At 73.4% G+C, this 228,680-nt stretch carries 200 protein-coding genes, 7 tRNA genes, 2 pseudogenes and 1 riboswitch (2 of these 210 cut by a window edge); of the genes and pseudogenes, 142 read left to right on the top strand and 67 right to left on the bottom strand.

All coding sequences use genetic code 11. The annotated features are described in order from the left end of the window. On the bottom strand, positions 1-691 hold the 5' portion of the coding sequence (locus AC3CHW_RS04410; protein WP_488469613.1) for a serine/threonine-protein kinase. 896 nt of this gene lie to the left of the window's left edge; 691 of the gene's 1,587 nt are visible here — the first part of the coding sequence; its start codon is at positions 689-691; the stop codon falls past the left edge of the window. A 758-nt stretch (positions 692-1,449) separates the two neighbouring features. Here AC3CHW_RS04410 and AC3CHW_RS04405 point away from each other — a divergent pair. The 3 genes from AC3CHW_RS04405 (at position 1,450) to AC3CHW_RS04395 (ending at position 3,666) form a co-directional block, all read left to right on the top strand. Beyond that, complete coding sequence (locus AC3CHW_RS04405; RefSeq protein WP_176164957.1) at positions 1,450-1,656, top strand: hypothetical protein; 207 nt, start codon at positions 1,450-1,452, stop codon at positions 1,654-1,656. A 389-nt stretch (positions 1,657-2,045) separates the two neighbouring features. Continuing rightward, the gene (locus AC3CHW_RS04400) at positions 2,046-3,182 is read left to right on the top strand and encodes a phosphotransferase (protein ID WP_488469612.1); all 1,137 of its coding nucleotides are present in this window, start codon (positions 2,046-2,048) and stop codon (positions 3,180-3,182) included. A 169-nt stretch (positions 3,183-3,351) separates the two neighbouring features. Further along, positions 3,352-3,666: a TFIIB-type zinc ribbon-containing protein gene (locus AC3CHW_RS04395; RefSeq protein ID WP_398606759.1), complete on the top strand. Its 315-nt coding sequence runs from the start codon at positions 3,352-3,354 to the stop codon at positions 3,664-3,666. Between the two features lie 146 nt (positions 3,667-3,812). Here the strand turns inward: AC3CHW_RS04395 and AC3CHW_RS04390 are convergent. From AC3CHW_RS04390 to AC3CHW_RS04370, 5 genes are all read right to left on the bottom strand, one after another. Then, positions 3,813-3,884, bottom strand: a tRNA-Val gene (locus AC3CHW_RS04390). A gap of 18 nt (positions 3,885-3,902) precedes the next feature. Beyond that, a tRNA-Val gene (locus tag AC3CHW_RS04385) sits at positions 3,903-3,974 on the bottom strand. A gap of 71 nt (positions 3,975-4,045) precedes the next feature. Next, positions 4,046-4,117 (bottom strand) — tRNA-Val (locus AC3CHW_RS04380). A 1-nt stretch (position 4,118) separates the two neighbouring features. Next, a tRNA-Cys gene (locus AC3CHW_RS04375) sits at positions 4,119-4,189 on the bottom strand. Between the two features lie 28 nt (positions 4,190-4,217). Then, a tRNA-Gly gene (locus AC3CHW_RS04370) sits at positions 4,218-4,290 on the bottom strand. Between the two features lie 148 nt (positions 4,291-4,438). Here AC3CHW_RS04370 and AC3CHW_RS04365 point away from each other — a divergent pair. From AC3CHW_RS04365 to AC3CHW_RS04355, 3 genes are all read left to right on the top strand, one after another. After that, a complete protein-coding gene (locus AC3CHW_RS04365) occupies positions 4,439-5,530 on the top strand; it encodes a chorismate-binding protein (protein WP_488469611.1) in 1,092 nt (363 codons plus the stop codon). Further along, positions 5,527-6,363, top strand: a complete 837-nt coding sequence (locus tag AC3CHW_RS04360; protein ID WP_398606761.1) for an aminotransferase class IV — start codon at positions 5,527-5,529, stop codon at positions 6,361-6,363. Before AC3CHW_RS04365 ends, AC3CHW_RS04360 begins: the two co-directional genes overlap by 4 nt. A 171-nt stretch (positions 6,364-6,534) precedes the next feature. Further along, a complete protein-coding gene (locus AC3CHW_RS04355; protein WP_459246271.1) occupies positions 6,535-7,371 on the top strand; it encodes a GNAT family N-acetyltransferase in 837 nt (278 codons plus the stop codon). A gap of 66 nt (positions 7,372-7,437) precedes the next feature. On the opposite strand, the gene AC3CHW_RS04350 is transcribed toward AC3CHW_RS04355, so the two are convergent. Continuing rightward, on the bottom strand, positions 7,438-7,986 hold the full coding sequence (locus AC3CHW_RS04350; RefSeq protein ID WP_488469610.1) for a DsbA family protein: 549 nt from the start codon (positions 7,984-7,986) through the stop codon (positions 7,438-7,440). Between the two features lie 167 nt (positions 7,987-8,153). On the opposite strand from AC3CHW_RS04350, the gene AC3CHW_RS04345 reads away from it, so the two are divergent. After that, positions 8,154-8,609, top strand: coding sequence for a hypothetical protein (locus AC3CHW_RS04345; protein ID WP_176164964.1), 456 nt, complete (start codon positions 8,154-8,156; stop codon positions 8,607-8,609). Between the two features lie 110 nt (positions 8,610-8,719). Further along, a complete protein-coding gene (locus AC3CHW_RS04340) occupies positions 8,720-8,881 on the top strand; it encodes a hypothetical protein (RefSeq protein WP_359326523.1) in 162 nt (53 codons plus the stop codon). An 86-nt stretch (positions 8,882-8,967) separates the two neighbouring features. Here AC3CHW_RS04340 and AC3CHW_RS04335 read toward each other — a convergent pair whose 3' ends face one another. Together AC3CHW_RS04335 and AC3CHW_RS04330 are read right to left on the bottom strand one after the other, a co-directional pair. Beyond that, positions 8,968-9,525: a CGNR zinc finger domain-containing protein gene (locus AC3CHW_RS04335; RefSeq protein WP_187061189.1), complete on the bottom strand. Its 558-nt coding sequence runs from the start codon at positions 9,523-9,525 to the stop codon at positions 8,968-8,970. A 240-nt stretch (positions 9,526-9,765) separates the two neighbouring features. After that, complete coding sequence (locus AC3CHW_RS04330; protein ID WP_003959770.1) at positions 9,766-10,179, bottom strand: SsgA family sporulation/cell division regulator; 414 nt, start codon at positions 10,177-10,179, stop codon at positions 9,766-9,768. Between the two features lie 190 nt (positions 10,180-10,369). Between AC3CHW_RS04330 and AC3CHW_RS04325 the strand changes: the two genes are divergently transcribed. The 7 genes from AC3CHW_RS04325 (at position 10,370) to AC3CHW_RS04295 (ending at position 15,330) form a co-directional block, all read left to right on the top strand. Beyond that, a complete protein-coding gene (locus tag AC3CHW_RS04325) occupies positions 10,370-10,831 on the top strand; it encodes a TIGR02611 family protein (RefSeq protein WP_488469609.1) in 462 nt (153 codons plus the stop codon). A gap of 53 nt (positions 10,832-10,884) precedes the next feature. Further along, positions 10,885-10,956, top strand: a tRNA-Val gene (locus AC3CHW_RS04320). Positions 10,957-11,375: 419 nt separating this feature from the next. Continuing rightward, positions 11,376-11,837 (top strand): SRPBCC family protein, encoded by a 462-nt coding sequence (locus AC3CHW_RS04315; protein WP_459246273.1) that lies wholly within the window; start codon positions 11,376-11,378, stop codon positions 11,835-11,837. An 86-nt stretch (positions 11,838-11,923) separates the two neighbouring features. Then, a tRNA-Val gene (locus tag AC3CHW_RS04310) sits at positions 11,924-11,995 on the top strand. Between the two features lie 196 nt (positions 11,996-12,191). Then, entirely contained in the window at positions 12,192-12,371 is a 180-nt protein-coding gene (locus AC3CHW_RS04305) for a hypothetical protein (RefSeq protein ID WP_176164968.1), read from the top strand. A 283-nt stretch (positions 12,372-12,654) separates the two neighbouring features. Beyond that, positions 12,655-14,637, top strand: coding sequence for a threonine--tRNA ligase (gene thrS / locus AC3CHW_RS04300; RefSeq protein ID WP_488469608.1), 1,983 nt, complete (start codon positions 12,655-12,657; stop codon positions 14,635-14,637). 132 nt (positions 14,638-14,769) lie between these two features. Then, positions 14,770-15,330: an HIT family protein gene (locus AC3CHW_RS04295; protein WP_277319119.1), complete on the top strand. Its 561-nt coding sequence runs from the start codon at positions 14,770-14,772 to the stop codon at positions 15,328-15,330. A gap of 164 nt (positions 15,331-15,494) precedes the next feature. Here the strand turns inward: AC3CHW_RS04295 and AC3CHW_RS04290 are convergent, their stop codons facing one another. Then, positions 15,495-17,150: a hypothetical protein gene (locus AC3CHW_RS04290; protein WP_488469607.1), complete on the bottom strand. Its 1,656-nt coding sequence runs from the start codon at positions 17,148-17,150 to the stop codon at positions 15,495-15,497. Positions 17,151-17,336: 186 nt separating this feature from the next. Continuing rightward, entirely contained in the window at positions 17,337-19,535 is a 2,199-nt protein-coding gene (locus AC3CHW_RS04285) for an elongation factor G-like protein EF-G2 (RefSeq protein WP_488469606.1), read from the bottom strand. Between the two features lie 375 nt (positions 19,536-19,910). Here AC3CHW_RS04285 and pgsA point away from each other — a divergent pair, with 375 nt between their 5' ends. The 4 genes from pgsA (at position 19,911) to AC3CHW_RS04265 (ending at position 23,355) form a co-directional block, all read left to right on the top strand. After that, positions 19,911-20,615 carry a phosphatidylinositol phosphate synthase gene (pgsA, locus tag AC3CHW_RS04280; protein ID WP_398606771.1) on the top strand — a complete coding sequence of 235 codons (705 nt, stop codon included), beginning with the start codon at positions 19,911-19,913 and terminating at the stop codon, positions 20,613-20,615. Next, positions 20,612-21,553, top strand: coding sequence for a phosphatidylinositol mannoside acyltransferase (locus AC3CHW_RS04275; protein WP_488469605.1), 942 nt, complete (start codon positions 20,612-20,614; stop codon positions 21,551-21,553). The genes pgsA and AC3CHW_RS04275 overlap by 4 nt, the downstream gene beginning before the upstream one ends. Next, positions 21,550-22,734 (top strand): glycosyltransferase family 4 protein, encoded by a 1,185-nt coding sequence (locus tag AC3CHW_RS04270; RefSeq protein ID WP_398606773.1) that lies wholly within the window; start codon positions 21,550-21,552, stop codon positions 22,732-22,734. The genes AC3CHW_RS04275 and AC3CHW_RS04270 overlap by 4 nt, the downstream gene beginning before the upstream one ends. An 81-nt stretch (positions 22,735-22,815) precedes the next feature. After that, positions 22,816-23,355, top strand: coding sequence for a hypothetical protein (locus tag AC3CHW_RS04265; RefSeq protein ID WP_176164976.1), 540 nt, complete (start codon positions 22,816-22,818; stop codon positions 23,353-23,355). Between the two features lie 10 nt (positions 23,356-23,365). Here the strand turns inward: AC3CHW_RS04265 and AC3CHW_RS04260 are convergent, their stop codons facing one another. Further along, positions 23,366-24,301, bottom strand: coding sequence for a MerR family transcriptional regulator (locus AC3CHW_RS04260; protein ID WP_488469604.1), 936 nt, complete (start codon positions 24,299-24,301; stop codon positions 23,366-23,368). Between the two features lie 306 nt (positions 24,302-24,607). Here AC3CHW_RS04260 and pdxS point away from each other — a divergent pair, with 306 nt between their 5' ends. The 11 genes from pdxS to AC3CHW_RS04205 all read left to right on the top strand — a co-directional run bounded on the left by pdxS (position 24,608) and on the right by AC3CHW_RS04205 (position 36,920). Then, complete coding sequence (gene pdxS, locus AC3CHW_RS04255) at positions 24,608-25,534, top strand: pyridoxal 5'-phosphate synthase lyase subunit PdxS (RefSeq protein ID WP_176164978.1); 927 nt, start codon at positions 24,608-24,610, stop codon at positions 25,532-25,534. Positions 25,535-25,700: 166 nt separating this feature from the next. Continuing rightward, positions 25,701-26,291, top strand: coding sequence for a pyridoxal 5'-phosphate synthase glutaminase subunit PdxT (gene pdxT, locus AC3CHW_RS04250; protein ID WP_176164979.1), 591 nt, complete (start codon positions 25,701-25,703; stop codon positions 26,289-26,291). Positions 26,292-26,458: 167 nt separating this feature from the next. Next, positions 26,459-27,211 (top strand): YebC/PmpR family DNA-binding transcriptional regulator, encoded by a 753-nt coding sequence (locus AC3CHW_RS04245; RefSeq protein WP_187059726.1) that lies wholly within the window; start codon positions 26,459-26,461, stop codon positions 27,209-27,211. A 212-nt stretch (positions 27,212-27,423) separates the two neighbouring features. Then, positions 27,424-28,062: a crossover junction endodeoxyribonuclease RuvC gene (gene ruvC / locus AC3CHW_RS04240; protein ID WP_488469603.1), complete on the top strand. Its 639-nt coding sequence runs from the start codon at positions 27,424-27,426 to the stop codon at positions 28,060-28,062. Then, entirely contained in the window at positions 28,059-28,682 is a 624-nt protein-coding gene (gene ruvA, locus AC3CHW_RS04235; protein WP_398606776.1) for a Holliday junction branch migration protein RuvA, read from the top strand. The genes ruvC and ruvA overlap by 4 nt, the downstream gene beginning before the upstream one ends. Before the next feature lie 43 nt (positions 28,683-28,725). Continuing rightward, a complete protein-coding gene (ruvB, locus tag AC3CHW_RS04230; RefSeq protein ID WP_232544377.1) occupies positions 28,726-29,835 on the top strand; it encodes a Holliday junction branch migration DNA helicase RuvB in 1,110 nt (369 codons plus the stop codon). A gap of 163 nt (positions 29,836-29,998) precedes the next feature. Next, positions 29,999-30,496, top strand: a complete 498-nt coding sequence (yajC, locus tag AC3CHW_RS04225) for a preprotein translocase subunit YajC (RefSeq protein ID WP_381157678.1) — start codon at positions 29,999-30,001, stop codon at positions 30,494-30,496. Positions 30,497-30,644: 148 nt separating this feature from the next. Continuing rightward, on the top strand, positions 30,645-32,444 hold the full coding sequence (secD, locus tag AC3CHW_RS04220; protein WP_398606778.1) for a protein translocase subunit SecD: 1,800 nt from the start codon (positions 30,645-30,647) through the stop codon (positions 32,442-32,444). A gap of 1 nt (position 32,445) precedes the next feature. Further along, a complete protein-coding gene (gene secF / locus AC3CHW_RS04215; protein WP_488469602.1) occupies positions 32,446-33,657 on the top strand; it encodes a protein translocase subunit SecF in 1,212 nt (403 codons plus the stop codon). Continuing rightward, the gene (locus tag AC3CHW_RS04210; RefSeq protein WP_488469601.1) at positions 33,654-34,259 is read left to right on the top strand and encodes an adenine phosphoribosyltransferase; all 606 of its coding nucleotides are present in this window, start codon (positions 33,654-33,656) and stop codon (positions 34,257-34,259) included. Before secF ends, AC3CHW_RS04210 begins: the two co-directional genes overlap by 4 nt. 156 nt (positions 34,260-34,415) lie before the next feature. Beyond that, positions 34,416-36,920 (top strand): RelA/SpoT family protein, encoded by a 2,505-nt coding sequence (locus tag AC3CHW_RS04205; RefSeq protein WP_398606781.1) that lies wholly within the window; start codon positions 34,416-34,418, stop codon positions 36,918-36,920. 68 nt (positions 36,921-36,988) lie between these two features. On the opposite strand, the gene AC3CHW_RS04200 is transcribed toward AC3CHW_RS04205, so the two are convergent. Then, positions 36,989-37,450 (bottom strand): ester cyclase, encoded by a 462-nt coding sequence (locus tag AC3CHW_RS04200; RefSeq protein WP_488469600.1) that lies wholly within the window; start codon positions 37,448-37,450, stop codon positions 36,989-36,991. A gap of 82 nt (positions 37,451-37,532) precedes the next feature. Between AC3CHW_RS04200 and AC3CHW_RS04195 the strand changes: the two genes are divergently transcribed. Beyond that, positions 37,533-38,000, top strand: a complete 468-nt coding sequence (locus AC3CHW_RS04195; RefSeq protein WP_488469599.1) for a MarR family winged helix-turn-helix transcriptional regulator — start codon at positions 37,533-37,535, stop codon at positions 37,998-38,000. Between the two features lie 455 nt (positions 38,001-38,455). Here AC3CHW_RS04195 and AC3CHW_RS04190 read toward each other — a convergent pair whose 3' ends face one another. Next, positions 38,456-39,685 carry a DUF349 domain-containing protein gene (locus AC3CHW_RS04190; RefSeq protein ID WP_488469598.1) on the bottom strand — a complete coding sequence of 410 codons (1,230 nt, stop codon included), beginning with the start codon at positions 39,683-39,685 and terminating at the stop codon, positions 38,456-38,458. Positions 39,686-39,983: 298 nt separating this feature from the next. After that, a complete protein-coding gene (locus AC3CHW_RS04185) occupies positions 39,984-40,811 on the bottom strand; it encodes a peptidylprolyl isomerase (protein WP_488469597.1) in 828 nt (275 codons plus the stop codon). Between the two features lie 300 nt (positions 40,812-41,111). Here AC3CHW_RS04185 and AC3CHW_RS04180 point away from each other — a divergent pair, with 300 nt between their 5' ends. From AC3CHW_RS04180 to AC3CHW_RS04165, 4 genes are all read left to right on the top strand, one after another. After that, complete coding sequence (locus tag AC3CHW_RS04180; RefSeq protein ID WP_488469596.1) at positions 41,112-41,822, top strand: MBL fold metallo-hydrolase; 711 nt, start codon at positions 41,112-41,114, stop codon at positions 41,820-41,822. An 11-nt stretch (positions 41,823-41,833) separates the two neighbouring features. After that, complete coding sequence (hisS, locus tag AC3CHW_RS04175; RefSeq protein WP_176166556.1) at positions 41,834-43,096, top strand: histidine--tRNA ligase; 1,263 nt, start codon at positions 41,834-41,836, stop codon at positions 43,094-43,096. A gap of 60 nt (positions 43,097-43,156) precedes the next feature. Beyond that, positions 43,157-43,810 carry a vitamin K epoxide reductase family protein gene (locus AC3CHW_RS04170; protein WP_187064066.1) on the top strand — a complete coding sequence of 218 codons (654 nt, stop codon included), beginning with the start codon at positions 43,157-43,159 and terminating at the stop codon, positions 43,808-43,810. Positions 43,811-43,920: 110 nt separating this feature from the next. After that, positions 43,921-45,321 carry a replication-associated recombination protein A gene (locus AC3CHW_RS04165; protein ID WP_176164996.1) on the top strand — a complete coding sequence of 467 codons (1,401 nt, stop codon included), beginning with the start codon at positions 43,921-43,923 and terminating at the stop codon, positions 45,319-45,321. Between the two features lie 283 nt (positions 45,322-45,604). Here AC3CHW_RS04165 and AC3CHW_RS04160 read toward each other — a convergent pair whose 3' ends face one another. Then, entirely contained in the window at positions 45,605-46,567 is a 963-nt protein-coding gene (locus tag AC3CHW_RS04160; protein WP_488469595.1) for a DUF2470 domain-containing protein, read from the bottom strand. A 55-nt stretch (positions 46,568-46,622) separates the two neighbouring features. Here AC3CHW_RS04160 and rpsD point away from each other — a divergent pair, with 55 nt between their 5' ends. Then, positions 46,623-47,234: a 30S ribosomal protein S4 gene (gene rpsD / locus AC3CHW_RS04155; RefSeq protein WP_176164998.1), complete on the top strand. Its 612-nt coding sequence runs from the start codon at positions 46,623-46,625 to the stop codon at positions 47,232-47,234. A gap of 60 nt (positions 47,235-47,294) precedes the next feature. Here rpsD and AC3CHW_RS04150 read toward each other — a convergent pair whose 3' ends face one another. Next, positions 47,295-49,574: an ATP-binding protein gene (locus tag AC3CHW_RS04150; RefSeq protein ID WP_488469594.1), complete on the bottom strand. Its 2,280-nt coding sequence runs from the start codon at positions 49,572-49,574 to the stop codon at positions 47,295-47,297. Between the two features lie 249 nt (positions 49,575-49,823). Between AC3CHW_RS04150 and AC3CHW_RS04145 the strand changes: the two genes are divergently transcribed. The 14 genes from AC3CHW_RS04145 (at position 49,824) to nusB (ending at position 64,424) form a co-directional block, all read left to right on the top strand. Continuing rightward, the gene (locus AC3CHW_RS04145) at positions 49,824-50,282 is read left to right on the top strand and encodes a DUF948 domain-containing protein (RefSeq protein ID WP_398606788.1); all 459 of its coding nucleotides are present in this window, start codon (positions 49,824-49,826) and stop codon (positions 50,280-50,282) included. 5 nt (positions 50,283-50,287) lie between these two features. Beyond that, the gene (locus AC3CHW_RS04140; RefSeq protein ID WP_232109672.1) at positions 50,288-50,686 is read left to right on the top strand and encodes a hypothetical protein; all 399 of its coding nucleotides are present in this window, start codon (positions 50,288-50,290) and stop codon (positions 50,684-50,686) included. Beyond that, positions 50,686-53,355, top strand: a complete 2,670-nt coding sequence (gene alaS / locus AC3CHW_RS04135) for an alanine--tRNA ligase (RefSeq protein WP_398606790.1) — start codon at positions 50,686-50,688, stop codon at positions 53,353-53,355. Before AC3CHW_RS04140 ends, alaS begins: the two co-directional genes overlap by 1 nt. Before the next feature lie 330 nt (positions 53,356-53,685). Continuing rightward, the gene (ruvX, locus tag AC3CHW_RS04130; protein WP_488469593.1) at positions 53,686-54,150 is read left to right on the top strand and encodes a Holliday junction resolvase RuvX; all 465 of its coding nucleotides are present in this window, start codon (positions 53,686-53,688) and stop codon (positions 54,148-54,150) included. Positions 54,151-54,276: 126 nt separating this feature from the next. Further along, positions 54,277-56,361, top strand: a complete 2,085-nt coding sequence (gene mltG, locus AC3CHW_RS04125; RefSeq protein WP_488469592.1) for an endolytic transglycosylase MltG — start codon at positions 54,277-54,279, stop codon at positions 56,359-56,361. A 22-nt stretch (positions 56,362-56,383) separates the two neighbouring features. Continuing rightward, positions 56,384-57,226 (top strand): shikimate dehydrogenase, encoded by an 843-nt coding sequence (locus AC3CHW_RS04120; protein ID WP_398606792.1) that lies wholly within the window; start codon positions 56,384-56,386, stop codon positions 57,224-57,226. Between the two features lie 226 nt (positions 57,227-57,452). Further along, entirely contained in the window at positions 57,453-58,637 is a 1,185-nt protein-coding gene (gene aroC / locus AC3CHW_RS04115; RefSeq protein WP_176165005.1) for a chorismate synthase, read from the top strand. Continuing rightward, on the top strand, positions 58,634-59,188 hold the full coding sequence (locus AC3CHW_RS04110; protein ID WP_176165006.1) for a shikimate kinase: 555 nt from the start codon (positions 58,634-58,636) through the stop codon (positions 59,186-59,188). The genes aroC and AC3CHW_RS04110 overlap by 4 nt, the downstream gene beginning before the upstream one ends. A 48-nt stretch (positions 59,189-59,236) precedes the next feature. After that, on the top strand, positions 59,237-60,361 hold the full coding sequence (gene aroB / locus AC3CHW_RS04105) for a 3-dehydroquinate synthase (RefSeq protein ID WP_488469591.1): 1,125 nt from the start codon (positions 59,237-59,239) through the stop codon (positions 60,359-60,361). Then, the gene (gene aroQ, locus AC3CHW_RS04100) at positions 60,358-60,804 is read left to right on the top strand and encodes a type II 3-dehydroquinate dehydratase (protein ID WP_187086189.1); all 447 of its coding nucleotides are present in this window, start codon (positions 60,358-60,360) and stop codon (positions 60,802-60,804) included. The genes aroB and aroQ overlap by 4 nt, the downstream gene beginning before the upstream one ends. 346 nt (positions 60,805-61,150) lie before the next feature. Continuing rightward, complete coding sequence (locus AC3CHW_RS04095) at positions 61,151-62,047, top strand: AAA family ATPase (protein ID WP_398606795.1); 897 nt, start codon at positions 61,151-61,153, stop codon at positions 62,045-62,047. 222 nt (positions 62,048-62,269) lie between these two features. Beyond that, entirely contained in the window at positions 62,270-63,376 is a 1,107-nt protein-coding gene (locus tag AC3CHW_RS04090; RefSeq protein ID WP_488469590.1) for a M24 family metallopeptidase, read from the top strand. Between the two features lie 47 nt (positions 63,377-63,423). Continuing rightward, complete coding sequence (gene efp, locus AC3CHW_RS04085) at positions 63,424-63,990, top strand: elongation factor P (RefSeq protein ID WP_176165011.1); 567 nt, start codon at positions 63,424-63,426, stop codon at positions 63,988-63,990. 2 nt (positions 63,991-63,992) lie between these two features. Beyond that, positions 63,993-64,424: a transcription antitermination factor NusB gene (gene nusB / locus AC3CHW_RS04080; RefSeq protein ID WP_176165012.1), complete on the top strand. Its 432-nt coding sequence runs from the start codon at positions 63,993-63,995 to the stop codon at positions 64,422-64,424. 324 nt (positions 64,425-64,748) lie between these two features. Here the strand turns inward: nusB and bldD are convergent, their stop codons facing one another. Then, the gene (bldD, locus tag AC3CHW_RS04075) at positions 64,749-65,249 is read right to left on the bottom strand and encodes a transcriptional regulator BldD (RefSeq protein WP_176165013.1); all 501 of its coding nucleotides are present in this window, start codon (positions 65,247-65,249) and stop codon (positions 64,749-64,751) included. A 198-nt stretch (positions 65,250-65,447) separates the two neighbouring features. On the opposite strand from bldD, the gene pyrR reads away from it, so the two are divergent. The 14 genes from pyrR to AC3CHW_RS04005 all read left to right on the top strand — a co-directional run bounded on the left by pyrR (position 65,448) and on the right by AC3CHW_RS04005 (position 83,011). Beyond that, complete coding sequence (gene pyrR / locus AC3CHW_RS04070; RefSeq protein ID WP_398606797.1) at positions 65,448-66,101, top strand: bifunctional pyr operon transcriptional regulator/uracil phosphoribosyltransferase PyrR; 654 nt, start codon at positions 65,448-65,450, stop codon at positions 66,099-66,101. 89 nt (positions 66,102-66,190) lie between these two features. Further along, on the top strand, positions 66,191-67,231 hold the full coding sequence (locus AC3CHW_RS04065; RefSeq protein ID WP_176165015.1) for an aspartate carbamoyltransferase catalytic subunit: 1,041 nt from the start codon (positions 66,191-66,193) through the stop codon (positions 67,229-67,231). Continuing rightward, on the top strand, positions 67,228-68,523 hold the full coding sequence (locus AC3CHW_RS04060) for a dihydroorotase (protein ID WP_187087712.1): 1,296 nt from the start codon (positions 67,228-67,230) through the stop codon (positions 68,521-68,523). Before AC3CHW_RS04065 ends, AC3CHW_RS04060 begins: the two co-directional genes overlap by 4 nt. Next, complete coding sequence (locus tag AC3CHW_RS04055; protein WP_488469589.1) at positions 68,520-69,203, top strand: PH-like domain-containing protein; 684 nt, start codon at positions 68,520-68,522, stop codon at positions 69,201-69,203. The genes AC3CHW_RS04060 and AC3CHW_RS04055 overlap by 4 nt, the downstream gene beginning before the upstream one ends. Further along, a complete protein-coding gene (carA, locus tag AC3CHW_RS04050; protein ID WP_488470961.1) occupies positions 69,203-70,342 on the top strand; it encodes a glutamine-hydrolyzing carbamoyl-phosphate synthase small subunit in 1,140 nt (379 codons plus the stop codon). Before AC3CHW_RS04055 ends, carA begins: the two co-directional genes overlap by 1 nt. Continuing rightward, positions 70,335-73,649: a carbamoyl-phosphate synthase large subunit gene (gene carB, locus AC3CHW_RS04045; protein ID WP_488469588.1), complete on the top strand. Its 3,315-nt coding sequence runs from the start codon at positions 70,335-70,337 to the stop codon at positions 73,647-73,649. The genes carA and carB overlap by 8 nt, the downstream gene beginning before the upstream one ends. 153 nt (positions 73,650-73,802) lie before the next feature. After that, the gene (locus tag AC3CHW_RS04040) at positions 73,803-74,918 is read left to right on the top strand and encodes a quinone-dependent dihydroorotate dehydrogenase (protein WP_488469587.1); all 1,116 of its coding nucleotides are present in this window, start codon (positions 73,803-73,805) and stop codon (positions 74,916-74,918) included. Beyond that, positions 74,915-75,832 (top strand): orotidine-5'-phosphate decarboxylase, encoded by a 918-nt coding sequence (pyrF, locus tag AC3CHW_RS04035; protein WP_488469586.1) that lies wholly within the window; start codon positions 74,915-74,917, stop codon positions 75,830-75,832. Before AC3CHW_RS04040 ends, pyrF begins: the two co-directional genes overlap by 4 nt. 217 nt (positions 75,833-76,049) lie before the next feature. Next, a complete protein-coding gene (gene mihF, locus AC3CHW_RS04030) occupies positions 76,050-76,373 on the top strand; it encodes an integration host factor, actinobacterial type (RefSeq protein ID WP_176165020.1) in 324 nt (107 codons plus the stop codon). 38 nt (positions 76,374-76,411) lie between these two features. Next, on the top strand, positions 76,412-77,032 hold the full coding sequence (gene gmk / locus AC3CHW_RS04025; protein WP_198427456.1) for a guanylate kinase: 621 nt from the start codon (positions 76,412-76,414) through the stop codon (positions 77,030-77,032). Positions 77,033-77,236: 204 nt separating this feature from the next. Beyond that, positions 77,237-77,509: a DNA-directed RNA polymerase subunit omega gene (rpoZ, locus tag AC3CHW_RS04020; protein ID WP_005319902.1), complete on the top strand. Its 273-nt coding sequence runs from the start codon at positions 77,237-77,239 to the stop codon at positions 77,507-77,509. Positions 77,510-77,633: 124 nt separating this feature from the next. After that, positions 77,634-78,947 carry a bifunctional phosphopantothenoylcysteine decarboxylase/phosphopantothenate--cysteine ligase CoaBC gene (gene coaBC, locus AC3CHW_RS04015; protein WP_488469585.1) on the top strand — a complete coding sequence of 438 codons (1,314 nt, stop codon included), beginning with the start codon at positions 77,634-77,636 and terminating at the stop codon, positions 78,945-78,947. A 347-nt stretch (positions 78,948-79,294) separates the two neighbouring features. Next, positions 79,295-80,518, top strand: a complete 1,224-nt coding sequence (gene metK, locus AC3CHW_RS04010; RefSeq protein ID WP_187060773.1) for a methionine adenosyltransferase — start codon at positions 79,295-79,297, stop codon at positions 80,516-80,518. Positions 80,519-80,776: 258 nt separating this feature from the next. Next, positions 80,777-83,011: a primosomal protein N' gene (locus AC3CHW_RS04005; protein ID WP_488470960.1), complete on the top strand. Its 2,235-nt coding sequence runs from the start codon at positions 80,777-80,779 to the stop codon at positions 83,009-83,011. A gap of 239 nt (positions 83,012-83,250) precedes the next feature. Here the strand turns inward: AC3CHW_RS04005 and AC3CHW_RS04000 are convergent, their stop codons facing one another. Then, complete coding sequence (locus AC3CHW_RS04000; protein ID WP_176165023.1) at positions 83,251-83,784, bottom strand: hypothetical protein; 534 nt, start codon at positions 83,782-83,784, stop codon at positions 83,251-83,253. A 252-nt stretch (positions 83,785-84,036) separates the two neighbouring features. Between AC3CHW_RS04000 and fmt the strand changes: the two genes are divergently transcribed. The 3 genes from fmt (at position 84,037) to AC3CHW_RS03985 (ending at position 87,756) form a co-directional block, all read left to right on the top strand. Continuing rightward, positions 84,037-84,969: a methionyl-tRNA formyltransferase gene (gene fmt / locus AC3CHW_RS03995; RefSeq protein ID WP_488469584.1), complete on the top strand. Its 933-nt coding sequence runs from the start codon at positions 84,037-84,039 to the stop codon at positions 84,967-84,969. A gap of 194 nt (positions 84,970-85,163) precedes the next feature. Further along, on the top strand, positions 85,164-86,213 hold the full coding sequence (locus tag AC3CHW_RS03990) for an LLM class flavin-dependent oxidoreductase (protein WP_488469583.1): 1,050 nt from the start codon (positions 85,164-85,166) through the stop codon (positions 86,211-86,213). Positions 86,214-86,340: 127 nt separating this feature from the next. Next, complete coding sequence (locus AC3CHW_RS03985) at positions 86,341-87,756, top strand: RsmB/NOP family class I SAM-dependent RNA methyltransferase (RefSeq protein WP_488469582.1); 1,416 nt, start codon at positions 86,341-86,343, stop codon at positions 87,754-87,756. A gap of 18 nt (positions 87,757-87,774) precedes the next feature. Here the strand turns inward: AC3CHW_RS03985 and AC3CHW_RS03980 are convergent, their stop codons facing one another. Then, a complete protein-coding gene (locus AC3CHW_RS03980) occupies positions 87,775-89,043 on the bottom strand; it encodes an MFS transporter (RefSeq protein WP_488469581.1) in 1,269 nt (422 codons plus the stop codon). A gap of 102 nt (positions 89,044-89,145) precedes the next feature. Between AC3CHW_RS03980 and AC3CHW_RS03975 the strand changes: the two genes are divergently transcribed. The 3 genes from AC3CHW_RS03975 (at position 89,146) to AC3CHW_RS03965 (ending at position 91,774) form a co-directional block, all read left to right on the top strand. After that, positions 89,146-89,598 carry a winged helix-turn-helix transcriptional regulator gene (locus AC3CHW_RS03975; protein WP_398607108.1) on the top strand — a complete coding sequence of 151 codons (453 nt, stop codon included), beginning with the start codon at positions 89,146-89,148 and terminating at the stop codon, positions 89,596-89,598. A 303-nt stretch (positions 89,599-89,901) separates the two neighbouring features. Then, the gene (gene rpe, locus AC3CHW_RS03970; protein WP_217200645.1) at positions 89,902-90,597 is read left to right on the top strand and encodes a ribulose-phosphate 3-epimerase; all 696 of its coding nucleotides are present in this window, start codon (positions 89,902-89,904) and stop codon (positions 90,595-90,597) included. A gap of 127 nt (positions 90,598-90,724) precedes the next feature. After that, positions 90,725-91,774: a sugar-binding transcriptional regulator gene (locus AC3CHW_RS03965; protein ID WP_176166561.1), complete on the top strand. Its 1,050-nt coding sequence runs from the start codon at positions 90,725-90,727 to the stop codon at positions 91,772-91,774. An 83-nt stretch (positions 91,775-91,857) separates the two neighbouring features. On the opposite strand, the gene AC3CHW_RS03960 is transcribed toward AC3CHW_RS03965, so the two are convergent. Continuing rightward, positions 91,858-92,556, bottom strand: a complete 699-nt coding sequence (locus tag AC3CHW_RS03960; RefSeq protein WP_398606809.1) for an MSMEG_1061 family FMN-dependent PPOX-type flavoprotein — start codon at positions 92,554-92,556, stop codon at positions 91,858-91,860. Positions 92,557-92,607: 51 nt separating this feature from the next. Next, the gene (locus AC3CHW_RS03955) at positions 92,608-93,582 is read right to left on the bottom strand and encodes a PDR/VanB family oxidoreductase (protein ID WP_488469580.1); all 975 of its coding nucleotides are present in this window, start codon (positions 93,580-93,582) and stop codon (positions 92,608-92,610) included. A gap of 74 nt (positions 93,583-93,656) precedes the next feature. Between AC3CHW_RS03955 and AC3CHW_RS03950 the strand changes: the two genes are divergently transcribed. Together AC3CHW_RS03950 and AC3CHW_RS03945 are read left to right on the top strand one after the other, a co-directional pair. Continuing rightward, the gene (locus AC3CHW_RS03950; protein WP_488470959.1) at positions 93,657-94,304 is read left to right on the top strand and encodes a TetR/AcrR family transcriptional regulator C-terminal domain-containing protein; all 648 of its coding nucleotides are present in this window, start codon (positions 93,657-93,659) and stop codon (positions 94,302-94,304) included. A gap of 264 nt (positions 94,305-94,568) precedes the next feature. Beyond that, a complete protein-coding gene (locus AC3CHW_RS03945; protein ID WP_488469579.1) occupies positions 94,569-94,910 on the top strand; it encodes a hypothetical protein in 342 nt (113 codons plus the stop codon). Between the two features lie 22 nt (positions 94,911-94,932). Here AC3CHW_RS03945 and AC3CHW_RS03940 read toward each other — a convergent pair whose 3' ends face one another. Together AC3CHW_RS03940 and AC3CHW_RS03935 are read right to left on the bottom strand one after the other, a co-directional pair. Further along, positions 94,933-96,081, bottom strand: a complete 1,149-nt coding sequence (locus AC3CHW_RS03940) for a baeRF2 domain-containing protein (RefSeq protein WP_488469578.1) — start codon at positions 96,079-96,081, stop codon at positions 94,933-94,935. Positions 96,082-96,274: 193 nt separating this feature from the next. Then, positions 96,275-97,231, bottom strand: a complete 957-nt coding sequence (locus tag AC3CHW_RS03935) for an LLM class F420-dependent oxidoreductase (protein ID WP_398606813.1) — start codon at positions 97,229-97,231, stop codon at positions 96,275-96,277. Positions 97,232-97,642: 411 nt separating this feature from the next. Between AC3CHW_RS03935 and AC3CHW_RS03930 the strand changes: the two genes are divergently transcribed. The 3 genes from AC3CHW_RS03930 (at position 97,643) to AC3CHW_RS03920 (ending at position 100,464) form a co-directional block, all read left to right on the top strand. Beyond that, positions 97,643-97,966: a plasmid stabilization protein gene (locus AC3CHW_RS03930; RefSeq protein WP_398606814.1), complete on the top strand. Its 324-nt coding sequence runs from the start codon at positions 97,643-97,645 to the stop codon at positions 97,964-97,966. Positions 97,967-98,052: 86 nt separating this feature from the next. Then, positions 98,053-98,724: an HhH-GDP family DNA glycosylase gene (locus AC3CHW_RS03925; RefSeq protein WP_398606815.1), complete on the top strand. Its 672-nt coding sequence runs from the start codon at positions 98,053-98,055 to the stop codon at positions 98,722-98,724. A gap of 303 nt (positions 98,725-99,027) precedes the next feature. After that, the gene (locus AC3CHW_RS03920) at positions 99,028-100,464 is read left to right on the top strand and encodes a GuaB1 family IMP dehydrogenase-related protein (RefSeq protein WP_488469577.1); all 1,437 of its coding nucleotides are present in this window, start codon (positions 99,028-99,030) and stop codon (positions 100,462-100,464) included. A 189-nt stretch (positions 100,465-100,653) separates the two neighbouring features. Here AC3CHW_RS03920 and AC3CHW_RS03915 read toward each other — a convergent pair whose 3' ends face one another. Further along, a complete protein-coding gene (locus AC3CHW_RS03915) occupies positions 100,654-100,950 on the bottom strand; it encodes a DUF1330 domain-containing protein (RefSeq protein ID WP_398606817.1) in 297 nt (98 codons plus the stop codon). Between the two features lie 201 nt (positions 100,951-101,151). On the opposite strand from AC3CHW_RS03915, the gene AC3CHW_RS03910 reads away from it, so the two are divergent. From AC3CHW_RS03910 to AC3CHW_RS03895, 4 genes are all read left to right on the top strand, one after another. Continuing rightward, complete coding sequence (locus AC3CHW_RS03910) at positions 101,152-101,874, top strand: TetR/AcrR family transcriptional regulator (protein WP_488469576.1); 723 nt, start codon at positions 101,152-101,154, stop codon at positions 101,872-101,874. A gap of 145 nt (positions 101,875-102,019) precedes the next feature. Further along, positions 102,020-102,721, top strand: a complete 702-nt coding sequence (locus tag AC3CHW_RS03905; RefSeq protein ID WP_488469575.1) for a class I SAM-dependent methyltransferase — start codon at positions 102,020-102,022, stop codon at positions 102,719-102,721. A 361-nt stretch (positions 102,722-103,082) separates the two neighbouring features. Continuing rightward, positions 103,083-103,649, top strand: a complete 567-nt coding sequence (locus AC3CHW_RS03900) for a hypothetical protein (protein WP_488469574.1) — start codon at positions 103,083-103,085, stop codon at positions 103,647-103,649. A gap of 352 nt (positions 103,650-104,001) precedes the next feature. After that, on the top strand, positions 104,002-104,472 hold the full coding sequence (locus tag AC3CHW_RS03895) for an Lrp/AsnC family transcriptional regulator (protein WP_198427457.1): 471 nt from the start codon (positions 104,002-104,004) through the stop codon (positions 104,470-104,472). A 459-nt stretch (positions 104,473-104,931) separates the two neighbouring features. On the opposite strand, the gene AC3CHW_RS03890 is transcribed toward AC3CHW_RS03895, so the two are convergent. Continuing rightward, positions 104,932-105,246 (bottom strand): hypothetical protein, encoded by a 315-nt coding sequence (locus AC3CHW_RS03890; RefSeq protein ID WP_488469573.1) that lies wholly within the window; start codon positions 105,244-105,246, stop codon positions 104,932-104,934. Positions 105,247-105,638: 392 nt separating this feature from the next. On the opposite strand from AC3CHW_RS03890, the gene AC3CHW_RS03885 reads away from it, so the two are divergent. Both AC3CHW_RS03885 and AC3CHW_RS03880 read left to right on the top strand, forming a co-directional pair. Continuing rightward, on the top strand, positions 105,639-106,445 hold the full coding sequence (locus tag AC3CHW_RS03885; protein WP_398606821.1) for a carbon-nitrogen hydrolase family protein: 807 nt from the start codon (positions 105,639-105,641) through the stop codon (positions 106,443-106,445). Between the two features lie 214 nt (positions 106,446-106,659). Beyond that, positions 106,660-108,375, top strand: a complete 1,716-nt coding sequence (locus AC3CHW_RS03880; RefSeq protein WP_488469572.1) for a flavin monoamine oxidase family protein — start codon at positions 106,660-106,662, stop codon at positions 108,373-108,375. Positions 108,376-108,423: 48 nt separating this feature from the next. Here AC3CHW_RS03880 and AC3CHW_RS03875 read toward each other — a convergent pair whose 3' ends face one another. Next, a complete protein-coding gene (locus AC3CHW_RS03875; protein ID WP_459246312.1) occupies positions 108,424-109,149 on the bottom strand; it encodes a DUF5995 family protein in 726 nt (241 codons plus the stop codon). A gap of 650 nt (positions 109,150-109,799) precedes the next feature. Between AC3CHW_RS03875 and AC3CHW_RS03870 the strand changes: the two genes are divergently transcribed. Further along, entirely contained in the window at positions 109,800-111,179 is a 1,380-nt protein-coding gene (locus AC3CHW_RS03870; protein ID WP_488469571.1) for a uracil-xanthine permease family protein, read from the top strand. Positions 111,180-111,387: 208 nt separating this feature from the next. Here AC3CHW_RS03870 and AC3CHW_RS03865 read toward each other — a convergent pair whose 3' ends face one another. Beyond that, positions 111,388-112,665: an MFS transporter gene (locus tag AC3CHW_RS03865; RefSeq protein WP_488469570.1), complete on the bottom strand. Its 1,278-nt coding sequence runs from the start codon at positions 112,663-112,665 to the stop codon at positions 111,388-111,390. Positions 112,666-112,802: 137 nt separating this feature from the next. On the opposite strand from AC3CHW_RS03865, the gene AC3CHW_RS03860 reads away from it, so the two are divergent. Further along, positions 112,803-114,107, top strand: a complete 1,305-nt coding sequence (locus tag AC3CHW_RS03860) for an ROK family transcriptional regulator (protein WP_488469569.1) — start codon at positions 112,803-112,805, stop codon at positions 114,105-114,107. A 2-nt stretch (positions 114,108-114,109) separates the two neighbouring features. On the opposite strand, the gene AC3CHW_RS03855 is transcribed toward AC3CHW_RS03860, so the two are convergent. Beyond that, positions 114,110-115,075, bottom strand: coding sequence for a GlxA family transcriptional regulator (locus AC3CHW_RS03855; protein WP_488470958.1), 966 nt, complete (start codon positions 115,073-115,075; stop codon positions 114,110-114,112). 188 nt (positions 115,076-115,263) lie between these two features. On the opposite strand from AC3CHW_RS03855, the gene AC3CHW_RS03850 reads away from it, so the two are divergent. Further along, a complete protein-coding gene (locus AC3CHW_RS03850) occupies positions 115,264-115,851 on the top strand; it encodes a cysteine hydrolase family protein (RefSeq protein WP_398606827.1) in 588 nt (195 codons plus the stop codon). 276 nt (positions 115,852-116,127) lie between these two features. On the opposite strand, the gene AC3CHW_RS03845 is transcribed toward AC3CHW_RS03850, so the two are convergent. Continuing rightward, complete coding sequence (locus tag AC3CHW_RS03845; RefSeq protein WP_488469568.1) at positions 116,128-118,452, bottom strand: chitinase C-terminal domain-containing protein; 2,325 nt, start codon at positions 118,450-118,452, stop codon at positions 116,128-116,130. A gap of 375 nt (positions 118,453-118,827) precedes the next feature. After that, positions 118,828-118,958, top strand: a riboswitch (FMN riboswitch). 185 nt (positions 118,959-119,143) lie between these two features. Between AC3CHW_RS03845 and ribD the strand changes: the two genes are divergently transcribed. From ribD to AC3CHW_RS03795, 10 genes are all read left to right on the top strand, one after another. Then, the gene (gene ribD, locus AC3CHW_RS03840) at positions 119,144-120,244 is read left to right on the top strand and encodes a bifunctional diaminohydroxyphosphoribosylaminopyrimidine deaminase/5-amino-6-(5-phosphoribosylamino)uracil reductase RibD (protein WP_488470957.1); all 1,101 of its coding nucleotides are present in this window, start codon (positions 119,144-119,146) and stop codon (positions 120,242-120,244) included. Between the two features lies 1 nt (position 120,245). Further along, entirely contained in the window at positions 120,246-120,971 is a 726-nt protein-coding gene (locus tag AC3CHW_RS03835; protein ID WP_488469567.1) for a riboflavin synthase, read from the top strand. After that, positions 120,968-121,627, top strand: a complete 660-nt coding sequence (locus AC3CHW_RS03830; RefSeq protein WP_232544382.1) for a nicotinamide mononucleotide transporter family protein — start codon at positions 120,968-120,970, stop codon at positions 121,625-121,627. The genes AC3CHW_RS03835 and AC3CHW_RS03830 overlap by 4 nt, the downstream gene beginning before the upstream one ends. Next, positions 121,624-122,931 (top strand): bifunctional 3,4-dihydroxy-2-butanone-4-phosphate synthase/GTP cyclohydrolase II, encoded by a 1,308-nt coding sequence (locus AC3CHW_RS03825; RefSeq protein ID WP_488469566.1) that lies wholly within the window; start codon positions 121,624-121,626, stop codon positions 122,929-122,931. The genes AC3CHW_RS03830 and AC3CHW_RS03825 overlap by 4 nt, the downstream gene beginning before the upstream one ends. Before the next feature lie 121 nt (positions 122,932-123,052). Beyond that, positions 123,053-123,538, top strand: a complete 486-nt coding sequence (ribH, locus tag AC3CHW_RS03820) for a 6,7-dimethyl-8-ribityllumazine synthase (RefSeq protein WP_488469565.1) — start codon at positions 123,053-123,055, stop codon at positions 123,536-123,538. A gap of 35 nt (positions 123,539-123,573) precedes the next feature. Then, positions 123,574-123,846: a phosphoribosyl-ATP diphosphatase gene (locus AC3CHW_RS03815; RefSeq protein WP_069466267.1), complete on the top strand. Its 273-nt coding sequence runs from the start codon at positions 123,574-123,576 to the stop codon at positions 123,844-123,846. 165 nt (positions 123,847-124,011) lie between these two features. Next, on the top strand, positions 124,012-124,860 hold the full coding sequence (gene hisG / locus AC3CHW_RS03810; RefSeq protein ID WP_398606831.1) for an ATP phosphoribosyltransferase: 849 nt from the start codon (positions 124,012-124,014) through the stop codon (positions 124,858-124,860). 147 nt (positions 124,861-125,007) lie between these two features. After that, positions 125,008-125,463, top strand: coding sequence for a PH domain-containing protein (locus AC3CHW_RS03805; protein WP_176165054.1), 456 nt, complete (start codon positions 125,008-125,010; stop codon positions 125,461-125,463). Positions 125,464-125,658: 195 nt separating this feature from the next. Next, positions 125,659-127,191 (top strand): hemolysin family protein, encoded by a 1,533-nt coding sequence (locus AC3CHW_RS03800; protein ID WP_488469564.1) that lies wholly within the window; start codon positions 125,659-125,661, stop codon positions 127,189-127,191. Then, a complete protein-coding gene (locus tag AC3CHW_RS03795; protein ID WP_398606834.1) occupies positions 127,188-128,243 on the top strand; it encodes a hemolysin family protein in 1,056 nt (351 codons plus the stop codon). The genes AC3CHW_RS03800 and AC3CHW_RS03795 overlap by 4 nt, the downstream gene beginning before the upstream one ends. A gap of 53 nt (positions 128,244-128,296) precedes the next feature. On the opposite strand, the gene AC3CHW_RS03790 is transcribed toward AC3CHW_RS03795, so the two are convergent. Together AC3CHW_RS03790 and AC3CHW_RS03785 are read right to left on the bottom strand one after the other, a co-directional pair. After that, positions 128,297-130,192: an AAA family ATPase gene (locus AC3CHW_RS03790; RefSeq protein WP_387593663.1), complete on the bottom strand. Its 1,896-nt coding sequence runs from the start codon at positions 130,190-130,192 to the stop codon at positions 128,297-128,299. Positions 130,193-130,694: 502 nt separating this feature from the next. Beyond that, positions 130,695-131,300, bottom strand: a complete 606-nt coding sequence (locus tag AC3CHW_RS03785) for a uridine kinase family protein (protein WP_459246321.1) — start codon at positions 131,298-131,300, stop codon at positions 130,695-130,697. 179 nt (positions 131,301-131,479) lie between these two features. Between AC3CHW_RS03785 and AC3CHW_RS03780 the strand changes: the two genes are divergently transcribed. Both AC3CHW_RS03780 and AC3CHW_RS03775 read left to right on the top strand, forming a co-directional pair. Further along, positions 131,480-132,892 carry a C39 family peptidase gene (locus tag AC3CHW_RS03780; protein WP_488469563.1) on the top strand — a complete coding sequence of 471 codons (1,413 nt, stop codon included), beginning with the start codon at positions 131,480-131,482 and terminating at the stop codon, positions 132,890-132,892. Positions 132,893-133,041: 149 nt separating this feature from the next. Further along, positions 133,042-133,956, top strand: coding sequence for a Gfo/Idh/MocA family protein (locus tag AC3CHW_RS03775; protein ID WP_488469562.1), 915 nt, complete (start codon positions 133,042-133,044; stop codon positions 133,954-133,956). A 238-nt stretch (positions 133,957-134,194) separates the two neighbouring features. On the opposite strand, the gene AC3CHW_RS03770 is transcribed toward AC3CHW_RS03775, so the two are convergent. From AC3CHW_RS03770 to AC3CHW_RS03750, 5 genes are all read right to left on the bottom strand, one after another. Next, positions 134,195-134,731 (bottom strand): hypothetical protein, encoded by a 537-nt coding sequence (locus AC3CHW_RS03770; RefSeq protein WP_488469561.1) that lies wholly within the window; start codon positions 134,729-134,731, stop codon positions 134,195-134,197. A gap of 267 nt (positions 134,732-134,998) precedes the next feature. After that, entirely contained in the window at positions 134,999-135,529 is a 531-nt protein-coding gene (locus AC3CHW_RS03765) for a hypothetical protein (protein ID WP_488469560.1), read from the bottom strand. Beyond that, positions 135,526-136,407 carry a hypothetical protein gene (locus tag AC3CHW_RS03760; RefSeq protein WP_488469559.1) on the bottom strand — a complete coding sequence of 294 codons (882 nt, stop codon included), beginning with the start codon at positions 136,405-136,407 and terminating at the stop codon, positions 135,526-135,528. Before AC3CHW_RS03760 ends, AC3CHW_RS03765 begins: the two co-directional genes overlap by 4 nt. A gap of 367 nt (positions 136,408-136,774) precedes the next feature. Then, entirely contained in the window at positions 136,775-138,313 is a 1,539-nt protein-coding gene (locus AC3CHW_RS03755; protein WP_176165064.1) for an amino acid permease, read from the bottom strand. A 173-nt stretch (positions 138,314-138,486) separates the two neighbouring features. Continuing rightward, positions 138,487-139,482, bottom strand: a complete 996-nt coding sequence (locus AC3CHW_RS03750; RefSeq protein ID WP_398606842.1) for a hypothetical protein — start codon at positions 139,480-139,482, stop codon at positions 138,487-138,489. Between the two features lie 859 nt (positions 139,483-140,341). On the opposite strand from AC3CHW_RS03750, the gene AC3CHW_RS03745 reads away from it, so the two are divergent. The 4 genes and pseudogenes from AC3CHW_RS03745 (at position 140,342) to AC3CHW_RS03730 (ending at position 147,795) form a co-directional block, all read left to right on the top strand. Then, positions 140,342-141,778, top strand: coding sequence for an FGGY family carbohydrate kinase (locus AC3CHW_RS03745; RefSeq protein ID WP_488469558.1), 1,437 nt, complete (start codon positions 140,342-140,344; stop codon positions 141,776-141,778). Between the two features lie 218 nt (positions 141,779-141,996). After that, positions 141,997-143,415: pseudogene (locus tag AC3CHW_RS03740) on the top strand (NAD(P)/FAD-dependent oxidoreductase); the annotation flags it as partial. Between the two features lie 141 nt (positions 143,416-143,556). Beyond that, on the top strand, positions 143,557-144,612 hold the full coding sequence (locus AC3CHW_RS03735; protein WP_488470956.1) for an FAD-dependent oxidoreductase: 1,056 nt from the start codon (positions 143,557-143,559) through the stop codon (positions 144,610-144,612). Between the two features lie 645 nt (positions 144,613-145,257). After that, entirely contained in the window at positions 145,258-147,795 is a 2,538-nt protein-coding gene (locus tag AC3CHW_RS03730) for a putative bifunctional diguanylate cyclase/phosphodiesterase (protein WP_488469557.1), read from the top strand. Between the two features lie 245 nt (positions 147,796-148,040). Here AC3CHW_RS03730 and AC3CHW_RS03725 read toward each other — a convergent pair whose 3' ends face one another. Next, positions 148,041-148,430 (bottom strand): DUF779 domain-containing protein, encoded by a 390-nt coding sequence (locus AC3CHW_RS03725; RefSeq protein WP_459246329.1) that lies wholly within the window; start codon positions 148,428-148,430, stop codon positions 148,041-148,043. 405 nt (positions 148,431-148,835) lie between these two features. Here AC3CHW_RS03725 and AC3CHW_RS03720 point away from each other — a divergent pair, with 405 nt between their 5' ends. Then, a complete protein-coding gene (locus AC3CHW_RS03720) occupies positions 148,836-149,804 on the top strand; it encodes a hypothetical protein (RefSeq protein ID WP_459246330.1) in 969 nt (322 codons plus the stop codon). Between the two features lie 101 nt (positions 149,805-149,905). Here the strand turns inward: AC3CHW_RS03720 and AC3CHW_RS03715 are convergent, their stop codons facing one another. Genes AC3CHW_RS03715 through AC3CHW_RS03695 form a run of 5 tightly spaced genes read right to left on the bottom strand, consistent with a single transcriptional unit; the run spans position 149,906 to position 153,809 of the window. Beyond that, the gene (locus AC3CHW_RS03715; protein ID WP_459246331.1) at positions 149,906-150,421 is read right to left on the bottom strand and encodes a flavin reductase family protein; all 516 of its coding nucleotides are present in this window, start codon (positions 150,419-150,421) and stop codon (positions 149,906-149,908) included. 5 nt (positions 150,422-150,426) lie between these two features. Then, the gene (locus AC3CHW_RS03710) at positions 150,427-150,786 is read right to left on the bottom strand and encodes a cupin domain-containing protein (protein ID WP_398606846.1); all 360 of its coding nucleotides are present in this window, start codon (positions 150,784-150,786) and stop codon (positions 150,427-150,429) included. Between the two features lie 18 nt (positions 150,787-150,804). Continuing rightward, a complete protein-coding gene (locus tag AC3CHW_RS03705; RefSeq protein WP_488469556.1) occupies positions 150,805-152,274 on the bottom strand; it encodes a 4-hydroxyphenylacetate 3-hydroxylase family protein in 1,470 nt (489 codons plus the stop codon). After that, a complete protein-coding gene (locus AC3CHW_RS03700; RefSeq protein ID WP_488469555.1) occupies positions 152,271-152,954 on the bottom strand; it encodes a DUF2848 family protein in 684 nt (227 codons plus the stop codon). Before AC3CHW_RS03700 ends, AC3CHW_RS03705 begins: the two co-directional genes overlap by 4 nt. 6 nt (positions 152,955-152,960) lie before the next feature. Next, complete coding sequence (locus AC3CHW_RS03695) at positions 152,961-153,809, bottom strand: carbon-nitrogen family hydrolase (protein ID WP_488469554.1); 849 nt, start codon at positions 153,807-153,809, stop codon at positions 152,961-152,963. A gap of 514 nt (positions 153,810-154,323) precedes the next feature. Between AC3CHW_RS03695 and AC3CHW_RS03690 the strand changes: the two genes are divergently transcribed. Continuing rightward, the gene (locus AC3CHW_RS03690) at positions 154,324-155,013 is read left to right on the top strand and encodes a GntR family transcriptional regulator (protein WP_398606850.1); all 690 of its coding nucleotides are present in this window, start codon (positions 154,324-154,326) and stop codon (positions 155,011-155,013) included. A 436-nt stretch (positions 155,014-155,449) separates the two neighbouring features. On the opposite strand, the gene AC3CHW_RS03685 is transcribed toward AC3CHW_RS03690, so the two are convergent. Continuing rightward, positions 155,450-156,088 (bottom strand): TetR/AcrR family transcriptional regulator, encoded by a 639-nt coding sequence (locus AC3CHW_RS03685; protein ID WP_398606851.1) that lies wholly within the window; start codon positions 156,086-156,088, stop codon positions 155,450-155,452. Between the two features lie 486 nt (positions 156,089-156,574). Between AC3CHW_RS03685 and AC3CHW_RS03680 the strand changes: the two genes are divergently transcribed. Continuing rightward, positions 156,575-157,846 carry an MFS transporter gene (locus tag AC3CHW_RS03680; protein ID WP_488469553.1) on the top strand — a complete coding sequence of 424 codons (1,272 nt, stop codon included), beginning with the start codon at positions 156,575-156,577 and terminating at the stop codon, positions 157,844-157,846. Positions 157,847-157,909: 63 nt separating this feature from the next. Further along, entirely contained in the window at positions 157,910-158,836 is a 927-nt protein-coding gene (locus AC3CHW_RS03675) for an alpha/beta hydrolase fold domain-containing protein (protein ID WP_398606853.1), read from the top strand. 127 nt (positions 158,837-158,963) lie between these two features. On the opposite strand, the gene AC3CHW_RS03670 is transcribed toward AC3CHW_RS03675, so the two are convergent. The 3 genes from AC3CHW_RS03670 to AC3CHW_RS03660 form a co-directional block, all read right to left on the bottom strand. Further along, the gene (locus tag AC3CHW_RS03670; protein ID WP_488469552.1) at positions 158,964-159,425 is read right to left on the bottom strand and encodes an NUDIX hydrolase; all 462 of its coding nucleotides are present in this window, start codon (positions 159,423-159,425) and stop codon (positions 158,964-158,966) included. Between the two features lie 131 nt (positions 159,426-159,556). Continuing rightward, positions 159,557-161,518: a molecular chaperone HtpG gene (gene htpG / locus AC3CHW_RS03665; protein WP_488469551.1), complete on the bottom strand. Its 1,962-nt coding sequence runs from the start codon at positions 161,516-161,518 to the stop codon at positions 159,557-159,559. Between the two features lie 133 nt (positions 161,519-161,651). Further along, on the bottom strand, positions 161,652-162,683 hold the full coding sequence (locus tag AC3CHW_RS03660; protein WP_488469550.1) for an MBL fold metallo-hydrolase: 1,032 nt from the start codon (positions 162,681-162,683) through the stop codon (positions 161,652-161,654). Between the two features lie 24 nt (positions 162,684-162,707). On the opposite strand from AC3CHW_RS03660, the gene AC3CHW_RS03655 reads away from it, so the two are divergent. From AC3CHW_RS03655 to AC3CHW_RS03605, 11 genes and pseudogenes are all read left to right on the top strand, one after another. After that, positions 162,708-163,619 carry a LysR family transcriptional regulator gene (locus AC3CHW_RS03655; protein WP_488469549.1) on the top strand — a complete coding sequence of 304 codons (912 nt, stop codon included), beginning with the start codon at positions 162,708-162,710 and terminating at the stop codon, positions 163,617-163,619. A gap of 1,398 nt (positions 163,620-165,017) precedes the next feature. Beyond that, positions 165,018-165,731, top strand: coding sequence for a LuxR family transcriptional regulator (locus tag AC3CHW_RS03650; protein WP_398606857.1), 714 nt, complete (start codon positions 165,018-165,020; stop codon positions 165,729-165,731). Between the two features lie 302 nt (positions 165,732-166,033). Continuing rightward, entirely contained in the window at positions 166,034-168,199 is a 2,166-nt protein-coding gene (locus AC3CHW_RS03645; protein WP_488469548.1) for a serine/threonine-protein kinase, read from the top strand. Between the two features lie 13 nt (positions 168,200-168,212). Then, a complete protein-coding gene (locus AC3CHW_RS03640) occupies positions 168,213-169,571 on the top strand; it encodes a protein kinase domain-containing protein (RefSeq protein WP_488469547.1) in 1,359 nt (452 codons plus the stop codon). After that, positions 169,568-170,371 (top strand): FHA domain-containing protein, encoded by an 804-nt coding sequence (locus AC3CHW_RS03635; RefSeq protein WP_488469546.1) that lies wholly within the window; start codon positions 169,568-169,570, stop codon positions 170,369-170,371. Before AC3CHW_RS03640 ends, AC3CHW_RS03635 begins: the two co-directional genes overlap by 4 nt. Positions 170,372-170,709: 338 nt before the next feature. Beyond that, on the top strand, positions 170,710-172,155 hold the full coding sequence (locus tag AC3CHW_RS03630; RefSeq protein WP_176165076.1) for a glyceraldehyde-3-phosphate dehydrogenase: 1,446 nt from the start codon (positions 170,710-170,712) through the stop codon (positions 172,153-172,155). Between the two features lie 728 nt (positions 172,156-172,883). Next, the gene (locus AC3CHW_RS03625) at positions 172,884-174,119 is read left to right on the top strand and encodes a helix-turn-helix transcriptional regulator (protein WP_488469545.1); all 1,236 of its coding nucleotides are present in this window, start codon (positions 172,884-172,886) and stop codon (positions 174,117-174,119) included. 280 nt (positions 174,120-174,399) lie between these two features. After that, complete coding sequence (locus tag AC3CHW_RS03620; RefSeq protein ID WP_488469544.1) at positions 174,400-174,837, top strand: hypothetical protein; 438 nt, start codon at positions 174,400-174,402, stop codon at positions 174,835-174,837. Beyond that, on the top strand, positions 174,834-175,157 hold the full coding sequence (locus AC3CHW_RS03615) for a hypothetical protein (protein ID WP_488469543.1): 324 nt from the start codon (positions 174,834-174,836) through the stop codon (positions 175,155-175,157). Before AC3CHW_RS03620 ends, AC3CHW_RS03615 begins: the two co-directional genes overlap by 4 nt. Before the next feature lie 454 nt (positions 175,158-175,611). Further along, positions 175,612-175,809, top strand: coding sequence for a hypothetical protein (locus AC3CHW_RS03610; RefSeq protein ID WP_488469542.1), 198 nt, complete (start codon positions 175,612-175,614; stop codon positions 175,807-175,809). Between the two features lie 96 nt (positions 175,810-175,905). After that, positions 175,906-176,165, top strand: a pseudogene (locus tag AC3CHW_RS03605) (transposase); the annotation flags it as partial. Positions 176,166-176,320: 155 nt separating this feature from the next. Here the strand turns inward: AC3CHW_RS03605 and AC3CHW_RS03600 are convergent. Next, complete coding sequence (locus AC3CHW_RS03600; protein ID WP_488469541.1) at positions 176,321-176,827, bottom strand: hypothetical protein; 507 nt, start codon at positions 176,825-176,827, stop codon at positions 176,321-176,323. A 145-nt stretch (positions 176,828-176,972) separates the two neighbouring features. Here AC3CHW_RS03600 and AC3CHW_RS03595 point away from each other — a divergent pair, with 145 nt between their 5' ends. Next, positions 176,973-177,866, top strand: coding sequence for an alpha/beta hydrolase (locus AC3CHW_RS03595; protein WP_488469540.1), 894 nt, complete (start codon positions 176,973-176,975; stop codon positions 177,864-177,866). Positions 177,867-177,997: 131 nt separating this feature from the next. After that, positions 177,998-178,648 carry a TetR/AcrR family transcriptional regulator gene (locus AC3CHW_RS03590; RefSeq protein ID WP_187062537.1) on the top strand — a complete coding sequence of 217 codons (651 nt, stop codon included), beginning with the start codon at positions 177,998-178,000 and terminating at the stop codon, positions 178,646-178,648. 101 nt (positions 178,649-178,749) lie between these two features. Here the strand turns inward: AC3CHW_RS03590 and fabI are convergent, their stop codons facing one another. Together fabI and AC3CHW_RS03580 are read right to left on the bottom strand one after the other, a co-directional pair. Continuing rightward, positions 178,750-179,529, bottom strand: a complete 780-nt coding sequence (gene fabI, locus AC3CHW_RS03585) for an enoyl-ACP reductase FabI (RefSeq protein ID WP_488469539.1) — start codon at positions 179,527-179,529, stop codon at positions 178,750-178,752. Beyond that, positions 179,526-180,389, bottom strand: coding sequence for an alpha/beta hydrolase (locus AC3CHW_RS03580; protein WP_488469538.1), 864 nt, complete (start codon positions 180,387-180,389; stop codon positions 179,526-179,528). Before AC3CHW_RS03580 ends, fabI begins: the two co-directional genes overlap by 4 nt. A gap of 169 nt (positions 180,390-180,558) precedes the next feature. Between AC3CHW_RS03580 and AC3CHW_RS03575 the strand changes: the two genes are divergently transcribed. Both AC3CHW_RS03575 and AC3CHW_RS03570 read left to right on the top strand, forming a co-directional pair. Continuing rightward, positions 180,559-180,723 carry a hypothetical protein gene (locus tag AC3CHW_RS03575; RefSeq protein ID WP_459246350.1) on the top strand — a complete coding sequence of 55 codons (165 nt, stop codon included), beginning with the start codon at positions 180,559-180,561 and terminating at the stop codon, positions 180,721-180,723. 277 nt (positions 180,724-181,000) lie between these two features. Beyond that, a complete protein-coding gene (locus tag AC3CHW_RS03570; RefSeq protein WP_398606868.1) occupies positions 181,001-181,387 on the top strand; it encodes an immunity 51 family protein in 387 nt (128 codons plus the stop codon). Between the two features lie 44 nt (positions 181,388-181,431). Here the strand turns inward: AC3CHW_RS03570 and AC3CHW_RS03565 are convergent, their stop codons facing one another. The 8 genes from AC3CHW_RS03565 to AC3CHW_RS03530 form a co-directional block, all read right to left on the bottom strand. Then, positions 181,432-182,403 (bottom strand): acyl-ACP desaturase, encoded by a 972-nt coding sequence (locus AC3CHW_RS03565; protein ID WP_488469537.1) that lies wholly within the window; start codon positions 182,401-182,403, stop codon positions 181,432-181,434. A gap of 43 nt (positions 182,404-182,446) precedes the next feature. Beyond that, positions 182,447-183,913, bottom strand: a complete 1,467-nt coding sequence (locus AC3CHW_RS03560; protein WP_488469536.1) for a DHA2 family efflux MFS transporter permease subunit — start codon at positions 183,911-183,913, stop codon at positions 182,447-182,449. Between the two features lie 122 nt (positions 183,914-184,035). After that, positions 184,036-184,902 (bottom strand): alpha/beta hydrolase, encoded by an 867-nt coding sequence (locus AC3CHW_RS03555; protein WP_488469535.1) that lies wholly within the window; start codon positions 184,900-184,902, stop codon positions 184,036-184,038. Between the two features lie 176 nt (positions 184,903-185,078). Then, entirely contained in the window at positions 185,079-185,996 is a 918-nt protein-coding gene (locus AC3CHW_RS03550) for a phytanoyl-CoA dioxygenase family protein (protein ID WP_488469534.1), read from the bottom strand. Between the two features lie 79 nt (positions 185,997-186,075). Next, positions 186,076-187,140: a 4-hydroxyphenylpyruvate dioxygenase gene (gene hppD, locus AC3CHW_RS03545; RefSeq protein WP_488469533.1), complete on the bottom strand. Its 1,065-nt coding sequence runs from the start codon at positions 187,138-187,140 to the stop codon at positions 186,076-186,078. Then, positions 187,137-188,435, bottom strand: a complete 1,299-nt coding sequence (locus AC3CHW_RS03540; protein WP_488469532.1) for a beta-ketoacyl-[acyl-carrier-protein] synthase family protein — start codon at positions 188,433-188,435, stop codon at positions 187,137-187,139. The genes hppD and AC3CHW_RS03540 overlap by 4 nt, the downstream gene beginning before the upstream one ends. Next, positions 188,432-190,081, bottom strand: a complete 1,650-nt coding sequence (locus AC3CHW_RS03535) for a class I adenylate-forming enzyme family protein (protein ID WP_488469531.1) — start codon at positions 190,079-190,081, stop codon at positions 188,432-188,434. Before AC3CHW_RS03535 ends, AC3CHW_RS03540 begins: the two co-directional genes overlap by 4 nt. Before the next feature lie 127 nt (positions 190,082-190,208). Then, positions 190,209-190,472 carry an acyl carrier protein gene (locus tag AC3CHW_RS03530; protein ID WP_398606876.1) on the bottom strand — a complete coding sequence of 88 codons (264 nt, stop codon included), beginning with the start codon at positions 190,470-190,472 and terminating at the stop codon, positions 190,209-190,211. Between the two features lie 18 nt (positions 190,473-190,490). Here AC3CHW_RS03530 and AC3CHW_RS03525 point away from each other — a divergent pair, with 18 nt between their 5' ends. Beyond that, on the top strand, positions 190,491-191,141 hold the full coding sequence (locus AC3CHW_RS03525) for a 4'-phosphopantetheinyl transferase family protein (protein ID WP_398606877.1): 651 nt from the start codon (positions 190,491-190,493) through the stop codon (positions 191,139-191,141). On the opposite strand, the gene AC3CHW_RS03520 is transcribed toward AC3CHW_RS03525, so the two are convergent. Continuing rightward, the gene (locus tag AC3CHW_RS03520) at positions 191,132-192,568 is read right to left on the bottom strand and encodes a class I adenylate-forming enzyme family protein (RefSeq protein WP_488469530.1); all 1,437 of its coding nucleotides are present in this window, start codon (positions 192,566-192,568) and stop codon (positions 191,132-191,134) included. The genes AC3CHW_RS03525 and AC3CHW_RS03520 overlap by 10 nt on opposite strands. A 264-nt stretch (positions 192,569-192,832) precedes the next feature. After that, positions 192,833-193,909 carry an alpha-hydroxy acid oxidase gene (locus AC3CHW_RS03515; protein ID WP_488469529.1) on the bottom strand — a complete coding sequence of 359 codons (1,077 nt, stop codon included), beginning with the start codon at positions 193,907-193,909 and terminating at the stop codon, positions 192,833-192,835. Positions 193,910-194,085: 176 nt separating this feature from the next. On the opposite strand from AC3CHW_RS03515, the gene AC3CHW_RS03510 reads away from it, so the two are divergent. From AC3CHW_RS03510 to AC3CHW_RS03480, 7 genes are all read left to right on the top strand, one after another. Then, complete coding sequence (locus AC3CHW_RS03510; protein ID WP_488469528.1) at positions 194,086-194,730, top strand: TetR/AcrR family transcriptional regulator; 645 nt, start codon at positions 194,086-194,088, stop codon at positions 194,728-194,730. Positions 194,731-194,837: 107 nt separating this feature from the next. Further along, positions 194,838-195,788 (top strand): alpha/beta hydrolase, encoded by a 951-nt coding sequence (locus AC3CHW_RS03505; protein WP_488469527.1) that lies wholly within the window; start codon positions 194,838-194,840, stop codon positions 195,786-195,788. A gap of 3 nt (positions 195,789-195,791) precedes the next feature. Then, positions 195,792-197,132, top strand: coding sequence for an aminotransferase-like domain-containing protein (locus AC3CHW_RS03500; RefSeq protein ID WP_488469526.1), 1,341 nt, complete (start codon positions 195,792-195,794; stop codon positions 197,130-197,132). Between the two features lie 110 nt (positions 197,133-197,242). Beyond that, complete coding sequence (locus tag AC3CHW_RS03495; protein WP_488469525.1) at positions 197,243-197,845, top strand: TIGR03086 family metal-binding protein; 603 nt, start codon at positions 197,243-197,245, stop codon at positions 197,843-197,845. A 3,568-nt stretch (positions 197,846-201,413) separates the two neighbouring features. After that, positions 201,414-203,198, top strand: a complete 1,785-nt coding sequence (locus AC3CHW_RS03490) for an NAD(P)/FAD-dependent oxidoreductase (RefSeq protein ID WP_381157850.1) — start codon at positions 201,414-201,416, stop codon at positions 203,196-203,198. Continuing rightward, the gene (locus AC3CHW_RS03485) at positions 203,195-204,604 is read left to right on the top strand and encodes a cation:proton antiporter domain-containing protein (RefSeq protein ID WP_381157852.1); all 1,410 of its coding nucleotides are present in this window, start codon (positions 203,195-203,197) and stop codon (positions 204,602-204,604) included. Before AC3CHW_RS03490 ends, AC3CHW_RS03485 begins: the two co-directional genes overlap by 4 nt. Positions 204,605-204,824: 220 nt before the next feature. Beyond that, the gene (locus AC3CHW_RS03480; RefSeq protein WP_488469524.1) at positions 204,825-206,348 is read left to right on the top strand and encodes an FAD-binding oxidoreductase; all 1,524 of its coding nucleotides are present in this window, start codon (positions 204,825-204,827) and stop codon (positions 206,346-206,348) included. A gap of 162 nt (positions 206,349-206,510) precedes the next feature. Here AC3CHW_RS03480 and AC3CHW_RS03475 read toward each other — a convergent pair whose 3' ends face one another. Further along, positions 206,511-207,713 carry a PQQ-dependent sugar dehydrogenase gene (locus AC3CHW_RS03475; protein ID WP_398606885.1) on the bottom strand — a complete coding sequence of 401 codons (1,203 nt, stop codon included), beginning with the start codon at positions 207,711-207,713 and terminating at the stop codon, positions 206,511-206,513. A 911-nt stretch (positions 207,714-208,624) separates the two neighbouring features. On the opposite strand from AC3CHW_RS03475, the gene pqqA reads away from it, so the two are divergent. From pqqA to AC3CHW_RS03440, 7 genes are all read left to right on the top strand, one after another. Further along, positions 208,625-208,771, top strand: a complete 147-nt coding sequence (gene pqqA, locus AC3CHW_RS03470; protein ID WP_359323572.1) for a pyrroloquinoline quinone precursor peptide PqqA — start codon at positions 208,625-208,627, stop codon at positions 208,769-208,771. 5 nt (positions 208,772-208,776) lie between these two features. Further along, positions 208,777-209,844: a pyrroloquinoline quinone biosynthesis protein PqqB gene (gene pqqB / locus AC3CHW_RS03465; RefSeq protein WP_488469523.1), complete on the top strand. Its 1,068-nt coding sequence runs from the start codon at positions 208,777-208,779 to the stop codon at positions 209,842-209,844. Then, complete coding sequence (pqqC, locus tag AC3CHW_RS03460) at positions 209,841-210,656, top strand: pyrroloquinoline-quinone synthase PqqC (RefSeq protein WP_488469522.1); 816 nt, start codon at positions 209,841-209,843, stop codon at positions 210,654-210,656. The genes pqqB and pqqC overlap by 4 nt, the downstream gene beginning before the upstream one ends. After that, on the top strand, positions 210,653-210,991 hold the full coding sequence (pqqD, locus tag AC3CHW_RS03455; protein ID WP_488469521.1) for a pyrroloquinoline quinone biosynthesis peptide chaperone PqqD: 339 nt from the start codon (positions 210,653-210,655) through the stop codon (positions 210,989-210,991). The genes pqqC and pqqD overlap by 4 nt, the downstream gene beginning before the upstream one ends. After that, positions 210,988-212,154: a pyrroloquinoline quinone biosynthesis protein PqqE gene (pqqE, locus tag AC3CHW_RS03450; RefSeq protein WP_488469520.1), complete on the top strand. Its 1,167-nt coding sequence runs from the start codon at positions 210,988-210,990 to the stop codon at positions 212,152-212,154. Before pqqD ends, pqqE begins: the two co-directional genes overlap by 4 nt. A gap of 136 nt (positions 212,155-212,290) precedes the next feature. Beyond that, the gene (locus AC3CHW_RS03445) at positions 212,291-213,082 is read left to right on the top strand and encodes an SDR family oxidoreductase (RefSeq protein WP_488469519.1); all 792 of its coding nucleotides are present in this window, start codon (positions 212,291-212,293) and stop codon (positions 213,080-213,082) included. Between the two features lie 205 nt (positions 213,083-213,287). Further along, positions 213,288-213,926: an HNH endonuclease family protein gene (locus AC3CHW_RS03440; RefSeq protein WP_488470955.1), complete on the top strand. Its 639-nt coding sequence runs from the start codon at positions 213,288-213,290 to the stop codon at positions 213,924-213,926. Positions 213,927-214,200: 274 nt separating this feature from the next. On the opposite strand, the gene aztA is transcribed toward AC3CHW_RS03440, so the two are convergent. After that, positions 214,201-214,944, bottom strand: a complete 744-nt coding sequence (gene aztA / locus AC3CHW_RS03435; protein WP_398606891.1) for a zinc ABC transporter ATP-binding protein AztA — start codon at positions 214,942-214,944, stop codon at positions 214,201-214,203. Positions 214,945-214,958: 14 nt separating this feature from the next. Between aztA and aztB the strand changes: the two genes are divergently transcribed. The 6 genes from aztB to rpsN all read left to right on the top strand — a co-directional run bounded on the left by aztB (position 214,959) and on the right by rpsN (position 220,180). Next, entirely contained in the window at positions 214,959-215,855 is an 897-nt protein-coding gene (gene aztB / locus AC3CHW_RS03430; RefSeq protein ID WP_488469518.1) for a zinc ABC transporter permease AztB, read from the top strand. A 10-nt stretch (positions 215,856-215,865) separates the two neighbouring features. Beyond that, the gene (locus AC3CHW_RS03425) at positions 215,866-217,104 is read left to right on the top strand and encodes a hypothetical protein (protein WP_488469517.1); all 1,239 of its coding nucleotides are present in this window, start codon (positions 215,866-215,868) and stop codon (positions 217,102-217,104) included. After that, positions 217,101-218,063: a zinc ABC transporter substrate-binding protein AztC gene (gene aztC / locus AC3CHW_RS03420; protein ID WP_488469516.1), complete on the top strand. Its 963-nt coding sequence runs from the start codon at positions 217,101-217,103 to the stop codon at positions 218,061-218,063. The genes AC3CHW_RS03425 and aztC overlap by 4 nt, the downstream gene beginning before the upstream one ends. A gap of 90 nt (positions 218,064-218,153) precedes the next feature. Next, a complete protein-coding gene (gene aztD, locus AC3CHW_RS03415; protein ID WP_488469515.1) occupies positions 218,154-219,356 on the top strand; it encodes a zinc metallochaperone AztD in 1,203 nt (400 codons plus the stop codon). 282 nt (positions 219,357-219,638) lie between these two features. Continuing rightward, the gene (gene rpmB / locus AC3CHW_RS03410; RefSeq protein WP_488469514.1) at positions 219,639-219,875 is read left to right on the top strand and encodes a 50S ribosomal protein L28; all 237 of its coding nucleotides are present in this window, start codon (positions 219,639-219,641) and stop codon (positions 219,873-219,875) included. Further along, positions 219,875-220,180 carry a 30S ribosomal protein S14 gene (gene rpsN, locus AC3CHW_RS03405; protein WP_488469513.1) on the top strand — a complete coding sequence of 102 codons (306 nt, stop codon included), beginning with the start codon at positions 219,875-219,877 and terminating at the stop codon, positions 220,178-220,180. Before rpmB ends, rpsN begins: the two co-directional genes overlap by 1 nt. Positions 220,181-220,505: 325 nt before the next feature. On the opposite strand, the gene AC3CHW_RS03400 is transcribed toward rpsN, so the two are convergent. From AC3CHW_RS03400 to AC3CHW_RS03390, 3 genes are all read right to left on the bottom strand, one after another. Next, positions 220,506-222,245, bottom strand: coding sequence for a PP2C family protein-serine/threonine phosphatase (locus tag AC3CHW_RS03400; protein ID WP_488469512.1), 1,740 nt, complete (start codon positions 222,243-222,245; stop codon positions 220,506-220,508). Between the two features lie 457 nt (positions 222,246-222,702). Then, positions 222,703-223,359: a TetR/AcrR family transcriptional regulator gene (locus AC3CHW_RS03395; RefSeq protein WP_459246379.1), complete on the bottom strand. Its 657-nt coding sequence runs from the start codon at positions 223,357-223,359 to the stop codon at positions 222,703-222,705. Between the two features lie 282 nt (positions 223,360-223,641). Then, positions 223,642-224,970 (bottom strand): aspartate aminotransferase family protein, encoded by a 1,329-nt coding sequence (locus tag AC3CHW_RS03390; RefSeq protein ID WP_488469511.1) that lies wholly within the window; start codon positions 224,968-224,970, stop codon positions 223,642-223,644. 87 nt (positions 224,971-225,057) lie between these two features. Between AC3CHW_RS03390 and AC3CHW_RS03385 the strand changes: the two genes are divergently transcribed. Together AC3CHW_RS03385 and AC3CHW_RS03380 are read left to right on the top strand one after the other, a co-directional pair. Continuing rightward, positions 225,058-225,969 (top strand): LysR family transcriptional regulator, encoded by a 912-nt coding sequence (locus tag AC3CHW_RS03385; protein ID WP_459246381.1) that lies wholly within the window; start codon positions 225,058-225,060, stop codon positions 225,967-225,969. A 283-nt stretch (positions 225,970-226,252) separates the two neighbouring features. Then, positions 226,253-226,936 (top strand): SRPBCC family protein, encoded by a 684-nt coding sequence (locus AC3CHW_RS03380; protein WP_488469510.1) that lies wholly within the window; start codon positions 226,253-226,255, stop codon positions 226,934-226,936. Between the two features lie 409 nt (positions 226,937-227,345). On the opposite strand, the gene AC3CHW_RS03375 is transcribed toward AC3CHW_RS03380, so the two are convergent. Further along, positions 227,346-228,524, bottom strand: coding sequence for a spore photoproduct lyase family protein (locus AC3CHW_RS03375; RefSeq protein ID WP_488469509.1), 1,179 nt, complete (start codon positions 228,522-228,524; stop codon positions 227,346-227,348). A 98-nt stretch (positions 228,525-228,622) separates the two neighbouring features. Then, positions 228,623-228,680: the final stretch of an MSMEG_6728 family protein gene (locus tag AC3CHW_RS03370; RefSeq protein WP_488469508.1), read on the bottom strand. 425 nt of this gene lie beyond the right edge of the window; only the last 58 of its 483 coding nucleotides appear in the window; its start codon lies off the right edge, out of view; its stop codon occupies positions 228,623-228,625.

The raw sequence follows: 228,680 nt of genomic DNA, 5'->3' as shown, positions 1-228,680 counted from the left end.
GCTCCTCGTGCACGACCCGGTAGAGCATGACCTCCGAACTCCCCTGCCCGAAGGGGGAGTCGGCGGTCGACGAGTAGGCGAGGGTGGCACCGAGGGCGAACACGTCCGTCGCCGGCGTCACGGCCGCGCCCCGCACCTGCTCCGGGGCGAGGAAGCCGGGGGAGCCGACGGCCGTGCCCACGTGGGTGAGCGTGCTGGCCCCGGTGGCCCAGGCGATGCCGAAGTCGATGATGCGCGGGCCCTTGGGCGAGAGCAGGATGTTCGACGGCTTGAGGTCCCGGTGCACCACGCCCGCGTCGTGCACCGCGAGCAGCCCCTCGGCGAGCGCGGCCCCGATCGAGGCGACCTGCGAGGCGGGCAACGGCCCGTCGTCGCCGACCTTGTCGTGCAGCGAGGGCCCGGGCACGTACTGGGTCGCGAACCAGGGGCGGTCCGCCTCCAGATCGGCGGCCACCAGCCGCGCCGTACAGCCGCCCCGGATGCGCCGGGCGGCCGAGACCTCCCGGGCGAAGCGCGACCGGAACTCCTGGTCCTCGGCCAGGTCCGGCCGGATCACCTTCAGCGCGACCCGCTGGCCACGCCGGTCGGAGCCCAGGTAGACCACGCCCATCCCGCCCGCGCCGAGCCGACGGTGGAGCCGGAACGAGCCGACGACACGCGGGTCCTCGCGCCGGAGCCGCATCATCGCCATGTCCGTCCCCTACCTCCGGTGGGGAGGCCCCACACTGCTGCCCGTCTGACGAGCCACAGCTTACGGATTGACGGGGCGGTGTGCGCAGAGGCCGCGCATGCGTCGGGGGACGGATTGTCGGGGCGCGTCACTCCACCGGCACGCCGGGCCGACGCCGCGGCGCGCACGGGCCCCCGCCGCGCGCCCCCGGCCAAGGGGCCGCCGCCGAACGGGGATTGGGGCCGTGAGCGGAGGTCGTGCACGGAGCGTGGTCGCCGCGGGGGAGGCCGCGCGTGGCAGCGCGGCGCCGGCCCGCCGCCGGCACCCCGAGGGCGACCACGCGGCGTGCCTGGCGGCCCGTGACGTGAGGGATGTCACCCGGGGGCGCGACGCCACAGCGCCCTACGGGGCGGCACGGCCCAACCGGGCGGACGTGCCAGTTCCGTTTGGCGCCGTGGCGGTGCGCGGCGCACCTGGCCTGGCCCTCCGTCACGTGAGTGAGCCGGCGTGCTCGCCTCGGGACCCGTGCGCCGCCGGGACTCTCGTCCTGCGAGATGAGGGTCCCTCTCAGGGAAGACCCGGGGGCTCAGGCCCAGGTCTCCAACCAGGGGAGTACCGGCTACACCCCCGGGTCATCCTCCGGGAGGCCCGGTAATCGGTACGAGGGCATGACGCCCACCCCCCGGTCGCGGACCTAATGTTGAGGTCAAGCGGCGGGCGCAGCACTCGTCCCCCGAGGTCAGACGCTCGCCGCCCCAAGCAGACACGAGGAGGGGACGATGGCGGTCACCGCAGGACGCACGGACTTCCAAGCACAGCAGCGGCGCTTGCCCACCGCGCTTGGCACCCGTCGACCGGGGACGCGCCACCCGCTGGTGGCGGCGGCCATGGTGCTGCCGATCGCCGCACTCCTCGCGGTCGTGTTCGGCGGCTGGGAAGCCGTCGTCACACAGACGTCGTCCGTGGTCGGAATACTGGAGCGCTAGTCGCTCCGGGCCCGGGAGAGCGGCCCGGGCCGGGGACTTCCGGTCATTAACCCCGTGGGGACGGGGGTGCGGCGGACGGCACGCAGCTCGGACGGCCGACGGCCATGGCGAGGTATCACTCGCCGCGGCCACGGCCTCCGGGCAGAGAAGGGCCCTGGTGCCTCGATGGGGATCGAGGTACCAGGGCCCTCGTGCGTGCCAGCCCAGGCGCTCCCACCCTCGTGCGCCCGCCCCGACCGGCGCCGAGCTCCCGCGCCGTCGCCACCGCGCCCGCGCCCCCCGACGTCGGCGGCGACGCGCCCGCACTCCCCGCGTCGTCGGCGCCGGCGCGTACGATCCCCCCACCGCTTCGGGGCCGCGCCGCGCCCCCGCACCAGCACGGGGGTCTCGTGAACACCGAATCCGCCGCCCCGGGCGCTGCCGTTCGCCCGCCGGACGTGGCGAGCGGGGGCCGCGCCGCCGCCCTCGTGCGCCACCTGCCCACACCGGGCCACGGCCCGGGAGTCGAGCCACAGGTGCTCGCCGACCGGCCCGACGGGACGGTCATACGGTTCGGGCCGGTCGTCTACAAGGTGCACGCCGCCGACAGCGCCCCGGCCGAACTGGCCGCCCGGCTGCGCGTCGCGGCCCACCCGCGCCTGCGCGACTGCCTCCTCGCGCCCCTCCCCATCGCGCTACCCCCGCCCCTCCCGTCCCCCCGCCCGGCGCCCGGGCCGTCCCCGTCCCACCACGGCGCGCCGGCCGCTCCGGGCCCCGTCGCGGCCACGCCCCTGCTCGCGCCGGTGAGCGACGGGCGCCTGGCGAGCCTGTGGCCCTACGGCGTGCCCGTGTCCCCCGACGACCGGGAGGCCGCGCCCTGGGAGGCGTTGGGCGCCCTGCTCGCGCGGCTGCACCGGGTGCCGGTGGACGCGCTGCCGGGGACCGTACCCCCGATGCGGGGACCGGCGAAGGTGGCCGCCGCGCTGGAACGGCTGCGCGCCGCGCCCGCCCCCGTCGCCACATCGCCCGCCGCCCGCGCCGTCCTCGGGGCCGCCGCGGCGCTGCCCGCCTGGGCGCGCGGCGCGGCCCCGGCGCCCGAGGCCGACCACCTGTGCCACGGGGACCTGCACCTGGGCCAACTGGTGGGCTCCCCGCCGGCCAGCCCCCGCAGCGACGCGGCGGCGGCCGACGGGTGGCTGCTCATCGACGTCGACGACCTCGGGCGCGGCGATCCGGCCTGGGACCTGGCCCGCCCCGCCGCCTGGTTCGCCACCGGGCTGCTCGATCCCGACGAGTGGACGCGCCTGTTGGCCGCCTACCGGTCGGCGGGCGGTACGGCGGCGGGGGAGGGCGACGACCCCTGGCCCCGGCTCGACGTGCCCGCCCGGGCGTTGACCGTGCAGAGCGCGGCGTTGGGCCTGGCCAAGGCCGCCGCCACGGACCGCGCGCTGGAGGCGGCCGAGCAGGCCATGGTCGACGCCTGCGCGCGCATGACCGGCGGCCCCACCGCGCCCGACACGGGCCTGCCGTCCTCCCCGCACGTCTGAGGGGCCACCCGCCCGAGGGGCCGCAACCGCGCGCGCCCGCGCGAGGGTTCCGTACCCGATGCCCCGAACCAGGGGCGGGCGGCGGGGGCGCACGCCGTAGGGTGAACTCATCGCCGCCGGGCGCCTGTTCCGGTGGCGCTGATGCCGATGGCTAGGAGTTGAGCGGACCATGCAGTGTCCCAAGTGTCATGCGCCGATGCACACGTACAACCGCAACGGCGTGCAGATCGAGCAGTGCAGTGGCTGCCGGGGGATCTTTCTGGACTACGGGGAGCTTGAGTCGCTGACGCAGCTTGAGTCGCAGTGGGTGCAGCAGGCCCCGCCGCCCCCGCCCGCCCCGGCCCCGGGCCACGCCCCGCAGGCGTACCCCGCGGCCCCCGCCTGGGGCGCCCCCCACCAGGGACAGCACCACGGCCACCAGGGACAGCACCACGGCCACCACGGCCAACGGCGCGGCTTCGGGCACATGCTCTTCTCGTCCTGACCGCCCGCGCCCGGCGCGACGCACAGCGGGGCCCGTGGCCCGGCCCGACACCGGGCCACGGGCCCCGCGTCCGCGTGCTCGGCGCTCGCGCACGTCAAACGGCCGGTGGCCGGAGCGACGAGGCTCCGGCCACCGGCCGTGAAGTGTGGACGATACTGGGATTGAACCAGTGACCTCTTCCGTGTCAGGGAAGCGCTCTCCCGCTGAGCTAATCGTCCGGGATGTGCATTGCTGCGTGCGCGATACTGGGATTGAACCAGTGACCTCTTCCGTGTCAGGGAAGCGCTCTCCCGCTGAGCTAATCGCGCGGGATCGCCAGCCCCGAAGGGCTGGCGAGTGATCCTCAGGGATCCAGGTCGTGCGGGACCCGAAGGTCCAGTGGACGATACTGGGATTGAACCAGTGACCTCTTCCGTGTCAGGGAAGCGCTCTCCCGCTGAGCTAATCGTCCGAGGTGGAGACGGGATTTGAACCCGTGTAGACGGCTTTGCAGGCCGTTGCCTCGCCTCTCGGCCACTCCACCAGGAGCGAAGGACGAATCCTTCACTTCGAGCGGACGACGAGATTCGAACTCGCGACCCTCACCTTGGCAAGGTGATGCTCTACCAACTGAGCCACGTCCGCAGTTGTCGTTGTCCAGAACGCTTCCGTGTCCCGGCGACGTGTTGAACTCTAGCGGATTCCTGGGCCAGCTCAAATTCCGTTTCCGCAGCGTGCTGCGGTGGTCACCACCTCACAGCGGTCCCCGCGCCCCCGCCATAGACTCGCCACCGTGTACGACCTGCCGCCCCTGGCCCGCTTCGGCGGACGCCTCGCCACCGACCTGCGCGACGTCACCAGCGATCCCGCCGCCCTGGAATCGACGGGCTTCTGGGCCGTGGTCGCCGACTTCGAGGGCCGGCTGACCTGCGCCCGCTTCGGTGACGTGCGCCCCGCGCCGGTGCCGTGGCCGGTCCCGGGCGCCTGGCGTGGCCCCACCGTGGACGCCTGGACCTCCTCCCTGGACCGGGCCGCGTACACGGCCGGCGTGCGCCGCGTCCGGCAGCACATCGCGGCGGGCGAGGTGTACCAGGCCAACCTCTGCCGCGTGCTGTCCGCGCCGCTGCCGCCCCTGCCCGGGGGCGCCCCCGCCGACGTCGACGCGCTGACCGCGGTGCTGGCCCGGGGCAACCCCGCCCCGTACGCCGGCACGGTCCGGCTCCCCGCGCACGGCGTCGAGGTGGCCACGGCGTCGCCGGAGCTGTTCGTGCGCCGGACCGGCCGCGTGGTCGAGTCCGGCCCGATCAAGGGGACCGGGCGGGTAGCGGCCGAGCTGCTGGAGAAGGACTACGCCGAGAACGTGATGATCGTGGACCTGGTCCGCAACGACCTGGGTCGGGTCTGCGCCACCGGTTCGGTGACGGTGCCCGCGCTGTGCGCCGTGGAGCCGCACCCGGGCCTGGTCCACCTGGTCTCCACGGTGCGCGGCGAACTGGCCGACGGCGCGGGCTGGCCCGAGCTGCTGACCGCGACCTTCCCGCCGGGTTCGGTGACCGGCGCCCCCAAGTCCAGCGCGCTGGCGATCATCGACGCGCTGGAGACGACCCCGCGCGGCCCGTACTGCGGCGGCATCGGCTGGGTGGACGCCGACCGGCGCACCGGCGAGGTGGCCGTCGGCATCCGCACCTTCTGGATCGACCGCGCCCCCAGCGACCCGTCGCCAGCGACCGCCGCCGGCGGCCCGGTGCTGCGCTTCGGCACCGGGGCCGGCATCACCTGGGGCTCCGACCCGGAGCGCGAGTGGCACGAGACCGAGCTCAAGGCGTCGCGCCTGCTCGCGGTAGCGTCGGGGGCACAACAGGCGGCAGAGGGGACGATACGGTGACGATCTGGCTCGATGGGGCACTGCGGGACGAGAGTGAGGCCCGCGTCTCGGTCTTCGACCACGGCATAACGGTCGGCGACGGCATATTCGAAACGCTCAAGGCCGTCGACGGCGTCCCCTTCGCGCTCACCCGCCACCTGGACCGGCTCGCCACCTCGGCCCGCGGCCTGGGACTGGCCGAGCCCGACGCCGACGAGGTGCGCCGGGCCGTCGCCGCCGTGCTGGCCGACAACCCCATGCCGCTGGGGCGACTGCGGATCACCTACACCGGCGGGCTCGCGCCGCTCGGCTCCGACCGAGGCCAGTCGGCCCCCACGCTCGTCGTGGCGCTCAGCCCGACCGACCCGAGCCCCGACACCACCGCCGCGATCACCGTCCCCTGGACCCGCAACGAGCGCAGCGCCCTCGCCGGCCTGAAGTCCACCTCGTACGCGGAGAACGTCGTCGCCCTGAGCGCGGCGCGCCAGCAGGGCGCGTCCGAGGCGCTGTTCGCCAACACCGTGGGGCAGCTCTGCGAGGGCACCGGCTCCAACGTCTTCCTCGTCATCGACGGCGAACTGCACACCCCGCCGCTGACCTCCGGCTGCCTGCCGGGCATCACCCGCGCGCTGGTCGTGGAGTGGGTGGGCGCCAAGGAGACGGACCTGCCGCTGTCGGCGCTCGACGACGCCGAGGAGATCTTCCTGACCTCGACCCTGCGCGACGTGCAGGCCGTGCACCGACTCGGCCCCGAGGGCGCGGGCCGCACCCTGACGCCGGCGCCCGGCGAGGTGACCCGCGCGGCCATGCGGACCTTCGCCCAACGCGCGGCGGCCGACTCCGACCCCCGCTAGCGCACGCCAGGCCGGCACCGACGCCACCGGGAGGGTTCGGCGCGGCTGCCCCGCGCGGTGCGTACGCGTCTGGTCGTACGCGTCCGGGGCGTGCGCACCGGGTTCAGGTCCCGCGCACCGGTCCGGGAAAACGTGGTGACGGGCGCCCGGTCCGGCGGGTACAACAACCACGTGACCACCACCTTGAGACCGACCGCCCCGCAGCACGAGTCCGCCGACGGGGTCCGCTCCCGCGCGTACGAGGTGTGCGTCAACGGCCGGCCCGTCGGCACCGCCGAAGTGAGCACCGACGCCCGGTTCGGCGGAAGGTTCGGGAAGATACGGCACCTGAGCATCGCCGAAGGCGATCGACGGCGGGGGCGCGGCACCGTGGCCGCGCTCGCCGCGGAGGAGGTGCTGCGCGGCTGGGGCTGCACCCAGGTGTCGGCCTCCGTGCCTGCCGACGCCCACGGTGCCCTCGCCCTGACCACCGCCCTCGGCTACACCGCGCGCGGCCACAACATGGTCAAGGACCTGACCGAGTCGCCCGAGCTGCCGCCCGCGACCCGCGTCCGACCGCTCACCGACGCGGAGTACCCGGAGTGGTTCACCCGGGAGCGGGCCAGCTACATCCGTGACTGGATGGACCGCGGCGTGCCCGAGGAGCAGGCCACGACGAAGGCCGACGCCGACTACGCCACCCTGCTCCCCGACGGACCCGCGACCCGCTCCGTCCTGCTCCGGGTGCTCACCCACGAGGACGTCGCCCGTGGGACCATCTGGATCGCGCTCGGCGACCGCTCCGAGAACGGCGAGGGCGCGTACGTCTACGCCGTCGAGGTCGCGCCCGAGCACCGCGGCCAGGGGCACGGCCGCAGCCTGCTGCTGGTCGCCGAGCGCGAGAGCCTGGCCGCCGGCGTCACCCGGCTCGGCCTGCACGTCTTCGCGAACAACACGCCAGCGGTCCGCCTGTACGAGTCGCTGGGCTACCGGTACGTCGTGACGCACATGGTCAAGTCGCTGCTCTAGGCCCGGCCCCGCCGCACCCGCCGGGAGAAGCGAGCGGGTGCGTGCCGGGCCCGCTCCGGCCCCCGGCTACCGCGGCCCGCTCTCGCCGAGCAGCCGGTCCGCGATCTCGGTGATCCGCTCCCGCAGCCCCTCCTGGCTCTTCCCGCCGTCCAGCCGCTCGCCGCCGATCTCGTACGTCGGGGTGCCGGTGACCCCGATCGCCTGCCCCTCGGCCTGGTCCGCGTCCACGGCCAGCAGGTGCCGGCCGTCGATCAGCGCGGTGTCCAACTCCTCGGCGTCAAGGCCCAGTTCCCGCGCCACCTCCACGAGCACCGGCACCCCGCGCGCGTCCAGCTCGGCCACCCGCTCCAGCACCGCCTCCACGTACGGCCAGCCCTGGCCCTGCGCCGCGGCCTCCTCCGCCGCCTGGGCCGCCGCGTACGCGTGCGGGTGCTTGGCCAGCGGGAAGTGCCGCAGCCGAACGTCCAGGGCGTCGCCGTAGCGAGCCCGCAGCTCCCGCAGGTCAGCGAGGGCCGAGCGGCAGTCGGGGCACTGGAGCTCGCACCACACGTCGAGGACGACGGGGGAGCTGGCGGAGTCGGAGCGGGAGGAAGTGGTGGAGTCGTTCGGGCTCATGGGAGCAGTCTTCCAGCCTCCGCGGGAGTAGCCACACTGGGACCTGCGGAGGACACGCTCCCCCGAGATGTCCCGGATATCGCATCGCGCCCCGACCCGATCGTGGCTGAATGCTCGCCCGACGGTGCACGATGGAAGGGACAGCACCCCACGAGCAGGAGGACCGCATGCTGACCTCGACGCTGTGCGCCGCACTGTCGGCGGCGGGCCTGGGCATCGCCGCCATGACGGCGTACCGCAAGCGGTTCCTGGCGGCGACCCGGATCGCCGCGTACGCGCTCGTGCCGCTGGGGCTGGCCATGACCGGGATAGCCGACTGGATCAGCGACCTGGTGTTCAAGCCCTCCGTGTGGCTGGGCTTCGGCGTGCTCGCCGTCTCCGCGCTGCTGTTCGTGATCTGCCGCGCCGTCGAGCGCCGCTCCGAGGAGGGCGGCACCCGCAAGGAGCGCAGGGCAGCGGCGGCGGCCCAGCGCGCGGCGCTGGCCCCGGAGGCGTCCGCGCCCTCGCTCGGTGGTGCCCAGGCCCCCGCGCAGCAGCCCCGGCGCAAGGCCAAGGCGAAGACGAGTGGTGGCGGCGACGAGTTCGCCGATATCGAGGCGATCCTGAAGAAGCACGGAATCTAGCGAACTATCCCCCGTGCGGGGGGCGTTCGTCGTTGCCGATGACCCGGCTCCTGGATCATCGGGCAGCGATGTCGCACTCACCCGGGGAACGCACCCCCGCCCCAGGACCCGTGTCAGGCCCCGCGCCGGGCACCACACAGGCACCCGCCCCGGAGCACCAGGAGGCGCGCGGTTGCCTGTACGCACTGTCCCAGCCACCGCTGATGCTCTTCCTCAGCGTGATCGCCACCCTGCTCCTGCTCGCCGCGGTCCACGACCTCTACCGCTGGTGAGCCGCCGCCGCGGCCCGCCCCCGTCGACCCGCCCCCGCCGACCCGCCCCGGCCCGGCGACGTGCCGCGCGGGCGGCCCGGGCCGCCTCAGACCCCGGCCTCCCGGCGCCGGGCGCGGTAGGCGGCCACGTGCAGACGGTTTCCGCAAGTCCGGCTGTCGCAGTAGCGGCGCGAACGGTTCCGCGACAGGTCGACGAAGGCCCGCTGGCAGTCCGGGGCCTCACACCGCCGCAGCCGCTCGCGCTCACCCGCCACCAGCAGGAACGCCAACGCCATGCCACCGTCGGCGGCGAGGTGGTCGGCGATCGAGGCGCCCGGCGCGAAGTAGTGCACGTGCCAGTCGTAGCCGTCGTGGTCGGTGAGCTGTGGCGTGGTCCCCGCGGCGGCCACCATGGCGTTGAGCAGGGCCGCGGCGGTCGGTGTGTCGGTGGCCGCGAAGACCTCGACGAACCGCGCCCGCGTCGCGTGCACGGCCACCAGGTCGCGCTTGCCGAGTGCGCCCACGTCGCTGATCGCGTGCCGGGTGACGAAGTCGCCGAGCGCCGCCACGTCCGGCAATCCGTCGGGCGCGGCGCCCTCGGGCATCGTGTTCACCAGATCGACGACCGCGTCGAGCGCGCACCGGGTGTCGTGGTTGATCAGCACCATCTGCTCCCTGGCCGGCTGGGTCGGCGGCTGCCCTTCGACTCCCGTGACTCTAGCGGCTGGGAGCGACGACGGTGCCGTCGCCGCGGTCAGAACCGGGCGACGGCACCGCCGTCTCTCGTATGCGGTTGTCGAGTGCCCGCCGTGTCGCGAACCGTCTCCCCGAGTCGGACGGCCCCACGCGGGCGGGAGCCGGCGCGTCGCGATGCGTGACCGCGAGACGTCAGCCCGTGCGCGACGTCAGCTCTCGGCCAGGATGTGCGACAGCTCCGTATCCAGGTCGAAGTGCCGGTGCTCGGTGCCTGGCGGCACGGCGGCGTCTGTTCGCTTCAGGAAGGATTCCAGGGCCCGCGCCGGGGCCTCGAGCAGTGCCTCACCCTCCGGAGAGCTCAGGGCGATGCAGACGACGCCCTGACCGTGGCTGCGGGACGGCCAGACACGGACGTCGCCGGTGCCCGTGGGCCGGTGCAGGCCCTCGGCGAGCAGGTCGCGGGCGAACACCCACTCGACCGTCTCTTCGGCTCCGGTGTGGAAGGTGGCGTGCACGGCATAGGGATCGGCCGTGTCATACCGCAGGCCCGCGGGTACAGGCAGTGAGGACTCGCTCGACACAACGAGGCGCAGGTGCAGCTCGCAGCTGACCGTGGTGTTCATAAGCGCCAGGGCCTTTCGCTCAGTGTGCGCTCGGGGATTCGCACGTCGGCGAAATCGACATGCCACCTACGGTGCCGTTGTAAACCCCTCTGCCCGTTTTGCGGGTCTTCGGGTCGCTCGGCTGGCCGACCCCCCGTTCGCTTAAATCCGCCATTCCAGTGAAGCTGTGCGATCCGGTAGGTTGGCTAGTATGAACGCGGAGAGTGACGGGCGGCAGATGGGCACCGTAACGCCCACGCCACCCGATACGGGGGATACCGAAGAGCGCGAAAAGGCCGAGCCGGTGCTCGGCTCACGGGCGCCGCACTTCATCAAGAAGTCGCGCGCCCTGCATCTGAGCTGGCAGGTCGGCGTCTTCGTGGTGGGCCTCGCGGTGGTCATCGTGGGCATCATCATGCTGCCGCTCCCCGGACCCGGCTGGCTGGTCATCTTCGGTGGCATAGGAATCTGGGCCACCGAGTTCGTCTGGGCCCAGCTCGTCCTGCGCTGGACCAAGCGCAAGGTCAGCGAAGCCACCCAACGCGCCCTCGATCCCAAGGTGCGCCGCCGCAACATCATCCTGACCGTCATCGGCCTGGTGATCGTGGCCGCGGCCCTATCGGTGTACGTCTGGAAGTTCGGCATCGTCATGCCGTGGAAGATCGACGAGTGACCCACCCGTGGTCATAGGCACGGCCTGACATGCGGTAATGTTGGCCGGGCTGAGGGCGATTAGCTCAGTGGGAGAGCGCTTCGTTCACACCGAAGAGGTCACTGGTTCGAACCCAGTATCGCCCACGAAGGCGATAGGCGACTCGTGTCCGCGGAAAGCGCGGACCGGGTCGCCTTCGTCGTTTCTGCTCGGCTTCGCCTCGCCGGGCGGGGGCTCCGCCACCCGCACCCCCGGGGCCCGGCGGGGTGGGGCCGCGGCGTGGGGTGGGGGTGCTCGGCTTCGCCGGAGCGGGGTGGGGCTGGCTCGGCTTCGCCGTCGCGGGGTGGCTCGGCTGCGTCGTAGCAGGGTGAGCCTGGTTTCGGCTGCGAGTGGCGGGGCGGCTCGGCTTCGCCATTGCCGGAGGGCTCGGCTTCGCCGTAGTGGGGTGGGCGTGGGCTCGGCTGTGAGGTGGCGGGGTGGCTCGGCTTCGCCGTAGCGGGGTGGGCTGGGCTTCGTGCGGGACTTGCGGGCCTTGAGGGGGGGCGTGCGGGGCAGGCTGGTGGGCATGGTTGGTTGGCATCACTATCGGTTTCGCAGCTCGTGGACGTTCGCCGCGCCGCCCGACGCGGTGTACGCGGTGCTGGAGCGGGCCGAGGAGTATCCGGCCTGGTGGCCGCAGGTTCGCGCGGCCGAGGCGGAGGGCGAGTTCAGTGGGTCGCTGCGGGTTCGTTCGTTCCTGCCGTACGACCTCCTCCTCGCCGCGCGGGCCACGCGGCGCGATCCCGTGGCCCGGGTGCTGGAGATCGCGATGACCGGGGACCTGGAGGGCTGGGCGCGGTGGACCGTGCGGGCCGGCGCGCGGGGGGAGGGGTGTCGGGCGCTCTTCGAGCAGGAGGTCGAGTTGTGCAAGCCCTTCCTGCGGCGCCTGGGGTTGCCGTGCCGGCCGTTCCTCGTGCTCAACCACGCGCTGATGATGCGCGGCGGCCAGCGCGGGCTGCGGGCCTTGCTGGGTGTCGGGCCCGGGTAGCGAACGCGGTTTGAACAACGGTCGCCGCGACCTGTATTGTTCAACTCGTTCGCGGGAAAGCCCCCAGGGATAACCGCCGAATAGCCGGGCGATTAGCTCAGTGGGAGAGCGCTTCGTTCACACCGAAGAGGTCACTGGTTCGAACCCAGTATCGCCCACCCGGAATCGACAAGGCGCCGTACTCCATGAGGAGTGCGGCGCTTTGCGTTGCCCCTCGCGCATTCCTCGATGGTGTAGCTGGATACACCCCGACATGGGGGAGTGCTCCATGGTGGGCCCCACCGCCGCCTCCCTACCGTGAACCGCGACAAAGCCGGTGGGACGGGCCGGGTGGCGGCGAGGAAGGTGGCGAAGATGAGCGGTGCGACCAAGGGCGTGCTGTGGCTGATGCTCGGGCTGTGCCTGGGGGCCAACGTGATTCTGACCGTGGTGCTCGACGGCGGCGGGACGGAGACCGTGTTGAGCGTGCTGACCGGCGTCTGCGCCCTCGCGGCCGGTGTGGGGCTGGCCGCCGCGCGTCGGGCCGAGCGCTGAGCCGCCCCCTCGCGCGTGCTGGCCGGCCGCGCCTCCTCGGGTGATCTCGGTGGTGTGGCGTCCAACCCGCCTCGCGCGTCGCGGAGTTGGGGGAGCGTGTGGCGCGAGGGGGTGGTGGGTCGGGGCGGGGAGAGGGGCGGTGCGCGGCGTGATCGTCCCGGGGGCGGGGCGCGGCCGAGGGGCGGGGGTGCGGCGAACCGTTTCGCGGGAGGGGTGCCCCGCTCGGTACGATTCGAGTCGCGCAGTGTTCGCTGTCGCGCGACCCATACGTCAGGAGAGACCGGTGTCAGACGTCCGTGTGATCATCCAACGCGATTCCGAGCGGGAAGAACGCGTGGTCACGACGGGCACGACGGCCGCCGCGCTCTTCGATGGCGAGCGCTCCGTGGTCGCCGCCCGGGTGGCCGGCGAGCTGAAGGACCTGGCGTACGAGGTGGCCGACGGCGATGCCGTCGAGCCCGTCGACATCACCTCCGAGGACGGCCTGAACATCCTGCGGCACTCCACCGCGCACGTGATGGCGCAGGCCGTGCAGGAGCTGTTCCCGGAGGCCAAGCTCGGCATCGGCCCGCCCATCCGGGACGGCTTCTACTACGACTTCGACGTCGAGACGCCCTTCCACCCCGACGACCTCAAGCGCATCGAGAAGAAGATGCAGGAGATCCAGAAGCGGGGGCAGCGGTTCTCGCGCCGGGCGGTCAGCGACGAGGCCGCGCGCGAGGAGCTGGCGGGCGAGCCGTACAAGCTGGAGCTGATCGGGCTCAAGGGTTCCGCGGCCGACGCCGCCGAGGGCGCGTCCGCCGAGGTCGGCGCCGGCGAGCTGACGATCTACGACAACCTCGACGCCAAGACCGGCGAGCTGTGCTGGAAGGACCTGTGCCGCGGCCCGCACCTGCCGTCGACGCGGGCCATCCCCGCCTTCAAGCTGATGCGCTCGGCCGCCGCGTACTGGCGGGGCAGCGAGAAGAACCCCCAGCTCCAGCGCATCTACGGCACCGCGTGGCCGACCAGGGACGAGCTCAAGGCGCACCTGGAGTTCCTCGCCGAGGCCGAGAAGCGCGACCACCGCAAGCTGGGTTCCGAACTGGACCTGTTCTCCATCCCCGAGGAGCTGGGCTCCGGCCTCGCGGTCTTCCACCCCAAGGGTGGCGTGGTGCGCAAGGTCATGGAGGACTACTCGCGCCGGCGGCACGAGGAGGCGGACTACGAGTTCGTCAACACCCCGCACATCTCGAAGGAGAAGCTCTTCGAGACCTCGGGGCACCTGCCGAACTACGCCGACGGCATGTTCCCGCCGCTGGAGTTCGACGGGCAGAACTACCGGCTCAAGGCCATGAACTGCCCCATGCACAACCTGATCTTCAAGGCCCGTGGCCGCTCCTACCGGGAGCTGCCGCTGCGCATGTTCGAGTTCGGCACGGTCTACCGGTACGAGAAGTCGGGCGTCGTGCACGGCCTCACCCGGGCCCGTGGCTTCACGCAGGACGACTCGCACATCTACTGCACCAAGGAGCAGATGCCGCAGGAGCTGGACGACCTGCTCACCTTCGTGCTGAACCTGCTGCGCGACTACGGCCTGAACGAGTTCGAGCTGGAGCTGTCCACCCGCGACCCCGAGTCCGACAAGTTCATCGGCGAGGACGCGGAGTGGGAGGAGGCCACCGAGGCGCTGCGGCTGGCGGCCGAGAAGCAGGGCCTGCCGCTGGTGCCCGACCCGGGCGGGGCGGCGTACTACGGGCCGAAGATCTCCGTGCAGGCCAAGGACGCCATCGGGCGCTCCTGGCAGATGAGCACCATCCAGGTGGACTTCCAGCAGCCCAAGCGGTTCAACCTGGAGTACACGGCCGCCGACGGCTCGCGGCAGCAGCCCGTCATGATCCACCGGGCGCTGTTCGGCTCCATCGAGCGGTTCTTCGCGGTGCTCCTCGAGCACTACGCGGGCGCCTTCCCGGCGTGGCTGGCCCCGGTGCAGGCGGTCGGCATCCCCATCGGCGACGGGCACGTGCCCTACCTGGCGGAGTTCGCGGCCGAGGCCAAGGCCAGGGGGCTGCGGATCGAGGTCGACTCCTCGTCGGACCGGATGCAGAAGAAGATCCGCAACGCGCAGAAGGCGAAGATCCCCTTCATGGTCATCGCGGGCGACGAGGACGTGGCCGCCGACGCGGTCAGCTTCCGCTACCGCGACGGCTCGCAGAAGAACGGCATCCCGCGGGCGGAGGCCATCGCGGAGATCGTGGACGCCGTGGAGCGCCGCGTCCAGGTGTGACCGACCGGGCCCCCGCCGTCCCGCCCCCCCGGGCGGGCGGCGGGGGCCCTGGCGTCGCCGCCGCTGGTCGGGCCGGCCGAGCGGGCGGCGGGGCCGCCCGGGGCGCCCCGCGCCACCGCCCCACCGGGGAATATGCTGGCGCGCATGACGAGTGAGCCGGAGCAGCAGATCGGAGTCGGCACCCAGGACGCCTTCCAGCGCCTGTGGACGCCGCATCGGATGGCGTACATCCAGGGCGAGAACAAGCCGACCGGTCCGGGCGCTGATGACGGCTGTCCGTTCTGCACGATCCCCGACAAGAGTGACGAGGACGGGTTGATCATCGCCCGGGGCCAGCACGTGTACGCGGTGCTCAACCTGTACCCGTACACCTCCGGGCACCTCATGTCGGTCCCGTTCCGGCACGTCGCCGACTACACGGAGCTGCGCGCCGACGAGACGGCCGAGCTCGCCGAGTTCACCAAGGCCGCCATGACCGCGCTGCGCACCGCCTCCGGCGCGCACGGCTTCAACATCGGCATGAACCAGGGCAGCGTCGCGGGGGCCGGCATCGCCGCGCACCTGCACCAGCACGTGGTGCCGCGCTGGGGCGGCGACACGAACTTCATGCCCATCGTGGCCACCACCCGCGTCCTGCCCCAACTGCTCGCCGACACCCGGCAGTTGCTTGCCGACGTCTGGCCGCTGTCCTGACCTGGCCGGGCCCGTCCCACGGCGCGGGCCGACGGCCCGCGCCCCCGTCCGCCCCGCCACCCGGTCCCCGGGCGGCAACGCACCTGCGGCCCGCTCCCGGATGACCGGGAGCGGGCCGCAGGTGCGCGTTCGCGTGGGCCGGGTGGGAGCCGGGCCGGGGGCCGTCAGGCGTCGTACAGGTCGGCCTTGCGGGGCGTCGCGTCCTGCACCGCGCCGCTGAGGGCGAGCGAGCGGTTGCCGAAGCGCTCGGTGTCCACGCCGTTGTCGCGCAGCACCCGCAGCGCCGCGTCGTGCACCACGCGCAGCACCGGGGTCGCGGCGCGCAGCGCGTCGTCCGCCATGAAGCGGTGCCGCCAGGGCTTGTCGGCCCAGGCGTGCCGCAGGCCGAAGGGCTCGGGCAGGGTGAGCTTGCCGCCGAGGTAGTCGAGGAGCGGCGGGTACCAGGTGAAGGGGGCCCGGGCCGCGAGCCGCACCACCTCGCTGGCCTCGACCAGCGGCTGCGGGATGCTCCGGGTCTCCCAGAACTTGATGGTCTTGTTGACCGTCTTGGTCTTCGGCGACGGCTTGGTCGTGAAGAGCGGGTGTACCGGGCCCAGGGCGTGCCCCGTCACCTCGATGCGCAGCGTCTTGTGCAGCACGGTCACGGTGATGAGCATGGTGATCACGAGCTGGCCGTCCCAGAGCACGAACTGCACGCCCAGGTAGTGCCGGTCGCCGCTGTCGAACTGCTGGTCGTTGCAGATGCGCTGCAACTCGACGCCCTTGACCTGGAAGCCCTCCTCCTCCGTGCTTCCGCTGCGGGCCACCGACTTGGCGCCCTCGCCGACGGCGGAGACCACCCAGTGCCGCACGGAGGGGGTGGGGAAGCCGCCGGTGTGCAGCGGGCCGCGCTCCAGCAGCTTGAGCTGGTCGTGGATGGCCTTTATGACGTCCCAGCTACGGAACGGGTTGATCTCCTTGTCCGCCTCGCTGGGCACCAGGTCCTCGGCGAGCTGCCAGGTGCCCCAGCGGGTGCCCATGCCCAGTATTCCCTTGGGCCCGGCGTAGAAGACGATGTTGCTGCGCTGCTCCGCGGTGAGCTTCTCCAGGTTCTTGCGCAACTGCTCGGCCGCCGTCTCGCCGGGGTTGCGGGGCACGGCCTCGGGCACCTTGGCGCCCAGGCCGCCGCCGGTCAGCAGCGCGGTCCAGCGATCCCGCAGGTCCTTGGCGGTGCGCTCGCTGATCTGCTTTGCGATGAACCAGCCCACCACCGGCGCGACGAGCATCACCCGGGCGTAGATCCACCAGAAGTTGTCCGTCGGCGCCTCGATCATCCCGTACACGACGAGCCCGACGGCGACCAGGGCCAGCAGGATGCCGAGGGCGCCGGCGCGCTTGTTCTTCGAGCCCGCCATCGTGCGCCGGATCTGGAACGCGGCGAGCCAGAGCAGCACGCCGGGCAGGAACAGCAGCCCGAAGACGACCATGACCACGGTCAGCCGCGCGTCCCGGGTCTTGCGGATGCGGTTGGCCGCCAGGCAGTGCTCGACCACGGTCTGTGGCTCTATGCCGAAGGACTGGATGATCTGGTTGCGGGCGCCGCCGAGCATGCGGACCTGGACGGCGCGCGAGAACGCCTCACCGAGGTTGGGTTCGAAGAGGGAGAACCGCGGCGGCTTGACCTCGGAGACCGTCCACTCGGAGTTGGCGTCGAGCAGCTTGCTGACCTCGCTGTCGCGGTAGGCGGCCGAGGCGAGCGCCTGTGTCGCGGCCGTCTGCCCGGCCGCCCCGGAGAGCGGCACCTGCGCCCCGGGACTGAAGTCGAATCCATCCGCCGTCACTACCGCCCCCAATGCCACAGACCTGCGTTGCCGCGGCTTGTTCCCGACTGGCGTTCTCGACACGTGTCCCGCGCCGCAGCGGCTCGCCGCTGAGCCGCCCTCCAGCGTATCCGCGGCGGGTACCGCCTGTCCTCACCGCCTCGAAAGCCGTCCGTGGCAGGGCCGTTGGGGGCGGCGGCGCGCGTACTATGCCTGGCTTTCCGCCGGTTCGCGCATGCGCTCGGCGAGCTGCGGGGGCATCGGCTCGTGGCGCACGTACGAGCGATCGAAGCGGCCCGTGCCGTGCGAGAGCGAGCGGAGGTCCACGGCGTAGCGGCTGATTTCCCACTCCGGCACCTCGGCCCGCACCAGCGTGAGCCCGGAGCCGGTCTGCTCGGTGCCCACCACCCGGCCCCGGCGCCCGGACAGATCGCTCATCACCGCCCCGACGTACTCGTCAGCGATGCTCACACGCAGCTCACACACCGGCTCCAACAGGTCGATGCGGCAGTCGGCCGCGGCCTCGCGCAGCGCGAGCGCGCCGGCGGTCTGGAACGCGGCGTCGGAGGAGTCCACCGAGTGCGCCTTCCCGTCCACCAGCGTGACGCGGACGTCCACCAGCGGGTAGCCGGCCGCGACGCCGCGCGCCGCCTGCGCGCGCACGCCCTTCTCCACGGAGGGCACGAACTGCCGTGGCACGGCCCCGCCGACGACCTTGTCCACGAACTCGATGCCCGAGCCGGCCGGCAGCGGCTCCACCTCGATCTCGCAGATGGCGTACTGGCCGTGGCCGCCGGACTGCTTGACGTGCCGGCCCCGGCCGCTGGCCGCGGCGCCGAACGTCTCGCGCAGCGACACCCTGTGCGGCACGGCGTCCACGCGCACCCCGTACCGGGCGCGCAGCCGCTCCAGCGCGACGTCCACGTGCGCCTCGCCCAGGCACCACAACACCACCTGGTGGGTGTCCGGGTTGTGTTCCAGGCGCATCGTCGGGTCCTCGGCGACCAGCCGGGCCAGGCCCTGCGAGAGCTTGTCCTCGTCGGCCTTGCTGTGTGCCTCGATGGCGATCGGCAGCAGCGGCTCCGGCATCACCCACGGCTCCATCAGGAGCGGGTCGTCCTTGGCGGAGAGGGTGTCGCCGGTCTCGGCCCGGCTCAGCTTGCCCACGCACGCCAGGTCGCCCGCGATCGCCTGCGGCACGGTGTGCTGCTGCTTGCCGAAGGGCGCGGAGAGGGCACCGACGCGCTCGTCCACGTCGTGGTCCTCGTGACCCCGGTCCTCAAGGCCGTGCCCGGAGACGTGCACCGTCTCGTCGGGGCGCAGCGTGCCGGAGAAGATCCGCACCAACGAGACGCGACCGACGTACGGGTCGGACGAGGTCTTCACGACCTCGGCGGCCAGCGGACCCGCGGGATCGCAGGTGAGGGCCGGTCGCGGCGCGCCCTGGGGCGTGGTCACGGGCGGGGCCGCGCGCTCCAGCGGCGTGGGGAAGCCGCCGGTGATCAGCTCCAGGAGTTCGGTGGTGCCGAGTCCCTGCCGGGAGCCGCCCGCGGCCGGGGCGGCGGCCAGCACCGGGTGGAAGGAGCCGCGCGCCACCGCCCGCTCCAGGTCCTCGACGAGCGTCTTGACGTCGATCTCCTCGCCGCCGAGGTAGCGGTCCATGAGGGTCTCGTCCTCGCTTTCGGCGATGATGCCCTCGATGAGCCGGTCGCGGGCCGTGGCCACCAGTGGGGCCTCTTCCGCGTCCGGCGGGCGCGGGGTGCGCTCGCCCGAGCCGTAGTCGTAGACCTGTTCCGAGAGCAGGCCGATCAGCCCGATGACCGGTCGGTGCCCGTCGGGGCCGGCGTCGCCGTGCAGCGGCAGGTACAGCGGCAGCACCGCGTCGGGGTCGTCGCCGCCGAAGGCGTCGCGGCAGGTCTCGGTCATCTCGGCGAAGTCGGCGCGCGCTGCCTCCAAATGGGTGATGACGATGGCCCGGGGCATGCCGACGGCGGCGCACTCCTCCCACACCATGCGCGTCGCACCGTCCACGCCGTCCGCGGCGGACACCACGAAAAGGGCCGCGTCCGCGGCTCGCAGACCGGCCCTCAGCTCCCCGACGAAGTCGGCGTAGCCTGGTGTGTCCAGGAGATTGATCTTGATTCCGCCCCATTCGACCGGGACCAGCGAGAGCTGTACGGACCGGTGCTGCCGGTGCTCGATCGCGTCGTAGTCGGACAGGCAGCCCCCGTCCTCGACCCGGCCGGCCCGGTTCACCGCTCCGGTGGCCAGCGCCAGCGCCTCCACCAGTGTCGTCTTGCCCGCCCCGCTGTGGCCGACCAGCACCACGTTCCGGATCGCGCTGGGATGGTCGGCCGTCGTCGCCCTGCCGGCGGCCCCTGGATGCGTGCTCGTCTTCTCGCCCATGTGTCTCGACCTCCCGGTTGACACCCGCGTCCTTCGAGCTTTCCACCGCGGTCATGGCGCGTCCATACGTCGCACATGGCCCCGTAACCCCGCACGCCGGGCCCGCCCCGCGCCCGCCACCACCACCTCCGCTGCCCGACCCGGACCGAGCGGCGGACCCGGCTGGCGAGGGCGGACGAAGGGCGGGGGAGGGCGGTTGGCCGCCGGCCACCGGTGCGGGTCGGCGCCCCGTCGCGGGGCCCGCCCGCCGCCCGCCGTGGCGCCCCAGGTCGCCGGGCGATGGCGCGCGTGCGCGGCGCGCCATGCCGCGTGGCTACGATGGGCCAGCCGGTGGCCTGCTGACCACGCGGCCCATTTCGACCCTTCGGGAAGGCCATGCTGAACAAGTACGCGCGTGCGTTCTTCACGCGTGTTCTCACGCCGTTCGCCGCCCTGCTCATCCGGCTCGGGGTCAGCCCCGACGCCGTGACCCTCATCGGAACCGGTGGGGTCATGGCCGGCGCGCTGGTCTTCTACCCCCAGGGCGAGTTCTTCTGGGGCACGGTGGTCATCACCCTGTTCGTCTTCTCCGACCTGGTCGACGGCAACATGGCGCGCCAGCTCGGCCGCTCAAGCCGCTGGGGCGCCTTCCTCGACTCGACGCTCGACCGGGTCGCCGACGGCGCGATCTTCGGCGGGCTCGCCCTCTGGTACGCCGGTGGCGGCGACAGCATCACGCTGTGCGCGGTGACCATCTTCTGCCTGGCCAGCGGCCAGGTCGTGTCGTACACCAAGGCCCGCGGCGAGTCCATCGGGCTGCCGGTGAACGTCAACGGCCTCGTCGAGCGTGCCGAGCGCCTGGTCGTCTCGCTGGTGGCGTGCGGCTTGTCGGGGCTGCACGCGTTCGGCGTCCCGCACATCGACATCCTGCTGCCCATCGCGCTGTGGGCGGTCGGTGTGGGCAGCCTGGTCACCCTGATCCAGCGCGTGATCACCGTGCGGCGCGAGGCGCTTGAGGCGGACGCCGAGGACGGCGACGACGCCTCGGCGACCACCACCGCGGCCGGCGCCTCGGCTCGCGGGGGGAGCGAGCGGGCGTGAGGGAACGCCTGACCGACGGGCTCTACGGGCTGGGCTGGAGCACCCTGAAGGCGCTGCCCGACCCGGTCGTCACTCGCCTCGGCCAGCACGCCGCCGACGCCGTGTGGCGCCGCCGCGGCGCCGGGGTGCGCCAGTTGGAGGCGAACCTGGCGCGGGTGGTGTCCGACCCGACCGCGCGCCGCCTGGCCGCGCTGTCCCGGCTCGGCATGCGCTCGTACACGCGCTACTGGCTGGAGTCCTTCCGGCTGCCGACCTGGGGCGAGGACCGTATCCGCGACAGCTTCGCGCCGGCCGGCGTGCACCACCTGGAGGAGGGCCTGGCCAGCGGGCGCGGGGTGGTCGTCGCCCTGCCGCACATGGCCAACTACGACCTGGCCGGGGCGTGGGTCGCCACCAGGCTCGGGGCGCCGTTCACCACCGTCATGGAGCGGCTCAAGCCCGAATCTCTCTACGACCGGTTCGTCGCCTACCGCGAGAGCCTGGGCATGGAGGTGCTGCCGCACACCGGCGGCAGCGCGTTCGGCGCGCTCGCGCGGCGGCTGCGCGCCGGCGGCCTGGTGTGCCTGGTCGCCGACCGCGACCTGTCGGCGTCCGGCGTCGAGGTGACGTTCTTCGGCGAGACCACGAAGATGCCCGGCGGACCCGCCTCGCTGGCCGTGCGCACCGGGGCGCTGCTGCTGCCGGTGACGCTGTGGTACGACCGGTCGCCGGTCATGCACGGCCGGTTGCACCCGGCCATCGAGGACCCGGGCACCGGCACCCGCGCCGAGCGGACCGCCGTGATGACCCAGCGCCTCGCCGACGTCTTCGCCGAGGGCATCGCGGACCACCCCTACGACTGGCACATGCTCCAACCGCTGTGGCTCAGCGATCTCGACCCCCGCCCGGACAACACCCGCGCGGACAACCCCGGCAGCCCCGGAACGGAGCCGAGTTGAGAATCGGGATCGTCTGCCCGTACTCGTGGGACGTCCCCGGCGGCGTGCAATTTCACATCCGTGACCTGGCGGAACACCTCATCCGCAGCGGGCACCAGGTGTCGGTGCTCGCCCCCGCCGACGAGGACACGCCCCTGCCGTCCTACGCCGTCTCCGCGGGCCGGGCCGTACCCGTTCCGTACAACGGCTCGGTCGCCCGGCTGAACTTCGGGTTCCTGTCCGCCGCCCGGGTGCGCCGCTGGCTGCACGAGGGCGACTTCGACGTGATCCACATCCACGAGCCCACCTCGCCCTCGCTCGGCCTGCTGGCGTGCTGGGCGGCGCAGGGCCCGATCGTGGCCACCTTCCACACCTCCAACCCGCGCTCGCGGGCGATGATCGCCGCGTACCCGATCCTGCAGGCCGCGCTGGAGAAGATCAGCGCGCGCATCGCGGTCAGCGAGTACGCCAGGCGCACCCTCGTCGAGCACCTGGGCGGCGACGCCGTGGTCATCCCCAACGGCGTGGACGTCGACTTCTTCGCGCGGGCCGAGCCCAAACGGGAGTGGTGCGGCGCGTCGAACGGCGGCGCCGAAGGGGAGACCATCGGGTTCATCGGCCGCATCGACGAGCCGCGCAAGGGGCTGCCGGTGCTGATGCGGGCGCTCCCCGAGATCCTCGCCGAGCGTCCGGGGACCCGCCTGCTGGTCGCCGGCCGCGGCGACGAGGAGGAGGCCGTCGCCGACCTGCCCGAGGCCATGCGGGACCGGGTGGAGTTCCTCGGCATGGTCAGTGACGAGGACAAGGCCCGGCTGCTGCGCAGCGTGGACCTGTACGTGGCGCCCAACACCGGCGGCGAGAGCTTCGGGATCATCCTGGTCGAGGCGATGTCGGCGGGCGCGCCGGTGCTGGCCAGCGACCTGGACGCGTTCGCCCAGGTGCTCGACCAGGGCGAGGCGGGCGAACTGTTCCGCAACGAGGACGCGAGCGCGCTGGCCGAGGCCGCGGTGCGGCTGCTGGCCGACCCGGCGCGGCGGGCCGCGCTGCGCGCCCGCGGCGCCCGGCACGTACGCCGCTTCGACTGGGTCACGGTCGGCGCGGACATCCTGGCCGTCTACGAGACGGTCACCGCGGGCGCGGCATCGGTGGCCACCGACGAGCGTTCGACGCCGCGCTTCCGGTTCGGGCTCAGCCGCGAGTAGCCGCGCGCCCGGCGGACGCGGGGCCGGGGCGGGCCGCGCGGGGGCTCGGACGGTGCTCGGAAGCCGGTACCGTGACCCCGCGTGACCACTTTGATCTGGATCGCGGTCGTTCTCCTCGCCATCGCCGGGTATCTGCTCTGGACCGCCGGCCGCCTGGACCGGCTGCACACCCGGCTGGACGCGACCCGCGCGGCGCTGGACGCGCAGTTGCTACGGCGCGCCTCGGTGGCCCAGGAGTTGGCCACCTCAAGCCTGCTCGACCCGGCCGCCTCGATCGTGCTCTACCAGGCGGCGCAGGCCGCGCGGCAGGCCGAGGAGGAGCACCGGGAGGTGGCCGAGAGCGAGCTGAGCCAGGCGCTGCGCGCGGTCTTCGCCGAGTCCGCCCAGGTGGAGGCGGTGCAACAGGCGCCGGGCGGCGACGCGGCGATGGGGGAGTTGGTGGAGGCGGTCCGCCGGGTGCCGATGGCCAGGCGGTTCCACAACGACGCGGTGCGCGCGGCGCGGGCCCTGCGCCGGCACCGCAAGGTGCGCTGGTTCCGGCTCGCGGGCCACGCGCCGTTCCCGCTGGCCTTCGAGATGGACGACGAACTCCCGGCCGCGCTGGCCGACCGGGTGGCCTGAGGCGCGCCGGCTAACCCCGGCCGCCCGGCGCCCGTCCGTCGACCGCCGCCGGACGTGGCTCGGCCCGGCTGCCGGCGGGAGCGCCGGCGCCCCTCGGGGCCGGGGCGAACGGGCAGGCGACGTCCGCCACCCGCTCGTCGGGGGACGAGGCCGTCGCCCAGTTCGGGTGGTACACCTCGCGCGAGGGGCCGCCGCGAGCGTGCCCCCGCGCGTGGAGCCAGGCGCCGACCGCGTCGTGGGCGGCGGCCATCGCCGCGTACCCGGTGTCCCGCCGGGCCAGGGCGGTGTACGCCTCGCGGTGGGCGGGCTCGACGCGCACCGCGATCCGCGGGCCCGGTTCGACCGGGCTCTGGGTCGGGACGCACACCTCGACCAGCCCGTCGGAGTCCTCGCCGACCAGGCCGTGGTACGCGGCGAACACCGGCCCCGACAGACAGGCGCCGGCCTGCCGGAGGTGGTCGAAGAGGACCTCGGTGGCCTCGGCGAGGAAGCCGGGCAACTCCACGGCGCCCACGTGCCGCCGGACGCAGACGACCTTCTGCTCGGGCACGTCGCGCCCGGCGATGGCGTACGGGGCCGGGCCGTCGCCGGTCAGCACGTGGCGCGCGTAGGCGACGGCCGCCCGGCGGGCGGCGTGCTCGGCCCGCCGCTCACGCCAGTAGGCGTCGAGCAGCCGCGTCGAGCGCGCGTCGTCGGCGTCCAGCACCTCGGCGACGCGGGCCAGCGGCATGCCCGCCGCGCGCAGCAGCGCGATGCGGCGGGCCCGCTCCACCTGGTCGGGCCCGTAGCGGCGGAACCCGGTGCGCGGGTCGACGTGCGCGGGTGAGAGCAACCCCCGGTCCCCGTACAGCCGCAGCGCCTTGGGGCTCAGCCGCGTGCGGCCCGCCAGCTCCCCGATGGTGATCAGTTCCCCGGTGGTCTGTTCCTCGTTCACTTCCTCGTTCACGCGGCCACTGTGCCCCCTGCCCCAGGGGCAGAGGCAACGCCCCAGGGTGGGGGGATTTCGGGCCGGGCCCGGGGCCGCCTCCGCCGGGCGGCTGGCCTCCGGTCGGCGCGGCCCGCCGGGCGTGTTCCGACCACTCAACGAGCCACCCACCCCGGATTGGCCCTTGCCGCCAGGGGCCACCAGCGGGTTTTGTCAGAGGTGTAGCACTATCGGCCCGAACCTGGACCGGAAGGCCATTCCGACCCTCGTTTCGAACGGGCCTACGATAGGACCATTCGCGCTATTCGTATCGAGTGAGGTCACACCGTGTCGAGCACGTCCCCCAGCACGCCTGAAACCGCTTCCCAGCACCCCGAGACCGGCACCGCCCGCGTCAAGCGCGGCATGGCCGAGCAGCTCAAGGGCGGCGTGATCATGGACGTCGTCACGCCGGAGGAGGCGAAGATCGCCGAGGACGCGGGCGCCGTCGCGGTGATGGCCCTGGAGCGCGTCCCGGCCGACATCCGCAAGGACGGCGGCGTGGCCCGGATGTCCGACCCGGACATGATCGACGGGATCATCAGCGCCGTCTCCATCCCCGTGATGGCCAAGTCCCGCATCGGCCACTTCGTCGAGGCCCAGGTGCTCCAGTCGCTCGGCGTGGACTACATCGACGAGTCCGAGGTCCTCACCCCCGCCGACGAGGTCAACCACAGCGACAAGTGGGCCTTCACCACCCCGTTCGTCTGCGGCGCCACCAACCTGGGCGAGGCCCTGCGCCGCATAGCCGAGGGCGCGGCCATGATCCGCTCCAAGGGCGAGGCCGGCACCGGCAACGTCGTCGAGGCCGTGCGCCACCTGCGCCAGATCAAGGGCGAGATCGGCCGACTGCGCTCGCTCGACCACAACGAGCTGTTCGCCGCCGCCAAGGAGCTGCGCGCCCCGTACGAGCTGGTCAAGGAGGTCGCTGAGCTGGGCAAGCTGCCGGTCGTGCTGTTCTCCGCCGGCGGCGTGGCCACCCCCGCCGACGCCGCGCTCATGCGCCAGCTCGGCGCCGAGGGCGTCTTCGTCGGCTCGGGCATCTTCAAGTCCGGCGACCCGGCCAAGCGCGCCGCCGCCATCGTGAAGGCCACCACCTTCTACGACGACCCCAAGGTCATCGCGGACGCCTCCCGCGACCTGGGCGAGGCCATGGTCGGCATCAACTGCGACACCCTCCCCGAGTCGGAGCGCTACGCCAACCGCGGTTGGTGAGCCGGCCCCGGCCGATGTGAGCGGCGGGTGGCCCCGCCCCAGCGCGGGGCCGCCCCCGGCGCCCCGCCAGCAGGCGGGCCGCCACCCCGCCGCCCCCGCCCACCGCGGTCCCGGCCCCGCGCCCCGACCGCTGTCCCACCCGCTTACTCCTGCGAGGTCCCACCCCGTGTCCCGCACCCCCACCGTCGGCGTCCTCGCCCTCCAGGGCGACGTCCGCGAACACCTCATCGCGCTGGCCGCGGCCGACGCCGTGGCCCGCCCCGTACGCCGCCCCGAAGAGCTCGACGAGGTGGACGCCCTGGTGATCCCCGGCGGCGAGTCCACCACGATGTCCAAGCTCGTCGGCGTCTTCGGCCTGCTGGAACCGCTGCGCGAGCGGGTACGGGCGGGGCTGCCGATGTACGGCACGTGCGCGGGCATGATCATGCTGGCCGACAAGGTCCTCGACGGCCGGGACGACCAGGAGACCCTCGGCGGCGTCGACATGACCGTGCGCCGCAACGCCTTCGGCCGGCAGAACGACTCCTTCGAGGCGGCCGTCGAGGTCAAGGGCGTCGAGGGCGGCCCCGTGGACGGCGTGTTCATCCGCGCGCCCTGGGTCGAGTCCGTCGGCGCCTCGGTCGACGTGCTGGCCGTGCACGACGGCCACACCGTCGCCGTCCGCCAGGGCAACGTGCTCGCCACGTCCTTCCACCCGGAGCTGACCGGCGACCACCGCATACACGCCCTGTTCGTGGACATGGTGCGCGAGCGCTGAGCCCCGCCACCCGGCCCGGCTCCGCGCGCCCCGCGCCGGAAGAGCGGCCCGAGCCCGCTCGAACCCCCGCGAAGACCCGCCCGGAGTCCGGGCACGGCCGGGCCCGGTGATCCCGGTAGGATCGCAGGCGTTGGTAAGGATTTTGGTTACGCGAAGGAGACAGGCGGATGTCCGGCCACTCTAAATGGGCTACGACGAAGCACAAGAAGGCCGTGATCGATGCCAAGCGCGGCAAGCTCTTCGCGAAGCTGATCAAGAACATCGAGGTCGCCGCGCGGACCGGCGGAGCCGACCCGGACGGCAACCCGACCCTCTTCGACGCCATCCAGAAGGCCAAGAAGAGCTCCGTGCCGAACAAGAACATCGACAGCGCGGTCAAGCGCGGTGCGGGTCTTGAGGCGGGCGGCGCCGACTACGAGACGATCATGTACGAGGGCTACGGCCCGAACGGCGTCGCGGTGCTCATCGAGTGCCTGACGGACAACCGCAACCGCGCGGCCTCGGACGTGCGCGTGGCCATGACCCGCAACGGTGGCTCGATGGCCGACCCGGGCTCGGTCTCGTACCTGTTCCACCGCAAGGGCGTAGTGATCGTCCCCAAGGGCGAGTTGGCCGAGGACGACGTGCTCGGCGCCGTGCTCGACGCGGGCGCCGAGGAGGTCAACGACCTCGGCGAGACGTTCGAGGTGATCAGCGAGGCCACCGACCTGGTAGCCGTGCGCACCGCGCTCCAGCAGGAGGGCATCGACTACGACTCGGCCGATGCCAACTTCGTGCCCACCATGCAGGTCCAGTTGGACGAGGAGGGCGCGCGCAAGATCTTCAAGCTCATCGACGCGCTGGAGGACAGCGACGACGTGCAGAACGTCTTCGCCAACTTCGACGTGTCGGACGAGGTCATGGAGAAGGTCGACGCCTAGCCTGCGCATCGGGCCGTACGGCTGAGCCAGCGCGGCCGAACCCGCGCCGCGGCCCAGCCGCACTGTCCGGGGCGCGAGGCGCAGCCGCCACCGGGCCGACGGGACGCCCCCGTCGGCCCGTCGCGTTGTCACAGCCAGCGGCTACTGTGCCTGTTCGGGGGGACACCCCCACAGATGTGCGACGCATACGTCAGTGAGGGGGAGGGCGCGCGATGCGGGTGCTCGGCGTGGACCCAGGGCTGACCCGGTGCGGCATCGGCGTCGTCGACGGCGTCGCGGGCCGCCCGCTGCGGATGGTGGACGTCGGCGTCATCCGCACCGCGGCCGACGCCGACATCGGGGAGCGACTGGTGCTCATCGAGCGTGGCATCGAGCAGTGGTTGGAGACGCACCGGCCGGAACTGGTCGCGGTGGAGCGGGTGTTCAGCCAGCACAACGTGCAGACCGTGATGGGCACGGCCCAGGCGAGCGCCGTGGCCATGCTGTGCGCCGCCCGCCGCGGACTGCCGGTCGCGCTGCACACCCCCAGCGAGGTCAAGGCCGCCGTGACCGGCTCGGGCCGCGCCGACAAGGCGCAGGTCGGCGCCATGGTCACCCGCCTGCTGCGGCTGGACGCGCCCCCGAAGCCGGCCGACGCGGCCGACGCCCTCGCGCTGGCCATCTGCCACATCTGGCGGGCCCCCGCGACCAACCGCCTCCAGCAGGCCGTGGCCGCGCACCGACAGGCCCAGGCGCCGGCCGAGCGGCCGGCCACGCCCCCGCAGTCCGGCCCGCCGGCCGCCCGCCGCGCCGCCGCCCGCCGCGCGGCCCCCGCTCCCGCCTCCGCTCGCACCCGGAAGGGCCCCGCATGATCGCGTTCGTCCAAGGACAGGTGGCCGCCCTCGCCCCCGACCTCGCCGTCATCGAGGTCGGCGGCGTCGGCATGGCCGTGCAGTGCACCCCGGCCACGCTGGCCGCGCTGCGCGTGGGCAAGCCCGCCCGGCTGGCCACCTCGCTCGTGGTCCGCGAGGACTCGCTGACCCTCTACGGCTTCGCCGACGACGACGAGCGCCAGGTCTTCGAACTCCTCCAGACCGCCAGCGGAGTTGGGCCGCGGCTCGCGCAGGCCATGCTGGCCGTGCACGCCCCCGACGCGTTGCGCCGGGCGGTCGCCGGCGGCGACGAGAAGGCGCTGACCGCCGTCCCGGGCATCGGCAAGAAGGGCGCCCAACGGCTGCTGCTCGAACTCAAGGACCGACTCGGCGACCCCACCGGCGGCGCCGGCGGCGTGGGCGTGGGCAGCGCGGTCACCGCCAGTTGGCGCGACCAGTTGCACGGCGCGCTGATCGGCCTCGGCTACGCCACCCGCGAGGCCGACGAGGCCGTGGCCGCCGTCGCGCCGCAGGCCGAGCAGGCCGTGGCCAGCGGCGCCGAGCCCCAGGTGGCCACGTTGTTGCGGGCCGCCCTGCAGACCCTGGGCCGAGGTCGCTGAGGGCCACCGGCCCGGCACCGCGCGCACACCGAGAAAGGACGTCATGAACGGGGACGACACCCACGGCGAGCATGCGACGGAGCTGACCGGGCCGACCGGCCCCGTCGGCCCGGGCGCCGATCGACTGTTGGGCGCCGAGGCGGACGGCGAGGAGCAGGCCATCGAGGCCGCGCTGCGACCGAAGGACCTGGGCGAGTTCGTCGGCCAGGAGCGCGTCCGCGAACAGCTCGACCTGGTGCTGCGCGCCGCCCGCCAGCGCGGCGCCACGGCCGACCACGTCCTGCTCTCCGGCGCGCCCGGCCTGGGCAAGACCACTCTTTCGATGATCATCGCGGCCGAGATGGGCGCCCCCATCCGGATCACCTCGGGCCCCGCCATCCAGCACGCCGGAGACCTCGCCGCGATCCTCTCCTCCCTCACCGAGGGCGAGGTGCTCTTCCTCGACGAGATCCACCGCATGTCGCGCCCCGCGGAGGAGATGCTCTACATGGCGATGGAGGACTTCCGCGTCGACGTGATCGTCGGCAAGGGTCCTGGCGCCACCGCCATCCCGCTGGAACTCCCGCCGTTCACCCTGGTCGGGGCCACCACCAGGGCCGGTCTGCTGCCGCCGCCGCTGCGCGACCGCTTCGGCTTCACCGGGCACATGGAGTTCTACGGCGCCCCCGAGCTGGAGCGCGTCATCCACCGCTCCGCGCGGCTGCTCGACGTCGAGATCGACGCCGAGGGCGCCATCGAGATCGCCGGCCGGTCCCGGGGCACGCCGCGCATCGCCAACCGCCTGCTGCGCCGGGTGCGCGACTACGCGCAGGTCAAGGCCGACGGCGTGATCACCCAGGAGATCGCGTCCCGGGCCCTCGCGGTCTACGACGTGGACGGGCGCGGCCTGGACCGGCTCGACCGCGCCGTACTGACGGCACTGCTCAAGCTCTTCGGCGGCGGCCCGGTGGGCCTGTCCACCCTGGCGGTCGCGGTGGGGGAGGAGCGCGAGACGGTCGAGGAGGTGGCCGAGCCCTTCCTCGTCCGGGAGGGACTGCTCGCCCGCACGCCGCGCGGCCGGGTCGGCACCCCGGCGGCCTGGGCCCACCTGGGCCTCACCCCGCCGCAGGGGACGGGGAGCGGCGGCGTGCAGTCGGGACTGTTCGACGGGTGACGGCGCGGACAGTGGTCCGGTCAGGAACCCCGGTGCCATGCTGGGCGTTGTTCCTTAGGCGCGGGCTCGCTTAGACTCCGCCGATGCCGTCCGTTCAGTGCGGCGCACCCACCCCCGTATACCAGGCCGTGCATTCGCGGTCGTGCGAAGGAAATTCCGTCCCGTGAATATCGTGACTCTCCTGCCGTTCATCGTGCTCATCGGGGCCATGTTCCTGATGACCCGATCGGCCAAGAACAAGCAGCGCCAGGCGGCGCAGATGCGTGACCAGCTCCAGCCGGGCACCGGCATCCGGACCATCGGCGGCATGTACGCCACGGTCAAGGAGGTTCACGACGACACGCTCCTGCTTGAGGTCGCGCCGGGCGTGCACGCCATTTACGCGAAGAACTCGGTGGGTGCCGTTCTCGACGACGCCGAGTACAACCGCATCGTGCACGGCATCGAGTCCGAGCACGACGACGCCCCCGTGGTTCCCGACGACGCTTCCTCCCTGACCGAGGCCGAGGGCGACGACGACCGGCGAGTTGACATGACCAAGGGTGACGCCGCGGACGAGACCGGTGCCGCGGGTGCCGCCGACGCCGACGCGTCCCGACCCGAGGACGCTGACGCCAAGCCGGAGGACCGCAAGGGGTCCGGCAACGACGACGCGAAGTAGTCGCGCTTCGGACGCCGCGTGACACCACCGCTCGGTGCGCAGCGGCTACGAGACGGTCTAGGCTCCGGCGGGGGCACGTCCCCACATCACTTCGTGGCCGCCCGGCGCACACCCGTAGCCGGGCGGTTGGACAGGGAGAAACGAAAAGGTGGCAGCACCGAAGAAGGGCCGTAGGTCCCCCGGGGCCCAAGGCAGGCCCGGTCGTGCCCTCGTCGGGATCTTGGTCGCCATGGTGGCGCTGGTCGGAGGGATGTTCCTCTCCGGCAACACCACCCCGCGGCTGGGCATCGACCTCGCGGGCGGCACCAGCTTCACGCTGGAGGCCAAGAACGAGCCCGGCAAGCCCAACGCGATCACCAGCGCCAACATGGACACCGCCGTGAACATCATGGAGCGGCGCGTCAACGGGCTTGGTGTGTCCGAGGCCGAGGTCCAGACCCAGGGCAGTAAGCACATCATCGTCAACATCCCCAAGGGCACGGACGCCGACCAGGCCCGGGAGCAGGTCGGCACCACGGCCAAGCTCGGCTTCCGCCCGGTGCTGTCCATCGGTGACCCCAAGCCCACCAAGGACCCAGGCGGCGTCCCCAAGCCGAACGAGACCCCGGACAAGGGCGACGACGGCAAGAAGCCACCGCAGGGGGACAAGGGCGACAAGGACGGCGACAAGGGCGACGGGGACTCCGACAAGAGCGACGCCACGAAGCCGACCTCCACCCCCACCACCCAGGGCCGGGCCGTCCCCAGCGCGCTGCGCAAGGCGCCCACCCCCACGCCGACGCCCACCGGCGACGCCCCGCAGAAGCCGACGAAGGAACAGGCCGACCAGGCCAAGCAGGCCGAGGAGCTGCAGAAGCAGTTCGCGGCGCTGGACTGCACCAACCCCAAGGCCCGCTCCGCCGCCAGCTCGAAGGCCGCGAGCCGGCCGACGGACCAGCCGATCGTCGCGTGTGACCGCAAGGGCCAGGCCAAGTTCATCCTGGGCCCCGTCGAGCTCGAGGGCGACCGCGTCGAGGACGCCTCCGCGGTCTTCAGCGCCCAGGGCGGCTCCGGCTGGATCGTCCAGCTCGACTTCGACGGCAAGGGCGGCAAGCAGTTCGGCCAGATCACCGGCGAGCTGGCCAAGCAGCAGTCCCCGCAGAACCAGTTCGGCATCGTCCTGGACGGCGAGGTCGCCTCGAACGCCGAGGTCACCTTCGCGATCAAGGGCGGCAAGGCGGAGATCTCCGGTGGCTTCAAGCAGGGTGAGGCCGAGGACCTGGCCAACATCCTGTCCTACGGTTCGCTGCCGCTGACCTTCGACATCGTCGACGAGACCACCGTCTCCTCCGCCCTCGGCGAGGAGCAGTTGCGGGCCGGCCTGATCGCGGGCGCCATCGGCCTCGCGCTGGTCATCCTGTACATGGTCATCTACTACCGGGGTCTGGCCCTGGTGGCCATCGCCAGCCTCGCGGTCTCCGCCACGCTCACCTACTCGCTCATGGTGTTGCTCGGCGAGGCGATCCAGTTCGCCCTGAACCTCCCGGCCGTCTGTGGCGCGATCGTGGCCATCGGTATCACCGCGGACTCGTTCATCGTGTACTTCGAGCGCGTACGGGACGAGATCCGCGAGGGCCGTACGCTGCGGCCCGCCGTGCAGCGCGGCTGGCCCCGCGCCCGGCGCACCATCCTCGTCTCCGACTTCGTGTCGTTCCTGGCCGCCGCGGTGCTCTTCATCGTCACGGTGGGCAAGGTGCAGGGCTTCGCGTTCACGCTGGGCCTGACGACGCTGCTGGACGTCGTGGTGGTCTTCTTCTTCACCAAGCCGCTGATGACGATCCTCGCCACCCGCAAGTTCTTCGCGACCGGGCACCCCTGGTCGGGCCTCGACCCGAAGCGGCTCGGCGCCAAACCGCCGCTGCGCTCCCGCCGCCGCCCCGCCGCCCCCGCCGACACGAAGGAGGCGTGAGATGTCTCGACTCGGCAGTCTCGGCGCCAGGCTCTACCGCGGTGAGGTCGGCTACGACTTCGTCGCCAAGCGGATGATCTGGTACGGCCTCTCCATCCTGATCACCATCACGGCCATCGTGGGCCTGTCGGTGCGCGGCCTGCACATGGGCATCGAGTTCTCCGGCGGCGCGGTCTTCACCACGCCCAAGACCAGCATCTCGGCCGACGAGGCCCGGGACAAGGCGGAGGAGTCCGCCGAGGGCCACACGGCCATCGCCCAGAAGCTCGGCAACGGCGGCCTGCGCATCCAGATCAGCGATCTGGACACCGAGGCCGCGCAGCCGGTCCAGAAGGCGCTCGCCAAGGAACTCGGCGTCGAGAGCTCGAAGATCAACACCCAGCTCGTGGGACCCAGTTGGGGTGAGGAGATCGCCAAGAAAGCCTGGCAGGGCCTGGCGATCTTCATGCTCCTGGTGGTGATCTACCTCGCCATCGCCTTCGAGTGGCGGATGGCGTTGGCCGCCCTCATCGCGCTGGTGCACGACCTCACGATCACGGTCGGCGTGTACGCGCTGGTCGGCTTCGAGGTCACCCCGGGTACGGTGATCGGTCTGTTGACCATTCTCGGTTACTCGCTGTACGACACCGTCGTCGTCTTCGACGGTCTACGCGAGGGCGCGAAGGGCCTCACCAAGCAGACCCGCTACACCTACAGCGAGATCGCCAACCGCAGCCTCAACGGCACCCTGGTGCGTTCCATCAACACCACCGTGGTGGCGCTGCTGCCGGTCGCGGCGCTGCTGTTCATCGGCGGCGGCTTCCTGGGCGCCGGCATGCTCAACGACATCTCGCTGGCGCTCTTCGTCGGCCTCGCGGCCGGCGCGTACTCCTCGATCTTCATCGCCACTCCGCTGGTCGCCGACCTGAAGGAGCGGGACCCGCAGATGAAGGCCCTGGCCACCCGGGTGCGCGCCAAGCGCGCCGCGGCGGCTGCCAGGGCCGAGTCGTCCGGCAAGGCCGCGCCGGCCGACGACGCGGACGACGAGGACCCCGAGGACCCCGAGGACGTGGACCCGCAGGACGCGGCGGACGAGGAGGCCGAGCGCGAGGAGGCCGCCGCTGCCGGGGTGGTGGGCCAGCGCGGCACCCAGCCCGCCCGCCCGCAGTCGTCCACCCGTAACCAGCCGGGCCGCAACCGCGGGCGGGGCCGTCCGTCGGGCAAGCGCCGATGAGCGGGGCCGAGGTCACCGACCTGAGCGCCGGCGGGCCGCGACCGGCGGCCGTCGGGCTCGACCCCGACGAGCTGCGGACGCTGCTGCTCAGCCGCATCCACGACGTCCCGGACTACCCGCGGCCCGGGGTGGTGTTCAAGGACATCACCCCGCTGCTGGCCGACCCGGCCGCCTTCGGCGCGCTGACCGACGCCCTCGCGGCCCTGTGCCGCACCTACCGGGCGGACAAGGTCGTCGGCCTGGAGGCCCGTGGCTTCATCCTGGCCGCGCCGGTCGCGGTCCACGCCGGCGTGGGCTTCGTGCCGGTGCGCAAGGCGGGCAAGCTGCCGGGGGCGACCCTGCGGCAGGCGTACGACCTGGAGTACGGGACGGCCGAGATCGAGCTGCACGCCGACGCCCTGCGCCCCGGTGATCGAGTTCTAATCATCGACGACGTTCTGGCCACCGGCGGCACCGCCGAGGCGTCCCTGCACCTCATCCGGCGGGCCGGGGCCGAGGTCGCGGGTGTCGCGGTCCTGCTGGAACTCGGATTCCTCGGCGGCAGGCAGCGGCTTCAGGCCAGCCTGGACGGTGCCCCGCTGGAGGCGCTGACCACCGTCTGACCTGCGTGAACCGCCACGAGGCGGGTACCTGGCAAGCCCCGGGTACCCGCCTTCGGCATGCCGGAGTGGGCGCCGTGGCGGGACAATGGGTGTGGCGGGATCGATACCATGGCCGTCCGACTCCCGTTTCGGACCGGTCCCGCTTGAGGAGTGCTCTTGCCAGACGAGGCCAAGCCGCTGACCGCCGCACACCCCGCCGAGCCGAACGCCGCGGGTGGCGGGGCGGCTGAAAACGCGCCCAAGAAGGGCGGCGGCGCGTCCAGCCCCGGGCCGAAGCCGGGGCCCAAGCCTCCGGCGGCGCTGCCCACCGGGGGGCCCAACACGAACGTGCCGGCCCGCCCCCAGCCGCCCGGGCCCACGCCCCGGCAGGGCTCGTCGAACCGGGTGCGCGCCCGCCTGGCCCGGCTCGGCGTGCAGCGCTCCAGCCCGTACAACCCGGTCCTCGAGCCCCTGCTGCGGATCGTGCGGAGCAACGATCCCAAGGCCGACACCTCCACGCTGCGCCAGATCGAGCGCGCGTACCAGGTCGCCGAGCGGTGGCACCGGGGGCAGAAGCGCAAGAGCGGCGACCCGTACATCACGCATCCGCTGGCCGTCACCACCATCCTCGCCGAGCTGGGCATGGACCCGGCGACGCTGATGGCCGGCCTGCTGCACGACACGGTCGAGGACACCGAGTACGGCCTGGACACCCTGCGCCGCGACTTCGGTGACCAGGTCGCGCTCCTGGTGGACGGCGTCACCAAGCTCGACAAGGTCAAGTTCGGCGAGGCGGCGCAGGCCGAGACCGTGCGCAAGATGGTCGTGGCCATGGCCAAGGACCCGCGGGTGCTGGTCATCAAGCTGGCCGACCGTCTGCACAACATGCGCACCATGCGCTACCTCAAGCGGGAGAAGCAGGAGAAGAAGGCCCGCGAGACGCTGGAGATCTACGCCCCGCTGGCGCACCGGCTGGGCATGAACACCATCAAGTGGGAGCTGGAGGACCTCGCCTTCGCGATCCTCTACCCCAAGATGTACGACGAGATCGTGCGCCTGGTGGCCGAGCGCGCCCCCAAGCGGGACGAGTACCTGGCCGTCGTCACCGACCAGGTCCAGGGTGACCTGCGGGCGGCCCGGATCAAGGCGACCGTCACCGGGCGGCCCAAGCACTACTACTCGGTGTACCAGAAGATGATCGTCCGCGGCCGGGACTTCGCGGAGATCTACGACCTGGTGGGCATCCGGGTCCTGGTGGACACCGTCCGCGACTGCTACGCGGCGCTCGGCACCATCCACGCGCGGTGGAACCCGGTGCCCGGGCGGTTCAAGGACTACATCGCGATGCCCAAGTTCAACATGTACCAGTCGCTGCACACGACGGTCATCGGGCCCAGCGGCAAGCCGGTCGAGCTGCAGATCCGCACGTTCGACATGCACCGCCGCGCCGAGTACGGCATCGCCGCGCACTGGAAGTACAAGCAGGAGGCCGTCGCCGGCGCCTCGAAGGTGCGCACCGACGTGCCCAGGAGCAAGGGCGACCGGCAGGACACCGTCAACGACATGGCGTGGCTGCGGCAACTCCTGGACTGGCAGAAGGAGACCGAGGACCCGGGCGAGTTCCTGGAGTCGCTGCGCTTCGACCTCTCCCGCAACGAGGTCTTCGTCTTCACGCCGAAGGGCGACGTCATAGCGCTGCCGGCGGGCGCGACGCCGGTGGACTTCGCGTACGCCGTGCACACCGAGGTCGGCCACCGCACCATAGGCGCCCGCGTCAACGGCCGCCTGGTGCCCCTTGAGTCGACGCTGGACAACGGTGACCTGGTGGAGGTCTTCACCTCCAAGGCCCCGGGCGCCGGCCCCTCGCGCGACTGGCTGGGCTTCGTCAAGTCGCCCCGGGCCCGTAACAAGATCCGTGGCTGGTTCTCCAAGGAGCGCCGGGACGAGGCCATCGAGCAGGGCAAGGACGCCATCGCCCGCGCGATGCGCAAGCAGAACCTGCCGATCCAGCGCATCCTGACCGGCGACTCGCTGGTCACCCTCGCGCACGAGATGCGCTACTCGGACATCTCCTCGCTGTACGCCGCCATCGGCGAGGGCCACGTCACCGCGCAGAACATCGTGCAGAAGCTGGTGCAGGCGCTCGGCGGCGAGGACGCGGCGTCCGAGGACATAGCGGAGTCCACGCCGCTGCGCTCCCGCACCAAGCGCCGCTCCAGTGCCGACCCGGGCGTGGTCGTCAAGGGCGTCGAGGACGTGTGGGTCAAGCTCGCCCGCTGCTGTACGCCGGTGCCGGGCGACCCCATCATCGGCTTCGTGACCCGCGGCAGTGGCGTGTCCGTGCACCGGGCCGACTGCGTCAACGTGGACTCGCTGTCCCAGCAGCCGGAGCGCATGCTCGACGTGGAGTGGGCGCCCACCCAGTCGTCGGTCTTCCTGGTGGCCATCCAGGTCGAGGCGCTCGACCGGTCGCGGCTGTTGTCGGACGTGACCCGGGTCCTGTCCGACCAGCACGTCAACATCCTCTCCGCCGCCGTGCAGACCTCCCGCGACCGGGTGGCCACCTCGCGCTTCACCTTCGAGATGGGTGACCCCAAGCACCTGGGCCACGTGCTCAAGGCCGTCCGGGGCGTCGAGGGCGTCTACGACGTCTACCGGGTGACGTCGGCCCGCAGGCCCTGACCTCCCGTACGACCGGCACGCCGTGTGCCGCGAGCGCGAGGAGCGCGAGGGCGGGTCTCCCGCATGGGTCAGGGGCGGGCCGGGCCGTTCGGGCCGGAGACGGCGCCGAGCTGGGTCAGGCCGTCCAGGATGTCGGTGCAGGTCCAGTACTCGCACAGCCTGCCGTCGGCCGCGCGGAGCAGGTCGTGGCCGCTGAAGGCGATCTTCGTGCCGACGGGGGCGGTGGCGTGCGGGATGCCGCCGGTGTACGTGGCGCGCAGCGTCCAGCGGGCGGCGATCAGGTCGCCCTCGACGATCGGTCCGAGGTCGACGCTGAGGTCCACGTCGCCGAAGGCGGCCATGGTCTGCTCGATCTCGGGCAGCAGCCGCTCCGGCCCGGTGGTCGCCTCGGAGTCGCTGCCGTCGGGTCGTGCCTGGTGGACGACGAAGCCGGAGTCGAGGATGTCGGCGGCGTGGCTGAAGTCGCCGCGCCACAACTGGCTCCAGCGGTCGTAGAGGGCGCGGAGTTGCTCGGGGGAGTGCGTGGACACGGGTTCTCCTGGGAGGCGTGGTAGAAAGTTCTGCATCACACATCATCTGCGTGACGCAGATATAAGCCCCACGGAGGTCTGTGTGTCAACCGGAACCCGCGCGGAGGCGCTCGCGGCGGTCACCGCCGCCGCCCGGCGGCACCACGCCGCCTACACCCTGTTCAACCAGGCCATGGCCGAGCGGCTCGGCCTACACCCCACGGATCTGCAGTGCGTGAGCCTGCTCGGCCTGGAGCCCCGGCCGCGCACCATCGGCGAGATCGCGAAGCTGACCGGGCTGACCTCCGGCTCGGCCACCCGCCTGGTGGACCGGCTGGAGCGGGCCGGCCTCGTCGCGCGCCAACCCGACCCGGACGACCGGCGCAAGATGCTGGTCACGCTCACCGCCCACCGCGCCCCGGAGGTCGAGGCCGCCTGGGCGGAGCCCGGCAGGGCCTTCGACCGGGCCCTGGACGACTTCACCGACCCGGAACTCGCGGTGGTCGAGCGGTACCTGCGTCGTATCACCGAGGTCGGTAGCGAACAGACCGAACGCATCCAACGAGGCTGATCCCGGGGCCTGTTGGGAACCTCGGGCGAGCGCGGCGCCGCCCACCGGCGCGATGCGCCACGCGCGCGGGCGTACGCGTGGCGCGACGCCGGCGGCGTGCGGCCCGGCGCTGGCCCATCGCCGTGACCGCCGTGCCCGTAGGGCCGCGTCAGCGCGTGGCAGCGGGCGCGTCAGGGCCGTGACAGGGGGGTGTCAGGCCCGGTGGCGAGCACATCGGCTACCCGACGACGGGCCCTGCGGACCCGGGGCGCCCGCCGGCCCACCGCACGCCGAGCCGTCCGCGCGGACGCGCGTGCTCGGGTACGGGCCCAACCCCGCCGGCCCGCCCGGGCCGTGGCCCGCGCGACGTCGGCGCGCTACCAGCGCCCGCACGCAACGAGGGTCCCGGCACGCCATCGCGTACCGGGACCCTCGTCGTGCCCGCCCTCTGGTGCCCGCGGGGGCGGGCGGCAGCGTCAGCCGCCGAACTCCTGGAGACCCTTCAGGGCCTGCTCAAGGAGTGCCTGGCGACCGTCAAGCTCCTTGGCGAGCTTGTCCGCCTTGGCGTTGTTGCCCGCCGCCCTGGCCTTGTCCACCTGGTCCTGGAGCTTGTCCACGGCCGCCTGGAGCTGGCCGGTCAGTCCAGCGGCGCGGGCCCGGGCCTCCGGGTTGGTGCGCCGCCACTCCGACTCCTCGCTCTCCTGGATGGCCCGCTCGACGGCGTGCATCCGGCCCTCGATCTTCGGCCGGGCGTCGCGCGGCACGTGGCCGATGGCCTCCCAGCGCTCGTTGATCGACCGGAACGCGGCCCGCGCCGCCTTCAGGTCCGTGACCGGCAGCAGCTTCTCCGCCTCGATGACGAGCTCTTCCTTGCGCGTCAGGTTCTCCCGCTGCTCGGCGTCGCGCTCCGCGAACACCTCGCCACGGGCCTGGAAGAAGACGTCCTGCGCGCCCCGGAAACGGTTCCACAGGTCGTCCTCGGCCTCGCGCTGCGCGCGCCCGGCGGCCTTCCAGTCCGTCATCAGCTCGCGGTACCGGGCCGCGGTGGGGCCCCAGTCCGTGGACTTCGACAGCGCCTCCGCCTCCGCGACCAGCTTCTCCTTGGCCTTGCGGGCCTCCTCGCGCTGGGCGTCCAGCGAGGCGAAGTGGGCCTTGCGGCGCTTGGAGAACGCCGAGCGGGCGTGCGAGAAGCGGTGCCACAACTCGTCGTCCGTCTTACGGTCCAGACGCGGCAGCCCCTTCCAGGTGTCCACCAGGGCCCGCAACCGCTCGCCCGCCGCCCGCCACTGCTCGCTGGCGGCCAACTCCTCGGCCTCGGTGACCAGCGCCTCCTTGGCCTTACGCGCCTCGTCGGACTGCTTGGCCTTGGCGGCCTTGCGCTCCTCGCGGCGCGCCTCGACCGTCTGCACCAGCTTGTCGAGCCGCTGCCGCAACGCGTCCAGGTCGCCGACGGCGTGGTGCTCGTCCACCTGCTGGCGCAGGTGCTCGATGGCGGCGGTCGCGTCCTTCGCCGATAGGTCGGTGGTCTTCACCCGACGTTCGAGGAGGCCGATTTCGACAACCAGGCCCTCGTACTTGCGCTCGAAGTAGGACAGGGCTTCCTCGGGGGAGCCCGCCTGCCAGGAACCGACGACCCGCTCGCCATCGGCCGTACGCACGTACACGGTCCCCGTCTCGTCGACGCGGCCCCATGGGTCGCTGCTCACAGCGCCTCCTCCACATGATGCCGGCGCGGGCGCGCGGCCCGCGGGCATCGTCCACGGTTTACTCCCGGCCTGGCAGCGCCGGGCCGGTCCGACGAGCTGCTGGGGTACCGATTCGGCAGGGCGGCAGCCGTCGGAGCAGGCACCCTACACAACGCAAACATAGGCGACCGGTGGCCCGGCTGTCCGTATCCAGCGCGACCGAAATTTCGCAGTACGCGCGTCAGTGCGCTCCCGCGCGGGAGCGCGCGGGCATGCGGACGGAGCGCCGCGCGGGCGGCGCCGGCGCCCGGCACCGACGTCAAGAACGCTTGACGGTCGCCTTGTTGATCACCACGGTGGCGATCGGCGCGGTGTTCCCCGTCTGTGGGTCGGGGGCCGTCGCGCCGGCCTTGGTGATCTTCTTCAGCACGTCCTGGCCGCCCTTGAGCGTGCCGAACGGCGTGTAGTACGGAGGCAGCTCGCTGTCCTGGTACACGATGAAGAACTGGCTGCCGCCGCTGTCCTCGTTCTTGCTCTCACCCTTGGGCGGCTGCGGGTTGTAGCGGTTGGCCATGGCGATCGTGCCCGCCGGGTAGACGTTCCCCTTGAGCTTCGGGTCCTTCAGGTTCTCGTCCGGGATCGTGTAGCCGGGCGTGCCGGTGCCGTCGCCCTTGGGGTCGCCGCACTGCAACACGTAGATGCCCTGGTCGGTCAGGCGGTGGCACCTGGTGTGGTCGAAGTACCCCTTGCCGGCCAGGAAGTTGAAGGAGTTCACCGTGTGCGGGGCGTTCTTCGCGTCCAGCCCGATGGTGATGTCGCCGCAGGTGGTCGCCAGCTCCATCGTGTAGTCGGCCGACTTGTCGATGGTGAGCTTGGGCTCCTTCTTCCAGGTCTGCCCCGACGGGGTGCCCGGGGCCGGCTTGGCGCACGGGTCGGCGACGGTGTCCTTCTTGTCCTTGCCGTTGTCGTCCGAGTCGAAGAGGCCCACCGCCGCCACCACGAGCCCGGCGACCAGCGCCAGGACGATGCCGCCCGCGATCGCGGCGTTGCGCTTCTGTGTCTTCGACCGGGCGGCGGCCTTGCGCTGCTGCTGACGCTCCAGCTTCTCGCGGGCGAGCTGCCGTCGCCGCTGCTCCTGACTGACCACCGGGTCTACTCCTCCAACTGTCACGCCGCGCCATTGCCGCGCGGCGACTGCCGTGTGTGCGTCCCCCGGCGCGGCTTCCCGGCGCTGGCCGGTGCCGTGCTCGCGGGTCCGTGACGGTCCTCCGTCCGCCCCGCCCGCCGGTGGCGCGGGCCGCCCGCTGGCGGCCGTCCGCCGGCGCATGGCCGTACCGTATAGCGGTTCGCTGTGGCCCGTGCGCCGCAGGTAGGCTCTTCGCACGCCGACTTTCCGCCCCGGCGTCACGGCCACCGCGCCGACCGCCGGACCACCTGAAGGACGATCGTGCTCATTGCTGGGTTCCCTGCCGGGGCCTGGGGGACCAACTGCTACCTGGTCGCCCCCGCCGCCGGCGAGGAGTGCGTGATCATCGACCCGGGCCACCAGGCCGCCGAGGGCGTCGCGGAGACCATCGCCAAGCATCGGCTCAAGCCCGTGGCCGTCATCCTCACCCACGGCCACATCGACCACGTGGCCTCGGTGGTCCCGGTGTGCGGGGCGCACGACGTACCGGCCTGGATCCACCCGGCCGACCGCTACATGATGAGCGACCCGGAGAAGGCGCTCGGCCGCTCCATCGGGATGCCGCTGATGGGGGAGCTGACCGTCGGCGAGCCCGACGACGTCAAGGAGCTCTCCGACGGCGCGGCCCTGAACCTGGCCGGTCTCGAGCTGTCCGTCGCGCACGCGCCCGGCCATACCAAGGGGTCGGTGACCTTCCGGCTGCCCGAGAGCGCCGACGTCCCGTCGGTGTTCTTCTCGGGCGACCTGCTCTTCGCCGGCTCCATCGGACGCACCGACCTGCCCGGCGGTGACCACGCCGAGATCCTCCAGTCGCTGGCCCGCGTGTGCCTGCCACTCGACGACTCGACCGTGGTGCTGTCCGGTCACGGTCCCCAGACCAGCATCGGCCAGGAGCGCGCCACCAATCCGTACCTGCGGCAGGTGGCCGCCGGCCTCGGAGGCGGCCCGGCCGCCCCGCGACGAGGAATGTGACGACCTACCCCGTGAACGCCTTCACCGCCCCCAAGGGCACGTACGACCTGACCCCGCCGGACTCCGCGACCTTCCTCGCGGTCCGCGAGGCGCTCGCCGCCCCGCTGCGCCGCTCCGGGTACGGCTACATCGAGACCCCCGGCTTCGAGCACGTCGAACTCTTCTCGCGCGGCGTCGGTGAGTCCACCGACATCGTGACCAAGGAGATGTACACCCTCACCACCAAGGGCGGCACCGAACTCGCGCTGCGCCCCGAGGGGACCGCCTCCGTGCTGCGCGCCGCCCTGGAGCGCAACCTGCACAAGGCCGGCAACTTGCCGGTCAAGCTCTGGTACTCGGGCTCGTACTACCGCTACGAGCGCCCCCAGGCGGGCCGCTACCGGCACTTCTCGCAGGTCGGCGCCGAGGCGATCGGCGCCGAGGACCCGGCCCTGGACGCCGAGTTGATCATCCTGGCCGTGGACGCCTACCGCTCGCTGGGGCTGCGCGACTTCCGCGTCCTGCTGAACTCGCTGGGCGACAAGGAGTGCCGGCCGGCCTACCGCGAGGCGCTGCAGGGCTTCCTGCGCGGGCTCGACCTCGACGAGGACACCCGGCGGCGGATCGAGATCAACCCGCTGCGGGTGCTCGACGACAAGCGGGAGGCCGTGCGCAAGCAACTCGTCGGCGCCCCCGCGCTGCGCGACCACCTGTGCGAGGCGTGCAAGGTCTACCACGAGCGCGTACGCCAGTTGTTGACGGCCGCGGGCGTCGTCTTCGAGGACGACGAGAAGCTGGTGCGCGGGCTCGACTACTACACGCGTACCACGTTCGAGTTCATTCACGACGGGCTCGGTTCGCAGTCCGCGGTGGGCGGCGGTGGGCGTTACGACGGCCTGTCCGAGATGATCGGCGGCCCGGCCCTGCCGTCGGTCGGCTGGGCGCTCGGCGTGGACCGCACGGTGCTCGCGCTGCGCGCCGAGGGCGTGGAACTGGAGCTGCCGGCGGCCACCGAGGTGTACGCGGTGCCACTCGGCGATGCGGCCAGGGACGTGCTCTTCGACCTGGTCACAGCCCTGCGCCGGGCCGGCGTCGCCGCCGACTTCGCCTTCGGCGGCAAGGGTCTGAAGAACGCCATGAAGTCCGCGAACCGCTCCGGCGCCAGGTTCGCCCTGGTCGCGGGGGAACGCGACCTTGCCGAGGGCGTCGTCCAGTTGAAGGATCTGGAGAGCGGGGACCAGACGCCTGTCGCCCTGGACGCCGTCGTGGAGGAACTGCGCGCACGGCGCGGTTGATTCACAGGTGCCTGGTGCACAATGACCGGGCTATGACCGACTGACGAGACGAATGGCGCTATGACGACTTCGGCACTTCACCGTTCTGACACGGACGGGGACGCGGAGAAGACCACCCCCGGCGGCGCCGTCGGCGGCGGCCGGGTCTTCGCCTGGTTGCTCATCCTCTCCGGCGCCGCGGGCCTGCTGGCCGCCTGGATCATCACCCTCGACAAGAACCACATCCTGGAGGCGAAGGCCGAGGGGAAGACCTACACCCCCGGCTGCAGCATCAACCCGATCGTCTCCTGCGGCAGCATCATGGAGAGCGACCAGGCCGAGGCGTTCGGCTTCCCGAACCCCATGCTCGGCCTGATCGCCTACGGCATCGTCATCGCCGTGGGCGTGGGCGTCCTCGTCGGCGCGCGCTTCCCGCGCTGGTACTGGCTGACCCTGAACGCCGGCTGCCTGTTCGGCGTCGGCTTCTGCACCTGGCTCCAGTACCAGTCGCTGTACGAGATCGGCGCGCTGTGCCTGTGGTGCTGCCTGGCCTGGGCCGCCACCATCCTGATGTTCTCCTACGTGACGTGGTTCAACGTCAAGCACCGCTTCCTGCCGGCGCCCGAGGGGCTGCGCCGCGGGTTCCTGGAGTTCCACTGGGTGCTGCCGGTGCTGTGGATGGGCGTCATCGCGATGCTGATCCTCACCAAGTGGAAGAGCCAGCTCTGGGCCTGACCGAAGACGCCGGGCCGGCCGGGCCCACCCGGGGTGCGAACCCCGGGTGGGCCCGGTTTTCCGCTGATCGCCCCCGGCCCGTTGTCAGTGCGGTGACATAGGCTTCCCACGTGGAGCCAGACCTGTTCACCGCCGCCGCCGAGGAGCGCCAGGAGAAGGACCCGGCCGCCAGCCCGCTGGCCGTCCGGATGCGTCCGCGCACGCTCGATGAAGTCGTGGGGCAGCAGCACGTGCTGCGTCCCGGTTCGCCGCTGCGCCGGCTGGTGGGGGAGGGGAGCGGCGGCCCGGCCGGGTCCTCGTCGGTCATCCTGTGGGGCCCGCCGGGCACCGGGAAGACGACGCTGGCCTACGTCGTCAGCCAGGCCACCAAGAAGCGCTTCGTGGAGCTGTCGGCGATCACCGCAGGCGTCAAGGAGGTGCGGGCCGTCATCGACGGCGCGCGCCGCAGCTCGGGCGGGTACGGCCGGGAGACCGTGCTCTTCCTGGACGAGATCCACCGCTTCAGCAAGGCCCAGCAGGACTCGCTGCTGCCCGCCGTGGAGAACCGCTGGGTCACCCTCATCGCGGCCACCACGGAGAACCCGTACTTCTCGGTCATCTCCCCGCTGCTCTCGCGCTCGCTGCTGCTCACGCTGGAGCCGCTGACCGACGACGACCTGCGGTCCCTGCTGCGCCGCGCGCTGGCCGCCGAGCGCGGTCTCGGCGGCGTGGTGGAGCTGCCCGAGGACGCGGAGGCACACCTGCTGCGGATCGCCGGCGGCGACGCCCGGCGGGCGCTGACGGCCCTTGAGGCGGGCGCGGGCTCGGCGATAGCCAAGGGCGAGCCGCAGATCACGCTGGCCACGCTGGAGGAGGCGGTCGACCGGGCGGCGGTGAAGTACGACCGGAGCGGCGACCAGCACTACGACGTGGCGAGCGCGCTCATCAAGTCCATCCGCGGCTCGGACGTGGACGCGGCGCTGCACTACCTGGCCCGCATGATCGAGGCGGGCGAGGACCCTCGGTTCATCGCCAGGCGGCTGATGATCTCGGCGAGCGAGGACATCGGCATGGCCGACCCGACGGCGCTCCAGACGGCGGTGGCCGCGGCCCAGGCGGTGGCCCTGATCGGCTATCCCGAGGCCCGGATAGCGCTCGGGCAGGCCACGGTGGCGCTCGCGCTCGCGCCCAAGTCCAACGCCGCGTACCTGGCCATCGACGCGGCCCTGGCCGACGTGCGCGCCGGCCTCGCCGGACCCGTCCCGCCGCACCTGCGCGACGGCCACTACAAGGGCGCCCAGAAGCTCGGCCACGCGCAGGGCTACCTCTACCCGCACGACCTGCCGGGCGGCATCGCCGCGCAGCAGTACGCGCCGGACGCGGTGCACGGCAAGCGGTACTACGAGCCGACGCGGTACGGGGCGGAGGCGCGCTACGCCGACGTCGTGGAGCGGGTCAGGGCCCGGCTGCGCGGCGACCCGCCGCCCCCGCCCGCACGCGGCGAGCAACCGGAGACCAAGGCCGCCGAGTAACCAGACCCGCGCGGGCGCCACGCCGCCCCGGCGGGCGCGATCGGCGCCCGGGGCCGCGCGGTGCGGTGCGGCTTGGCCGGCCAGCCGGCGCGGCCGGTTCGCCGCACCGTCGTCGTGTCCCCAACTCCCGCCAGGTGTGCGGGAGTTGGGGAGCGGCGCACCGGTCGGGTGTGCCCGGGACGCCGAGACGGTCGGAGGGGTACGGGGTGAGCGGGCGAGGGAGCGGCGGGCTCAGCGGGCGCGGAGGGGCGCGCGGGTGTGGATGGTCGGATGTGCTGGTCGGCTACTCGGCAGCGGCCTCGAAGAGGGTGTGCATGGCGCGCCGTAGCTCCGTCACGTCGCGCACCGGCTCCGGGAAGTCGAAGCGGGCGTCGAAGGAGCGGCTGGTGGAGTCGGTGAAGCGGACCCGCAGGCCGAAGCGGCTGAGGGAGACGGGCACCGCCCGCACGGCGCGTCCGGCCGACACGCGCGCCTCCCCCTGCTGCGGTGCGCCAGGTTCCCGCGCGGCCCCGCAGTGGGCGCGCTCCCCGATGAGCGCGCAGAGCATCTGGACCTGCTCGCTGTGCGCGGAGTGCAGGTGCTGGAGGAGGTCGGCCTCGTGGGCCACCAGCGGGTCGGGGGCCGCGGCGGCGAAGGCGTCCGGCTCGACGCCCTCGGCGCCCCACAGGTCGTCCACGCACGCCTCGCCGACCTCGAGTCGCAGCAGTACCCAGGCGGGACGCCCGCCAGGTCGGCTCGCGGTGGGCGGCTGTGGCGCGTCGTCCATGCCGAGGATCTCGCCCACCGGATGGCGCTCGGCGAGCAGCATGGCGCAGGCGGCCCGCTCCTCGTTGCGTACCGGGGTGAGCCAGCCGGCGACCCAGGCGCGCCCGCGCACGCGATACGGCACCGAAACGGGTGCGACGTCCGTGATCTCCATCACGCACGCGAGGTCGTCATCCTGGGCGTACGCTGCGGCTCTGGCCGCCGGAGAGCCGCCGGGGACCAGCAGTAGCACGTCTCCGTCGGGCATCACGGTGCGGGCCGTGGGGATGCCCGCGGCGAAGTCCTCGGGCTCCTCGATTCCAGGAATCGCGAGAGAAGCCGTAGCCTTGGACTCCACGAGGGTTCGTACGCGCTCGGCGGCAGTGGGCTGCCGGGCGTCTTCCGCGGGGCGCGGCTGACCCACCTCAGTGCCTTCAGGCCCGGAGTCGTCTGACTCCGTGCCCTGGGCGGTGCTTGATGTGGGGCTCCCAGGTCGAAACATGCGTTCTCCTCGGCTAAGGTAAGCCTAACCTAACTTACACGGAGGTTCGTTCCACGTGAACCAGTCGCGCCCCAAGGTCAAGAAGTCGCGTGCGCTCGGCATCGCACTGACTCCCAAGGCCGTCAAGTACTTCGAGGCTCGCCCCTACCCGCCGGGTGAGCACGGCCGTGGCCGCAAGCAGAACAGCGACTACAAGGTCCGACTCCTTGAGAAGCAGCGTCTGCGCGCTCAGTACGACATCAGCGAGCGCCAGATGGCCCGTGCCTACGACCGCGCTCGGAAGGTCGACGGCAAGACGGGCGAGGCCCTGATCATCGAGCTTGAGCGCCGCCTGGACGCGCTCGTCCTTCGGTCGGGCATCGCCCGGACCATCTACCAGTCGCGCCAGATGGTCGTGCACGGTCACATCGAGGTCAACGGCCGCAAGGTCGACAAGCCGTCCTTCCGCGTCCGCCCGGGCGACGTCGTGATGGTCCGCGAGCGCAGCCGCGAGAAGCACCCCTTCCAGGTCGCTCGCGAGGGTGGCTACGACACCGACGGCGAGACGCCGCGCTACCTCGAGGTCAACCTCAAGGCGCTCGCGTTCCGCCTCGACCGGGACCCGAACCGCAAGGAGATCCCGGTGATCTGCGACGAGCAGCTCGTCGTCGAGTACTACGCTCGCTAAGCACAGCTCAGCAGGTAGGCCCCGCCCGCGAGGGCGGGGCCTTTCGCGTGTCGGCCGGACCTAGCCCGCGGACTCCTCGTCCGCCTCGGCCGGCGGGGGGCCGGCCGGCTGCCTGCGGCGCAGCGCGGCTGCAGCGCCCGCGGCCCACTCCTCGGCCGCCCGGCCCTCGCTGGCCCGGTCCTCCTCGGGCCAGGGCCGCCCGGCCACCCCGCCCGCCTGCCCGACCAGGCTGGCCGGGCGCCCGCGGCCCCGCTCCAGGACCTGGGCCACCGCCGTGTCCAGGCCCCCGCGTCGTCCGTCGCGCCGCGCCGCCTCGTATCCCGCGTCGCCGAGCAGGCCCCTGGCCCGCGCGGCGCAGCGCTCGTGCCGCTGGCGCAGCAGCGGGGAGCGCAGCGGCTCGCCGGCCAGGTCGCGCCAGCCGGTGAGGGCGGCGCCCTGCAACTCGGCCGCCCACTCCGGTGCGTCGAGCACCACCAGCGGCGCCAGCCGCTCAAGCGCCAGCGTCATGCCCAGCAGATCGCCGAACTCCCGCTTGATCTCCAGGCAGGCCACCAGGAGTTCGCGGGCCTGCTCGTCCTCGCCCCGCTCGGCCCGCGCGCAGGCCAGCGCGTACAGGGCGTACGAGCGCACCCACCGCTCCCCGCTGTCGGTCGCCACCTGGCGGGCGTCCTCGGCCAGCGCCAGGGCCGCCTCCGCGTCGCCGAGCAGCGCCAGCGCCAGCGCGAGCTGCACTTGGGCGAGGAGTACCAGGGCGTTCAACTCGCCCCGGGTGCGATAGCGCTCAAGGCACTCGCGTAACAGGGCCACCGCGCGCGGCAGGTCGTCGTTGACGAGCGCGGTCGCGCCCAGCATCTGGGTGGCCAGTGCCGCCGCGCTCTCGTCGCCGCACCGGTCGGCCAGCTCGCGGCACTCGTGCAGCGCGGTCAGCGCGGCCACCGCGTCCCCGCGCGCCGCCGCCGTCAGGCCCACCGCCCACAGCGCCTTCGCGCGCGGCTCCGGCTGGTCGCCCCCGAGTTCCAGCGCGCGCTCCAGCCAGTGCTGGCCCTCGGCGAGCCGCCCGCAGCCGACCCAGTAGAACCAGAGGGTGCCCGTCAGGTACTGGCCGATGTGCGCGTCCTCGGGGCTCTCCAGGCTGTACTCGAGCGCGAGCCGCAGGTTCGGCAGCTCCGCCTCCACGCGCTGGGCCACCTCGATCTGGCGCAGGCTGAACCAGTCCAGCTCACACCAGGTGGCGAGCCCCAGGTACCAGTCGCGGTGCCGCTTGCGCAGCCGCTCCGTCTCGCCCAGCTCGGCCAGCCACCGGGCGCCGTAGGCGCGCACCGGGCGCAGCAGCCGGTAGCGGGCCTGCCCGGCGCCCTCGGGCGGGTCGTCCCGGACCACGACGGACTGCGCGACCAGGCCCGACAGGGCCGGCAGCACCTCGTCAGCCGGCAGGTCCGGGCCGGAGCACACGTACTCGACGGCGTCCAGGTCGAAGCCGCCGTCGAAGACCGACAGCCGCGACCACAGCAGCCGCTCGCCGGCCGTGCACAGCTCGTGGCTCCAGCCGATCGCGGTGGACAGCGAGCGGTGCCGGTCGGGGACGCTGTGGCCGTCGCTGGTCAGCAGCCTGAGCGGGTCATCGAGCCGGAGCAGGAGCTGTTCCAGGGACAGGGTGCGCAACTGCGCCGCCGCCAGCTCGATGGCCAGCGGCATGCCGTCCAGGCGCCGACACACCTCGCTCACCGCCTCGCGGCCGGCCGCCGCGGTGAAGGCGGGCAGCAGCGCCGAGGCCCGGTCGGCGAAGAGTTCGACGGCGTCGGGCCACACCGGCAGCGGGCGCAGCGGCAGCAGCCGCTCGCCGGTAATCCCGAGCGGGCGCCGGCTGGCGACGAGCACCCGCAGCCCCGGCACCCGCCGCAACAGCTCGGCCACCAGCGCGGCACACGGCTCGCTCAGGTGCTCGCAGCCGTCGAGCACCAACAGCGTCTCGCCCTGCGCGAGGCGCCGCACCAACACCTCGCGCGGACTCCGCCCGCTGGGCGCGGTCAGCCCGAGCGCGCCCAGCACCGCCTCGTCGGGGTCGGTGTCGGCGGGGAGTTCGGCCAGGCTGACCAGCCACATGCCGTCGCAGAAGCGATTCCGCATCCGCCTGGCCGCCCGCAGCGCCAGCCGGGACTTGCCGGTTCCGGCGACGCCCGTGACCGTCACCAGGCGGGTTCGGGAGAGGAGTCGCTTGATCTGAGCCAGTTCCGCGGACCGTCCGACGAACCGGCTGACTTCGGCGGGGAGGGCGCCCGCTCTGCTGGGTTGGGCGGAGGGGCTGGGCTTCGCTGATCCGGGGCGCGGAACATGTCGCATAAAACACGGAGCGTACTCAACGGTATGCGGGCCGTACAATCCCCGTCCGTGCCACCCGGCCGGGGCGCGCGCCCCCGTCGGAAGCGGCCTGTGGCGAGCGACAATGCGGTACGGCCGACGAGCCGCGGCGCGATAGGCTCGGTGTCTGCCGCCCGCGCCCGCGATGTCTGACCGCCCGCAAGTGGCGGCGGGACGTGCTGAACGAGTACAGCCCACGACGAGTCAACGATCAGCAGGGAGCGGTGCGACGTGTCCGGTGGAGAAGTGGCCGGGATCCTCGTGGCCGTCTTCTGGGCGATCCTGGTGTCGTTCCTCGCCCTCGCGCTGGTGAGGCTCGCGCAGACGCTCAAGGCGACCACCAAGCTGGTGGCGGACGTGACCGACCAGGCCGTGCCGCTGCTGAGCGAGGCGTCGGCCACGGTGCGCAACGCCAACACGCAGCTCGCGCGCGTCGACTCGATCGCGGCCGACGTCCAGGAGGTCACCTCCAACGCGTCCGCGCTCTCCTCCACCGTCTCGTCGGCCTTCGGCGGACCGCTGGTGAAGGTGGCCGCGTTCGGGTACGGGGTACGCCGGGCCATCGGCCGCAAGGGCGAGGCCCCGGAGCGTACGACCGTCGTCGTCGGCAAGACCGTGCCGTCCGCACGGCGCGGTGGCCGCCGCAGCCGGAGCACCAGCCGGAGCAATGACCGGAGCAAGAAGGACTGATCGCGATGTTCCGCCGCGCATTCTGGTTCACCACCGGCGCCGCAGCCGGCGTGTGGGCCACCACGAAGGTCAACCGCAAGTTGCGCCAGTTGACCCCCGAGAGTCTGGCCGCGCAGGCCGCGGACAAGGCGGTGGAGACCGGACACCGACTGAAGCAGTTCGCCCTGGACGTACGGGTCGGAATGTCGGACCGGGAAGCGGCGTTGAACGATGCGCTGGGACTCAACGGGGGGCCCGACGCCCGGGAACTGCCCGTGCGGCACGCGCAGGTGCTGGAGTCGAAGACCTACCGTCCCGCGGGCCTGACCGCCCAAGGTGATCCGGACACCCGCCGGGGCGATGACTGGAACGACCGGGAAAACGACCGGAAGACCGACCGGAACGATCGGAAAGAGGACTACTGATGGAGTCGGCCGAAATCCGCCGCCGCTGGCTACGCTTCTTCGAGGAGCGGGGGCACACCGTCGTGCCGTCGGCGTCGCTGATCGCGGACGACCCGACGCTGTTGCTGGTCCCCGCGGGCATGGTGCCCTTCAAGCCGTACTTCCTCGGCGAGGTCAAGCCCCCCTTCGACCGGGCCACCAGCGTGCAGAAGTGCGTGCGCACGCCCGACATCGAAGAGGTCGGCAAGACCACGCGGCACGGCACGTTCTTCCAGATGTGCGGCAACTTCTCCTTCGGCGACTACTTCAAGGAAGGCGCCATCAAGCTCGCCTGGGAGCTGCTGACCAGCTCGCAGGCGGACGGGGGCTACGGCCTGGACCCGGAGAAGCTGTGGATCACGGTCTACGAGCAGGACGACGAGGCCGAGCGCATCTGGCGTGAGGTCATCGGCGTGCCGGCCGAGCGCATTCAGCGCCTGGGCATGGGCCCCAACTACTGGTCCATGGGCGTGCCCGGACCGTGCGGCCCCTGCTCCGAGATCAACTACGACCGTGGCCCCGAGTTCGGCCCCGAGGGCGGCCCGGCCGTCAACGACGAGCGGTACGTGGAGATCTGGAACCTGGTCTTCATGCAGTACGAGCGCGGACCGGGCTCCGGCAAGGAGGACTTCCCGATCCTCGGCGAGCTGCCCAGCAAGAACATCGACACCGGCCTCGGCCTCGAACGCCTCGCGATGATCCTGCAGGGCGTGCGCAACATGTACGAGACGGACACCCTCCGGGTCGTCATGGACCAGGCCACCGAGCTGACCGGGGTCGCCTACGGCGCGAGCACGGACACCGACGTCGCCCTGCGCGTGGTCGGCGACCACATCCGCACCTCGGTGATGCTCATCGGCGACGGCGTCACCCCGGGCAACGAGGGCCGCGGGTACGTGCTGCGCCGCATCATGCGTCGCGCCATCCGCAACATGCGCCTGCTGGGCGCCACCGGACCGGTGGTCGGGCAGCTCGTGGACGTCGTGCTCACGACGATGGGCCAGCAGTACCCGGAGCTGCTCGAGGACCGCAAGCGCATCGAGACGGTCGCCCTGGCCGAGGAGAGCGCGTTCCTCAAGACGCTGAAGTCCGGCACCAACATCCTGGACACGGCCGTCAGCGAGACCAAGGCCGCCGGTTCCACCACGCTCGCCGGTGACAAGGCGTTCCTGCTGCACGACACGTGGGGCTTCCCCATCGACCTGACCCTGGAGATGGCCGCCGAGCAGGGGCTGACCGTCGACCAGGAGGGCTTCCGCCGCCTGATGAAGGAGCAGCGGGAGCGGGCCAAGGCGGACGCCAAGTCCAAGAAGCAGGGCCACGCCGACCTCTCCGCCTACCGCGCGGTCGCCGACACCTCCGGCACCACGGTCTTCACCGGGTACGCGGAGACGGCGGGCGAGTCCTCCGTCGTCGGGCTGCTCGTCGACGGCGTCTCGTCGCCCGCCGCGCACGAGGGTGACGAGGTCGAGGTCGTCCTCGACCGCACGCCGTTCTACGCCGAGGGCGGCGGCCAGCTCGCCGACACGGGCCGGATCAGGCTGGACACCGGCGCCGTGGTCGAGGTGCGCGACGTGCAGCAGCCGGTGCCCGGCGTGAGCGTGCACAAGGGCGTGGTGCAGGTCGGCGAGGTCGTCGTCGGCGCCGGGGCGTACGCCCAGATCGACGTCACCCGCCGGCGGGCCATCGCCCGCGCGCACAGCGCCACCCACCTCACCCACCAGGCGCTGCGCGACGCGCTCGGCCCGACGGCCGCCCAGGCCGGCTCGGAGAACTCGCCCGGCCGCTTCCGGTTCGACTTCGGCTCGCCCGCCGCGGTCCCCGGCACGGTGCTCACGGACGTCGAGCAGAAGATCAACGACGTGCTCTCCCGCGAACTCGACGTCACCGCCGAGGTGATGAGCATGGACGAGGCGAAGAAGCAGGGCGCCATCGCCGAGTTCGGCGAGAAGTACGGCGACCGGGTGCGCGTGGTGACCATCGGCGACTTCTCCAAGGAGCTGTGTGGTGGCACGCACGTGCACAACACGGCCCAGCTCGGCCTGGTGAAGCTGCTCGGCGAGTCCTCGATCGGCTCGGGGGTGCGCCGCGTGGAGGCCCTGGTGGGCGTCGACGCGTACAACTTCCTCGCTCGCGAGCACACGGTGGTCTCGCAGCTCACGGACCTGGTCAAGGGGCGTCCCGAGGAGCTGCCGGAGAAGATCTCCGGAATGTTGGCCAAGCTCAAGGAGGCCGAGAAGGAGATCGAGCGGTTCCGCGCGGAGAAGGTGCTGCAGGCCGCGGCCGGGCTCGCCGAGGGCGCCCAGGACGTGCGGGGCGTCGCGCTGGTGACCGGCCGGGTGCCCGACGGCACGGGCGCCGACGACCTGCGCAAGCTGGTGCTCGATGTGCGCGGGCGTATCCAGGGCGGTCGCCCGGCGGTCGTCGCGCTGTTCGCCGTCGCCGGCGAGCGCCCGCTCACGGTGATCGCCACCAACGAGGCGGCCCGCGAGCGCGGCCTCAAGGCCGGCGAGCTGGTGCGCACCGCCGCCAAGACGCTCGGCGGAGGCGGCGGCGGCAAGCCGGACGTCGCCCAGGGCGGCGGCCAGAACCCGGCCGCCATCGACGACGCGATCGCCGCCGTGCAGCGCCTCGTCGCCGAGCAGGCGTGAGGAGCGGCCCAGCGGGCGTGAGCACCAGCCGACCAGGCGTGCGGACCGGCCGAGCGGGCGGGCCGCGCGGCTGAGTGGGCGCCAGTGGTTGGCCGTGTCGCGCGTGACGCGCGGGCGGGCCGCCGCGTGGTGGGAGGAGTGGTCGGCCGGCCGGGTGGACGTCACCCGGCCGGCCGATGACCGCCCGGACCGGTGCGATGTGCACTCGACTGGGCGCGGGAACGGACGGGGTGACGGGAGTACGTCGCCCCGGTGGTGGAACAACGGCTCCGGCGTGAGCGGTAGGTCGAGCGGGAGCGGGGACGAGGCGGCGTGAGCGAGGAACGGCCCATGCGACGCGGGCGACGGATCGCCGTCGATGTCGGAGACGCCCGGATCGGGGTGGCCTCGTGCGACCCCGACGGGATCCTCGCGACACCGGTGGAGACGGTGCCGGGCCGGGACGTCCCGGCCGCGCGGCGCAGGCTGGTGGCGATCGTCGAGGAGTACGAGCCGATCGAGGTCATCGTCGGCCTGCCACGGTCCCTGCGCGGTACGGAGGGCCCGGCCGCGACCAAGGTGCGCGGCTTCGCCGACGAGCTGGCCCGGGCCGTGGCGCCGGTGCCGGTGCGACTGGTCGACGAGCGCATGAGCACGGTCACCGCGACCCAGGGGCTGCGCGCCGCGGGGGTCAGGAGCAAGAAGGGGCGGTCGGTCGTCGACCAGGCCGCCGCCGTCATCATCCTCCAGAACGCGCTGGAGATGGAGCGTTCCTCGGGCCGCCCGCCGGGAGAGGCCGTCGAAGTGGTCATCTGATCGCGATACGGTAACGTTCCGCGCGGCATGGCAGCCGTTCGAATCCCGGGCGTCGTGATAGCCCGGCGGAGCGAACCCCGCGCCCCACGCGCGTACCGGCTGCCGCAGCGCGGCACTAGGGGATTGATGACTGAGTATGGCCGGAGCTCCGGCTCCCAACCGTGGGACCCCGAGGACCCCTTGTACGGGGACCCGGGGTGGCACGGGCAGCAGGCCGCGGGTGGTCAGAACCCCTACGGTGACCAGGCCCAGCAGTATGCGCAGCAGCAGGAACCTTTCGCGCAGCAGCAGTACGGCTGGGACGGCGCACAGGGCTCGGGCGACCCGTACGGCGGCGGCCCGGGCGACCCGTACGCGCACGGCCAGCAACAGGGCCAGCAGCCCACCCAGCAGCAGGGCCAGTCCGTCGACCCCTACGGGACGGGCCAGCACGCCCAGTCCGGCGACGCCTACTCGACGGGCCAGCACGCCCAGCCCGGTGACCCGTACGCGACGGGGCAGCACGCACAGCCCGGTGACCCGTACGCGACGGGGCAGCACGCACAGCCGGGCGATCCGTACGGGACGGGCCAGCACGCCCAGCTCGGCGACCCGTACGCGACGGGCCAGCACGCGCAGCCCGGCGAGCCCTACGCGCCGGACCAGCACGGCCAGCCGGTCGACGGCTACCCCTCCGGTCAGCACGGCCACCCGTACGGCGGCGGGCAGGCCGACTACCACGGGACGCCGGACGGCTATCCGGCGCCCGAGCCGCAGGCGCCCCCGCACGGCCAGCACCCCCAGCAGCAGCCGGCGTACCAGGGGCAGGCGGGGCAGGAGCCCCGGCAGCGGACGCGCGGACGGTCTCCGGCGGGCCCTCCGGCGGAGGAGCCGGTAGACGACTGGCGGGCGGAGAACGAGCCCGATCCGGGTGAGCCCGACCACCCCTTCTTCGCGGAAGAGAAGAACTCGTTCTTCGACGACGCCGACGGCACCGGTCGAGGCGGGCGCGACGGACGCGGGCCGGGGCGCGACGACGGGCGGGGCGCCGAGCACGACGGCGGGTTCGACGACGCGTATGACGACGATGTCAGCGACCCGCGCGAGGAGCGTCGGCAGTCCCGGGAGCGGCGGAACAAGAAGACCAAGCGCCGTAGTGGCATGGCGTGTCTGGTGGTCACGGTGGTGCTCGGCGGCGTCGTGGGTGGCGTGGGGTACTTCGGCTACCAGTTCTGGCAGAGCCACTTCGGCGCCGCGCCGGACTTCGCGGGCGAGGGCACCGACGAGCAGGTGCAGATCGAGATCCCCGAGGGCACCGGCGTCGCCGCCATGGGCGAGATTCTCAAACGCGAAGGCGTCGTCAAGAGCAGCCGGGCGTTCGTGGACGCCGCCAACGAGAGCCCCAAGGGCGATCGCATCCAGGCGGGGACGTACACGCTCAACAAGCGGATGTCGGGGGACGCGGCCGTCACGATGATGACCGACCCCGCGGCGCTCAACTCCCTGATCATCAGCGAGGGCATGCGCAACCGCGCCGTCTACGCCGCGATCGACAAGAAGATCGGCGCCGCCGAGGGCACCACCCTGGAGGTGGCCCAGAAGGAGTACCGCAACCTCGGGCTCCCCGCCTGGGCGAACAAGGACCCCGACATCAAGGACCCGCTGGAGGGGTTCCTCTACCCCTCCCGCTACAGCGTCGGCAAGGACGCCGAGCCCGCCGCCGTACTGCGCAAGATGGTCGAGCAGGCCAACAAGGAGTACGAGAAGCTCGGCATCGACGAGGCCAAGGCCCGGAGCCTGGGCCTGTCGTCGCCGCTCGACATCGTCACCGTGGCCAGCCTCGTCAACGCCGAGGGCATGACGCACGACGACTTCCGCAAGATGGCCGACGTCGTCTACAACCGCCTCAAGCCCGACAACGTGCAGACCAACGGGCTGCTGGAGTTCGACTCGACGTACAACTACATCAAGAACCAGAGCAAGATCGACTTGACGATCGAGGAACTGCGCAAGTACGACAACCCCTACAACACGTACCACGACGAGGGGCTGCCGCCCGGACCCATCGGGAACCCGGGGGAGGACGCGCTGAAGGCCACCCTGAAGCCCGAGCGGGGCGGGTGGTACTACTTCGTCTCCGTCGACCTCAAGACGACGAAGTTCACCAAGACCTACGCCGAGCACAAGAAGCTGGTCGACGAGTTCAACAAGACGCGCGGCGGCGGTAACTGACACAGGGGGCGGGGACAGACAGATGCCGGACGACCGCAGGGCGGCGGTCCTAGGATCGCCCATCGCGCACTCGCTCTCGCCGGTGTTGCACCGAGCCGCGTACGCCAAGCTGGGCCTGACCGGCTGGCGCTACGACCGGTACGAGGTGGACGAGGCCGGGCTGCCGGCCTTCCTCCAGGGGCTGGACCGCACCTGGGCCGGGCTCTCGCTGACGATGCCGCTCAAGCGGGCGATCATCCCGCTGCTCGACGAGATCAGCGAGACCGCGGCCTCGGTCGAGGCGGTGAACACCGTGCTGTTCACCGAGGAGGGTCGGCGGGTCGGCGAGAACACCGACATCCCCGGCATGATCGCGGCCATGCGCGAGCGCGGCGTGGAACGGGTGGAGCACGCCGCGGTGTTGGGCGCCGGGGCCACCGCGTCCTCGGCGCTGGCCGCCCTCGCCCGCATCCAGGTCGGCGAGGTCACCGCGTACGTGCGCGGGGCGGCCCGGGCCACCGAGATGCGGCAGTGGGGCGAGCGGCTCGGGGTGCGCGTGCGCACCGCGGACTGGGCGGACGCGGCCGAGGCGATGAGCGCCCCGCTGGTGTTCGCGACCACGCCGGCTGGCAGCACCGACGCGCTGGCCGCAGCCGTGCCCGAGCGGCCCGGCGCGCTCTTCGACGTGCTCTACGACCCCTGGCCGACCGCGTTGGCCGCCGCCTGGTCGGCGCGCGGCGGCGCCGTCGTCGGCGGGCTCGACCTGCTCGTGCACCAGGCGGTGTTGCAGGTGGAGCGGATGACCGGCGGCGCGGCACCGCTGGCCGCCATGCGGGAGGCGGGCGAGGCCGCGCTCGCGGCGCGGCAGCGGCCCACGGCGCCGTAGCGGCTCCGGCCCGCGCGGCGGCGTTCCGCGCGCCCGGCCGGTGGCCACCGGGAGCGCGCCCGGTCGGGCGCGGGTGCGCCGTGCGGACGCTGCCCGAACCTCGCGCCGCCCCGGCGACGGGCGCGGGCCGTCGTCCGTAGCGTGGACGGGCGAACGGGCTCCGTCGCAGCTCATGGGAGGATCGGAGCTGAGAAGTCGCACGGGCGCGAGGTTTTAAGGAGCACCGTTGAGCAGGTTGCGTTGGCTGACCGCGGGGGAGTCGCACGGCCCCGCACTGGTGGCGACCCTGGAGGGGCTGCCCGCCGGGGTACCGATCACCACCGACATGGTGGCGGACGCCCTCGCGCGGCGGCGGCTCGGCTATGGCCGCGGTGCCCGGATGAAGTTCGAGCGCGACGAGGTCACGTTCATCGGCGGCGTGCGGCACGGCCTGACCATGGGCGGCCCCGTGGCCATCATGGTGGGCAACACCGAGTGGCCCAAGTGGGAACAGGTGATGGCCGCCGACCCGGTCGACCCACAGGTGCTGGCGGGGCTGGCGAGGAACGAGCCGCTGACCCGCCCCCGGCCCGGCCACGCCGACCTGGCCGGCATGCAGAAGTACGGCTTCGACGAGGCCCGGCCGATCCTGGAGCGCGCCTCCGCGCGCGAGACCGCGGCCCGCGTCGCCCTCGGCGCCGTCGCCCGCTCCTACCTCAAGGAGACGGCCGGCATCGAGATCGTCTCGCACGTGGTGGAGCTGGCCGCGGCGAAGGCCCCGTACGGCGTCTACCCGACCCCCGGCGACGTCGAGCGCCTCGACGCCGACCCGGTGCGCTGCCTGGACCCCGAGGCCAGCGAGGCGATGGTGGCCGAGATCGACCAGGCGCACAAGGACGGCGACACCCTCGGCGGCGTGGTCGAGGTGCTGGCGTACGGCGTGCCGGTCGGGCTCGGCTCGCACGTGCACTGGGACCGGCGGCTCGACGCGCGGCTCGCGGCGGCGCTCATGGGCATCCAGGCCATCAAGGGCGTCGAGCTCGGCGACGGGTTCGATCTGGCCCGGGTCCCCGGCTCGCAGGCGCACGACGAGATCCTGCCGACCGAGGACGGGATCAAGCGGGCGACCGGCCGCTCCGGTGGCACCGAGGGCGGACTGACCACCGGCGAGCTGCTGCGCGTGCGGGCCGCGATGAAGCCCATCGCGACCGTGCCCCGGGCGCTGGCCACCGTCGACGTGACCACCGGCGAGCCGACCAAGGCCCACCATCAGCGCTCGGACGTGTGCGCCGTGCCGGCCGCCGGGATCGTCGCCGAGGCGATGGTGGCGCTGGTGCTCGCCGACGCGGTGGCGGAGAAGTTCGGCGGCGACAGCGTCCCCGAGACCCGCCGCAACGTCCGTGGCTTCCTCGACCACCTGCAGATCCGGTGACCGGCGCGGAGCAGCACGCCGCGCCCGGCGCCGGCGAGCGCCGCGGGCCCGTCGTGATCCTGGTGGGCCCGCCCGGCGCGGGCAAGACGACCGTGGGCGCGCTGCTCGCCGAGCGCCTCGGCACCACCTACCGCGACACCGACGCCGACATCGAGCGGACCGCCGGCCAGCCCATTCCGGAGATCTTCTTCGAGCACGGCGAGCCGCACTTCCGCGCCCTTGAGCGGGCCGCGGTGCGCGCCGCGGTGGCCGAGCACCCGGGCGTGCTCTCACTCGGCGGCGGCGCGGTGATGGACGAGGACACCCGGGCGCTGCTGACCGGCCTGCCCGTGGTCTTCCTCGACGTGCAGCTCGCCGCGGCCGTGCGCCGGGTGGGCCTGGACGCGCCGCGCCCGCTGCTGGCCGTCAATCCGCGACAGCGCTGGCGGGAGCTGATGGAGGCGCGCCGCCCGTTGTACACGCAGGTGGCCCGCGCCGTCGTGAGCACCGACGACCGCACTCCCGAGGACGTGGCCGGCGAGGTGGCGGGGGCGCTGGAGCTTGAGAAGTGATCGTGTGACCCGCATCCCGCAGACGCCGCATCCCGCAGTGAGGAACGCATGACTGACCCGTCCAAGACCGCAGCGCCCGCCGACCCCGCGCAGCCGACCCGCGTCCAGGTCGCGGGCAGCGCGGGAACCGCGTCGTACGAGGTGCTCATCGGCCGCCAACTCCTCGGCGAGCTGCCCGCCCTCATCGGTTCCGGGGTCAAGCGCGTGGCGGTGCTGCACCCCGAGGCGCTGTCCGCCACCGGCGAGGCGCTGCGCGCCGACCTCGCGGAGCAGGGCTTCGAGGCCATCGCCATCCAGTTGCCGAACGCGGAGGAGTCCAAGACCGCCGAGGTCGCCGCGTACTGCTGGAAGGCGCTGGGCCAGACCGGGTTCACGCGCTCGGACGTGATCGTCGGCGTCGGCGGTGGCGCCACCACGGACCTGGCGGGCTTCGTGGCGGCCACCTGGCTGCGCGGGGTGCGCTGGATCGCGGTGCCGACCACGGTGCTCGGCATGGTGGACGCGGCGGTCGGCGGCAAGACCGGCATCAACACCGCCGAGGGCAAGAACCTGGTCGGCGCCTTCCACCCGCCGTCCGGGGTGCTGTGTGACCTGGCGGCGCTCGACTCGCTGCCGGCGAACGACTACGTCAGCGGCCTCGCCGAGGTGATCAAGGCCGGGTTCATCGCGGACCCGGTGATCCTGGAGCTGATCGAGGCCGACCCGGCCGGCGCCCGCAGCCCACAGGGCCCGCACACCGCGGAACTCCTGGAGCGCTCGATCAGGGTCAAGGCCGACGTCGTCTCGTCGGACCTCAAGGAGTCGGGCCTGCGCGAGATCCTCAACTACGGGCACACGCTGGCGCACGCCATCGAGAAGAACGAGCGCTACAACTGGCGGCACGGCGCGGCCGTCTCGGTCGGCATGGTCTTCGCGGCCGAACTCGGCCGGCTGGCCGGGCGCCTTGACGACGCCACGGCCGACCGGCACCGCGCCATCCTGGACTCCGTCGGGCTGCCGCTCAGCTACCGGGGCGACCAGTGGCCCCGCCTCCTGGAGACGATGCGGGTGGACAAGAAGTCCCGGGGCGACCTGCTGCGCTTCATCGTCCTGGACGGGCTCGGCAAGCCCACCGTCCTGGAGGGCCCGGACCCGGCGGTGCTGCTCGCCGCCTACGGGGAGGTGGCCAAGTGACGGACCAGCGCCGGGTGTTGGTGCTCAACGGGCCCAACCTGGGCCGCCTCGGCAGCCGCGAGCCCGACGTGTACGGGGCGACGTCCTACGCCGGTCTGGTCGAGCAGTGCACGGCGCTCGGCGAGGAGCTGGGGTTCGACGTCGAGGTGCGCGAGACCAACGACGAGGGCGAGCTGATCCGTTGGCTGCACGAGGCCGCGGACGGCGCCCTTCCGGTGGTGATCAACCCGGGCGCGTTCACGCACTACTCGTACGGAATGCGGGACGCGGCGGCGCAGCGCACGGCGCCGCTGATCGAGGTGCACATCTCCAACCCGCACGCGCGCGAGGAGTTCCGTCACAACTCTGTCATCGCCGCCGTCGCCAGCGGCACGATCGCCGGGTTCGGAATCGGGTCATATCGGCTCGCCCTGCGGGCCCTGGCGGACCAGCTCTCCGCCTGACGCGACCCGCGCGACGCCCCGGGCCCGGCACGCGCCACCGCCACGGGCCTCGTCGCGTGGCGGACACCTCAACTCCCGTACCCGTCCGGCGAGTTGAGGCTCGGTGCCAGGCCCGGGCGCCGCGCGGTCGGGCCGGGGGCGCGGCGCGCCCGGCCGGTCGGGCCCGGCGCGGGCCGGGGCCGGCGGTCGGCGCCGGCGGGGGAGCGCGCACCGGCCAACGACGGGCCGGGTGAGGCGCTGTTCACCCGGAAGTGGGAGAGTACCGTTCGGTAGCGCACTCGGCCGGCGCACGCGCGCGGCCGGGTCGACACACGTCAGCCGCCCGTACGAGACGGAGAGCCACCGGATGCAGCACGCAGTGGGAGTTCCGCTGCCCCCGTCCCACGGCCAGGGGCAGGGTGCGGCGGGCGCCGCCCAGCACTCGGGCCACCCCGCGCCACCCGGGTCGCCGCCCGTGGCCGGCGGCCCCCATCCGACGCCGGGCCCCGCCCCCACGCCCGGCTGGCCCGGGAGCCCCCCGCCCCCCGCGCCGGCGCCCCCGCCGCACCCGGCGCCGCCGATGTCAGCCCCCTCCGGGCCGCCGCCGCCCGCGACCGACGGCACCACCGGGCCGGTGACACTGCCCCCGGGCGCCCCCGTACCGCTGCCCGACGCGTCGCGGGACCAGCCCGTGATCGACGCGTCCCGCACCGCGGTGGCCGTGCTGCTCATCGGGCCGGCCGGCGCGGGCAAGACCACCGTGGCCCGGCTGTGGGCGGACAGCCGGCGGGTGCCCACCGCGCACATCAGCCTCGACGACGTGCGCGAGTGGGTCAGGTCCGGCTTCGCCAACCCGCAGTCAGGGTGGAACGAGAACTCCGAGGCGCAGTACCGGCTCGCCCGCCGCACCTGCGGCTTCGCGGCCCGCAACTTCCTGGCCAACGGCATCTCCTGCATCCTGGACGACGCCGTCTTCCCCGACCGCCCGGTCGTGGGCCTCGGCGGCTGGAAGCGACACGTCGGCCCCGGGCTGCTGCCCGTGGTGCTCCTGCCGGGCCTCGAGGTCGTCCTGGAGCGCAACGCGGCGCGCTCGGGCAACCGCAGGCTCAGCGACGAGGAGGTCGCCCGCATCCACGGCCGGATGGCCGGCTGGTACGGGTCGGGGCTGCCGATCATCGACAACTCGCAGTACGACGTGGCGCAGACCGCCCAGATGCTCGACGAGGCCGTCGCGCGCAGCATCGCGAGCCCGCCCACCTGGTAGCCGCCAGGGCCCGGCCGCCGGAACCTTTCCGCTGGTCGGGCCCGGGGCCGGCCGTGGTGAACTCCCCCCTCCGGAGGCGCCCCGGGCCGCCGCTCCCGGGGCCCTGTTGCGTCGCCTGGCCCCGGGCGCGGTTCCGCGTCCGGACCCGCGCCGGGCGCCAGTCGTCCCCACTCGGACGCGCCCGACCGGCCGAGTGGGCGCGGCACCCCTACGCTCGGAAACATGTCCGAGGTCTTCGCGACGCGACGTACCCGACTGCGCGAGCGTTGCGCGGCCGTGGGGAACGCGGCAGCGCTCGTGTCCCGACCCGCCAACGTCCGCTATCTGTGCGGCGAGACGCGGCCCGGGGCCGTACTGCTGCTCGGGCCGACCGAAGACGTGTTGCTGCGTCCCGCCGCCCGGGCGGCCGAGCCCGCGCCAGCCCGGCCCGAGGGCGACCTTCCGGTGCGGGAGCTGACCGAGCCGCACGGCGACCCGGCCGTCGCCGCGGCCGACCTCGCCGCCGCCGCGGGCGCCGCGCGGCTGGCCGTCGAGGAACACCACCTCACCGTGGACCGGCACCGCGCCCTGCGCTCGGCCGCGCCCCGGCTCGACCTCGCCGACCTCGGCTGCGCCGTCGAGCAGCAGCGGATCGTCAAGGACGACGACGAGATCGCCGCCCTGCGCATCGCCGCCGAGATCGCCGACCAGGCGCTGGGCGAACTCCTCGAATCGATCCTGGTGGGCCGTACCGAGCGGCACCTCGCGCTGGAGCTGGAGCGCCGCCTGGTGGACCACGGCGCGGACGGCCCGACGTTCGCCACCTCAGTCGGCACCGGCCCACACTCGGGCCGCCTCGGGCACCTGCCCACCGACCGCCGCGTCGAGGAGGGCGACTTCCTCACCGTCTGCCTGGGCGCCGGCTACCGCGGCTACCGCTGCGAGGTGGGCCGGACCTTCGTCATCGGGACCTCGCCGGCCGACTGGCAGATCGAACTGTACGATGTGGTCTTCGCCGCCCAGCGGGCCGGTCGGGAGGCGCTGGCGCCGGGCACTGCCTACCGCGAGGTGGATCGTGCGAGCCGGCAGGTGCTGGCCGCCGCGGGGTGCGATGGGACGCTGGGGGCCCGGGTCGGGCACGGGGTGGGCCTGGAAAACGACGAGGACCCTCGGCTGGCGCCGGAAGCCATGGGTAAACTGGACGCTCGTGTGCCGGTCACCGTCGAACCGGGGGTCCACCTCCCGGGGCGGGGCGGCGTCCGGATCGATGACACACTCGTCGTTCGCCCCGAGGCAGACGGCGGCCCCGAGCTACTCACCATCACGACCAAGGAGCTGCTCGCGCTCTAGCGCGCACCCCTGGTTCCACCAGCTTCAGTCCAGGAGATTCCGCAACCGTGGCATCCACGAACGACCTCAAGAACGGCCTGGTGCTCAAGCTCGACGGGGGCCAGCTCTGGTCCGTCGTCGAGTTCCAGCACGTCAAGCCCGGTAAGGGCCCCGCCTTCGTCCGCACCAAGCTGAAGCATGTGCTGTCCGGCAAGGTCGTCGACAAGACCTTCAACGCCGGCGTGAAGGTCGAGACGGCGAATGTCGACAAGCGCGGCATGCAGTTCTCGTACAAGGACGGCAACGACTTCGTGTTCATGGACACGGAGACGTTCGACCAGATCAACGTGACGCCCGAGACCGTCGGCGACGCGGCCAACTACCTGCTCGAGGGCAACGAGGTCGTCGTCGCCATGTACGAGGGCGCCGTCCTCTACATCGAGCTGCCGGCCTCCGTCGAGCTGGTCATCGAGTACACCGAGCCCGGCGTCCAGGGCGACCGCTCCACCGGTGGCTCCAAGCCCGCCCGCCTGGAGACCGGTTACGAGATCCAGGTCCCGCTCTTCATCACCACCGGTGAGAAGATCAAGGTCGACACCCGCTCCGGTGAGTACCTCGGTCGGGTGAACAGCTAACCGTGGCTGCCCGCAACAAGGCCCGCAAGCGTGCCTTCCAGATCCTCTTCGAGGCCGATCAGCGCGGCACCGCCGTGCCGACCGTGCTCGCGGACTGGATCAGGCACTCGCGGTCCGACGACCGGCAGCCGCCGGTCAACGAGTACACGATGCAGCTCACCGAGGGGTACGCCGACCACGCGGACCGCATCGACGAGTTGATCGCCACCTACGCGGTCGGTTGGTCCCTGGACCGGATGCCGGTCGTCGACCGGAACATCCTGCGGCTCGGCGCCTACGAGCTGATCTGGGAGGACGAGACGCCGGACGCGGTGGTGATCGACGAGGCGGTGCAGCTCGCCAAGGAGTTCTCCACGGACGACTCCCCGGCGTTCGTCAACGGCCTGCTGGGGCGGCTCAAGGAGCTCAAGCCCAGCCTGCGCCGCGAAGGCTGACCAGTACGCCTCATGCCGCTGCCCCTGGCACGACCCGAGAGGGTCGCCAGGGGCAGCGGCATGTGCGGGGCCCTGACGCGGTCGGACCGCGTACGCCCGAACGAGTGACGGCCGGCGGCCGGCCACGCCCGACCAACAGTCGTGGGTCAACGCTGCGTGTCGGTCCACGCCACAGACCCCCGCACCGCGAGGGCGGGCACTCCGCGACAGCGGGTGTCCGCCCCGGCGGGCGGGGGTGCGTACGGCGATGAGGCTGCGCGCCGGGGCCCGAGGGCGCGCCCGAGGTGTCGCGGGCGCTACCGGCCGCCGGTCACCGGCGGTCGGTCACAGGTCCTCGTGCTGCACGGCGCGACGGGCGTCCGCGTCCAGCACGCCCCAGCCGATGAGCTGCTCGGTCAGCACGGAGGGCGACTGGTCGTAGATCACCGCGAGGGTGCGCAGGTCGTCCTGGCGGATCGAGAGGACCTTGCCGTTGTAATCGCCGCGCTGGCTCTGGATCGTGGCCGCGTACCGCTGCAGGGGACCGGCCTTCTCGGCCGGGACGTGCGCCAGCCGCTCCAGGTCGAGCACCAGCTTCGGCGGCGGCTCGGCGGCACCGCCCGGCGTCGTGCCCGGCAGGAGTTCCTGCACGGGAACGCCGTAGAAGTCGGCCAGCTCGGCCAGGCGCTGCACCGTCACGGCGCGGTCGCCGCGCTCGTACGAACCGACCACCACGGCCTTCCAGCGGCCCTGGGACTTCTCCTCGACACCGTGGAGGGAGAGCCCCTGCTGGGTGCGGATGGCGCGGAGCTTGGCTCCGAGCTGTTTAGCGTATTCGCTGGACATAAAGCTCCCCGGACGAAGACTGGTAACTCACTGTGAGGTTACGCAGCGTAATCTGGCTTCGTCAAGCCGAAAGTTGCGTACGCGTGCTCGGGTGGGGGTCCCGACTGCGCACCTTTTCGGTCCTGGTACCGTCAATAACGTAAATCCGACGTCCTTTAAGGTCCGTCCCGTGAGGCGGAGAAGGAGGTCCGTTCCGTTATGGACGCACCCAGCCAGCCCCCTGGCCCCGCATCGAACACAAGCTCTGGCCATAGCTCTGGTCCGGAGATCGATGCCCGGCCCGTGCTCGAGGCCCCGGACATCGCCCGGGTCGTGACCCGCATCGCCCACGAGATCGTGGAACGCGCCAAGGGCGCCCACGACGTCGTCCTCCTGGGCATCCCGACGCGCGGCGTCTTCCTCGCCCAGCGGCTCGCCGCCAAGCTCGAGGAGATCACCTCCCGCGCCATCCCGGTCGGCTCGCTCGACATCACCATGTACCGCGACGACCTGCGGCTCGGCCCCGCCCGTACGCTCGCCCGCACCGAGATCCCCACGGCGGGCATCGAGGGCCGGCTGGTCATCCTCGTCGACGACGTGCTCTTCTCGGGCCGCACCATCCGCGCCGCCCTGGACGCCCTCAACGACATCGGGCGCCCGCGCGCCGTACAGCTCGCCGTGTTGGTCGACCGAGGCCACCGCGAGCTGCCCATCCGCGCCGACTACGTCGGCAAGAACCTCCCGACCTCCCTCCGCGAGACGGTGAAGGTGCAGTTCACCGAGTTGGACGGCCGGGACAGCGTGCTCCTTGGCGTGCGCCCCTCAAGCCCCCGCGGCGGCGCCGAAGGGGAGCGCGCGGACGCCGGGCAGTAGCCCCCCGTACGGCATCGGCCCCCGGGCCGTGCCGCCGCGTGCCCGCATGCCCGCACGCCCCACCACTCCTTAGCTCACGGAGCCCACAGATGAAGCGTCACCTCATCTCGGCCGCCGACCTCACGCGCGATGACGCCGTCCTGATCCTCGACACCGCCGAGGAGATGGCCCGCGTCGCGGACCGGCCGATCAAGAAGCTGCCCACACTGCGTGGGCGCACCGTCGTCAACCTGTTCTTCGAAGACTCGACGCGCACCCGCATCTCCTTCGAGGCCGCCGCCAAGCGGCTGTCCGCGGACGTCATCAACTTCTCCGCCAAGGGCTCCTCGGTCTCCAAGGGCGAGTCCCTCAAGGACACCGCGCTGACCCTGGAGGCGATGGGCGCCGACGCCGTCGTCATCCGGCACCACTCCTCCGGCGCCCCGCACCGGCTGGCCACCTCCGGCTGGATCAAGGGCTCGGTCGTCAACGCCGGCGACGGCACCCACGAGCACCCCACGCAGGCGCTGCTCGACGCGTTCACCATGCGTCGCCACCTGGCCGGCGCCGCGGACGGCGGGCCCACCCACCACCGCGGCCCGGGCGACGGCACCGGCCGTGACCTGGCGGGCCGCAAGGTCACCATCGTCGGCGACGTCCTGCACGGCCGCGTCGCCCGCTCCAACGTGCACCTGCTCACCACGCTCGGCGCCGAGGTCACCCTGGTCGCCCCGCCGACGCTGGTGCCCATCGGCGTCGAGAGCTGGCCCTGCGAGGTCAGCTACGACCTGGACGCGGTGCTGCCCACCTCGGACGCCGTGATGATGCTGCGCGTCCAGCGCGAGCGGATGAACGCCGCGTTCTTCCCCACCGAGCGTGAGTACGCCCGCCGCTACGGCCTGACCGGCGACCGCATGGCCCGAATGCCGGAACACGCCATCGTCATGCACCCGGGGCCGATGAACCGGGGTATGGAGATCACGGCCGAGGTCGCCGACTCGCCCCGCTGCACCGCCGTGGAGCAGGTGACCAACGGCGTGAGCATCCGGATGGCCGCCCTGTACCTGCTGCTCGGCGGCAACGAGCCCGCCCTCGCCCCGAGCGCCCCCGCCGACAAGCCCGCCCGCACCGAGGAGACCAGCACGCCATGAGCGAGACCACCAAGACCCTGCTGCGCGGCGCGCGACTGATCGGCGGCGACAGCGCCGACGTCCTCATCGAGGGCGAGACCATCGCCGCCGTGGGCCAGGGCCTGTCGGCCGAGGGCGCCACGGTCATCGAGGCCGAGGGCCAGATCCTGCTGCCCGGCCTGGTCGACCTGCACACGCACCTGCGCGAGCCGGGCCGCGAGGACTCCGAGACCGTGCTGACCGGCACCCAGGCCGCGGCCGTCGGCGGCTACACCGCCGTGCACGCGATGGCCAACACCTTCCCCGTCGCCGACACCGCCGGCGTCGTCGAGCAGGTGTGGCGGCTCGGCCGCGAGTCCGGCTACTGCGACGTGCAGCCGGTAGGCGCCGTCACCGTCGGCCTCGAAGGCGCGCAGCTCGCCGAGCTCGGCGCCATGCACGAGTCGGCCGCCGGCGTCGTGGTCTTCTCCGACGACGGCAAGTGCGTGGACGACGCGGTGATCATGCGCCGGGCCCTGGAGTACGTGAAGGCGTTCGACGGCGTCATCGCCCAGCACGCGCAGGAGCCCCGGCTCACCGAGGGCGCCCAGATGAACGAGGGCGTCGTCTCCGCCCAGCTCGGCCTCGGCGGCTGGCCCGCCGTCGCCGAGGAGTCGATCATCGCCCGCGACGTCCTGCTCGCCGCGCACGTGGACTCCCGGGTGCACATCTGCCACCTGTCCACGGCCGGCTCGGTGGAGATCGTGCGCTGGGCCAAGTCCAAGGGCTGGAACGTCACCGCCGAGGTCACCCCGCACCACCTGCTGCTCACCGACGAGCTCGTACGCTCCTACAACCCCGTCTACAAGGTGAACCCGCCGCTGCGCACCGAGGCCGACGTGCTCGCGCTGCGCGAGGCGCTCGCCGACGGCACCATCGACTGCGTCGCCACCGACCACGCGCCCCACCCGCACGAGGACAAGGACTGCGAGTGGGCGGCCGCCGCCATGGGCATGGTGGGCCTGGAGACGGCGCTCTCGGTCGTCCAGCACACCATGGTGGACACCGGCCTCCTGGACTGGGCCGGCGTCGCCGACCGGATGTCCTTCCGGCCCGCCGCCATCGGCCGCCTCGCCGGCCACGGCCGGCCCATCGCCGCCGGCGAGCCCGCCAACCTGACCCTGCTCGACGCGGCATACCGTGGTGTGGTGAACCCCGCGGGCTTCGCCTCCCGCAGCCGTAACACGCCCTACGAGGGGCGCGAGCTGCCGGGCCGAGTGACACACACCTTCCTGCGGGGCCGGGCAACGGTCGTGGACGGGAAGCTGACGTGACACCTGTGACATTTCTGGCGGCGGACGACACCCAGAACGCGGGCGACTGGGCCGCGCGCACCGGCTGGGTCGTGGGCCTGCTGCTGGTCATCGTGCTGCTGTACTGGCTCATGCGGGAGGGCTGGAAGTGGCGCGGGCTGCTCCAGTCGGACCTGCCGGAGCTGGCGCGGGTGCCCGCCGACCCGGGCGAGCCCCGGCTCACCATGGCCGGGCGCTACCACGGCTCGACCAAGGCCGGGCAGTGGCTGGAGCGCATCGTCGCGCACGGCCTCGGCGTCCGTAGCCGCGCCGACGTCACGCTGACCGACGACGGACTGACCGTGCGGCGCCCCGGCGCCCGGGACTTCCACGTGCCCACCAGCGCGCTGCGCGGCGCCCGGCTCGACAAGGGCATCGCCGGCAAGGTCCTCACCGAGGGCGGGCTGCTGGTGATCACCTGGCAGCTCGGCGACAGCGCGATCGACTCCGGCTTCCGCTCCGACCACGCCGCCGAACACGCGGCCTGGGTCACCGCGATCAACGACCTCACCGGCGGCCCCAGCGACTCGACCGCCACGCAGCGTGACGAGGACGGCCGCGTGGCCGCCGGCGCCGCGACACCGCGGGGGGCGACCCCCGCGACCCCCGAGGCTGCGACACCGCGGGGAGCGACCCCCGCAACCCCCGAGAAAGGCACATGATGACGCTCTCCACCCAGGGGGCCAGGGTCCCCGCCGTGCTCGTTCTGGAGGACGGCCGCACCTTCCGTGGCCGCGCCTACGGCGCAGTGGGGGAGACCTTCGGCGAGGCGGTGTTCTCCACCGGCATGACCGGATACCAGGAGACCCTGACCGACCCCTCGTACCACCGACAGGTGGTCGTCATGACCGCACCGCACGTCGGCAACACCGGCGTCAACGACGAGGACCCGGAGTCCGGCCGCATCTGGGTCTCCGGCTACGTCGTCCGCGACCCCGCCCGCAAGCCCTCCAACTGGCGCGCCCGGCGCACCCTGGACGAGGAGCTGGCGGCGCAGGGCGTCGTCGGTATCAGCGGGGTCGACACCCGCGCCCTCACCCGCCACCTGCGCGAGCGCGGCGCCATGCGCGTCGGCATCTTCTCCGGCACCGCCCTGGAGGAGGAGCCCGCGCTCGTCGAGCGGGTGCGCACGGCCCCCGGCATGAAGGGCGCCGACCTGTGGAGCGAGGTGACCACCAAGCAGACGTACGTCGTCCCCGCGGTCGGCACCAAGCGGTTCACCGTCGCCGCCATCGACCTGGGCATCAAGACGATGACCCCGCGCCGGATGGCCGAGCGCGGCATAGAGGTCCACGTCTTCCCGGCCACCGCCAGCCTGGAGGAGATCTACGCCGTCGAGCCCGACGGCGTGTTCTTCTCCAACGGCCCCGGCGACCCGGCCACCGCCGACCACCCGATGGAGCTGGCGCGCGGCGTCCTGGACCGGCGCACCCCGCTGTTCGGCATCTGCTTCGGCAACCAGGTGCTCGGCCGGGCGCTCGGCTTCGGCACGTACAAGCTCAAGTACGGCCACCGCGGGATCAACCAGCCGGTGCAGGACCGCACCACCGGCAAGGTCGAGATCACCGCGCAGAACCACGGCTTCGCCGTGGACGCGCCCCTGGACGAGGTCGTGGACACGCCCTACGGCCGGGCCCGGGTCGCCCACGTGGGCCTGAACGACAACGTCGTGGAGGGCCTGGAGTGCCTCGACGTGCCCGCGTTCAGCGTCCAGTACCACCCCGAGGCCGCCGCCGGCCCGCACGACGCGGCCTACCTGTTCGACCGCTTTGTTTCCCTGATGGAGGGCCCCCGTGCCTAAGCGCACCGATATCCAGTCCGTCCTGGTCATCGGCTCGGGACCGATCGTCATCGGGCAGGCGGCCGAGTTCGACTACTCGGGCACCCAGGCGTGCCGCGTGCTCAAGGCCGAGGGCCTGCGCGTCATCCTGGTCAACTCCAACCCGGCCACGATCATGACCGACCCGGAGATCGCCGACGCCACGTACGTCGAGCCGATCACCCCCGAGTTCGTCGAGAAGATCATCGCCAAGGAGCGCCCCGACGCCCTGCTGCCCACGCTCGGCGGCCAGACCGCGCTGAACACCGCCATCGCGCTGCACGACTCGGGCGTGCTGACCGAGTACGGCGTCGAGCTGATCGGCGCCAACGTCGAGGCCATCAACAAGGGCGAGGACCGCGACCAGTTCAAGGACGTCGTCGCGGCCGTCAACGCCAAGATCGGTCACGGCGAGTCCGCCCGCTCGGTCATCTGCCACTCGATGGACGACGTCCTGGACGGCGTCGAGAAGCTCGGCGGCTACCCGGTCGTGGTCCGCCCCTCCTTCACCATGGGCGGCGCCGGCTCCGGCTTCGCGCACGACGAGGAGGAACTGCGCCGCATCGCCGGCCAGGGCCTGACCCTCTCGCCGACCACCGAGGTACTCCTGGAGGAGTCCATCCTCGGCTGGAAGGAGTACGAGCTGGAGCTGATGCGCGACAAGAACGACAACGTCGTGGTCGTGTGCTCCATCGAGAACTTCGACCCGATGGGCGTGCACACCGGCGACTCGATCACCGTCGCGCCGGCCATGACGCTCACCGACCGCGAGTACCAGACCCTGCGTGACATCGGCATCGCCGTCATCCGCGAGGTCGGCGTGGACACCGGCGGCTGCAACATCCAGTTCGCCGTCAACCCCGAGGACGGCCGGGTCATCGTCATCGAGATGAACCCCCGGGTCTCCCGCTCCTCCGCGCTCGCCTCCAAGGCCACCGGCTTCCCGATCGCCAAGATCGCCGCCCGGCTCGCCGTCGGCTACACGCTGGACGAGATCCCCAACGACATCACCGAGCAGACCCCCGCCTCGTTCGAGCCCACGCTCGACTACGTCGTGGTCAAGGTCCCGCGGTTCGCGTTCGAGAAGTTCCCGGCCGCCGACGCCACGCTGACCACCACCATGAAGTCGGTCGGCGAGGCCATGGCCATCGGCCGCAACTTCACCGAGGCGCTCAACAAGGCGCTGCGCTCGCTGGAGAAGAAGGGTTCGCAGTTCGACTTCGTCTCCGAGCCCGGCGACAAGGCCGCGCTCCTCGAGCGGGCGGCCGTCCCCACCGACGGCCGGATCAACACGGTGATGGCGGCCATCCGCGCCGGCGCCACCCAGGAGGAGGTCTTCGACGCGACCAGGATCGACCCCTGGTTCGTCGACCAACTCTTCCTGATCAAGGAGATCGCCGACGAGATCGCCGCCGCCGACCAGCTCTCGCCCGAGATCCTGCGCGAGGCCAAGCGGCACGGCTTCTCCGACGTACAGATCGCCGCCATCCGCGACCTCGGCCCCGAGGTGGTCCGCGAGGTGCGGCACGCGCTCGGCATCCGCCCCGTCTACAAGACGGTGGACACCTGCGCCGCCGAGTTCGCCGCGCGCACCCCGTACTTCTACTCCTCCTACGACGAGGAGTCCGAGGTCGCGCCGCGCGAGAAGCCCGCGGTGATCATCCTGGGCTCCGGGCCCAACCGCATCGGCCAGGGCATCGAGTTCGACTACTCCTGCGTGCACGCCTCCTTCGCGCTCAGCGACGCCGGCTACGAGACCGTCATGGTCAACTGCAACCCGGAGACCGTCTCCACCGACTACGACACCTCCGACCGGCTCTACTTCGAGCCGCTCACCCTGGAGGACGTCCTGGAGATCGTGCACGCCGAGCGGCAGGCGGGCCCGCTCGCGGGCGTCATCGTGCAGCTCGGCGGGCAGACCCCGCTCGGCCTCGCCCAGGCCCTCAAGGACAACGGGGTGCCCATCGTCGGCACCTCGCCCGAGGCCATCGACCTCGCCGAGGAGCGCGGTGCCTTCGGGCGCGTCCTCACCGAGGCCGGGCTGCCCGCCCCCAAGCACGGCACCGCCTTCTCCTTCGAGCAGGCCAAGGGCATCGCCGCCGAGATCGGCTACCCGGTCATGGTCCGCCCCTCGTACGTGCTCGGCGGGCGCGGCATGGAGATCGTCTACGACGAGTCCTCGCTGGCCGAGTACCTGACCCGGCACGCCGGCCTGATCTCCGAGCACCCGGTCCTCATCGACCGCTTCCTCGACGACGCCATCGAGATCGATGTCGACGCTCTCTACGACGGCCACGAGCTCTACCTCGGCGGCGTCATGGAGCACATCGAGGAGGCCGGTATCCACTCCGGTGACTCCGCCTGCGCGCTGCCCCCGATCACCCTCGGCGGCTTCGACATCAAGCGGCTGCGGTCCTCCACCGAGGCCATCGCCAAGGGCGTCGGGGTGCGCGGCCTGATCAACATCCAGTTCGCCATGGCCGGGGACATCCTCTACGTCCTTGAGGCCAACCCGCGCGCCTCGCGCACCGTCCCCTTCACCTCCAAGGCCACCGCCGTGCCGCTGGCCAAGGCCGCCGCCCGCATCTCGCTCGGCGCCACCATCGCCGAACTGCGCGCCGAGGGCCTGCTGCCGGCCACCGGCGACGGCGGCACCCTGCCGCTGGACTCGCCGATCTCCGTCAAGGAGGCCGTGCTGCCCTGGACCCGCTTCCGGGACGCCTCGGGCCGCGGCGTGGACACCATCCTCGGCCCGGAGATGCGCTCCACCGGCGAGGTCATGGGCATCGACTCGGTCTTCGGCACGGCGTACGCGAAGTCCCAGGCCGCGGCGTACGGGGCGCTGCCCAGGGGCGGCCGGGCCTTCGTCTCGGTCGCCAACCGTGACAAGCGCTCGATGATCTTCCCGGCGCGCGAGCTGGTGGCGCACGGCTTCGAACTCCTTGCCACCTCCGGCACCGCCGAGGTGCTGCGCCGCAACGGCATCGACGCCACCGTGGTGCGCAAGCAGAGCGAGGGCGAGGGCCCGAACGGCGAGAAGACGATCGTCCAGCTCATCCACGAGGGGCAGATCGACCTCATCGTCAACACCCCGTACGGCACCGGAGGCCGGCTGGACGGCTACGAGATCCGCACCGCGGCCGTCGCCCGCGCCGTGCCCTGCCTCACCACGGTCCAGGCCCTCGCCGCCGCCGTCCAGGGCATCGAGGCGCTGGCCAGGGGCGAGGTCGGGGTGCGCTCCCTGCAGGAGCACGCCGGGCAGCTCATCGCGGCCCGCGACGCGAAGTAGCGGACGGGGCGCGCCCGGGGGCCGGCCACCCACCGGCCCCCGGGCGCCCGCCCCGCCCCCCGTCCCCGCCCGGACCGAGCGGGCCCGCCGCCCCGCCCGGCCCGCCCTCAGCCCTGCCCTACCCGTACCGGCCTAGCGAAAGCCCGCGCCCGCATGAACCCTTACCCGCTCCTGTTCCGACTCCTCTTCCAGCGGATGGACCCCGAACGGGCCCACCACCTGGCCTTCGGCTGGATCAGGCTCGTCGCCCGCGTCCCCGTCCTGCGCACCCTCGTCGCCGCCGCGCTCGCCCCCCGGTACAAGGAGCTGCGCACCGAGGCCCTGGGCCTGCGGATGCACGGCCCGTTCGGGCTGGCCGCCGGGTTCGACAAGAACGCCATGGCCATCGACGGGATGACCATGCTCGGCTTCGACCACGTCGAGATCGGCACGGTCACCGGCCACGCCCAGCCGGGCAACCCGCGCAAGCGCCTCTTCCGCCTGGTGGGCGACCGTGCGCTGATCAACCGGATGGGCTTCAACAACGAGGGCTCCGCCGCCGTCGCCGCCCGGCTCGCCGCTCGCCGCCCCGCCTTCAGGGCCACCGTCGGCGTCAACATCGGCAAGACCAAGGTGGTCCCCGAATCGGAGGCCATCGCCGACTACGTCACCTCCACGGAGCGGCTCGCCGGCCACGCCGACTACCTGGTCGTCAACGTCTCCTCGCCCAACACCCCCGGGCTGCGCGACCTCCAGGCCGTGGAACACCTGCGCCCGCTGCTGACCGCCGTGCGCGAGGCCGCCGACCGCACGGTCACCACCCGCCGCGTCCCGCTGCTGGTCAAGATCGCCCCCGACCTGGCGGACGAGGACATCGACGCCGTCGCCGACCTCGCCGTCGAACTCGGCCTGGACGGCATCATCGCCACCAACACCACCATCGCCCGCGACGGCCTCGGCCTGACCAGCGACCCCGCGCTGGTGGCGGAGACCGGCGGCCTCTCCGGTGCCCCGGTCAAGGAGCGCTCGCTCGCGGTCCTGCGCCGGCTGTACGGGCGCGTCGGCGACCGGGTCACCCTGGTCGGCGTGGGCGGCATCGAGAACGCCGACGACGCCTGGGAGCGCATCCTGGCCGGCGCCACCCTGGTCCAGGGCTACAGCGCCTTCATCTACCAGGGCCCGCTGTGGTGCCGCACCCTGCACAAGGGGCTGGCCGCCCGCCTGGCCGCCAGCCCGTACGCCACCCTGGCCGACGCGGTGGGGGCCGAGACCAAGGAGCAGGCGGCATGAGCGACACCCCGACCCCGCAGGCCACGCACGCCACCGGCGATCCGCAGGCCCCCGCCGCCTTCGGCGCCCGGCTGCGGCAGGCCATGGACACCCGCGGGCCGCTGTGCGTGGGCATCGACCCGCACGCCTCGCTGCTCGCCGACTGGGGCCTGGGCGACGACGTGGCGGGCCTGGAGCGGTTCTCGCGCACCGTGGTGGAGGCCCTGGCCGACCGGGTGGCCGTGCTCAAGCCGCAGTCCGCGTTCTTCGAGCGGTTCGGCTCGCGCGGAGTGGCCGTCCTCGAGCGCACCGTCGCCGAGGCGCGCGCCGCCGGGGCCCTGGTGCTGATGGACGCCAAGCGCGGCGACATCGGCTCCACCATGGCCGCGTACGCCGCCGCCTACCTCGACCCCGCCTCGCCGCTGTTCTCGGACGCGCTCACGGTCAGCCCCTACCTGGGCTTCGGCTCCCTCGACCCGGCCGTGGAGCTGGCCCGCGCGAGCGGCTGCGGCCTGTTCGCGCTGGCGCTGACCTCCAACCCGGAGGGCGCCGAGGTGCAGCACGCGCTGCGCGCCGACGGCCGCAGCGTCGCCGCCACCGTGCTGGGCCACCTCGCCGAGCGCAACGCCGCCGAGCGCGCCGCCTGGCAGGGCCAGGGCCGGCCGCTGGGCTCCTTCGGCGCGGTGGTGGGCGCCACGCTGGGCGACGCGCTCGCCGCCGCCGGCGGCTCGCTCGCCATCGACGGGCCGCTCCTCGCGCCGGGCATCGGTGCCCAGGGCGCGACCCCCGCCGACCTCCCGGCGGTCTTCGGCGACGCGGTGGGGAACGTGGTGCCCAGCGTGAGTCGTGGGGTGCTGCGCCACGGTCCGGATGCCGCCGCGTTGCGCGCCGCGGCGGCCAAAATCGCCGACGACGTGCGGGTAGCCGTGAAATAAGTACCTCAGAACCCGGTGGTTTTGCCCCGAAAAGTCCTGGTCGAGCGAGTCTGACCAGGACTTTTCGTCTGTTCTCGCTGACTGGAGCGGCCGTGGCCGCTAGTCTCCGACGGGAGCACAACGCGCAGGTGTGTTGCGCGTTGCTCACCCTGGTGAGGGGCGACTAGGTTCCTCACCGGTCCGTATCCGACAGTTCGATATCCGAGGTGACGTAGGCGTGGCTCTTCCGCCCCTTACCCCTGAACAGCGCGCAGCCGCGCTCGAAAAGGCCGCCGCGGCTCGCCGGGAGCGCGCCGCGGTCAAGAATCGACTCAAGAACTCCGGTGCCTCGCTGCACGACGTCATCCAGCAGGGTCAACAGGACGACGTCATCGGCAAGATGAAGGTCTCCGCGCTCCTTGAGTCCCTCCCTGGCGTGGGCAAGGTTCGTGCCAAGCAGATCATGGAGCGGCTCGGCATCTCCGAGAGCCGCCGGGTGCGCGGTCTCGGCTCCAACCAGATCGCCGCCCTGGAGCGTGAGTTCGGCGGCAAGGCCGCCTGACGTTTTCCGGCGCTCCCGGGAACCTGGATAATCGCCGCATGGCAGCACATCCCCAGGGGGCGACCAGCCCTCTCGCTTCGCAGGCGGTATCCCCCGTACCTCCGGACGCACGTCCGCGGCTGACCGTGCTCTCCGGCCCCTCCGGGGTCGGCAAGAGCACGGTCGTCGCGCACCTGCGCCAGGCCCACCCCGAGGTATGGCTCTCGGTCTCCGCCACCACCCGCAAGCCGCGTCCCGGCGAGCGGCACGGCGTCCAGTACTTCTTCGTCGAGAACGAGGAGTTCGACAAGCTCATCGCCAACGGCGAGCTGCTGGAGTGGGCCGAGTTCGCGGGCAACCGCTACGGCACCCCGCGCCGGGCGGTCCTCGACCGCCTTGAGGCGGGGGAGCCGGTGCTGCTGGAGATCGACCTCCAGGGCGCCCGGCTGGTCCGCGAGTCGATGCCGGAGGCGCAGTTGGTCTTCCTGGCCCCGCCGAGCTGGGACGAGTTGGTGCGCCGCCTGACCGGGCGGGGCACCGAGCCGCCGGAGGTGATCGAGCGCAGGCTGGCGGCGGCGAAGGTCGAGCTGGCCGCCGAGTCCGAGTTCGACACCACCCTGGTCAACACCTCCGTCGAGGACGTCAGCGCTGAGCTGCTAGCCTTGATGCGAGTGGTCTGATCTTCTCTGATTTCTTCGACCCTCGTTAACGCTCGGTACGGCAAGCGTCACACCGCCGTTATCGTCGTTGACGACCAGTGCGGCGCGGTACGTGACCAGCGCCGTGCGCAACAGATGCCATCAGACACACGCCCGGTGACACCGTCACCGACGCGGTCGCCGAAGGCGTCTGCGACATCGCTGAACCCGATCGGAAGGCAGAGAGTGTCCTCTTCCATCACCGCGCCCGAGGGCATCATCAACCCGCCGATTGATGAGCTGCTTGAGGCCACCGACTCGAAGTACAGCCTGGTGATCTACGCCGCCAAGCGTGCTCGTCAGATCAACGCGTACTACTCGCAGCTCGGCGAGGGCCTCCTGGAGTACGTCGGCCCGCTCGTGGACACCCACGTCCACGAGAAGCCGCTGTCGATCGCGCTCCGCGAGATCAACGCGGGCCTGCTGACCTCCGAGGCCATCGAGGGCCCGGCGCAGTAGCCACGCGAGCGGTACTTTTTTCGACCACGGGCCCGGCAGCGGGCCTCCGGCGCAGGCCGGGGGAGCGGCTGCCGGGCCCGTGGTGTGTCATGGGCCCATGCGAGAGCGCGGGGAGAAGCGAGCGATGGAAGAGTCCACCAACCAGCCGGCGGCCGAAGCGACGGCGGGCGCGGGGCGGGAACCACACACCGGGGCGGGCGAGCCGGCCGCGGCCCGCAAGCCCTCCGTGGTGCTGGGCGTGAGCGGCGGCATCGCCGCCTACAAGGCGTGTGAGCTGCTACGCCGCCTGACCGAGTCGGGCCACGACGTACGGGTGGTGCCCACCGCGTCCGCCCTGCACTTCGTCGGCGAGGCGACCTGGTCGGCGCTGTCCGGCCACCCGGTCTCCACGGAGGTCTGGACGGATGTGCACGAGGTGGCGCACGTACGCATCGGGCAGACGGCCGACCTGGTCGTGGTCGCCCCGGCCACCGCCGACACGCTGGCCAAGGCCGCCCACGGGCTCGCCGGCGACCTGCTGACCAACACCCTGCTCACGGCCCGCTGCCCGGTCGTCTTCGCGCCGGCCATGCACACCGAGATGTGGGAGCACCCGGCGACGCGGGAGAACGTGGCGACGCTGCGGCGGCGCGGCGCGGTGGTCATCGAGCCCGCCGTCGGCCGGCTGACCGGCGTGGACACCGGCAAGGGCCGGCTGCCGGACCCGGGCGAGATCTTCGAGGTCTGTCGCCGCGTGCTGGCCGCCGGCCCGGCCGCCGGCGCCCGGCGCGACCTCGCGGGCCGACACGTGGTGGTGAGCGCCGGAGGCACCCGGGAGCCCCTGGACCCGGTGCGCTTCCTGGGCAACCGCTCCTCGGGCAAGCAGGGGTACGCGCTGGCCCGCGCGGCCGTGGCCCGTGGCGCGCGGGTGACTCTCGTCTCCGCGAACAGCGCGCTGCCCGACCCGGCCGGCGCGGACGTGGTGCGCGTGGGTACGGCGGTGCAGTTGCGCGAGGCCATGCTGAAGGCGGCGCCCGACGCGGACGTGGTGGTCATGGCCGCGGCCGTGGCCGACTTCCGGCCCGCGACGTACGCGACCGGCAAGATCAAGAAGCGGGACGGGCAGGAGCCCGAGCCCATCGCGCTGGTGCGGAATCCGGACATCCTCGCCGAGCTCTCGGCCGAGCGCGCCCGCCCCGACCAACTCGTCGTCGGCTTCGCGGCCGAGACCGACGACGTGGTGTCCAACGGCCGGGCCAAGCTCGCCCGCAAGGGCTGTGACCTGCTGGTCGTCAACGAGGTGGGCGAGCACAAGACGTTCGGCGCGGAGGAGAACGAGGCCGTCGTGCTCGGCGCCGACGGCAGCGAGACCCCCGTCCCGTACGGGCCCAAGGAGGCGCTCGCCGAGACCGTCTGGGACCTGGTCGCCCGCGCGCTGCCCCCGGCGACCGACGCCTGACCCCCCGCCTCGCCACCCCGCGCGCCCCAGGCCGGGGCGCGCGGGGCGGCGGGCGCGGCCCGGGCCCCGGCCTCTTCCCCGTACCGCCGGAGCCGGTGGGAGCACGCGAAATCCCCGGTCAACCGGGTGTCGCCGAAGTCGGCGTGAAAAAGCCCCCCAGTGTGTTGCCGAACACCTCATTCACCCCACACAAGTGTGTGTGACAAGTCACCCTGCGCCCGTGTTGCGAGACACGCGGCCCAATCGGCGAGAACGACCGATAAACTGACCTCGGATTCGCGTGGGCGCAGCTCCCGTGCGTCTCCGCCCATGCTCAGCCAGCAGCCGCTGCAACCCCAGGGAGCGATGTGTCCCGCCGCCTGTTCACCTCGGAGTCTGTGACCGAGGGCCACCCTGACAAGATCGCTGACCAGATCAGCGACACCATCCTCGACGCCCTCCTCAAGGAGGACCCGCACTCGCGGGTCGCCGTTGAGACCCTGATCACCACCGGACTGGTGCACGTCGCAGGCGAGGTGACGACGAAGGCGTACGCGCCGATCGCCTCCCTCGTGCGCAACAAGATCCTTGAGATCGGTTACGACTCCTCGAAGAAGGGCTTCGACGGAGCCTCCTGTGGTGTCTCCGTCTCCATCGGCGCGCAGTCGCCCGACATCGCCCAGGGTGTCGACACCGCGTACGAGGCCCGGGTCGAAGGCTCGTCCGACGGGGACAAGGACGACGACCTCGACAAGCAGGGCGCGGGCGACCAGGGGCTGATGTTCGGCTACGCCTGCGACGAGACCCCCGACCTGATGCCGCTGCCGATCCACCTGGCGCACCGGCTCTCGCGCCGCCTGTCCGACGTGCGCAAGAACGGGACGATCCCGTACCTGCGCCCCGACGGCAAGACCCAGGTCACCATCGAGTACGACGGCGAGAAGGCCGTCCGCCTGGACACCGTGGTCGTCTCCTCGCAGCACGCGTCCGACATCGACCTGGACTCGCTGCTCGCCCCCGACATCCGCGAGTTCGTCGTGGAACCGGAGCTCAAGGCCCTGGTGGACGACGGCATCAAGCTGGAGACCGAGGGCTACCGGCTGCTGGTCAACCCGACCGGCCGCTTCGAGATCGGCGGCCCGATGGGCGACGCCGGCCTCACCGGCCGCAAGATCATCATCGACACCTACGGCGGCATGGCCCGACACGGCGGCGGCGCCTTCTCCGGCAAGGACCCGTCCAAGGTGGACCGCTCGGCCGCGTACGCCATGCGCTGGGTCGCCAAGAACGTGGTCGCCGCGGGCCTGGCCTCGCGCTGCGAGGTCCAGGTCGCGTACGCGATCGGCAAGGCCGAGCCGGTCGGTCTCTTCGTGGAGACCTTCGGCACCGCCACCGTCGATGCCGAGCGCATCGAGCAGGCCATCACCCAGGTCTTCGACCTGCGCCCGGCCGCGATCATCCGCGACCTCGACCTGCTCCGCCCGATCTACGCCCAGACCGCCGCGTACGGCCACTTCGGCCGCCCGCTGCCGGACTTCACCTGGGAGCGCACGGACCGGGTGGACGCGCTGCGGCAGGCCGCCGGCCTCTGAGCGGCACGTAGCGACGCCTGACGGCGCGCTCGCGCGCCGACCCGTCCAGCACGCCCGCGGCCCCGGACCCGATGAGGGTTCGGGGCCGCGGGCGTTGTGCCGGGGCCGTGGCCGGGTGGCGGGTGTCGCGGCGCGGCCCGGTGCGAGCGGCTGGCCGGGCCGGCGTGGTATGCGCGGCCCGGCCCCCTGTCAGTGCCGTCTGCTAAGACTGATGCTGTGAGCAGCGAGAACGGGCAGTCGGGTGACGAGCCGGCGCGTGTGGGGCGCGGCGGTGGGAGGGCTGGTGACGCGGCGGCCGGGCGGGGCGCTCGGGCGGGGGAGGAGACGACCGGCGGCGGGCGTGACGCGGGGGATGGGGCCGGGGAGCAGCTCGCGCTGATTCGCGAGACGGTGCGCAAGACCAAGGCGCCCAAGGCCAAGCCGCGCACCTGGCGCGGCGCGCCGCTGGCCAGGGAGCGGCCCGTGGCGCGGGTGCTCGTCGACAAGGGCCCGGTGCACCTGGACAAGCTCTGGGACTACGCGGTCCCGGCCGAGCTGGACGCCGCCGCGCAGCCCGGGGTGCGGGTGCGGGTGCGGTTCGGCGCAGGCACCGGACAGGTCCGCGGCGGGCGGCGCGAGGGCGGCGGGCTCCTCGACGGGTACATCCTGGACCGCGTCGCCGAGTCGGACTACCAGGGCCCACTCGCCGCCATCGCCCAAGTGCTCTCGCCGGAGCTGGCCCTGCGGCCCGAGCTGCTCACCGTGTGCCGCATGGTCGCCGACCGGTACGCGGGGTCGCTGGCCGACGTGCTCCAGCTCGCCGTGCCGCAGCGGCACGCGCGGGTCGAGGCCCAGCCGTCCCCCGCTCCGCTGCCGCCGCCCGCGCCGCCCGAGCCCGGGAGCTGGGCGCGCTATCCGCACGGGCCGAGCTTCCTGCGCGCGCTGGCCAGGGGGGACGCCCCGCGCGCGGTGTGGACCGCGCTGCCCGGGCCCGACTGGCCGATGGAGCTGGCCCGGGCCATGGCCGCCACGCTCGCCGCCGGCCGTGGCGCGCTCGCCGTGCTGCCCGACGGTCGCAGCGCGGCCCGCGTGGACGCCGCCCTCAGCGAACTGCTCGGCCCGGGGCAGCACGTGCTGCTCACCGCCGACAGCGGCCCCGAGGAGCGCTACCGCCGCTGGTTGGCGATCAACCGTGGCGCGCTGCGCGCCGTGGTCGGCACGCGGGCCGCGATGTTCGCCCCCGTGCACCGGTTGGGCCTCGTCGCGATCTGGGAGGACGGCGACAGCAACCACAGCGAGCGGCACGCCCCGCAGCCGCACGCCCGCGAGGTGCTGCTGCTGCGCAGCGCGCACGAGCGCACGGCGTTCCTGCTGGGCAGCGTCAGCCGTACGGTCGAGGCGGCCCAGCTCGTGGAGACCCGCTGGGCGCTGCCGCTCGCCGCGGAGCGCGAAGTGGCGCGCGGCGTGGCCCCGTTGATCCGCACGGTCGGCGACGAGCAGTTGGGGCGGGACGCCGGGGCCCGCGCCGCCCGGCTGCCCAGCCTCGCCTGGCAGACCGCGCGCGAGGGGCTGCGGCACGGGCCGGTCCTCGTGCAGGTCCCGAGGTGGGGGTACGTGCCCCGGCTCGCCTGCGCGAGCTGTCGTACGCCGGCGCGGTGCGGGCGCTGCCAGGGGCCGGTGCAGGCGCCGGCCGCCGGCGCCGCGCTGTGCTGCGGCTGGTGTGGGACCGAGGTCCCCGACTGGCACTGCGCGGAGTGTGGCGGACGGCGTACGCGGGCGCAGGTCGTCGGGGCCCAGCGCACGGCCGAGGAGTTGGGGCGGGCCTTTCCCGAGGTGCCGGTGCTGGCCTCGGGGCGCGATCACATACGCGAGTCCGTACCCGACCGCCCCGCCCTCGTGGTCGCCACGCCGGGCGCCGAGCCCCTCGCTCCGGGCCCCGGGTACGCGGCGGCCCTGCTGCTCGACGGCTGGGCGCTGCTCTCCCGCCCGGACCTGCGCGCCAGCGAGGAGGCGCTGCGGCGCTGGTTGACGGCGGCGGCCCTGGTGCGCGGGCAGGACGCGGGCGGGGTGGTCACCATCGTGGCCGAGCCGACGCTGCGCCCCGTGCAGGCCCTGGTGCGCTGGGACCCCGCCGGGCACGCGGCGCGGGAGCTGGGCGAGCGGGCGGAGTTGGGTTTTCCGCCGGTGTCCCGGATGGCGGCGGTCTCCGGGCCGCCCGCGGCGGTCGCCGGCCTGTTGCGCCTGGTCGAGCTGCCGGACACGGCGGAGGTCCTCGGCCCGGTGCCGGCCGCGGACCCGCGCCCGGGGCCGGCGCGCGCGGCAGGCGCCGAGCCGTCCGCGCCGCGGCTCGGCGCGCCGGAGGAGCCGGGGGGCTGGGAGCGGGCCCTGATCCGGGTGCGGCCCGGCCAGGGGGCGGCTCTGGCGAGCGCCCTGAAGGCGGCCCAGGCCCAGCGGTTGACGCGCAGGCAGGGCGACCCGGTGTGGGTGCGCGTGGACCCGCCCGACATCGGCTGAGGCCGGGCGGGCCCGCCGGGGCCACGGCGTCGAGCCGGGCGGCGGGGCGGGCGTCCGCCCCGACTGGACCGGGTGGGCGCGGTGCCCGGCGGCGCGGGTTACGCGCCCGGTCGCGCGGCCCGTCGGCAGGCCGGCCGTGACGCGCCGGCCGGGGGTGGTGCGGCGCTGGCCCCACACCACGCTGGCCCGGCGGGGGTGAGCCGCCGGGCCAGGTGGAGAGGGGGAGTCCGCGCCGGGTGTCAGCCGTTGCGCGGTCCGGGGAGTGCGCCCGAGCGGGCGTCCTCGCGGAGCGCGGGGGCCGAGCTGCCGGCCGGCGCGGGGAGCGAGGGCATCGAGCGGGCGGCGGGGACGATCGGCGTGGCGTCCGCCGGCCGCTCGGCCGTGCGCAGCGCCTCGCCGCCGCCCTCGGCGCCGCCGGTCGCCGTGGACCGACGGCTGCCGTAGCGGCGGTGCACCGCCTGCTTGGTGACGCCGAGCGCCGAGCCGACCGCGTCCCACGAGAAGCCCAGCGAACGGTCGAAGTCCACCGCGGCCGTCACCAGCGTCTCGATGCTGTCCCGCAGCTCCTGCGCCAGCCGTACCGTGGGGGCTGGCGCCCGCCCGTAGACGACGAAGCCCGCGGACGGACTGGTGCGTCGCGGGCGGTAGACGTTGCCGAGCTGGGCGGTGAGGGTACGCAGTGCGTCCACCTGCCGCCGGACCCGCTCGATGTCCCGGACCAGCAGATGCAGGCTGGCCCGAGCCTGGGCGTCGTGGGTTGCGTGGTCGGCCATGAACAAGCCTCTCGAACCGGCGTTGAAGTCGCTTGGGAAAAGGATCGGGCCGCTGGAGCGGCCCGATTCGGTCAATCTGACTTGACCAACGCCACAGCCGCCCTCGTGGTCACGGTCCGGGGCGCGCGACGCCGATCGCGTACGCCCCCTGATCGGGTGGGTTCGAGCGGGCCCCGGCGGCGGGACTCCGGCTGAGGCGGCGGCCTAGACTGGGGCGCCGTTCCGCAGCGTGTGAGAGGTAGTCCGCCAGACATGAGGCTCGTCTTCGCCGGTACCCCCGAGGTCGCCGTACCCGCCCTGGACGCTTTGCTCGCGTCAGACCGGCACGAGGTCGTGGCCGTGGTCACCCGGCCCGACGCGCCGGCCGGGCGCGGCCGGCGCCTGGTCGCGAGCCCGGTGGCGCAGCGCGCCGAGGAGGCCGGCATCGAGGTGCTGAAGCCGGTCAAGCCGCGCGACGAGGACTTCCTCGCCCGGCTGCGCGAGATCGCGCCCGACTGCTGCCCGGTGGTGGCCTACGGGGCGCTGCTGCCCAAGGTCGCGCTGGACATCCCGGCCCGCGGCTGGGTCAACCTGCACTTCTCGTTGCTGCCCGCCTGGCGCGGGGCGGCGCCCGTGCAGCACGCCGTACTCGCCGGTGACGAGATGACCGGCGCCTCCACCTTCCTCATCGAACAGGGCCTGGACTCGGGGCCGGTGTACGGCGTCCTCACCGAGCAGGTGCGCCCCACCGACACCAGCGGCGACCTGCTGACCCGGCTCGCCTTCGCCGGGGCTGGGCTGCTGGCGGCGACGATGGACGGCATCGAGGACGGCACCCTGCGACCGGTGCCGCAGCCGGCCGAGGGCGTATCGCTCGCGCCGAAGATCGAGGTGGAGGACGCCCGGATCGACTGGGCGGCGCCCGCGCTGCGCGTGGACCGGGTGGTGCGCGGCTGCGCCCCGGCCCCCGGCGCCTGGACGGTCTTCCGCGGCGAGCGGCTGAAGGTGAAGTCCGTACGGCTGGTCACCGACCGCGCCGACCTCGCGCCGGGCGAGATCGCCGCGACGAAGAACGCCGTGTTCGCCGGCACGGGCAGCCACGCCGTCGAGTTGCTGTGGGTGCAGCCGCAGGGCAAGAAGCCGATGGCCGGGGCCGACTGGGCGCGCGGGGTGCGCATCGCGGCGGAGGAGCGGTTCGAGGCGTAGCCAGGCGGTGCCCGCCGCGTCAGGATCAGACGCGCCGGGCTCACGCGCGGCGGGCTTCTGCTCGGCCCGGTCGCGCCCTGGACAGCGTGCCACCGGCTGTCCAGACTGCTGGCGGTGCGGCGGGCCCAACTCCCGTGGGAGTAGCGGCGGTTCACGCCCGCGCTGGTCGTCCCCGACGAGATGAGGTGGCGCTCATGCGGTTCAGCTACGCCCTGCTTCCCGACTATCCGCTCCAGGACTCCCTCGCCTCCATCCGGCTCGCCGACGAACTCGGCTTCCACGCGTGCTACGCGGCGGACGAGACCTGGCACAAGGACCTGTGGTCGCTGTTCGCGGTGGCCGCGGGGCAGACCCGGAACATCCGACTCGGCCCGAGCGCCTCCCCGGTCACGCTGCGCGAGCCGACGTTGATCGCCCAGGCGCTGGCCACGCTGGACGAGCTCTCCCACGGGCGCGCCGAGGCGGTGCTGGCCAGCGGCAACTTCGGGCTGTTGGCGCAGTACGGCATCGAGGGGACGAGGGGCCGCCCGTTGTCGCGGGTGAAGGAGGCGCTCGGCGTGGTGCGCACCCTCCTGGACGAGGGCACCATCACGCGCCGGGGCGAGTTCTTCCGTTACGAGGGGTTGTTCACCTTCGCCCGTCCCGTGCAGGAGCACCTGCCGCTCAAGCTGGGGGCGATGCGCGGGCCGAAGTCCTTCGAGGCGGCTGGGGAGTTGGCGGACGGCTGTCACCACGCCATGAGCTGCACGCGCGAGGCGCTGACGTACGCGGTGGAGCACGTGCGCGCGGGCGCGGAGCGCGCGGGGCGGGACTGGCGGAGCCTGGACCTGGGCGCGTGGGTCGTCTTCGCCACCGGCCCGGAGTCCGCGCCGGCCAGGGAGGCCGCGCGCAGCATGGTCGGCCTGTACGCGTCGGCCATGTCCGACGAGCAACTGCGACGCAACGGGGTGGACCCGGGCGAGCTGCGGCCCGTCCTCGACGCGGTGCGCGCCGGCGATCTGGCCCGCGGCATCGAGCTGACCAGCCCGGAGGTGGTCGAGCGGCTGTCGATCGCCGGGACGCCCGAGGAGTGCGCGGAGGCGATCCGCACCCAGCTCGTGCCCGCCGGCATCAACCACGTGATCTGCGCGATCACCGACGAGACGCTGGTCAGGGCGTTCACTGGGCGGGAGTTGGCCGGGGTGGCCAGCGTGGACGAGCAGTTGCGCCTGATCCACGACGTGGTGCGGCCGGCGGTCGGGTGACGCCGGCGGCGCCCGGCCCCGACCCGCCCGGGGCGGCCCGGGGCCGTGGCGGGGGCGCGCAGCGCGCGGGGCCCGCCGCGGCACGTACGCTGGGAGCGTTCGTCTTCCCAGCTCCGGAGCACCTTTCGTGAACGATCGCCGCCGTCCAGCCAAGCCCTACCGCCGACCGAAGAAGGACCCCGTGCGGGTGCTCGCCTTCGAGGCGCTGCGGGCCGTCGACGAGCGTGACGCCTACGCCAACCTCGTACTGCCCCCGCTGTTGCGCAAGGCCAGGGAGGACGGCGGGTTCGACGCGCGGGACGCCGCGCTCGCGACCGAGCTGGTGTACGGCACGCTGCGCTGGCAGGGCACGTACGACGAGATCGTCGCCGAGTGCGTGGACCGGCCGCTGCGCGAGGTGGACCCGCCCGTGCTCGACGTGCTCAGCCTGGGGGCGCACCAGCTCCTCGGCACCCGGATTCCGACGCACGCCGCGGTCAGCGCGACCGTGGAGCTGGCGCGGGTGGTGCTGGGGGACGGGCGGGCCAAGTTCGTCAACGCCGTGCTGCGGAAGATCGCCGCGGACGACCTCGACGGCTGGCTGCGCCGCGTCGCCCCGCCGTACGACGAGGACCCCGAGGCGCACCTGGGCGTCATGCACGCCCACCCGCGCTGGGTGGTCTCCGCGCTGTGGGACGCGCTGGGCGGCGGCCGGGCCGGGATCGAGGACCTGCTCGCGGCCGACAACGAGCGCCCCGAGGTCACGCTGGTCGCCCGCCCGGGGCGCTCGGGCGCGGACGAGTTGCTGGCGGCGGCGGGCGAGGACCGGGCCCTGCCGGGCCGCTGGTCGCCGTACGCGGTGCGGCTGGTGGACGGCGGCGAGCCGGGGGCGCTGGACGCGGTCCGCGAGGGGCGCGCCGGCGTGCAGGACGAGGGCAGCCAACTGGTGGCCATGGCGCTGGCCAACGCGCCGGTCGAGGGCGCCGACGCGCGGTGGCTCGACGGTTGCGCGGGCCCCGGCGGCAAGGCCGCGTTGCTGGCGGCGCTCGCCGCGCAACGCGGCGCGACGCTGCTGGCGGCGGAGAAGCAGCCGCACCGGGCCCGCCTCGTGGCCCGCGCGCTGGCCGGCAACCCGGGCCCGTACCAGGTGGTCACCGCCGACGGCACCCGCCCGGTGTGGCGACCCGGCTCCTTCGACCGGGTCCTGGTGGATGTGCCGTGCACCGGCCTCGGCGCGCTGCGCCGGCGCCCGGAGGCGCGTTGGCGGCGCCGGCCGGCGGACCTGGAGGGGTTCGCCCCGCTCCAGCGCGGGCTGCTGCGCGAGGCGCTGGCCGCGGCGCGGGTCGGCGGCGTGGTGGCGTACGTGACGTGTTCGCCGCACCTGGCCGAGACCCGGGCCGTCGTGGATGACGTGCTGAAGTCGGCCGGCGGCGCCGAGTGGATCGACGCCCGCCCCCTGCTGCCCGACGTCCCCGGCCTCGGCGACGGCCCCGACGTGCAGCTCTGGCCGCATGTGCACGGCACGGACGCGATGTACCTGGCGTTGCTGCGCCGTACGGGGTGAGGCGCCGGCCTCGCGCCGTCAGGCGTCGCCTTCCTCGGTGGCGGGGCTCCGCGCGTCCTCTCGCGTGAGTGCCCACAGCGCGAGCGCGAGGCAGCTGACCGTGGCGCCGAAGGCGCAGACGGCGCCCCAGCCGGCCGCCGCGTACAGGGTGGTCGCGGCGATGGCGCCGGTGGCGCTGCCGATCGAGTAGAAGACCATGTACCCGCCGATCAGCCGGCTGCCCGCAGTCGGGTGGCGGGCGTGGATCAGGGTCTGGTTGGTGACGTGGACGGCCTGCACGGCGAGGTCGAGCAGGACGACGCCCACGGCCAGCGCCCACAGCGAGTCGCGGGTGTGGGCCAGCGGTAGCCAGGAGACGGTGAGCAGCGCGAGGGCGGCGCCGGTGGTCCACCGCGCGAGCCCGCGGTCGTTCAGCCGGCCCGCCACCGTCGCGGCCAGCGCGCCCACCACCCCGACCAGTCCCCAGGCCCCGATCGCGGTGTGCGACAGGGAGTGTGGCGCCTCGCTGAGCGGCAGCGCGACGCCGCTCCACAGCGTGCTGAACGCGGTGAAGACCAGCAGGCCGAGCGCGGCCCGCAGGCGCAGCAGGCGCTCCCGCGCGAAGAGGGTGACCGTGGAGCGCAGGAGTGGCCCGTAGCGCAGGGCCGCCGGCGGGGCGCCGGTGTGGCGCGGCAGCACGCGGTGCAGGACCAGCGCGAGCAGCGCGGTGAGCACCGCCGACGCGAGGTAGACGGAGCGCCAGCCGGCGAGGTCGGCCATGGCGCCGGAGGCGGTTCGGGCGAGCAGGATGCCGCTGACCACGCCGCTGGTCACCAGGCCGACGACGCGTCCGCGCTGGGCGGGCGGGGCCAGCGAGGCCGCGAAGGCCACCAGCGTCTGGGTGACGACGGCGAGCAGCCCCATGGCGACCATGCCCGCGAGCAGGACCGCCGCCGTCGGGGCCACGGCGATCGCCCCCAACGCCGCGACCAGGAGCAGCAGTTGGGCCACGACGAGCCGCCTGCGGTCGGCCACGTCGCCCAGCGGTACGAGGAAGAAGAGGCCAAGGCCGTACCCGACGTGCGTGAGCGTGACGACGCTGCCGACCAGCGCCGGGCTCATGGCGAGGTCCTGGCCGACGGTCACCAGGAGCGGTTGGGCGAAGTACACGTTGGCCACCGCGGTCCCGCAGGCGACGGCGAAGAGCAGCAGGACCCCACGGGACAGGACGTAGCCGGGCGCCTCCTCGGCCCGGGGCGTGTCCCGGGCCGAAACCGGGGGCGGTGCGGGCGCGCGGTCGGTGGCCATTCGGTACCCCTCCACATGTGGTTTCAACTTGCTACCAGTCGGCACGCTAGCCTTGCCGGTAGCATGTTGCAACCAGAGTGGAAGCGCGGAGTGGAGGACGGCATGGTGACGAGGACCCGGTTCGACGACAGCGACTGCCCCGTCGCGCGGTCGGTGGACGCCATCGGCGACTGGTGGTCCCTGCTGATCGTGCGCGACGCCTTCGACGGAAGCCGCCGCTTCGGGGAGTTCCAGCGCGGTCTGGGCGTGGCGAAGAACATCCTCACCGCGCGGCTGCGCGCACTGGTCGCCGGCGGCGTCCTCGCGTCCGTCCCGGCGTCGGACGGCAGCGCCTACCGCGAGTACGTGCTGACCCCGAAGGGCGAGGCACTCTTCCCCGTCATCGTGGCGCTGCGGCAGTGGGGCGAGGCGCACTTCTTCGCCCCCGGCGAGGAGCACTCGCAACTGGTCGACCGCCGCGACGGGCACCGCCTGCGCGCGCTGGAGGTCCAGTCGGCGGACGGGCGCCCGCTGCGCCCCGACGACACCACCGTCCACAAGGTCACCACCCGGTAGGGCACCCGGCCGGCGGCCCGGGCCGGCCCGCGAGTTGACCCCGCGCGGCCGACAACGAGCCGCGCGCGACCCCCGGTTCGCGGCGCCCGAAGGGCGAGGCACGCTGGTTGCCCGCGCCGCGTCCCACTGGCCCGACCGCCCGGCCCCCCGACCGTCCGGCCCCCGACCCCCTGACCATCCGGCCGCGCCCCGCGCCAGCGGGCGGGCGCACGCGCGTGACCTGACCGCCCGGAGGGGCCGGGCGGTGGCGTCGCGGTGATCCCGGCGCTGCCCGTGGGGGCCCGGCGTGGCAGGCTTGGCGGCATGGCCGTTCAGATCAGTCCCAGCATCCTTTCCTCCGACTTCTCCCGACTGGCGGAGGAGGCCGCAGCCGTGTCGGGCCCCGACGGCGCCGACTGGTTGCACGTTGATGTCATGGACAACCACTTCGTGCCGAACCTGACGCTCGGTGTGCCGGTCGTCGAGTCGCTCGGCAAGGCGTCGGGCGTTCCGCTCGACTGCCACCTGATGATCGAGGACCCGGACCGCTGGGCCCCGCAGTACGTGGAGGCCGGCGCGTCCTCGGTGACCTTCCACGTCGAGGCGGCGCGCGCGCCGGTGCGGCTGGCGCGTGAGATCCGGGCCAAGGGGGCGCGCGCCTCCATGGCGCTCAAGCCGGCGACGCCCATCGAGCCGTACGAGGATCTGCTGCCCGAACTCGACATGTTGCTGGTCATGACGGTCGAACCCGGCTTCGGCGGGCAGGCGTTCCTCGACATCATGCTGCCGAAGATCCGCCGCACCCGGGAGTTGATCGGGCGACACGGCCTCCAGATGTGGCTGCAAGTGGACGGAGGGGTTTCGTCTTCGACCATTGAACGCTGTGCTGAGGCCGGAGCCGACGTGTTCGTCGCCGGTTCCGCCGTCTACGGCGCCGACGACCCGGCCGACGCCGTACGCCGACTGCGGGCCCAGGCGCAGGAGGCGACCGCCACCGCCGCATGGGCGTGCGGACACTGAGCCACGGCTTGGTGAACGCCAAGGTAAAGGGCGAACCAAGGACCGCCGTTTCTGACAGGATGACGGTTGAGTCCAGAACGTGAACAGTGAGGAGAACGCGGTGTCGACGGGCCGTTCAGCCACGCGGATGGGACCCGCCGAGCTGGTGCAGGCGGCGGCTATGGCGCGCCGCTTCTACCTGGAGGGCAAGTCCAAGATCCAAATCGCCGAGGAGTTCGGCGTCAGCCGCTTCAAGGTGGCCCGGGTGCTGGAGACCGCGCTCGACCGCGATCTGGTGCGCATCGAGATCCGGGTGCCCGCCGAGCTCGACGCCGAGCGCTCGGACGCCCTCCGCGCCCGCTACGGGCTGCGCCACGCGGTGGTGGTCGAGTCCGCGCCGGCCCTGACGGACGGCCTGGACGACGCGGCGGGCCCCGCGACGACCGCCCCCACCGACCCGGAGAACCTCGGCGAGGTGGCCGCCGACCTGCTGGGCGAGCTGGTCGACGAGGGCGACGTACTCGGCCTGGCCTGGGGCCGGTCCACCATCAACATGGCCGCCGCCCTGCACCGCCTCCCGCCCTGCACCGTCGTCCAGCTCACCGGCGTGTACGACGCGGGCACGGCCGAGCGCGGCTCGGTCGAGGCGGTGCGCCGGGCGGCGGCCGTCTCCGGCGGCGAGGCCCACCCCATCTACGCGCCGATGCTGCTGCCCGACTCGGCGACCGCCGCCGCGCTGCGCCGCCAGCCCGGCATCGCCCGCGCCTTCGAGTACTTCGACAAGGTCACCGTGGCGGCCGTGTCCATCGGCTCCTGGGCGCCGGGCATCTCCACCGTCTACGACATGCTCAGCGACGAGGAGCGGGCGCAGTACGCCTCGCTCGGCGCCGCCGCGGAGATGTCGGCCCACCTCTTCGACGCCGAGGGCCGCCGCATCGGCCGCGACCTCGGGGAACGCTGCATCACGGTGGAGGCCGACCGGCTGCGCCGCATCCCGGAGGTGGTGGCCATCGCGGGCGGGCTGCGCAAGGCGGAGGCGATCGGCGCGGTGCTCCGCTCCGGCCTGGTGACCAGCCTCGTCACGGACACGGCCGTCGCGGACTACCTCCTCCTTGAAACCGGCCCGGGCCCGCGCCCGGCCCTCGACCGGGCCGACCCGGACGGTGTGAGCCAGCCCGGGCCCGGCGGCGCGAGCTAGCCCGTACGTCGCGGCGACGCCTGACGCCCCGGACCGAACGGGTCCGGGGCGTCAGGTGTGTGGGCCCGGGGAGCGGCGGGCCTTCAGTAGAGGTCGTTCTCGTAGTGGTGTTCCAGCGTGGCGTCCAGGGAGCCGACCTGGTCGCCGAGGGTGCGGGCCATCTTGCCGGCGTTCTCCGCGACGGTCAGGGCGGAGAAGCTGCTGCCGAGGGTCAGGGCGTCGGCGAGGCCGCGGGCGTCGCCGTCCCACAGCCGGGCCCGGATCACGGCCTTCCCGCACTGCCCGAACACCTCGCGGACCCGCACGATGGTCGCGAGCACCGCGGGCTTGCCCTCGGCGCCGAGCCGGTCGAGCAGTTCGGGGTCGTCGGTGATGAACGCGTCCCCGTTCACCCGTAGCACCTCGCGCACCCCCGGCACGAAGAACGCGAGCCCCACGGCCGGGTTGCGGGACACGTTCTCGAAGGTGTCGGCGAGCCGGTTGCCGGGGCGCTCGGGCAGGGCGAGCGTCCACGGGTCGAGCACCCGCACCGCACCCGGCGGGTCGCCCTTGGGGCTGGTGTCCAACTGGCCCAGCTCGTCGGCGGAGGCCACCACGCAGAAGGTGCTGTGCGCGACGAAGCGGGTGGCGAACTCCCCGAGGTAGGGCTCCTTCTTCTCCGCGATGAAGGGCAGCGGGTGGCCCAGCACCTCGCGCACCCGGGCCAGGTCGATCGGCCGGTAGGCGTCGGCCGCCGTCCGGGCCGGCGCGGCCCCGCGCGGCGGGTCGATGGTCTCGGTCATGGTCGTCCTCCTCGCGGCGCGCACCGCGCCGCTCCGTCAGCCGTCGAGCGGTCACACATCGAGCACCAGCCGTCTCCCGCGCGCCCGGGAGACGCAGGGGTACATGCGGTCGCCGGCCGCGCGCTCGTCCGCCGTGAGGATGTCGTCCAGGTGCTCGGGTTCGCCGTCGAGCACCCGGGTCTCACACGTACCGCAGACGCCCTCCCGGCAGGAGCCGACCACCGGCACGCCGGCCGCTTCGAGCGCGCTCAGAACGGAGCGGTCGCCGGGCACGGTCACCGTCGCCTTCGACCGCGCGCACACCACCTCGACCTCGGCCCGTGGCCCGGCCGGCCTGGGCCGCGCCGCGAACCGCTCCATGCGCACGGTGCCCGGGGCCCAGTGCGCGCTCCCCTCCTCGACCGCGGTCAGCAGGGACTCGGGACCGCAGGCGTACAGGGCGGTGCCGGGGCGGGGCCGGGCGAGCCAGTCGTCGAGCGGCATGCGGCCCGCCTCGTCCTTCGGGTAGCGCCACACGTGTGCGCGGTGGGGCGCGAGTTCGTCGAGGAAGGCCATCGAGGCCGCCGTGCGACCGCCGTACGCCAGGCGCCACGGCACGCCCCGGCGCACGGCCTCCCGCACCATCGGCAGGATCGGCGTGATGCCGATGCCGCCCGCGATGAACAGGTACGCCGGCTCCGGGCGGAAGCCGAAGTTGTCCCGCGGGCCGCGCACCCGCACCGGCTGGCCCGGGCGCAGGAAGGCGTGCACGTACTCCGAACCACCCCGGCTGCCGCGCTCGCGCAGCACCCCGACGCGGTAGCGGGAGCGGTCCGCCACCGAGCCGCACAGCGAGTACTGGCGGGCGATCCCGGTGGGCAGGACCAGCTCGATGTGGGCGCCGGGGCGCCACGGCGGCAGGTCGCCTCCGTCCGCCGCGGCCAGCTCGACGGAGACCACGCCCACGGCCTCCCACCGCAGTTGCCGTACCACCATCGCCAGCTCGTCCGCCGGTGTGCGCGGGCGAGCCGGGGCCACCTGTCGCATGGGCCACTCCCAATAAAGGTTAACGTTGTTATCAACGGTGAATTCAAGGTAGTGATAACGTTGTTAACGTGTCAATGAGAACTCAGGGGGACCGCGGCCGGGCCAGGACGCCGCTGCGGGCCGAGACGGTGGCGCGGACGGCGCTGGCGCTGGTCGACTCCGGCGGGCTGGAATCGCTGACGATGCGTCGTCTCGCCGCGAGTCTTGAGGTGCAACTGCCCACGCTCTACCGGCTGTTCGACAACAAGCAGGCGCTGCTCGACGAGATGGCCGAGACGCTGCTGGCCGGCGTCCTCGCGCGGGCCGACCTCACCGGCGACACCTGGGAGGAGCGCGCCGCGGCCCTCGCCCGCGCGCTGCGCGAGACGCTTCTCGCGCAGCGGGACGGCGCGCGTGTCGTCGGCGGCACCTACACGGCCCAGCAGGCCACGCTCACCCTCGCCGACACCATGCTGGCGATCCTGGGGGAGGCGGAACTGCCCCCGGAGAAGGCGCTGTGGGCCGCCACCACCCTCTTCAGCTACGTGCTCGGCGAGGTGCTCGAACAGCAGGGGGCGACCGGCGGCGAGACCGAACTGCTCGCGGCCTCGGTACGGGACGGGCGCTACCCGCGGCTGGCCGCCACCCCGTGGGAGCGGTTCGTCGACTTCGACGCGCGCTTCGACTTCGGCATCCGCGTCCTGACGGCCGGGCTGCGCGCCGAGTGCGCCCGGCGCCCGTGACCCCGGCCGAACGCGCCCCGCACCGACCGACGTCACCCGCGCCCGCCCCGCCGACGCCCCGGCCGTCCGCAGTATGAGATGCCCCTCCGGGATGTGGTCGGTTTCTGCCAGCATGCCCGCCATGCAGCAGCGGATTATTCGCCGCCGCGTGCCGGCACCGAGCCCGGGGAAGTGACCTCCCCGCACTCACCGCCCGCACGCAGACCTCTCGCGCCTCGCGAGGGGTCTTCTCTGTTTCCGGACCCAGAGACAGGACCACCACCCATGGAACACATCCGGCTCACCGTCACGCTCCGGCCCGGCCGCGGCACCCTCGCACGGCTCGCCGCCACCCTCAACCACCACCAGGTGCTGGACTTCGCGTACACGGCGGCCCCGGCGGACGCTGTCGCGTCCACCGGGGCCTCGGCGAGCGGGGCCACCGCCACGCCGGCGAGGGTGACCACCGCCGTGATCCGCGTGCCGCGGGCCCACGCGCCGCGCGCGCAGCAGAAGCTGCGCAGACTCGTCGACGTACTCGACGTGGCGCTCGACCCCGCGCCGTCCGGCGCCACCGCGGCGACGCCGGGCGGTCACACGCCGAGCGCGGGTGCGCCGCCTCACTGACGCGCGGACGGGCCACCCGCCGCTAGTGGGGGTTGGCCGGCCAGCGCAGGAGCGCGCCGAGGCCGCCCACCGGGGCGGCGGTCGGGTCGCTGACGACGACGGCCTCGGCCCCGCTGGCCACGGCCGCGCGCACCAGCGCGTCGTCCGCCCGGGCCGGCGCGGGGCGCGCCGCGCCCAGGTACTGCAACTCGGTGCTGCGGATGGCCAGTTGGTCACCCTCCGGCCCGATCCACACCTCGCGGCCGGTGTCCTGGCCCTCCGGGGTGACCAGCAGCGTGTCGATCTGGTGCTCGCGGGCCGCCTCCACCAGCGCGGGCACTCCCGAGATGGCGTTGCCGCCGCCGTCGTCGTGCGTCGCGGCGTGGTAGCGGTCCAGCACCTCCCGCACGTGCTCGGTCTCGTGCGCGGCCCGCACCTGGGCGATGTCGCGTTCGAGCCGTGCGCCGCCGGAGCCGGTCGACCGGGCGCCGTGCTCGCTCTCCGCGGTCACCGCCCGCAGCGGCTCGGGCAGCCGGTCGCGCACCGCCTTGCGCTCGCGGGCGTCGCCGACCAGCAGCATCACCTCGGCGCCGCAGCGCTGCCACATCTCGTGGGCGGCGTGGGCGATCTCGGCCGCGTTCTGCTCCCAGGTGTTCTCGACGGCCGTCTGGAAGTGCCGCTCCGACCAGTCGGCCGACGCGGTCTTGTGTATCGGCCAGTCGGCCCCGCTGACCTGCCCCGTCTCTCGTCGCCCGGCGTCGTCGCGGACCTCGAAGTCGGCCCCGGTGCGGTCCACGTACGCCACCAGGCACGGCGTCGGGTCGCCGATGGACCGCAGCAGGGGCGTGACCCTCGGCAGCGCGGACCAGGTGGTCATCGGGGTCGCCGGCGGGCCCGGGAGCGGCACGTCGAGCACGACCTCGCCGTCCGTGGCGAAGACGGCGCGTCCGGCGCGCTTGCCGGACGTCGGGGGGCGGCCGATCGGCCCGGCGTCCGGGCCGTTGAACAGGGCCTTGTAGACCGCGTCACGGGTCGCGGGGCTCGCGCCGAGCTCGGCGAGCTGCTGGGTCGCGGCGCGGGCCGTCAGCTCCTGGTGCTTGGCCGCGTCCTCCGTGGTGTGCGAGGTGTCGACGTAGACCGAGGCCCAGGGGCCGGCGTGGGGGAGGACCGGACGGAGATCCGAAAGGCGCATGATGCCTCCTTGCGTTCGCGATGTCGGGCGGCTCCCGACCCGGGTGCCCCGTCGTGATCAGACGGAACACGGTCACGCGGAATGGATCGGCCCGCCGCCGGAGCGAGTGGCCACCGGCCGCCGCGTGCCCGGGTCGGCGCCGTGCGTCCCGGTGGGCCGGGGCGCGGGCCCGGTGGTGCCGGGCGGTCGCGGCTCAGCCCGGGAGCCTGGGCAGGACCTTGGTGCGGTAGAAGTCGAAGAAGCCGCGCTGGTCCGGGCCGATCTGGCTGACGTACACGGCGTCGAAGCCGGCGTCCACGTACGCGCGGATCGCCGACACGTGCACCTCGGGGTCGTCCCCGCACGGCACGTTCGCCGCGACCCGCTCGCGCGGCACCAGCGTCGTCGCCTGCTCGAAGTGGCTCGGCGTGGGCAGCACCTGCGGCAGCTCGCCTGGCAACTGCTCGGTCGACCACAAACGGTGCGCCGTGTCCACAGCCTCTTCCCGGTCCGGGCCCCAGCACACCTTGAGCCCGCCCTGCACCGGCTTGGTGCCGCCGCCCGCGCGCCGGAAGCGCTCGACGGACTCGGCGTCGGGGGCCATGGTGACGTAGCCGTCGCCGATCCGCCCGGCCAGCTCGGTCGCCGCCGGGCCGAAGCCGGAGACGTCGATGGGCACGGGCGTCTCGGGCACGGTGTAGAGCCGGGCGTTCTCCACCGTGTAGTACGTGCCGTGGTGGTTGACCTCCTCGCCCGTGAGAAGCCGCCGCATCACCTGTACGGCCTCCTCCAGCATGGCCAGCCGGATGGCCGCCGGGGGCCAGCGGTCGCCGAGCACGTGCTCGTTGAGCGCCTCCCCGCTGCCGACGCCGAGCCGGAACCGCCCGCCGAGCTGCACGGCACTGGTGGCCGCGGCCTGCGCCGTGACGGCCGGGTGCAGGCGTACGGTCGGGCAGGTGACGGCCGTCGCGACCGGCAGCGACGTGGCCTCGGACAGCGCCCCGATCACCGACCAGACGAAGGGGCTCTGACCCTGCTCGTCGTTCCAGGGGTGGAAGTGATCGGAGATCCACAGGGCCGAGAACCCCGCCTGCTCGGCCATCCGCGCCTGCTCGACCAGCGCGCGCGGCCCGTGCTCCTCGCACGCGAGGAAACAGCCGTACGTCGTCATCCGGCCTCCTTGACATGTGTGTCGCCCTCGCCTGACGTCTGTGACGTCCTCGTTCGCGCTGGCCGGGTAGCCGCTGGTGGCCCGTGGAAACCTGCGGACGGACGGGCGGGCCGGTGCGGGGCGGGCGTCGCGGGGGCCGGTGCGGGCGGCGGCCGACCGTGGCGGTGGGCGCCGGCCGGGGCGCGGGTACCCGATTCGCCGGAGCGATCTCGGGTACCGGGATGAGGACCGCGCAGCGACACCGGCCCCGGCCGGGTGGGCGTAGCCGGCGCGCCCCGGCGGCGCACCGGCCCCGAGGCGCGGCCGGCCGTGGGCCGCAGCCGTGTCGCGACGCCGGGAGATATGTCCCAGAGTGAGGTGGTGTGCGGGCTTGGCGCCCGCGTCCACGACGTCCCGAGGAGGAAGCACCCCATGCCCCGAGGTTCGAGCGACAAGCGTGAGCGGCAGTACGAGAAGATCAAGGAGAGCCAGGAGGAGCGCGGTACGAGCACGAAGCGGGCGAAGGAGATCGCGGCCCGGACCGTGAACAAGGAACGCGCGCGCACCGGCGAGTCCAAGACGGCGAGCCGCACGTCCACCCAGGACATGTCGTCCAGCCGCCGTGGCGGCAAGCGCTCGCACAGCGGCGCGTCCGGCCCCACCCGCGACCAGCTCTACGAGGAGGCCAAGCGCAAGGGCGTCGAGGGCCGGTCGTCGATGAACAAGGACCAGTTGGCCAAGGCCGTCGGCCGCTAGCACCCGCCCGCGGGCCGGGCCGGCGCTTCGGAAGCGGACGCGCGCGGGCGCGGGGCCCGCGGCCCCGGGCGGCGGGAGGTTGAGCCATGACGAAGACGCGCGAGAGGAAGCCGGGGGAGCGGGCCACCGTGCGCGCCCTGCTCGACACCCACGGCCAGACCTACGCGGCGGAAGCGGGCATCCGGCTGCGCGACACACCGCAGCCGCTCTACCAACTCCTGGTGCTGGCCGACCTGTTGAGCGCCCGTATCCGGGCCTCGGTGGCGGTGTCCACGGCCCGGGCCCTGGCCGACGCGGGGTTGCGCGACCCGCGCCGGATGGCCGACGCGAGCTGGCAGGAGCGCGTGGACGCGCTCGGGGAGGGCGGCTATCGCCGCTACGACGAGCGCACGGCGACCCAGCTCGGCGACGGCGCCGAACTGCTGCGCGACCGCTACGGCAGCGACCTGCGCCGGATGCGCCGGGAGGCGGACGGCGACGTGGAGACGTTGCGCGCGCTGCTCCAGGAGGTGCCGGGCCTCGGCCCGACCGGTGCCGACATCTTCCTGCGCGAGGTGCAGCGGGTCTGGCCCGAGTTCGCCCCCTACCTGGACGCGAAGGCGCTGCGGGGCGCCGAACGCCTCGGCCTGCCGGACCGCCCGGAGCGTCTCGCCCGCCTGGTCCCCACCGAGGACACGGCGGCGCTGGCCGCTGGCCTGGTGCGGGCCGCGCTCGACGCCTCGGTCGTGGACGACGTGCGGGAGCGGGCGGCGGCGTAGCGGCGCGGTGCGGTGTGGTCGTGCCGAGACGGCTCGGCCGGCCCGGCCGACCGCGCCAGCGGGTCGGCCGGGACGTCGCGTGCGGCCCGCGCGGGGTGGGGCTCGCGCCTTGTGCGAAGCTACGAAGGCACGCCCGGGTGCCTCGGTGGAAGGTACACAGATACGAACGCGGGTTCGCCACTTGCGCGCCGCATCGGCGATGATGGCGTAGGAGCCGCAGCCCGGACCGAGGCGCCGAAGGCGCTGGGCCCGTCGCTGACTCCCCACCCGCCCTTCCGTAAAACCGCAGGTGAGAGAGTTAGCATGCGATTCCTGAACGACGTGCGCCCGTCCCACGACCTGACGTACGACGATGTGTTCATGGTGCCGAACCGCTCCGCGGTCGGTTCCCGGCAGAGCGTGGACCTCAGCTCGCCGGATGGAACCGGAACCACCATTCCGCTGGTCGTCGCGAACATGACCGCCATCGCCGGCCGGCGGATGGCGGAGACCGTGGCCCGTCGCGGTGGCCTCGTCGTCATCCCGCAGGACATCCCGATCGACGTCGTCACCGAGGTCATCGGCTGGGTCAAGACGCGGCACGTCGTGCTCGACACGCCCATCGTGCTGTCCCCGAGCCAGACCGTCGCCGACGCGCTGGCCCTGCTGCCCAAGCGGGCGCACGGCGCCGGCGTCGTCGTCGAGGACGGTCGCCCCGTCGGCATCGTCACCGAGGCCGACCTGACCGGCGTGGACCGCTTCACGCAGTTGTCCGAGGTCATGTCCAAGGAGCTGATGGTGCTGGACGCGGAGATCGACCCGCGCCTCGCCTTCAACCAGCTCGACGCCGCGCACCGCAAGCTCGCTCCCGCCGTGGACCGGGACGGCAAGCTCGCGGGCATCCTCACCCGCAAGGCCGCCCTGCGCGCGACCCTGTACACGCCCGCCACCGACGCCTCCGGCGGCCTGCGCATCGCCGCCGCCGTCGGCGTCAACGGGGATGTGGCCGGGCGCGCCAAGTCCCTGCTCGACGCGGGCGTGGACACGCTGGTCGTGGACACGGCGCACGGCCACCAGGAGTCGATGATCAACGCGCTGCACGCGGTGCGCGCGCTCGACCCGCGGGTGCCGATCGTCGCGGGCAACGTCGTCGCCGCCGAGGGCGTGCGCGACCTGGTCGCCGCGGGCGCCGACATCGTCAAGGTCGGGGTCGGCCCCGGCGCCATGTGCACCACCCGCATGATGACCGGCGTCGGCCGGCCGCAGTTCTCCGCCGTCCTCGAATGCGCCGCCGAGGCCCGCAGGCTCGGCAAGCACGTGTGGGCGGACGGCGGCGTCCGGCACCCGCGCGACGTGGCGATGGCGCTCGCGGCCGGCGCGTCCAACGTGATGATCGGCTCGTGGTTCGCCGGTACGTACGAGTCCCCCGGCGACCTCCAGCAGAGCGCCGACGGGCGGCTGTACAAGGAGAGCTTCGGCATGGCCTCCGCCCGCGCCGTGCGCAACCGCACCAGCGAGGAGTCGGCCTACGACCGGGCCCGCAAGGCCCTGTTCGAGGAGGGCATCTCGACCTCGCGGATGTTCCTCGACCCGGCCCGCCCCGGCGTCGAGGACCTGATCGACACGATCATCGCGGGCGTGCGCAGTGCCTGCACCTACGCCGGCGCCGACTCGCTGGAGGAGTTCCACCAGCGGGCCGTGGTCGGCGTGCAGAGCGCCGCCGGATACGCGGAGGGCAAGCCGCTGCACGCGAGCTGGTAGCGGGCGCGCGCCCACGGCGCCCCCGCGTGGCGGCGTTTCCGTAGCCCGTACCCGGACAGTCCGCGACCCGGCCCGCCCGGTGTGGTCCCGACCGATGCCGGTCACGATCACACCGGGCGGGCCGACGCGTGTGGCGGCGGGCGGCGGCGCGGGGTCGGGCCCCACGGCCCGAGGGCGGGGCTGCCCTCGTCAGGCCGGGGTGCCCTCCGCGAACAGCATGCGCACGTCGATGGCGCCCGCCCGGACCGCCGCGGCCCGCGCGTACTCGGGCGAGGTGTGCCACTCCCGGAGGCGGGCCATGTCGGGGAACTCCAGCGTGGTCACCACCCGGCCCGCCGGCCAACCGCCCTCGGCGGCCTCGGGGACGGTGCCCTGGATCAGGTAGCGCCCTCCGTACCGGGCGATCGACTCCTCGGCCAACACGCGGTAGCGGTCGGCGGCTTCGTGGTCGTACACCTCGGCGTCGACGAGCACGTAGGCAGGCATGGCGGACTCCGTTCCCAGTGGTGTGCCGGCCGCGCGCGTGGCGGCGACCCGGCGAAGAGGAGCGATGCGTGATGCGGCGTGGAAAAATGTGGCGGCGAAGAAAAATGACACGCCGTATACTTCTGTAACGCCGGCGATTTGGCAATGCGGGATCATGAAGAGGGCCCGCGACCGGAGGGCCGGGCGAACAGGGGTGGCGCGATGGTGGAGGCGACGCGGCGAGAGCCGAGCCGACGGGAGCGGCTGCGGGCCGAGGCGACCGAACAGATCATGGAGATCGCCCTGCGGCAGATGGCCGTCGACGGCCCCGGGGCGCTCTCCCTGCGGGGCATCGCCCGCGAGATGGGCATGACACCGCGCGCCATCTACAGCTACTTCCCCACCCGGGACGACCTGATCACGGAGCTGATCCGGACCTTCGGCCGCGGGCTCGCCGACGCGTTGGAGCGGGCCCGGGACGAGGCGCCCGCGTCCGACCCGGAGCGGCGGCTGCTCGCCTGGGGCGAGGCCCTGCGCGCCTGGGCCCTGGCCCACCCGCAGGGCTTCCAACTCGTTTACGGCGACCCGCTCCCCGGCTACCAACCCCCGCCGGGGGAGGGGCCGGTCGACGAGGCGGCGCTGCGGATCTGCGGTGGGCTCAACCGCCTGGTGGCGGCCTGTGCCAGCCGGCCGGTGCCCGCCGCGCCCGACGACGACTGGTCCGACTTCCCGCCCGCCTACCGGGCCCGGGTGCGCGCCGAGGCCCCGGACCTCACGCCCGCCGTGGCCGCCCGCGCCCTGCGGGTCTGGGCGCGGTTGCACGGCCTGGTCACCCTGGAGATCCACGGCCACCTGCGCCCCGTGTACGGTGACCCGGCCGCGCTCTACCGCGCGGAGATGCTGGACCTCGTGCGCGACCTGGGACGCGCCGACCCCGACGCCTGACCGCGCCGGCCACACCCCGCGCCCACGACGCACGACCGCGCTTTCCCGCCGCCACGACGCACGGTCACGCTTTCCGCCCGCCCGCGCGCGGGAAGCGCCCGCCGACGTCTGTCGCCGAGGCCGGGGCCCGTGCTGTGATGGCGGGATGGACGCCACGAGACGCGAGGGACACGAGGGGACGGGCCCGGGGGCCATCACGCCGGACGGCTGCGCCGTGGAGATGTACGCCCGCCTGCCCGCGGGTGACGAGCCGGAGATCGTGGCCGCCCACGTACCCGCCGGGGCGCGGCTGCTCGAACTCGGCTCCGGCGCGGGACGGTTGACCGGGCCGCTGGTGGAACGGGGCTTCGAGGTGGTCGCCGTGGACGAGTCGCCGGAGATGCTGGCGCACGTCAGGGGCGCGCGCACGGTGTGCTCGCCCATCGAGCGCCTCGACCTGGGCGAGCGCTTCGACGCCGTGCTCCTCGCCTCGTTCCTGGTGAACACGGCGGACGAGGCGCTGGGCGCGGCCCTGTTGGGCGCCTGCGCCCGGCACGTGGCGCCCGACGGCTGCGTACTGCTCCAGCGCGAGAACGACCGCTGGCACGACGCGGCCACGGTGCCCCGCACCTGGGAGCGCGACGGGCTGCGCATCCGCATGGCCTCGGCGGAACACCGCGGCGCCGACCGGGTCGCGGTGCGCATGGAGTACGCGTACGAGGGGGCCGAGTGGAGCCACTCCTTCGTCTCCCGCGTGCTCCCGGACGCCGCGTTCGAGACCGAACTCGCCGCCGCTGGCCTGGCGTTGGACGCCTATCTGACGGACGACCACAGTTGGGCACGCGCCGTGCCGGCGCCGCGCGGCTGAGGTTCTTCGGGGCGGCGTGCGTGGCCGGTTCCTCCCGGCCTCGCCGCTCGGATGGTTTGGTGCCCGGCCCAGGAAACGAGGGAGCGGGCACACTCCCGGACACGACCGGCGAGGGGGCTGCCCCAGGGACGCGGGGCCTCCGGATGTGCTGGTTGCGGGTGGGCAGGTAGCTCCGCGGGCACGGTGGGACCGCCGAACCGCCCGTGGTGTGCTGGACTGTTGAGCACCGGACGGCCACCGACACGAACGGCGGCCTGAGCCCGGTGCCCCGCCCGGCGCGCGACCCGCGGCGTACGACGCGACGCGTGCCCGCGCGGCGTGGATACCGAGCCCCAGGTCACCAGCACAAGGGAGAGAACGCATGATCATGCCCCGGTACGTTGCCTGGGTCGCCGCGGGTGCGGCGGCCCTGACGCTGAGCGGGTGCGGCAGCGACGGCGAGCGGGACGGGGGACGCGGGGAACGACCGGAGGCCGCCGCTCAGCCGAACTCCACCGGGTGGCGCGTGGCGTCGCGGTCCGGCGCTCTCGCCGCCGACAGCTCCCGGCCGTCGAAACCCGCCCCCGCCAGCCCGGCCGAGTTCTTAGCGACCCACAGGACCCGCTACGACGCGGTGGACGCCTCCGCGTGCGGCGACGCGGCCTGGGACGCCGTGGCCTGTGGGAAGGCGCTCACCGCCGCCCGGAAGGTGGCCGACGCGGCGTACGCGCACATCGAGGGCGAGCTTCCCGCTGGTCAGTTCGTCGACGAGAAGCGGAGCGCGCAGGAGGTCACGGCGGTGGTGGCCAGGGCGCACGCACTCGGCTGCTTCCGGATGGGCGCCGACCGCCGGGAGGCGCCGGTGGCCCAGCGCGACCTGTGCCCCACGCTCGCCAACCTGACGTGGCTGCACTGGCGCTCCTTCCGCAACACCATGACCGTGACCTGAGCCCACCCCAGGCCGCCATCGAGCGACCGCGCCGGGTGAGCGGGAAGGGGGGAAGCGGCAGGAGTGCGGGGGCGACAGCGGGGGAGACACCGGTCGAGCCGGGGTCGGGATCGGTGCCGGGATCTGCGTCGAGGGCGGGCCGTGGCGATCGGACGGGCGGACGGGCGGGCGGCAGTCCGATACCCGAGCCGGCGAGGCGGGGGGGCGATATCGGGGGGCCGGGCCAGGGCCGGGATCGAGCCCGGGCTGGGGCCCGGGGAAGATCAACAGCCGCATCGCGCGTTTCGTGTGACGATGGGCCTTGATCCACCGTTCCGCCCACCGGCCGCCCGCGGCCGGGCGCCGCAGAGAAATGAACCCACCCGCAGTGCGACTGAACCCGCTCGACGAACGCATCGTGCACGCCCTCGCCGAGGACGCCCGCCGCTCGTACGCCGACATCGGCGCCGAAGTCGGCCTGTCCGCCCCCGCCGTCAAGCGGCGGGTGGACCGGCTGCGCGCCGAGGGCGCGATCACCGGTTTCACCGTGCGCGTGGACCCGGTGGCGCTCGGCTGGCAGACCGAGGGCTTCGTCGAGTTGTACTGCCGCCGCAACACCTCGCCCACGGACATCCACCGCGGCCTCTCGCGCTACCCGGAGGTCGTGTCCGCCTCCACCGTCACGGGTGAGGCGGACGCCATCGTGCAGGTCTTCGCCTCCGATATGCGGCACTTCGAGGGCGTGTTGGAACGCATCGCGGGTGAGCCGTTCGTCGAGCGCACCAAGTCGGTCCTGGTCCTCTCTCCGCTGCTGCGGCGCTTCAGCTCCGGCGCCCCCACATAGCCACGGCAGGGCCGGTCGGGCTCCGGCGCCCCGCGCCGAGGCGGGCCGCGCGAGCCGTGCAGTGGCCGGGCCAGGGCGTGGTGGTCGGTGGGGCCAACGGGCGGGGGAGCGGGTGGTACGGCGGCCACCGCGAGGCGCGATCCGTGCGCGCGGCGGTGGCCGCCGTGTGGACGACGTCGCCGATGAGTGTCGCCTCCGGGGAGGTGGCGAGCGGTGGGCGACGGGGCCAGGCGGCAGCCGTGCTCCGGGCGGCTGCCCACCTCTGGTGCTTGCCCCGGTCCGCGGCGCTGGCGCGGGAGCGGCCGGCCATCGTGCGGACCTGTCGTCCGGTCTCCCGGCACCGGGTGTGACGGACCCGGGCCGGGGGTTTCGGGAGGTGCGTGGTGTGCTGCGGCGTGGCCGCCGCGCGGTGGCGTCCGCGCGCCGCCGGTAGACCGGGACGGGGGCAGGGGAGCGCCGTCAGCCTGCCGCGTTCGGCGGGGCTATCGGAGAGGCGTCGGTCGCGCCGACCGGTCGGGGGCTGATCGTGCCCTGGTCCCCGTCCGGCAGTTCGTACGCGGCCAACGGGAGCCGCGGGTCGGCGCCGTCGGAGTCGCCCGGCTCGACGGGCCCCGCGCGCTCGGGGGCGGTCGTGGCGTCGGCCGACGGGCCGCTCCCGGTGGAGGCCGCCGCGGCGCCGGCCGCGCCGGCGGCCAGCAGCACGGCGACGCCGAGCGCGGCGAGGCGGACCCGGGTGGGCGTGGCGGCGGGCATCCGGGGCGAGAAACGGTTCATGGCGACCCTTCCGGGGCGGTGGCCGCACGGGCAGCGCGACTGGTCGTGTTGACGGTCACCAGCCTGCCGCCGGGCCCGGGTCGCGCACATCGCTCCACGGGCTGATCATCCGTACGTGCGCGGTCGTCCCCTCGTACCCGGTGATACGACCCCAGAGGTAGCGGCCCGGCCCTCGCCGTCCCCCCACGGACTGACGCCTCCGCTCCCACCTGCGTGAACGTGGTGCGCAACGAAACGCCGCACAAAGGCTTGAACACGCAACGAATCTCTCCTGGGCGCGCAATGGAGCCGCCTTGTCCGGTCTCGGTGGCAGACCGTACCGTCTACATGGCCGCCCGCAAGCCGCACCGTCCGCCGTGGCCCTGTGCCCGCATCACCGCCCGAGGGGTTCCATGACCACGCCGCGCACCGCCCTGTTGCAGACGTCGGGACGACCCGGCGAGGTCGAGCACAACCTGGGCCTCCTCGACGACGCCGTCGCCCGCGCCGCGTCCGCCGGCGCCCGACTGCTCACCGCTCCGGAGCTGTTCCTGACCGGGTACGCGATCGGGAAGCGCATGCCCGACCTCGCCGAGCCGGCGGACGGCCCGTCCGCCCAGGCCGTCGCGCGCACGGCCGCCCGGCACGGCGTCGCCATCTGCTACGGCTACCCCGAGCGCGATGGCGAGCTGATCTACAACTCGGCCCAGTTGATCGACCCGAACGGCGAGCGCCTGCTCAACTACCGCAAGGCGCACCTGTACGGCGCGTTCGAGGAGCGCTGGTTCACGCCCGGGCACCCGCCCGTGGCCCAGGTCGAACTCCCCGCGCTGGACGGGCTCCGGGTGGGCGTCATGATCTGCTACGACGTGGAGTTCCCGGAGTACGTCCGCGCGCACGCGCTGGCCGGCACCGACCTGCTGTTGGTTCCGACCGCGCAGATGCACCCGTTCCAGTTCGTCGCCGAATCCCTCGTCCCGGTCCGCGCGTTCGAGAACCAGCTCTACATCGCCTACGTCAACCGCTGCGGGCGCGAGGGCGGGTTGGACTTCGTCGGTCGAAGCTGCCTGGCCGGGCCCGACGGGATCGCCAGGGCCCGCGCCGGCCAGGGCACGGAGCTGGTGTTGGCCGATGTCGACGCGGCGTTCCTGGCCGCGTCGCGCGAGGCCAACCCGTATCTGCGCGACCGTCGCCCCGCGCTGTACACCGCCCTGAGCTGACCCGTTCCGTACGGGGCGGCCAGGCCCACCCCGTACGCGCGCTCCCTCGCCCCGCCCCACCGCCGCCCGCCGTCGGTCCGCCACGGCCCGGCTCCGCCCTGCCGTCCCGCGCCCCACCGCCACCCCTCACCGTCACCTTCACCGCCCGCACGGCCCGCCGCCCGTGCCCGCCCGAGCGCGCGCCGCCGCGCCCGCACGCAAGGAGCCCGCCCCCATGACGTCCACGGTGCCCACCGCCGCCCACGACGAGCAGCCGACGCGGCCCGTCCAGCCGCCGCTCACGATGTTCGGGCCCGACTTCCCGTACGCGTACGACGACTACCTGAACCACCCGGCCGGCCTCGGGCAGGTGCCCGCGACCGAGCACGGCACCGAGGTCGCGGTCATCGGCGGCGGCCTGTCCGGCATCGTCGCCGCCTACGAGCTCATGAAGATGGGGCTGCGCCCGGTCGTCTACGAGGCCGACCGGATCGGCGGCCGGCTGCGCACCGACCGCTTCGAGGGCTGCACCACCGACGACGGCCAGCCGCTGACCGCCGAGATGGGCGCCATGCGCTTCCCGCCGTGCTCCACCGCCCTCCAGCACTACATCGACCTGGTGGACCTGGAGACCCGGCCGTTCCCCAACCCGCTGGCCCCCGACACCCCCTCCACCGTCGTGGACCTCAAGGGCCAGTCGCACTACGCGCGCACCCTGGAGGACCTGCCCGAGGTCTACCACCAGGTGATGGACGCCTGGAACGCCTGCCTGGAGGAGGGCGCGGACTTCTCCGCCATGCAGCGGGCGCTGCGCGAGCGGGACATCCCCACCATCCGCGCGATCTGGTCCCAGCTCGTGGAGAGGCTGGACAACCAGACGTTCTACGGCTTCCTCTGCGACTCCCCGGCCTTCGCGTCCTTCCGGCACCGGGAGATCTTCGGCCAGGTCGGGTTCGGCACCGGCGGCTGGGACACCGACTTCCCCAACTCCATCCTGGAGATCCTGCGCGTCGTCTACACCGGCGCCGACGACGACCACCGCGGCATCGTCGGCGGCAGCCAGCAACTGCCCGAGCGGCTGTGGGAGCGCGCACCGCAGAAGATCACGTACTGGGCGCAGGGCACCTCGCTCAGCTCGCTGCACGAGGGCGCGCCGCGCCCCGCGGTCACCCGGCTGCACCGCACGGCGGGCAACCGGATCACGGTCACGGACGCGTCCGGCGACATCCGCACCTACCGCTCGGCGATCTTCACGGCGCAGAGCTGGATGCTGCTGTCCAAGATCGACTGTGACGACGCGCTCTTCCCGATCGACCACTGGACGGCGGTCGAGCGCACCCACTACATGGAGTCCAGCAAGCTGTTCGTCCCCGTGGACCGGCCGTTCTGGCTGGACACCGACGAGGAGACCGGGCGGGACGTGATGAGCATGACGCTCACCGACCGGATGACCCGCGGCACCTACCTCCTCGACAACGGCCCGGACCAGCCCGCCGTCATCTGCCTCTCCTACACCTGGTGCGACGACAGCCTCAAGTGGCTGCCGCTGTCCGCGAACGAGCGGATGGAGGTCATGCTCAAGTCGCTGCGCGAGATCTACCCCAAGGTGGACATCCGCCAGCACATCATCGGCAACCCGGTGACCGTGTCCTGGGAGAACGAGCCGTACTTCATGGGCGCCTTCAAGGCCAACCTACCGGGCCACTACCGCTACCAGCGGCGCCTGTTCACCCACTTCATGCAGGACCGGCTGCCCGCCGACAAGCGCGGCATCTTCCTGGCCGGTGACGACATCTCGTGGACGGCCGGCTGGGCCGAGGGCGCGGTGCAGACGGCGTTGAACGCGGTGTGGGGCGTGATGCGCCACCTCGGCGGCGCGACCGACCCCACCAACCCCGGCCCGGGGGACGTCTACGACGCGATCGCGCCGGTGGAGCTGCCCGAGGACTGAGCCAGCCCCGCCCGGACACCCGTGGGCCGGGCGAAGGCGCGGCCTCGGTCAGTCACACGGCCTGAGCGGCGTCAGCAGCACCCGGCCCACCAGACCGACGCCGGCGTCGACCCGCTCCGCGAACTCCCGGGCGAGTTCCGGTTGTTCGCGCAGCCCCCACAGCGCCCGGAAGGCGCCCCACGCCGCGTCGCGGGCCCGGTCCAGGCTCCACGCCCCGACCAGGTGGGTGAGCGGATCGGCGATGTCGAGCAGGTCGGGCCCGGGCATCAGCTCCTCCCGTACCCGCTCCTCCAGGCCGGTCAGCACGTCGCCCACCCGGTCGAAGTCGGCCTCCAGCGCGGCCGGCTCGCAGCCGAGCGAGACGCAGGTGTCGCGGAGCGCGAGGGCCAGGTCGTTGCCGATGTGCGCGTTGATCCCGGCCAGGGCGAACTGCACCGGCTGAACCGCCGGATGCCGCCGCAGGTCGAACAGCGGGCGCCAGGCCGGGGACGGGCGCCCGCCGTGGGCCGCCGCGTCCACCGCGGCCAGATAGCGCGCCGCGAACCGGGCCGTCAGCTCCTCGGCCGCCGGTCCGTGGTGGAAGTGGCCCGCCGAGAGCCGGTCCTCGACCTCCCGGGTCACCGAGAGGTACACGCCGTTGAACACGGCGACCCCGTCCCGCCCGGGCAGCGCGCGCTCCAACGCGGTCATCCGGTGCAGCGCCTGCTCCACGGTGGGAGGAGCGGCGCGCCGAGGGGCGGGGCGAGTGGTGTATCGCTGTTCGGCCTGCGTCATGCGGCCAGCGTCCCAGCCCGAACGCCCGTCGGGGAGCCCTCGGTTGTTCCTTCCTCATAACGGATGAACCGGACTCGGCCCCCGTGGCTGGAGGGTTGCCACAGGCGCGGGGCCCGGCCGAGGGAGCCGGCCGAGGGGGCTGGTTACGGCCCGTGTCGGGTCGGCCACGGCTTCGGTGGGGGCCGGTGGCGGGCGCGTACGGGCGCGAGTCGGGCAGCCGACACCCTGGTCGCGGGCAGTGGCTTCCGTGATACGGAAGTGCGGGGGCGGCGGGATGGCGGATCGCGGCGGCGTGATCCGGGTGCGCCGTCGCGGCTCCGGGACGCGGCCCCACGGCCGGCCGTCGGGGCGCGGGCCGGTCGCGGCGGGCGGAGAAGGCTCGGTCGGCGCGCCGCGTTCAACTGCCCACGGACGTCGGCGAACTGACGCCTTCGCAGGTCAGCGGGGTGGTGGCGCGGGGTGCGGGCCGATGCCGGCAGGGACGCCTCCCGACCGTGGGAACGTACGTACGAAAAGCGTGGAACGGATCATTCACTCGGCCGTCCGGGGCGATGGGTCGCTTTCGGCTCGGTTTGCCTCCGGTGGGGTGGGCCGCTCATCATCACCCCGGCTCTGCGTCGCGCAGAGTGTCGCGAATGTGGAGCGTGAGCATGGCGGGCTTCGGATGGAAGCTGCACGGAGACGGCAAGAACCTGCGTCCGGGGGAAGTCGTCAAGCCGGACGAGCGGCTGTCGTGGGGGCGTACGGCCGGGCTCGGTGCCCAGCACGTCGTCTCGATGATCGGCGCCTGTTTCGTCGCCCCGGTCCTCATGGGCCTGGACCCGAACCTGGCCCTCATGGCGTCGGGCGTGGCGACGATCCTGTTCCTGCTCCTGACGCGGGGACGGATTCCCAGCTACCTGGGGTCGTCGCTCTCCTTCGTCGGGGTCGCCGCCGTCATCGCCGGCCAGGGCGGTGACGCCGGCACGCTGACCGGCGCACTGTTCGTGGTGGGCGCGGCGCTCGCGCTCTGTGGCGTGATCATCCAAATCATCGGCGGCAAGGTCATCCACGCGGTCCTGCCGCCGGCGGTGACCGGCGCCGTGGTCATGCTGATCGGCTTCAACCTGGCGCCCGTGACCGCGGGCACCTACTGGCCGCAGGACCAGTGGACGGCGCTGGCCACGATGCTCTTCACCGGCCTGGCCCTGGTGGTGCTGCGCGGCTTCTGGGCGCGCGTCGCCATCTTCCTCGGCCTGGTCTTCGGGTACGTGCTCTCCTGGGTTCTCGACCGCACCACGGGCAAGATCCACTCGGCGGACGGCTCGGGCAAGGTGACCGACCACTGGCGGATCGACTTCTCCGGCGTCGCCGACGCGAACTGGTTCGGCACGCCGACCTTCCACGCGCCGAGCTTCGAGTGGTCCGCGATCCTCGTGGCGCTGCCCGTCCTGGTGGCCCTGATCGCCGAGAACGCGGGCCACGTCAAGGCGGTCGGCGAGATGACCGGCGACCCGCTGGACGACAAGATGGGCACCGCGATCGCCGCGGACGGCACCGCCTCCATGCTGTCCACCGCGGTCGGCGGCCCGGCCACGACGACGTACGCCGAGAACATCGGCGTCATGGCCGCCACCCGGGTCTACTCGACGGCTGCCTACTGGGCGGCGGCCGGCTTCGCGGTCCTCTTCGGCCTCTGCCCCAAGTTCGGTGCCGTGGTGGCCGCGATCCCCGGCGGCGTGCTGGGCGGGATCACGGTCATCCTGTACGGCATGATCGGCCTGCTCGGCGCGCAGATCTGGGTACGGAACAAGGTGGACTTCTCCCAGCCGCTGAACCTGGTGCCGGCCGCCGCGGGCGTCATCATCGGCATCGGCGGGGTCTCGCTGAAGTTCACCGACAACTTCGAACTGAGCGGCATCGCCCTCGGCACCCTGATCGTGCTCACCGGCTACCACGCCCTGCGCTGGCTGTCCAAGGCCGCCGGCACCCACCGCCCGGCCCTCCTCGACGGCGGCACCACGGAGTACGACACGGAAACCGGTAAGTAACGCCACCCGGCCCGGCCCGGCCCGCCCCGGCCCGCTCGCCGGCACCTCGGGCCGCTGCCGGGCCACCCGGGGCGCCGGGCCCGCGCGACCGGCCCGCCCGGCCGCCGGCCCGGCACGGCTCAGGTCGCGTGTCGGCTCAGGCCCCGCGGCGGGTTCAGGTCGCGCGTCGGCTCGGGCCCCGCGGCGGGCTCAGGCGTCCCGCGTCGGCTCAGGCGTCCCGCGACGGCGCCGCGTCCGCCGCGCCGGGCGCCCCCGCCCCGTCCGCCCCGTCGGCCTCGGTCGGGCCCGTGGCCGGCGCCACCCGGCCCGCCGCGCGCAGCACCCCGGCGCCCACGACCAGCCCCAGGGCCAGCAGCGTGACCAGGCCGAACGAGACCGTCAGCGAGGTCAGGTCGGCCACCGAGCCCATCGCCGAGGGGGCGATCAGGCCCGAGGTGTAGGTGATGGTCGCCACGCCCGCTATGGCCTGGCTCGGCGCCGGGCCGCTGCGTCCCGCCGCGGCGAACGCCAGCGGCACCACCACGGCCACGCCGAGCCCGAGCAGCGCGAAGCCGCCGAGGGCCATGGCCGGATGGGTCGCCGTGACGACCAGCAGGCCGCCCACCGTCGCGCACACCCCGCTCGTACGCACCGTGCGCACCGCCCCGAACCGGGTCACCACCGCGTCCCCGGCCAGCCGGGCGATCGCCATCGTGCAGGCGAACGCCGTGGTGGACGCGGCGGCCAGGCCCGGTGAGGTGTTCAGCTCGTCCCGCAGGTAGACCGCCGACCAGTCCAGGCTGGCGCCCTCGGCGAACACCGCGCAGAACCCGACGGCGCCGATGACCAGGGCCGACCTCGGCGGCAGCGTGAAGTGCGGCGGCGGGTGCTCGTCCGGGGCGCTGCGCAGGTCGAGTACGCCGCGACAGGCCAGCGCGCCGAGCACGGTCAGCACGGCCGCGGTCGCCGCCAGGTGCGCGCGGGCGTCCACCTCCGCGTGGGCGGCGACCGTACCGGCGGCCGAGCCGATCAGCGCCCCCACGCTCCACATGCCGTGCAGCCCGGACATGATCGAGCGGCCCAGGCGCTCCTCGGTCTCCACGCCGAGCGCGTTCATCGCCACGTCCGACATGCCCGCCGTGGCCCCGTAGACGAGCAGCACCCCGCACAGCGCGACCAGGTTGGGCGCGAGGGCGGGCAGCGTGAGCGAGAGGGTCCACAGCGCGAGCATCCCGCGCAGCGCGGTCCGGGCGCCGAACCGGTGGCTGACCCAGCCGGCCAGCGGCATCGCCACCGAGGCGCCGATGGCGGGGAAGGCGAGGGCGAGACCGAGCTGGCCGGCGCTCGCGTCCGTGTGGTCCTGCACCCAGGGCACGCGGGTCGCGAAGCTGCCGGTGACCGCGCCGTGCACGGCGAAGACCAGCGCGACGGCGACGCGTGCCCGGCGCAGCCGCTGCCCGGCGGCGGCCGGTTTCCCGGCGCCTGTTCCTGTCCCGGCGTCCACCATGCTGCTTGGCCCTCCCGGCCTTGAAGTCGGCCCCCGTACCGGGGCCCCCGGGGAGGGTTCCCCGGCGCGCCGAGAAACTATCAGGAACCCTGCCTGATAAATAGCCGATTTCCCACGGGGCGTGCAAGGATTCCCGCATGTCCCCGACGCGTGTGCACTCCGGCGGCAAGTCCGGTGGCAAGACCGCCTCCCCGAGCACCGCCCGCGCCATCAACGACCGCCTGGCGCTGGCCCTCCTGCAACGCGAAGGGCCGCTGACGGCCGGCCAGCTCAAACAGCTCACCGGGCTGTCCCGGCCGACCGTGGCCGACCTCGTGGAACGGCTGCGGGGGGCCCGACTGATCACCGTGGTGGGCGAGGCGGGCGCCGAGCGGCGCGGACCCAACGCCCGGCTGTACGGCATCGTCGCGGACCGCGCCCATCTGGCCGGGATCGACGTGCGCACCGACCGGGTCACCGTCTGCGTGGCCGACCTGCTCGGCCGCACGCTCGCCGAGGCGTCGCTGCCCATCGCCCCGCAGGCCACCGGCGAGCCGGGCCGGCCCGCCGCCGGCCCGCCCGCGGTGGCGGCGGCCGTGGACCTGCTGACCAGCACCGCCGCGCGGGCCGGGGCGACCTCGCTGCACACCATCGGGGTGGGCGCGCCCGGTCTGCTCGACCCGGCCACCGGCGCCCTGGGCAGCAACACGGGCTGGCTCCCGCGCTGGCACGCCGACCTGGTCGCCGCGGTGCGCGCGCACTTCCCGGCCGAGCTGCTGTTGGAGAACGAGGCCAACCTCGCCGCCGTCGCCGAGCAGCGGCTCGGCGCCGCCCGCGACCGGGACACCTTCGTGCTGCTGTGGCTCGGCGGCGGGACCGGCGCGGCGGTCGTGCTGGACGGCGCGCTGCGCCGGGGGGCGTCCGGGGGCGCGGGGGAGATCGGGTTCCTGCCGGTCCCGGGCACCGGCGGGCTGCCCAGCGCGAGCGGCTGCGAGGGGGGCTTCCACTCGCTCGCCGGCGGCCCCGCGCTGTGCGACCTCGCGCACCGGCACGGCCTCCCCGTCGAGGGCACGGGCGTCGAGGCGGCCGAGCGCGCGCTGCGCGCCGCCGTGGCCGCCGTCCGGGAGGGCCGGGGTGAGCGGGACGAGCGCGAGGAGGGCGGGGGCGCCGGGGTGCCGGCCGGGCCGGCGGAGGCGTTCCTCGACGCGTACGCGGACGGCGTCGCCATCGGGGTCGCGGCCGTGAGCGCCGTGCTCGACCCGGGCTGCGTGGTCATCGGGGGCGAGTGCGGACGCGCGGGCGGCGACGAGCTGGCCCGGCGCGTGGCGGAGCGGGTGGCCCGGATGGCCCCGGTCCGCCTGGAGGTGCGGGCCGGCACGGTGGGGGGCCGCGCGGTGCTCCGGGGCGCCGTGCTGACCGCCATGGACGCGGCCCAGGACGACCTGTTCGCGCCGGAGGGCTGAGGTCAGTGCCGCGCCGGTAGCCGGAACCGCCGCCGGTACTCCGTCGGCGTGGTGTTCAGGCGCCGACGGAACGCCCGTACCAGGGTGTCGGTCGTGCCGAAACCGCAGAGCGCGGCCACGCGCTCCAACGTCGCGTCCGACGACTCCAGTTCCTGGCGGGCCTTCTCCACCCGGACCGACTCGACGTAGGCGTGCGGGGTCATGCCGAGTTCGGCCTTGAAGAGCCGGGTCAGGTGCCGGTCGCTGACGTGCGCGTACGCGGCGAGGTCGGCGACGGTCAGGGGCGTGTCGAGGTGGCGCAGGACGTGGTGGCGCAGGTCCTCGACGCGGCGCGTGGTGGAGACCTGCTCCAGCGGCGCGCTGAACTGGCTCTGGCCGCTGGGACGTTTGAGGTACATGACCAGTTGCCGTGCCACCCGCAGGGCGACGGCCTCGCCGAGGTCGTCGGCGATCAGCGCGAGGGACAGGTCGAGGCAGGCGCTGATCCCGGCCCCGGTCCACACGTCGCCCTCGCGGATGAAGATCGGGTCGGCGTCCACCGTGACGGCCGGGTGGTCGGCGGCCAGTCGCCGCGCCGTCGACCAGTGGGTGGTGGCGCGCCTGCCGTCCAACAGGCCGGCCGCGGCCAGCAGGTGCGCACCCACGCACACGGAGGCGACCCGGTGCGCGCGGGCGGCCAGCGCCCGGACCCACTCCACCAGGCGCGGGTCGACGAGCGGATGGACGCGGCGTTCGGCGTCGACCTCCACCGCGCCGGGCACGATGAGCGTGTCGATGGCGCCGGCGGCGGCCTCGGCGAAGGTGACGTCGGGCAGGACGCGCACCCCGGCGCCGGTGGTGACCGGGTCCGTGGTCGCGGCGGCGAGCAGCACCCGGTAGCCCGCGGCCTCCTCGGTCTCGCGCAGGGCCAGCGAGAACACCTCCGGCGGCCCGGTGACGTCGAGCAGGTCGACGCCGTCGAAGAGCATGATGACGACGAGGCGGCGGGCGGTGTCCGGCACGGGTCCCCCAGGGGTGTGGGCAGGGCGCTGCGGCATGTCGGTATCTGCGGGTGAGACGTCATTGCCGACATCGGTGGCCGGCTCCTAGTTTTACCCGCATGGCCCGCTCACCGTTCGGGCCGCCCCTCCACCCGCATGCCGAAGGCGGTACACCCATGCCCAGAACCACCCTGCGTGAGCTCAACGGCCTCGACCAGACGCCCGCGATCCTCGGCGAGGCCGCGCTGGTCCTCATCGACCTCCAGAACACCTACACCCGCGGCGTCATGGAGCTCGACGGCTGGCGGCCCTCGCTCGACGCCGCCGCGCGACTGCTGTCCAGGGCCCGCCGGGAGGGCGCGCGGGTCGTGCACGTGATCAACGACGGCGGCCCGGGCACCCCGTACGACATCGATGCCGAGGTCGGGCGGATCCACCCGGACGTCGCCCCGCTCGACGGGGAGCCGGTGGTGGTCAAGCGGGTCCCGGACGCGTTCGTGGACACGGACCTGGCCACCTGTCTGCGCCCGGGTCAGGACGTGGTGCTCGCGGGGTGGATGACCCACATGTGCGTGGCGTTCACGGCACAGGGCGCGTTCCTCGCCGGCCACCGCCCGACCGTCGTCGCCGACGCCTGCGCGACCCGCGCGCTGCCGGTGGCGGGCGCCGAGGTCCCCGCCGACCAGGTGCACCGGGCCGCCCTGGCCACCGTCGCCGACCTGTACGGGGTGGTCGTCGCCTCCGAGCGGGAGCTCGGCCGGTGAATCCGGTGAACCCGGTCAGTCCGATGAATCGGTGAGACCAGTGAGACCAATGGGGCCAGCGGGGCCAGTGGCGTCAACGAGAGTGGTGGACCGACGCCGTCGACGGCCCACTCCCGCTTCCTCGGGAACGCCCGCGCGCCGGGCCCCGAAACCGGGACCCGGCGCGCGTCTCGTTTGGCCCACCGAGCCGGGCCCCCGCCGCTGAGAGGGGGCCCGGCCCGGTGGCGCACCCGACGGCGGGTCGCCACACTTCACCGCCGCCGGGTGATCAGGGGGTCAGCAGGCTCCCTTGTCCTGCCAGACGCCGTCGACGCCCGGCTCCTGGCCCTGGGTCCACCACTTGGCCGTCCAGTTGTGGCCCTTCCAGGAGACGGCCGCGCCGCCGTTGTAGACCGCGGTCTTGTCCCAGGCCGGCGCCGTGCACTGGCCGCCGTTGCCACCGTTGTTGCCTCCGGTGCCGCCCGTGCCGCCGCTGGTCCCGTCACCGGGGTCGACGATCTTGGTGCCTCGGGCCAGGTCGCCGGCGAGCGAGTACGACTTGCCGCCGAAGGAGACCGTCCAGTTCGACGGCGTGGAGGTCGGCAGGTAGTACACGAGGTCGAAGCTGAGGGACGCCCCGGGCGCGAGCGACTGCCAGCTCGGCAGCTTGAACGAGGTGCGGTGGTAGTCACCCTTCAGGCCGCCCACGTTGTTCCCCGTGTGGTCGCTGCGGATGACCTTCAGGCCCCAGCCGCTCTGGTCCTTGGCGTTGTTCGGGGACGCGGTGGCGTAGTCGAACTGGAACTCGGCGCCGCCCGGGATGGTGGTCTTGGTGTTGTTGGTGATGCGCACCTTGGGGCTGATCGGGTAGTTCGAGTCGCCCAGCGGGAACTCGCCGAAGTTCACGTCGAGGTCGAGCGCCTCGGCCGGCAGGTCGGTGGTGGCCCGCTTGGCGCCGTAGCCGGGTGCCGCCTTGAACGCGTCGTACAGCGTGTTGGTCAGCGTGTTGCCCGGCTCGTACTGGCCCTTGCCGGCGTTGTACTGGTAGTCACCGGCCAGCTCCCAGATCATGGTGCCGCCCAAGCCCTTGTCGACCACGTACTGGGCCTTGGCCTTGACCGACTGCTCGTCCTCGGTGGACAGGAACACCTTCTTGTCGGCGTTCCACAGCCACGGGGCGACCAGCGTGGAGTCGTAGTTGCGGGTGTAGGCGCCGGTGAGCTTGGTGTCGGCGGGGAAGCCGTAGCGGGTGACGTAGTCGCCGACGACGCCCTTCTCCAGGTTCTTGGCGTGCCACATCGGGTTGGAGCCGGCCGGCGACTCCTTGCCGTTGTCGTCCTTGTCGTGCCACAGGTTGTCGATGCCGACGGCGCCGTCACCGCACTCGGTCAGCCCCGAGCCGGCCGGGCAGGAGCTGGCCTTCGAGGTGCCCCACAGCCCGTTCTTGCCGCCGTTCACGTTCTTCCAGCCGCGGGTGTAGTACGGCAGGCCCAGGTTGATCCGGCCGGCCGGCATCGAGCCGCGGAAGTAGTGGTAGGACCAGTCGCCGTTGAGGTAGCCGATGCCGCCGTACTGCGAGGCGGTGTACACGCCCCACTTGGCCAGCTCGGCGTCCTTGCCGTCGTCGTAGAGCGCGGCGTTGGGGCCGACGAACTCGTTCCACGCCCCGTGCAGGTCGTAGGACATGATGTTGACGTAGTCCAGGTACTTCGTCGTCTGGTACGTCTCCATGCCGCGCAGCAGGTAGGCGGAGGAGGGGGCGGCGACCGACAGCAGGTAGTGCTTGCCGTCGGCGGCGCTGGCCCGGTCCAGCTTCTCGCGCAGCGTCTTCATCAGCGCCGCGTAGCCCTTGTTGAGCCCGCCGCGCCGGGCGTTGGCCAGCGGCCAGTCCTGCGGGTGGCCGGCGTCCTTCATCGACGTCGGGTACTCGTAGTCGATGTCCACGCCGTTGAAGCCGTACTGGCGGATGAAGTCCACGGCGGAGTCGGCGAAGGTGTTGATGCCCGCCTGGTTGACCGAGCCGTCGGCGTTGGTGGCCATCGAGTAGAAGCCGCCGGACTTGACGCGCTGGCCGTTCTCGTCGATGTAGCCACCGGTCTCGGCCCAACCGCCGACCGAGATCAGCGTCTTGACGTTGGGGTGCTTCTTCTTGAACTTGTTGAGCTGGTTGAAGTGGCCCTTGTACGGGAACGCCGGGTCCATCTCCGCGCCCTCGACGCCGGGCCAGGTCATGCCGGTCGCGGGGTTGTTGGCCGAATCCGCTCCGACGGAGAGCTTGTTGGCCTTGTCGACGTGCGCGAAGGCGTAGTTGAGGTGGGTGACCTTGTCCCACGGAATGTTGTTGGCCAGGTAGGCGGGGGTGCCGTCCTTGCCGGTGCGCCAACTGGTGAAGTAGCCGATGACGCGGCGCTGGTGGTCGGCGCCCATCTTCTCGCGGCCGTCGGCGTCGTAGACGGAGCAGTAGGGGACGTCGACGCCCGGGGTGCGGTACATGCCGTCGGGGCGACAGGTGGACTGGTCCTCGGCGTGTGACTCAGCGACCGAGAGGGTGCTGACGAGGAGTCCGGCGAGAGCGGCGGCCGACGCGGCCAGCGTGGCTCTCGCGCGGGTACGGGACAACACGATCGGTTCCTCCAGGAAGGGGCTCGGTGGAGCTCGCGGGGGTGATCCGTGCCGTGGGGGGCGTACAAAGCGCGCGCTGTGGGAGGTGTGGGAGGTGAAGAGGGGGCCCGAGGTGTGCGCACACCCCGGTTCGATTGCTCAAAGGTGTGGCAGAGGCTAAGAGGACTAGACCAAAGCGTCAATAGGTATGGACCAATATCAACGCGAGGGGCCGGTGCGGGAGTTCCGCGATGACGGCGATTCGGACGGCTGTTTTCGGTCAGTTCCAGCCAGCTTTCGAGCGGCCCCTGACGCGCCTCCTGTGAGTCAGGCCACAGAATCCGGCCCGCGCGCCCCTGGCCACCCGTGGCAGACTGGATGCCGTACCAGTGACGTCAGCGCACTCCGGGGTCGGTGAAAGTCCGAACCGGCGGTTACAGTCCGCGACCCGTCCGCTGCCAGCGGCCGGTTGACCAGGTGAAACTCCTGGACCGACGGTTAAAGTCCGGATGGGAGGCAGTGCGCGACGGGCGAGCACAGGTGCGCCGTCGTATCGGCGCTCATCCCTTTGGGGTGGGCCGCGTCGTTGCCTCGGCGTACCCGGCGTGTTCCGTCCGTTGTCCTGTCGTTCTGACAGCCCCGGAGTCCGTGCCCGAAGAGGCAGGAGGACCCGGTGGCCACCCACGAGGCGATCGCGAGCGAGACGACGGCCATGCGCCGCGCCATCGCGCTGGCCGCCCGCGGCCTCGGCCACACCAGCCCCAACCCCGTCGTCGGCTGCGTCGTCCTGGACGCGTCCGGAACGCCCGTGGGCGAGGGCTGGCACCAGCGCGCCGGCGGACCACACGCCGAGGTGCACGCCCTGCGCGCCGCCGGCGACCGGGCCCGTGGCGGCACCGCCCTGGTCACCCTCGAACCCTGCGACCACACCGGCCGCACACCGCCGTGCACCCGGGCCCTCATCGAGGCCGGCGTCGCCCGCGTCGTCTACGCCGTGCCCGACCCCACCCCCCAGGCCGCCGGCGGCGCGGCCACCCTGGCCGCGGCCGGCGTCACCGTCGCCAGCGGCCTGCTCGGGGCCGAGGCCGCGGCGGGGAACGAGGCGTGGCTGACCGCGATGCGCACCGGGCGCCCGTTCGTCCTGTGGAAGTACGCCGCCACCCTGGACGGGCGCAGCGCCGCCGCCGACGGCACCAGCCGCTGGATCACCTCACCGCAGGCCCGCGCCGACGTGCACCGGCTGCGCGCCGAGGCCGACGCCGTCGTCGTCGGCTCCGGCACCGCCCGCGCCGACGACCCCCAGCTCGCCGCCCGCCTCCCAAACCCGGGGGCCCGGCCGACCCAGCCGCTGCGCGTCGTCGTGGACACCCACGCCACCGCCGTACGCCCCGGAGCCCGCGTCCTGGACGACGTCGCCCCCACCCTGGTGGCCGTCGGCGAGGACGCCGAGGTCCGCCACCTGGACGGGCTGGCCGACGTGGTGCGGCTGCCGCCGGGCCCGCGCGGGCGCGGCCTGGACGTCTCGGCACTGCTCGCCGCCCTGCACGCCCGTGGCGTGCGCTCCGTACTCCTGGAAGGCGGCCCGACGCTGGCCGGGGCCTTCCTCGCCGCCGAGGCGGTCGACAAGGTCGTCGGCTACCTCGCCCCCACCCTTCTCGGCGCGGGGCCAGCGGCCCTCGCCGACGCCGGAATCACCACCATCGGGCAGGCGTTGCGGCTAGGCGTGACCGACGTCGCCCGCATCGGCCCCGACCTGCGGATGACGGCCGTGCCCGAGCGGCCGGCCCGTCCCACCACCTCTCAGGAGAGCTGACGTGTTCACCGGAATCGTTGAAGAACTGGGTGAGATCGCCGCCATCGAAGAGCTGGGCGAGGCTGACCCGACCACCCCCGGCGCGGTCACCGCCGACTCCGCCCGGCTGCGCATCCGCGGGCCGCTGGTCACCGCGGACGCGAAGCACGGCGACTCGATCGCCGTCAACGGGGTGTGCCTGACCGTCGTGGAGGCGGCCGACGGCGAGTTCACCGCGGACGTGATGGCCGAGACGCTGCGCTGCTCCAGCCTCGGCGCCCTCGGGCCCGGCTCCCCGGTCAACCTGGAGCGCCCGATGGCGCTCGGCGGCCGACTGGGCGGCCACCTCGTCCAGGGCCATGTGGACGGCACCGGCGTGATCACCGAGCGGGTGCCGGGCGAGCGCTGGGAGGTCGTCACCATCTCGCTGCCGCCCGACCTAGCCCGGTACGTGGTCGACAAGGGCTCCATCACCGTGGACGGCATCAGCCTGACCGTCGTCGAGGCCGGCGCCGACCACTTCACCGTCAGCCTCATCCCCACCACGCTGGCCCTCACCACGCTCGGCAGCAAGCGGGTCGGCGACCCGGTCAACCTGGAGGTGGACGTGCTGGCCAAGTACGTCGAGCGACTGCTCGCGCACGGCACGGTGCCCGGCGCCGGCCTGCCCGTGCCCGGCCCGCAGGACCCCGCCGCGCCCGGCCCCGCGCGGGGCGCGGCGCACGCCCGAGAGGAGGTCGCGCGGTGAGCCTGTGGCAGAGCGTCGGAGACGGCCTGCGCGACGAGGCGTTCACCGTCCTCGGCCAGCACGTCATCTGGTCCGACATGATCGGCAACCTCTTCGGGCTCGGCGCCCTGGCCCTCGGCTGGCGGCGCTCCGTGTGGACCTGGCCCGTGCAGTTCGTGGCCGGCGCCGTACTGGTCACCGCCTACGCCTCCGCCCAGCTCAGCGGCGGCCTCGGCAAGCAGCTCCTGGTCATGGCCGTGGCCGCCTGGGGCTGGCGGCAGTGGCACACCGGGCGCCAGGACCACGGCGGCCAGATAGCCGTGCGCTTCGCGAGCTGGCGGGAGCGGGCCGCACTCGTCGGCGCGACCGCCGCGGGCACGCTCGCCGTCGGCGGGCTGTTCACCGCCGTGCCCGAGCTGTCCTGGAACCCGTGGCCCGACGCGTACATCTTCGTCGGCACCCTCGCGGCGATGGTCGCCCAGGCCCGCGGCCTGGTCGAATTCTGGTTCGCCTGGCTGCTCGTGGACCTGGTGGGCGTCCCGCTCGCCTTCAGCAGCGGCCTGGCCTTCTCCGGCCTGGTCTACGTGATCTACCTCGCGCTCGCCCTGTGGGGTGCCCGCGACTGGTGGCTGCGCTCCCGCACGGGCGCGCCCGCCCTGGAAGGAGCGCCCGCATGACCACCTCACTCAACTGGCCCGGCCCGCACGCCCCCGCCCTCGCCGGCCTGCCCGACGGCGACCTGACCCTCGACCCGGTCGAGCGGGCCGTCAGCGAGATCGCCGCCGGCCGCCCCGTGGTCGTCGTCGACGACGAGAACCGGGAGAACGAGGGCGACCTCGTCATCGCCGCCGAGAAGGCCACCCCCGAGCTGGTGGCGTTCATGATGAGCGAGTGCCGCGGGCTGATCTGCGTACCGCTGGAGGCCACCGACATCGACCGGCTCGACCTGCCGCAGATGGTCGAGCAGAACACCGAGGCGATGCGCACCGCCTTCACCGTCTCCGTGGACGCCGGCCCCGAGCACGGCGTCAGCACCGGCATCTCCGCCGCCGACCGGGCCGCCACCATCCGCCTGCTGGCCAACCCGCACAGCGCCCCGGCCGACTTCGTCCGCCCCGGCCACGTCTTCCCGCTGCGCGCCCGCCCCGGCGGCGTGCTCACCCGCAACGGGCACACCGAGGCCGGCGTGGACCTGGCCCGGCTCGCCGGGCTGCGCCCCGCCGCCGCCATCGTGGAGATCGCCGGCGAGGACGGCGCCATGCTGCGCCTGCCCGAGCTGGTGCCCTTCGCCCGCAAGAACGGCCTGGCGATCATCTCCATCGAGGACCTCGTCGCCTACCGCGCGGCGGCCGAGCCCACCGTGCGCCGCGAGGCCCAGACCCGGCTGCCGACCGCGTTCGGCAACTTCCGGGCGTACGGCTACCGCTCCGCCGTGGACGGCATCGAGCACATCGCCCTGGTCCAAGGCGACCTCGGCGACGGCGACGACGTGCTGGTCCGCGTCCACTCCGAGTGCCTGACCGGCGACATCTTCGGCTCCCAGCGCTGCGACTGCGGCCCCCAGCTCCAGGCGTCCCTGGAGCGCGTCACCGCCGAGGGCCGCGGCGTCGTGCTCTACCTGCGCGGCCACGAGGGCCGGGGCATCGGGCTGCTGTCCAAGCTGCGCGCGTACGAACTACAGGAGCGCGGCCGGGACACCCTCGACGCCAACCTGGAGCTCGGCCTGCCCGCCGACGCCCGGGACTACGCCGCCGGCGCCCAGATCCTCATCGACCTCGGGGTGCGCTCCGTACGGCTGATGACCAACAACCCGCACAAGGCGGCGGCCCTGGCCGAGCACGGCCTGCACGTCACCGGGCGCGAGCCGATGCCGGTCCAGGCCGGCGAGCACAACCTGCGGTACCTGCGCACCAAGCGCGACCGGATGGGGCACGAGCTGCCCTGGCTCGACGGGGAGCCGGCCACCACCTGCGACCAGTGAGCCACCCGGCCCGCGCCGTGTCCAGGCGTCCGGGCCGCCCCGACACCCGGTCGGCGGCGCCGGGCGCACACCGACCAGCACAGCGTTCAGCAAGTGTTCAGCACAGCGCACGAGGAGAGACATGAGCGGCCAAGGCGCCCCCGAACTGTCCGTGAAGAACTGCGGTGACCTGCGGGTCGCCGTCGTCGCCGCACAGTGGCACGAGCAGGTGATGGACGGCCTGGTGGACGGCGCGCTGCGCGCGCTGACCGAGCTGGGCATCGACGAGCCGACCCTGCTGCGGGTGCCGGGCAGCTTCGAACTCCCGGTGGTCGCCAAGGTGCTCGCCGGCCGGGGCTACGACGCGATCGTGGCGCTCGGCGTCGTCATCAGGGGCGGCACCCCGCACTTCGAGTACGTCTGCCAGGGCGTCACCCAGGGCCTGACCCAGGTCAGCGTCGACACCGGCGTCCCCATCGGCTTCGGCGTGCTGACCTGCGACGACGAGCAGCAGGCACTCGATCGGTCCGGGCTTGAGGGCTCCAAGGAGGACAAGGGGCACGAGGCGGTCACCGCCGCCGTCGCCACCGCCACCACCCTGCGCTCGATCTCCGAGCCCTGGCGCTGAGCCCGCGCCCGGCACCCCGTAGGCTAAGTCGCACCATGGCGAACAAGACATTCGAGGAGCTGTTCACCGAGCTCCAACACAAGGCCGCCACCGGCGACCCCAGCACGTCGCGCACCGCCGAACTCGTGGGCAAGGGCGTGCATGCCATCGGCAAGAAGGTCGTCGAGGAGGCCGCTGAGGTGTGGATGGCCGCCGAGTACGAGGGCGCCGACGCCACCGCCGAGGAGATCTCGCAGCTCCTGTACCACGTTCAGGTGATGATGGTCGCCCGCGGCATCTCCCTGGACGACGTATACGCTCATCTGTGACGCGGCCACGCGTGGCGGACCCCACGACGGCGTCCGCCGCGCGGCACCGCCCGGACACCCCGGGCAGCCGCGGCTCCCACTCCACCCCGCCCCGCCCCGTGCGAGACCCGTACGCACGGCACGTATCCGCCAAGCCCTCCCTCCCGCGTAAAGGAAGCTGACCTCATGCTGCGCATCGCCGTCCCCAACAAGGGTTCACTGTCCGAGCCTGCGTCGGCGATGCTCCATGAGGCCGGCTACCGGCAGCGCAAGGACCGGCGGGAGCTGGTCCTGGTCGACAGCGCCAACGAGGTCGAGTTCTTCTTCCTGCGCCCGCGCGACATCGCCGTCTACGTCGGCTCCGGCCGCCTCGACATCGGCATCACCGGCCGCGACCTGTTGCTGGACTCCGGCTCGCAGGCCGAGGAGATCATGCAGCTCGGCTTCGCCGGCTCCACCTTCCGCTACGCCACCCGCCCCGGCACCGCCCAGAGCGTGCACGACTTCGGCGGCATGACCGTCGCCACCTCCTTCTCCGGCCTGGTCACCAAGCACCTGGCCGACAACGGCGTGGACGCCGCCGTCGTGCACCTCGACGGCGCCGTCGAGACGGCCATCCAGCTCGGCGTCGCGGAGATCATCGCCGACGTGGTGGAGACCGGGACCACGCTGCGCAACGCCGGCCTGGAGATCATCGGTGAGCCGATCCTGGAGTCCGAGGCGGTCGTCATCCGGCGCGCCGGGGAGTCCGTCGACGACCCCAAGGTGCAGCAGTTCCTGCGGCGCATGCAGGGCGTCCTGGTCGCCCGCCGGTACGTGATGATGGACTACGACATCCGCGTGGAGCACGTGGAGCGCGCCGTGGCCCTCACCCCCGGCCTGGAGTCGCCCACCGTCTCCCCGCTGCACCACGAGGGCTGGGTCGCGGTCCGCTCGATGGTCCCCTCCAACCAGGCCCAGCGCATCATGGACGAGCTGTACGACCTGGGCGCCCGCGCGATCCTGACCACCGGCATCCACGCCTGCCGGCTGTGACGTCGCGGCCCCGTCGCGGGCGCGCCCGGCCGGTGACCGACCGGGCCCGGCCGGTGACCGACCGCGAGGCGGCGGGGCCGACACCCCGCCGCCCCCGGTCGCCGCACCCGCGGTGACCACCCCCCGCACATCTGAGAGGCCCGCCGAGTGTCCGCCCCCGCGCCCCTGCCCGAGCTGCCGATCACCTTCCGGCCGACCCGCACCCGGGTCGTGCTGCTGGCGGTCGGCGTCCTGCTGTTCATCACGCTGCTGGTCATCGCGCTGGCCCTGCCCAACCTGAGCCCGGGGGAGCGGATCAGCTTCATCTTCACCGGCCTGCTCTTCTGCGGCGTGCTCGCGCTGCTCGCCCGGCCCAAGGTCGTCGCCGCGCCGGACGGGGTCACCGTCACCAACCTGACCACGCGCCGGCACCTGGAGTGGCCCGAGATCCTGCGGGTCAACCTGCGACCGGGTGATCCCTGGGTCTTCCTCGACCTCGCCGACGGCACCAGCATGCCCGCGCTCGGCATCCAGCCCGGCATCGCGAAGGCGCAGGCGATCGAGGACGCGCGCACGCTGCGGGCCCTGAGCGAGGCACACGGAACGGGCGACCACACGCGCTGACGGCCCTGCCCGAGGCGCTCACTCCTTGATTACCCTGGTGCCCAAGGCGCGCCCGCGCCCCGCCCTTTCGGTGGCTGAACGCGCCGCGCGCGTGCCGAAGCGGCTCCTGCGATCCGAGGAGTGAGTTCCTCCAGCGATGGACGGTTCGTCCTGTAGTACCCGCGCCGCCTCTCCACGTCCCCGGGAGGCGGCGGCATGAGTCCCACCGTTTCCCTGTCGCTGCTCGCCGCGGCATTCTTCCTCATCCTCGCCAACGGCTTCTTCGTCGCCGCCGAGTTCGGCCTGGTCACGGTGGAGCGGGCGGAGGCGGAACGGGCCGCGGCCGACGGTGACCGTCGGGCCCGCACCGTGGTCGAGGCCCTGCGGGAGCTCTCCTTCCAGCTCTCCGGCACCCAACTGGGCATCACCATCACCTCGTTGGTCGTCGGCATGCTCGCCGAACCCGCCCTCGGACACCTGCTCACCGGCCCGCTCACCGCCACCGGGGCCCCCTCCGGCGCCGTGCCGGGGCTGGCCGTGGCCGTGGGCATGCTGGTGGCCTCGGCCGTGCAGATGGTCATCGGCGAGCTGGTGCCCAAGAACTGGGCCGTCTCCCGCCCGCTCCAGGTCGCCCGCTTCGTGGCCGGCCCACAGCACGCCTTCGCCCGCTTCTTCCGACCCCTGATCGCCCTGCTGAACACGGTGGCCAACCGCCTGGTGCGGGCCCTTGGCGTGGAGCCCACCGAGGAGCTGGCCTCGGCCCGCACCCCCGGCGAACTCGTCTCGCTCGCCCGGCACTCGGCCCGGGCCGGCGCCATCGAGCAGGACACCGCCGACCTGTTCGTACGCACGCTCTCGCTGGCCGGGCTGACCGCGCAGCACGTCATGACGCCCCGGGTACGGGTCAGCGCCCTCCAGGCCACGGCCACCGCCCAGGACGTCCTGAACCTGACCCGCGCCACCGGCCTGTCCCGCTTCCCCGTCTACCGCGACCGCCTCGACGAGGTCGTCGGCATGGTGCACCTCAAGGACGCGCTCGCCATACCCGCGGCCCACCGGCTGCACACCCCGGTCGACGCCATCGCCCAGGCGCCGCTGCTGGTGCCGATGACGCTGCCGGTGCAGCCGCTGCTCAAGCAGTTGCGCGACCAGCCCATCGCCGTGGTCGTGGACGAGTACGGCGGGACGGCCGGCGTCATCACGCTGGAGGACATCGTGGAGGAGCTGGTCGGCGAGGTGCGCGACGAGCACGACACGGCCGACCAGCCCGAACTCGTCCAGGTGGCTGGCGATGACGGCTGCCTGGTGTGGGAGGCCGACGGGAGCTGCCGCGTGGACACCCTCGCGCGGATCGGCCTGGTGGCCCCGGAGGGGCCGTACGAGACGGCCGCCGGCCTGGTGGCCGGGCTGCTCGGCCGCATCCCGGCCCCCGGTGACGTCGCCGAACTCCCCGGTGGCTGGAGGCTCGCGGTCCGCCAGGTCGGCCACCACCGCGCCGAGCGGGTCCGCGTCGTACGGACCGGCCAGGTGGCGGCCGTACGGGGCACCGCGCCGGGCCCGCGGGCCGAGCTGAGCCCCGCGCTGTGCGCGGCCGGGCGGCCCGGCGCCGACCGGCCGCCGGAGGCCGCCGTCACGGCGGGCGCCGCCCGCGCGACGGTCGACGCGCCGGTGCCCGAACGGGCGCCGGGTCGGGCCGCTGACGTCCGTACGCCCGTGGGTGGGGCGGCGGCCGGGGGGACGGGCCGATGAGCGCGCTGCAACTGCTGTTCGCCCTGCTCCTGGTGTGCGCGAACGGCTTCTTCGTGGGCGCCGAGTTCGCCCTGGTCTCGGTCCGGCGCAGCCAGATCGAGCCCCAGGCGGCGGCCGGCTCCAGCCGGGCGCGCACCGTGCTCCAGGGACTGGAGAACCTGCCGCAGATGATGGCCGCGGCGCAGTTCGGCATCACCGTGTGCTCGCTGACGCTCGGCGCGGTCGCCGAGCCGACGGTCGCCCGCCTCCTGGAGCCCGGCTTCCACGCCGTCCACCTCCCGCACCAGCTCATCCACCCGCTCGGTTACGCCATCGCGCTGGCCGCCGTGGTCTGCCTGCACCTGGTCATCGGCGAGATGGTGCCGAAGAACCTGGCCATGGCCGCGCCGGAGCTGACCGCGCTGTGGCTGGCCCCAGGGCTGGTCGCCTTCGCCCGGCTGTGCCGGCCGGTGACCGCCCTGTTCGGGGCCTGCGCCAACCTGGTGCTGCGGCTGTTCCGGGTGGAGCCAAGGGACGAGGTGGAGGCGGTGTTCACCAGCGAGCAGCTCACCCACCTGATCGCCGACTCCCGGCAGGCCGGCCTGCTCGCCCCCGACGAGCAGGAGCGCCTGGCGGACGCCCTCGAACTGGGCACCCGCCCGGTCACCGACGTCCTGCTCGACCCGGCGGGCCTGGTGACGGTGGACCCGGCCGTGACGCCCCGCCAGGTCGAGGAGCTGACCGTGCGCACCGGCTACTCGCGCTTCCCGGTGCGCGGCCCGGGCGGCGCCTTCATGGGCTATCTGCACGTGAAGGACGTGCTGGAACTGGAGGAGCCCGAGCGCGCCGTGCCGCAGCACGTGTGGCGGCCCATCCAGACGCTGCGGGCCGAACTGCCGTTGGACGACGCCCTGACGGTGATGCGCAGGGCGGCGGCCCACCTGGCGGCGGTCAGCGACGCGTCGGGCCGGGTGCTCGGCCTGGTGGCGATGGAGGACGTGCTGGAGGAGTTGGTGGGCGAGGTCCGCGACCCCGCCCACCGGCCGGGCTCACACGCCACGGTCCGCCCCTGACGCCGGCCCCGGCGACCGGCCGCCGGGGCTCGCGCCACTCCCGGGCCGCGGGCTCAGCCGAACGGGGGGTCCTTGCGGTCGCGGTCGGTCGGGCCGCGGCCGGAGAGGACCTCGCCGTACGCCTGCATGAGGTCCGGCAGCCGCAGGGTGGCCAGGTCGTCGCGGCCCGGGGTGCCGCTCCAGCCGGAGAGCCGCAGGTCGCGGTAGGCGCAGCTCTTCTCGTACAGGGTGCGCAGGAAGCGCCCGTTGCCCAGCTCGTCGATCCACCCCTGGTCCACGACGTGGCCACTGATGCTGCGCAGCTCCTCGACGGCCTCCTCGTCCCAGCGGTCCCCGTTCTCGGCGGCCAGCACCTCGCCGATGGCGGTCAGCTCCTGGGGCCGGTAGCTCGGGAAGTCCACCCGGGTGGTGAAGCGGGAGCCGAGGCCGGGGTTGGCGGCGAGCAGCCGGTCCATGCCCTCGGGGTAGCCGGCGAGGATGACCACCAGCCGGTCCCGGTTGTCCTCGGCGCGCTTGAGCAGCACCTGGAGCGCCTCGTCGCCGTACGCGTCGCCCTTGGTGTAGCCGGAGTTGGAGAGGCTGTACGCCTCGTCGACGAAGAGCACGCCGCCCAGCGCCGAGTCGATCAGCTCGTTGGCCTTGACCGCCGTCTGGCCCAGGTACTCCCCGACCAGGTCGGCCCGGCCGGCCTCCACCAGGTGGTCGCCGCCGAGCAGCCCGAGCGCGTAGAAGACCCGGCCCAGGATGCGCGCCACGGTGGTCTTCCCGGTGCCGGACGGGCCGGAGAAGACGAAGTGCCGCTTCGGCGGCTGCACCGGCAGCCCCTGTCCGGTCCGCAGCCGGGCCATGCGTAACTGCGCGGACAGCGCCCGCACCTGACGCTTGACCGGTTCCAGGCCGACCATCCGGTCCAGCTCGCCCAGGGTGTCGGCGAGGAGCTGCGGATCGGCCGGTCCGGTCGGCAGGTCGGCGTCGGGCTGGCGCGGCGCGACGACGCGGTCCCGCGGCCCGTCGGTGGGCCGGGGGCCGGTGCCGAGCGGGGCCTCGGGGCCGGGGCGCAGCTCGCGGCCCTCGGGCGGGTCGGCCGTCGGCACCGGCTCGGCGTCGCCGCCGTCGAACCCGTCGGCGGTGTCCTGGCCGGCGCCGGCCAGCGAGACCGGGGCGAGGTCGGGGCCGTCGTCGAAGCCGTCGGACTCCGCGATGGCGGCGAGCCGGGCGGCGGTGTCCATGAACGTCGCGTCGATGCGGTGCACCGCCCGGTACAGCGGCAGGGCCGCCGCGCTGCGCCCGATGCCCTCGTGGGCGCGCGCCAGCCAGTAGCGCAACTCCTTGCGCTGCGGCTGCTCGCTGCGGCAGCGCATCAGCGCCGCGGACAGCAGCGGCTCGGCCTGGCTGTACATCTCGAGGCGGACCCGGGCCATGCCGCCGAACAGGCCGGCCTCGATGCCGAGGAGCGGGTCCTGGAGCAGCGGCTCGGTGTGCCGTACGAGTTGCTCCCAGTCCTTGACCAGGTAGGCCCGGCAGGCGTGCAGGAAGCGGGCCTGCGGGTCGGCCTCGACGGGCGGGCAGCCCGCCAGCGCGCGGTCCAGCTCGGGGACGTGTCGGCCGTCGAGCCAGTGCGAGGCGTGCGCCAGGAGCAGGTCGCGGCCACTTTCCAGGACCGGCTGCACCCACCAGCCGAGCCAGTACCAGGAATTGAGCGAGCGTCGGTGCCGGGCGCGCTGCTCGCCGAACCGGTCGCGGTGCCGGTACATGCGCAGCAGCGCGGTGGCGGTGTCGGCACGCAGGGCGTGCAGGCCGAGCCAGCCGTCCGCCATGCCGGGGTCGAGTTCGACCGCGGTCCGGAACTCCTCCTCGGCCTGCGGGTACGCGCCCATGGTGTACGCGTCCACGCCGCGCAGCCAGGCTAGCTCGGCCGGGGCGTGCGAGCCCTGGATGCCGAAATCCATCCCATCCCCCACAAACCGAGCCCCCGTGGTGTGGCGCCGAGCGGGTGCCCGGTCGCCGCTTCGCCGAACCGCCGTGCCGTGACCGGGGATTGACCAGTGCGCTGGTGCGTCCGCCCGCCGGCGGCACTGATGGGCATCGTACCTGCGAAGACGGTGTCGGCCGAAGGGTGCGCACGGCTGTTCGTGAGGGAAGGGCGTGATTCGGTTGGTCGCGGGGCGCTTCGCGATGTGCGGAAGGCGATTCCGGAACCGATTACCCAGCGTGAGTGCGAAGTCTCGCAAAGCGCGCAAATCGCGGCGCGGAGGGCAGAACGAAGCCCCCGATCACGGGGGAACAATCGGGGGCTTCGTGTCTGCGGGCGACCCGTACGAGCCGCACATTGAGAACGTAAGACCTGTATGGCCCCCAGGTCAAGCGGAGTTGAGAGGTGGGTCTTGTGGGAAGTCGCCATGATCCCCGGCGTGACCGGTGCGCGTCACGCAGAGTGAGGCTGGCGGTGGGTCAGATGGTGCCGCCGGGGCCCGGTAGTACGCGATACCCCTCGGACCTCGTGGCCGGCTGGCAGACCAGCGCGTCGGCGTACGGACGCGACGGGTCGGCGGCGAAGTGCGCGCGCTCGGCGGGGAACCACCCCGCCCAGAAGGCGGACATCCCGGGCCCGTCGCGCCGCTGCCCCCGGCGCCAGGAGTCACGCTCCGCCAACTCCATCCACAGCAGACACGCCAGGTACGGCCGCACCTCCCGACGGCCGGCCCCGACGCCCTCGATGATCACCACCGGTGCCGGCGGCAGCGTGTGCTGTTCGGCGAAGCGGCGCGCGTGCCAGTCGTAACCGGCGTAGTGCGCGACGGCGCCGCGCCCCAGCGGCTCCAGCACCTCGTCGATGAGCCGGGCCTGCCAGTCGAACAGCGCCGCGTGGCTGGCCAGATCGTCGGTGTGCAGCACCGGCGCGTCGTCGAGCGCCGCGGCGAGGCGGGCCGCGAAGGTCGTCTTGCCCGACCCGGCGTGCCCGTCCACCGCGACCAGGCGCACCGGCCCCAGCGACGGCGGCAGGGCGCGCAGCCGTTCGGCGAGGTCGGCGAGGGAGGGGTCGGTGCGGTCGATCACCGGGACACCCTACGGGCGGGGGCGCGCCCCCGCCGCGTGCGGGCCGCCGGTTACGCGGGCGTGCCCGAGCGGTGACGCGCCGTACCGCACATCACTGGCCCCCGGCCGGGCACAGCGGTCATAGTGGGGCCACCTGTCGTGCACCTGCCGTCGCATCGGATGACTGGGGGCCTTTCACCATGAGCAGACTCACCCCACGCCGTACCCTCCTGACCGCCGCGCTCGGCGTGACCGCCGGGCTCGCCGCCGTCTCCCCGGCGCGTGGCGCGGCGCGCGCCGGCGCCCCCGGCGCCCCGAACGCGACAGGGGCCCCCGCCGGCTCCACCGTGGACAACCGGGCCTGGACCAGCGGCGCGGACTGGCGCTCCGGCGCCGTGCGGGGCGTGCGGGTGCGGGACGGGGCGCGGCCCGGCATCGTGATCGCCGAGCCGGCCGGCACCACCGAGTACACCGACCCGCACACCGGCACCACAGCCCCCTGGGAGTACGCCACCTGGACCGGGCCGGTGCACACGCTGCCCACCCCGGCGGGCGAGGTCATCGCCTCCTGGAACGCGCACACCCCCCAGGGCACCTGGCTCCAGGTCGAGCTGCGGGTGACCTACACCGACGGCGGGCTCAGCCCCTGGTACGTGATGGGCCGCTGGGCCGCGGGCGACCAGGACATCCGGCGCACCTCCGTGGGCGGCCAGCGGGACGGCAGGAGCACGGTGGCGACCGACACGCTGGCCGTCGACGCGGACCCGGCCGGCGCGGGGCTGCGGATCGCGGCGTACCGGCTGCGGCTGACCCTCCACCGCCGCCCCGGCACCGCGCTGACGCCACTGGTGTGGCGGGTGGGGGCGATGGGCTCGGACGTGCCCGACCGGTTCACGGTGCCCGCCTCCGAACCGGACATCGCCACCGGCCGCGAGCTGACCGTGCCGCGGTACTCGCAGGAGATCCACAAGGGCCAGTACCCGGAGTACGACAACGGCGGCGAGGCGTGGTGCAGCCCGACCTCGTCGCAGATGATCATCGAGTACTGGGGCCGCAGGCCCAGCCGGGCGGACCTCGCCTGGGTCAACCCCGACTACGCGGATCCGCAGGTCTGCCACGCGGCCCGGTTCACCTTCGACTACCAGTACGAGGGCTGCGGCAACTGGCCCTTCAACGCCGCCTACGCGGCCACCTACCGCGACCTGACCGGCGTGGTGACCCGCCTCGACACGCTCACCGACGCCGAGACGCTGATCGCCGCCGGCATCCCGCTGATCACCTCGCAGTCCTTCCTGCCCGGCGAGCTGACCGGCGCCGGATACGGCACGGCGGGCCACCTGATGACCGTCATCGGCTTCACGGCGCAGGGCGACGTCGTCGCCAACGACCCGAACAGCGAGACCAACGAGGCGGTGCGCCGGGTCTACCAGCGGCGCGAGTTCGAGAACATCTGGTTGCGGACCAAGCGGTACAACGCCAGCGGCAAGGTGGTGAGCGGCACGGGCGGCGTGTGCTACCTGTACTTCCCGGCCAGGCCGACACCGGCTCAGCGCTGGGCGCTCGCGGAGCTGGGAATCCTCGGCACCTGCGCGGCCCGAACGTGGCCCCTGTGACCTGACGGCAGCCCTTGGTGCCGTCGAGGGTGAGGTGGCCGGACAGGTCCACCGTGGTTCTGACGGAGGGCGTTCGGGCACGGTGGGGGCCGGTGCGGCATGGTGGCACTGTTCGGATACGACGGCGGTGCGGAAGGGGCTGGGCTGGCATGGGTCTGCGGTTCGGGTTGGTGGGTACGGGCGCGTGGGCGCGCGACACGCACGGGGCTGGTCTGCGTGCCAGCACGGGCGGCGTGCTCGCCGGGGTGTGGGGGCGGTCGCCCGAGCGGACCGCGCGGACCGCCGACGCGCTGGGGGCGCCGGCCTACGACAGCTTCGACGCGCTCATTGCGGACGTGGACGCCGTCGCCTTCGCCGTCCCGCCCACCGTCCAGCCGGAGCTCGCCGAGCGCGCCGCGCGCGCGGGCCGGCACCTGTTGCTGGAGAAGCCGGTGGCGGTCGACCCGGGGCAGGCCGCCCGGGTCCGCGCGGCCGTCCGCGCCTCCGACATCGCCTCGCTGACCTTCCTCACCTGCCGCTTCCGACCCGAGCAACGCGTGTGGATCGACGCGGCGGCGCGTACCGGCGGCTGGCACACGGCCTCCGCCGTCTGGCTCGTTCCGCTCTACGACCCGCGAGAGCGTCCGGCCCCAGGCGACTGGCGACGGAGCGAGGGCGCCTTGTGGGACATCGGCCCGCACGCCCTGTCCATCCTGGCCCCGCTCCTGGGACCCGTCGAACAGGTCACGGCGCTGGCCGGACGCGGCGACACCGTGCACCTGACGACCCGGCACGCCACGGGCGCCACCGGCACCGCCGCGCTGAGCCTGACCGTGCCACCCGCCGCCCGCCAGGTGGTGACCACCGCCGTCGGGGAGGAGGGCGTGCACACCCTGCCCCGGGGCTTCACCACCGGCTCGGTGGCCGCGGCCGAGGCGGTCGACGCGCTCGCGACCATGGTCACCGACGGCCGCCGGGACCACCCGTGCGACGTGGACTTCGGCTACGAGATCGTGCGCGTGCTGGACGCCGCGCGGCGCTCGCTCGCCGAGGACCGTACGGTCCAGGTCGCCGGGGCGGAGTAGGTCAGGAGGCCCGGGGCGGTCGGGACGCCGTCGGCGACCTCGACTCGGCGGCGTGGTCGCCAACGGTGTGCCACGTCGCTGCCGCCTGGCCCGGCCGGGACGTGACGGCGAGCCGGGCCGGTCCGCCGCTGGTGTCCGCCTGCCCGCGGTCCAGGCGCCCGGGGCGCCGCGCGGTACCGCGCGGCTTCCCGTCGCCGGCCGGGCCCCTGGGGATGCGGCAGGGCGTGCGGTAGCTGGGCTACCTGCCGTAGGCGTCCTGGCGGGGGAGGGGCCCGATGCCGGCGTGGCGGCCGGGGTAGAGGTGGGCGTGGCGTTGCCCGGGGCCGGGGCCGGCGCTTCGTTGGGCGAGGACGTCGGCGATGACGCCGGTGGTGAAGGCGTAGACGCTCTTGTGCAGGACGTCGATGACGAGTTCCCGCCGGGGCCAGGTGGATGGCGGGGCGCCGACTCCGGTGGCGTTCTCGAGGATCTGGTCGTTGGTCAGGCGCACGACGGTGAACTTCGCCGAGGCGACCGGTCCGCGCAGCCCGGACTGGGCCATGACCGAGCGCAGCACGCCAAGGAGGGCGGCCTGGCCGAAGTGCATGGCCCAATTGACCAACAGAGGCTGCTTGCCGGGGCGTTCAGGCAGGCCGGTCAGGCGCTGGAGGACCCGAGCGGGTACGTGGGAATCGGGCCGGCCGGTGATGGCCTGTTCGAGTTTCTCGCCGAGGGTCATCACGACGCCTCCGGCGGTGCCGGCGATCAGTCCCTGCCACAGTGCGCGCTTGATCATGCCGTTGCGGGTACCCGCCGGACGGCACTTTGCCACCAAGCTCTCGGGCCGCTCACCCGGATGCGGTGACCGGCGGGCTCGCGACCGGTGCGCGCCGATCGGCGGCGCCGTCGTGTCCCGATGCGGGCGTGACCCGTGACGACGGAACCCGGGCCGGCCGATGGCCCGGCGACGGCGGGTCCCGCCCGCGGTGGGCGTGCGCCGCCGAGCCCGCGCGCCGCAGAGCCCGCGCGCCGCCGGCGGCCGGGCCCGGCGGCGCGGGTCGGCTCATCCGCCGTCCTCCGGGTGCGCGAGCCAGGCGTCGAACGCGTCGAGGTCCGGCACGATGACGGTGGCGCACGCGAGCACCGCCAGGTTCTGGCGCATCGCGGTGACGGCCACCACGGTGCGCCCCGCGCGGTGGGCGCTGAGCATCTCGGCCGCCGTACCCATGCTCGGCTCGTGCCCGGGCAGCCAGGCCACGCACACGTCGCTCTCGGCCGCGAGCCGGGTGAGCCGGTGGAAGGCCGCGGTCAGCGTCAGCAGTTCGGGGGCGAGCCCGGCGCGGTGCACGGTGGGCGTCGCCGCGAGCGCGGCGTGCGCGGCGAGCGCGCCGGGGTGTTCGGCGAGCCACGCGCGCATCAGCGCGCCCGGGTCGTGGATCACCGCGCCGGGCCGGCGCGCGGCGATGCGGGCGGCCAGCGCCGCGCGGTAGGACTGGTCGGCCATCTCGGCGCCGGCCCGAGCGCCCTGCATGGTCCCGGCCAGGAAGAAGGTGCCCGCGGGCGCGGGGTAGGCCGGGCCGGCCTCGGCGCTCACTCGCTCTCCGCCCCGTAGGCGGCCAGCGCCGGCCGGCCCGGCGCGGCGGCCCGCCGCAGCGCCGCTGCCTCCAGCAGGAACGCGGCCAACTCCGCCACCGGCGCGCCGACGGCGTCGGCGACCACCGCGCCGTCGCGCCGGAACCCGGGGCTGCCGTACGGGCTGACGGCGCCCTGGTTGTCCCTGCTGAGCAACGCGGCCCGGGTCACCGGGGCGCCGCCCGCCGGGGCCAGCGGCAGGATCAGCTCGGCCATCCGGTGGGTGAGCGGGTGCACCACCCGGAACGAGACGCTGAGCTGTTCGGGGTGTTGGAGCCAGGCCCTGATCCGCTCCGGGGGTGGCGGGACGCGCGACAGCCTGGCGTGCGGGCGCAGCGTGAACGAGCGGGCCAGGACGTGCGCGCCGCGCCGCGGGCTGTAGCGCGCGTAGGCGAGCCGGATCGCGCCGTCGGCCAGCGACCAGACCGCCGTGACCAGGCTGGGCGCCGGGGTGCCGTCCGCCCGCTCGCGCAGCGGGTACGCCGCCACGGTGACCCGTACCCGCCCGTCGACCGCGGCGGCACGCTCCAGGCGCAGCGGGGCGCGGTGCAGCAGGTACGGGTCAAGGACGGTGACGCGCCCCGGCGTGCGGTAGACGGCCGCGACGTGTCGCCCGTCGGCGAGGTAGTCGGCCCGGACGCCGGTCCGCCGCGCGACCAGGGAGCCCGCCGCGAAGGACTGCCAGGCGCACGAGGCGCCGAAGGCCGCGGGGACGGCGCGGGCCGCGTGGTACTCGTGGTAGTGCGTCGCGCTGTTGTAGGGCATCCGGGTCACGATCTCGTCCAGAGCCCGGCGCTGGGCGGCGAACAACCCGTGCGCGGTGGCGACTTCGCTGGTCATGGGGGCGACTCCTCGGACCTGCGCGGGGGCAGGGCGCCGGGCGCGGGCCGTCGCGCGCGGGCCCCCGGTCCGCGGCGTGCCCGCCAGCGCCCCGTACTGGCGGCCCCAAGTCTCGGGCGGGCCGCCGCCGGCTCCTAGCCTCTTTGCGGACATCTCGCGCGGGCCCGCGGTGGCCGACGCCCGGCGCTTCCCAGGGGCGCGGCCAGCCGGCGCGGCGCGTACGAGACCGGCCGTACGCCGCCAGTGCGCCGTGCCCGCCCTCCCCGCGGGCCGTTCTTGCGCGGGCGCGCGGGCGCGCCCCGCCGCCGCCCGGTGAGCGGGCTGGCGGCGGGGCGCTGCGGGTGCGGTGCGGGCGGACGCGGGTGGGTCAGACGATGTCCTCGGCGATCTCCGCCTGTTCCCGGGCCGTTCCGTAGGCGGCCGGCGTGCCGTAGGAGCGGCGGGCCACGTACCACCAGACGGTGGCCAGCGTGAGGACGACGGCCAGCGCGATCACGGCGTAGTTCATCGAGTCCACCGTCACCGGGCGGGACTGGGGCAGGCAGAACAGGACCGTGACCATCGCCACCCAGCACACCGCGACCCAGCCCACCGGCCTGCTCCAGCGCCCCAGGTGCCAGGGGCCGGGCTCGAACCGGTCACCGGCGCGCAGCCGCAGGTAGATCGGGATGGCGTAGGCGGGCGTGATGCCGATGACGTTGATGGCCGTGACGGCGCCGTAGGCGGTCTCGGAGTACAGCGACGGCAGCGCGAGCAGGCAGGCGACCGCGACCGAGAGCCAGACCGCGTGCACCGGCGTCTGGGTGCGCGCGCTCACCCGGCGCCACAGCCCGGAGCCGGGGAGCGCGCCGTCGCGGCTGAAGGCGAACACCATCCGGCTGGCGGCGGCGACCTCGGCGTTGCCGCAGAACAACTGGGCCACGATCACCACGAGGAGCAGCAGCACCGCGCCCGTGTTGCCGAGCGCGTCCAGCATGATCTGCGCGGGCGGCACCCCCGTGCTGCTGTTCTGCGCCCCGGCGTAGTCCTGGATGGCGAACGTCAGGCCGGCCAGCAGGACGAAGCCGGCGATCCACGACACCCAGATGGCGCGCACGATGCCGCGCGCCGCGGAGACCGACGCGTGCGAGGTCTCCTCGGACAGGTGCGCCGAGGCGTCGTAGCCGGAGAACGTGTACTGGGCGAGGAGCAGGCCGATGGCCGTCACGTACAGCGGGTTGTCCCAGCCGGTGTCGTTGACGAACTCGGTGAAGACGAAGTCGGCGGACTGGTGGTGGTCGGGGACGACCGTGAGCACGATGACGATGAGGGCCACGCCCGCCAGGTGCCACCAGACGCTGATCGAGTTGAGCACGCTGACCAGCCGCACGCCGAACAGGTTCAGCGTGGCGTGTACGAGCAGGATGGCGACGAAGATCAGCATGGTCGACTCGGGCGTCGGATCGAATCCCCATTGCAGGTTGAGTACGGCGCCGGTGAACAGGGCCGCGCCGTAGTCGATTCCGGCGATGGCGCCGAGCAGACCCAGCAGATTGAGCCATCCCGTGTACCAGCCCCATTTACGGCCGCCCAGGCGGTCGGCCATGTAATACAGGGCGCCCGAGGTGGGATAGGCGCTGGTCACCTCGGCCAGTGCGAGGCCGACGAACAGGACGAAGAGTCCGACGCCGATCCAACCCCACAACATCACCGCGGGGCCGCCGGTGCCGAGGCCGAAGCCGTAGAGCGTCATACAGCCGGAGAGCACCGAAATGACCGAGAAACTGATCGCGAAGTTTCCGAAGTGCCCCATGCGGCGGGCCAGCACCGGTTGGTAGCCCAGCTCGCGCAGCCGTTGCTCCTCGTCGCGCTGCGCCGCCTCGTGCGGCGCGGCGGAGCCCGAACGGGGCCATTTTGTAGGGGCCATGACACGTACCTTCCGAAGGGGGAACACGGGGGAGAGTAGGGAACGGGGGAGTGCGGGGGTGGGAGGACGCGGGAAGCGCCGAGGGGGCGCGCGGAGCCGGGCGCGCGGGCCGTGCCGAGCCCGGGGGGTCTCGCGCCGGGGCGCGTCGCGGGGTGGGGCGGGCGTGCCGGCGGTCAGGGGCCCGAGCGCCGCGCCGCCGCCAGACACCGGCTGCGCGCGCGGAGGAACACCTCCTCGGCCGCGTCCGGACCGCCGGCGCCCTGGCCACGGCTCGCCCAGGGCATCGGCGTGTAGTACGGGCCGAGCGCCGCGAAGACGGGCGCCGCCTCGGTGAAGCGCAGCGCCGCCCACAGCGCGTGCGCCAGGTAGTTCAGGTCGAGCAGCGAACACCGCTCGGGCGGGGTGTGGGCGAACCAGTAGTGCAGGGCGTGGTCGGCGTCCCGCAGCGCCTCGTCGGTGGTCCAGTGCAGGTCGAGGGCCTGCTGGTGGCCGCGTTCCTCGCGGTAGCGCTCCACCTGCACGTACAGCGGCAGCGCGTGCACGGCGGGGCCGACCGGGGCGCGCGAGGACGCCCAGCGCGCGAAGTTCACCGCCTCGGACAGCGAGCCGCCACCGCGCCGGGCGTGCACGAACTGGAGCATCCGGTGGTACGCCTCGCGGTTGTACGGGTCGCGCCGGTGCGCCTCCGTCAACAGCCCCCACGGGCCGGGGAAGAGCATCGGCTCCGGCGGATGCACCCGGTGCTCGGCGAGTCGCTGCCCCTCGTCCAACTGGGCCAGCGCCACCAGGCACACCCACGGCACCGGGTCGGCGGGCGCGTTGTGGGCGGTGAGCTGGCAGGCTTCCCACGCCTCCTGCCATAACTCCCTGGTGTGCCGGTGCCCCGCGCGGTGCGCGCGCACCGCGCGCTCCACCAGCACCCGGGTGTGCATCACCAGCGCCGCGACGTTGTCCGGCTCCTCCGAACGCCAGGCCCGCACCACGTCCGAGCCCGCGGCCGTGGCCGCCAGCACCTGGGTGCGCTGAGTCCACAGCCCCCAGTCGGGGGTCGAGGCGAGCAGGTCGCGCATGGCCACCCAGCGGCCCGTGCGTACGTCCTGGATCGCGTTCCGCAGACCGCTGTCGTGGCCCGCCGGGTGGTAGACCGGGCGGAACTCCTCGTCGGCCATCAGGCCACCACCGCGCGACACGCCCGGGCCCCGGGCCCCTCGCCCGGCCCCGGTGGCCCGCAGTCGCCACGGGGCGCCCCCGACGAGGTGCCCCGGCCCGGGGGCGCGGAGGAGGTGCGGAGGGAGCGCGCCCGGGCGCCGCGGGGGCGGTGCTCGGGTCGTGGCGTGGGGGTCATCGGTCCTTCAGGGTGCGTGGTGTGCGGCGGCTGCCGCACCGGCGTGGTCGGCGCGCGGTACGGCTACGGGGCGGCGAACAGCCGTACGGTCCGCGGTCGGACACCGTGCCGGAGCGGCGGTCTGCCTGATGTTCTGACACTCGGATGGCATTCGTACAGGGAAGAGGCCCGCTAATCCAGTGATCGGGAAAACCTACGGGCCGTCAGATTGTCGAAGGCGGGCGGAATCCCGCCACGCGATGGCCGACGGGGCGCGCGCATTTCCGTCCGAAGGGCGCACGCGGCCCACTTGTGGTGGCGTTATGTGGATAGTGCGAGGAAATTCGAGAACCCGACGCTTGATAAATCAACCAGCGGCGGGCCAAGCCGGCGAGAAGGCGCCGACGGGCGCCCCGAGCGGCGTTCGCGGACGAATGCCCGCACAACTCGCCACCGCGCGAACATCGTTCACGAAGGCGACGGGCGGGCGCGCACCACGCCGCCCTCACCCACGCCGCCCTCGTCCCCGACCGGCCCGCGGCACTCCACCGCACCGTCGCCGCATCGCCGCCGGGGGCCGTTTGACCCGCACGGTTGCCTGACCCGCCACCGGGCATCGACACTGCGGCAGGACGCGGACGTGATCACACCGGCGAAGGGCGAGGTGCGCCAGTGAGTGGTAGGCCAGTGAGCGGCGGCGAGCGATGAGCGGGCCCGTACTCGCCGTGGACCAGGGGACCTCCGGGACCAAGGCGCTGGTCGTCTGCCCGGAGCGGGGCGTGATCGGCACGGCGTACGCGAAGGTGCGCCCCCGGTACGCGGCGGGCGGGCTGGCCGAGGTCGATCCGCGGACCCTGCTGGCGTCGGTGCTGGACGCCGGGCGCCGGGCGCTGGCCGACGCGGGCGAGCCGGTGGTGGCCGTGGGACTCGCCAACCAGGGCGAGACCGTGCTGGCCTGGGACCCCGCCACGGGGGAGCCGCTGACCGACGCCATCGTGTGGCAGGACCGCCGCGCCGAGCCGCTCTGCGCGGAACTGGCCGAACACGCCACGACCGTACGGGAGATCACCGGGCTGCCGCTCGACCCGTACTTCGCCGCGCCCAAGATGGCCTGGCTGCGCCGGCACCTGACCCGCGACGGCGTCGTGACCACCAGCGACGCCTGGCTGGTGCACCGGCTCACCGGCGCCTTCGTCACCGACGCGGCGACCGCCGGCCGCACCGGGCTCCTGGACCTGGACAGCCTCACCTGGTCCCGGACCGCCCTGGAGGTCTTCGGGCTCGCGCGGGAGCAACTGCCCGAGATCGTGGACGCCGACGGCCACGTGGGCGGCACCACCGCCTTCGGCGCCGAGGTGCCGCTGACCGGGCTTCTGGTGGACCAGCAGGCGGCGCTGCTCGCCCAGAGCGTCACCGAGCCGGGCATCGCCAAGTGCACCTACGGCACCGGCGCCTTCCTGCTCGCGCCGACCGGCGACCGCCCCAGGCGCGCCGCGTCGGGGCTGGTGAGCTGCGTGGCCTGGCGGCTTGGCGGGCGGGCCGACTACTGCCTGGACGGCCAGGTGTTCGCCGCGGCCTCCGCCGTGCGCTGGCTCACCGAACTCGGCGTGCTCGCCGGCGCCCACGACCTCGACCGGGTCGGCGGCACCGTACCGGACGCCGGCGGCGTGACCTTCGTGCCCGCGTTGGCGGGCCTCGCCGCGCCCTGGTGGCGCGGCGACGCGCGCGGCACGCTGACCGGGCTCGGCCTCGACACCGAGCCCGGGCACCTGGTCCGCGCGCTGTGCGAGGGCATCGCGGCCCAGGTCGCCGAGATCGCCGACGCCGCCGCGGCCGACCTCGGGGCGCCGCTCGAAGCGCTCCGCGTGGACGGCGGCCTGACCCGGTCGGCCCTGCTCATGCAGGCCCAGGCCGACCTGCTGCAACGCCCCGTCGAGGTGTCGGCGCTGCCGGACGCCACCGCGCTGGGCGTCGGCGCGGTGGCCAGGCTCGGCCTCGACCCCCGGCTGACCGTGCCCGAGGCGATCCCCGCCTGGCGGCCCGCCGCGGTCTACGAGCCCCGCATCCCCGCGGAGCGGGCCGCCGAGCGGCGCGCGACCTTCCGCGCGGCCGTGGCCACGCTGCTGGCCAGCGCCCCGTAACCGCCCGGCCACCACGCGCCCCGGCCGGCCCACCCGCACCGTCGCGCCCCGCCGCCCGGGCCCTCGCCGCCCGGACCCCGGGCGCGTCGCCCACGCCCCGTAGCCTGACCGTGCGAACCGGCCGGACCCCCGCCCAGCGCGCCGCCCGCGAGGGCACCCCGGGCGAGGGCGAACGGCCGGCCACGCGCGCCCGGCACCAGCGACCAGCGAGGGACCGCATGACCGTCACGACCACCGGCCGACTGCCGCGCGACGCGCACGAGACCGGGTACGACGTCGCGATCGTCGGCGCCGGGGTCGTCGGCTGCGCCATCGCGCGCGAACTGGCCCGCCACCCGCTGCGGGTGGCGCTCGTGGAGGCGGCGGACGACGTTGGCAAGGGCACGTCCAAGGCCAACACCGCGATTCTGCACACCGGCTTCGACGCCACCCCCGGCACCCTGGAGGCCCGCCTGGTGCGCGAGGGGTACCGGCTGCTGTGCGGATACGCCGCCGAGGCGGGCATCCCGGTGCGCCGGGTCGGCGCGCTGCTCGTGGCCTGGGACGCGGAGCAACTCGCCGCCCTGCCCCGGCTCGCCGCCAAGGCCGAGCGCAACGGCTACCACGCCACCCGCCTGCTCGACGCCGCCGCACTGCGCCGCCGCGAACCCCACCTGGGCCCGGGGGCGCTCGGCGCCCTCGAGGTGCCGGACGAGAGCGTCATCTGCCCGTGGACCACGGTCATCGGCTACGCCACGCAGGCCGTACGCGCCGGGGTCGACCTGCACCTCGGCTGCCGGGTGCACGGCGTCGGCGGCCAGTCGGGCCGGGGGAGCGGCGGCGGGGCGTGGCACGAGATCCTCACCGACCGCGGGACGCTGCGCGCCCGCCATCTGGTCAACGCCGCGGGCCTGCGCTCCGACGAGATCGACCGGCTGCTCGGGCACGACGCCTTCACGGTCACGCCACGCCGAGGTCAGCTCATGGTCTTCGACAAGAGCGCCCGCCACCTGGTGCGCCACATCGTGCTCCCGGTCCCCACGGCACTGGGCAAGGGCGTGCTCGTCGCGCCGACCGTCTTCGGCAACGTACTGCTCGGCCCCACCGCCGAGGACCTGCCCGACAAGAGCGCGACCCAGTCCACCGAGGCGGGGCTGGCGTTCCTGCGCGCGCACGGCGCGCGCGTCATGCCCGAACTGCTCGCCGAGGAGGTCACCGCCGTCTACGCCGGGCTGCGCGCCGCCACCGAGCACGACGACTACCAGATCCACGCGCACCCCGAGCAGCGGTACGTCACGGTCGGCGGCATCCGCTCCACCGGCCTGACCGGCTCCCTGGCCATCGCCGCCCACGTCGTCGAACTCCTCGCCGCCGGCGGCCTGACCCTCGGCCCCCCGCGCGAACTGCCGCCGGCGCGGATGCCCGCCCTCGGTGACGCGTCGCCGCGCCCCTTCGAGCGCCCCGAACTCATCGCCGCCGACCCGGAGTACGGCTCCGTCATCTGCCCCTGCGAGCGGGTCACCCGGGGCGAGGTGCGGGACGCGCTGGCCAGCACGGTGCCACCGGCCGGCCTGGACGGGCTGCGCCGGCGCACCCGGGTGGCGGCCGGCCGGTGTCAGGGCACCCGCTGCGCCGCGGCGGTACGGGCCCTGTGCGAGGCCCGACCACCGGCCGCCGCCGCCGACATCGCCGCCGCCCGCCCCGCGCCCGCGCCCGCGCCCGCGCCCGCGCCCGCGCCCGCGCCCGCGCCCGCGCTCGCGCTCGACGGCGCGGACGCCGTCGGACCGGTCGAGCGGAGCGTGGACGTGTTGGTGGTCGGCGCGGGCGCGGCCGGCCTCGCCGCCGCGGGCGCGCTGGCCGTGGCCGGGGTCGGACGGGTGGAGGTGCTTGAGCAACAGCCCTCGGCCGGTGGCGTGTTGCGCTACGCGCCGTGGGCCTGCGGCGCCTGGCCGGACCCCCGCGCCCCGCGCCGTGCCCCGGCCGGGCGGGAGGCGGCGCGGCGGCTGCTCGACGCGGCCACCGGCGCCGGGGCCCTGGTACGCACCGGCTGGACCGTCACCGGCTGGGCGGGCCCGCTGACCGTGGCGGCCACCGGGCCCGGCGGGCGCGAGCTGATCACCGCGCGGGCCGTCGTGCTGGCCACCGGCGCCAGGGAGCGCCCGCGCGCCGCGCGCGGGGTGCCGGGCGCGCGCGGGGAGGGCGTCTTCACCGGCGAGGGGGCGCTGCGCGCGCTCCACGAGCACGGCCAGGACCTCGGTGCCACCGCCGTGGTCGTCGGGTCGGCGGACGACGCCGGCTACCGGGTGGCGGGCGCCCTGCGGCAGGCCGGCACCCGGCCCGTCGCGCTGGTCGGCGCCCCGTCGCTCGGCCCGTCGCCGTGGCGCGCGCTGACCAGGCTCGGCTGGGGCGTCCCGGTGCTCGGCGACGCCGCCGTGACGGAGCTGACCGGCGCCGGCGGGCGCGTCACGGGCGTGCGGCTGCGCCGCGCCGACGGCGCGGTGGCCGAACTCGACTGCGCGGCCGTGGTGTTCTGTGGCTCCTGGGTGCCGGAGAACGAGCTGGCCGCAGCCGCGGGCCTGGCCGTGGCCGCCGACCTCGGACGCCCGGCCGTCGACGCCGAAGGCCGCACCTCACACCCCGGCGTGTTCGCCGTCGGCGGCCTGCCCCACCCCGCCGGCCCCGGCCGCCGCACGGGCCCGCGCCACGCCGCGGCCCGGGCCCACGCGCTCGCCACCGCGGTGGCCCAGCACCTGAGTGGCGCACCGTGGCCCCCGAACGCCGCCCGGCCCCCGGCCCCCGGCGCGCGCGACGAGGCCGCGACGGGCGGCGCGACGCGGCGTACCGCCGAGGACTGAACGGCCCGCCCGTCGAGCCGCGTTGATCACCGCAAGCGCCGCGAGCGCCCCGGCCCCGCCCTACCGCGAGCCGCCGCGCGCGTCACCGCGCCCCGCCGCACGCGCCTCTCCCCGAACTCGTGCCCGCCCCTCGCCGCCCCCGCCGGCCGGGGCGGTGGCACCCGACCGCAACGCCGGCGCACGGGCGGCGTGTTGTGTGAGACGGCGGTTGCGCGGGGTCGCGCTCCGGCGCGTACGGGCTGAGCGCCCGGGCGCCCCGCGGCGCTCCGGAACCCCGCGCACCAGAGTGCGACGGGCGGCGCGGTGGCGGTAAGGCGCCACAGCGGGAACGGACGTACGACGGAAAATGGCCGCACATCGAAACACCTCGGCCACGGCGCTGCATTGGTACGCCACGTCCGTACCTGTGAGCCTCCTCTACCTCATCAGGCCCACTTCACACGCGCACCAGGCGACGCGACCACGCTGGGCACGGCAGAATTCCCCCTGGCCCGCGGCCAGATGCGGATCGTAGATTTCCGTTTGCGTCTTCCCTTCGAACGGGCGATCAGTAATGTCTGCTCAGCAACGGTGCGCGGAGCCGGACCACACCCCCCGGGAGATCTGGAGAGTACTGATGGAGCGGGCCGCAGTGAGGCGCGAGGCGTGACCGCGAGGCCGAGCGGGAGACAGGACGCGGAGCCGTACAGTACGGGGCCGGAGAGCGAGGACGATCGGCTCCGACGCTTCGCCAGGATCTGGAGTCGGGCCATTCGCCCGTCCACGGCGATCTCCATGCCCGAGGGCGAGTTCGTGGAGCACCTGGTGCCCCTCGCGCGCCGGTTGCGGGACGCGTTGCGCACCATGCCGTTGAACACCCAACCCGCCTACGAGGTGGGCCAGGCGCTCGTCGCCGCCCGGTGCGACAGCGCGGGCGGGCTGCCGGTCACGCTCGGCGTGCTCGACGCCTACCTGGTGCTGTACTGCCCGCCCAGGCGACCGATGCCGGCGGAGGAGAGCCGGGCCCGGTGCGCCAGGCTCCAGCACGCGCTCGCCGCCGGCTTCGCCCACGCGCTGAGCGAGCGGGCCAAGGGCGAGCAGGAGTCGGTCTCCCGGGAGGCGCTGGCCGCGCGCGCCGCCGCGGAACAGGCCCTGCACGACAGCGAGGCCCGCTTCCAGGCGGTCTTCGACGGGGCGGTCATCGGCGTCGGCGTGGCGGACCTCAACGGTCAGGTGTTGCTGGTCAACGACGCCGTGGCCCGGATGTTCGGCCGGCCGGGCGACCACCTGCTGGGCGAGAACGTGGTGGACTGGGCGCACCCGGAGGACGCCCCGGCCGCGATGGAGATCTACCACGAGCTGATCACCGGTCAGCGCGAGCACTTCCGGATGGAGAAGCCGTACTACCGGGGCGACGGCAGCGTGCTGTGGACCAACCTCACCGTCACCCTGCTGCGGGACGCGCACGGCAAGCCGCAGTACCAACTCGCCCTGATGGAGGACATCACCGAGCAGCGCCGGCTGCGTGACCGCCTGCGCTACGAGGCCACCCACGACGAGCTGACCGGCCTGCCCAACCGCACGCTGTTCTTCGAGCGCCTCGACGCGGTGATCGCGGGCCCGGCCGCCGCCGAGTCCACCGAGTTCGCCGAGCCCCACGCCGCCGACGCGGACCGTGACCACCCGGCCGGGGCCGGCTGGGAGGCCGCGGCCCTGGCGGAGGCGGAGGCGGAGGCGGAGGCGATACCGGGGTCGTCCAGCCCGGCCGCCACCGACCACGCCCCCGTACCCGACGAGCACGGCCTGGCCGCCGACGAGCGGCGACCGTGGCGACGGGGGACGGACGGCGGCGCTGCGCCCGCGCCCGGGGCGGCCTACGGGCCCGGCGACTTCGCGCGGCCCCCGGGCCCGCCCGACGAGCCGGCCACCGACCGCGAGGCGGGCGGTTGCGCGCCGGGCGCGGGTCGCGGGGCGGACGAGGCGACCCGGTTCGGCATGTGCTACCTCGACCTGGACGGCTTCCGCGCCGTCAACGACAGCCTCGGTCACATCGTCGGCGACCACCTGCTGATCGCCGTCGCCGAACGGTTGCAGGGGTGCCTGACCTCGCCCTCCCAGATCGTCGCCCGACCCGGCGGTGACGAGTTCTTCGCCCTCACCGTCGGGCCCTCCGCCCAGCGCGACGCCATCGACCTCGCCGAGCGGATGCTGCGGGCGCTGGCCGAGCCGGTCCGGATCAAGGACCGGGACCTGTTGGTGCGCGCCAGCATCGGGGTCGCCAGCGGAACCCGTGGCGAGACCACCCGGGCCGCCGTGATGCGCAGCGTGGACATCGCGATGTACCGGGCGAAGGCGGCGGGCGGCAACCGGTACGAGGTCGCCGACGCCGCGTCCGACGCCCGCGTCATCGCCCGGCACAGCCTCACCAACGGGCTGCCCGCCGCGTTGGAGAAGGGTGAGTTCTTCATCGAGTACCAGCCACTGGTGCGCCTGGAGGACGGCACCGTACGCGGCGCCGAGGCCCTCGTGCGCTGGCTGCACCCGGTCCACGGGGTGCTCGGGCCCGACCAGTTCATCACCCTGGCCGAGAACACCGGGCTGATCGTGCCGCTCGGCCGCTGGGTGCTCGCCGAGGCCGCCCGGCAGGCCCGGGCCTGGCGGGACGCGGGCCACGACGGCGAGCCGCTGCGGGTCAACGTCAACCTGTCGCCGTGCCAACTGCGCTACCCCGACCTGGTCTCCGACACCGTCGCGGTGCTCGACGAGGCGGGCCTCGACCCCGCGGCGCTGTGCCTTGAGGTGACCGAGAACGACCTGATCGGCGCGGACGAGGAGGCCCTGCGCCCGTTGCGGCAACTCGCCGACCTCGGCGTGGACATCGCCCTGGACGACTTCGGGACGGGCTACTCCAACCTCGCGTACCTGCGCCGCCTGCCGGTGAGCACGCTCAAGCTGGATCGGTCCTTCACGCTGGGCATGCAGCGCGCTCCGGCCGACCCGGTGGACGTGAAGATCGTGGAGGGCATCGTCTCGCTGGCCCACACGCTCGACCTGGCCGTGACGGTGGAGGGTGTGGAGACCGGCTCGCAGGCGGAGCACCTGCGGATGCTCGGCTGCGACACGGCCCAGGGCTGGTACTACGCGCGGCCGGGCCCGCCGGACCGGCTGCACGAACTCGCCCTGACGGACGTGGCCAGCGGCTGACACCCCGGCGGCCGGACCCGGGGCGAGCCGTCCCGCGCCCGCGGCGGCCTCCGCGCCGTCGCCGCGCGAAGGGCCGGGCGGCGGCGGGTGGTACGGGCGGGGCGGGCGCGCCCGCCCGGCCAGCGGGCCGGCCGTTCGCCGCGTGAGCGGCCGGCCCGCCGGCGGCGAAGCGGCTGACGCACCGTCCGCGCCAGCCGCCGTCGTGGCGGCACCGGGCCGCCGCCCGGTGCCGGATAGCGGCCGAGTCACCCGTCGAGGAGGGCCTGCTCCTCGTCGGTGAAGAGCCGGGAGCGGATCAGGAACCGCACGCCCTCGGGGGCCTCCACCGAGAACCCGCTGCCCCGCCCCGGCACCACGTCCACCGTCAGGTGCGTGTGGCGCCAGCGCTCGAACTGCTGGCCCGCCATCCAGAAGTCGATCCGCTCGGCGAGCCCGTCCACCGCGAGCGAGGCGAGCAGCACGTCGGAGTCCCCGGTGCGGAACTCGCCCCGCGGGTAGCACATGGGCGAGCTGCCGTCGCAACAGCCGCCCGACTGGTGGAACATCAGCGGCCCGTGCACGCGGGTGAGCCGCCGCAGCAACTCCCGTGCCGCGTCGGTCAGTGCGATGCGCGAGACGCCGTACGCGTCGCCCATCCCGCCCTCCCCACCTCATCGCCGTACCGTCCACCCGCAGTGCCGACTCCCCCAGGCGCGCGCCCCGTCGCCGCGCGTGCGCCGCGGCCGGTTGGTCGCCGCACCGGCCCGCGGGCGGCACCAGCTAACTGGGCGCGAGGTTGCGAGATGGTTGCAGGGCGATCCCTCCCGGCCACCCTGGCCGGTCGACCGGCGGCCCCGCCGCGCGGCCCGGCATCGGCGCTCCCCGACGGGGCCGAACCCTTCCAGGGTGTTATGACGCCATGGAAGTAGGCGCGGGCGCGCGCCGGTCATACGTTGTGTCCACGACAATCGCGCGCCGGTCCGGCGCGGCCCGGCGCCGCGCGGCCCGTCGTGCGGAACCTGCCGTCCCCCCTTCCGTCCGTTCTGAGACGAGGTGTCCCCGTGAGCCGTGGACGATGGTCCCTCCGCCTGCTGACCGGCTGTCTCGCCCTGTCCCTGGGATCGGGCTACGTGGCCTCGGCGGCCCCCGCCCCCTCGGGGCAGCCGGCCACCGCCCGGCCCGCGGGCGCCGCCGAACCCTTCTGCTACTCCGAGCCGTCGAACCCGCAGGCCGACGTCAGCGACCTGCGGGCCGCCTTCAACGCGTCGAACTGGATGCGGACCCTCCAGGCCATGTACCAGCGCCGCTGGCCCAGTGGCGAGAAGCTGGCCATCGCCCAGGCCAAGGACAAGTACTGGGACCAGTTCGTCAACAAGCGCAGCTTCGAGGGCTTCGCCGAGTCGATGATGGTGGCCATCCACGAGGAGACCCACATGTGGGACCTCGACCCGTCCCGGACCAAGTGGGACGTGTCCATCGCGGCCTGGATCAACGGCTCGCAGCAGGCGACGCAGGTCCCCGTGCACGGCGGGTTCCCGCGCAAGGAGATCCTGCCGCTGATCAAGGACCGACTCACCGCCTCCATGGACAACACCTACCTGCGCGACGCCACACAGGGCACCTACCGCCTGCAGGGCGTGCTGGCCGAGCAGAACGCCGGGCTGACCGGGCTGCCGGCCGTGACGGTCGTCCACGAGTACATCAAGGGCGTCGGCGCCAGCAACGCCCGCGACATCGCCGCCACCAACCTGCGTTACCTGCTGCTCTACCTGCGGGTGGCCAAGACCAAGCACCCGGAGTACTGGGCCAGGATCAAGGCCGAGCCCAAGCTGCGCGAGCTGGTGCTCACCCAGTTCCTGCGCACGGCGTACTGGTTGGAGAAGTCGGCGCCCTACACGGGCGTGGTCGGCGGCCCCGACGCCGACAAGATCACCGCGACGAACTACGCGCCGGAGAACATCGCCATCCTGGAGGAGTTCACCGGCCGCACGGTACGCAAGGACGCGCAGAAGCACTGCACGGCCGACTGACGCGCCCGAGACCCGGAACCGGAACCCGGTCCCGCGCACGCGAACCCGCCGAGGCCGCGGGGGGGTTGGAACGCCCACCGCCGCCCGGCGGGTAGGCGGGTTCAGCAGAACCAGTGGGCCACCGGGCGTCCGCGTTCGGTGACGTCGCTGAACCGCCCGCCGAGGAAGCCCAGCGGCTCCCCGTCGCGCTCGCACACGTCCCGGACGTGCCCGATGACGACGACGTGGTCGCCGGCGGTGAACTGGCGCTCCACCTCGCACTCCAGATGGGCGTACGCGTCGGGCACCACCGGCACCCGGTGCCGGCCCCGGGCGACGGGGAGCCCGGCGAAATGGTCCTCGCCGCGGCGGGCGAAGCGCAGCGCGAGTTGTTCCTGGCGCGCCGAGAGGATGCTGACGGCGAAGCGGCCTGCGCCGGTCACCGCCCGCGTGGTGCGGGCCCCCGTGGTCAGGCACACCAGCAGGAGGGGCGGATCGAGGGAGACGGAGGTCAGCGAGTTGACGGTCATGCCGTGCGGCACGCCGTCCGCCTCCTCGGTGGTGACGACCGCCACGCCGGTCGCGAAGCGGCCCATCGTCCGGCGCATGGTCAGCGGGTCGACGGGGGTGGTGGTCATGGCGCTCACGACCCCTCCCGCACGGCGGGGTAGCGGACCTCGAAGGTGACCACGCCGTGCTCCGAGCGCCACGGCCCGTGTGCCATGCCGGGCGGTCGGCAGGCGTACATGCCCGCGCCGAAGGTCTGCCCCAGGCTCAGGTCGGTGAAGGAGCCCTGGAGGATGTACACCTCCTCCCAGAAGTCGTGCCGCTGCACGCCCATGGGGGTGGAGTCGGCGCCGGGGGCGTAGCGCAGGATGCGGGTGGCCACTCCGGTGGCCGGGTCCCGGGCCAGGACGCGCTCGGTGATCAGCGGGTCGTCGCCCGGGCAGACGGTGAAGTCGACGTCCGCGACCGGGAAGAACTCGTACTCGGGCTTGCTCATGGCGGACTTCCTCCGGGGTCAGGCGCCAGCCGGCACGTCGTAGCCGGCGAGGAACGCGTCGATGTCGGCGAGGGGTTCGTCGAACCCGTAGTTGCGGAACGCGTAACCCTTCACGACGAACGGGGCGCCGGCGTAGAAGAGTTCGTACTGGTGGTGACGGCCGGCGAACTCGCTGCCGATCGCGTCCCAGGCGAGCTTGAACAGCTTTATCCGCTCCTCGGCCGACGCGCCCGGGCCCGCGACGTACCGGTCGATGTCGGGCCGGGTCTCCGGGCTGGTCAGGTCGGCCACGCCGGAGGGCACCTGGAGCACACCGCCGCCCACGAGGTCGCGCACGATGGCCAGTACCCGCGGGTAGAGCTCGGACTGGAGGCCCATGGCCCCGTAGACCGCGCGGGCGCCGGGCCGCCACAGGCCCTGCGCGTCGGGCGCGGCGGTGTACTCGGCGGCGAGCACCGCCGACTCCACGAGCGAGGTCAGCGAGGCGAGTTCGCCGAGCTTCTCGACCACCCCGGGGAAGCGGTCGACGCCCTGTACGGCCGCGACCTTGCGCGCCAGGCCGGCCAGGAACCGCAACTTCACGGCGAACCGGATCTGCGCCTGCCAGTTGCCCAGCAGATGCGCGCCGGTGTCGAAGAACTGGCGCCGCAGCCCGGCGACGTCCCGGTAGACGAAGACCCGCTCCCACGGGATCAGAACGTCGTCGAAGACCAGCAGCGCGTCCGTCTCGTCGAACCGGCTGCTGAGCGGGTAGTCGTACGCGCTGGTCGCCGCGGGGGCGTACGGGCGGCGGCAGTACAGCTTCAGCCCCTCGGCGCCCACCGGCACGGCGAAGCTGAGGGCGAAGTCGGTGTCCTCGGGGCCCAGCGGCTTGATGCAGGAGACGAGGATCTCGTCGGCGACCGGGCCGCCGGTGGCCAGCATCTGCGCGCCGCGCACCACGATGCCGTCGGCACGCTCCTCGACCACCCCGACCTGGACGAAGTCGCCCTCCCAGGCGTGCACCGCGCTGGCCCGCGACGCCTGCGGCGGGATGATGGCGTACGAGAGGTACAGACTCTCCTCGGCCACCCGCCGGCGGTAGGCGGTGACATGGGCGGCGTAGTCGCGGCCGTCGTCCGGGTCGCTCGCCGCGAACGCCTCGGGGTGCGCGGCGAAGGCCGCCAGGAACGCGCCCACGTGGTCGGGGCTGCGGCCCACCCAGCCGTGGGTGTGGCGGGCCCACGCGGTGGCGCACGCCCGGAACGCGGTCAACTCCGCCTGGCTGCGCGGCGTGGTGAAGAGCCGGTTCACCGGGCGGCCGGTGTCGGGGTCCTCGCGGACGAAGCCGGAGTCGGGTGCCGCTGCGGCGTCGAAGAGTTCCGCGATGGTGCCCGCGATGGGGGCGAAGGCCGGATGGTGGGCCACGTCCCGCACCGGGGCGCCGTCGAGGTAGATCCGGCGGCCGTCCTTGAGTGCGGCCAGATAGTCCGTGCCGGTACGCATCATGCGCTCCTTCGCTTCGTTTCGTAGGCGTGGCTGAGGGTCGGTCCACCGGCCAGCTCCAGGCGCAGTCGCCAGTGCGTGCCGGGTACGAACTCGCCGGCCAGGAGGGGGAGGGTGCCGCAGAACAGCACGAGGTCGGCGTCGGCCGGCGCGCCGCCGGCCGACATCCGGCCCAGCAGCTCGGCCGGGTGGCGCAGCAGGGCGGCCGGACCCCGCTGATAGGGCGCGTCGTCCACCTGGCAGGCGACGGTCAGCCGCTCCCAGTCGGCGGCGCACGGGTCCGTGCCCAGCGCGATGGCCTGGGCGCTGATCGGCTTGGGGCAGGCGGCCTTGGAGGCGGCGATGTCGGCGCGCTCCAGGGCGCGGTCGGTGTGGTCGGAGCCGACGGCGAGGTAGTAGAGGCCGCGGTGGCGGATGAGCACGGGCTCCACCTCGCCGGAGGTGGTCTCGCCGGCCACCTCGATGACCGGGTCGGTGGTGAGCAGGACGGGGTCCAGCTCGTAGAAGGCGGGCACGCTCGGTGGGGGCGGGACGCCGATGGCGGCGAGTTCGGCGATGTGGGCGGCGACGGCGGCCTCGTCCCTGGCGGTGTAGCCGGCGACGACCAGCCGTCGCGGCGACAGGTCCAGGGTGAGGTCGGCTCCCGCGACGTGCAGCCGCAGGGTGGGGGAGGGAGGGTTCACGGTTCCTCAGCAGGTCGGACGGGCGGGGTGCGCGGCGAGCGGTACGGGGGCCGCTGGGAGGGGGTGCGGGGTACGCGGGGGCCAGCGGCGGTCGGCGAGCACGGGGAACTCGGCGCGGACCCGCTCGACGATGCCCGGGTCCACCTCGCAGCGGGTCACCCCCTCGTCGGCGCCGGCCTCGACCAGCACCGTCCCCCAGGGGCCCACCACCCGGCTGTGCCCGCCCAGTTCGACCCCGCCGTCCTGCGTGCCGACGGCGTTGCAGGCCACCAGCAGGATCTGTTCCTCCACGGCGCGCGCGGTGGTGAACAGCCGCCAGTGCTCGAGCCGGGCGGCGGGCCAGGCCGCCGGGGTGATGACGCTGTGCGCGCCGCGGTCCACCAGGTCCCGCCACAGCTCGGGGAAGCGCAGGTCGTAACAGGTGGTGGCGGCGACGCGGCCCCAGGGAGCGGCGGCGACCGACAGCCGGTCGCCCGGGGTGAGCAACTCCGCCTCGCGGGAGCCGTAACCGAAGACGTGCACCTTGCGGTAGGTGTGCGCGAGCGATCCGTCGGGCGCGAGCAGTACGGCGGTGTTGAACAGCCGACCCCGCTCGTCGCGCTCGATCACGCTGCCCAGGTGGACGTGGGCCCGCAGCGACCTGGCCCAGGCGCGGGCCGCGGTGACGGTGGGCCCGTCCAGCGTCTCGGCGCGCTCGGCGTAGGCGTCGAAGGCGAAGAAGGCGGGCGCCCACAGTTCGGGGAGGGCCACGAGGTCGGCGCCTCGGGCCTCGGCGACCAGGCGGCCCACCCGGGCCCGGCGGTCGGCTGGTGACTCATCGGGGGGACTGGCCACCTGGACCAGTGCGATCTTCATGGGGACTCCCTGGTGCTGATCTCGACAGCGCCCGCGCCGCCCGTCTCGTGGGAGGCGCGCCGGCTCGGGTCGTCGTACGGGACGTCGGCAGGCGTCTCGGAGGCCGAGGCGCGGATTTCGCCGAGGTCGATCGGCCCGGCGCCACGCGGCGGACGGTGCCTGTGGACGTTATGTATACAACCTGTCTATGAGCTGGACAAGGGCTGCTTTGTGGCTCGTGCGGGCGCGGGGCTGGGGGTTCCCGGTCTGTGGGGGTAGTTCGAGTCTGGTCGCCGCACATCACGAACGGGTTACGAACCTACCTACTGTTAGGTAGAGCTATTGGCATCCGCAGGCGGCGCCACTGTGTCCGGGCGGCGAGGTGGGAAGGGGTTCGGCCCGCCCGTTCAGTCGGGTCGTGCGCGCCAGGCGTTGCCCGATCCGCGTCGCGGCCGGTCAGGGCGCGAGCCCCCGGGCCCGGTCGCGCGCGGTGATGCTCTTGCCGGAGCGTGGGCGGCTTGCATACATTGCGTCTATGACTGAATCCCAGGCGGGGCGGGAGAGCGCGCAGGATGCCACCTACCGCTGGTTGAAGCGGCGCATCGGGGCGCTGCCGCGCCACGAGGGCGTTTTCCTGACCGAGGCGGAGGTGTGCGAGGCGACGGGCAAGTCCCGCACGCCGGTGCGCGAGGCCCTGCTACGGCTGGAGACGGAGGGCTTCCTCCAGATCGTGCCGAAGAAGGGCGCGTACGTGCCGCCCATCCCCGACACCGAGATCGAGGCCGTGATGCAGGCGCGCGAACTCGTGGAGGAGTGGTGCGTGCGCCGTGCCGCCCCGTTGGCGGACAGCCTGACCCCGGAGTTGGAGAAGCTGATCCGCCGCCAGGAGGAGCTGCTGGACGACCCGGTCGGCTTCATCGAATGCGATCGGGCGTTCCACCGCGCCATCGTGCGCGCGGCGGGCAACCCTGTGCTGGTGGAGATCTACGAGTCCCTGCGCGACCGGCAGGTGCGGATGGGGCTGCGGGCCATCGCGGCGGCCGAGGACCGGGCGCGGGCGGTGTTGGCCGAACACGCCGCCATCGTGCGGGGCATCGGCTCGGGCGATCCGGCGCGCGCCGCCGCGGCCCTGGGCGCCCACCTCGGCGGCACCCTCGCGGTGCTGCACCTGCCCGCCGTGCGCCACTGGGACGACGCCGAGGGCGGGGCGTACCCGGCCGAGTGAGCCGCCCGCGCCCCTGCCGGGCGCGGTGCGCCGGCCGGGGCCCGGGGGCGGTGTGCCGGCGGGGGCCCGGGGCGCTGCCCGACCCCGTCGTGGAGCCGGACACCATCGGGGTCAGCGCGTGCGGGGCCCGTGGTCCCGCAGGAGAAGCTCGCGCCTCGTCGGTGTGCCAGATGGCGGCCACGACCCGGGCGCCGGAGGCCGTGAGGGTGCCGCACGGGGTGGGGGCGCCGACCAGGACGGCGGGGTTCCAGCGGCACCGGTCCACGGCGCCGACGACGCCGTCGAGCCGGTCGCAGGCCCGCACCGCGGCCGCCGCAAGAGCGCGTTCGTCGCGCTCGGCTGGCGGAGGGTCCGGGTGGCGCGCCGCACGGTGCCGTTGGCTGGCGGGGTGTACGGGGTGTACGGGGTCCGGCCCTGGTGGGGGCGGGGTGGCGGGTCAGGCCGTGATGGCCCGTTCCAACTGGCGCGCGTAGTCGCGGAAGGCCGCGGCCATGTCCACCCGGTCCGGGTCGAGCAGCCACTGGAGCTGTAGCCCGTCCATGGTCGCGAAGATCTGCTGGGCGCAGGCGGCGACGTCGAGGTCCGCCCGCAGCTCGCCGTCGGCGACGCCGCGCCGCAGGGCGCGCTCGGCGTGCGCGGTGAGCCGGCGGTAGCGCTCGGCCGCCCACCGGCGCGCGGGGTGGTCGGCCGTCACGGCCTCGGCCGACATCACGGTGAACAACTGGACGAGGCCGGCCGCCCTCGCGTTGTAGTCGGCGAGCGCGACCTGGTCGGCCAGCAGCGTCCGCCAGGACACCTCGGCGTCCAGGTCGATGCCGACCCGCTCGCTGTCGCGGCGGTCCCGCTCGTCGAGTACATGGGTCAGCAGCGCGGCCTTGCTGGGGAAGTGGTGGAGCAGGCCGGGCTGGGTCAGCCCGGCCCGGTCGGCGATCCTCGCCAGCGAGGCGCCGCGGTAGCCGTGCTCGGAGAACTCCAGGAAGGCGACCGCGATGATCTGGTCCCGCCTGGCGTCGCCCGGCGAGGTGCGCCGGCGGCGCGGAGCGCCCGGTGGGCGGCGGCTGGCCTGATCGTTCACCCGGCCCAGCGTACGGGAGGCCCGCGCCCGCCCGGCGGGGCGGTGGCTCGCTCAGCCCGGTGGCGGTGGCGTCGCCGGGGGCCGCTCGGCCCGTGCCCACTGCTGGAAGCTGGCGTCGGGACACCTCTTGCGCACCTTGTCGGCGTCTTGTATACATTACGTTCATCAGGGCGGCCCGGAGCATCCGCTGAGTCGGACGCGCCGCGTCCCGCCTCCCGCCGCGACCTGCCGCCCGACCGGGGTGGCCGGCTGCGCCGGGCCAGTGGTGCCCCGCCCGGTGACACCGAGCGGGCGCGGCGCCGCCCGCCTCGTATCAGACCGCGCGCGGATCGCCGCCAGGTCCCCCCTCCCGCTCGCCCGCCCCTCTCCGTCGAAGCGGACACCCCGACCGAACGGGGGCCCACCGACACGAACCCGGCCCGTGGCGCGGGGTTCCCACGACGTCCGGACGCTCCCTCGGTGGGCGCGCCGGCAGAAAGGCCCGTCATGGTCGCCGATTCCCTGCTCCCCGCGGACACCCCCGCTCCCGCCGCGCCCCCTGACCGACCGCCGATGCCCTGGCGGCTGGTCGGCTCGCTCTTCGGCGCCTATCTCGCCCTGTTCATCTGTTACTCCGCCCTGACGTCGGTGTTCCTGCCGAACCAGGTCAGCGACATCGACCCGGACGACAAGGTCGCCAACCTCGCCGTGGTCACCACGCTGTCCTCGGTGGCCACGCTGCTGGTCCAGCCGGTGGTCGGCGCGCTGTCCGACCGCACCCACAGCCGCCTGGGCCGACGCGCCCCGTGGATGCTGCTCGGGGCGCTGCTCGGCGCGGTCTTCCTCGCGGTGCTGCCGCTGGCCACCTCCGTCGGCGTGCTGGCCGTGCTGTGGGTGCTCGTCCAGGCGACCCTCAACATCGCCCAGTCACCGCTGACCGCGGTGCTCCCGGACCGGGTGCCCGTCGAACGGCGGGGCGTCGCGTCGACCTTCGTGGGCGTGGCGACGATGGTGGGGACGACCGTCGGCGCCGTCATCGCGGCGGGCTTCGCGCACCGGGCGGGCCTGGGACACGTGACCATCGCCGCCTTCGTGCTGGTTGTGGTCGCGCTGTTCGTGGTGCTGAACCCGGAGCCCGACAGCAGGGGCGCCGCGCGGGCGGCCTGGTCTTGGCGGGCGTTCGCGCGCGGCATGTGGGTCAGCCCCCGGCAGCACCCGGACTTCGCCTGGGCCTTCGGCGCGCGGGTGCTGCTCACCCTCGGCTTCTGGATCCTCCAGGCGTTCCAGCTCTACCTGCTCAGGGACCACGTCGGCATGGACGACGACACGTCGAACGCCTTCGTCGCCAAGCTGTCCGTCGTCATGCTGGTCGCCGTCGTCGTCTCCGCCGCCGTCACCGGACCCTGGTCGGACCGGGTGCGCCGACGCAAGCCGTTCGTGGCGGCCTGCTCGCTGCTGATGGCCCTGGCCATGACCGTGCCACTGGCGGCGCCGACGGAGAGCGGTATGTACGTCTACGCCGCCCTGCTGGGCCTCGGCTTCGGCGGCTACCAGTCGCTGGACCTGGCCCTGATGACCGAGGTGCTCCCCAGCCGGGACAGCGTCGGCAAGGATCTGGGCCTGCTCAACGTGGCCACCAACCTCCCCCAGGCCATCGCCCCCGCCCTCGGCGGGCTGGTGATCAACCAGATGGGCGGCTATCCGGTGCTGCTGGGCTGCGCCGCGATCGTCGCGGCGCTCAGCGCCCTCGCCGTACTCCCCATCCGCTCGGTGCGCTGACGCACCGCTCGCCCGCTGTGGTCGTACGACCGTACGATCCCGTACCGCACGAAAGGCAGCACGATGACCGAACCGCACCAGGACCCCCGGGCCGACGGCTGGACCATGCCGGTGTGCCTCCCGCCGACCCCGGCGCGCTCGGACGAGGCCGGCGTACGTCACTTCGACGGGCTGACCTACGCCGTCATCCCCGGCTACCGGCCCTGTCTGCTGGACGTGCTGGTCCCCGCGACGGACACCCCACCGCCGGTCGTGGTGTGGGTGCACGGCGGCGGCTGGCTGTTCGGCGACCGACGCTACCCGCCGCCCACCGTCACCCCCGAGATGATCTTCGACGGGCTGCTCGACGCGGGGCTGGCGGTGGTACGCGTCGACTACCGCCACAGCCGCGAGGCCCCCTTCCCCGCCCAGTTGCACGACGCCAAGGCCGCCGTGCGCTACGTGCGCCACTTCGCCGAGGCCCTGGGCGTCGACGCCGCCCGCGTCGGGGCGTGGGGCGAGTCCGCGGGCGGGCATCTGGCGGCACTGCTCGGCCTCGTCCCGACCGACGACCCGGTGCTGGAGGGCGACATCGGGCTCACCGGACCCAGCAGCGCGGTCCAGGCCGTCGTGGACTGGTACGGGGTGACCGACCTGGCCAGTCTGCTGTCCACGCTGCACCGCGTCGCGCCCCCCGGCACCGCGCACGTGCCGGACCCGGCCGAGACCCTGCTCGGCCCGCGCTCCGAGCAGTGGCCGTACCTGGCCCGCCTCGCCAGCCCGCTCAGCTACACCGACCGGCCGGCGCCGCCCTTCCTCATCCAGCACGGCCTGAGCGACCGGGAGGTGCCGTACCACCACAGCGAACGGCTCGCCGCCGCCCTGGCCTCGGCCGGCAACGACGTCGTGCTGCGCTCGGTGGAGGGCGCCGACCACTGCTTCTTCGACCTGCCGGACATCGCCCCGGTGGTGGCCGAGTCGATCGACTTCCTGGCCCGGCAACTGTCCTGACGCCCCGTCACTGTCCGGAACGCGCGGGCGCCGGGGCGGCGGGCCGGGGCGCGGGACCGGGGAGCCGCACGGCGGACCAGCGCGGCCGGCGCGGGCCCGCGCCCCGGGCCGCGCACCGACCCCGCCCCTACCGCCCGCCCCCCGGGGCGGTCGCCAGCCGCGGGTCGACGCGGCCCAGCCAGGCGTCCTGGTCGTCGGCCAGCGGTCGGGCCAGGGGGAGGGGGAGGAAGCGGCACGCGAACGTGAGGCCCGCGTCCGTGTCGGTGCCCGTGACGTGGTGCCGCCAGGCGTCGGGGGCGTCGGCCGGTGCGCGCAGCAGGAGGAAGGTGGTCCTGCGCGGCTGCCCGGTCTCGGGGTGTGGCTTGTCCTCGACGGCGAGCTCGCGGACGGCGGTGGCCGTCCGCAGCCCCGTCTCCTCGGCGACCTCGCGCAGCGCCGCCTCCTCGAAGCTCTCGCCCGGCTCGACCCCGCCCGCCGGGACCTGGGTGCCGGCCTCCGGCAGTCCGACGTGGTCGAAGACCAGGAGTTCCGGGCGGGCGGCGCGGTGGCGGAGCACGTAGGCGGCGACGCGGATTCTGGGCTGGCTCATCCCCGTAGGGTCGACCATCCGCCCCGTCCGACGCGAGCCGGTGTACGACGCCGCCCCGCGGGCGCCTCCGGTGGGAGGGGCTCGCGGGGCGGCGCGGCGGTCGGGCCCGGGTCAGCGGCTCACGGGCTGGCTCACAGCGCGCGCTCCAGGCGGTCGGCCATGAGCTTGACGAAGCGCGCGGGGTCGGTCAGCTCCCCGCCCTCGGCCAGCAGCGCCATGTCGTAGATCAGCTCGGCGGTCTCCGCCAGGCCGTCGTCGCCCTCGCGGGCGGCGCGGGCCTTGTTGAGGCCGCTGACCAGTGCGTGGTCCGGGTTGAGTTCGAGGATGCGCTTGGCGGTCGGCACCTCCTGGCCCATGGCGCGGTACATGTTCTGCAGCGCCGGGGTGACGTCGTGGGTGTCCGAGACGACGCAGGCGGGCGAGACGGTCAGGCGCGAGGACAGTCGCACCTCCTTGACGTGCTCGCCCAGCCGCTCCTTCATCCACGTCAGCAGGTCCGCGAACTCCTCCTGCCGCTTCTCGCGCGCGGAGTCGGCCTCCGCCTTCTCCTCCTCGGTGTCGAGGTCCACCTCGCCCTTGGCGATCGAGCGCAGTTGCTTGCCCTCGAACTCGGGGACGGCCTGCACCCACACCTCGTCGACCGGGTCGGTCAGCAGCAGCACCTCGATGCCCTTGGCGCGGAACGCCTCCATGTGCGGCGAGTTCTCGATGGCCTGCCGGGACTCGCCCGTCATGAAGTAGATGTCCTGCTGGCCCTCCTTCATCCGCTCCACGTACTCCCGCAGGGTCGTCAGCTCCTGCGCGTCGTGGGTGGAGGCGAACGAGGAGACGCCGAGGATCGCGTCGCGGTTCTCGAAGTCGCTGAGCAGCCCCTCCTTGAGGACCGGCCCGAACTCCCGCCAGAACGTGGCGTACCGGTCGGCGTGCGAGGCGCGCATGTCCTTGATCGTGGAGAGCACCTTCTTGGCCAACCGGCGGTGCATCAACTGGATCTGCCGGTCCTGCTGCAGGATCTCGCGCGAGACGTTCAGCGACAGGTCCTGCGCGTCGACCACGCCCTTGACGAAGCGCAGGTACGGCGGCAGCAGCGCCTCGCAGTGGTCCATGATGAAGACGCGCTTCACGTAGAGCTGGATGCCGCGCTTGAAGTCCTGCATGAACATGTCCTGCGGCGCGTGCGCCGGGATGAACAACAGGGCCTGGTACTCGAAGGTGCCCTCCGCGTGCAGCCGGATGGTTTCGAGCGGGTCGTTCCAGTCGTGGCTGATGTGCTTGTACAGCTCGTGGTACTCGTCGTCGCTCACCTCGTCCCGCGAGCGCGCCCACAGCGCCTTCATCGAGTTCAGCGTCTCGGGCTCGGTCGCCTTCGCGGTGTCGTCGGCGTCCTTGGCGTCGTCGGGGTCCGCCGCGTCGTCGCTCGCCGTCGCGGCGGGCTCGGCGGCCATCCTGATGGGCCAGGTGATGAAGTCCGAGTACCGCTTGACGATCTCCCTGATCTTCCACGGCGCGGTGTAGTCGTGCAGCCGGTCCTCGCTGTCCTCCGGCTTGAGCCGCAGCGTGACGGAGGTGCCCTGCGGCGCGTCCGCGACGTCCTCGATGCTGTACGTGCCCTCGCCGTCGGAGGTCCAGCGCGTGCCCTGGCTCTCGCCCGCCCGCCGGGTCAGCAGCGTGACCTGGTCGGCCACCATGAAGCTGGCGTAGAAGCCGACGCCGAACTGGCCGATCAACCCCTCGGTCGACGCCGCGTCCTTGGCGTCCTGCGCCTCCTTCAGTTCGCGCAGGAACGCCGCGGTGCCCGAGTTGGCGATCGTCCCGATGAGCTTGATGACCTCCTCGCGCGACATGCCGATGCCGTTGTCCCGCACGGTCAGCGTACGGGCGCTCTTGTCGGCCTCGATGTCGATGTGGAGGTCTGACACGTCCACGTCGAGCGAGTCGTCGCGGAGCGCTTCGAGACGCAGCTTGTCCAGCGCGTCGGAGGCGTTGGAGACGAGTTCGCGCAGGAACACGTCCTTGTTCGAGTAAATCGAGTGGATCATCAACTGGAGAAGCTGGCGCGCTTCCACCTGAAACTCGAACGTCTCTGTCGGCATAATCCGTTTTTTCCTTTTCGGGCCACCAGGTGACGGTACTGACCCTGGCACTGTAGAACAGCCTGTCACCGCGTGGTTGCGGGGGCGCCCGACGAGCGGCCCCGCGACCCGCGCCCGGGGGCGTACGCGGCGGTCAGCCGGTGTGCTCGGCGCACAGGCACGCGACGCCCTTCGCGATCCACTCGCGACCGGACCAGTCCGGGTGCCGCTGGACCATCAGCGCCTCGATCTCCTCGACGTGCGTCTGCTCGCTGGCGGCCCCGGCGCGCCGCATCCACGTCTCGTCCCACAGGAGTTGCAGGTAGTCACGCACGTCGGCCAGCAGTCGCGGGCCGCCGACCTCGCCGTGGCCGGGGACCACGACGCGCGGCGCCTCGGCCGCCAGCCGTCGCACGACCGCCAGCCAACGGGTGCCCGACACGTCGATGTCGTGTGGCGGGAACCACGGGAAGATCGCGAACTGCCGGGCCTCCACCAGGTCCCCGGTGAACATCACCCCCACGTCCGGCACCGTCACCACCTGGTCACCCCTGCTGTGGGCCCGGCCCGTGGCCTGCAGGTGCACCACCCGGCCGCCCAGGTCCAGGCGGTGGGCCTGGCCGTAGACGACGTCGGGCCGGGGGAGTTCGACGCCGGCGAGCTGGCGCGCCACGGGCTCGCCGAGCCCCCGGAACATCTCCAGGTACCCGGCGCCCTTCACCGTGAGGTCCTCGGCCTGGGCCCGGTTGACCAGGTACGTCGCCGCCCCGGCGAAGACCTGCGCCCCGTAGGCGTGTTCCGGGTGGAAGTGCGTGGTCGTCAGGTACAGCTCGCGCCCCCCGGCGTAGTCGAGCGCGAAGTCCAGCACCCGTCGCGCGTTGCCCGGCCCCAGGCCCGTGTCGACCACCAGCACCGAGTGCTCGCCGCCGATCAGGCCGATGTTGGGCACCAGTTGCACCCGCCGGTCCGGGATGACCAGCACGTCCCGGGCGATCTCCCGGGCGCCCGCGACATGGACGAGGGGCTCGGACGAGGCGGACAACACGGCATCGGACACGGGGACTCCTGGGGTGCGGGGCGGTGACGGGGCGCCCGGGTCGCGGGCGCGGTCGGCCGGCGGTTCCGGCCCGACCCAGTCCACCGCCTCGCCGACCGGGGCGTCCAACACCGATCGGGCATGCCCCATGCCGTACGGGTATCGTCGCCGCTGATGGAGCTACGCACGTTGCGCTACTTCGTGGCGGTGGCCGAGGAACTCCACTTCGGCAGGGCCGCCGCGCGCCTCCAGATGACCCAGCCCCCGCTGAGCCGGGCCATCCAGCGGTTGGAGACCGACCTCGGCTGCGCCCTGCTGCGCCGCTCGCCCAGCGGCGTGGCCCTCACCCCCGCCGGCGCGCTGCTGTACGAGGAGGCGCGGGCCCTGCTGGCACAGGCCGAACGGGCCCGCGCCCGGGTGGTCGCCGCGGCCGGGGCGACCACCGTGACGCTGGGCACCCTCGCCGACAGCGTCGAGCAGACCGGCGCGGCGCTGGCCGCCGCGTTCCGGGACCGGCACCCCGGTGTACGCGTCGCCGTCCGCGAGGCTGACTTCGCCGATCCGACGGCCGGGCTGCGCGCCGGCCTCGTGGACGTGGCCCTGACCCGGGCGCCGTTCGCGAGCGACGGCATCGCCACCCACGTGCTGGGCTCGGACCCGGTCGGGGTCGTCCTGCGCGCCGACGACCCGCTGGCCGGCCGCGACCAGGTGTGCCTGGCCGACGTCGCCGACCGCCCGTGGTTCCGCTTCCCGGACGGCACCGACCCGGTGTGGCAGGCGTTCTGGGCCGCGACGAGCGAGCCGGAACGGCGCCGGCCGGGCCCCGTCGTGCGCACCGTCCACGAGTGCCTGCAGTCCGTGCTGTGGAGCGGCTCGGTGGGCCTGGCACCGCTCGGCCACGCCCTGCCCGCGGGGCTCACCGTGGTCCCGCTGACCGACGCGCCGCCGAGCCGGTTGGTCATCGCCTGGCGGGCGGAGCGTCCCACGCCGCTCGTACGCTCCTTCGTCCGCATCGCCGCCGACCACTACCGGGCCCGCGCACCCCGCCCGGCGCCCGCCGACCCCGGCGGGGTGGGGTCCGGCTGATCCGGGAGGCGCATCATGTCGGCGGTGTTGACGCTGATGTCCAGCGTGCCGAAGCGCCCAAGGACCTCGTCGAAGGCCCGCTCGACCGGTCGGTCCGTACGAGCTCGCGCCGCGCGTGCGCAAGGCGCCGCTGGTGGACGTGCTGGTGGGGGAGTCGCCGGTCGACGCCGTGAAGGCTCGGCTTGATGTGTGGGGCACGCGCGCCCTCCGGTATCCGACTCGGGCCCGGTCGGGTGCCGCGGGCGGAAGGGCGGGGCCTGGGAACGGGCGCCGAACGGGCGGCTCGTGAGTGGTGTGTGAGCATCGCGTGGCGCGCGGTGTGGCGGTCAGTCCGCTGCGGTGACAGTTTGTGACAGCTTTCTGTCACCGTCCGATTCGACAAAAGCCCAGCTCAGCGGGGAGAACCCCGAGGGCTGTGAGGTATGTCACTCTCTTTTCGGAGAGGGACTGTGTCCGTTCCCCCGCCCTGGCTGCCCGGTTCGGGCAAAAAGCGGAACCCAGCTCGGCGCCATTCCTCGCAACGGGTGGGTTTCAGCGCCCGTTCGGGCAGTTTGGTAGGCGCATTTTCGGCCCTTATCCCACCCTTGTTTCCATGGGAGCGGGCTCGGCAGAGTGCAATTGAACGCCACTCGGACACCCCGGGTGGGGTGTCTTCCACGCGGCCTGGTGACGGAAAGCGAGGCGGCCGGAACGTGCTCCGTGTATCGGGTGATCCTCGGTGTTCCCGATCTTTCGCCAGTCGACGGGGAAAATTCTCGGAACGTGCCCTGCGAGACGATGGGAGTCGTCCTACGCGTCCACTCACGTAAGCCTGTGCAAAGCTGCCCCGTCGTGCTCGGCGGGCCTGTCGTGAATGCCGTGAACGCCGCGTCGCGTGCGATTGCGCCGGATGATCGAACGCCTTGCGGAGTGGTGTGTCAGCGGCTATTTGAGCTGCCCGATCTCGTGTTATTCGGCAGGTATTTCTGCCGCGCGAAGTATTTGACTTTTCATGTATTCGCTGAGTAGTGTCGCCGTCATGGTGAGGGGGTTTGCGGATGGGTACGGCAACTACCGGTCGTGCTCTCCGTGAATGGCATGCGTGCGGGGCGGGGGAAGTGTGAACGTGGCCCTGCCGCAATGCGAAGACCGGGCCGCCGGTCAACTCGCGCCCCTTCTCTTCATTGGACTCCACGCCTCGGAATACGTCCGAGACGGTGGCCCTACCTCGGCAATGGAACGTTGCGGCGAAGAAATGGCCATGTTTTAGGGGGAGCTGTGCCAAGCATCTCTGTCAATGAAGTCAACGGCGCTACGGATTCCTCCGGAGGCCCTGACCCCACCGTTCCCGGCCCACGGCGTCCCGGCGGCGCGGAATTACCCACGGCGGGCCGAATGCCCGCCGCTGGGCGAGAGCGAATGGCGGTGCAGACCCGCGGACTCTCCGAATCCGTCGCCGACCGACGCGATGCCGACGAACAACTCCTGGCCACACTGGACCCCGCCGAGGGCGCCGGGGCCGTGGCCCGCGCGATCGACGCGGCGGAGCGGTCGCTGGTCGTCATCCTCTCCGCATGCGGCGACGGCGAGGCCGCCCGGCTCGTGCCGCGACTCGGCCAGGCCGCCACGCGGGGCGTCGAGGTCCGGCTGCTGGCCGGGATGGCCCTGCTGGAGCACCGCTTCTTCATGGAGCTGCTCGACACCTACGCGCCCGACGTGCACGTGCGCCTGGTCCGCGAGTCGCTGCACGAAGCGGTGATCGCCGACGGGACCGTGGGCGTGGCCTGGTCGCGCACCGGCCCGTCGATCGGCGGCCTCGCCGTGGTGCGCGCCCCCGACGTGCTGCGCAACCTGCGGGCGCTCTTCCAGGTCTCCTGGACGAACAGCCCCACCCTCGCCGACTACCGGCGGCTCAGCGACCACGTGCGCAGCGACACGGCCCGCCAGATACTGCTGGCCCTCAGCTCGGGACGCACCGACGAGGCGGCGGCCCGGGGGCTCAGCATCTCCGTGCGTACCTACCGCCGGTACGTCGCCGAGATCATCCGCGAGCTGGGGGCCAACTCGCGCTTCCAGGCCGGCGCTCGGGCCGTGGAGCTGGGACTCCTGCCCTCGGTACCCGGCGGCTCCTGAGCACCCGCCCCGCGCGCGGTGCCCCACCCGGGGCGCGCCCGACACCCGGGCGCGCCCCGCGCACGCCCGGGCCGCGCCCCCGACGGCAGGCACCCGCCGTCGGGGGCGGCGCCGTGCCCGGCGGGCCGCCCGGCGTCGTGACCGCCACCGGTCACCGCACCAGGCCGTCCCGCCGCGCCCGACATCCGGCTACAGTCGGCAATGTCCTTGTGGGGGAGCGCAGTTGGTGGGGTGACCGATGCGGGAGACGACGGCTCCGCGGTCGATCGCGTACGGCGTGGGGACGGCGGAGGGGAGCACCGGTGGAGCCGCTGCTGCCCGGTGATCCGCGGCACGTGGGAAGCCACCGGCTGCTGGGCAGGCTCGGCGCGGGCGGGATGGGCGTCGTCTACCTCGGCCGCTCGCCCGGCGGCCGGCTCGTGGCGGTCAAGGTCATGCGCGCGCACGTGGGCCGCGACGCCCACTTCCGGGCCCGCTTCCGCCGCGAGGTGATCGCCGCCCGCCGGGTGACCGGGACCTACACCGCGCCGCTGCTGGACGCCGACCCGGACGCCGCGACCCCGTGGCTGGTCATGGAGTACCTGCCGGGCCTGACGCTGCGCGCGGCCGTCGAGACGTACGGCCCGCTGCCGTCGCGCGCGCTGCGGCTGCTGGCCGCCGCCCTGGCCGAGGCCGTCGCCGACATCCACCGGGCGGGCCTGACCCACCGGGACCTCAAGCCGGCCAACATCATGCTCACCGCCAGCGGGCCCCGGGTCATCGACTTCGGGATCGCGCGCCCGGACGGCGAGGACCCCATCACGCAGCACGGCGCGCTGCTCGGCACCGTGGGCTTCATGTCGCCCGAGCAGGCGTCGGGCGACGCGGCCGGCCCCGCGGGCGACGTCTTCGCGCTGGGCGCGGTGCTCGCGTTCACGGCGACCGGACGGGAACCGTTCACCGGCGCGGACCGGGCGGCCACGCTGGAGCGCGTCCGGCAGGCCCGACCGGACCTCGCCGGGATCGCGGACCGCGGGGTGCGCCCCCTGATCGTGAGCTGCCTGCGCCGCAGGCCCGAGCGGCGCCCCACGGCCAGCGCGCTCCTCGACCGCCTCGGCGAACCCGAGGCGTCGGTGCAGGGCACGGGGTGGCTGCCCGCCCCGCTCGCGCAGGAGATCGACCGCCGCTCCGTACGCGCCGCCCCCGCGCCCGTCCCGTACCACCCCGGCGCGGCGACGCCCCACGCGCCGGTGCCGGTCCCGGGGTCCACGGTCGGGCCGACAGAGGCGAGTGTCGACGCCGGGCCGGAGCCCCCGGCCGTGCGCCGGCGCACGCTGCTGGTGCCCCTCGCCGTCGCGGGCGTGGCCGCCGGCGTCGCCGTCCCGGTCGCCCGCCGGTGGGGCTCCCGCGACGAGCGACCGACGCCGCAGGGCCCGCCGGCGCCACCGGCCGGCCCGCCGCGGCCGGTGCGCACCCCCCGGCACCCGGTGGCCACCCGGCGTTGGCGTACGAGGGTCTTCCACGGCCGGGCCTCACCGCGCCTGTACCGCGTGGGCGCGGCGGTGGTGGCCGCCGACGGGGCGCACCGGGCCGGCTCCATCGACCCGCGCGGCGGCCGGGTCCTGTGGACGCGCGCCAGCGACCAGCGCACCTTCGGGGACGCCGTCTCGACCGGGCCGGACACGGTGTACCTCTTCGACGACCGGCCCCGCGAGAGCACCGAGCTCTACGTGCTGCGCGCCCTGCACCCGGTGACGCAGGCCGTCCGCTGGACGCGCGGGATGCCGTTCTTCGCGTCGGGAACGGTGGCCACCGACGCGGTGGTCTGCGTCTCGGTCGCCGGCGAGGTGCGCGCGCTGGCCGCCGCCGACGGGCGGCACCGCTGGGCCGCGCGCTCGGCGGGGGCCTCCCTGGCCGCGGGCGCGGGGTTGGTGGTGGCCGTGGACGAGGGCGCGCTGGGTGCCTGGGACGCGCGCAGCGGGCGGGCCCGCTGGCGGCGCGAGCTGCCCGAGTCCGCCGGTCACAGCCTGATCAGCGACGGCCTGGTGGTCACGCGCGACGTGCTGGGCACGCTGTACGCGCTGCGCGCCGAGGACGGCTCCACCGCCTGGCGGCACCCGGTGGACTACCGCAGTTCGGTGCGGCACGCGGGAGGCGGTCTGGTCTACGTGGGCGAGGTGGACGGCCGCGTCCGCGCGCTGCGCGCCCGCACCGGAACCCAGGCGTGGTCACGGCGGTTGGGCCGGCCGACCCGGATGCTCGCCGAGTCGGACACGCTCCACCTGGCCGGCGGCCTGCTCTGGGCCCAGGGACCGGAGCAGACCGTGTACGCGCTGGACGCGAGCGACGGCCGCGTCGTGTGGACGTACGGCGCCTGGACCGCCCCCGGGTCGCAGTCGATCGTCGGCTCCCAGGCCGTGGCCGTCGCCGGGCTCGTGCTGTTGAGCACGCCGGACGGGTACGTCGAGGCCGTCGAGCCACCCGAGTGAACGAAGGGCGCACATGGAGCGGCTGGGGCAGGGCGACCCCCGCGTCCTGGGGCGGTACCGGGTGTTGGCGCGCATCGGCGCCGGCGCCACCGCCACCGTCTACCTGGGGCGGTCGCCCGGCGGCCGGGCGGTAGCCGTCAAGGTGCCGCACGCCGACCTCGCCGACCAGCCGGGGTTCCGCGCCCGCTTCCGGCGCGAGGTGTGGGCGACCACGGCCGTCGGCGGCCCGCACGGCCCGCCCGTGCTGGACGCGTCCCTGACGAGCACGCCGCCGTGGATGGCGACCGAGTTCCTGCCGGCGGTGTCGCTGCGCGACGCGGTGGCGCGCCGCGGCCCGCTGCCGGCCGACGCGCTGCGCCGGCTGGCGGCGGGCCTGGCCGAGTCGCTCGCCGCGGTCCACCGCGCCGGCATCGTCCACCTCGACGTCAAGCCGGCCAACGTGCTGCTGACCGCCGACGGGCCGCGGCTCATCGACTTCGGCATCGCGGCCGGCGCCCGCGCCACCGGCCTCGCCGGCTCGTCGGGCTTCATGTCGCCCGAACAGATGGCGGGCACGCCCGGCCCGCCCAGCGACGTCTACGCGCTCGGCTCGACGCTGGCGCACGCACGCGGCCAGCGGGGCCGGGACGCGGAACTGGACGCCGTGATCGCCGACTGCCGCCACCCCGACGCCGCCGCCCGGCCCACGGCCGCCGAACTGACCGCCCGGCTCGCCGCGTTGGCGCCGGCCGCGCCGCCGCTGGCCGCCGGCTGGCTGCCGCCGACGATCATGGCGGCCATCGACGCGGAGGCCAGCGCCGCGGCCAACCCACCCGCGCCGCCGCGCGCGGCGCTGTCCCGGCGCCTGCTCGTCGGCGCCGGCGCCAGCGCCCTGGTGCTCGGCGGGGCCACCGCCCTCGACTGGCTCGTCGACCGGCCCGGCGCTGGGCCACGCCCGGCCCCCTCCCGGCCACCCGGCGGCACCGGGCCGGCCGCCGCGCCCACCGGCACGCCGCCGGCGTCCTCGGCGCGGCCCGTGCTGGTGCAGTTCGAGGTCACCGGCGACGGCCCGCTCGCCTCGCTGGCCTACGCCGTGAACGGTCGCTTCACCACGCTCCACGACGTGTCGCTGACCTGGCGGAAGTCGGTGCCGGTCGCGCGCCGACAGGGCCGTGTCGACTGGCGGTTGCGGCTCACCGCGCCCACGCCAGCCGTCAGGTGCCGGGTACGCGTGGACGGCGCGGAGCAGTGGCACGGCCCGCACCCGATCCGCCCCCTGATCGGCCCGACGCCGTACCCGATGGACGTCAGCGGCTCGGTGGCGTTTCGGGACCCCTCCCCGAGCCTTCTGCCTAGGGTCGGGGCCGTCGACGAGGAAGGGCTCACACCATGACGAGCAAGGTCAGCCTCCTGCCCCAGGACATCGGGAGCCTCAGCCGCACGGCCCCCGCCGCACGGCCTGGCACGCTCTTCGTGCTGGGCACCAACGGTGGCATGTCCGTGGCGCCGGACGCGGACTTCCCGCTGATGTTCGGGCGCAACCTGCCGGACGTCCACGTCTGCGTGGGCGCCGCCGACCGACGGGTCAGCCGCCGCCAGGGGCTGATCACCCGCGAGGCGTCCCGCTGGGTGCTGCGCAACACCGGCAAGCTGCCCATCCGCCTCCCGGGCTCCCGGCTGGTCCTGGGCGGCAACACGGCCGAACTCTCCCCGGGGTACACGCCGTTGTTCATCGTCTCGACCCGGCAGGAACACCTCCTGGAGGTCCGCGTCACCGCGTCCGCGCCGCGAGGCGGGGGCTCGCCGGCGTCCTGCGGGGCGGACACCTTCGACGGCGACGCGCACGAGCTGAGTCGGGACGAGCGGCTGGTGCTCACCTGCCTCGGCCAGCGCTACCTGTGCGCCGACCCCCACCCGCAACCGCTGACGTGGAGCCAGGTCGCCTTCGAGCTGGGCGAGTTGCGGCCGGACGAGCGGTGGACCGCCAAGCGGGCCGCGCACATCGTCACCCTCGTACGCCACCGGCTGAGCAAGGAGTACGGGGTGGCCGGCCTGTTGGAGGAGGAGATCCCCCCGCCGGTCGGCAACGCGCTCAACCACAACCTGATCAACAACCTCCTGGTCACCACCACGCTCACCCGCGCCGACCTCCACCAGCTCGACCAGGCCGACCCCCGCCCGCTCGACCAGTAAGGGCCAGTAGGGACCAGTGAGGACCAGTGCCCCGGCGCCCCCGACGCGCCGCGCGAGCCCATCCCCCGTACCCGAGCACCGGCGACCAACCGAAACCGGTCGCCCCAGACATCGCGGGCGCACCGCGCGCACCTCAGGCGCACCGCGGGCCGCTGCGGCGAGAGCACCGGCGGCTCCGAGTGCGGAGCCCCCACCAGCCTGGTACGCCGTCCGCGCCCCGTACGCCGTACGCGAGAGGCGGCTGCGCGGCGGCATGGCGCATGTCACTAGCACCGAATGAACCAGCCAAACGGTGGAGGGCTAACATGTGAGCACCGCCTAGCTCGAAAGATAAATCTGTGACTGTCAATGAGGACTCGTTCACTGACTGGAAGAACCGCGAGGAGATCGCGGAGTCGATGATCCCGATCATCGGGAAGCTGCAGCGCGAGCGGGACGTCACCGTCCTGCTGCACAGCCGCTCCCTGGTGAACAAATCGGTCGTCAGCATCCTGAAGACGCATCGATTCGCTCGGCAGATCGCCGGTGAGGAGCTCTCGGTCACCGAGACGCTGCCGTTCCTCCAGGCGCTCGCCGCGCTCGATCTCGGCCCTTCCCAGATCGACATCGGCATGCTCGCCGCGCTGTACCGCACCGACGACCGTGGTCTGTCGGTGGCGGAGTTCACCGCTGAAGCCGTCGCCGGGGCCACCGGCGCCAACAAGATCGAGTGCCGGGAGCCGCGCGACGTCGTGCTCTACGGCTTCGGCCGCATCGGCCGCCTCATCGCCCGCCTCCTCATCGAGAAGGCCGGCTCGGGCAACGGCCTGCGGCTGCGCGCCATCGTGGTCCGCAAGGGAGCGGGCCAGGACATCGTCAAGCGCGCGTCGCTGCTGCGCCGGGACTCCATTCACGGCCAGTTCCAGGGCACGATCACCGTTGACGAGGCGAACAGCAAGATCATCGCCAACGGCAACGAGATCAAGCTGATCTACGCCGACGACCCGTCCTCGGTGGACTACACGGCGTACGGCATCAAGGACGCCATCCTCGTGGACAACACGGGCAAGTGGCGCGACCGCGCGGGCCTCTCGCAGCACCTGCGCCCCGGTGTCGCCAAGGTCGTGCTGACCGCGCCGGGCAAGGGCGACGTCCCCAACATCGTGCACGGCGTCAACCACGACACGATCAAGCCGGACGAGCGCATCCTGTCCTGCGCGTCCTGCACCACCAACGCGATCGTCCCGCCGCTGAAGGCGATGGCGGACGAGTACGGCGTGCTGCGCGGCCACGTGGAGACCGTCCACTCGTTCACCAACGACCAGAACCTGCTGGACAACTACCACAAGTCCGACCGACGTGGTCGCTCCGCCGCGCTCAACATGGTCATCACCGAGACCGGCGCCGCCTCGGCCGTCGCCAAGGCGCTGCCCGACCTCAACGCGCGGATCACCGGCAGCTCGATCCGCGTCCCGGTGCCGGACGTGTCGATCGCGATCCTGAGCCTGCGACTGGCGCGCGAGACCACCCGCGAGGAGGTCCTGGACTACCTGCGCAACGTGTCGCTGACCTCGCCGCTCAAGCGCCAGATCGACTTCATCAGCGCCCCCGACGCGGTCTCCAGCGACTTCATCGGCTCGCGCCACGCCTCGATCGTCGACGCCGGCGCCACCAAGGTCGAGGGCGACGACGCCATCCTCTACCTCTGGTACGACAACGAGTTCGGCTACTCGTGCCAGGTCATCCGGGTCGTCCAGCACGTCTCCGGGGTGGAGTACCCGACCTACCCGGCCCCGCAGACCTGAGCCTCTGGTGCCCTCAACCGGGGGAGACGACGAAGCCCCACCACATGAACCGTGGTGGGGTTTCTCGTCGTGACGTGACCTCATGAGTGGTGATCCCACACCGTGACGAGGCGCGCAGACACAAAGCTCAGTGCTCGGTTCCCCGGTGGTGAGTAGACCAGCTCGACCAGTTGTCCGAGGTGTTCGGAGTCTCGCAAGGCGAGATCCTGTGCCAGGCCGCTCAGGCGTTTACCGAGTCCCATGGGTTCCGCAGCCCGCAGCCCGCAGCCAGTCGAAAACGACGGACACAAATGGAAAGCCGTACCGGCTGCGACATCCGGGACGGCGAACTACAGCGCGGAAGCGCCACCGTGGTTGATCGACCTATTGACCGTCTCACACGATGCCATGACCGGTGTGCCGGATCGCAAGGAGTGCGGCGACGGGTGGCTACGTTCTTGCTCCCCCCTCCGTCACGCTCCGCCACGGCCCCCGGCCGTACCTGTCGTCGCATCAGCATCGGCCCACGCCTGGCGGCAGGGAACCCTGGGGTCATGTTCACGCACCGCACCACCTCATCTCCCACGTTCGCGCTTCGCCCCACGGCTGAGGCACCCGGGCTGGCCGACGAGTACCAGGCCGCCACCGAGGAAGACCCTTCGCGGCCTACTACCTGGGCTCGTAGACGAGCCTCCGCCCCCCCTGCTGCGGGCGTACCTTGGGAGTGGCGACAAGGAAGGGGATGCGCGATGGCGACCGCGCTTGCGCACAACGTCAGGAAGTACCGACGGGCGGCAGGGCTGAGCCAGGAGCAACTGGCGCTGGACGCGGGCATGTCGGTCGGCACTGTCCGCAAGATCGAGCAAGGCGGCGACGTGCGGACGGACACCCTGCACGCGCTCGCGCGCGCCCTGGGCCAACCGACCAGCTCCCTGTTTGTAACGGACGTGCCCGAACCTGTGGTGGGCGACGAAGGCACCCGACGGTCCTTGGTCGAGCTACGGAAGGCACTCATGCCCCCAGTCGGCCTCGCCGCGCCTGCGGTGATCTCCGGCCAGCCCACGGATGTTGACGAGCTGCACCGCCGCATCAAGGACTGTCACGCTCTCTACTGGGCCGACCGGTACGAGTCCGTGGCCCGCAAGTTGCCCCCCCTCCTTCGCGAAACCGAGGTGACCGTCGCCGGCGCGGAGGGTGAAGATCAGCGGTCCGCGCTGATTGCCCGGATGTACGCACTGCTGCTCACTGGGAAGTACCTGACACAGGTTCGGCAATACGACCTCGCATACCACTCTCTCGCCGAGGCCATTCGGCTCGCACGCGAAGAGGACCAGTCGCTCACGGCCGGGACGGGCATCGTCGGGATGTGTTGGCTTCTGCTCCGGCAGGACCGCTTCGATGAATCCGAAGCGCTTGCCACGGAGACGGCCCGAGAGCTGGAGCCGCGCATGTCTACGGCTACACCGGCACACCTCGCTGTGTGGGGCGAGTTGTGGCTGCGCGTCGCGTCCAGCGCGGTCCGGAACAACCGGCCGGGTGAAGCCAAGGAAGCACGCCGCATGGCCGGAACCGCTGCTAGTGCCCTGGGTCGCGAACACAACACGTTCCCCCACCACTGGGGCGGCTTCGGACCGGTCACCACCGAGGCGAAGGTGGTAGAAGACCTCGCCCTGGTCGGAGACTTCCGTGGAGTGCTGCGTCGCGCAGACGAAGGTCTCCTCGGGAGCAAGGCCCTCAAGAACATTGGCCGCCCCACAGGGCCGAATTGGGGCCGTCACCGTTTGGATGTCGCGCAGGCCCACGTCAGGTTGGGTTCCACGAACGAGGCCGTCGCCGAGCTGGTGGGCCTGCGACACAGTTCGGCCGCGTGGCTCCGGCACCAACCGTTGGCGCGGTACGTGATGTCAGACGCGCTCAAATCCCGCAAACGAACGCTCACCGAGGAGATGCGCGAAATGGCTTCCTTCCTCGGCGTCTTCGAGTAAATACCACGCTGCGTAGCAGTTTGTTGGTCACTCTGTGCGAACTGCTATGAACGCTCTGTGGCTCCTAGTGTGGCGCAGTTTTACGGTCAGAGCTCCCCCACCCCGTACGAAGAGGAGTCCTGACCGTGAATCGAAGCTCCGCCGACATCGCGCGGCGTCGGAACCTGGCCGACGCCGCCGCAGGTCTCTGGCCGACGAGTGACACGTCGTTACCGACACGGGAACGCGCGGAACTGCCGTCCCAGCCTGATGACGGCACCGCGGGCGAGGGGGCAATGCGATGAGTGACACCCCTGCTCCGGCCCCGCCCGACGCCAAGCTGGACGCCCTCCTCGCGCTGGGAGATGGGTCATTGAAGCGCCGCTGGGAACGCGCGAAGGACGACCCCCGCGAGGTCGGCAACCTGGTCGCGCTCCGCGTAGAGCTGGTGCGCCGGTGGGCGAAGCGTCCGGACGCTGCCAAACAGGATGCCGGGTACCTCACCGAGGACACTTTGGCGTCCCTCGGGCCCACCCTTGTGGGACCTGCCCTCGCCCTCGCCGGCCTCGCCCAGGAGTTCGCCGACAGCACGGAGAAGACCGTCGACGAGCTGCGCTCGCCGCTGTACTCCGGGGTGGGCATGATTCGCAATCTGTGCCAGGTGATCGATCTCCTGGTTGAGGAGCGCGAGTTCCCCTTCCCGCACCCCGACGAGGAGCCGGGGGGAGGAACGGCGTGATCGGACACCACCTCACGCTCACCGACCAACACCGCGTCATCGTCAACGGTGTGGCGCTGCGGTTCTTCCTGCGGGCCGACGACGCGTGGACGCCGGTCACCGACACCGAGTTCCATCAGCGCCTTGAAGAGGCGCTGTTCGACCCCGACGCCCTGCGCAAGGACGTGTTGTGCCCGAACGCCAGGCGCGTGGAACTCGACCGGGCCGACTACTGGCTCTGGTCCGACGGTAGCCGCACAGCGGGGCTGTGCACGTTCCACGACCGGGAGCCCCAAGACTGCGCCGGAGTAAGCGAGTTCCTGGACGGAGCGCTGCACTGATGCCGCGCCATACCTGGGTCCAGCTCCTCGTGTGGCGTCCCGCTGACCCGTACGATCCCACCCAACCTTGGCCCCGCGTCCTACAGGTCGTACGCGACGGTGAACCCGGCCCGCCCGAGGTGGCGCTACGGCCAGACGAGCCAGTGGGGGCGGGCACGGTGCGGGCGTTCACGTCCCTGGGCCTACCTCTGCCCATCAAGCCGCCGCGCGTCCTCGCGATGGACCAGCACCCGCCCGAGCGAGGCTCGGACGTGGAACAGGTCACGCTGGTGGTCGAGGGCGGCGAGCACCCGACGGAGTCCCTGCCGCCGTGCGGCGAGTGCGGCGGGTCGCATCTCGTGTGGTCGTCCGTCGATGAACTGGACCCCACTACCGGCCACGCGCTTCGCGCTCTCATAGCGGAGCGCGTGCCCCTGACCCTCTGGCGTGGCGAACCTCTCGCCGGAGGTGCGGGGTGAAGCCGTTCGATCATCTACTCATCAGTGAGATCGTGGACGCCCGTGACGCTCGACAGGGCGACTTGTTCGAGTTGGGCGGGCTGCGGCGGTACGTGCTCAACGTGCAGCACAGTGAGCTCGGCAGTACGACCCTCGTCCTTCGTGACGGCGCCGTGGCCTTCGCCGCTGGGGTCCGCATCGTCGTCCAGCGCTGACGAGCCATCAAAAAGCTGACTCGCCCCACCGTCCGGGGCGGGTCCTTCTTGGATGCCGTCTCATGTGGAGTGCTGGGTGGTCTTCGCCGTGTGGTGATGGTCGAGCGCGTGGTGCCGGACGTGTTTGTGGGAGCTGTTCCAGCGGGTGGTGCCATCTGCTCCATCGCGGCCGCAGGGCGGCGGTCGGCGGCGGTATGGGGATCGCGAGGTGCTGGCCGCGATTGTCTTCGTGGCCACGACGGGCTGCGCCTGGCGGTAGCCGCCGCCGGTCTTCGGCCCGTCGGGGCCGACCGCGCGTCGGCGCTTCACCGAGTGGAGTACCGCCCGGGTCTGGGCGAAGCCGCATCGCCTTCCGGCGGCGCGCCACCCCGCGCCCCGCCACCTCGCACAGCCCTCACGAGCGGCGCCCGACGTACCCCGTCGGGCGCCGCTCGGGCGTGTGCCCGTGACCCCGCGACCGGTCCCGCCGCCAAGGGCCGGCCGAGCCCCGCCGCCGAGGAGCCGGCCCGCGTCAGGCGTCGGCCCGGCCGGGGCGCCGGCCCGGGTGGGCCGGCCCCGCGTGCCCGGGGTCGGCCGTCGCCTCCTGGGTGGGCCAGGGGGATTCCCCGGTGAGCAGCGAGCGGGCGGCCCGCAGGGTGGCGCCGTGCTCGAAGGCGGTGGCCTGCCAACTGGTCGAGCGCAGGGTGCCCCGGTCCCGGTACGCGCGCATGATCCGTACGTGGTCGTGGCGGGCCACGAACCCGGCCAGGGCCCGCGCGTCGCGCCAGACGGAGACCGAGCCCGAGCGGGGGCGCGCCACGTCGGAGGCCGCCCACAGCCACAGCCCGACCGCGCCCTCCAACCCGTCCCAGGACCGGCGCAGCGCCAGCCCCGCCAGGGTCACGCCGGGCGCGGTCCACGGTCGGTGGGCGGTGAACTCGGTCACGCTCACGAGGACCGGGCCGCCGCCCGCTCCGGCCGACCGGGGGAGGTCGGCCGGGCCGGGCTTCCACGGCGCGAACCAGATGGTGCTCGACACGACGGCCTCCCTGGCCTTCTCGGCTACTGAGCCGCTGGACGACCCCTCGCCCGAGCGGACGCCGGGTGGGCGCTCCGGCCCATAAAACTGCACGGACGGTCGTGCTAAGGTAGCAGACTCCAGGCGTCGATCGAGGAGTAGCGGGATGCAGCCCATCGAGGCAGTCGCGAGCACCACCCTCAACGCCGTCTCCCGGGTCTCCGGGCGGCTGGCGGGTGCCGGCGCGTTCCGCCTTTTCCACATGCCGTTCGCGCGGAGCAAGCTGCGGGGCGTCGAGCGCGAGTTGTTCGCGACGGCGACGGTGGAACACCTGGCGGTCGACAGCGGGCGCGCGGTGACCTACCGGTGGGGCGACGGGACCCGGCCGGTGCTGTTGGTGCACGGCTGGCAGTCGCGCGGGTCGCGGCTGTCCGAGTTCGTCCCCGGGCTCCTGGAACGGGGCTACAGCGTCATCACCTTCGACGCGCCCGGCCACGGCGACGCGACCGGTCGCAGCACCACCATCCTCGACTACCGCGCCATCGTCACCGCCCTGCACGACCGGTACGGCACGTTCGAGGGCCTCGTGGCCCACTCGCTGGGCGTGCTGGGTTCGTTCTACGCGCTGCACCACGGCGTGCGGGCCGAGCGGATCGTGACCGTCAGCGGGGTGTGCGACTTCGACTTCCTCATCGAGGAGTTCAGCTCCGAACTCCGGCTCCGCGACCAGCTCACGGAGCGGTTGCGCGGCCAGGTCGACCGGCGGCTCTTCCCCGACGTGCCGAGCGAGCTGACGCCCTTCTCAGTGACGCACGCGGTCGCCTCCGTGCGCGCGCCGCTGTTGGTGGTCCACGACGAGGGCGACACGCGGATCGACGTCTCCCAGGGGCGTCGGATCGCCGCGGCGTTCGGCGAGCAGGCCCAGTTGATCACCACGCGGGACCTCGGCCACCGGCGCATCCTGGCCGACGCCGACGTGGTGCGCACGGTGCTGGACTTCGTCGAGCACGGCCCGAGCGCGATCGGCACGGCGCGGGCGCGGACGGCGTCCGCGGACTGAGGCGCGCGGGCCCGTGTGACGCAAACCGCACGATCGTCCGCACATTGGCTACACTGGGCGGTCCCCCACCAGCACGAGCACGGCTCTGGTGACCACGAGGGTCCGGCACCGGAAAGTAGGTAGACGCGGGCATGGCAGCGACGGCGACACATACCGACGGGCGGATCGCGCGCGGCAACCAGACCCGGCAGACGATTCTCAAGCGCACGGTGGAGATCGCCTCCGTCGAGGGCCTCGAAGGGCTCTCGCTGGGCCGCCTCGCGAGCGAACTCAAGCTGAGCAAGAGCGGCGTGTTCGCCCTGTTCGGCTCCAAGGAGGACCTGCAACTGGCCACCGTGCGGGCGGCCATCAAGGTCTACCTGGAGCACGTCGTCCAGCCGGCCCGTGACCTGCCGCCGGGCGTGGACCGGCTGTGGCGGGTGTGCACCGGGTGGCTCACCTACTCCCGGGAGCGGGTCTTCCCCGGCGGCTGCTTCTTCTACTCGGTATCCGCCGAGTACGGCGCCCGCGAGGGCAAGGTGCACGACACCCTCGCCGCCGCCCGCACCAACTGGTTCGCCTACCTCGAACAGACCGTGCGCGAGGCCCAACAGGCCGGCGAGATCGCGGCCGACGCCGACGTTCCGCAGCTCGTCTTCGAGATCGTGGCGCTCCTGGAGATGGCCAACGCGGAGTCGGTCCTGCACGACGAGTCCACGTACTACGACATGGCGGCCAAGGCGATCGCCAGCCGCCTGCGCGCGGTGGTCACCGACCCCGCGCTGCTCCCCGAGGCGCCGTAGCGTATCCACGGCGACGCCGAGCCGGCGCGGCGGCCCGCACCACGGGGGTGGGCCGCCGTCGCCGTGCGCTCGGCCGCCGCGCGTCACGTCCCGACGGGGCCCTACGCCCCGATGGCGTGCACCCCGCCGTCCACGTGCACGATCTCGCCCGTCGTACGGGGGAACCAGTCCGAGAGCAGCGCGACGACCGCGCGGGCGGTCGGTTCGGGGTCGGACACGTCCCAGCCGAGCGGCGCGCGCGTGCGCCACACCTCGCGGAACGTCTCGAACCCCGGGATGGACCGGGCCGCCATCGTCTTGACCGGCCCCGCCGCCACCAGGTTGCAGCGGATGCCGTGCGGGCCGAGGTCGCGGGCGAGGTAGCGCGAGGTCGACTCGAGCGCGGCCTTGGCCACGCCCATCCAGTCGTACGCGGGCCACGCCGTCCGCGCGTCGAAGTCCAGCCCCACGATCGCTCCGCCGCGCTCCCGCATCAGCGGCAGGGTGGCCATGGCCAGGGCCTTGAGCGAGTACGCCGACACCTCGACCGCGGTGGCCACCGAACCCCACGGGGTGGCGAGGAAGTCCCCTCCGAGCGCGTCGGGCGGCGCGAAGGCGATCGAGTGCACCACGCCGTCCAGGCGCGCGTCGCCGGTCGCCGACTCCCGTACCCGGTCCGCGAGGCCGTCCAGGTGGGCCTGGTTCTGCACGTCGAGTTCGATCAGCGGAGCGGGCTCGGGGAGCCGGCGGGCGATCCGCTCGACCAGGCTGAGCCGCCCGTGGCCGGTGAGCACGACGTCGGCGCCCTGTTCCTGGCAGAGCCGGGCGGTGTGGAAGGCGATCGAGGACTCAAGGAGGACGCCGGTCACCAGGACGCGCTTGCCCGCGAGCAGGCCGCTCACCGCGCCGCCTCCGCGCCCGGAAGCCCGCCGCTGACGGCGCCCGTGCTCACGAAGTCGCCGACGGCCAACACGAGTTGGGGCGAGCCGAGGATGCGCTGGTGGCCGAACCTGCGGGTGGTGAGCGTCCGCGCCCGCTCGCCGTACGCCGCCGCGATGCGCCGCGCCTGCTCGGGGCCGACCGCCTCGTCGTCCTCGTCGTGCACCAACAGGAGCGGCGGGCGCGGGTCGGCGACCCCGGCCAGGACCGAGAAGCGCGTCCACAGGTCGGCCTCGTCCGGGTACAAGTCCCGCTCGATACGGTGCCGCAACTCGTCCCGCAGGCGCGGCGTCAGCCCCGTGCGGGCGCAGAACGCGTCGACCACGTAGCCGAAGTCCGGCACCGAGCTGATCGCCACCACCCGGCGGGCGCGCACCCCGTCGCGCAGGGCGAGGAAGGAGGCGGTGACGCCGAAGGAGTGCGCGACCACGGCCTCGAACGGGCCGTGCGCGTCGTTGAGTTGGCCGATGGCGTCGCGGTACTCGGTCAGGGTCGTACTGTCGCCGTCGGACTCGCCGTGCCCCGGTGCGTCGAAGGCCAGCGGGCTGTAGCCCAGTTCGAGCAGGCGGGTGACGACCTTGGCGTACCGCGAGGCACGCGACTCCCAGCCGTGCACCAACAGCACCGGGCGTGCGCCGTCGCCCCACCGGTAGGTGACCACCGCGGTGTCGCCCACGGTCAGCCGGCCCCACCGCGCGCCCTCCATGGCCGCGCGCTCGCCGGGTCGCGGCCTGCTGCGCCCCTGGGGCCGGCGGAAGAGGTCGAACAGGCGCTGTCCCTCGTCGCTGAGGGGCACCTTGACGCGGGGCGTCGCATGGTCCATGGCACGCCTTCCCGATGCGATCACAGTGGACGAGATTCTAGCACGATCGTTCGCTTACATTTACTCCTCCCGGCGGCGACAGGGCGTCGCCGGTAGCGAAAAAGAACGCACGGTCGTGCTAATATGTGGTCACCGTACGACCGGTCAACTCTCTCCCCTGGAGGACGAGATGGCGCTCGCGCAGCCCTGTCCCCGAGCGGACCAGGTGTCGGTTCGCCCGCCGGGCCCGAACCAGTGGCTCAAGGACCACCTCGACTCCGTGATCGACGCCCAACTCCTCGCGGACGCCCGCGGCGGCCACCTCGCGCCGCCCGAGCCGGCGAAGCCGCGGTGAGCGCGGTCGGGCTCGTCGGGGGCGTGGTCGCGGCGGGAATGCTCAACGGCGCCTGCGGCCACGCCGGGCCGGCCGGCGTCGAGCGGGCGCGGCCCTCGGGCGCGCGCGTACGGGGTGGGGGAGTCGCCCGCGCGGGGCTCGACCGGGGGGCGAGCCCCGCGCGGTAGGGGCGCGGGCGCGGGGTCGCCGGGGGCGCTCGGCCGGCTGGTCCCCACTCGCGGCCCGTGCCTACTCGCGAGGCGCGGGCGTTGTCGTACCCCCTGCCTACGATGCCCACATGAGCACTGAGCCCACCGAGCCGACCGAGCCGACCGACCGCGAGAGCTTCGCTCCGCTGATGTTCCTGGAGTACGACTCCGCGCCGGGCAGTTACGGGCTGATCCTGAGCGACGACCACATGGTCTCCACCGCCGCGGCCTTCGGTGAGCGCGGTCACGAGGGCGGCGGGTACGACTGGGAGGCCGTCGCCCGTTCCGCGATACGCTCGCGCGCCCCGGAGTTGGCGGAGCGCGTCGCGTACGACTGTGAGGCGGGCATGTTCGCCGCGCACGGCACGGACGCGGGCGCGCTGCGCCGCCTGGGCGCGCTGTTGAGCGAGGCCCACCGCGATCCGGCCGTGCTGGCCGCGTACCTGGAGGCGGCGGACCCGGACTGGTTCGACTGACCGTGGGCGGTGCCCCCGCGCGGGGGCACCGCCCACGGGGCCGGTCAGACGGCGGTCGTCGCGCGCCTGGCGCGCGCCGCCCGGATGCCCTCGCGCCGCGTGGTGAAGGAGGTCGCCTTGGCCTCCAACGTCGTGAGGAAGGCGTCGAGTTCCTCCCGGGCGGCCTCGCCGGCCGGTCCGAGGTCGGACCGCTCGAAGACGCGCAGCTTGCGCAGGATCGGCAGGACCACGTGGTCCCGGTGCAGCCGCAGGTCGTAGATGCCGGCCAGGGCGATCTCCGCGGACTTGCGCCCGAAGTCCTTGATCGTCGAGCCGGGCATCTCGAAGCCGACGACGACGTCGCGTACGACCCCCATGGCGGTGTCCGGGGCCAGTTCGAACGCGGCCTCGACCAAGTCGCGGTAGAAGACCATGTGCAGGTTCTCGTCCGCGGCGATCCTGGCCAGCAGCGCGTCGCAGACCGGATCGCCGCTGGCCTGGCCGGTGTTGCGGTGCGAGATGCGGGTGGCCAGCTCCTGGAAGGCGGCGTACGCGATGGCGTGCAGGGCGCTGTAGCCGTCGGGCCGGGTGTAGCCGGCCGACATGTGCGCCATCCGGGCGCGCTCCAGGGCCCTGGGGTCCACCGCGCGGGTCACCAGCAGGTAGTCCCGCAGGGCCGCGCCGTGCCGGGCCTCCTCGGCCGTCCAGCGGTCGACCCAGGTGCCCCAGGGCCCGTCCTTGCCGAACTCGGCCACCGCGAAGTGGTAGCCGGGCAGGTTGTCCTCGGTCAGCAGATTGACCACGAGCGAGAGGCGGGCCACCTCGGGCAGCGTGGCCTCGTCCGCCGTCCACGGGCGCCCGCCGAGCGGCCCGTCGAACTCCCGGCCCGCGCTCCAGGGGATGTACTCGTGGGGGAACCACTCCCTGGCCACGTCGAGATGGCGGTGGAGGTTGTGCTCCACCACCGGTTGGAGTTCGGCGAGCAGCGCGTGCTCGGCGCGGGCCGCGGTGCGGTCGGATCGGTCGATGGGTGGCATGGTGCTCGCTTCCTCGCGTCGCGGGCGCGGCGGGGGTCGCCCGCTAGCGCTCCGGGTGTGGACGGCGCCCCGTGGCCCGGGCGCGGATCGTGGGCGCGACGGCCATGGCGGCCACCGAGCCGACCGCGCAGGCCAGGAACACGTGCAGGTAGCCCTGGTCGTCCCGGGGGCCGTGGCGCTCCAGGATCGCGGCCAGGGCGGCGATCCCCAGCGCGCCGCCGACCTGGCGCGTGGTCATCAGCAGGCCGGAGCCGGAGGCGAAGCGGTGGGGTTCCAGCGACGCCGTGGCCGCGTTGGAGATCGCGGTAAGGGCCGCTCCGATGCCGAGCCCCGCCAGGACGCCGATGGGCAGCCACAGGGTCAGGTACGCGCGCTCGGTCCCCAGCAGCAGGTACATCGCGGCGCAGGAGGCGGCGAAGAGCGCGGAGCCGATGGCCACGGCGGCCCACTGGGCCCGCGGTCCCACCCGGCGCCCGACCACCGTGGCGCCGACGGCGGCGGCGAAGGCGCCCGGCGTCACCGCGAGGCCCGCCTTCAACTCCGAGTAGCCCCAGACGGCGTTGAGGAACAGCAGGGTGCTCAGGAGATAGGCGTACATGGCCGCGCCGAACAGCAGCGAGGCCACGTTGGTGGCGGCGAAGGCGCGGCTGCGCCACAGGTCCCACTCGACGGCGGGCGCGGCGTGCCGCCGGGAGACCAGCAGGGCCGCGGCGAGCAGGACGGCGCCGGCCACCAGCAGGGCCAGCACCCGGCCGCTGCCCCAGCCCCACTCCGTCCCCTGCGTCACGCCGAACACGATGCCGCCGATGCCGAGCGCCAGGGCCGTGGTGCCCACCGGGTCGGGCAGCCGGCGTCCGCTGGGCGCGTCGCCGGTGAGGCGCACCGCGACGGCCGCGATGGCGAGCCCGATCGGCAGGTTGATCAGGAAGACGCTGCGCCATCCCCACGCGTCCACCAACAGGCCGCCCAGGCTCGGGCCGACGGCGGCGGCCATGCTGCCGACCGCGCCCCAGACGCCGACGGCGACCTGTCGGCGCTCCGCCGGCGTGTGCTGGAGTACCAGGCCGAGCGCCGAGGGGATCATCCCCGCGGCTGCCACGCCCTGCAGCGCGCGGGCGGCCACGAGCATCGGCACGCCCACCGCGAGCCCGCTCAGCGCGGAGGCGAGGGTGAACAGCACGGTGGACCAGACGAAGAGCTTCTTGCGCCCGAGCACGTCGGCGGTGCGCCCGGCGACCGCGAGCAGCGCGGCGAAGACCACCGTGTACGCCGTGATGACCCAGGTCAGTTGGGACAGCGAGGCGCCGGTGAAGTCCGCCCGCAGGTCGGCGAAGGCGATGTTGACGATCGTGGTGTCGAGCACCGCGAGGAACGTGGCCCCCGACGCGACGAGCAGCGCGAGCCTGGCCGTGGCCGCCGCCTGGGCGGAGTCCGGCCGAAGCCGCTCGGCGCGCGGTGCCGCCTCCGGTGGCGGGCTGGCGTCTGGTGAGTGGGGTGAGGCGGTGGTCATGCGGGGGTCCCTTCGCCATCGAACGCGCGGTGGTCGTCGGACGCGCGGCGGTCATCGGAGCGCCGCTGCGGTCATCGAGGCGCCGCCGACGCCCGATAAAACTAAACGATCGTGCGTTTAATTTAAAGGGTGGTCCGCCGGGCGGCCGGCCCGATGAACTCCAGCGCGCTGTCGATCACCGCCGGCTCGCCCAGCACCTTCCGATGGCCGAGGCCGCGGGTGACGACCAACTCCGCCCGCGCCCCGTACGCCTCGCGCAGCGCGTACGCCTGCGCGAGGGGCACCAGGTCGTCGTCCGCGTCGTGGATCAGGCGCACCGGCACGTCGATCTCCGTGGCCGCCCGCACCGCGTCGAACAGCGCCCACGGGTCGGCCACGTGCCCGAACAGCCGGTGCTCGATCCGCTCGCGCAGGTCCTGCCGCAGGCTCGGTGTCAGCCCGAGCAGCCGCGCGAACGCGTCGGGGAAGTGGTCGAAGTCCCGCACCGCCGCCACCGTCACCAGCCGCTCGGCCCGCGCGCCACCGCGCAGCGCCAGGAACGCGCTGGTGGCGCCGAGCGAGTGGGCGACGATCGCGCGGAACGTGCCGTACCGCTCCTGGAGTTGGCCGATGATCTCCCGGTACTCCAGCACGGTCGTGTCGCGCCCCGCCGACGCTCCGTGGCCCGGCGCGTCGAAGGACAGCCCCGTCAGCCCCAGCGCCTCAAGGCGCGGCACGAACCCGGCGTACCGCGAGGCCCGGGACTGCCACCCGTGCAGCATGAGCACGGGCGCGCCGCCGTCTCCCCAGCGGTAGCACCGCACCCGCTTGCCGGCCACCACCAACTCCTCGACGGCGGCCCGCTCGTGGACGGCGCGCTCGCGCGGCAGCACCTTGCCGCGCCGCAGCGGATGGCGGAACAGCGCGTACGCCGCCCGCCCGGCCAGCTCGGGTGCCGGGCGCGCCAGCGCGTTCAGGGCCGCGCCGACGAGCGGCGCCGCGCGGCTCACGCGCGCACCACGGGAGTGGGGGACGGATTCCGCATCGGCTCAGCTCTCTCCTCGTTGGGTGCGGCGTTTCATCACGTCGCGGCGCTGCGAACTCGCGATGGCCCGCGGGCGTTCGGCGCGGGGCGGCCGTTCCGGCGTGCGGGCGGGGCCGGCGTCGCCCCGCCCGACGGCGCGCGTCAGCGGCTGCTCCACAGCAGCGGCAGGAACTCGGGGTCGCCGTAGTCGGGCGTGCCGTCGGCCGTCCTACGCACCAGCATGTCGTGGTTGTACGCGACGGGCGTGCCGTCCGAGCGGGTGAAGGCGCGGTAGCGGTTCTCGGTGTCCTGGAGGTGGAGGGAGATGGCCCGCCGCGGGCGGTCGCTCAGGTTCGGGCCGCTGCCGTGGTAGGTGCGGCAGTGGTGGAAGCTGACGTGGCCCCTGGGTATGCGCATCGGGACCTTGCGCACCCGCACGCCGTTGTGGCGGGCGTTCTCCTCCAACATGGCCTCCAGTTCGCCACGGTCCCGCTCGGCGAAGTGCAGCGAGGTCGCGTCGTTGGCCGCGGTCTCGCGCCACCGGTGGCTGCCGTCCACCATCGTGATCGTGCCCATCTCCTCGTCGCAGTCGTGGAAGGGGATGAACGCGGTCAGCATCCGCTCGGAGGTGGAGGTGGCCCAGTAGTGCCGGTCGAAGTGCCAGGGCACGACGTTCGACGGCTCCCCGGCCACCGGCGGCTTGTAGATCAGCGTGGACTGGAAGACCCGGATCGCCTCCGCCCGGGCCAGGCGCGCCGCCACCGCGCCCAGCAGCGGCTTGCGCAGGACGCGGCCGATCGTGTCGTCCTCGTAGTGGATGTAGTCGTTGTGCCGCTGTACGGGACCGTCCGCCGGCTCCCAGTAGGCGAGCCTGGGCGGCCGGACGGGCAGTCTCCGGTCGCGGTGGCCGCCGTAGAAGCGCTCGCTCGCCGAGACCAGGAGGTCGGTCTCCTCGTCGGTGAACAGCTTCTTCGACATGTACCAGCCGTGTTCGGCGTAGGCGGCGACGTCCTCGTCCGACGGCAGGAGGGCGTGCTCCTCGTCGGTCAGCGTGAACTCGGCTGCGTCCTGAACGGTCACGGGATTCCTTACGTACGACGGGTGCGGGTGCGGGTGCGGTGGGGTCGGCGGGGCGCTGCCGGGGCGTGGCGGGCCGGGCTCAGGCCGTGACCTCGGCGCGGGCCACGGCCTCGTAGAGGGCCTTGATGTTGCCGCTGCCGAAGGTGCGGGCGCCGTGCCGGTCGATGACCTCCCAGAAGAAGGTCTTCCGCACGTGCGGGGACTGGGTGAAGATCTGGAAGACCTGACCCCAGTGGTCCTGGTCGACCAGGACGCCCGTGCGTCGCAGGTCCTCGACGCGCAGGTCGGGGCTGCCGAGACGGCCGGTCAGGTCGTCGTAGTACGCGTCGGGCGTGTCCAGGAACCGGACGCCGCGGGCGCTCAGGGCGGGCACGGTGGCCACGATGTCGTCGGTGAGCAGCGCCAGGTGCTGCACGCCGGCGCCGCCGTGGCTGGCCAGGAAGGTGTCGATCTGGCCGGGCCGGCGGTCGGGTACCGGCTCGATGATCGTGAAGGTGACCTGGCCGGACGGGCTCTGTACCACCTTGGAGTCCATGGCCTGTTCGCCGACCTCGATGAACTCCTCGAAGATCTGGCGGAAGCCGAAGACCCGCTCGTAGAAGGCGACCGTGGGCCCGAGTCGGCCCGCCGGTACGCAGATCGCCGCGTGGTCCACGGTGGTCAGCAACTGCTGTCTTGGGTCCGGGTCCTCGGCGAAGATGTCCAGCGTCCCGGGGAGGAAGTCGGTGCGGTCGCCGGTGCGTTGCATCAGCCGGTGGATGACGTCGCCGAAGCCGAGCACGGCGGCGGTCACCACCTCCGTGTCGCCCCGCCGGTGCGTGGTGGGCTCCTCGACGGCGACCGCCCCCCGCTCGGTGGCCGTCGCGAACGCCCGGGCCGCGTCGTCCACCGCGAAGGCGATGTTGGCCACGCCGTCGCCGTGCCGGGCCACGTACTCGGCCACCGGGTGGCCCGCGGTCAGCGCCGAGGTGAGCAGGACGTCGATGCCTCCCTGGCGCAGTAACAGGGAGCGTTGGTCGGGTCGGCCGGTCTCGGGCCCCGACTGGCCGCACAGGCGGAACCCGAACGCGGTGCACAGGTAGAAGGCCGACTGTTGCGCGTCCCCGACGTAGAACTCGACGTGGTCCACAGCTCCGATGTTCACGCGGGTGAGCCCTTCTCTGAGGTCGTGGCCGGGTGCTTCTTCCGGGTGCTCGCGGTGGCGAGGAGCAGGCTGACGTTGTGGCCGCCGAAGGCGAACGAGTTGGAGATCACGGCCTCGACGCGCTGCCGCCGGGCCCCGCCCCGCACGTGGTCCAGGTCGCAGCGCGGGTCCACCTCGTCCAGGTTGTGGGTGGGCGGCAGCGCGCCCCGGGTCAGGGCGAGGGCGCAGACGACCGCCTCCACCGCGCCGGAGCCGCCGAGCAGGTGGCCGGTCATCGACTTGGTGCTGCTCACGGCCGGCGAACGGTCCCCGAAGACCGCCCGCACCGCCTTGGTCTCCGCGATGTCGCCCAGCTTGGTGGCCGTGCCGTGCGCGTTGACGTAGTCGACGTCGGCCGGTGTGAGCCCGGCCGTGGCCAGCGCGCCGCGCATGCTGTGCGCCGCCCCCTCGCCGTCGGGCCGGGGCGCCGTCGGCCGGTACGCGTCGGTGGTCGCGCCCCAGCCGACGAGGTCGGCGTAGCCCGCCGCGCCCCGCGCGTCCGCGTGGTCGGCCCGCTCCACGACCAGCACGCCCGCGCCCTCGGCCAGCACGAAGCCGTTGCGCCGCCGGTCGAAGGGCCGGCTGGCCCGCTCCGGGTCGTCCCAGCCGCTGGCAAGGGCCCGGGCGTGCGCGAAGGCCAGCGCCGACGTCGGGTTGAGCGGGGCCTCGGCGCCGCCGCAGATCACGACGTCGGCTTCGCCGTAGCGGATCAGCCGCGCGGCCTCGGCCACCGCGTGGGCGCCGGCCGAGCAGGCGGTGGCGATGGCCGAACTCCAGCCGCGCGCCCCGTACTTGATGGCGATGCGGGCGGCGGCCATGTTGGGCAGCATGCCCGGCAGCAGGTAGGGGCTGACCGCGGTCGGGCCGCGCTCGGCCCGTGCCCGGGTCTGCTCCTCGTAGGTGGTCAGCCCGCCGGCGCCGCTGGAGATGACCACCGCGACGCGGTGCGGGTCCACGTCCCGGCCGACGGTGAGGCCGGCGTCGGCGACCGCGTCGTCGGCGGCGGCCATGGCCATCAGGACGTACCGGTCGACCAGCCGCCCCTCGCTGGGCGGCAGCACCTCGCGCGCCGCGATCTCCGGGGCGATGCCCGCCACGCCCACGGTGCCGTCCAGGAGGTGGCCCGGCGGCGGCCTGCGCAGCCCGGAGGTGCCCCGGCACAGCGCGTCGAAGAGCTTGTCGGCGCCACGGCCCAGCGGGGTGAAGGTGCCGAGCCCGGTGACGACGGGCCGCGCCTGCCCGCTGCCCGCGCTCACGCGGTCACCTGCCCGGCGACGCTCTCCCGGCCCAGCAACTCGCCGTCCAGGAAGCGCTGGCGCAGCAGGAACTTGCGTACCTTGCCGGTCGCCCCGAGCGGGATGCGCTCCGGGCTCACCACCACGACCCGCTCGACGGTGTCGGCCACGTGCGGCTCGAGGGCGGCGAGCACCTCGGGCGCCCGGTCGGCCTCCTGGTCGGCCCCCGGGTCGAGCACGAGCAGCACCGAGGTGATGACCCGCCCCTGGCTGGGCACCGCGACCACCGTGCACTCCCATACGTCGGCGCAGCCCGCGAGGACCCGCTCCTCGCACAGCATCGTGTAGAGCCGGTTGCCGCCGCCCAGGTCCACCGCGTCCACGGCCCGGTCGACGTGGTAGTAGTAGCCGTCCGTGTCGTGGAAGACCAGGTCACCGGTGAGGAAGTAGCCGTCGCGGCGGGTGCGGTAGGTGGTCACCGAGTCGTTCCAGTAGCCGAGCGAGAGCGTCGGCGCGTTGATCGCCAACTGGCCCACCTGGCCCGGGCCGAGCTTGTGGCCCGCGTCATCGACGACGGCCACGTCCGAGAAGGCGTGCGGCTTGCCGATGCACCGCCCGTAGCGGCTGGTGTCGGGCGTGTGGGTGATGAAGAACTGGGAGTGGCCCATCTCCGACGAGCCCAGGCCGTCCACGAAGAACGACCCGGGCCGGCGCACCCGGCCCGCACTGGTGACGGCCTCCCGCGCGCCGGCGGCGACCAGCTTGCGGATGTGCGCCTCGTGCGCGCAGTCGCCGGTGTTCCACCAGGTGCGTACGGAGTCCAGGTCGCGGGCCGCCAGGTCCGCGCCGGCCAGCTCCGACCAGGTGGTGGCGAAGCCGAGGACGCTGTGCGGCTGCCAGCGCTCGATGGCGTCCAGGACCGGCCCGCCGTCCTGTTGGGAGAGCAGGGCGAGTTGGCTGCGGTTGGTCAGCGCGAGGTTGACGGCGATGACGGTGGCCGCGTGCGCCGACGGCAGGACGCCCAACATGCGGTCAAGGCCCTGGCCCTTGGGCAGCGAGAGGCGGTGCCGGATGGCCGCGAACAGGCTGTGGTGCGAGTGGGTCACCGCCTTGGGCAGGCCGGTGGTCCCCGAGGAGTGCGTGATCACCACGGGCTCGCTTCCGTGGTGCCGGTAGGGCGCGGGCGCGGCGGCGGCCTCGCCCGTGCCCAACGTGGCCGGGTCCGCCAGGTGTTCCGTCGCGCAGCCGACCTGGGACAGCGCCTCGCGGTGCGGGCCGTCGGCGATCACCCCCACGGCCCGCAGCCGCGCGATGTACTCGCCCGCCTGCTCGGCGGGCAGCCGTCCGTTGACGAGCGCGGGGATCGCGCCGAGCCGTACCAGCGCCAGATAGCTGAGCACCTGGTCGGCCGCGGCGCCCACCCACACGGCGACCGGGTCCCGGGGGCGTACGCCCAGCGCGTGCAGGGCCGCGGCCCGGGCCGCCACCCGCTGCCCGAGCTGGGCCAGCGACAGGGCCTGCCAGGCGGGGTGGCCGTCCACCGGGGTGTCGAAGGTCAGGGTCGGCGCGGTCAGGCCGGTGCCGCGGTCGACGAGGGTGGTCAAGACGTTGCCGACACCCAACCGCTGGTCGGCCGCGAGTTCCGCGCGCTCGTTCTGGGGATTCATTGCCGGTGTCTTCGCTTTCTCGATCGGACGGATCGCGTACGACCTGCCGCCGCTCCCGGCCGGCGGCGGGCCGCTTGGGCCGGGAGGGCGGGCACGTCGGGTCGGGCGGGTCAGCGGCGGGCGGGGCTCACTTGGCCGAGGTCGCGGCCGACGCCCGCTGGACGATCTCCTTGACCAGGCCGCCGACGGTCAGCAGGGCGACGGACTCCATCTCGTCCTCGTCGAACTTCACGCCGTAGGTGTCCTCCACCTGAATGGCGATCTCGGCCACCGAGAGGGACTCCAGGTCCAGGCCGGAGGGGCCGAGCGGGGTCTCGGCGGTCACGCCGGTGACGTCGTAGTTCATGTTGTCGAGGGCCTCGATGACGAACTTCTCAACCTCTGCGGACATTTGATTGACTCCCTCTTCATGGATGGGCACCCGGGGCCGGCCCCGGACGCGGTGACGGTGCTGTGGTGCACGACGGACGGGGACGAGCGCCGCACGGCGCACACCCTGTTGCTCCGGGCCGTGGCGCGGACGCTGCGGGTCCCGGTGTCCGGGCTTCGGTTGGACCACGAACCCGGCGGTCGCCCCGTCATCGGCGGGGTCGCCGAGGCGCCGCGGGTCAGCCTTGCTCATGCGCGCGGGGCGCTGGCCGTCGCCTTGACCGACCGGGCCCCGGTGGGGGTGGACGTGGAGGTGGTGCGCGAGCTGCGCGCCGACGCGCTGGCCCGGTCCTGGCTGCACCCCGCCGAGGCGGAGTGGGTCGCGGGCCTGCCCGAACGGCAACGGTCGGTGGCCTTCTTGTGGTTGTGGACGCAGAAGGAGTCGGTGGGCAAGGCGCGGGGCCAGGGGTTGCGGCGCGGCGGCATGAGCCGACCGGTGCCGCTGCCCGAGCGGTGGCCGCCCGCCGCGTCGCTGACGCCGCGCCCCCTGCCGGGGGCCGCGCACCTGACCTCGTCGGCGGTCATCGTGGGGGAGGGGCGCTACGTCCTGGGGCTGGCGTTGGTGGGAGCGGTGCGGGCCGGTGCCGTCCGGACCCGGGTACGCCGGGTGGACGCGGCCGACTACGCCTGAGCCGCGCCGACCGAGGCCGCCGCGCGCACCGCGGCTCGCAGCGCCTCCGCGTCGCGCACCGGTTTGCCCGTCGCGGTGCGCGGGAGCGCGGGCAGCAGGTGCAGCGTCCGTGGCCTCTTGTACGGGGCCAGGCGCGCGGCGAGCGCGTCGGCGAGGGCCGTGAACGAGCCGGGCTCGCGCACGGTCACGAAGCCCTCGATGCCCGTGCCCTGCACCACCACCGCGTCGGTGACGCCGGGCAGCGCCGCGAGGGTGGCCTCGACCTCGGCGAGGTCCACCTTGAGGCCGCCGACGGAGACCTGCGCGTCCAGCCGGCCGTGCACCGTGAGCAGCCCGTTGGCCGGGTCGATGCCGCCCGCGTCCTTCGTGCGCAGCCAGCCGTCGACGAACCGGGTGCGATCGGTGCGGCCCACGTACGGGCTGGCCGGCAGGCCCAGCAGGATCTGGCCGTCCTCGATCCGCACCCGCATGCCGTGCACCGGGGCGAGCCCGGGGGTGTGCGCGCCGCTCACGTCGGCCGCGATGACGCCCACCTCGGTCATGCCGTACATGACGCCGAGTTCGGCGCCGAACGCGCGGGTGAAGCGCTCCCGCACGCCGGGCTTGACCAACTCGCCGCCCACGATCATCCGACGCAGTCGCGGCAGGCTCGGCGGCGCCCCGGCCGCGGCGAGCATCGCGGCCTGCGAGGGGACGCCGAGCAGGGTCGTCGCCCCCTCTCCCGCGGTGACGGCCCGCACGATGCCGTCGAGCGTGTGGGTCCGGGGCAGCACGACCTGCGACCCGGCGGCGAGCCCGCTCAGCAACCCGCCGACGAGCCCGAGGACGTGGATGATCGAGGCCAGCACCACGGTGCGCTCGCCCCGGGTGGGGTAGCCGTCGAGCCGTGCGTACCGGTCGAGTTCGGTCAGCAGGCTCTCGACCGTGCGGCCGATGACCTTGGACGGGCCGGTCGAGCCGGAGCTCAACTGGAGGAGGGCGTGCGGCGTGGCGGCCGGGCGGCCGGTGGCCGGCGTGGTGATCCGCGAGCGGACGTCGACGTACCCGCGCAGCGTGCCGGTGACCGGGTCGGTCGGCTCCGCGACCACCTGCGGGGTGAGCAGCGCGAGCGCCCCGTCCACCTCGTGACGCGTCAACCGGTAGTCGAGCAGGGCCACTTGGGCGCCCGAGCGCCACCCGGCCAACATGGTGACGACACAGCTCAACGACGGCGGCAGCCGGACGGCCAGCGAACCGCCCGCCGCCAGGCCGGCGGCGCGCAGCCGCCGCTGCTCGTCGGCCACGAGCCGGCGCAACTCCCAACGACTGACCGGGCCGCCCAGGTGGAGGGCGACGTCCTGCCCACTCCCCCCGAGCAGTACCTCATCGACCCATTCCCCGCCACCACCAACAGGCAGTTCGGACGCCGATCTATCAGCTTCCCCCACCGGAATCTCTCCCCTGTAGCAGATGTCGAACTATCCGAGCCGCCAGGGGACAACGCCGTCCTTTGACGAATACGGATGCGTGCGCCGCCATGTTTTCCCCACCCGGCGGCAGATTCATCGTTGCTCACTACCTTTCAGTAATCAAGCGAAGTTCTGCGTGAACCCCTTTGGCCAATCGGTTGGTTATATGCGGGCAGCCCGAAACTCCCTTTCACCAGGTGGTGAAAGGGAATGCGGGATGGTTGACCCCCCGGGGTTGTCAGTTCATTTCCGCGCAATTCCCGAGCGGTGGAACGCCTGCACGTCAGGCGCCCCCATCAGGGCCATGACCTCGTCGAACTCGCGCATGAGGGTGCGCAGTACGGCCGCGACCCCGTCGCTTCCGGAGTGCGCCAGGCCCCACAGGACCGGGCGGCCCACAAACACCGCGTCGGCCCCCAGGCACAGCGCCTTCGCGATGTCCGCCCCGTGACGGATGGCCCCGTCGAGGATGAGTTGGCAGCGCCCGGCGACGGCATCGGCGATCTCGGGCAGGGCGTCCGGGGCGGGCGTCGCGAAATCGAGTTGTCGGCCGCCGTGATTGGAGATGACGAGGGCGTCAACGCCGTGTCGCACGGCGAGTTCGGCGTCCTCGCCGGTGAGTACGCCTTTCAGGACCAGGGGCAGTTCGGTGCGTTCCCTGAGCCAGGCCAGGTCCTTCCAGGTGATCGAGGAGTCGAACTGTTCCCGGGCGTGGCGCGCGATGGCGGACTGGCCCGCGGCGGCGCTGTGGGTGGCCGTCATGACCGCGGGGTCGACGTTCGCCGCGCGGATGCCCGCCGGCAGGGCGAAGCCGTTGCGTACGTCGCGCGGGCGGTGGGCGATCCGGGGCGCGTCGACCGTGAGGACGAGCGCGCGGTAGCCGGCCCGCTCGGCCCGCCGGATCAGGTCGAGCATCGGCTCCCGTCGCCGTAGCCAGTAGAGCTGGAGCCACAGCGGGCCACCGGCCACCGCCGCGATCTCCTCCAGGGTGCGGCTGGCGAACATGCTGACCGTCAGGAGCGTGCCCGACGCGCCGGCCGCCCGCGCCGTGGCCAACTCGCCGTCTACGTGCGCCAGTTGGTGATAGGCCATGGGGGCGATGCCCAGTGGGGCCGGCAGCGGGGAGCCCAGGAGCGCGGTGTCGGGGCGGCAGTCGGAGACGTCGACGAGGCACCTCGGGCGCAGCGTGAGTCGGTCGAGCGCCTCGCGGCTGGTGGCCAGCATCGACTCGGTCCCGCTGCCGCCGGCGAGGAAGTCCCATACGGGTCGCGGTAATCGCTCCCTGGCTGCGGTCTCGTAGTCGTAGAGCGTCGACTCCACTGGCGCATCCCCCCGCCGTCACTCGCTTCGCGTGCTGCGACCCTGTACGCCAACTAACCGCACGTGCGTACACTAACCGAACTCTCCCACATGTCCGCACGGTCGTCCACTTAGTCGGGTGGGCGCTCGGCGGGACGCAGCGGCAGCCCCGGTGGGAGGCATCGAGGAGGTTTCCCTTGACGACGACGCACCCGGACGGACGGATCGAACGCGGCAACCAGACGCGGCGGTTGGTCCTCGAACGAGCCGTCAACATCGCATCGGTCGAAGGGTTGGAGGGGCTCTCACTCGGCCGGCTCGCCGGCGAGCTCCAGCTCAGCAAGAGCGGAGTGTTCGCCCTGTTCGGCTCGAAGGAGGAGTTGCAACTGGCCACCGTACGCACCGCGATCAAGATCTACGTCGAGCACGTGGTGCGGCCGGCGCGCGACCTGCCCCCCGGCATCGGCCAGATATGGCGTCTGTGTGCCAACTGGCTCACCTACTCCGAACAGCGCGTCTTTCCCGGAGGCTGCTTCTTCTACTCGGTCTCGGCCGAGTACGACGCGCGCGAGGGCAAGGTGCGCGACGCGGTCACCGCGGCGCACGGCAACTGGTTCTCCCTGCTGGAGGGGGTCATCGCCGACGCCCGGGAGGTCGGTGAGGTCCGTACGGACACCGACGTTCCCCAACTCGCCTTCGAACTCGTCGCCCTGCTGGAGACGGCCAACGCCGAATCCGTCCTGCACCACAACTTCGCCTGCTACCAACGGGCGACCAACGGCATCCGCAACCGCCTGCTCAGCGTCGCCACCGACCCGACGCTCCTCCCCGACACACCCTGACGCGCCCCGCGCGCACCGCGCCCCGCGCGCACCGCGCCCCGCGCCCCGCGACCGCACCGCGCCCTACGGCCCCCGCTCCCGGGCCGCGGCCACGACACGGAGAGACCATGCCCCTTGAGCCACACACGCAGGCCCTGTACGACCGGCGCGCCGCGCGGGACGTCCGCCCCCTGTACGCCATGACGCTGGCCGAGGCCAGGGCGGCCGACCTGGCCGCCATCCAGGCCGAGGCGGGCGACCCCGAGCCCGTCGAGCGGATCGTCGACGCCTCGCTGGCGGGGCCGGCGGGCCCGCTGCCCGTGCGCGTCTACCGCCCGGCGGGCGAGGGGCCGTTGCCGGTACTCGTCTACTTCTACGGTGGCGGCTGGACGCTGGGCTCCCTGGAGACCAGCGACGCGATCTGCCGAAGCCTGGCCAACGCGGCGGGTTGCCTCACGGTGGCCGTCGGCTACCGGCTCGCGCCCGAGCACCCGTTCCCGGCGGCGCCCCGGGACTGCTTCGCCGGCCTGCGCTGGGCCGCCGAGCACGCCCCGCGCTTCGGCGGCGACCCTGGCCGGCTGGCCGTCGCCGGCGACAGCGCGGGCGGCAACCTGGCCGCCGCCGTGACCCTGCTGGCCCGCGACGCCGGCGGTCCCGACCTACGGGCCCAGGTGCTCGTCTACCCGAACACCGACCACCGCGCCGACACCCCGTCCCGCCGCGAGATCACCGACCCGCTGCTCTTCAACGACAAGTCGGTGCGGTGGTACTGGGACAACTACCTGCCGACCGCCGAGGACGGGGACCACCCGCTGGCATCGCCGCTCCGCGCGGCCGACCACGCCGGCCTGCCCCCGGCGCTGGTGATCACCGCCGAGTACGACCCGCTGCGCGACGAGGGCGAGCGGTACGCCGCACGGCTGCGGGAGTGCGGGGTGAGCGCCGAGGCCGTCCGCTACCCGGGCGTCACCCATGGCTTCTTCGCCATGGCCGGCACCGTTCCCGCCGGCCGGCACGCCCTCGACCGGGTGGCCGCGTACCTGCGTACCGCCCTCGCCGACCCCGCGACCAAGGACTGAGCCGTGACCGAACCCAGCGCGCCCGCGGCGTCCTCCCAGCCGCTGGCCATCGGCGACCTGCACGCCTCGCTCACCGACCCGCTGCTCGACGCGATGAACTTCCTGAACGAGGTCGTCGCCCGCTTCCCCGACGCGCTGTCCTTCGCCCCCGGCCGACCGGCCGAGGGGGCGTTCGAGATCGAGGACCTGCCGCGCTACCTGCGCTCCTACACCGACTACCTGGAGGGCGAGCTGGGCTGGTCGCGCGAGCGGGTGCGCACCCAACTCTTCCAGTACGGGCGCACCAACGGCGTGATCCACGACCTGATCGCCCGCACCCTGGCCAACGACGAGCAGATTCACGTGAGCCCGGAGTCGGTGGTGGTGACGACCGGCTGTCAGGAGGCGATGCTCATCACCCTGCGGGCCTTGTTCGCCCGGCCCGACGACACCCTCCTCGTCAGCTCGCCGTGCTACGTCGGCGTCACCGGCGCGGCCCGACTGCTCGACATCGCGGTCGAACCCGTCCCGGAGGGCGCGCACGGCCCCGACCCCGACGAGGTGCTGGCCGCCGTGCGCCGCACCCGGGCGGCGGGCCGGCGTCCGCGCGCCCTGTACGTCGTGCCGGACTTCGCCAACCCGTCGGGCGCGAGCATGACCGTCGAGGCCCGCGGCCGGCTCCTCGCGGTGGCGGCCCAGGAGGACCTGCTGATCCTGGAGGACGACCCGTACGGCTTCTTCGTGCGCGCGGGCTCGGCCCGGCCCACGCTCAAGGCCCTGGACCGGCAGCGGCGGGTGCTGCACCTCGGCTCGTTCGCCAAGACGGCGCTGCCCGGCGCGCGGGTCGGGTACGTCGTCGCCGACCAGGAGGTCATCGACCCGGCGGGGCGGCGTTCGCTGCTCGCCGACGAGCTGTCCAAGATCAAGAGCATGACCACCGTCAACACCTCGGCCGTCAGCCAGGCGGTCATCGGCGGGTTGCTCGTGGAGTCGGGCTGTCGGCTGCGGGAGGCCAACGCCGCCTCCATCGCCCACTACCGCACCAACTTGTCCACGGTTCTCGAAGAGTTGGCGCGGCACTTTCCGGCCGAGCGGCGGCGGGCGCTGGGCGTCCGGTGGAACGAGCCGGCGGGCGGCTTCTTCCTCGTCGTGGACGTGCCGTTCGTCGCGGACGCCAAGGCGCTGGAGCGGTCGGCGCGCCACTTCGGCGTGTTGTGGACGCCGATGGCCGACTTCTTCCTCGGCGGCGGCGGGGAACACCAACTACGGCTGTCGTGCAGCGCGTTGAGCCGGGAGGAGATCGTCGAGGGGGTGGGTCGGCTCGCCCGGTTCATCGAGGCGCAGGTGGCGGCGGCGGACGCGTAACGCGGCGGCGGGGCCCGGCCGGCGGCGGTCGGGCCGTTCGCCCACCCATAACTAAACGTACGGTCGTGCTATTGTTTTCCGCGAGGCAACCGTTCAACCAAGGGGGCAGCATGGATATCCGCAAGCTCGACCGGACGGCTGTCCTGGAGACCGTGCGCGTGCTTGGCCAGGCGTCCGCGCGCGACTGGGACCGGCCGACCCCGTGCGCGGAGTGGACGCTGCGCGAGCTGGTGGCCCATATGGCCGGCCAACACCACGGGTTCGCCGCCGCGGCCACCGGTGGCGGGACCGACCTGGCCGACTGGCAGCCCAGCGAACTCGGCGACGACCCGCTGGCGACGTACTGTGCCTCCGCCGAGACGGTGCTGCACGCCTTCGCCCGCCCCGGCGTGCTCAGCGCCGAGTTCCTCCTCCCCGAGATCAGCGCCACCCGACGCTTCCCCGCGTCCCTCGCCATCGGCTTCCACTTCCTGGACTACGTCGTCCATGGCTGGGACGTGGCCCGCGCGCTGGGAGTGCCTCTCGATCTGGACGAGGAGACCGTACGGGCCGCGGGGGCCATCGCGCAGCGCGTGCCGGACGACGAAGGGCGCACCAGCCCCGGGGCCCCCTTCCGGCCGGCGCTGCCCGCCCGCCCGGACGGATCGGCCCTCGACCTCGTCCTGACATCGCTCGGCCGATCCCCGGAGTGGTCCGCCACCGCGTCCCACTGAGGGGCGCCCCGACGGGGCCGGCCCTCGGTCCGTCGGTCCCGCCCCGGTAGGGCCTGCGCATCGGCGTGCCGTGCGCCGTCGTGCCGTACGCCGTCGCGTCGGGTGCCGGCTCATGCCGGGTCAGCGGGTCGTGCCGCGTGTAGAGGAGACCGGACCGCGCACGTGACCATGGGCCGCCCGAACGGCCACGTCGGCGCGGACGCCCCCGCCGAACTGGACGTACTCCTGCCGCACCTGGAGCACGGCAGCCCGCATAGCGGCAGCAGCCCGCACATGCGTCTGCGGGCCCTGCGCGCCCGGGGCCACCAACCACACGGTGCGCCGCCGCCTCCCCAGCCGGCACGCCACGACGCCCGGCGCCTGACGGCCGCCTGTCGCCGCTCGCCATCACGGGCCCACCGGTCGGGGGCGGCGGGGAGCGGCGAGAACTCCGGGGCGGCGAGGGCTTTTTCGGAATCGGGGGAAGCGGCGGGCGGATCATCCGGAGGAAGCCGCTCTCGTGCCCATCTCGCGGAATCCTCCGAATCCGCGTGGGAAGTCCGGAAAACGCGTCCGGTATCCGACGTAGAGGTACGGGGTTTCAGGGGACGGGCATCGCCATGTGCACACCGGAGAACCCTTGTGGTGGGCGCGAGTTCGCACGCACGTCATGCCCGGGAAACGGACTGGCTGTTCGCCCGACGTGCGTCCCCCGCCGCGCGGTGTGGCGTGCTCTTTCGACATTTCCTTCGCACGTTTCTTCGGGTGGGCGCGGCGCATTGTGATGAAGCGGGTAACCCGCGATGCGGGGTGACGCCCGTGATGCGCCCAGGAAAGGGTTATGTCGCGGGGCGCGCCCCGCAGGCATCCGGCCCTGCCGATGTCGGACGGCGCCGAACAGGAGCCGGATTGCCGTGGATTGGGAACCCGGCTGGCTTTTCGTGCGCGGGCCGCGAAGGGATGCGTGGGCGCGGATACCGGCACCACATCGGGAGCCTCACGCGTACCGAAAGGTTCCTCGCCGCTGCCCCGGAGAGGGTGCGCGGAAGGATCGCGGGCCTCGCGGGCGTGTCCCCGCGCCCGGTGCGAGCCCGGCCCGGCGGGCCCTTGCACACCGCGTCCGAAGGGTCACGCGAGGTAGCTTCGCCCGACGACAGGCGGTACGGCGGCGAGCGCGCCCATGAGACCGCCGCGCGCAACGGCGATGCCACCCGCCCGATACCGGACGGCGATCGAGCGCGGTGAGCGCGACACCGGGTGGTCCGTACAGTCAGTTCCCGAGAGGGAATGCGATGGTCTCGGCCCGAGAGGCGTCGGTGGGCGAGGCGTAAACGAAGCCACCGAATCGAGGCGGACGCGGATTTCCACCAAGGGGCGTTCGCCTCTCTGGCTGGAATTCCCTTCGGCGGGTCAACCGTGGTGCGTGCCACCAGCCGTTGCGCGTATGCCGCTTCTCCGGCCACCCGATTCGCCACCCGCACGGAGAGAGGCGTGCGCACCGAACGCCGCCACGCCACACCTCACACACCACACAGCGAATTCGAGTAACGCCCGTCCACGCGCCGCGCTGAGAGTGCTCCACGCGAGGGGCGTACGGGACCGCCGTCGGCGGCTCGTGGAATGGCTGCCCCTCTCGGTCGCGCGATGCGGCGTGGGTATCGCCCGCTCCCGAAAAGCGGAGCGGAATGAGGTGTTGAAACCACGCGATCGCCCCGCTCGCGCGCCCGGAGAATTTCCGCTGCCCCCGAAGTGACCGGCCGGGGGCCAGTCGGCAGGCCCCGCCGGACCGCCCCCCCGTACGGGGCCGCCCCGCCGCCCATAGGTCGCGCCGTGCCGGCGCCGCCCGTACGCCCCACCGGCCCGTTCGTGCCACCCGCGCGCCGCGGCGCTCGGTGCCGCTCCGTTCGCGCAGGCCGCACCGTGGGTCGGAGGCGTGTGCCCGCCACCCGCGTCGCCGGCGGCGCCCCGGAGGGGGAGCGGACCAAGCCATGGCGGACCGGCGGCGGAACGCGACGGTCCGCGTGTGCTACCCGAACCGGTCATCATCGCGCAGGTTTTTCTTCCCGGAAAGGGGAATTCCGCTCACCATCGTCAATCCACAGGGAAGACGGAGGATTCCGTTTTATACGCGGGGTTGCGGAACCGCGTGGTGCGTGCCATCGAGATGTTCGCGGCGGGGCGGGGCGCGGCCGATCACTTCCCGCCGGTGTGGCGGCGGGATCGCGCTCTTCCGGACGTGGCCGAACTGGTGCGGTGGGAGCTGAATGTTCCGTTCCTGTTGGCCTGGTTGAGTCGTGGCCGGCATGTGTCACCTAGGTGCCGAATATGGGGGCGGTAATTCCGCTCCCCGGTAGTGGCAAGAAGCTGCAACGCGCACCGTGACCCGGGCGCAGTAGCATTGCGTTCACTGGGACTCATCGGAACTCGATCGAATCGACGTCGTGGGGCGGTGAATTGACGAATGGTCCTCCCGCAGCGCAGAAAAGTGTGGTACCCATTTGTTGAGCATAAAGTTATGCGCCAGTCAATCGAGAAGGGATGCCCCACGAGCCCCACGGTTGCCCTCGCCGCGCGCCCCGATCGCGATCCCGGCGGCGGTCGCGCCGTCTGACGCTTCGCTGACATCGTTGGCACCCGGCTCCGTGGGCCCGCGACGCCCGGCCGCTGACGGACGAGCGAGAACGCTCGCGCGGCGCGCCCGTGGGCCCCGGCCGGGCTCCGCCGCCCCGGCGGGAACCGTGCCGGCTCGCTGTGGCGCCGTGGCGGACCCGTCGTCGTCCCTCCGACCTCATCCGGCGCCGGCCGCGCGTCGCCGTACCGGTGGACGCGCGTCGCCGCTCCCACCTCGGCGACCCGACCTCGACGCCAACCTCGCGGCTCACGGCCCTCGTTGAGCCCGCACCGCAGTTCCGTCCGTCCCTCCGGCCGCGCTCCCGAACCCGTTCGCCGTCCTGCTCCCGCTTCCGCCACGCAACCCCTTGGGCCGTGCACATCGGCGTGCTCACGTCCCCGGGCCCGTGGCCGACGGCGCAGCTCCCGACCGTTCCAGCCGTCCCGTCCGGGCCGACTCCCTCGGCCGTCCCGCCTCGCCCTCCCGGGCCGCCCGCCTCCCGACGCACGGGGGGCGCGCCCGATCCTCGGCCGCTCCCGCGGCGTAGCCCACCGCGCCGCCCACGGGCCCGCGGCTGAGAGAACCCGAGACCTAGGAGGTCATCATCGCCATTCCGTACGACGCCCCGCGTCCGACCACCGCCCCGGCCCGGGTCGCCATCCGGCCGGGCGTACCGCGTGCCCACGGTGGCGGCGGCCGGTCATACAGCGGCCAACGGACGCGCCCGCGCGGCCCGTTGGCCTCGTCGTGCCCACCGAACCCGACGCGGGCGCGGCGGACCGCTCCGTCCCACCGCGGGGCGGTCGGGCCGTGGCGCGCCACGGGAGTCGGCGCGCCCGGCCCGGGCCGGGCTCCGCCCGGCCCGTTGGCTGACCACCCGCCGCGCGGCCTGCCGCCGTCGGCGGGGACCGGCGCGCGCGACGCGCGCGGTCGGTATCCCGTACGAGCACCTGAGAACCGTAAGAGAGGCATGACCGAATGAAGCCCTATTACGACGTGGTCATCATGGGTGGTGGGCCTGGCGGCTCGACCCTCGCGGCGCTCCTCATGAAGCAGGGGGGACTGAGTGTCGCCGTCATGGAGAAGGAGCACTTCCCCCGGGAGCACATCGGGGAGTCCTTCGCGCACCCCCTCATACCGGTGTTGGAGGAGAGCGGGGCGCTCGACAAGGTCCTCGCCAGCGATTGTTGGGTGAAGAAGTTCGGCGGGATCTTCCAGTGGCGCGGTGAGGACCCGCACGTCGCCTACTTCGACCACGTCAACACGGTCCGGGACGGCGTGCACCGCTGGGCCATGCACGTCAACCGCTCCGAATTCGACAAGATCCTGCTGGACCACGCGGCGGACGTCGGCGCCGAGGTCTTCGAGGGCGCCTCCGTGACCAAGTGCGAGTTACTGCCCGACGGCACCGGTCGCGAGGTGACCCTCAAGGACGGCCGCACGGTGCGCGCCGGCTGGTTCGTGGACGCCTCGGGGCGCCGGAACAGCATCGTCACCAACAAGAAGCGGGACTGGCTGTCGGGCTACCGCAACATCGCCATCTGGCAGCACTACCTGGGTGGGAAGACGACCCAGTCGCTGCCGGGGGACTGGAACATCTTCCGGGACAAGGACATCTCGCCCATCGGGTGCTTCGCCTTCCGCGACGGCTGGGCCTGGTACATCCCCGTCCCGAAGGTGATCGACGGCGAGCGCGTGGTGACGCACTCCATCGGCATCGTCACCGATCCGGCCATCCTGAAGCGTCCCGACTGCGACTTCACCGACCCGGAGCTGTTCCTGCGCACCGTCAAGGAGGTGCCCAAGCTGCGGGAGTTGATCCAGGACGTGCGCGCGGTCGATCCGGACCGCATGCTCACGGCCACCAACTACTCGATGATCAACGACAGGTTCGCCAACCTCGACGAGCGCTGGGTGCTGCTCGGCGACGCCTCCTACTTCGTCGACCCGCTCTTCTCCTCCGGCGTGGCCTTCGCCACCAACCAGGCCGTGGCGACCGCCACGCTGCTCGGCCAGACGGCGAGCGGGGACGTGCCGGAGCAGGATGTCCGCGGCATGTGGCGGGACTACGACTCCGAGTGGCACGGCATGGCGGCCACCTTCGCGCTCTCCATCGACCAGTGGTACTACGCCATCGGCAGCGACAACCCCGACAGCGTCTACTGGAACAGCCGCGGCAAGGCGGGTTCGCTCGGCCTCACCACCGACCAGACCTTCCACGCCCTGCTCAACACGGCCTTCACGCCGGACCTGCTCCAGGTGCTCTCGGACGGCGAGGGAGTGGACGGCCTCGACATCGAGGGCCCGTTCATGACCGCGTACGCCGAGGCCAACTCGCTCAACCTGGGCCCGGACGCCAAGGTCAGGCTGGCCGCCGGGGTCACGGTCACCTCCGGGCTCGGGCTCGACGTGCCCGGGTTCAAGGCGGCCGTCCCGCCGATCCCCGAGCTGATGAGCGAGGAGGAGCAGAAGGCCGCCGCGACGTACTGGAGTGACCCGGTCCGCTACGCGGACATCACCCCGTCCTCGCTCGGCCGGACGCTGCCGTGCCACCGGTTCTTCTTCCAGGACGACCCCGACGGCCCGCAGGTGCGCGGCATCGACACCTGGGACGGGGCGGCCGAGATCGCCAAGCGGCTCAACAACGGCCCCGTCGGGTGGCAGGAACTCATCGGTTCGCTGGACAACGCGGGCCAGCGGTTCGTCCGTCGTCTGCTGCACGCCGGCATGCTCGACCTGGGTGGTGCGGGCGTGGCCGCATGAGCCTCACCGAGGCCAGCAAGACCACCGACGCTGACCCCGACGGGGGCCGCCGGGTCGGCAGGCGCCAGCGCGTGCTGGGCTACGTCGTCCTCGTCGCGCTCCCCGTCGTGGGCTGCGTCATCGCGCTCGTCGCCGCGCCCGGAGGTTCGGGCGCGGCGGCGGCGGGGCACAGCGCGAAGAGTTCCACCGCCACCCTGCTGCTCGCCGCGTCGGGCGTCCTCGCGGTCGCGCTCGGCGCGGGGGCGCTCGCGGCCCGCATCGGCCAGCCGCGGGTCATGGGCGAGATCTGCGCGGGCCTGGCCCTGGGCCCCTCGGTCCTCGGCGAGTTGGGCCCCGAGGTCTCCGACTGGCTCTTCCCGCCCGACGTCGTCACCGGCCTGGACGCACTGGCCCAACTCGGCCTGGTGCTGTTCATGTTCGGAGTCGGGCAGGAACTGGTCCAGGTGCAGCAGTCCCGGATCGAGCGCGGGTTCACCCTGGTGACCCTCTCCTCCTTCCTCGTACCGTTCGCCATCGGGACCGCCACGGCGCTGTGGCTGTGGGACGAGCACGGCGGCAGCGCCGGCGAACCCCTGGCCTTCGCCCTGTTCCTCGGGTGCTCGCTCAGCGTCACCGCCTTCCCGGTGCTCGCCCGCGTGCTCACCGAACTCGGCCTGCTCAAGAGCCGCACCGGCCGGCTCAGCCTCTACGCCGCGGCGGTGGGCGACGGGGCCTGCTGGGTGGTGCTCACCGCGGCGCTCGCGCTCGCCACCGGGGAGGGCGCGGGCGACCAGTGGTGGAAGCTGCTGGTCTTCGCGGGGACCACGGCCATGCTGCTCGGCCCCGTCAGGACCGGGCTCGCGCGGGTGCTCGACGGTCCCGTACGGTACTCGCCGGCCGTCGTCAGTACGCTGTGCGTCGCGGGCGTGGCGGCCTCGGCGGGGCTGACCGCGGCCCTGGGCATCCACCAGTTGATCGGCGCGTTCGTCTTCGGGCTGGCCTGGCCGCGCGCCACCAAGCGGGGCAACGGGGAGGCGGCGCTGACATCGGTGGCCACCATCGCCGGACTGCTCCTGCCGTTCTTCTTCCTCGGCTTCGGCCTCTCCCTCGACCTCGGCGACCTCTCCCTCAGTGCCGAGGGCGCCGTGCTGCTCGCCGTCCTGCTCGTGCTGGCCACGGTCTCCAAGGTGGTCGGCGCGGGCCTGGCCGGCTATGTGGCCGGACTCTCGCGCACCCAGGCGTTGGAGCTCGGAATCCTGATGAACACGCGCGGCCTGACCGAACTGGTCGTCCTCAGCATCGGCCACGAGGCGGGCGTGATCGGCACCCAGCTCTTCGTCGCGCTCGTGGTGGTCACCCTCGTCACCACCGCCATGACCGGGCCGGGGTTGCGGCTGCTTCGCGTGCTGCGCCCCGCCAAGACCTGACGGGCCGGCCCGGGCGCACCCAGCGCCCGGGCCGCCCCCTCGGCAGCCGCCGCCCGCCCCGGAGCCACCCGGCGTGGACCAGGCGGCCAGCCGAGGGCGACCCGCCCCGCCGGGGCCGCACGCGCCGGGCCGCGCCGGGGCCCCGGCGCCCCGACATCCGGACGGGCGCCCCACACCGGGCCCCGACCGCCCCCTCACTCACGGATCTGGAGCGGAGCAGATGAATCACCCCCATGGGGAGTCGTTGGACCACACGGACCAGGACGAGGCGATCGCGGCGTGGCGCGAGATCCTGGGCACCGACGCGCTGGTGCGGGCGCCGGAGGAGTTGGCCGCCGCGGAGCGCAACACCTCGGCCTTCCCGCCCCGCCACCTCGTCGCCATCCTGCGCCCCACGCGGGCCGAGCAGGTCACCGAGGTCGTACGGGTGGCGCGCGAACACCGCGTGCCGCTGTACCCCATCAGCACCGGGCGCAACTGGGGCCTCGGCTCGAAACTCCCGGTCCGGCCGGGCGGCGCGCTGCTCGACCTGTCCGGCCTGAACCGCATCCGCTCCGTGGACACCCGCGGCCGGTACGCCGTGGTGGAACCGGGCGTCACCCAGGCGCAGTTGGCCGACCACCTGGCCACGCACGCCCCCACGCTGGTCGCCAACGTGACCGGCTCGTCCCCCAACTCCTCGGTGATCGGCAACCTCCTCGAACGCGGTACGGGCTTCCGCCGGCACCGGGCCGATGAGGTGCGCGGCCTGGAGGTGGTCATCGGACTGGGCGAGTTGGTACGCACCGGCCTGTGGGCCGACCCCGGGGCGCGCCACGCGCACCACTACCGGCACGGCCTCGGCCCCGGGCTCGACGGGCTGTTCGTCCAGTCCAACCTGGGCATCGTGACGGCCGCCGTGGTGGACCTGGTGCCGCGCCGCGAGGAGCTGCGGCTGCTGATGTTCTCCTTCTCCGAGGAGGTGTTGGCGGGCGTCTTCGACACGGTCGGCGAGCTGTTCACCGCGGACGTGCTCCGGTCGATCACGCATGTCTTCAACGACAAGCGCATCCTGTCGATGTCGGCCAGCACCCAGGTGCCCACCTGGACCGGGGTGGTGGCCATCGACGGGTCGCGGGCCCAGGTGGCGCTCACGGTGGCGGAGGCCAGCGCGGCGCTCGCCGCCGCCGGGGCCGCGCCCCGGGAGGTCAGCGCGGAGGCGGTCGCCGGCGAGGCGGCCGATCCGCTGCTGAGCGCGATGTACGCGGTGCACTCCGGGCGCCCGTCCACCGCGTTCCTGGAGGGCCTGCACCAGGCGACGGGCGCCACCACGGTGCCGGACGCCGCGACCGTGGACGCCCTCGACGACTCCACCATCGGCTACCTGGCCTGCATGCCGGTCATCGCCGTGGACGGCGCGGCGGCCCAAGAACTGGTGGCCCTGGTGGAGGGCGTCTGCGCGGAGTACGCCATCGTGCCCGCCCTCGCCATCAACCCGATGAACGCCGACTACGCCGAAGTCGTCATCAACCTGTACTTCGACCGCACCGACCCGGACCAGACGCGCGCGGCACACGCCTGCAACGACAAGCTGTACCGGCGGCTGTACGCGGAGGGCTTCCGCTTCTACCGGGTCGGCATCGACGCCATGGAGTTCCTGACGGAACAGGACACGGCGCCGTGGGGCGTCATCAGCCAGCTCAAGGCCGCCCTCGACCCGGCCGGCGTCATCGCCCCCGGCCGCTACTGCCCCGTCACCGACTGACCCGCCCGGCCCGCGGCGCGCCCCCGAAGCGGGCCGCGCCGCGGCTGCCGGACGGGCCCGGCCCGGCGCCGGTCGGCGGGCCGCGCCGCCTGCGGCGCGGCGGCAGGCGAAGGAGCCCGGTGGCGGGGTGCGCACCGGGCTCCCGAGCCGTGTGGCGGAGGATCAGCGCAGGTCCACCCGGAGCACCTTGTCGGAGCCGGCCGGCTGGCCGCCGCCGAGGTCCGCGTTGGTCGTCGTGAGCCACAGCGCCTTCGCGCCGGGCACCTTCTCGACCGTGCGCAGCCGGCCGTAGTCGCCCGTGTAGTACGCCTCGGGCGTGCCGGTTCCGGTCCTGGTGATCGGCACCCGCCACAGCCGCTGGCCGCGCTGGGCCGCGAGGTAGACCGCGCCGTCCGCGTAGGTGAGGCCGCTCGGCGACGCCTCGTTGGTCTTCCACTGCCGCTCGGGGTTGGTCATCCCGGGCGTGCTGCACTGGCCCTCGCAGGTGGGCCAGCCGTAGTTCTTGCCCGGCTTGATCAGGTTGAGCTCGTCGAAGGCGTTGTTGCCGAACTCCGCCTCCCACAGCCGCCCCTGGGCGTCCCAGGTCAGCCCCTGCGGGTTGCGGTGGCCGATGGAGTAGACGAGGGAGCCGTACGGGTTGCCGGGGGCGGGCTTGCCCTCCGTGGTCATGCGCAGGATCTTGCCATTCAGGGACGTCTTGTCCTGGGCCAGCGCGGCCTGGAAGGCGTCACCGGTCGTCGCGTACAGATAGCCGTCGGGGCCGAACTGGAGCCGGCCACCGTTGTGGTAGTTGTACTTCTTGATGCCGGTGACCAGCGGGGTGTACTCCCCGAGCGTGGTGCCGTCGTACGTCATCCGCACGATCCGGTTGTCGCCCTCGGCCGAGTGCATCAGGAAAATGTGGTGATCGCGCTTCCAGTTCGGCGAGACGGCCAGGCCGAGCAGCCCGCCCTCGCCGTTAGTGGTCACCACGTTGGGGACCGTGCCGATCTCCACGCGCTTGCCCGCCTGGGTCAGCCGGAAGAGCTTGAACGTCTCCCGCTCGGTGATCAGCGCTGATCCGTCGGGCAGCCAGTCAAGGCCCCACGGGATCGACCAGCCCTCGGAGACGGTACGGATGGCGGACGGGACGGAGCGGCCGTGGTGGCCGCCCGGGAGCGTGACCGCCCCGGCGTCGGCCGTGGACGGAAGTTGGCCGGAACCGGCCGTGGCCGCGTGGCTGGTACCAGCGGACCGGTGGGTGGTGGCGGCGTTGCCGGTCGCCGTGGTGGCGGTGAGCAGCCCCGCGGACAGCGCGGTCGTGGCGGTCAGCGCGAGCAGCGTGCGCCGGCGGGTCTGCCGGAGAGGATGGGGGGCCCTGGCCATGGAACGTTCCTCCTAGCGGATGGGAGTTCGTGCACGGTGGCGGGGGCGGTGCGCTGCGGTGGCGATGTGCTCGTGGGCGGTGCCGGAACGGTTCGTCACGTCGTCACGGGACACGGTCGCGGTGCGCCGGGTACCGCCGCGGTGCGCCGGCCGGCGGCACCGCCTGGACGGGGCGTCGTACCTGCCCTGACCAGGTGGGTGACGCGGGCCGCGGTGGCGCTGGTGGACCGTTGGGTGACGACGTTTCGGGCCTGGCCGGCGGCCACCGGGGCGGGCGCCGGGCGTGTGAGTGTGCGGTCGTGGGAAATGTAAGGAAGGCTTCCCTGACCGTCAACAGCACTTGACTGGCGTCACACGGATCGCGATTCTGCAACGGGAGCCCCGGGGCGCATCCGGCGTGAAATCCAGGCCCCCTAGGCACAGTTGCACCCGACCCGCATCATGGTGAACGGTCCGGTCGACACGCCACACCCGGCCGGGCAGCACCGTACGTCGGCACCAGCCGAACCGTCCTCACGCACCGTCAACGGGGTCCGTCCAGCAGGCACGCGTCCGTGCTCCGCGCACGCGCACGGGCTCACGCCCGCACACGCCACGACGCGGTCCGGGCGCGCCCCGGTCCGCCACGCGTTCGCGGCGTCCGCCACCAGTGACCACCCGCCACCCGCGCGCGGGCCCGTACGGCACGACCCACCCGCGCGCACCCGCCCAACGGCCCACGCCGGCCGGGCGGGCCGCCACGGCGGGCGGCGGACCAGGGGCGCGACGCGCGAAGCGTGGCGGGACCCACCCGGGACCCACCCGGGGCCGGGCCCGCGCACGCGGGCGTGCGGCGACGGGGCAACACCGAGCGAGCAGAGCGAAGAACGTACGGCAACCGCAGCGCAAGCGAAGAAGGGCAGGTATGGATCATGACCGAATCCGTACAGCAGGCGGTCGAGCAGCAGACGCGACCGGTTGACCCGGCGGCCGAAGGTTCGGGCGGGTGGCAGACGCCCGACTACACGGTCGTCGAGACCGCGCTCGAAGTCACCGCGTACTCGCTGAGCAAGCGCTAACCGGCGTGCTGCTGCGGGTACTCGGCACCGCGGCGGGCGGAGGCATACCTCAGTGGAACTGCGCGTGCCCCAGTTGCACCGGGGCACGCGCCCACCCCGCCCGGCGGCGCCGCCACGCCTCGCTGGCCGTCCAGGCCGCGGACGACCGCTGGTACGTCGTCAACGCCACCCCCGACATCGGGGACCAGATCGAGGACTGCCCACCGCTGCTGCCCAGCCCCGGCACCCGACAGACCCCGGTGGCCGGGATCATCCTGACCGACGCCGAACTCGACCACACCCTGGGCATCGCCCGGCTGCGCGAGGCCGACGCCTTCGAGGTGCTGGCCACCGCCGCCGTACGCGACACCCTGCGCACCCGGCTGCACCTCAAGGCCACGCTGGCCCCCTACGCCGAGGTGCGCTGGCGCGACCTGCCCCACGCGAGCCCGATCGCCCTCGGGCCCGAACCGTGGCCCGAACCCGGGCGGCCGGCCGCGCGACCGACCGCGCGACCGGCCGTGCGACCTGGAGCAGTCCCGGCCGCCGCGTCCACGGGCAAGCCCCTGGTGGAGGTCAGCGCCATCCCCGTGTCGGGCAAGCGCCCGCGGTACGCGGCGGTGGACGGCGGGCAGGGCCCCGGCGCCGGCGGCCCGCACGCCGCGCCGGGCGAGACGGCGCGGCCGGGGAGCGCCGACCCGGGCCACGAGGGCGCGGGGTGGTCCGTCGCCCTGCGGATCACCGACCGGGCCAGCGGCGCCACCGCCCTGTACGCCCCGGCCGTCGCCACCTGGTCCGCCACGCTGGCCGACGCGGCGGCCGAGGCCGACTGCCTGATCGTCGACGGGACGTTCTGGGACGACGAGGAACCGATCCGTACCGGCATCGGCCCACGGACCGCCACCGGCATGGGACACCTGCCGATCGTCGGGCCGGGCGGCACGGCCGAACGGCTGGCCGCGCTGCGCGCCCGCTGTCTCTACACCCACCTCAACAACACCAACCCCCTCGTGGACCCGGACGCGGCGGAGCACCGCCGGCTGGCCGAGTGGGGCATCGAGGTAGCCGCCGACGGGATGGTGATCGAGCTGTGAGCAACGCCGCGCTGCGCACCGGCGACGGGCCGGGAGCCACCGAGGACGAGAGGACGGGACCGACGCCGGGCCCGGAGGCCGGCACTGGGGGAGCGGGCACCGCGGCCTTCGAGGCGCGGCTGCGGACCATCGCCCGGGAGCGCTACCACGACCGGCACCCGTTCAACGTGGCCATGCACGAGGGCCGGCTGACCCCCGACCAACTGCGCCGCTGGGTCCTCAACCGCTTCCACTACCAACGCCACATCCCGATCAAGGACGCGCTGGTCCTGGCCAAGTTCGACACCCGCGAGCACCGCCGGGCGTGGCTGCGCAGGGTGCGGGACCACGACGGCAGGGCCGAGGGCGAGGGCGGCATCGAGAACTGGCTGCGGCTCGGCGAGGCCGTGGGACTCGACCGCGACCTGCTGCTCTCCGGCGACGATGTGCTGCCCGGGGTACGACTCGCGGTGGAGGGTTACGTCAACTTCTGCCGGCTGGGCTCGCCGCTCGAAGCGGTCGCCGCCTCGCTGACCGAACTGTCCGCGCCCGGCATCATGCTCACCCGCATCGACGCCTTCGAACGCCACTACCGCTGGATCGACCCGGCCGGGCTCACCTACTTCCGCAACCGCGAGCGCGAGGGGCGCCGGGACAGCGGGGAGGCGTTGGACCTCGTGCTGTCCTGGGCCACGACCGCCGCCGACCAGGACCGGGCGGCGGCGGCGCTGAGCTTCAAGTGCGACGTGCTCTGGTCGCTGCTCGACGCGCTGGCGCACGCCGACACCGCCGACCCCGCCACCGGCCCCGACCGGGTCAGGTGGCGGCCGTGAGCCAGACACCCGGCGCGAGCACGCGCACCGACGCCCGGCCCGCGCCCGCCGCCGGGCCCGCCGCCGGACCCGCCGTCGACCCCGCGTGGCGGCCCGCACTGTCCCCCGGCATCATGCTGCGCCGGGACCGGGTGCGGGAGGCGGACCTGCTGGTGCTGCCCGAGCGGGTGGTGGTGCTGACCGGCCGGGCCGCCGACATCGTGCGGCTGTGCGACGGGCGGCGCGAGGTCGCCGCGATCGTAGGAGAGTTGGCGGACCGCTTTCCGGGCGCGCCGGTGCCGGACGAGGTCCCCGCGTTCCTGGCCAGACTGCGCGAACAGGGGTGGCTGCGATGAGCGAGACACCGCAGCGCCCCTGGGCCCTGCTGGCCGAACTCAGCCACGGCTGCCCGCTGCACTGCCCGTACTGCTCCAACCCGCTCGAACTCGTCCGCAGGTCGGCGGAGTTGAGCACGGACGAGTGGTGCGAGGTGATGCGGCAGGCCGGCGAGTTCGGCGTGGTGCACACCCACCTGTCGGGCGGCGAGCCCCTGCTCCGCGGCGACCTGGAGCAGATCGTGGCCGCCGCCGACGCGGCCGGCATCTACACGCAACTGGTCACCAGCGGCGTCGGGCTCACCGAGGACCGGCTCGGCTCCCTGGTCGACGCCGGGCTGCGCAGCGTGCAGCTCTCGGTCCAGCACGCCGACCCCGCCCGCTCCGACCGGATCGCCGGGCACCGGGCGTTCGCCGCCAAGGAACGGGCCGCGGCGCTGATCCGCGCGGCCGGGCTGCCGCTCGGCGTCAACGTGGTGCTGCACCGCGACAACCTGGACGCCGTGGACGCCCTCGTGGACCTCGCGGTGGCCTGGGACGCCGAGCGGATCGAGCTGGCCAACACGCAGTTCTACGGCTGGGCCCTGCGCAACCGGGAGGCCCTGCTGCCGAGCCGGGAGCAGTTGGCGCGGGCCGGCGCGGCCATCGAGCGCCGCCGCGCCGAACTGGCCGGCACCATCGAGCTGGTGTGGGTGATGCCGGACTACTTCGACGGCGTGGCCAAGCCGTGCATGGGCGGCTGGGGCGCGGTCTCGCTCACCGTCGCCCCGGACGGCACGGTGCTGCCCTGCCCGGCCGCCTCGGTGCTGCCCGACCTGGACCCGCCGAACGCGCGCGACCGGACGCTGGAGTGGATCTGGGAGTCATCGCCGGCGTTCACCAAGTACCGGGGCACGGCCTGGATGCCCGAGCCGTGTCGGAGCTGCCCGAGCCGCGAGATCGACTTCGGCGGGTGCCGCTGCCAGGCGTACGCGCTCACCGGCGACGCCGCCCGCACGGACCCGGCCTGCGCGCTCTCGCCCGACCACGCCCTGGTCCGCGCGGCGGCCGACGCGCCCCGCGACACCGCCGCGCCCGCCACCGAGCCCCTCCCGCTCGCCGCGCCCGGCCAGCGCGCCCGGGCCTCCGCGGCGAGCGTTCCGTACGTCTACCGCACCCCGGCCGCCGGCCGCCGCGCCCCGTAACGGGGTCGGCTCCCGCCGCTGGCGCCGCCACCCTGTCGGGGCGGTGGCGCCGGCGACGGGGGAGCGGCGACTGGCGGTGGCGCCCGGACGGAAACGCGGTTGCCCGCTCCAAGCCCGGGCTGGAGGATCTCCTCCCGTGCACTCCATCGACGAGAACGAGACGACCGCCCCCCGCACGTCCCGCCCGCTCGCGCTGGTGACCGGCGTGGGCCGCACCGTCGGCATCGGCGCGGGCGTCGCCCGCCAACTGGCCGCCTCGGGCTGGGACATCGCCTTCACCTACTGGCACCCGTACGACCAGCGCATGAGCTGGGGCGTCGAGTCCGGGGCAACCGACGCGATCGACCGCGCGCTGACCGCGTGCGGCGCGCGCACCGCGGCCGTCGAAGCGGACCTCGCCGACCCCGAGGCCGCCGCGCGCGTCTTCGACGCGGCGGAGCGCGCCCTCGGCCCGGTCACCGCCCTGGTGATGTGCCACTGCGAATCGGTCGACTCCGGCCTGCTCGACACCACCGTCGAGAGCTTCGACCGCCACTTCGCCGTCAACGCGCGAGCCACCTGGCTGCTGATCCGCGAGTACGGGCGGCGCTTTCGCGGCGCCCACGGAACGGGCCGGATCATCAGCCTCACCAGCGACCACACCGTGGGCAACCTCCCCTACGGCGCGAGCAAGGGTGCCCTGGACCGCATCACCCTGGCCGCCGCGCACGAACTCGCCCCCCTCGGCGTCACCGCCAACGTGATCAACCCAGGGCCCGTCGACACCGGATGGATGTCCGAGGAACTGCGCGAGGCGTGCACGGCAGAGACACCGCTCGGCCGCCTCGGCACCCCGCAGGACACCGCCCACCTGGTGGACTTCCTGTGCTCGCCGCGCGGCCAGTGGATGAACGGGCAACTGCTGAAGAGCAACGGCGGATCCGCCTAGGCACGCGGGCCACGGCGACGGCCTCCGCCGGCGGGCCGACTCTTCCCCGTACTCGCGCCACGTGGGTCACTCGCCGCCTCGCCGCCCCGCCGGGGCTACTGCTCATGAAGAGTTCACCGGGGCGTTTCTACCCGCATAGACCCAGCGGGGCCACGATGAGCGACGCCGCCTCCCCACCCTCGACGTACGGGAGTTGACGACCCTCATGCAGATATCCCGCCGCGGTGTCCTCGCCGCGACCGTGGCCACGGCTTCGGCCGCGGCCCTGCTGGCCACCGCCCCGACGGCGCACGCCGCTCTGCCCACCCCGGTCAGCGCCGCCACCGCCCGCTCCTACCTGGCGGCCATGCCCGCCACCGCCGAGCACTCCCTCACCGGCTACAGCCGTGACCTGTTCCCGCACTGGATCACCATCAGCGGCGCGTGCAACACCCGCGAGACCGTCCTCAAGCGCGACGGCAGCGGAGTGGTGACCGACTCCTCCTGCGCCGCCACCTCGGGAAGCTGGTACTCCCCGTACGACGGGGCCACCTGGTACGCCGCCTCCGACGTGGACATCGACCACCTCGTACCGCTGGCCGAGGCGTGGCGCTCGGGCGCCTGGTCCTGGTCCACCTCCAAGCGGCAGGCCCTCGCCAACGACCTCAGCCGCCCCCAGCTCCTGGCCGTGACCGACAACGTCAACCAGTCCAAGGGGGACCAGGACCCCGGTAGCTGGTGGCCCTCCCGTACCGCCTACCGCTGCACGTACGCCCGGGCGTGGGTGCAGATCAAGCACGACTACGGGCTGTCCGTCGACGCCACGGAGAAGAGCGTCCTCACCTCGGTGCTCAACGGCTGCTGACCGGGCGCCCGCCGGCCACGACGCGGCCCCACCCCGCCCGGTCCGCCGGGCGGGGTGGGGCCGCCCTCGGCACCCCGGGGCGGGGGCTGCTTCACGTACCGGTAGTCCCAGGAGCCGCGGACCAGCGGGCCAGGCAGGCCGGGTCCACCCGTTCGTGGTGGAACACCAACTCCGTGGTCTGCCTGCCGTCCGGGCCGCGGTCCGGTGTGCGGGAAGTCGTGCCGAGGCCCCGGTGATCCGCACATGCCCGCCGCCACACGTCCGGTCCCGGGCCTCACGTCGGTTGCCAGATCCTGGACAGCGACTGAGGGGTGAGTACCTCCGCGGGCGGGCCGTCCGCGACCAGACGTCCGTCGCTGAGAAGCAGGCAGGTGTCGGCGGAGCGGGCGGCCTCGAGATCGTGCGTGGCCTGGACGATGGTCGTGCCGTCGGCGACCAGGGCGGTGAGCAGTGCCGTGATCCGCTCCCGCGCCTCGGGGTCGAGCCCGGTGGTCGGCTCGTCCAGGAGCAGCAGGTCGGACTGTTGGGCGAGGCCCTGCGCGATCAGGACCCGCTGGCGCTGGCCGCCCGACAACTCGCCGAGCTGACGGGCGCCGAGGTGGGCGACGCCCAGTCGCTCCATGGCGGAGTCGACCACGGCCCGGTCCCGCCGGGTCAGCCGCCGCCACAGTCCACGCTCGCCCCAGCGGCCCATCTCCACGGTCTGCCGCGCCGTGAGGGGGAGCGTGTCACCGACGGCGCCGCGCTGCGGGACGAAAGCCGGCGGCGAGCCCTCCGCGTACCGCACCTGTCCGGATGTGGCGGCGATCACTCCGGCCAGGACGCCCAGCAGCGTGGACTTGCCACTCCCGTTCGGTCCGACGAGCGCGGTCACGGCCAAAGCCGGTACTCCCGCGCTGAGTTGGTGGAGTACGGGGCGGCCTGGATAGCCGGCGTTCAGCCCGTGGAACCGTACGCGCTCGTTCCTCGGTTCGCCGTCCGGCGGCGACAGGGAGTTGTTGTTGAACATGATTGTCATTATAAGGTTCTCGTATGGAGTGGTTGACGGTCCCCTTCGAGGTGGCCTTTGTGCAGCGGGCCCTGTGGGCCGGGGTCCTGGTGTCGGCGATATGCGCCCTCGCCGGGACGTGGGTGGTGCTCCGGGGGATGGCCTTCCTGGGTGACGCCATGTCCCACGGACTGCTTCCCGGCGTCGCGGTCGCCTCGCTGCTCGGGGGCAACCTGCTGGTGGGGGCGGTAGTGAGCGCGGCCGTGATGACCGCGGGCGTCACAGTCCTCGGACGCACTCCGAGGCTGTCCCAGGACACCGGCATCGGCTTGCTGTTCGTCGGCATGTTGTCGCTCGGCGTCATCATCGTGTCCCGCTCGCAGTCCTTCGCGGTGGACCTCACCGGATTCCTCTTCGGCGACGTCCTCGCCGTGCGCGAGAGCGACCTGACCCTTCTCGGTGTGGCCCTGCTGCTGGCGCTGGGCGTCTCGGTGCTCGGCCACCGGGCCTTCCTGGCGCTGGCGTTCGACGAGCGCAAGGCCAGGACGCTGGGGTTGCGCCCGCGGCTCGCGCACGCCGTCCTGCTGGGGCTGCTGGCGCTGGCCATCGTCGCTTCCTTCCATATCGTCGGAACCCTGCTCGTCCTGGGCCTGCTCATCGCCCCGCCGGCGGCGGCCCTGCCCTGGGCGCGCAGCGTGGGCGGCGTCATGGTCCTGGCCGCGGTCATCGGCGCCGCCGCCACCTTCGGCGGCCTGCTCCTTTCCTGGCACTTGAGCACCGCGGCCGGAGCGACCGTCTCCGCCCTCGCCGTCTGCCTCTTCTTCCTGTCCCACCTGGCGTCCGGACTCCGGCACCGCCGCCGTACGCGCCGTGACGGCGTCCCCGCCCCGGCGGTCACCTTGGCCCCGAGGGCCACCACGTCCCGACCGAACGAAACCTGAGGCGATCCCGTTGCTCGTCCGAAGAAACGTCACACTGCTCGCCCCGGCGCTCGTGGCCGTGGCCATCCTGGCCGCCGGATGCGGGGGCCAGGACGATGCCAAGTCCGGCGCCGGGAGCCCCGCTTCCTCCGCCACCCCGCACGGCTACGTGGAAGGTGCCACCGAGGCGGCCGAACCGCAGTCCCGTCTCCTGCTCGGCGACCCCGAAAGCGGCGACACCCAGGTGCTGGATCTGACCACCGGCAAGGTCCACGACACCGCCCGCAGACCCGGTGTCACCGCTCTGACGACGGACGGCCGCTTCGGCTACTTCCACGGTGCGGACGGCATCCAGGTCCTCGACAGCGGCGCGTGGATGGTCGACCACGGAGACCATGTGCACTACTACCGCGCGAAGATCCAGGAGGTCGGCGAGCTTCCGGGCGACACCGGCACGGTGGTCCGTGGCGATGCGGGCGTCACCGTGGTCACCTCGGCCGACGGGAAGGCGAGCGTGTACCCGCGCGCGGAGCTGGAGAAGGGCTCCCTCGGCACCCCCGCCCGGCTCCCCGGTACCCACGCCGGTGCCGTCGTGCCGTACGCGGAACACCTGATCGCCCTCACCGGCGAGAGCGGCGGCCCCGCCGAGGTCGCCGTGCTCGACCGGTCCGGCAAGCGCGTCGCCACCCCGGAGGCGGAGTGCGAGGACCCCGAGGGTGACGCGGTCACCCGGCGCGGGATCGTCCTCGGCTGCGCCGACGGCGCCCTGCTCGTCCACGAGGACGACGGCGCCTTCACCGCCGAGAAGATCCCCTACGGCGAGGACGTGCCGAAGGCGGAGCGTGCCGCGGAGTTCAGGCACCGTCCGGGCAGCAGCACGCTCACGGCACCCGCGGGTAAGGACGCCGTCTGGGTCCTGGACGTCACCGAGGGCGCCTGGACCCGGGTGGAGACCGGCCCGGTGGTCGCCGCCAACACGGCCGGCGAAGGCGCACCGCTGTTGGTCCTGGAGAGCGACGGAGCCCTGCACGGCTACGACGTGTCCACGGGCAAGGAGATCACGGTCACCGACCCCTTGCTGAAGGACATCCCCGAAGCCGGGCACGGAACCACCGCGACGCCGCTGATCGAGGTGGACCGCAGCCGCGCCTACCTCAATGACCCCGAGGGCAAGCGCGTGTACGAGATCGACTACAACGACGACCTCCGGGTGGCCCGCACGTTCGCCCTGGACGTCCGGCCGTCTCTGATGGTGGAGACGGGCCGATGAGCGTGCGCGTGGGTGCGGCACGGGTCCGCGCCCTGCTGGTGACACTGATCAGCTTCTTCGCCCTCGCCGCCACGGCCAGCGGCTGCGCGGGCGGCGACGACGCATGGCCCCGGGTCGTGGTGACCACCAACATTCTCGGCGACATCACCCGGGAGATCGTCGGGGACGAGGCAGACGTCAGTGTCCTGATGAAGCCCAACGCCGACCCGCACTCCTTCGGCCTGTCGGCCGTGCAGGCCGCGGAGCTGGAGAACGCGGACCTGGTCGTCTACAACGGGCTGGGACTGGAGGAGAACGTACTACGGCACGTAGAAGCGGCCCGCGAGTCCGGGGTGGCCACCTTCGCGGCGGGCGAGGCGGCCGACCCGCTCCCCTTCCACACCGGGCAGGAGGGCGGCCCCGAGGAAGGGGCCGGCGAACCCGACCCGCACTTCTGGACCGACCCCGACCGGGTGCGCAAGGCCGCCGGCCTGATCGCCGACCAGGTCGCCGAACACGTGGACGGCGTGGACGAGAAGGCCGTCCGGGACAACGCGGCACGCTACGACGGGCAACTCGCCGATCTCACCACCTGGATGGAGAAGTCCTTCGCCGCCGTCCCCGAGGACCGGCGCGCCCTGGTGACCAACCACCACGTCTTCGGATACCTCGCCGACCGCTTCGGCTTCCGCGTGATCGGTGCCGTCATCCCCAGCGGCACCACCCTCGCCTCACCCAGCTCCTCCGACCTGCGCTCCCTCACCCAGGCCATGGAGAAGGCCGGTGTGCGCACCGTCTTCGCCGACTCCTCCCAGCCCACCAAGCTCGCGGAGGTCCTCCGCCAGGAGATGGGCGGCGATGTCGACGTCGTCTCCCTCTACTCCGAGTCGCTGACCGAGAAGGGCAAGGGCGCCGGCACCTACCTGGACATGATGCGCGCCAACACCGCGGCCATGGCCGAGGGCCTCACCGGCAACTGAACAAGCCTCCCCGCGGACCGGCGAACCGAACACGCCGACCGTTCCACCACACGACCCCGCCCCCTCAGGGCCGGAGAGGAAAGACACGCGATGAACAGGTCGACACGCGCCAGAACGCTCACGGGCACGGCACTCGCCCTGGCGACGGCCATGGCGCTGACCGCCTGCGGCGGCGGCGACGACGCCTCGTCCGACGCCGAGCCGAAGAAGCAGACGAAGAGCGGCGAGGCCGCCGCCGTCAAGAACCCGGTCGTCGCCTCCTACGACGGGGGGCTCTACGTCATCGATGGCGAGACCCTCAAGCTGGCGAAGACCATCGAGCTGCCCGGATTCAACCGGGTCAACCCGGCCGGGGACGAGGACCACGTCGTCATCTCCACCGACACCGGCTTCCGCGTGTTCGACGCCGCCCGGCAGGAGTTCACCGACGCCGAGTTCAAGGGCGCCAAACCGGGCCACGTCGTGCGGCACGGCGGCAGGACGGCCCTGTTCACCGACGGCACGGGCGAGGTGAACGTCCTCGACCCCGCCGAGCTGGCCGGCGGTAAGCGGCCCAAGACCCGGAGCTACACCTCCGCCGAGCCCCACCACGGTGTGGCGATCGAACTCGCCGACGGCGAACTCGTCACCACCCTCGGCACCGAGGAGAAGCGCACCGGCGCCCTCGTCCTGGACAAGGGCAACAAGGAGATCGCGCGCTCCGAGGACTGCCCTGGCGTGCACGGCGAGGCCGCGGCCAAGGACGAGGTGGTCGGCCTCGGCTGCGAGGACGGCGTACTGCTCTACAAGAACGGCAGGTTCACCAAGGTCGACGCGCCGGGTGACTACGCCCGTACCGGCAACCAGGCGGGCAGCGACGCCTCCCCGATCCTCCTGGGCGACTACAAGACCGACCCGGACGCGGAGCTGGAGCGGCCGACGCGCATATCCCTGATCGACACCCGCACCGCGAAGATGAAGCTGGTCGACCTCGGCACCAGCTACTCCTTCCGCTCCCTCGCCCGGGGTCCGCACGGTGAGGCCCTCGTGCTCGGCACCAACGGCGTCCTGCACGTCATCGACCCGGAGACCGGCAAGGTCGAGAAGAGGATCGACGCCGTCGGCGACTGGACCGAGCCTTTGGACTGGCAGCAGCCCAGGCCCACTCTGTTCGTCCGTGACCACACGGCCTACGTCTCCGACCCGGGCAAGCGCCAACTGCACTCCTTCGACCTGGACTCGGCCGAGAAGCTGAAGTCCGTGACGCTGCCGAAGGGCACCAACGAGCTGTCCGGCACAGTGGCTGACCACTGACCGGTCCCGTTCCACGATTCCACGGACCGCTGAGCGGTCCGAGGGGGAACGCCCGCCGGCTCGTGTTCCGGCGGGCGTCCCGTTTTGCCCACCCCCCTGCCCCCACCCGGCCACCGGGGATGTCCGGCGCACCCCCCCGGCGCCGCGTCCCAGGCGAACAGGGCGCCGGGGCGGTCGGCGAGCCAGAACCGTCCGCGGCTGCGGGCCGCGGCGCAGCAGAGGTCTTCGAGCGCCTGGTAGAGGCGTTTCCATTACCGTTCCAGATGAGAGGTAGGTACGACCTTGTCCGCCCACTGCCAACTGACCGGTGCCCAGCCGGGCTTCGGCAACGCCATCTCCCACTCGCATCGGCGCACTTCGCGCCGCTTCGACCCCAACATCCAGCGCAAGCGCTACTGGCTGCCCAGCGAGGGACGGCATGTCCGGCTGACGCTCAGTGCGAAGGCGATCAAGACCATCGACAGCATCGGCATCGAGGCCGCCGTGGCCCGTATCCGCGCCCGAGAGGGGAAGGTCTGATGGCCAAGAAGAGCAAGATCGCGCAGAACGAGAAGCGCAAGGCGGTCGTCGAGCGCTACGCGGCCCGCCGTGCGGAGCTGAAGGAGGTCATCCGTCGGCCGTCCTCCACCGACACCGAACGCCAGGCCGCGGTGGAAGAACTGCGGCGCCAGCCCCGCGACGCCAGCGCTACCCGAGTCCGCAACCGGGACAGCGTGGATGGGCGACCGCGCGGCCACCTCCGCAAGTTCGGACTCTCGCGCGTCCGCGTGCGTGAGCAGGCCCACGCCGGCTTCCTGCCCGGGGTCACCAAGTCCTCCTGGTAAGCGCTCCGCTCGCGCGACGGACCGCGAGCCCGGCCGTGACTCGGCGCCGTCACGGCCGGACGGGCCGCTGAGCGTGCCTGCGGACATCAGGGCGGGCGCGGGAGGTTGAGCCGATAGCCCGCGACCTGGGGGAGCCGTTGCGTGGCGATGGCGGACACCGTCTGCTGGTAGGAGAGCGGCAACTGGGCTCGCCAGGTCCTCGGGCAGGCTGGTGAGGGTGTGGGACGCCAGCACGCGTTGCCCCCGGCCGCCAGTCGGCCAATGGGTCGGGCCAGGGCAGCGCCAGTGCGTACGAGCCTCGACCTCGCTCAGGGCGTCGTGCCAGTCAGGCAGGTCCAGCGGGAGGGGGCGTGCGCAGCGCGATCATGGCGACGTCGTCGTCGTTGTCGCTGGGGCGGACCTGGTCCAGCAGCAAGTCGCAGAAGGAGTCGAGGGGGCGGTGGGCGAGGGAGGCCGCATGTCGGCGCAGGCGGTCAAGCCCGTGATCGATGGAGTGGTGCGGGGATTCGACCAGCCCGTCGGTGTAGAGGACGAGGGTGACCCGTGGAGGCAGGACGGTGACGGCGTCGGGGCGGGGTCTGGTGACTCCGGTGCCGAGCAGTATGCCGTGAGCCCCGTCGAGGTAGCTGGTCCGACCGTCGTGGGTGATGAGCAGGGGCGGCGGGTGGCCGGCGTTCGTCCAGCTGAGGCGCCACAGCGCGTCATCCCCGAGGGTGAGCCTGGCGAAGATCATGGTGGCCATGGACACCTCGGCTATGTGCATCACGGCGTCGTCGAGCCGTGTGACGACGGCGCTGGGCGGGGCCTCGGGATGGGACCAGGCGAAGGCGCGCAGCATGTTGCGGACCTGCGCCATGCCGGCCGCGGCGTCGAGATCGTGTCCGACGACGTCGCCGATGGCCAGTGCGTGGGCGTGGGCGCCCAGGGCGAAGGCGTCGTACCAGTCACCCCCGACGGATGAGGCGTCCGGAGCGGGCTGGTAGCGCGCGGTCATCTCCAGCCCGGGCAGGACGGGCAGCTGGGGCAGCAGGTGGCGTTGCATGGTCTCGGCGACTTTGCGCTGGCGCTGGTACAGGCGCGCGTTGTCCAGCGCCAGGCCCGCCCGGCGGGTGAGGTCCTCCAGCAGCGGCAGGTCGGCAGGGGTGAAGGCGTCGTGGCGCTGGGCGCGGCCGAGGGTCAGGGCGCCGAGTACGTCGCGCAGGCCCCGAATGGGGGCGATGACGGCGGAGTGCATACCCGTCGCGGTGAACAGGCGTCGCTGCTCGACGGCGATGCCGGAGTCGGGCGGACCTTGGTAGGTGGCGGGACCGGCGAGGGAGGAGGCGGCGCCGCGCAGGGCCCGTGACAGGGGCATCGGCGACTCCGTCGGCACCGGAGGCATAGGGCCTTGCAGGTCGTCCCGCTCGACGAGAATGCCGTCCTTGTGCTCCATCACGAGAACACGTCGCACTTCGTCACGTTCGGTGAGCAGGTCGAACACCGCCCAGTCCGCGAGCCGGGGTACGGTCAGGGCCGCGAGCCGGTGCAGCGCCTCGTCGACGTCCAGGGTGGATGTGAGCCGTGTGGTCGTCTCCGCGAGCAGGGCCAGTCGGTCCAGTTCCGTCAGCGGCGCGGAGTGCCCACCGTCGCTGGGGCGATCGTCTGGCTGCTTGGGCTCGTACAGCAGCGCCAGCCCACCTGTCCCGCCCTGCTCGGGTGAGTAGGGCATCATCAGCCAGGACAACTGGACGAGAGTGCCGTCCCCACGGGCGAACCACTCGGCGTCGCCATGCCTGGTGTCGCCCGTGAGGAGCGCCTCCCTGATCTGGCAGCGCGTGCGCGGCACCGGGTGCCCGTATCTGTCCCGGTGCAGCAGGTCATGGAAGTCCTGACCCACGAGTTCCGGGGCTTCCCTGCCCAGCAGGCTCTGGGCCGCTTTGTTGACCGCGACGATGAGGCCATCGTCATCGACCGTGATGGCGGACGCCCGCAGGTTTTCCAGCGTTCCGCCGAGCAGGGCGTGAGAACGCGCCTGATGCCCGGACCGGGAACCACTGTCCCTGCCGAGAGCGGCGACGTCGTCCATGTCCCTCCTCTGTTCACGCGTCGAATGGAGTCGAGTACCCCGACCTGGTTCCGGCATGCACGGAAGGCGCGTCTTCCCTGCTGCGAGCCCCCCCGACGCCGGGCCCGCCCCCCCGCCGTGCCCAGCGCGAGACGGGCCGTGGCCCGTCCAGGGGGGCGACGAGGAACTGTACGAGGCGGTGGCCGGACTCCTCCAGTACGGTGACCGCGTTCGCGCACTGGATCTTGAACGGGTGAGGGCCTTCCGGTTTCGGTGTGGATCGCGATGTCCACACCGACCAGCAAGGCCCTCGTGCCCCACGGTCCCGCACCCCTGACCGAGACGGGACGGCTGCGCATGGCCCGCGCCACCGATCTCTGGCGACGGGCTCAGGCGTTCTTCACCCGGGTCGGGATCACCGTTGTCTCAAGAGCCAACCACCCGCCAGCCGCGTCCCCCACCTCACAGGGCGGTACAGCTAGCCCGCCAGCAGGGCTTCCAGTTCGGCCGCGAACATCTCGGCGGGGTCGAAGTCCATTCCGGTGAAGTGGCCGGCGAGCTCCAGGGAGAGGAGGCCGTGCAGGCGGGTCCAGAAGGAGAGGGCCCGGTGCAGGGCCGCCGGGGGCGCGGGGTGGTCGCCGGTCCACGCGCGGTGGTCCGCGAGGTGCGCGTCGAACGGCGAGGCGGGCCCGCTCGGGGGGAGGGCGGCGCAGGCGTCGAGCATCAGGGTCATGATCTCGTGAGTGATCGCCGTGGTGTCCTCGGGCGCGTGGTAGCCGGGCACGGGCGTGCCGTAGACCAGGAAGTAGCGCTGTGGGTCGGCCAGGGCCCAGCCGCGCAGGGCGTGCGCCAGGGCGGCGAGGTCCGGGCCGGGTCCGGCCTCGGCGGCCAGTCGGCAGGCGTCGGCCAGGCTGCGGTACGCGTCCCGGATCAGCGCGGTGATCAGGTCGTCGCGGCTGGCGAAGTACCGGTAGAGCGCGGGCCCGCTCATACCCATCTGCTTGGCGATCGCGTTCAGGGACAGCGCGGACGCCCCCGTCGTGGCGATCTGCTCCCACGCGCGTTCCTTGATCTCCGCGCGCACCTGGGCGCGGTAGCGCTCGCGCGGGGTCGTCGTCGCGTGGGTCTCCGCCATGGCCTGCCACCCTCCCGGTCCCATCGAGCTACAAGCTGAAGCTTGAGTGAGAAGCTATCACGGTGCGCTCGTGGCTCGGTGTCCAAAAGCTACCGCTCGCACGATCACGACGGATAGACCAACCGGCGGCGCGGGAGGGGGCGCCCCGGTGGCGGACGGCCTGGTCACCACCGCTGTGAGCGGGAGCGGGAGTGGGAGTGGGAGCGCCGTCCGCCCCGGTCGCCCCGGCCGGTTCGGCGGCTGGGGGAGAGGGCGGGGCGGGTGGACGCGGGCGGGCCGGGCTCAGCGGGTGGCGGTGGCCGCGCCGATCGCCCGGTCCAGGATGTCCAGGCCGAGCGCGAGTTCGTCCTCGGTGACGGTCAGCGCCGGCGCGATGCGCAGGACTCCGCCCATGCCGGGGAGCTGCACGATGTTGGTGTGCAGGCCGAGTTCCAGGCACCGCCGGGTGACCTGCGCGCCCAGCTCGCTCGAACTCTCCTTGGTCGCGCGGTCGACGACGAGTTCGAGCCCGGCCAGCAGCCCCCGGCCACGGACGTCGCCGACGACGGCGTGCCGGTCGGCGATGTCCCACAGCCCCTGGCGGAGCAGGTCTCCGAGCGCCCGCGCGCGGGCGTCGAGCCCGTCGCGGACCAGGACGTCGATGACGGTGTTGCCGACGGCCGCCACCAGCGGGTCCGCGACGTGCGTGGTGAAGAACAGGAACCCGCGCTCGTACGCCTCCCGTTCGATCTCGGCGCTGGTGACCACGGCCGCCAGCGGGAGTCCCGCGCCGAGCGTCTTGGAGAGCGTGAGGATGTCGGGGACGATGCCGTCACGCTCGAACGCGTACCAGGTCCCGGTGCGGCACAAGCCGGTCTGGGCCTCGTCGAGGATCAGCAGCATGCCGCGCTCCCGGCACTTCTCGTGCAGGGCCGCGAAGTAGCCGACCGGCGGCTCGATGATGCCGCCCGAGCTGAGGATCGGCTCGACCAGGCACGCGGCGAGGCTGCCGGTCGACTGGGCGTCGATCAGGTCGAAGGCGAAGTCGAGCTGGCGGCGCCAGTCCAGCCCACCGTCGGGTGTGGTGAAGTCGGGCCGGTACGTGTTCGGCGCCGGAATGGCGAAGTTGCCGGGCGCGGCCGGCCCGTAACCCTTCCGTCCCGCGCTGTAGGTGGCGGACGCGGCGGCCTGCGTCATGCCGTGCCAGGAGCGCGCGAACGAGACGATCTCGTGCCGGCCGGTGACGAGCTTGGCCATCCGGACGGCGGCCTCGTTCGACTCGGCGCCGGTCGTCAGCAGCAGGACCTTCTCCAGCGGGGCGGGCAGCGTCCCGGCCAGGCGGCGGGCGAGGTCGACCACCGGGCGGCTGAGCATGCCGCTGTAGAGGTGGTCGAGGTCCGCCACCTGTCGTCGCACGGTGGCCACGATCTCCGGGTGACAGTGCCCGAGGATCGCGCTCATCTGGCCGGAGGTGAAGTCGAGTATCCGCCGCCCGTCCGCGGTGCGCAGGAAGCTGCCGGCGGCGTGCTCGATGATCTCGGGCGTGAACTCGCCGCCGTAGCGCACGAGGTGGCGCTCGGCATCGGTCCAGAACGTCTCGGTGGGCGACGGGGTGGGGGTCGTAGCAGCCATGCCGCCGACGGTAGGCGCGGCGTCCACGGGGCGTCCATCTCAGCCTTCCGACTGTCCTGTTCGGCGAAGCCGCACAACAATGGGGGAGTGCTGAACCCCTGGAGGCTGCGGCTGCTCAGCCAGTTGGACGCGCTGGGCACCGTGCGCGCGGTCGCCCAGGCCGCCAACCTGAGCCCGTCGAGCGTGTCCCAGCAACTCGCCGTGCTGGAGGCCGAGACGCGCACCCAGCTCATCGAGCGCACCGGCCGTCGCGTGCGGCTGACCCCGGCCGGGCTGATCCTGGCGCGGCGGGCGCGGGCGATCATCGACCACATGGGCACCGTCGAGGCGGAGCTGCGCGGCTTCGGCGCGGAGCCCGCCGGGTTGGTGCGGCTCGGATCGTTCCAGAGCGCGATCCACACCATGGCCGTGCCGGCGGTGACCCGGCTCGCGCGCGCTCACCCGCACCTCGACGTGGAACTGCTGCAACTGGAGCCGCACGAGAGCATGCCCGCGCTGCGCGGCGGCGACGCGGACCTCATCATCACCACCACGGACTTCGACGAGTTGCCGCTCGGGCCCGACCTCGACCTGGTGCCGCTGGCGACGGACCCGATCCTGCTGGTCGTCCCGCCCGGGCACCCCGCGACCGAGGACGAGGTCGTGGACCTCGCGGCGTACGCGGACGAACCCTGGTCGTTCGACATGCCGCAGTCGTACATGGCCAACCTCGCGCTACGGCTGTGCCGCCAGGCCCGGTTCGAGCCACGGGTGCGGTGTCGGTTCGGCAACTACCTGATGACCCTGCAACACGTCGAGGCCGGGCTGTCGATCGCGCTGCTGCCCGGCCTGGCCGTCGACCACAGCCGCTACCGCGTCGCCACCAGGCGGCTCGCCACCCCCGTGACGCGCACGATCACTGCGGCCATCCGGCGCGGCACGCCCCCGCGCCCGGCCGTCCGCGCCGTGCTGGACGCCCTGCGCCAGCACCCGGGCCCGGTGCCGCGGGGCCACGTCTGAGCGGCTGTCGGCGGCCGGAGTCGAGGGCGGTGACGCGGGGTTGGCGGCGTGGCTCGTGCCGCCTCCGCCCGCCCGCGTGACGGACCCGCGCTCCCGTGAGAGGTTCTCACCCACCCTCTTGACGAGAGCTATTCGCAGAAGTTAGAACTTATAACGAACGGCAGGGCGACTCACTCTCGGGTCGCCCGGCGCGTTCCGTGGGTGGTGGGGGGCGTCATCGACGCCCCATGGCCTCGCCCGCGCCCGCCAGTCCTGTGCACCGAAACCTGACAAGGGGAACACCATGCCCGGCACGCGCGACACCCGTACCCGCACCGCCCTGTTCGCCCTCCCGCTCGCCGTCGCGGGCGTCCTCACCGCCGCCGCGACGCCCGCCGGGGCCGCGTCACGGCCGACCGCGCCCCAGTCGGGCGCTGCCCCGTCCGGCGAGTCGCGCCCGGGCGCCGCCGTCACGTGTCGCGGGGCGGGCGTCGACCCCAAGGCCGTCGTGCGCTACCAGGCCGAAACCGTGATCCGCGCGCCGCTCAGCACCATCTGGACGTTGCAGACCGATGTGGAGCGTTGGCCGTCCTGGCAGCGCCCCGTCGAGACCGCCGACCGTCTCGACCACGGCCGGTTCCGGGAGGGCTCGGCCTTCCACTGGACGACACCCGTACGCGGTGTGCCCTCGATACCCGACACCACCCTCGGCATCACCTCGACCGTCGAGCAACTCAAGCGCCACTCCTGCATCCGCTGGACCGGTCCCGCCGTCGGCGAGGGGCTACGCATCGACAACGGCGTCCACGTGTGGACCTTCACCAAGGTCAGGGGCGGTGTCCTGGTGCGTACCGCGGAGACCCACACCGGGGCCCAGGTCGAGGCCGACGTCCCCACCGCGACCGCGCTCCTCGGGGCCGGGCTTGAGGCATGGCTGAGCGACCTGAAGGTCGCCGCCGAGGCTCATGGCGGGTGCCGGCCGCGCTGACGCGACCACCGGGCCCGGCGCCGCCCCACCTCGCCCCCGGGGGGTGGGGGACCGGGCACGCCTCGGCTCACGCGGTGGACGCCGGAGGACCGCGCGACGGTGGCCGGCCGCCTGACCCTCGATCGGCCGCTCTCTCGTTGGCTGGCGAGGAGCACCCGCCGGCTCGACGACCCGTGGCCCCGACCTGGTCACTCCAGGCCGTCCCGGGGCCTCGAAGGGGCGGCACCTCCATCGGGCGCGCTGACCCGGGGTTTCCTCCCGCCTCGGTGCCGCGGCGAGGCGGTCGACGCGCTCGCGACCAAGGTCACCGACGGCCGGCGGGACCACCCCCGCGACGTGGACCTCCGCTACGGGAGCGTGCGTGTGACGCGCCGAGGGCGCGCGGTCGGGGTCCGGTTCTCCCAGGTGGTCAGAAGGCGTACCGCACGCGCAGCCAGGGCGCGCGGGTCTGGATCATGCGGGACAGGGTCTCGACGGCCTGGGGTTTGACCGTGTTGCGGTAGCGGACGTTCAGGGCGCCGTTCTCGGACCTCTTGGACTGCTGGAGGTCCGGCTGCCACAGGACGTCCTCGGCGCGGGGGTGCCACCCCAGGTTGACCTCGTGCAGGTCCTGGTTGTGGGTGAGCATGATGATCTCCGCGGCGGCCTGCTCCTTCACCCGGTGCGGGAGGACGTCGTCCATCATGCGCAGCAGGTCGTCCCAGGCCGCGCGCCAGCCCGGGCGGATCACCACCGGGGACAGGTTGAAGTGCACCTCGTAGCCGGCGTCGAGGAAGTCGGCGGCCGCCTCGACGCGGGCGGGGACGGGGCTGGTCCGGATGTCGAGGAGGCGGGAGTCGTCCGGCGGCATGAGGGAGAAGCGGACGCGGGTGCGGCCCTGCGGGTCGAGCCGCAACAGGTCGGGATTGACCAGCTTGGTCGCGAAGGACGCCTTGGCCGCGGGCCAGCGGCGGAAGGCGCGGACGAGGTCGGCGGTGTTGTCGCTGATCAGGTCGTCCACCGAGCAGTCGCCGTTCTCGCCGATGTCGTAGACCCAGGCCCGCTCGTCGCACTGGTTGGGCTCCTTCTTCGGCCCGGTGGCGGCGAGGTGGCGGCCGAGGGCGTTTAGGACGCGGTCGACGTTGGTGAATACGGTGATGGGGTTGGCGAACCCCTTGCGGCGCGGGACGTAGCAGTACGCGCAGGCCATGGCGCATCCGTTGGACAGGCCGGGGGCGATCCAGTCGGCGGACCGCCCGTTGGGGCGGACGGCCAGGGAGGTGCGTTCGCCGAGGACCAGTGTCTCGCGCTTGACCCTGACCCAACGCTCGACGTTTCCCTGGTTGCCGTGGAGGTTTGGGATGCGCCAGTGGGAGTCTGTCTCGACGACCCGGGCGTCGGGGAAGCGCGCGATGATCTGCCGGCCCCGCCAGGACGCGGCGGCGGCCGGTTCCGCGTGGATCTCCCTCACCCGCAGCAGTTCGCGCGCCTGGGGCCCGTCGCGGAACGGCCGGTGTTCCCGTGCTGGGGTGGGCGTGGCCGCGGCCATGAGCTCCGCCATGCCGAACAGGCCATCGGACTCGGCCGGCTCCTGGGGAGGTCGTCCCATGTCCACTCCACTCCACTCCGCTTCCTCGCGCGCCTCCCCGGCCTCCTGAGCCGCGACCGATACCGAGGTGTTTGCCCCAGTCTACGAAGTCCCCGCCCTCACTCCGTCTGGCCGTCGCCGGCTCGGTCGGAGGCCGGCCAGAGGTAGGGAAGGTCG

This window comes from Streptomyces sp. MGP-BFMKR1 (assembly GCF_057766585.1).
This window is presented reverse-complemented; position numbering and strand designations above follow the sequence as displayed.

Bases quoted from the DNA above. Each gene is read 5' to 3' on its own strand.
- AC3CHW_RS03380 (WP_488469510.1), top strand. From the start codon at position 226,253: ATGCCCGGCACGCGCGACACCCGTACCCGCACCGCCCTGTTCGCCCTC.
- AC3CHW_RS03745 (WP_488469558.1), top strand. From the start codon at position 140,342: ATGAGCGGGCCCGTACTCGCCGTGGACCAGGGGACCTCCGGGACCAAG.
- AC3CHW_RS03495 (WP_488469525.1), top strand. From the start codon at position 197,243: ATGGATATCCGCAAGCTCGACCGGACGGCTGTCCTGGAGACCGTGCGC.
- AC3CHW_RS03915 (WP_398606817.1), bottom strand. From the start codon at position 100,950: ATGCCTGCCTACGTGCTCGTCGACGCCGAGGTGTACGACCACGAAGCC.
- AC3CHW_RS03870 (WP_488469571.1), top strand. From the start codon at position 109,800: ATGGCGGGCTTCGGATGGAAGCTGCACGGAGACGGCAAGAACCTGCGT.
- AC3CHW_RS03975 (WP_398607108.1), top strand. From the start codon at position 89,146: ATGGTGACGAGGACCCGGTTCGACGACAGCGACTGCCCCGTCGCGCGG.
- AC3CHW_RS03375 (WP_488469509.1), bottom strand. From the start codon at position 228,524: ATGGGACGACCTCCCCAGGAGCCGGCCGAGTCCGATGGCCTGTTCGGC.
- bldD (WP_176165013.1), bottom strand. From the start codon at position 65,249: ATGTCCAGCGAATACGCTAAACAGCTCGGAGCCAAGCTCCGCGCCATC.
- ruvB (WP_232544377.1), top strand. From the start codon at position 28,726: ATGAACGGGGACGACACCCACGGCGAGCATGCGACGGAGCTGACCGGG.
- ruvA (WP_398606776.1), top strand. From the start codon at position 28,059: ATGATCGCGTTCGTCCAAGGACAGGTGGCCGCCCTCGCCCCCGACCTC.
- AC3CHW_RS03925 (WP_398606815.1), top strand. From the start codon at position 98,053: ATGACGAAGACGCGCGAGAGGAAGCCGGGGGAGCGGGCCACCGTGCGC.
- AC3CHW_RS03625 (WP_488469545.1), top strand. From the start codon at position 172,884: ATGGCGACCGCGCTTGCGCACAACGTCAGGAAGTACCGACGGGCGGCA.
- ruvC (WP_488469603.1), top strand. From the start codon at position 27,424: ATGCGGGTGCTCGGCGTGGACCCAGGGCTGACCCGGTGCGGCATCGGC.
- AC3CHW_RS03920 (WP_488469577.1), top strand. From the start codon at position 99,028: ATGCGATTCCTGAACGACGTGCGCCCGTCCCACGACCTGACGTACGAC.
- aztD (WP_488469515.1), top strand. From the start codon at position 218,154: ATGAACAGGTCGACACGCGCCAGAACGCTCACGGGCACGGCACTCGCC.
- AC3CHW_RS04065 (WP_176165015.1), top strand. From the start codon at position 66,191: ATGAAGCGTCACCTCATCTCGGCCGCCGACCTCACGCGCGATGACGCC.
- AC3CHW_RS03525 (WP_398606877.1), top strand. From the start codon at position 190,491: ATGGATGGGCACCCGGGGCCGGCCCCGGACGCGGTGACGGTGCTGTGG.
- AC3CHW_RS03965 (WP_176166561.1), top strand. From the start codon at position 90,725: ATGGGACCCGCCGAGCTGGTGCAGGCGGCGGCTATGGCGCGCCGCTTC.
- AC3CHW_RS04345 (WP_176164964.1), top strand. From the start codon at position 8,154: ATGCTGACCTCGACGCTGTGCGCCGCACTGTCGGCGGCGGGCCTGGGC.
- AC3CHW_RS04160 (WP_488469595.1), bottom strand. From the start codon at position 46,567: ATGTTTCGACCTGGGAGCCCCACATCAAGCACCGCCCAGGGCACGGAG.
- AC3CHW_RS04330 (WP_003959770.1), bottom strand. From the start codon at position 10,179: ATGAACACCACGGTCAGCTGCGAGCTGCACCTGCGCCTCGTTGTGTCG.
- AC3CHW_RS03580 (WP_488469538.1), bottom strand. From the start codon at position 180,389: ATGGACCATGCGACGCCCCGCGTCAAGGTGCCCCTCAGCGACGAGGGA.
- AC3CHW_RS04000 (WP_176165023.1), bottom strand. From the start codon at position 83,784: ATGGCCGACCACGCAACCCACGACGCCCAGGCTCGGGCCAGCCTGCAT.
- AC3CHW_RS03395 (WP_459246379.1), bottom strand. From the start codon at position 223,359: ATGGCGGAGACCCACGCGACGACGACCCCGCGCGAGCGCTACCGCGCC.
- AC3CHW_RS03400 (WP_488469512.1), bottom strand. From the start codon at position 222,245: ATGGACGACGTCGCCGCTCTCGGCAGGGACAGTGGTTCCCGGTCCGGG.
- AC3CHW_RS03725 (WP_459246329.1), bottom strand. From the start codon at position 148,430: ATGGGCGACGCGTACGGCGTCTCGCGCATCGCACTGACCGACGCGGCA.
- AC3CHW_RS03595 (WP_488469540.1), top strand. From the start codon at position 176,973: ATGCAGCCCATCGAGGCAGTCGCGAGCACCACCCTCAACGCCGTCTCC.
- AC3CHW_RS04150 (WP_488469594.1), bottom strand. From the start codon at position 49,574: ATGCGACATGTTCCGCGCCCCGGATCAGCGAAGCCCAGCCCCTCCGCC.
- AC3CHW_RS04325 (WP_488469609.1), top strand. From the start codon at position 10,370: ATGAACGCGGAGAGTGACGGGCGGCAGATGGGCACCGTAACGCCCACG.
- AC3CHW_RS03945 (WP_488469579.1), top strand. From the start codon at position 94,569: ATGGAACACATCCGGCTCACCGTCACGCTCCGGCCCGGCCGCGGCACC.
- AC3CHW_RS03905 (WP_488469575.1), top strand. From the start codon at position 102,020: ATGGACGCCACGAGACGCGAGGGACACGAGGGGACGGGCCCGGGGGCC.
- AC3CHW_RS04395 (WP_398606759.1), top strand. From the start codon at position 3,352: ATGCAGTGTCCCAAGTGTCATGCGCCGATGCACACGTACAACCGCAAC.
- AC3CHW_RS03490 (WP_381157850.1), top strand. From the start codon at position 201,414: ATGAAGCCCTATTACGACGTGGTCATCATGGGTGGTGGGCCTGGCGGC.
- AC3CHW_RS03760 (WP_488469559.1), bottom strand. From the start codon at position 136,407: ATGACCAGCGAAGTCGCCACCGCGCACGGGTTGTTCGCCGCCCAGCGC.
- AC3CHW_RS03680 (WP_488469553.1), top strand. From the start codon at position 156,575: ATGGTCGCCGATTCCCTGCTCCCCGCGGACACCCCCGCTCCCGCCGCG.
- ribH (WP_488469565.1), top strand. From the start codon at position 123,053: ATGAGCGGCCAAGGCGCCCCCGAACTGTCCGTGAAGAACTGCGGTGAC.
- rpsN (WP_488469513.1), top strand. From the start codon at position 219,875: ATGGCCAAGAAGAGCAAGATCGCGCAGAACGAGAAGCGCAAGGCGGTC.
- AC3CHW_RS03775 (WP_488469562.1), top strand. From the start codon at position 133,042: ATGGGTCTGCGGTTCGGGTTGGTGGGTACGGGCGCGTGGGCGCGCGAC.
- aztB (WP_488469518.1), top strand. From the start codon at position 214,959: ATGGAGTGGTTGACGGTCCCCTTCGAGGTGGCCTTTGTGCAGCGGGCC.
- AC3CHW_RS04140 (WP_232109672.1), top strand. From the start codon at position 50,288: ATGTTCCGCCGCGCATTCTGGTTCACCACCGGCGCCGCAGCCGGCGTG.
- aroB (WP_488469591.1), top strand. From the start codon at position 59,237: ATGACTGACCCGTCCAAGACCGCAGCGCCCGCCGACCCCGCGCAGCCG.
- AC3CHW_RS03940 (WP_488469578.1), bottom strand. From the start codon at position 96,081: ATGCGCCTTTCGGATCTCCGTCCGGTCCTCCCCCACGCCGGCCCCTGG.
- alaS (WP_398606790.1), top strand. From the start codon at position 50,686: ATGGAGTCGGCCGAAATCCGCCGCCGCTGGCTACGCTTCTTCGAGGAG.
- AC3CHW_RS03795 (WP_398606834.1), top strand. From the start codon at position 127,188: ATGAGCGCGCTGCAACTGCTGTTCGCCCTGCTCCTGGTGTGCGCGAAC.
- AC3CHW_RS03715 (WP_459246331.1), bottom strand. From the start codon at position 150,421: ATGACCACCACCCCCGTCGACCCGCTGACCATGCGCCGGACGATGGGC.
- AC3CHW_RS03790 (WP_387593663.1), bottom strand. From the start codon at position 130,192: ATGGATTTCGGCATCCAGGGCTCGCACGCCCCGGCCGAGCTAGCCTGG.
- pqqE (WP_488469520.1), top strand. From the start codon at position 210,988: ATGAGCGAGACACCGCAGCGCCCCTGGGCCCTGCTGGCCGAACTCAGC.
- AC3CHW_RS03675 (WP_398606853.1), top strand. From the start codon at position 157,910: ATGACCGAACCGCACCAGGACCCCCGGGCCGACGGCTGGACCATGCCG.
- AC3CHW_RS04350 (WP_488469610.1), bottom strand. From the start codon at position 7,986: ATGAGCCCGAACGACTCCACCACTTCCTCCCGCTCCGACTCCGCCAGC.
- AC3CHW_RS03530 (WP_398606876.1), bottom strand. From the start codon at position 190,472: ATGTCCGCAGAGGTTGAGAAGTTCGTCATCGAGGCCCTCGACAACATG.
- AC3CHW_RS03620 (WP_488469544.1), top strand. From the start codon at position 174,400: ATGAGTGACACCCCTGCTCCGGCCCCGCCCGACGCCAAGCTGGACGCC.
- AC3CHW_RS03960 (WP_398606809.1), bottom strand. From the start codon at position 92,556: ATGACCGAGACCATCGACCCGCCGCGCGGGGCCGCGCCGGCCCGGACG.
- AC3CHW_RS03575 (WP_459246350.1), top strand. From the start codon at position 180,559: ATGGCGCTCGCGCAGCCCTGTCCCCGAGCGGACCAGGTGTCGGTTCGC.
- AC3CHW_RS03505 (WP_488469527.1), top strand. From the start codon at position 194,838: ATGCCCCTTGAGCCACACACGCAGGCCCTGTACGACCGGCGCGCCGCG.
- pyrR (WP_398606797.1), top strand. From the start codon at position 65,448: ATGGACGCACCCAGCCAGCCCCCTGGCCCCGCATCGAACACAAGCTCT.
- fmt (WP_488469584.1), top strand. From the start codon at position 84,037: ATGAGGCTCGTCTTCGCCGGTACCCCCGAGGTCGCCGTACCCGCCCTG.
- AC3CHW_RS03935 (WP_398606813.1), bottom strand. From the start codon at position 97,231: ATGACGACGTACGGCTGTTTCCTCGCGTGCGAGGAGCACGGGCCGCGC.
- AC3CHW_RS04170 (WP_187064066.1), top strand. From the start codon at position 43,157: ATGACGACTTCGGCACTTCACCGTTCTGACACGGACGGGGACGCGGAG.
- AC3CHW_RS03570 (WP_398606868.1), top strand. From the start codon at position 181,001: ATGAGCACTGAGCCCACCGAGCCGACCGAGCCGACCGACCGCGAGAGC.
- AC3CHW_RS03480 (WP_488469524.1), top strand. From the start codon at position 204,825: ATGAATCACCCCCATGGGGAGTCGTTGGACCACACGGACCAGGACGAG.
- AC3CHW_RS03890 (WP_488469573.1), bottom strand. From the start codon at position 105,246: ATGAACCGTTTCTCGCCCCGGATGCCCGCCGCCACGCCCACCCGGGTC.
- AC3CHW_RS03885 (WP_398606821.1), top strand. From the start codon at position 105,639: ATGACCACGCCGCGCACCGCCCTGTTGCAGACGTCGGGACGACCCGGC.
- carA (WP_488470961.1), top strand. From the start codon at position 69,203: ATGACGCTCTCCACCCAGGGGGCCAGGGTCCCCGCCGTGCTCGTTCTG.
- AC3CHW_RS03990 (WP_488469583.1), top strand. From the start codon at position 85,164: ATGCGGTTCAGCTACGCCCTGCTTCCCGACTATCCGCTCCAGGACTCC.
- AC3CHW_RS03670 (WP_488469552.1), bottom strand. From the start codon at position 159,425: ATGAGCCAGCCCAGAATCCGCGTCGCCGCCTACGTGCTCCGCCACCGC.
- AC3CHW_RS04245 (WP_187059726.1), top strand. From the start codon at position 26,459: ATGTCCGGCCACTCTAAATGGGCTACGACGAAGCACAAGAAGGCCGTG.
- AC3CHW_RS03695 (WP_488469554.1), bottom strand. From the start codon at position 153,809: ATGAAGATCGCACTGGTCCAGGTGGCCAGTCCCCCCGATGAGTCACCA.
- AC3CHW_RS03930 (WP_398606814.1), top strand. From the start codon at position 97,643: ATGCCCCGAGGTTCGAGCGACAAGCGTGAGCGGCAGTACGAGAAGATC.
- AC3CHW_RS03880 (WP_488469572.1), top strand. From the start codon at position 106,660: ATGACGTCCACGGTGCCCACCGCCGCCCACGACGAGCAGCCGACGCGG.
- AC3CHW_RS03485 (WP_381157852.1), top strand. From the start codon at position 203,195: ATGAGCCTCACCGAGGCCAGCAAGACCACCGACGCTGACCCCGACGGG.
- AC3CHW_RS03850 (WP_398606827.1), top strand. From the start codon at position 115,264: ATGCCCAGAACCACCCTGCGTGAGCTCAACGGCCTCGACCAGACGCCC.
- rpe (WP_217200645.1), top strand. From the start codon at position 89,902: ATGGCCGTTCAGATCAGTCCCAGCATCCTTTCCTCCGACTTCTCCCGA.
- AC3CHW_RS03980 (WP_488469581.1), bottom strand. From the start codon at position 89,043: ATGGCCACCGACCGCGCGCCCGCACCGCCCCCGGTTTCGGCCCGGGAC.
- AC3CHW_RS04405 (WP_176164957.1), top strand. From the start codon at position 1,450: ATGGCGGTCACCGCAGGACGCACGGACTTCCAAGCACAGCAGCGGCGC.
- AC3CHW_RS03755 (WP_176165064.1), bottom strand. From the start codon at position 138,313: ATGGCCCCTACAAAATGGCCCCGTTCGGGCTCCGCCGCGCCGCACGAG.
- AC3CHW_RS04095 (WP_398606795.1), top strand. From the start codon at position 61,151: ATGCAGCACGCAGTGGGAGTTCCGCTGCCCCCGTCCCACGGCCAGGGG.
- hisG (WP_398606831.1), top strand. From the start codon at position 124,012: ATGCTGCGCATCGCCGTCCCCAACAAGGGTTCACTGTCCGAGCCTGCG.
- ribD (WP_488470957.1), top strand. From the start codon at position 119,144: ATGCGCCGCGCCATCGCGCTGGCCGCCCGCGGCCTCGGCCACACCAGC.
- AC3CHW_RS03640 (WP_488469547.1), top strand. From the start codon at position 168,213: ATGGAGCGGCTGGGGCAGGGCGACCCCCGCGTCCTGGGGCGGTACCGG.
- AC3CHW_RS03475 (WP_398606885.1), bottom strand. From the start codon at position 207,713: ATGGCCAGGGCCCCCCATCCTCTCCGGCAGACCCGCCGGCGCACGCTG.
- AC3CHW_RS04090 (WP_488469590.1), top strand. From the start codon at position 62,270: ATGTCCGAGGTCTTCGCGACGCGACGTACCCGACTGCGCGAGCGTTGC.
- mltG (WP_488469592.1), top strand. From the start codon at position 54,277: ATGACTGAGTATGGCCGGAGCTCCGGCTCCCAACCGTGGGACCCCGAG.
- AC3CHW_RS03440 (WP_488470955.1), top strand. From the start codon at position 213,288: ATGCAGATATCCCGCCGCGGTGTCCTCGCCGCGACCGTGGCCACGGCT.
- secF (WP_488469602.1), top strand. From the start codon at position 32,446: ATGTCTCGACTCGGCAGTCTCGGCGCCAGGCTCTACCGCGGTGAGGTC.
- aztA (WP_398606891.1), bottom strand. From the start codon at position 214,944: ATGACAATCATGTTCAACAACAACTCCCTGTCGCCGCCGGACGGCGAA.
- AC3CHW_RS03895 (WP_198427457.1), top strand. From the start codon at position 104,002: ATGAACCCACCCGCAGTGCGACTGAACCCGCTCGACGAACGCATCGTG.
- AC3CHW_RS04315 (WP_459246273.1), top strand. From the start codon at position 11,376: ATGGTTGGTTGGCATCACTATCGGTTTCGCAGCTCGTGGACGTTCGCC.
- AC3CHW_RS03690 (WP_398606850.1), top strand. From the start codon at position 154,324: ATGACTGAATCCCAGGCGGGGCGGGAGAGCGCGCAGGATGCCACCTAC.
- AC3CHW_RS03865 (WP_488469570.1), bottom strand. From the start codon at position 112,665: ATGGTGGACGCCGGGACAGGAACAGGCGCCGGGAAACCGGCCGCCGCC.
- AC3CHW_RS03950 (WP_488470959.1), top strand. From the start codon at position 93,657: ATGAGAACTCAGGGGGACCGCGGCCGGGCCAGGACGCCGCTGCGGGCC.
- AC3CHW_RS03635 (WP_488469546.1), top strand. From the start codon at position 169,568: ATGACGAGCAAGGTCAGCCTCCTGCCCCAGGACATCGGGAGCCTCAGC.
- AC3CHW_RS03910 (WP_488469576.1), top strand. From the start codon at position 101,152: ATGGTGGAGGCGACGCGGCGAGAGCCGAGCCGACGGGAGCGGCTGCGG.
- ruvX (WP_488469593.1), top strand. From the start codon at position 53,686: ATGCGACGCGGGCGACGGATCGCCGTCGATGTCGGAGACGCCCGGATC.
- AC3CHW_RS04040 (WP_488469587.1), top strand. From the start codon at position 73,803: ATGAACCCTTACCCGCTCCTGTTCCGACTCCTCTTCCAGCGGATGGAC.
- AC3CHW_RS03655 (WP_488469549.1), top strand. From the start codon at position 162,708: ATGGAGCTACGCACGTTGCGCTACTTCGTGGCGGTGGCCGAGGAACTC.
- pgsA (WP_398606771.1), top strand. From the start codon at position 19,911: ATGCTGAACAAGTACGCGCGTGCGTTCTTCACGCGTGTTCTCACGCCG.
- AC3CHW_RS03705 (WP_488469556.1), bottom strand. From the start codon at position 152,274: ATGATGCGTACCGGCACGGACTATCTGGCCGCACTCAAGGACGGCCGC.
- AC3CHW_RS03535 (WP_488469531.1), bottom strand. From the start codon at position 190,081: ATGAATCCCCAGAACGAGCGCGCGGAACTCGCGGCCGACCAGCGGTTG.
- htpG (WP_488469551.1), bottom strand. From the start codon at position 161,518: ATGCCGACAGAGACGTTCGAGTTTCAGGTGGAAGCGCGCCAGCTTCTC.
- AC3CHW_RS04305 (WP_176164968.1), top strand. From the start codon at position 12,192: ATGAGCGGTGCGACCAAGGGCGTGCTGTGGCTGATGCTCGGGCTGTGC.
- AC3CHW_RS03780 (WP_488469563.1), top strand. From the start codon at position 131,480: ATGAGCAGACTCACCCCACGCCGTACCCTCCTGACCGCCGCGCTCGGC.
- AC3CHW_RS03875 (WP_459246312.1), bottom strand. From the start codon at position 109,149: ATGACGCAGGCCGAACAGCGATACACCACTCGCCCCGCCCCTCGGCGC.
- AC3CHW_RS03815 (WP_069466267.1), top strand. From the start codon at position 123,574: ATGGCGAACAAGACATTCGAGGAGCTGTTCACCGAGCTCCAACACAAG.
- AC3CHW_RS03710 (WP_398606846.1), bottom strand. From the start codon at position 150,786: ATGAGCAAGCCCGAGTACGAGTTCTTCCCGGTCGCGGACGTCGACTTC.
- AC3CHW_RS03825 (WP_488469566.1), top strand. From the start codon at position 121,624: ATGACCACCTCACTCAACTGGCCCGGCCCGCACGCCCCCGCCCTCGCC.
- pyrF (WP_488469586.1), top strand. From the start codon at position 74,915: ATGAGCGACACCCCGACCCCGCAGGCCACGCACGCCACCGGCGATCCG.
- AC3CHW_RS04060 (WP_187087712.1), top strand. From the start codon at position 67,228: ATGAGCGAGACCACCAAGACCCTGCTGCGCGGCGCGCGACTGATCGGC.
- AC3CHW_RS03565 (WP_488469537.1), bottom strand. From the start codon at position 182,403: ATGCCACCCATCGACCGATCCGACCGCACCGCGGCCCGCGCCGAGCAC.
- AC3CHW_RS03855 (WP_488470958.1), bottom strand. From the start codon at position 115,075: ATGCTCTTCGACGGCGTCGACCTGCTCGACGTCACCGGGCCGCCGGAG.
- coaBC (WP_488469585.1), top strand. From the start codon at position 77,634: ATGGAAGAGTCCACCAACCAGCCGGCGGCCGAAGCGACGGCGGGCGCG.
- AC3CHW_RS04210 (WP_488469601.1), top strand. From the start codon at position 33,654: ATGAGCGGGGCCGAGGTCACCGACCTGAGCGCCGGCGGGCCGCGACCG.
- gmk (WP_198427456.1), top strand. From the start codon at position 76,412: ATGGCAGCACATCCCCAGGGGGCGACCAGCCCTCTCGCTTCGCAGGCG.
- AC3CHW_RS03955 (WP_488469580.1), bottom strand. From the start codon at position 93,582: ATGCGACAGGTGGCCCCGGCTCGCCCGCGCACACCGGCGGACGAGCTG.
- AC3CHW_RS03860 (WP_488469569.1), top strand. From the start codon at position 112,803: ATGTCCCCGACGCGTGTGCACTCCGGCGGCAAGTCCGGTGGCAAGACC.
- AC3CHW_RS03750 (WP_398606842.1), bottom strand. From the start codon at position 139,482: ATGGCCGACGAGGAGTTCCGCCCGGTCTACCACCCGGCGGGCCACGAC.
- AC3CHW_RS03560 (WP_488469536.1), bottom strand. From the start codon at position 183,913: ATGACCACCGCCTCACCCCACTCACCAGACGCCAGCCCGCCACCGGAG.
- pqqA (WP_359323572.1), top strand. From the start codon at position 208,625: ATGACCGAATCCGTACAGCAGGCGGTCGAGCAGCAGACGCGACCGGTT.
- AC3CHW_RS04285 (WP_488469606.1), bottom strand. From the start codon at position 19,535: ATGGGCGAGAAGACGAGCACGCATCCAGGGGCCGCCGGCAGGGCGACG.
- AC3CHW_RS03650 (WP_398606857.1), top strand. From the start codon at position 165,018: ATGGCGGTGCAGACCCGCGGACTCTCCGAATCCGTCGCCGACCGACGC.
- AC3CHW_RS03900 (WP_488469574.1), top strand. From the start codon at position 103,083: ATGATCATGCCCCGGTACGTTGCCTGGGTCGCCGCGGGTGCGGCGGCC.
- aztC (WP_488469516.1), top strand. From the start codon at position 217,101: ATGAGCGTGCGCGTGGGTGCGGCACGGGTCCGCGCCCTGCTGGTGACA.
- AC3CHW_RS04120 (WP_398606792.1), top strand. From the start codon at position 56,384: ATGCCGGACGACCGCAGGGCGGCGGTCCTAGGATCGCCCATCGCGCAC.
- AC3CHW_RS03590 (WP_187062537.1), top strand. From the start codon at position 177,998: ATGGCAGCGACGGCGACACATACCGACGGGCGGATCGCGCGCGGCAAC.
- AC3CHW_RS03770 (WP_488469561.1), bottom strand. From the start codon at position 134,731: ATGATCAAGCGCGCACTGTGGCAGGGACTGATCGCCGGCACCGCCGGA.
- AC3CHW_RS03390 (WP_488469511.1), bottom strand. From the start codon at position 224,970: ATGGCTGCTACGACCCCCACCCCGTCGCCCACCGAGACGTTCTGGACC.
- AC3CHW_RS03800 (WP_488469564.1), top strand. From the start codon at position 125,659: ATGAGTCCCACCGTTTCCCTGTCGCTGCTCGCCGCGGCATTCTTCCTC.
- AC3CHW_RS04295 (WP_277319119.1), top strand. From the start codon at position 14,770: ATGCTGGCGCGCATGACGAGTGAGCCGGAGCAGCAGATCGGAGTCGGC.
- AC3CHW_RS03660 (WP_488469550.1), bottom strand. From the start codon at position 162,683: ATGGGGCATGCCCGATCGGTGTTGGACGCCCCGGTCGGCGAGGCGGTG.